At 55.4% G+C, this 230,686-nt stretch carries 195 protein-coding genes, 1 tRNA gene, 5 pseudogenes and 2 riboswitches (2 of these 203 only partly in view); of the genes and pseudogenes, 80 read left to right on the forward strand and 121 right to left on the reverse strand.

Annotation, left to right across the window (positions count from 1 at the left end; translation table 11 throughout):
• The 25 genes from ACMWL8_RS04085 to ACMWL8_RS04205 all read right to left on the reverse strand — a co-directional run.
• Positions 1-864 carry the beginning of a polysaccharide biosynthesis protein gene (locus ACMWL8_RS04085; protein WP_052682980.1) on the reverse strand. It extends 1,023 nt beyond the left edge of the window, so 864 of the gene's 1,887 nt are visible here — the first part of the coding sequence; its start codon is at positions 862-864; its stop codon lies off the left edge, out of view.
• Between the two features lie 38 nt (positions 865-902).
• The gene (locus ACMWL8_RS04090; RefSeq protein ID WP_045260407.1) at positions 903-1,463 is read right to left on the reverse strand and encodes a sugar O-acyltransferase; all 561 of its coding nucleotides are present in this window, start codon (positions 1,461-1,463) and stop codon (positions 903-905) included.
• Positions 1,456-2,499: an MraY family glycosyltransferase gene (locus tag ACMWL8_RS04095; protein WP_045260408.1), complete on the reverse strand. Its 1,044-nt coding sequence runs from the start codon at positions 2,497-2,499 to the stop codon at positions 1,456-1,458. The genes ACMWL8_RS04090 and ACMWL8_RS04095 overlap by 8 nt, the downstream gene beginning before the upstream one ends.
• Positions 2,499-3,443 (reverse strand): NAD-dependent epimerase/dehydratase family protein, encoded by a 945-nt coding sequence (locus ACMWL8_RS04100; protein WP_045260409.1) that lies wholly within the window; start codon positions 3,441-3,443, stop codon positions 2,499-2,501. Before ACMWL8_RS04100 ends, ACMWL8_RS04095 begins: the two co-directional genes overlap by 1 nt.
• Positions 3,444-3,824: 381 nt before the next feature.
• Positions 3,825-4,721 (reverse strand): GalU regulator GalF, encoded by an 897-nt coding sequence (gene galF, locus ACMWL8_RS04105; RefSeq protein WP_041909139.1) that lies wholly within the window; start codon positions 4,719-4,721, stop codon positions 3,825-3,827.
• A 176-nt stretch (positions 4,722-4,897) separates the two neighbouring features.
• Positions 4,898-6,289, reverse strand: coding sequence for a colanic acid biosynthesis protein WcaM (gene wcaM / locus ACMWL8_RS04110; protein WP_041909137.1), 1,392 nt, complete (start codon positions 6,287-6,289; stop codon positions 4,898-4,900).
• A gap of 12 nt (positions 6,290-6,301) precedes the next feature.
• On the reverse strand, positions 6,302-7,522 hold the full coding sequence (gene wcaL / locus ACMWL8_RS04115; protein ID WP_045260410.1) for a colanic acid biosynthesis glycosyltransferase WcaL: 1,221 nt from the start codon (positions 7,520-7,522) through the stop codon (positions 6,302-6,304).
• Positions 7,519-8,799 (reverse strand): colanic acid biosynthesis pyruvyl transferase WcaK, encoded by a 1,281-nt coding sequence (gene wcaK / locus ACMWL8_RS04120; protein WP_045260411.1) that lies wholly within the window; start codon positions 8,797-8,799, stop codon positions 7,519-7,521. Before wcaK ends, wcaL begins: the two co-directional genes overlap by 4 nt.
• Positions 8,800-8,816: 17 nt before the next feature.
• The gene (gene wzxC, locus ACMWL8_RS04125) at positions 8,817-10,295 is read right to left on the reverse strand and encodes a colanic acid undecaprenyl disphosphate flippase WzxC (protein WP_044596701.1); all 1,479 of its coding nucleotides are present in this window, start codon (positions 10,293-10,295) and stop codon (positions 8,817-8,819) included.
• Position 10,296: 1 nt separating this feature from the next.
• On the reverse strand, positions 10,297-11,691 hold the full coding sequence (wcaJ, locus tag ACMWL8_RS04130; RefSeq protein WP_028013790.1) for an undecaprenyl-phosphate glucose phosphotransferase: 1,395 nt from the start codon (positions 11,689-11,691) through the stop codon (positions 10,297-10,299).
• 46 nt (positions 11,692-11,737) lie between these two features.
• Positions 11,738-13,108, reverse strand: coding sequence for a colanic acid biosynthesis phosphomannomutase CpsG (gene cpsG / locus ACMWL8_RS04135; RefSeq protein WP_045260412.1), 1,371 nt, complete (start codon positions 13,106-13,108; stop codon positions 11,738-11,740).
• Positions 13,109-13,217: 109 nt separating this feature from the next.
• Entirely contained in the window at positions 13,218-14,654 is a 1,437-nt protein-coding gene (gene cpsB, locus ACMWL8_RS04140; protein ID WP_028013792.1) for a mannose-1-phosphate guanyltransferase, read from the reverse strand.
• 3 nt (positions 14,655-14,657) lie between these two features.
• Positions 14,658-15,881, reverse strand: coding sequence for a colanic acid biosynthesis fucosyltransferase WcaI (gene wcaI, locus ACMWL8_RS04145; RefSeq protein WP_045260413.1), 1,224 nt, complete (start codon positions 15,879-15,881; stop codon positions 14,658-14,660).
• Positions 15,878-16,357, reverse strand: coding sequence for a GDP-mannose mannosyl hydrolase (locus ACMWL8_RS04150; RefSeq protein WP_045260438.1), 480 nt, complete (start codon positions 16,355-16,357; stop codon positions 15,878-15,880). The genes wcaI and ACMWL8_RS04150 overlap by 4 nt, the downstream gene beginning before the upstream one ends.
• A 2-nt stretch (positions 16,358-16,359) precedes the next feature.
• Entirely contained in the window at positions 16,360-17,325 is a 966-nt protein-coding gene (gene fcl / locus ACMWL8_RS04155; RefSeq protein ID WP_024908102.1) for a GDP-L-fucose synthase, read from the reverse strand.
• A gap of 2 nt (positions 17,326-17,327) precedes the next feature.
• Entirely contained in the window at positions 17,328-18,449 is a 1,122-nt protein-coding gene (gene gmd, locus ACMWL8_RS04160) for a GDP-mannose 4,6-dehydratase (protein WP_003863514.1), read from the reverse strand.
• 24 nt (positions 18,450-18,473) lie between these two features.
• Positions 18,474-19,022 (reverse strand): colanic acid biosynthesis acetyltransferase WcaF, encoded by a 549-nt coding sequence (wcaF, locus tag ACMWL8_RS04165; RefSeq protein ID WP_045260414.1) that lies wholly within the window; start codon positions 19,020-19,022, stop codon positions 18,474-18,476.
• A 15-nt stretch (positions 19,023-19,037) separates the two neighbouring features.
• On the reverse strand, positions 19,038-19,784 hold the full coding sequence (gene wcaE, locus ACMWL8_RS04170; RefSeq protein WP_045260415.1) for a colanic acid biosynthesis glycosyltransferase WcaE: 747 nt from the start codon (positions 19,782-19,784) through the stop codon (positions 19,038-19,040).
• A 16-nt stretch (positions 19,785-19,800) separates the two neighbouring features.
• Positions 19,801-21,021 (reverse strand): colanic acid polymerase WcaD, encoded by a 1,221-nt coding sequence (gene wcaD, locus ACMWL8_RS04175; RefSeq protein ID WP_045260416.1) that lies wholly within the window; start codon positions 21,019-21,021, stop codon positions 19,801-19,803.
• Positions 20,996-22,213, reverse strand: a complete 1,218-nt coding sequence (gene wcaC, locus ACMWL8_RS04180; RefSeq protein ID WP_045260417.1) for a colanic acid biosynthesis glycosyltransferase WcaC — start codon at positions 22,211-22,213, stop codon at positions 20,996-20,998. The genes wcaD and wcaC overlap by 26 nt, the downstream gene beginning before the upstream one ends.
• Entirely contained in the window at positions 22,210-22,701 is a 492-nt protein-coding gene (wcaB, locus tag ACMWL8_RS04185; RefSeq protein WP_045260418.1) for a colanic acid biosynthesis acetyltransferase WcaB, read from the reverse strand. The genes wcaC and wcaB overlap by 4 nt, the downstream gene beginning before the upstream one ends.
• Positions 22,701-23,543 carry a colanic acid biosynthesis glycosyltransferase WcaA gene (gene wcaA, locus ACMWL8_RS04190; protein WP_028013800.1) on the reverse strand — a complete coding sequence of 281 codons (843 nt, stop codon included), beginning with the start codon at positions 23,541-23,543 and terminating at the stop codon, positions 22,701-22,703. The genes wcaB and wcaA overlap by 1 nt, the downstream gene beginning before the upstream one ends.
• Before the next feature lie 116 nt (positions 23,544-23,659).
• The gene (wzc, locus tag ACMWL8_RS04195) at positions 23,660-25,822 is read right to left on the reverse strand and encodes a tyrosine-protein kinase Wzc (RefSeq protein ID WP_045260419.1); all 2,163 of its coding nucleotides are present in this window, start codon (positions 25,820-25,822) and stop codon (positions 23,660-23,662) included.
• A gap of 2 nt (positions 25,823-25,824) precedes the next feature.
• The gene (gene wzb, locus ACMWL8_RS04200; RefSeq protein ID WP_041909108.1) at positions 25,825-26,268 is read right to left on the reverse strand and encodes a low molecular weight protein-tyrosine-phosphatase Wzb; all 444 of its coding nucleotides are present in this window, start codon (positions 26,266-26,268) and stop codon (positions 25,825-25,827) included.
• 6 nt (positions 26,269-26,274) lie between these two features.
• On the reverse strand, positions 26,275-27,414 hold the full coding sequence (locus tag ACMWL8_RS04205; protein WP_014170829.1) for a polysaccharide export protein: 1,140 nt from the start codon (positions 27,412-27,414) through the stop codon (positions 26,275-26,277).
• 692 nt (positions 27,415-28,106) lie between these two features.
• Between ACMWL8_RS04205 and ACMWL8_RS04210 the strand changes: the two genes are divergently transcribed.
• Complete coding sequence (locus tag ACMWL8_RS04210; protein ID WP_045260420.1) at positions 28,107-29,690, forward strand: TerC family protein; 1,584 nt, start codon at positions 28,107-28,109, stop codon at positions 29,688-29,690.
• 92 nt (positions 29,691-29,782) lie between these two features.
• On the opposite strand, the gene asmA is transcribed toward ACMWL8_RS04210, so the two are convergent.
• The 3 genes from asmA to udk form a co-directional block, all read right to left on the reverse strand.
• Positions 29,783-31,633: an outer membrane assembly protein AsmA gene (asmA, locus tag ACMWL8_RS04215; protein WP_045260421.1), complete on the reverse strand. Its 1,851-nt coding sequence runs from the start codon at positions 31,631-31,633 to the stop codon at positions 29,783-29,785.
• Between the two features lie 22 nt (positions 31,634-31,655).
• Positions 31,656-32,237, reverse strand: a complete 582-nt coding sequence (gene dcd, locus ACMWL8_RS04220) for a dCTP deaminase (protein ID WP_028013805.1) — start codon at positions 32,235-32,237, stop codon at positions 31,656-31,658.
• Positions 32,238-32,328: 91 nt separating this feature from the next.
• A complete protein-coding gene (gene udk / locus ACMWL8_RS04225) occupies positions 32,329-32,970 on the reverse strand; it encodes a uridine kinase (RefSeq protein WP_008500855.1) in 642 nt (213 codons plus the stop codon).
• Between the two features lie 343 nt (positions 32,971-33,313).
• On the opposite strand from udk, the gene ACMWL8_RS04230 reads away from it, so the two are divergent.
• Positions 33,314-36,643 (forward strand): diguanylate cyclase, encoded by a 3,330-nt coding sequence (locus ACMWL8_RS04230; protein WP_414751571.1) that lies wholly within the window; start codon positions 33,314-33,316, stop codon positions 36,641-36,643.
• On the opposite strand, the gene alkA is transcribed toward ACMWL8_RS04230, so the two are convergent.
• Positions 36,608-37,480, reverse strand: coding sequence for a DNA-3-methyladenine glycosylase 2 (gene alkA / locus ACMWL8_RS04235; protein WP_045260423.1), 873 nt, complete (start codon positions 37,478-37,480; stop codon positions 36,608-36,610). The genes ACMWL8_RS04230 and alkA overlap by 36 nt on opposite strands.
• A gap of 130 nt (positions 37,481-37,610) precedes the next feature.
• On the opposite strand from alkA, the gene yegD reads away from it, so the two are divergent.
• The 9 genes from yegD (at position 37,611) to ACMWL8_RS04280 (ending at position 52,148) form a co-directional block, all read left to right on the forward strand.
• Complete coding sequence (yegD, locus tag ACMWL8_RS04240) at positions 37,611-38,963, forward strand: molecular chaperone (protein WP_045260424.1); 1,353 nt, start codon at positions 37,611-37,613, stop codon at positions 38,961-38,963.
• A gap of 159 nt (positions 38,964-39,122) precedes the next feature.
• A complete protein-coding gene (locus ACMWL8_RS04245) occupies positions 39,123-40,325 on the forward strand; it encodes an MdtA/MuxA family multidrug efflux RND transporter periplasmic adaptor subunit (RefSeq protein ID WP_041909096.1) in 1,203 nt (400 codons plus the stop codon).
• On the forward strand, positions 40,325-43,447 hold the full coding sequence (locus tag ACMWL8_RS04250) for an MdtB/MuxB family multidrug efflux RND transporter permease subunit (protein ID WP_045260425.1): 3,123 nt from the start codon (positions 40,325-40,327) through the stop codon (positions 43,445-43,447). Before ACMWL8_RS04245 ends, ACMWL8_RS04250 begins: the two co-directional genes overlap by 1 nt.
• On the forward strand, positions 43,448-46,525 hold the full coding sequence (gene mdtC / locus ACMWL8_RS04255; protein ID WP_045260426.1) for a multidrug efflux RND transporter permease subunit MdtC: 3,078 nt from the start codon (positions 43,448-43,450) through the stop codon (positions 46,523-46,525).
• Positions 46,526-47,941 carry an MFS transporter gene (locus ACMWL8_RS04260; protein WP_045260427.1) on the forward strand — a complete coding sequence of 472 codons (1,416 nt, stop codon included), beginning with the start codon at positions 46,526-46,528 and terminating at the stop codon, positions 47,939-47,941.
• Positions 47,938-49,341: a two-component system sensor histidine kinase BaeS gene (gene baeS, locus ACMWL8_RS04265; RefSeq protein WP_045260428.1), complete on the forward strand. Its 1,404-nt coding sequence runs from the start codon at positions 47,938-47,940 to the stop codon at positions 49,339-49,341. The genes ACMWL8_RS04260 and baeS overlap by 4 nt, the downstream gene beginning before the upstream one ends.
• A complete protein-coding gene (baeR, locus tag ACMWL8_RS04270; RefSeq protein ID WP_045260429.1) occupies positions 49,338-50,060 on the forward strand; it encodes a two-component system response regulator BaeR in 723 nt (240 codons plus the stop codon). The genes baeS and baeR overlap by 4 nt, the downstream gene beginning before the upstream one ends.
• 168 nt (positions 50,061-50,228) lie before the next feature.
• Positions 50,229-51,590, forward strand: coding sequence for a tRNA 5-hydroxyuridine modification protein YegQ (gene yegQ / locus ACMWL8_RS04275; RefSeq protein ID WP_008500866.1), 1,362 nt, complete (start codon positions 50,229-50,231; stop codon positions 51,588-51,590).
• A gap of 309 nt (positions 51,591-51,899) precedes the next feature.
• Positions 51,900-52,148: a phage virion morphogenesis protein gene (locus ACMWL8_RS04280; protein ID WP_052682981.1), complete on the forward strand. Its 249-nt coding sequence runs from the start codon at positions 51,900-51,902 to the stop codon at positions 52,146-52,148.
• Positions 52,149-52,254: 106 nt separating this feature from the next.
• On the opposite strand, the gene ACMWL8_RS04285 is transcribed toward ACMWL8_RS04280, so the two are convergent.
• Together ACMWL8_RS04285 and ACMWL8_RS04290 are read right to left on the reverse strand one after the other, a co-directional pair.
• Positions 52,255-53,133, reverse strand: a complete 879-nt coding sequence (locus ACMWL8_RS04285; RefSeq protein WP_131678067.1) for a hypothetical protein — start codon at positions 53,131-53,133, stop codon at positions 52,255-52,257.
• Positions 53,134-53,189: 56 nt separating this feature from the next.
• Positions 53,190-54,671 (reverse strand): AAA family ATPase, encoded by a 1,482-nt coding sequence (locus tag ACMWL8_RS04290; RefSeq protein WP_045260431.1) that lies wholly within the window; start codon positions 54,669-54,671, stop codon positions 53,190-53,192.
• Between the two features lie 502 nt (positions 54,672-55,173).
• Between ACMWL8_RS04290 and ACMWL8_RS04295 the strand changes: the two are divergent.
• The 4 genes and pseudogenes from ACMWL8_RS04295 to yegS all read left to right on the forward strand — a co-directional run.
• Positions 55,174-55,383: pseudogene (locus ACMWL8_RS04295) on the forward strand (phage late control D family protein); the annotation flags it as partial.
• Positions 55,384-55,446: 63 nt separating this feature from the next.
• A pseudogene (locus ACMWL8_RS04300) lies at positions 55,447-56,594 on the forward strand (IS3 family transposase).
• The gene (locus ACMWL8_RS04305) at positions 56,557-57,171 is read left to right on the forward strand and encodes a hypothetical protein (protein WP_080461433.1); all 615 of its coding nucleotides are present in this window, start codon (positions 56,557-56,559) and stop codon (positions 57,169-57,171) included. Before ACMWL8_RS04300 ends, ACMWL8_RS04305 begins: the two are co-directional and overlap by 38 nt.
• A gap of 217 nt (positions 57,172-57,388) precedes the next feature.
• Entirely contained in the window at positions 57,389-58,288 is a 900-nt protein-coding gene (yegS, locus tag ACMWL8_RS04310) for a lipid kinase YegS (RefSeq protein WP_021241471.1), read from the forward strand.
• Positions 58,289-58,341: 53 nt separating this feature from the next.
• On the opposite strand, the gene fbaB is transcribed toward yegS, so the two are convergent.
• Entirely contained in the window at positions 58,342-59,394 is a 1,053-nt protein-coding gene (fbaB, locus tag ACMWL8_RS04315; protein WP_008500869.1) for a class I fructose-bisphosphate aldolase, read from the reverse strand.
• Positions 59,395-59,644: 250 nt separating this feature from the next.
• Between fbaB and ACMWL8_RS04320 the strand changes: the two genes are divergently transcribed.
• Genes ACMWL8_RS04320 through ACMWL8_RS04330 form a run of 3 tightly spaced genes read left to right on the forward strand, consistent with a single transcriptional unit; the run spans position 59,645 to position 62,873 of the window.
• On the forward strand, positions 59,645-60,922 hold the full coding sequence (locus ACMWL8_RS04320; RefSeq protein ID WP_044597925.1) for a nucleoside permease: 1,278 nt from the start codon (positions 59,645-59,647) through the stop codon (positions 60,920-60,922).
• The gene (locus tag ACMWL8_RS04325; protein WP_045259761.1) at positions 60,919-61,923 is read left to right on the forward strand and encodes an ADP-ribosylglycohydrolase family protein; all 1,005 of its coding nucleotides are present in this window, start codon (positions 60,919-60,921) and stop codon (positions 61,921-61,923) included. The genes ACMWL8_RS04320 and ACMWL8_RS04325 overlap by 4 nt, the downstream gene beginning before the upstream one ends.
• Complete coding sequence (locus ACMWL8_RS04330) at positions 61,920-62,873, forward strand: PfkB family carbohydrate kinase (protein WP_045259760.1); 954 nt, start codon at positions 61,920-61,922, stop codon at positions 62,871-62,873. Before ACMWL8_RS04325 ends, ACMWL8_RS04330 begins: the two co-directional genes overlap by 4 nt.
• Here ACMWL8_RS04330 and ACMWL8_RS04335 read toward each other — a convergent pair.
• From ACMWL8_RS04335 to thiM, 3 genes are read right to left on the reverse strand one after another with little or no spacing between them, the layout of a single operon-like run.
• The gene (locus ACMWL8_RS04335) at positions 62,847-63,593 is read right to left on the reverse strand and encodes a GntR family transcriptional regulator (protein ID WP_028013821.1); all 747 of its coding nucleotides are present in this window, start codon (positions 63,591-63,593) and stop codon (positions 62,847-62,849) included. The genes ACMWL8_RS04330 and ACMWL8_RS04335 overlap by 27 nt on opposite strands.
• A gap of 42 nt (positions 63,594-63,635) precedes the next feature.
• Positions 63,636-64,436 (reverse strand): bifunctional hydroxymethylpyrimidine kinase/phosphomethylpyrimidine kinase, encoded by an 801-nt coding sequence (thiD, locus tag ACMWL8_RS04340; RefSeq protein WP_045259759.1) that lies wholly within the window; start codon positions 64,434-64,436, stop codon positions 63,636-63,638.
• Positions 64,433-65,203 carry a hydroxyethylthiazole kinase gene (gene thiM / locus ACMWL8_RS04345; protein ID WP_045259758.1) on the reverse strand — a complete coding sequence of 257 codons (771 nt, stop codon included), beginning with the start codon at positions 65,201-65,203 and terminating at the stop codon, positions 64,433-64,435. The genes thiD and thiM overlap by 4 nt, the downstream gene beginning before the upstream one ends.
• 35 nt (positions 65,204-65,238) lie before the next feature.
• Positions 65,239-65,335: riboswitch (TPP riboswitch) on the reverse strand.
• 391 nt (positions 65,336-65,726) lie between these two features.
• Here thiM and ACMWL8_RS04350 point away from each other — a divergent pair.
• A complete protein-coding gene (locus ACMWL8_RS04350) occupies positions 65,727-66,398 on the forward strand; it encodes an EAL domain-containing protein (protein ID WP_047719259.1) in 672 nt (223 codons plus the stop codon).
• Positions 66,399-66,421: 23 nt separating this feature from the next.
• Here ACMWL8_RS04350 and ACMWL8_RS04355 read toward each other — a convergent pair whose 3' ends face one another.
• From ACMWL8_RS04355 to ACMWL8_RS04395, 9 genes are all read right to left on the reverse strand, one after another.
• Positions 66,422-66,628 (reverse strand): hypothetical protein, encoded by a 207-nt coding sequence (locus ACMWL8_RS04355; RefSeq protein WP_039263128.1) that lies wholly within the window; start codon positions 66,626-66,628, stop codon positions 66,422-66,424.
• Positions 66,629-66,693: 65 nt separating this feature from the next.
• Positions 66,694-67,734, reverse strand: coding sequence for a major capsid protein (locus ACMWL8_RS04360; protein WP_047719260.1), 1,041 nt, complete (start codon positions 67,732-67,734; stop codon positions 66,694-66,696).
• Between the two features lie 22 nt (positions 67,735-67,756).
• Positions 67,757-68,107: a hypothetical protein gene (locus ACMWL8_RS04365; protein ID WP_047719261.1), complete on the reverse strand. Its 351-nt coding sequence runs from the start codon at positions 68,105-68,107 to the stop codon at positions 67,757-67,759.
• 793 nt (positions 68,108-68,900) lie between these two features.
• A complete protein-coding gene (locus tag ACMWL8_RS04370; RefSeq protein WP_047719262.1) occupies positions 68,901-71,060 on the reverse strand; it encodes a hypothetical protein in 2,160 nt (719 codons plus the stop codon).
• Positions 71,060-71,443 carry a hypothetical protein gene (locus ACMWL8_RS04375; protein ID WP_049017685.1) on the reverse strand — a complete coding sequence of 128 codons (384 nt, stop codon included), beginning with the start codon at positions 71,441-71,443 and terminating at the stop codon, positions 71,060-71,062. Before ACMWL8_RS04375 ends, ACMWL8_RS04370 begins: the two co-directional genes overlap by 1 nt.
• 114 nt (positions 71,444-71,557) lie before the next feature.
• Positions 71,558-72,034 (reverse strand): hypothetical protein, encoded by a 477-nt coding sequence (locus ACMWL8_RS04380; RefSeq protein ID WP_047719263.1) that lies wholly within the window; start codon positions 72,032-72,034, stop codon positions 71,558-71,560.
• Positions 72,035-72,046: 12 nt separating this feature from the next.
• A complete protein-coding gene (locus ACMWL8_RS04385) occupies positions 72,047-72,847 on the reverse strand; it encodes a DUF6945 domain-containing protein (RefSeq protein ID WP_049017686.1) in 801 nt (266 codons plus the stop codon).
• Positions 72,822-73,013: a hypothetical protein gene (locus ACMWL8_RS04390; RefSeq protein ID WP_047719264.1), complete on the reverse strand. Its 192-nt coding sequence runs from the start codon at positions 73,011-73,013 to the stop codon at positions 72,822-72,824. Before ACMWL8_RS04390 ends, ACMWL8_RS04385 begins: the two co-directional genes overlap by 26 nt.
• Before the next feature lie 129 nt (positions 73,014-73,142).
• Positions 73,143-73,571: a hypothetical protein gene (locus ACMWL8_RS04395; RefSeq protein ID WP_023300778.1), complete on the reverse strand. Its 429-nt coding sequence runs from the start codon at positions 73,569-73,571 to the stop codon at positions 73,143-73,145.
• Positions 73,572-74,323: 752 nt separating this feature from the next.
• Between ACMWL8_RS04395 and ACMWL8_RS04400 the strand changes: the two genes are divergently transcribed.
• From ACMWL8_RS04400 to ACMWL8_RS04410, 3 genes are all read left to right on the forward strand, one after another.
• Complete coding sequence (locus ACMWL8_RS04400) at positions 74,324-74,695, forward strand: hypothetical protein (RefSeq protein ID WP_047719265.1); 372 nt, start codon at positions 74,324-74,326, stop codon at positions 74,693-74,695.
• A 1,423-nt stretch (positions 74,696-76,118) separates the two neighbouring features.
• The gene (locus tag ACMWL8_RS04405; protein ID WP_061354404.1) at positions 76,119-76,385 is read left to right on the forward strand and encodes a hypothetical protein; all 267 of its coding nucleotides are present in this window, start codon (positions 76,119-76,121) and stop codon (positions 76,383-76,385) included.
• 46 nt (positions 76,386-76,431) lie between these two features.
• The gene (locus tag ACMWL8_RS04410) at positions 76,432-77,454 is read left to right on the forward strand and encodes a DUF4062 domain-containing protein (protein WP_047719266.1); all 1,023 of its coding nucleotides are present in this window, start codon (positions 76,432-76,434) and stop codon (positions 77,452-77,454) included.
• A 91-nt stretch (positions 77,455-77,545) separates the two neighbouring features.
• On the opposite strand, the gene ACMWL8_RS04415 is transcribed toward ACMWL8_RS04410, so the two are convergent.
• A complete protein-coding gene (locus ACMWL8_RS04415) occupies positions 77,546-78,901 on the reverse strand; it encodes a tyrosine-type recombinase/integrase (RefSeq protein WP_063132318.1) in 1,356 nt (451 codons plus the stop codon).
• Between the two features lie 67 nt (positions 78,902-78,968).
• Positions 78,969-79,065: riboswitch (TPP riboswitch) on the reverse strand.
• Positions 79,066-79,452: 387 nt separating this feature from the next.
• Here ACMWL8_RS04415 and ACMWL8_RS04420 point away from each other — a divergent pair.
• The 4 genes from ACMWL8_RS04420 to ACMWL8_RS04435 all read left to right on the forward strand — a co-directional run bounded on the left by ACMWL8_RS04420 (position 79,453) and on the right by ACMWL8_RS04435 (position 83,398).
• The gene (locus ACMWL8_RS04420) at positions 79,453-80,598 is read left to right on the forward strand and encodes a hypothetical protein (RefSeq protein ID WP_072049667.1); all 1,146 of its coding nucleotides are present in this window, start codon (positions 79,453-79,455) and stop codon (positions 80,596-80,598) included.
• A 15-nt stretch (positions 80,599-80,613) separates the two neighbouring features.
• Positions 80,614-81,114, forward strand: coding sequence for a YrhA family protein (locus tag ACMWL8_RS04425; protein WP_045259756.1), 501 nt, complete (start codon positions 80,614-80,616; stop codon positions 81,112-81,114).
• Positions 81,115-81,697: 583 nt separating this feature from the next.
• Positions 81,698-82,768: a YadA C-terminal domain-containing protein gene (locus ACMWL8_RS04430; protein WP_235428240.1), complete on the forward strand. Its 1,071-nt coding sequence runs from the start codon at positions 81,698-81,700 to the stop codon at positions 82,766-82,768.
• Positions 82,769-82,927: 159 nt separating this feature from the next.
• Positions 82,928-83,398, forward strand: coding sequence for a hypothetical protein (locus ACMWL8_RS04435; RefSeq protein ID WP_045259755.1), 471 nt, complete (start codon positions 82,928-82,930; stop codon positions 83,396-83,398).
• A 48-nt stretch (positions 83,399-83,446) separates the two neighbouring features.
• Here the strand turns inward: ACMWL8_RS04435 and ACMWL8_RS04440 are convergent, their stop codons facing one another.
• On the reverse strand, positions 83,447-84,880 hold the full coding sequence (locus tag ACMWL8_RS04440) for a glycoside hydrolase family 32 protein (RefSeq protein WP_241277001.1): 1,434 nt from the start codon (positions 84,878-84,880) through the stop codon (positions 83,447-83,449).
• A gap of 17 nt (positions 84,881-84,897) precedes the next feature.
• Positions 84,898-86,139, reverse strand: coding sequence for an MFS transporter (locus tag ACMWL8_RS04445; protein WP_045259753.1), 1,242 nt, complete (start codon positions 86,137-86,139; stop codon positions 84,898-84,900).
• A 237-nt stretch (positions 86,140-86,376) separates the two neighbouring features.
• Here ACMWL8_RS04445 and ACMWL8_RS04450 point away from each other — a divergent pair, with 237 nt between their 5' ends.
• The 3 genes from ACMWL8_RS04450 to ACMWL8_RS04460 all read left to right on the forward strand — a co-directional run bounded on the left by ACMWL8_RS04450 (position 86,377) and on the right by ACMWL8_RS04460 (position 90,589).
• A complete protein-coding gene (locus ACMWL8_RS04450; protein WP_045259752.1) occupies positions 86,377-87,384 on the forward strand; it encodes a LacI family DNA-binding transcriptional regulator in 1,008 nt (335 codons plus the stop codon).
• A 343-nt stretch (positions 87,385-87,727) separates the two neighbouring features.
• Positions 87,728-89,104, forward strand: a complete 1,377-nt coding sequence (locus tag ACMWL8_RS04455) for a diaminobutyrate--2-oxoglutarate transaminase (RefSeq protein ID WP_014884533.1) — start codon at positions 87,728-87,730, stop codon at positions 89,102-89,104.
• Between the two features lie 18 nt (positions 89,105-89,122).
• A complete protein-coding gene (locus ACMWL8_RS04460; protein WP_045259751.1) occupies positions 89,123-90,589 on the forward strand; it encodes a pyridoxal phosphate-dependent decarboxylase family protein in 1,467 nt (488 codons plus the stop codon).
• A gap of 36 nt (positions 90,590-90,625) precedes the next feature.
• On the opposite strand, the gene ACMWL8_RS04465 is transcribed toward ACMWL8_RS04460, so the two are convergent.
• From ACMWL8_RS04465 to ACMWL8_RS04480, 4 genes are all read right to left on the reverse strand, one after another.
• Positions 90,626-91,141 carry a protein disulfide oxidoreductase gene (locus tag ACMWL8_RS04465; RefSeq protein ID WP_045259750.1) on the reverse strand — a complete coding sequence of 172 codons (516 nt, stop codon included), beginning with the start codon at positions 91,139-91,141 and terminating at the stop codon, positions 90,626-90,628.
• Between the two features lie 75 nt (positions 91,142-91,216).
• Positions 91,217-93,391 (reverse strand): polysaccharide biosynthesis tyrosine autokinase, encoded by a 2,175-nt coding sequence (locus ACMWL8_RS04470; RefSeq protein WP_045259749.1) that lies wholly within the window; start codon positions 93,389-93,391, stop codon positions 91,217-91,219.
• The gene (locus ACMWL8_RS04475; RefSeq protein WP_045259748.1) at positions 93,391-93,840 is read right to left on the reverse strand and encodes a protein-tyrosine-phosphatase; all 450 of its coding nucleotides are present in this window, start codon (positions 93,838-93,840) and stop codon (positions 93,391-93,393) included. Before ACMWL8_RS04475 ends, ACMWL8_RS04470 begins: the two co-directional genes overlap by 1 nt.
• Positions 93,840-94,979 carry a polysaccharide export protein gene (locus ACMWL8_RS04480; RefSeq protein WP_045259747.1) on the reverse strand — a complete coding sequence of 380 codons (1,140 nt, stop codon included), beginning with the start codon at positions 94,977-94,979 and terminating at the stop codon, positions 93,840-93,842. The genes ACMWL8_RS04475 and ACMWL8_RS04480 overlap by 1 nt, the downstream gene beginning before the upstream one ends.
• 474 nt (positions 94,980-95,453) lie before the next feature.
• On the opposite strand from ACMWL8_RS04480, the gene ACMWL8_RS04485 reads away from it, so the two are divergent.
• On the forward strand, positions 95,454-95,786 hold the full coding sequence (locus ACMWL8_RS04485) for an RcnB family protein (protein ID WP_008500887.1): 333 nt from the start codon (positions 95,454-95,456) through the stop codon (positions 95,784-95,786).
• Complete coding sequence (locus ACMWL8_RS04490; protein WP_045259769.1) at positions 95,737-96,216, forward strand: GNAT family N-acetyltransferase; 480 nt, start codon at positions 95,737-95,739, stop codon at positions 96,214-96,216. The genes ACMWL8_RS04485 and ACMWL8_RS04490 overlap by 50 nt, the downstream gene beginning before the upstream one ends.
• Before the next feature lie 93 nt (positions 96,217-96,309).
• Here ACMWL8_RS04490 and apbC read toward each other — a convergent pair whose 3' ends face one another.
• Positions 96,310-97,419, reverse strand: coding sequence for an iron-sulfur cluster carrier protein ApbC (gene apbC / locus ACMWL8_RS04495; RefSeq protein WP_028013834.1), 1,110 nt, complete (start codon positions 97,417-97,419; stop codon positions 96,310-96,312).
• Positions 97,420-97,556: 137 nt separating this feature from the next.
• Between apbC and metG the strand changes: the two genes are divergently transcribed.
• Entirely contained in the window at positions 97,557-99,590 is a 2,034-nt protein-coding gene (metG, locus tag ACMWL8_RS04500) for a methionine--tRNA ligase (RefSeq protein WP_045259746.1), read from the forward strand.
• A gap of 31 nt (positions 99,591-99,621) precedes the next feature.
• Here the strand turns inward: metG and ACMWL8_RS04505 are convergent, their stop codons facing one another.
• Genes ACMWL8_RS04505 through ACMWL8_RS04515 form a run of 3 tightly spaced genes read right to left on the reverse strand, consistent with a single transcriptional unit; the run spans position 99,622 to position 102,537 of the window.
• Positions 99,622-100,092, reverse strand: coding sequence for a DUF1456 family protein (locus tag ACMWL8_RS04505; RefSeq protein ID WP_045259745.1), 471 nt, complete (start codon positions 100,090-100,092; stop codon positions 99,622-99,624).
• A gap of 46 nt (positions 100,093-100,138) precedes the next feature.
• Positions 100,139-100,858, reverse strand: a complete 720-nt coding sequence (gene btsR / locus ACMWL8_RS04510) for a two-component system response regulator BtsR (RefSeq protein ID WP_023312443.1) — start codon at positions 100,856-100,858, stop codon at positions 100,139-100,141.
• Positions 100,852-102,537 (reverse strand): sensor histidine kinase, encoded by a 1,686-nt coding sequence (locus ACMWL8_RS04515; protein ID WP_045259744.1) that lies wholly within the window; start codon positions 102,535-102,537, stop codon positions 100,852-100,854. The genes btsR and ACMWL8_RS04515 overlap by 7 nt, the downstream gene beginning before the upstream one ends.
• Positions 102,538-102,755: 218 nt before the next feature.
• Between ACMWL8_RS04515 and mlrA the strand changes: the two genes are divergently transcribed.
• Both mlrA and ACMWL8_RS04525 read left to right on the forward strand, forming a co-directional pair.
• A complete protein-coding gene (gene mlrA, locus ACMWL8_RS04520; RefSeq protein ID WP_028013838.1) occupies positions 102,756-103,496 on the forward strand; it encodes an HTH-type transcriptional regulator MlrA in 741 nt (246 codons plus the stop codon).
• A gap of 69 nt (positions 103,497-103,565) precedes the next feature.
• Positions 103,566-103,679, forward strand: a complete 114-nt coding sequence (locus tag ACMWL8_RS04525; RefSeq protein ID WP_008500895.1) for a protein YohO — start codon at positions 103,566-103,568, stop codon at positions 103,677-103,679.
• Here the strand turns inward: ACMWL8_RS04525 and ACMWL8_RS04530 are convergent.
• The 5 genes from ACMWL8_RS04530 to bglX all read right to left on the reverse strand — a co-directional run bounded on the left by ACMWL8_RS04530 (position 103,654) and on the right by bglX (position 109,849).
• Positions 103,654-104,391, reverse strand: coding sequence for an ABC transporter permease (locus tag ACMWL8_RS04530; protein ID WP_045259743.1), 738 nt, complete (start codon positions 104,389-104,391; stop codon positions 103,654-103,656). The two genes, ACMWL8_RS04525 and ACMWL8_RS04530, sit on opposite strands and share 26 nt — an antisense overlap.
• Entirely contained in the window at positions 104,375-105,325 is a 951-nt protein-coding gene (locus ACMWL8_RS04535) for an ABC transporter ATP-binding protein (RefSeq protein ID WP_045259742.1), read from the reverse strand. The genes ACMWL8_RS04530 and ACMWL8_RS04535 overlap by 17 nt, the downstream gene beginning before the upstream one ends.
• Positions 105,318-106,475 carry an ABC transporter permease gene (locus tag ACMWL8_RS04540; protein WP_045259741.1) on the reverse strand — a complete coding sequence of 386 codons (1,158 nt, stop codon included), beginning with the start codon at positions 106,473-106,475 and terminating at the stop codon, positions 105,318-105,320. Before ACMWL8_RS04540 ends, ACMWL8_RS04535 begins: the two co-directional genes overlap by 8 nt.
• 12 nt (positions 106,476-106,487) lie before the next feature.
• Positions 106,488-107,405 (reverse strand): ABC transporter substrate-binding protein, encoded by a 918-nt coding sequence (locus ACMWL8_RS04545; RefSeq protein WP_041909045.1) that lies wholly within the window; start codon positions 107,403-107,405, stop codon positions 106,488-106,490.
• Positions 107,406-107,551: 146 nt separating this feature from the next.
• A complete protein-coding gene (gene bglX, locus ACMWL8_RS04550; RefSeq protein ID WP_041909044.1) occupies positions 107,552-109,849 on the reverse strand; it encodes a beta-glucosidase BglX in 2,298 nt (765 codons plus the stop codon).
• A gap of 189 nt (positions 109,850-110,038) precedes the next feature.
• On the opposite strand from bglX, the gene dld reads away from it, so the two are divergent.
• Positions 110,039-111,787, forward strand: coding sequence for a D-lactate dehydrogenase (gene dld, locus ACMWL8_RS04555; protein ID WP_241277002.1), 1,749 nt, complete (start codon positions 110,039-110,041; stop codon positions 111,785-111,787).
• Between the two features lie 112 nt (positions 111,788-111,899).
• Positions 111,900-112,454: a GNAT family N-acetyltransferase gene (locus ACMWL8_RS04560; protein ID WP_028013845.1), complete on the forward strand. Its 555-nt coding sequence runs from the start codon at positions 111,900-111,902 to the stop codon at positions 112,452-112,454.
• A gap of 85 nt (positions 112,455-112,539) precedes the next feature.
• Here the strand turns inward: ACMWL8_RS04560 and pbpG are convergent, their stop codons facing one another.
• Both pbpG and ACMWL8_RS04570 read right to left on the reverse strand, forming a co-directional pair.
• Positions 112,540-113,463, reverse strand: a complete 924-nt coding sequence (gene pbpG, locus ACMWL8_RS04565) for a D-alanyl-D-alanine endopeptidase (RefSeq protein ID WP_045259738.1) — start codon at positions 113,461-113,463, stop codon at positions 112,540-112,542.
• Positions 113,464-113,630: 167 nt separating this feature from the next.
• Positions 113,631-114,218, reverse strand: a complete 588-nt coding sequence (locus ACMWL8_RS04570; RefSeq protein WP_028013847.1) for a Yip1 family protein — start codon at positions 114,216-114,218, stop codon at positions 113,631-113,633.
• Between the two features lie 157 nt (positions 114,219-114,375).
• On the opposite strand from ACMWL8_RS04570, the gene ACMWL8_RS04575 reads away from it, so the two are divergent.
• Positions 114,376-114,948, forward strand: a complete 573-nt coding sequence (locus tag ACMWL8_RS04575; protein WP_028013848.1) for a DedA family protein — start codon at positions 114,376-114,378, stop codon at positions 114,946-114,948.
• Positions 114,949-115,003: 55 nt separating this feature from the next.
• On the opposite strand, the gene ACMWL8_RS04580 is transcribed toward ACMWL8_RS04575, so the two are convergent.
• From ACMWL8_RS04580 to ACMWL8_RS04595, 4 genes are all read right to left on the reverse strand, one after another.
• Positions 115,004-115,768: an SDR family oxidoreductase gene (locus tag ACMWL8_RS04580; RefSeq protein ID WP_052682933.1), complete on the reverse strand. Its 765-nt coding sequence runs from the start codon at positions 115,766-115,768 to the stop codon at positions 115,004-115,006.
• Between the two features lie 50 nt (positions 115,769-115,818).
• Positions 115,819-117,237 carry a multidrug resistance outer membrane protein MdtQ gene (gene mdtQ / locus ACMWL8_RS04585; RefSeq protein ID WP_045259736.1) on the reverse strand — a complete coding sequence of 473 codons (1,419 nt, stop codon included), beginning with the start codon at positions 117,235-117,237 and terminating at the stop codon, positions 115,819-115,821.
• A 152-nt stretch (positions 117,238-117,389) separates the two neighbouring features.
• Complete coding sequence (gene dusC / locus ACMWL8_RS04590) at positions 117,390-118,322, reverse strand: tRNA dihydrouridine(16) synthase DusC (RefSeq protein WP_028013851.1); 933 nt, start codon at positions 118,320-118,322, stop codon at positions 117,390-117,392.
• A 41-nt stretch (positions 118,323-118,363) separates the two neighbouring features.
• Entirely contained in the window at positions 118,364-119,161 is a 798-nt protein-coding gene (locus ACMWL8_RS04595) for an AraC family transcriptional regulator (RefSeq protein WP_045259735.1), read from the reverse strand.
• Positions 119,162-119,220: 59 nt separating this feature from the next.
• Between ACMWL8_RS04595 and ACMWL8_RS04600 the strand changes: the two genes are divergently transcribed.
• The 6 genes from ACMWL8_RS04600 (at position 119,221) to ACMWL8_RS04625 (ending at position 124,573) form a co-directional block, all read left to right on the forward strand.
• The gene (locus ACMWL8_RS04600; RefSeq protein ID WP_028013853.1) at positions 119,221-119,925 is read left to right on the forward strand and encodes a type 1 glutamine amidotransferase; all 705 of its coding nucleotides are present in this window, start codon (positions 119,221-119,223) and stop codon (positions 119,923-119,925) included.
• Between the two features lie 190 nt (positions 119,926-120,115).
• Positions 120,116-120,511, forward strand: coding sequence for a CidA/LrgA family protein (locus tag ACMWL8_RS04605; protein ID WP_045259734.1), 396 nt, complete (start codon positions 120,116-120,118; stop codon positions 120,509-120,511).
• The gene (locus ACMWL8_RS04610) at positions 120,508-121,203 is read left to right on the forward strand and encodes a CidB/LrgB family autolysis modulator (protein WP_041909023.1); all 696 of its coding nucleotides are present in this window, start codon (positions 120,508-120,510) and stop codon (positions 121,201-121,203) included. The genes ACMWL8_RS04605 and ACMWL8_RS04610 overlap by 4 nt, the downstream gene beginning before the upstream one ends.
• 129 nt (positions 121,204-121,332) lie before the next feature.
• Complete coding sequence (cdd, locus tag ACMWL8_RS04615; RefSeq protein ID WP_028013856.1) at positions 121,333-122,217, forward strand: cytidine deaminase; 885 nt, start codon at positions 121,333-121,335, stop codon at positions 122,215-122,217.
• A 126-nt stretch (positions 122,218-122,343) separates the two neighbouring features.
• Positions 122,344-123,063, forward strand: coding sequence for an outer membrane permeability protein SanA (gene sanA, locus ACMWL8_RS04620; RefSeq protein ID WP_028013857.1), 720 nt, complete (start codon positions 122,344-122,346; stop codon positions 123,061-123,063).
• Positions 123,064-123,184: 121 nt separating this feature from the next.
• Positions 123,185-124,573, forward strand: coding sequence for a glutamine synthetase family protein (locus tag ACMWL8_RS04625; RefSeq protein WP_045259733.1), 1,389 nt, complete (start codon positions 123,185-123,187; stop codon positions 124,571-124,573).
• 49 nt (positions 124,574-124,622) lie between these two features.
• Here the strand turns inward: ACMWL8_RS04625 and mglC are convergent, their stop codons facing one another.
• The 7 genes from mglC to ACMWL8_RS04660 all read right to left on the reverse strand — a co-directional run bounded on the left by mglC (position 124,623) and on the right by ACMWL8_RS04660 (position 132,815).
• Positions 124,623-125,633, reverse strand: coding sequence for a galactose/methyl galactoside ABC transporter permease MglC (gene mglC / locus ACMWL8_RS04630; RefSeq protein WP_013097952.1), 1,011 nt, complete (start codon positions 125,631-125,633; stop codon positions 124,623-124,625).
• Between the two features lie 15 nt (positions 125,634-125,648).
• Positions 125,649-127,169, reverse strand: coding sequence for a galactose/methyl galactoside ABC transporter ATP-binding protein MglA (gene mglA, locus ACMWL8_RS04635; RefSeq protein ID WP_028013859.1), 1,521 nt, complete (start codon positions 127,167-127,169; stop codon positions 125,649-125,651).
• Between the two features lie 79 nt (positions 127,170-127,248).
• Positions 127,249-128,247, reverse strand: coding sequence for a galactose/glucose ABC transporter substrate-binding protein MglB (gene mglB, locus ACMWL8_RS04640; protein ID WP_008500923.1), 999 nt, complete (start codon positions 128,245-128,247; stop codon positions 127,249-127,251).
• Positions 128,248-128,541: 294 nt separating this feature from the next.
• Complete coding sequence (galS, locus tag ACMWL8_RS04645) at positions 128,542-129,564, reverse strand: HTH-type transcriptional regulator GalS (RefSeq protein WP_045259732.1); 1,023 nt, start codon at positions 129,562-129,564, stop codon at positions 128,542-128,544.
• 155 nt (positions 129,565-129,719) lie between these two features.
• A complete protein-coding gene (yeiB, locus tag ACMWL8_RS04650; protein WP_045259731.1) occupies positions 129,720-130,877 on the reverse strand; it encodes a DUF418 domain-containing protein YeiB in 1,158 nt (385 codons plus the stop codon).
• An 18-nt stretch (positions 130,878-130,895) separates the two neighbouring features.
• Positions 130,896-131,564: a GTP cyclohydrolase I FolE gene (folE, locus tag ACMWL8_RS04655; RefSeq protein ID WP_023330924.1), complete on the reverse strand. Its 669-nt coding sequence runs from the start codon at positions 131,562-131,564 to the stop codon at positions 130,896-130,898.
• Positions 131,565-131,666: 102 nt separating this feature from the next.
• The gene (locus ACMWL8_RS04660) at positions 131,667-132,815 is read right to left on the reverse strand and encodes a YbfB/YjiJ family MFS transporter (protein ID WP_045259730.1); all 1,149 of its coding nucleotides are present in this window, start codon (positions 132,813-132,815) and stop codon (positions 131,667-131,669) included.
• 138 nt (positions 132,816-132,953) lie between these two features.
• Here ACMWL8_RS04660 and fghA point away from each other — a divergent pair, with 138 nt between their 5' ends.
• Complete coding sequence (gene fghA, locus ACMWL8_RS04665) at positions 132,954-133,781, forward strand: S-formylglutathione hydrolase (protein ID WP_028013863.1); 828 nt, start codon at positions 132,954-132,956, stop codon at positions 133,779-133,781.
• Between the two features lie 268 nt (positions 133,782-134,049).
• Positions 134,050-136,035, forward strand: a complete 1,986-nt coding sequence (locus tag ACMWL8_RS04670; RefSeq protein ID WP_028013864.1) for a ligand-gated channel protein — start codon at positions 134,050-134,052, stop codon at positions 136,033-136,035.
• 54 nt (positions 136,036-136,089) lie between these two features.
• On the opposite strand, the gene ACMWL8_RS04675 is transcribed toward ACMWL8_RS04670, so the two are convergent.
• Positions 136,090-137,559, reverse strand: a complete 1,470-nt coding sequence (locus ACMWL8_RS04675; RefSeq protein ID WP_028013865.1) for an amino acid permease — start codon at positions 137,557-137,559, stop codon at positions 136,090-136,092.
• 158 nt (positions 137,560-137,717) lie between these two features.
• Positions 137,718-138,584 (reverse strand): DNA-binding transcriptional regulator YeiE, encoded by an 867-nt coding sequence (gene yieE, locus ACMWL8_RS04680; protein ID WP_028013866.1) that lies wholly within the window; start codon positions 138,582-138,584, stop codon positions 137,718-137,720.
• A 97-nt stretch (positions 138,585-138,681) separates the two neighbouring features.
• Between yieE and ACMWL8_RS04685 the strand changes: the two genes are divergently transcribed.
• Both ACMWL8_RS04685 and nfo read left to right on the forward strand, forming a co-directional pair.
• Positions 138,682-139,728, forward strand: a complete 1,047-nt coding sequence (locus ACMWL8_RS04685) for a YeiH family protein (protein WP_045259729.1) — start codon at positions 138,682-138,684, stop codon at positions 139,726-139,728.
• Between the two features lie 64 nt (positions 139,729-139,792).
• On the forward strand, positions 139,793-140,650 hold the full coding sequence (gene nfo, locus ACMWL8_RS04690; RefSeq protein WP_041909003.1) for a deoxyribonuclease IV: 858 nt from the start codon (positions 139,793-139,795) through the stop codon (positions 140,648-140,650).
• Positions 140,651-140,696: 46 nt separating this feature from the next.
• On the opposite strand, the gene fruA is transcribed toward nfo, so the two are convergent.
• The 3 genes from fruA to fruB are packed head-to-tail and all read right to left on the reverse strand — an operon-like array spanning position 140,697 to position 144,467.
• The gene (gene fruA, locus ACMWL8_RS04695; protein ID WP_028013869.1) at positions 140,697-142,382 is read right to left on the reverse strand and encodes a PTS fructose transporter subunit IIBC; all 1,686 of its coding nucleotides are present in this window, start codon (positions 142,380-142,382) and stop codon (positions 140,697-140,699) included.
• Between the two features lie 16 nt (positions 142,383-142,398).
• Complete coding sequence (gene fruK, locus ACMWL8_RS04700; protein ID WP_010433510.1) at positions 142,399-143,337, reverse strand: 1-phosphofructokinase; 939 nt, start codon at positions 143,335-143,337, stop codon at positions 142,399-142,401.
• A complete protein-coding gene (fruB, locus tag ACMWL8_RS04705; RefSeq protein ID WP_045259728.1) occupies positions 143,337-144,467 on the reverse strand; it encodes a fused PTS fructose transporter subunit IIA/HPr protein in 1,131 nt (376 codons plus the stop codon). Before fruB ends, fruK begins: the two co-directional genes overlap by 1 nt.
• A 361-nt stretch (positions 144,468-144,828) precedes the next feature.
• Between fruB and setB the strand changes: the two genes are divergently transcribed.
• The gene (gene setB / locus ACMWL8_RS04710) at positions 144,829-146,010 is read left to right on the forward strand and encodes a sugar efflux transporter SetB (RefSeq protein ID WP_045259727.1); all 1,182 of its coding nucleotides are present in this window, start codon (positions 144,829-144,831) and stop codon (positions 146,008-146,010) included.
• Here setB and ACMWL8_RS04715 read toward each other — a convergent pair.
• Positions 146,007-146,261 carry a YkgJ family cysteine cluster protein gene (locus ACMWL8_RS04715; protein ID WP_028013872.1) on the reverse strand — a complete coding sequence of 85 codons (255 nt, stop codon included), beginning with the start codon at positions 146,259-146,261 and terminating at the stop codon, positions 146,007-146,009. The genes setB and ACMWL8_RS04715 overlap by 4 nt on opposite strands.
• A 162-nt stretch (positions 146,262-146,423) precedes the next feature.
• Here ACMWL8_RS04715 and yeiP point away from each other — a divergent pair, with 162 nt between their 5' ends.
• Complete coding sequence (gene yeiP / locus ACMWL8_RS04720) at positions 146,424-146,996, forward strand: elongation factor P-like protein YeiP (RefSeq protein WP_008500940.1); 573 nt, start codon at positions 146,424-146,426, stop codon at positions 146,994-146,996.
• A gap of 45 nt (positions 146,997-147,041) precedes the next feature.
• Here the strand turns inward: yeiP and uxuA are convergent, their stop codons facing one another.
• Positions 147,042-148,232: a mannonate dehydratase gene (gene uxuA, locus ACMWL8_RS04725; protein ID WP_045259726.1), complete on the reverse strand. Its 1,191-nt coding sequence runs from the start codon at positions 148,230-148,232 to the stop codon at positions 147,042-147,044.
• Positions 148,233-148,437: 205 nt separating this feature from the next.
• Here uxuA and ACMWL8_RS04730 point away from each other — a divergent pair, with 205 nt between their 5' ends.
• From ACMWL8_RS04730 to yejF, 9 genes are all read left to right on the forward strand, one after another.
• Entirely contained in the window at positions 148,438-149,904 is a 1,467-nt protein-coding gene (locus ACMWL8_RS04730) for a mannitol dehydrogenase family protein (protein WP_045259725.1), read from the forward strand.
• Between the two features lie 123 nt (positions 149,905-150,027).
• Positions 150,028-151,014 carry a CobW family GTP-binding protein gene (locus tag ACMWL8_RS04735; protein ID WP_045259724.1) on the forward strand — a complete coding sequence of 329 codons (987 nt, stop codon included), beginning with the start codon at positions 150,028-150,030 and terminating at the stop codon, positions 151,012-151,014.
• A gap of 33 nt (positions 151,015-151,047) precedes the next feature.
• Positions 151,048-151,761 carry a phosphatase PAP2 family protein gene (locus ACMWL8_RS04740; RefSeq protein WP_028013876.1) on the forward strand — a complete coding sequence of 238 codons (714 nt, stop codon included), beginning with the start codon at positions 151,048-151,050 and terminating at the stop codon, positions 151,759-151,761.
• A gap of 415 nt (positions 151,762-152,176) precedes the next feature.
• Positions 152,177-152,746 carry a bifunctional murein DD-endopeptidase/murein LD-carboxypeptidase gene (gene mepS / locus ACMWL8_RS04745; RefSeq protein WP_028013877.1) on the forward strand — a complete coding sequence of 190 codons (570 nt, stop codon included), beginning with the start codon at positions 152,177-152,179 and terminating at the stop codon, positions 152,744-152,746.
• 127 nt (positions 152,747-152,873) lie between these two features.
• Entirely contained in the window at positions 152,874-154,430 is a 1,557-nt protein-coding gene (locus tag ACMWL8_RS04750) for a cyclic di-GMP phosphodiesterase (RefSeq protein ID WP_028013878.1), read from the forward strand.
• A gap of 74 nt (positions 154,431-154,504) precedes the next feature.
• Entirely contained in the window at positions 154,505-156,310 is a 1,806-nt protein-coding gene (locus ACMWL8_RS04755) for an extracellular solute-binding protein (RefSeq protein ID WP_045259723.1), read from the forward strand.
• 9 nt (positions 156,311-156,319) lie between these two features.
• A complete protein-coding gene (locus ACMWL8_RS04760; protein ID WP_028013880.1) occupies positions 156,320-157,414 on the forward strand; it encodes a microcin C ABC transporter permease YejB in 1,095 nt (364 codons plus the stop codon).
• Positions 157,414-158,439 (forward strand): ABC transporter permease, encoded by a 1,026-nt coding sequence (locus tag ACMWL8_RS04765; protein ID WP_028013881.1) that lies wholly within the window; start codon positions 157,414-157,416, stop codon positions 158,437-158,439. The genes ACMWL8_RS04760 and ACMWL8_RS04765 overlap by 1 nt, the downstream gene beginning before the upstream one ends.
• 1 nt (position 158,440) lies before the next feature.
• Positions 158,441-160,030: a microcin C ABC transporter ATP-binding protein YejF gene (gene yejF / locus ACMWL8_RS04770; RefSeq protein WP_045259722.1), complete on the forward strand. Its 1,590-nt coding sequence runs from the start codon at positions 158,441-158,443 to the stop codon at positions 160,028-160,030.
• A gap of 3 nt (positions 160,031-160,033) precedes the next feature.
• Here the strand turns inward: yejF and ACMWL8_RS04775 are convergent, their stop codons facing one another.
• The 3 genes from ACMWL8_RS04775 to rsuA form a co-directional block, all read right to left on the reverse strand.
• Positions 160,034-160,378, reverse strand: coding sequence for a YejG family protein (locus tag ACMWL8_RS04775; RefSeq protein WP_028013883.1), 345 nt, complete (start codon positions 160,376-160,378; stop codon positions 160,034-160,036).
• A 279-nt stretch (positions 160,379-160,657) separates the two neighbouring features.
• On the reverse strand, positions 160,658-161,854 hold the full coding sequence (locus tag ACMWL8_RS04780) for a Bcr/CflA family multidrug efflux MFS transporter (RefSeq protein WP_045259721.1): 1,197 nt from the start codon (positions 161,852-161,854) through the stop codon (positions 160,658-160,660).
• A 15-nt stretch (positions 161,855-161,869) separates the two neighbouring features.
• Positions 161,870-162,577: a 16S rRNA pseudouridine(516) synthase RsuA gene (gene rsuA, locus ACMWL8_RS04785; RefSeq protein WP_045259720.1), complete on the reverse strand. Its 708-nt coding sequence runs from the start codon at positions 162,575-162,577 to the stop codon at positions 161,870-161,872.
• A gap of 152 nt (positions 162,578-162,729) precedes the next feature.
• Between rsuA and ACMWL8_RS04790 the strand changes: the two genes are divergently transcribed.
• The gene (locus ACMWL8_RS04790) at positions 162,730-164,490 is read left to right on the forward strand and encodes a DEAD/DEAH box helicase (RefSeq protein WP_045259719.1); all 1,761 of its coding nucleotides are present in this window, start codon (positions 162,730-162,732) and stop codon (positions 164,488-164,490) included.
• Between the two features lie 125 nt (positions 164,491-164,615).
• Positions 164,616-164,900 carry a 50S ribosomal protein L25 gene (gene rplY, locus ACMWL8_RS04795; protein ID WP_028013887.1) on the forward strand — a complete coding sequence of 95 codons (285 nt, stop codon included), beginning with the start codon at positions 164,616-164,618 and terminating at the stop codon, positions 164,898-164,900.
• 50 nt (positions 164,901-164,950) lie between these two features.
• On the opposite strand, the gene yejK is transcribed toward rplY, so the two are convergent.
• The gene (gene yejK / locus ACMWL8_RS04800; protein WP_008500957.1) at positions 164,951-165,958 is read right to left on the reverse strand and encodes a nucleoid-associated protein YejK; all 1,008 of its coding nucleotides are present in this window, start codon (positions 165,956-165,958) and stop codon (positions 164,951-164,953) included.
• Positions 165,959-166,092: 134 nt separating this feature from the next.
• Between yejK and ACMWL8_RS04805 the strand changes: the two genes are divergently transcribed.
• From ACMWL8_RS04805 to ACMWL8_RS04815, 3 genes are all read left to right on the forward strand, one after another.
• A complete protein-coding gene (locus ACMWL8_RS04805) occupies positions 166,093-166,320 on the forward strand; it encodes a YejL family protein (protein ID WP_014884596.1) in 228 nt (75 codons plus the stop codon).
• Positions 166,321-166,339: 19 nt separating this feature from the next.
• On the forward strand, positions 166,340-168,100 hold the full coding sequence (gene yejM / locus ACMWL8_RS04810; RefSeq protein ID WP_045259718.1) for an LPS biosynthesis-modulating metalloenzyme YejM: 1,761 nt from the start codon (positions 166,340-166,342) through the stop codon (positions 168,098-168,100).
• 72 nt (positions 168,101-168,172) lie between these two features.
• Positions 168,173-168,249: transfer RNA gene (locus ACMWL8_RS04815), tRNA-Pro, on the forward strand.
• 37 nt (positions 168,250-168,286) lie between these two features.
• Here ACMWL8_RS04815 and ACMWL8_RS04820 read toward each other — a convergent pair.
• Entirely contained in the window at positions 168,287-169,474 is a 1,188-nt protein-coding gene (locus tag ACMWL8_RS04820; protein WP_045259717.1) for an MFS transporter, read from the reverse strand.
• 123 nt (positions 169,475-169,597) lie between these two features.
• Positions 169,598-169,858, reverse strand: a complete 261-nt coding sequence (locus ACMWL8_RS04825; protein ID WP_008500962.1) for a DUF2534 family protein — start codon at positions 169,856-169,858, stop codon at positions 169,598-169,600.
• A 209-nt stretch (positions 169,859-170,067) separates the two neighbouring features.
• Between ACMWL8_RS04825 and eco the strand changes: the two genes are divergently transcribed.
• Positions 170,068-170,571, forward strand: coding sequence for a serine protease inhibitor ecotin (gene eco / locus ACMWL8_RS04830; protein WP_028013891.1), 504 nt, complete (start codon positions 170,068-170,070; stop codon positions 170,569-170,571).
• Positions 170,572-170,651: 80 nt separating this feature from the next.
• Here eco and mqo read toward each other — a convergent pair whose 3' ends face one another.
• Entirely contained in the window at positions 170,652-172,301 is a 1,650-nt protein-coding gene (gene mqo, locus ACMWL8_RS04835) for a malate dehydrogenase (quinone) (RefSeq protein WP_028013892.1), read from the reverse strand.
• Between the two features lie 188 nt (positions 172,302-172,489).
• Between mqo and ACMWL8_RS04840 the strand changes: the two genes are divergently transcribed.
• Positions 172,490-173,779, forward strand: coding sequence for a SulP family inorganic anion transporter (locus ACMWL8_RS04840; protein WP_045259768.1), 1,290 nt, complete (start codon positions 172,490-172,492; stop codon positions 173,777-173,779).
• Here ACMWL8_RS04840 and mgtE read toward each other — a convergent pair.
• From mgtE to ACMWL8_RS04870, 6 genes and pseudogenes are all read right to left on the reverse strand, one after another.
• A complete protein-coding gene (gene mgtE / locus ACMWL8_RS04845; protein ID WP_045259716.1) occupies positions 173,742-175,178 on the reverse strand; it encodes a magnesium transporter in 1,437 nt (478 codons plus the stop codon). The two genes, ACMWL8_RS04840 and mgtE, sit on opposite strands and share 38 nt — an antisense overlap.
• A 147-nt stretch (positions 175,179-175,325) precedes the next feature.
• Entirely contained in the window at positions 175,326-176,969 is a 1,644-nt protein-coding gene (locus tag ACMWL8_RS04850) for a multidrug ABC transporter permease/ATP-binding protein (RefSeq protein ID WP_041911987.1), read from the reverse strand.
• Between the two features lie 69 nt (positions 176,970-177,038).
• Positions 177,039-177,695 (reverse strand): DNA oxidative demethylase AlkB, encoded by a 657-nt coding sequence (gene alkB, locus ACMWL8_RS04855; protein WP_045259715.1) that lies wholly within the window; start codon positions 177,693-177,695, stop codon positions 177,039-177,041.
• The gene (gene ada / locus ACMWL8_RS04860; RefSeq protein ID WP_045259714.1) at positions 177,695-178,753 is read right to left on the reverse strand and encodes a bifunctional DNA-binding transcriptional regulator/O6-methylguanine-DNA methyltransferase Ada; all 1,059 of its coding nucleotides are present in this window, start codon (positions 178,751-178,753) and stop codon (positions 177,695-177,697) included. The genes alkB and ada overlap by 1 nt, the downstream gene beginning before the upstream one ends.
• A gap of 72 nt (positions 178,754-178,825) precedes the next feature.
• Positions 178,826-179,881, reverse strand: a complete 1,056-nt coding sequence (apbE, locus tag ACMWL8_RS04865) for an FAD:protein FMN transferase ApbE (RefSeq protein ID WP_414751572.1) — start codon at positions 179,879-179,881, stop codon at positions 178,826-178,828.
• Positions 179,882-179,995: 114 nt separating this feature from the next.
• Positions 179,996-181,104, reverse strand: a pseudogene (locus ACMWL8_RS04870) (porin OmpC).
• A 743-nt stretch (positions 181,105-181,847) separates the two neighbouring features.
• On the opposite strand from ACMWL8_RS04870, the gene rcsD reads away from it, so the two are divergent.
• Together rcsD and rcsB are read left to right on the forward strand one after the other, a co-directional pair.
• Positions 181,848-184,520: a phosphotransferase RcsD gene (gene rcsD, locus ACMWL8_RS04875; protein ID WP_045259712.1), complete on the forward strand. Its 2,673-nt coding sequence runs from the start codon at positions 181,848-181,850 to the stop codon at positions 184,518-184,520.
• 16 nt (positions 184,521-184,536) lie between these two features.
• Positions 184,537-185,187, forward strand: a complete 651-nt coding sequence (rcsB, locus tag ACMWL8_RS04880) for a response regulator transcription factor RcsB (protein WP_006176468.1) — start codon at positions 184,537-184,539, stop codon at positions 185,185-185,187.
• Between the two features lie 112 nt (positions 185,188-185,299).
• On the opposite strand, the gene rcsC is transcribed toward rcsB, so the two are convergent.
• A complete protein-coding gene (rcsC, locus tag ACMWL8_RS04885) occupies positions 185,300-188,146 on the reverse strand; it encodes a two-component system sensor histidine kinase RcsC (protein WP_045259711.1) in 2,847 nt (948 codons plus the stop codon).
• A gap of 134 nt (positions 188,147-188,280) precedes the next feature.
• On the reverse strand, positions 188,281-190,917 hold the full coding sequence (gyrA, locus tag ACMWL8_RS04890) for a DNA topoisomerase (ATP-hydrolyzing) subunit A (protein ID WP_028013903.1): 2,637 nt from the start codon (positions 190,915-190,917) through the stop codon (positions 188,281-188,283).
• Between the two features lie 146 nt (positions 190,918-191,063).
• Between gyrA and ubiG the strand changes: the two genes are divergently transcribed.
• The 4 genes from ubiG to yfaE all read left to right on the forward strand — a co-directional run bounded on the left by ubiG (position 191,064) and on the right by yfaE (position 195,859).
• Entirely contained in the window at positions 191,064-191,792 is a 729-nt protein-coding gene (ubiG, locus tag ACMWL8_RS04895) for a bifunctional 2-polyprenyl-6-hydroxyphenol methylase/3-demethylubiquinol 3-O-methyltransferase UbiG (protein WP_020690665.1), read from the forward strand.
• A gap of 347 nt (positions 191,793-192,139) precedes the next feature.
• The gene (nrdA, locus tag ACMWL8_RS04900; RefSeq protein ID WP_045259710.1) at positions 192,140-194,425 is read left to right on the forward strand and encodes a class 1a ribonucleoside-diphosphate reductase subunit alpha; all 2,286 of its coding nucleotides are present in this window, start codon (positions 192,140-192,142) and stop codon (positions 194,423-194,425) included.
• Positions 194,426-194,474: 49 nt separating this feature from the next.
• Positions 194,475-195,605 carry a class Ia ribonucleoside-diphosphate reductase subunit beta gene (nrdB, locus tag ACMWL8_RS04905; protein ID WP_041908962.1) on the forward strand — a complete coding sequence of 377 codons (1,131 nt, stop codon included), beginning with the start codon at positions 194,475-194,477 and terminating at the stop codon, positions 195,603-195,605.
• Positions 195,605-195,859 (forward strand): class I ribonucleotide reductase maintenance protein YfaE, encoded by a 255-nt coding sequence (gene yfaE, locus ACMWL8_RS04910; RefSeq protein ID WP_010433414.1) that lies wholly within the window; start codon positions 195,605-195,607, stop codon positions 195,857-195,859. The genes nrdB and yfaE overlap by 1 nt, the downstream gene beginning before the upstream one ends.
• Positions 195,860-195,883: 24 nt before the next feature.
• Here the strand turns inward: yfaE and glpQ are convergent, their stop codons facing one another.
• On the reverse strand, positions 195,884-196,936 hold the full coding sequence (gene glpQ / locus ACMWL8_RS04915; RefSeq protein ID WP_045259709.1) for a glycerophosphodiester phosphodiesterase: 1,053 nt from the start codon (positions 196,934-196,936) through the stop codon (positions 195,884-195,886).
• A gap of 11 nt (positions 196,937-196,947) precedes the next feature.
• On the reverse strand, positions 196,948-198,300 hold the full coding sequence (gene glpT / locus ACMWL8_RS04920) for a glycerol-3-phosphate transporter (protein WP_028013908.1): 1,353 nt from the start codon (positions 198,298-198,300) through the stop codon (positions 196,948-196,950).
• A gap of 250 nt (positions 198,301-198,550) precedes the next feature.
• Between glpT and glpA the strand changes: the two genes are divergently transcribed.
• Genes glpA through glpC form a run of 3 tightly spaced genes read left to right on the forward strand, consistent with a single transcriptional unit; the run spans position 198,551 to position 202,573 of the window.
• On the forward strand, positions 198,551-200,179 hold the full coding sequence (gene glpA / locus ACMWL8_RS04925) for an anaerobic glycerol-3-phosphate dehydrogenase subunit A (protein WP_028013909.1): 1,629 nt from the start codon (positions 198,551-198,553) through the stop codon (positions 200,177-200,179).
• Positions 200,169-201,386, forward strand: coding sequence for a glycerol-3-phosphate dehydrogenase subunit GlpB (glpB, locus tag ACMWL8_RS04930; protein WP_045259708.1), 1,218 nt, complete (start codon positions 200,169-200,171; stop codon positions 201,384-201,386). Before glpA ends, glpB begins: the two co-directional genes overlap by 11 nt.
• Positions 201,383-202,573, forward strand: coding sequence for an anaerobic glycerol-3-phosphate dehydrogenase subunit GlpC (gene glpC / locus ACMWL8_RS04935; protein ID WP_045259707.1), 1,191 nt, complete (start codon positions 201,383-201,385; stop codon positions 202,571-202,573). Before glpB ends, glpC begins: the two co-directional genes overlap by 4 nt.
• A gap of 33 nt (positions 202,574-202,606) precedes the next feature.
• Here glpC and ACMWL8_RS04940 read toward each other — a convergent pair whose 3' ends face one another.
• The 5 genes and pseudogenes from ACMWL8_RS04940 to ACMWL8_RS04960 all read right to left on the reverse strand — a co-directional run bounded on the left by ACMWL8_RS04940 (position 202,607) and on the right by ACMWL8_RS04960 (position 207,199).
• Positions 202,607-203,806: a nicotinamide mononucleotide deamidase-related protein YfaY gene (locus ACMWL8_RS04940; protein WP_045259706.1), complete on the reverse strand. Its 1,200-nt coding sequence runs from the start codon at positions 203,804-203,806 to the stop codon at positions 202,607-202,609.
• A 93-nt stretch (positions 203,807-203,899) separates the two neighbouring features.
• Positions 203,900-204,439 (reverse strand): YfaZ family outer membrane protein, encoded by a 540-nt coding sequence (locus tag ACMWL8_RS04945; RefSeq protein ID WP_028013913.1) that lies wholly within the window; start codon positions 204,437-204,439, stop codon positions 203,900-203,902.
• 128 nt (positions 204,440-204,567) lie between these two features.
• Positions 204,568-205,977: a sensor histidine kinase gene (locus ACMWL8_RS04950; RefSeq protein ID WP_045259705.1), complete on the reverse strand. Its 1,410-nt coding sequence runs from the start codon at positions 205,975-205,977 to the stop codon at positions 204,568-204,570.
• Positions 205,964-206,638, reverse strand: a complete 675-nt coding sequence (gene tctD / locus ACMWL8_RS04955) for a transcriptional regulator TctD (RefSeq protein WP_028013915.1) — start codon at positions 206,636-206,638, stop codon at positions 205,964-205,966. The genes ACMWL8_RS04950 and tctD overlap by 14 nt, the downstream gene beginning before the upstream one ends.
• Positions 206,639-206,812: 174 nt before the next feature.
• Positions 206,813-207,199 (reverse strand): annotated as a pseudogene (locus ACMWL8_RS04960) (S24 family peptidase).
• A 130-nt stretch (positions 207,200-207,329) separates the two neighbouring features.
• Between ACMWL8_RS04960 and ACMWL8_RS04965 the strand changes: the two are divergent.
• A complete protein-coding gene (locus tag ACMWL8_RS04965) occupies positions 207,330-208,478 on the forward strand; it encodes an acyltransferase family protein (RefSeq protein ID WP_072049665.1) in 1,149 nt (382 codons plus the stop codon).
• A 110-nt stretch (positions 208,479-208,588) separates the two neighbouring features.
• Here ACMWL8_RS04965 and ACMWL8_RS04970 read toward each other — a convergent pair whose 3' ends face one another.
• From ACMWL8_RS04970 to ACMWL8_RS04990, 5 genes and pseudogenes are all read right to left on the reverse strand, one after another.
• Positions 208,589-209,254: a right-handed parallel beta-helix repeat-containing protein gene (locus ACMWL8_RS04970; RefSeq protein WP_072049664.1), complete on the reverse strand. Its 666-nt coding sequence runs from the start codon at positions 209,252-209,254 to the stop codon at positions 208,589-208,591.
• Between the two features lie 251 nt (positions 209,255-209,505).
• Entirely contained in the window at positions 209,506-209,742 is a 237-nt protein-coding gene (locus ACMWL8_RS04975) for a hypothetical protein (protein WP_045259703.1), read from the reverse strand.
• An 8-nt stretch (positions 209,743-209,750) separates the two neighbouring features.
• Positions 209,751-210,506 (reverse strand): hypothetical protein, encoded by a 756-nt coding sequence (locus ACMWL8_RS04980; protein ID WP_235428239.1) that lies wholly within the window; start codon positions 210,504-210,506, stop codon positions 209,751-209,753.
• Complete coding sequence (locus tag ACMWL8_RS04985; protein ID WP_235428238.1) at positions 210,499-211,269, reverse strand: baseplate J/gp47 family protein; 771 nt, start codon at positions 211,267-211,269, stop codon at positions 210,499-210,501. The genes ACMWL8_RS04980 and ACMWL8_RS04985 overlap by 8 nt, the downstream gene beginning before the upstream one ends.
• Positions 211,244-211,576, reverse strand: a pseudogene (locus tag ACMWL8_RS04990) (Arm DNA-binding domain-containing protein). The gene ACMWL8_RS04985 and the pseudogene ACMWL8_RS04990 overlap by 26 nt, the downstream one beginning before the upstream one ends.
• 64 nt (positions 211,577-211,640) lie before the next feature.
• Here ACMWL8_RS04990 and ACMWL8_RS04995 point away from each other — a divergent pair.
• From ACMWL8_RS04995 to ACMWL8_RS05005, 3 genes are read left to right on the forward strand one after another with little or no spacing between them, the layout of a single operon-like run.
• Complete coding sequence (locus ACMWL8_RS04995) at positions 211,641-212,627, forward strand: Bug family tripartite tricarboxylate transporter substrate binding protein (protein ID WP_375151307.1); 987 nt, start codon at positions 211,641-211,643, stop codon at positions 212,625-212,627.
• Positions 212,628-212,638: 11 nt separating this feature from the next.
• Entirely contained in the window at positions 212,639-213,070 is a 432-nt protein-coding gene (locus tag ACMWL8_RS05000) for a tripartite tricarboxylate transporter TctB family protein (RefSeq protein WP_014884622.1), read from the forward strand.
• Positions 213,071-213,081: 11 nt separating this feature from the next.
• A complete protein-coding gene (locus ACMWL8_RS05005; protein WP_041908947.1) occupies positions 213,082-214,596 on the forward strand; it encodes a tripartite tricarboxylate transporter permease in 1,515 nt (504 codons plus the stop codon).
• Here the strand turns inward: ACMWL8_RS05005 and menE are convergent, their stop codons facing one another.
• The 8 genes from menE to ACMWL8_RS05045 form a co-directional block, all read right to left on the reverse strand.
• The gene (menE, locus tag ACMWL8_RS05010; protein ID WP_045259701.1) at positions 214,597-215,958 is read right to left on the reverse strand and encodes an o-succinylbenzoate--CoA ligase; all 1,362 of its coding nucleotides are present in this window, start codon (positions 215,956-215,958) and stop codon (positions 214,597-214,599) included.
• On the reverse strand, positions 215,955-216,920 hold the full coding sequence (gene menC, locus ACMWL8_RS05015; RefSeq protein ID WP_045259700.1) for an o-succinylbenzoate synthase: 966 nt from the start codon (positions 216,918-216,920) through the stop codon (positions 215,955-215,957). The genes menE and menC overlap by 4 nt, the downstream gene beginning before the upstream one ends.
• Complete coding sequence (gene menB, locus ACMWL8_RS05020) at positions 216,920-217,777, reverse strand: 1,4-dihydroxy-2-naphthoyl-CoA synthase (RefSeq protein WP_028013920.1); 858 nt, start codon at positions 217,775-217,777, stop codon at positions 216,920-216,922. Before menB ends, menC begins: the two co-directional genes overlap by 1 nt.
• Positions 217,774-218,550, reverse strand: coding sequence for a 2-succinyl-6-hydroxy-2,4-cyclohexadiene-1-carboxylate synthase (gene menH, locus ACMWL8_RS05025; protein WP_045259699.1), 777 nt, complete (start codon positions 218,548-218,550; stop codon positions 217,774-217,776). Before menH ends, menB begins: the two co-directional genes overlap by 4 nt.
• Positions 218,547-220,217, reverse strand: coding sequence for a 2-succinyl-5-enolpyruvyl-6-hydroxy-3-cyclohexene-1-carboxylic-acid synthase (menD, locus tag ACMWL8_RS05030; protein WP_045259698.1), 1,671 nt, complete (start codon positions 220,215-220,217; stop codon positions 218,547-218,549). Before menD ends, menH begins: the two co-directional genes overlap by 4 nt.
• Positions 220,218-220,305: 88 nt before the next feature.
• On the reverse strand, positions 220,306-221,601 hold the full coding sequence (gene menF, locus ACMWL8_RS05035) for an isochorismate synthase MenF (protein ID WP_045259697.1): 1,296 nt from the start codon (positions 221,599-221,601) through the stop codon (positions 220,306-220,308).
• Between the two features lie 85 nt (positions 221,602-221,686).
• Positions 221,687-221,992 (reverse strand): stress response protein ElaB, encoded by a 306-nt coding sequence (elaB, locus tag ACMWL8_RS05040; protein ID WP_028013924.1) that lies wholly within the window; start codon positions 221,990-221,992, stop codon positions 221,687-221,689.
• A 53-nt stretch (positions 221,993-222,045) separates the two neighbouring features.
• On the reverse strand, positions 222,046-222,507 hold the full coding sequence (locus ACMWL8_RS05045) for a GNAT family N-acetyltransferase (protein WP_045259696.1): 462 nt from the start codon (positions 222,505-222,507) through the stop codon (positions 222,046-222,048).
• A gap of 71 nt (positions 222,508-222,578) precedes the next feature.
• On the opposite strand from ACMWL8_RS05045, the gene rbn reads away from it, so the two are divergent.
• Positions 222,579-223,496 carry a ribonuclease BN gene (gene rbn / locus ACMWL8_RS05050; protein ID WP_045259695.1) on the forward strand — a complete coding sequence of 306 codons (918 nt, stop codon included), beginning with the start codon at positions 222,579-222,581 and terminating at the stop codon, positions 223,494-223,496.
• Positions 223,497-223,560: 64 nt separating this feature from the next.
• Positions 223,561-224,565, forward strand: coding sequence for a chemotaxis protein (locus tag ACMWL8_RS05055; RefSeq protein ID WP_028013927.1), 1,005 nt, complete (start codon positions 223,561-223,563; stop codon positions 224,563-224,565).
• A gap of 91 nt (positions 224,566-224,656) precedes the next feature.
• Here the strand turns inward: ACMWL8_RS05055 and nuoN are convergent, their stop codons facing one another.
• The 6 genes from nuoN to nuoI form a co-directional block, all read right to left on the reverse strand.
• Positions 224,657-226,114, reverse strand: coding sequence for an NADH-quinone oxidoreductase subunit NuoN (gene nuoN, locus ACMWL8_RS05060; RefSeq protein WP_045259694.1), 1,458 nt, complete (start codon positions 226,112-226,114; stop codon positions 224,657-224,659).
• A 6-nt stretch (positions 226,115-226,120) separates the two neighbouring features.
• Positions 226,121-227,650, reverse strand: coding sequence for an NADH-quinone oxidoreductase subunit M (nuoM, locus tag ACMWL8_RS05065; RefSeq protein WP_008500214.1), 1,530 nt, complete (start codon positions 227,648-227,650; stop codon positions 226,121-226,123).
• Positions 227,651-227,726: 76 nt separating this feature from the next.
• Positions 227,727-229,568, reverse strand: coding sequence for an NADH-quinone oxidoreductase subunit L (gene nuoL / locus ACMWL8_RS05070; RefSeq protein ID WP_008500213.1), 1,842 nt, complete (start codon positions 229,566-229,568; stop codon positions 227,727-227,729).
• Positions 229,565-229,867, reverse strand: a complete 303-nt coding sequence (gene nuoK / locus ACMWL8_RS05075) for an NADH-quinone oxidoreductase subunit NuoK (protein ID WP_003861496.1) — start codon at positions 229,865-229,867, stop codon at positions 229,565-229,567. The genes nuoL and nuoK overlap by 4 nt, the downstream gene beginning before the upstream one ends.
• Positions 229,864-230,418 carry an NADH-quinone oxidoreductase subunit J gene (nuoJ, locus tag ACMWL8_RS05080; protein ID WP_008500212.1) on the reverse strand — a complete coding sequence of 185 codons (555 nt, stop codon included), beginning with the start codon at positions 230,416-230,418 and terminating at the stop codon, positions 229,864-229,866. Before nuoJ ends, nuoK begins: the two co-directional genes overlap by 4 nt.
• 10 nt (positions 230,419-230,428) lie before the next feature.
• On the reverse strand, positions 230,429-230,686 hold the end of the coding sequence (gene nuoI, locus ACMWL8_RS05085; RefSeq protein WP_003861491.1) for an NADH-quinone oxidoreductase subunit NuoI. The gene runs 285 nt beyond the window's last position; only the last 258 of its 543 coding nucleotides appear in the window; its start codon lies off the right edge, out of view; its stop codon occupies positions 230,429-230,431.

Raw genomic sequence — 230,686 nt, forward strand, 5'->3', positions numbered from 1 at the left:
AGACCCCCCTGCCCCGGTAACCATCACTGTTTTCCCGTTGATATTACGCGATATCAGTTCCGGAATGGGTGAGACAGGATCGCGGCCCAGCAGGTCTGTAATAACGACTTTCCGCAAGGAATCAATACTTGCCTTCCCCTCCACCAGATCGACCATTCCCGGTATGGAGAGCACTTCGCACGGCAGACCTTCCAGGGTTTTAATGACTTCGTTCTTTCTTGCCCGGCTTGCGCTTGGCATGGCCAACAGAATTTTCTTCGCTTCGTATTTCTCAACCAGCCAGGGCAGTTTTTCTGGTGCGAAGACGCTTACTCCGTGAATCACCTGACCTTGCAGGGCGCGATTATCGTCGACAAAAGCAACGGGGTAATATTCGTCCATCTGGCTCAGCGCAGGCAGTAATTGACGACCCGATGCACCTGCACCATAAATAACTACCCGAGTACCCAGATTCAACCCACGATTCACCAACATCCTCATTCCAAGCCGTGATCCGGCAATAAGCAGTAGACCGAATGAGAAATAGATAAAAGGAATCGTTCTCGGCAAATAGAGGTTGGTATAGAACGCTGCGATAATAAGTAAAATGGACGATATGACCATCCCCATCGTTACGACCAATAATATCTTGGCAGTAATATAACGGATTACTGCCCGATACAGTCCTAATTTAACAAATATTGCCAGAGTAACTAAAATAATTGAGAAAATAAAAAGCCAATGCTCCGTACTATATAATGGAGTCATTGAATCAATACGCACCCAAAATGCAAACCAAAAAGCGCACAACAGAAGCACAACATCTATAGAGAGTGTGATAATACGTTTTATTGGTCGTGGTAAAGATATTAAATAATTTAGCATACTAAAAACTGGTCGCCTCACTAAAGCTTGCATTCAGTTTATAAAATAGTACCAGCAGGACACACTGAGTAATCGTCTACTTTAGTATTATAACCGCCCACTGTCCCCGCCTGGAGAAACGCTGCTTTCCCAATCACAGCGCTGCCCGCAAGATGGACACCAACACCTAAATGAGCGAAATCACCAAGAATGGCATCGTGATCTATTGTCGAGTGGCTATTCACAATCGTCGCCAAACCTAATTTTGCATTGGCACCCACTACAGCTCCCGCTAACACAACAGTTCCCTCAGCAAGGGTCGCCGATGGACTGACAAATGCAAAGGGATGTATAAGCGTTACAGGATGAATACCTAAGCCGAGCAGTTGCTGATAGAGCTGCTCTCTGACTTTATTGTTTCCGATGCCAATAGCGACATGACTAACCTTACCAATATGTAACTGTAGTTCGGAAATTTTTCCAATAATCAGCTGATTAATTTCCTGGCTGGCAGAGGTATTATCATCGAGGAAAACGATATCCTTATATCCCAGCAGTCTCGCTGTCTCGTACAGCGTACGGCCATGACCACCCGCGCCCAAAATCAATAAGTCATGCATTGACGTTGCTCTCTTTGTCTTTAACTCCTGCACCACATTTCAGTGCAACAACGAGAAGCGGGAACCAGGCGATAAGCAGCCCCACAACACCATCAATTTTGCCTGAGGCAATAAAAAAGGCGAAGGGGAAAAGCCACAGCAGATTGACGGCAATTGCCAATGATGTCACCGGAACGTGGCTGCCATATTTTCTTGCGAAGATTTGGTAGCCATGGCTGGCATGTGCTTCATAGACCTTTTTACCTGCTACGAGCCTCCTCAATAGCGTTGTCGTGGCATCGACGATAAATATGCCCAGCAAGCATAATTCTGCAATAAAGAAGTGCGAGTCAACTTTCGCAATATGCAGGATCATCAGTCCGATTGTTATCCCAAGAAAACCACTTCCGGCATCGCCCATGAAGATTTTCGCGACCGGGAAGTTCCAGACAAGAAAGCCGGCTCCGGCACCAATAAGGGCAAGCGTGAGAGGATAAAGAGTGCCTGGCGCGTCTGTATACGGGTTGATAGCCATCAATACCGCACTACATGCAGCAAAGGTGATGGCCTCCGAGCTAGCTAAGCCATTAATCCCATCCATAAAATTATATAAGTTAAGCATCCAGACCAGATAAACGCAGCCCAGAATCATACCAACCCAGGATAAGGAAACGTCATAACCAAACAGCGTAATGACAGGGAAAGAACCTAAGAAATAGATGCCGATTGCTGCCGCAAGGAAATGCATCAGCAGACGCCAGCGTGCCGCGATATGGCCGTGATCGTCAAGGAAACCGATGATGGCAACAATCAATCCTGGAATAAATAAACCCAGGAAGCTATCCAGCGTCAGCGCGCGGCTGAAATAAAACCAGACTAACGCCGCCAGGAGCGTCAGAACGATAGCCACTCCGCCCCCTCGTGGGGTTGGTACCGAATGCGAACTTCGCTGGTTTGGACGGTCAATAACGTTATGCTTAATGGCATAACCACGTAGCCCCCAGGTCAGCGCGCATGATACTAAAAAAGCGAATATCACAATCCCAAAACTCATCATTATTTATTACCTTCGATATAATATTTCGCCGTTTTTTTCATCGTTTCAAAAAGGGTTATCGGGGGCGTCCAGTTTAAATGTTTCCGGGATTTAGAGGCATCGACTTCCAGATCGCCAAACAGCTGATCGTAAATACCTCGTTTACCAACTGAAGAAAGCAATAACCTGAAGATACCCGTTGGAAATGAGACCAGTTTCGCTTTAATGCCCATTCCTGAGGCAAAGGCATTAATCATATCTTCGGTTGAAGGACGTTCTGCATCGGCGAGTAAATAGAGTTGATTTTTGGATTTCTCATTTACCACGCATTCGCTGATGAAACTGACGACATTATCCAGAGACACCAGCGCTCGCTTGTTCCTGACATTTTTAAATGGCAACGGTAGGTTTTTAGAAACCAGTTTTAAAAGGCGCTGTATATTACCCGGTGCATTTTCACCACAAATCAATGCCGGGCGAACAATGGTGATCGCCATATCGCTTTCTGCAAATTGATTAAGCAGACTCTGCTCGGCTTCTCGCTTGGAAATGGCGTAATCAGAGGTGGGTTGTGGCTCCGAGGCCTCAGTAAATGGGATCCCTGAGGTGGCATTACCGTTAACGCCGATTGAGCTTACAAAGATAAAATGTTTAACTCCGCTGGTCGCAGCATCGCTCGCTAATTTCATCGTTGCGTCGTGATTGACACGGCGAAATTCCGCTAAAGCGTCCTGAGCATCATCATTAAGGATATGCGCCCTTCCTGCGGTATGAATGACAGTGTCGCATCCTTGCAGGAGATTTAACCAGTTGGTATTGGCTGAGATATCACCCAGGTTGTAAATGCCCTGTTCAGGATTCTCCTGCTTGCGCGTTGTTAATATCACCTCGTGTCCTGATGACTTCAACGCCTGGACTAAAGCAGTTCCAAGAAACCCGGTCCCGCCCGTCACCATTACTTTCATTGACATCCCCTATCGGCTCAATCTGATATTTACGCCCGCACGTAGTGCAGATTTGCGTGAAACTGTCTCGTTCACAACTGTTCGTTTAAAATTCAATTGTAAATGCCAGGCACGCTACCGCCCCTGGCTTAACAGCTACCAGTGCACTGAGCGATGTTTGATTAATGATTTTGCTTGTCTGGTTACAGACAAAAACTGGCGTTAATTGTCGTCCTAAACGACCTCAGAAACAAGCACAAATCGCTACAAAGCTGCTGAGATTTGAATCAGATAACCCTATGTAATCATTAAAATTAATAACAAAAAACGGCAGTTATCATTTTGGTTATGTCTCAACACCAAAAATGATAACTGCCGTTTGTTCTGGATGCGGAAGGAATATCAGTCGTTAGCCAACAGCTTCTCAATCCGGCTTCTGAACTTCGCCCCTTCCTTCAGGTTGCGCAGCCCATAGTTCACAAACGCCTGCATGTATCCCAGCTTCTTACCACAGTCGTAGCTGTCACCTGTCATCAGCATTGCGTCAACGGACTGTTTTTTCGCCAGTGCTGCAATTGCATCGGTCAACTGGATACGATCCCAGGCGCCTGGCTCAGTTTTTTCCAGCTCCGCCCAGATATCGGCATTCAGGACATAACGGCCAACCGCCATCAGATCCGAATCCAGCGTCTGCGGCTGATCGGGTTTTTCGATGAATTCAACGATGCGGCTCACCTGCCCTTCCGTCTCCAGCGCTTCTTTTGTCTGGATAACGGAGTACTCGGAGAGATCGCCCTTCATGCGTTTCGCCAGTACCTGACTACGGCCCGTTTCATTGAAACGAGCCACCATTGCCGCCAGGTTGTAACGCAGCGGATCGGCTGAAGCGGTATCGATGATGATGTCAGGAAGAACAACGATGAACGGGTTATCACCCACTACCGGACGGGCACACAAAATCGAGTGACCCAGACCCAGCGGCTGTGCCTGACGCACGTTCATAATGGTTACGCCTGGCGGACAGATAGACTGCACTTCTGCCAGCAGCTGGCGTTTGACGCGCTGCTCAAGCAGCGCTTCGAGTTCGTAAGAGGTGTCGAAGTGGTTCTCAACCGCATTCTTGGACGAATGGGTAACCAGGACGATTTCTTTGATCCCTGCAGCAACAATCTCGTCGACGATGTATTGAATCATCGGTTTGTCGACGATCGGCAGCATCTCTTTAGGAATGGCTTTAGTGGCGGGCAGCATATGCATGCCCAGGCCTGCTACCGGAATGACTGCTTTCAAATTAATCATTATTTCTTCCACCTTAAAATGGTTGACGAATTATAGCTCTTAAACCTGTTTTCGCCAGCATGATTTGCCGTAATCCTCTGGCAATGTTACGCCTTAGCCCCACAAATTTCTGTAGTTGCAATCTGAATAGATCACACTTCTGTGCCAGGAATAGTCTCAAAAAAGAAAGTTGTCGATTATCTGTGCGGAAGCGCAAAATTCAGCCTTTCCACATTCACTACCTGCTGATCCACCCGGTCAATATCCACCGAACTCTGCCCTTTCTCATTCACCGCTTTGATGTTCGCCAGCGACAGCAAGGTTTCGTCTTTGGCCATAAATTTACCCCGCACATCTTTACGCAGGTCGAAGTTGATCTTCAGCGCGGGGCCAATAGCTGCCTCCTGCATCACATTGATATTACGTAAGAAAAGATGCTGCGGCTTATTGTGCAGCTCAAGCGTCGCCCGCTTCATCTCCACGTTGGTGATCGCGACAAAGGAGGTCGCATTACCGGATGAAATTTGAATTCCGCGCAGCTTATACGCTAGCTGGCGATTATCCAGATGGATATTGTTAAGCTTGAAGTTCTGCGGGATGGACAAATAATCGCCTTTAATAACGCCATAGCCGATTAACATTCCGGCACTATTGACCATGTCGACATTATCAATAATGAAATTATCACAGCCATAAATGGCGACCGTTGCGTTGTCTATACCCGCCTTTTTACTAAAATCGGGGGTAATATTTTTGGCCTTTATATTGCGGATAACAAAGTGTTTCCCGTTCTCAACGTGCACCAGCTGGCGACAGTTGCTGCCGGTGATATTTGCCACCACGAAGTTCTTCACGGTTTGCTTTTCCGGGTAGTCGTTATCGTAGGTGCTGCCGGCGAGGCCGATGCCGATGCCCCAGTTGATCTTGCCGTTGGTGCAGTTGATGTTATCGATCACATGATCGGAGATGAGAATATTGCGGTCATTGATGGCAACGTTCCACTCGATCGCATCGCCCTGCAGATGGCTGAATTTGCTGTTGGTGATCCGGGCGCCATCAACCTGATTGTGAAAGCCCTGGCGCAGGATGGCGTAGTTAGCCTGGCTCACGCTGATGTTATCAATCACCAGATTGCGCATCACGCGAGGTTTCTTGCCACCAATGTAAATCTGCGTCACCGGCCCAAATCCGCTCATTGCCAGCCCTTTGATCGCGCAGTCCGAGCCGCGAACGTCGAGCGTGATGTTCTCCGTGCGCCCACTGCCTTCACCGATCACTTTGCAGCCTTCCTGCAGCACAAAACGCCCACGTCCGTTGCCGGTCAACGCTCCGCGGATCAGCAGCGTTTTACCGTCGGGAATGAAAATGCCCGTATTGATGTTTTCGCAGGTAAGTCCGGCCGGGACAACGACGGTGTCACCGTCCTTAAACGCCTGCTTAAAAGCGGCGATCCAGTCATTGTTATTGTACTGATTAATGGAGACCGTCTTTCCGCTTGCCGCCCGCGCCATGCGGGACGACAGCAGCGGCGAGGCCGCCAGAACGGACAGAGAAGAGACAAAGGTGCGTCGGGTAATCTTTTTCAGCATACAACCTCGGCGTTACAGCGTTTGCAGCAGGCTCGCTAACTGGCGATTGATTACCTGCTGGTTAAAATCGGTTTCAACTTTTTGTCGGGCATTCTGGAGCACGGGCTCCAGCGCCTGCTGGTCGATGTCGCTAAAGGCAGCCAATCGATCTGCAAGAGCCATCGCGTTATTCTCCGGCACCAGCCAGCCGGAATGATCAGATTTGATCAGCTCCGGGATCCCGCTGTGCAGCGTCGATACCACCGGGATCCCAACGGCCATCGCCTCCATCAGCGCCACCGGAATGCCTTCCATATCGCCATCGGCGCCCGTTACAGAAGGCAGCAGGAACACGTCCGCCTCATCGAGCATGGCTTTAACCTCATGGCTCGGCTTGAAGCCCGGCATCTCGACGACATCGTCCAGCTGATACTGTTCGATAAGCGTGCGCAGACGACGTTCCCACGGGCCAATGCCGAGAATGCGATAGTGGAACGCTACCCCGCGCGCCTTCAGCTGTCGGCAGGCTTCGATGGCCACGTGCAGACCTTTCTTCTCGGTCAGACGGGCTACGGAGATGATCTGCAGCGGTTTTCCCGGCACCTTAACCGGGCGGCGAGTGAAGCGCGTTAAATCCACGCCCATACGCGACACGGCAATTTTCTCCCCCGGACAGCCCATGCTTTTTAGGCGACCGGCCCACAGGTCGCTGATGGGCAGCATCATGTCACCGCGGCGGAAAAGCTGCTGATACTCCGGCGTGTAGTGGTTGAGCACCTCGCGGCTGGAAATGTCGATACCGTGGAAGATGGTCGCAATTTTGCCGTCAATTACGCCAAGCTCACGCAGTTTCGCGGCGGTGACCCCCGCCGGTCCAAAGTGGGCGATAAACACGTCGGCACGATACGGCTGCGCCGTTTGCCCGCAGATGGCCGACAGAATTAAATTGCGAGATTCCGATCCATAGCGGGAAACGTTCAGTGCGCGCCACGTCGACGCGCGGTGGATCCCGCGTAACGTCTGGCTGGCCCGGTAGCGCAGCTTGCTCAGCTTCCCGGCCGGTTCGTCCTGCAGCCAGCGGGTCTTCGCCTCCAGCCCATACTGGGTATACGCCGCATGGGTATTTTTGGTGTCGCCCTTTTGCAGGGCGACGATCTCCACGTCATATCCCATATCGATAAACGCGGTGATTTGGTTCAGTACAAAGGTCTCAGACGACAGCGGAAATTTCAGCAAGAAGAAACCAACCTTCATTTCCCCTCCCGCACGCGGTCAAGTACCGACTTCACCATGTCAATGCCCTTCTCGCGCTCGGCTTTCACCGCCACCGCCAGGCGTTCATTGATCGCGGGCAGTTGACCCAGCGTGTCCCCCACCATTGCACCGAGCGATCCGTCCAGCAGATGACGAATATCCACGGCCATCTCCGGCATGCCAAGCTGCTGCATAATCCCGGCGGACTTGTGCTCATAGTTAATGGCGATGGCCGGCGTGCCAAAGTTCATGGAGATAATCGCCGAGTGCAGTCGGGTACCCACCGTCAGGTCGCAGGCTGCGAGCAGTTTGCCCATCTCCAGGTCGTTCAGCTCGTCCATCACCACGTGATAGCGGGACGGGTCGTTCACCAGGTTGCGCAGGTTCAGCGCCACCATGCGGTCATCTTTGTTGTAGCTGTCGATACCGGTACAGGTTGAGAGCGCCAGCACCTGATAACCGCTGTCCAGTACGCGGTTCACTACGTCGGCGAACGCTTTCTCATAGGCTGCCTGGGTGGTGCCAAGACGCTTATCGAACGGGGCGAGTTCACGCAGGGTAATCGCAACGGTTTTTTGTTTCGCCGTCACGTCGAGCCAGTGCTGCACCGCGTAGCTCGGCTGGAAGTTATCGTCCTGGTGATCCACCAGCCAGGCGGTATCCACGCCGTGTTCTACTTTAGAGGTGTCAATTTCGCTACGCTTCATCATGTCGAGGCTGACCGATTCGCGCAGGATCAGCGCGTCGCAGTGGCCAAACACATAATTTGCGAGCTGGTTAAACTGCGGATCCTGGAACGGCCCGACGCTGTGGCCGATCATAAACAGCGGCTTTTTCGCCATGAACGCGCACAGCGCATGCTCAAACTGCGGCACGCCGTAGAGATCGACGAAGAACGAGCCGCCGACCTGAATAATGGCGTCATAGCCGGAAAGCAGACGTACGAAGTCCGTAAAGCCCTGCGCGATAGCAATGTTGCGCAGTTTACCGGTATCGGTCACCCGGGAAAGCAGCACCTGATGCTGGTAGCGACGGCGCAGCACTTTCTTCACGCGCCCCATCACGCCCGCGGCGTTGTTGTGCTGTTTCATCTGGCTGTAGAGCGGGTCGCCCATCACCGGGCGGTTCAGTAACCAGGATGAGCTGACCGGATAACGGCTCATCACGTCCACTTCGGTCTCAGGCTTAAGGGTGTTAATTGCATCCAGTAAACCGCGCAGGATGGCGCTGTCGCCACGGTTGCCGCAGGTATGGTTGCCAAGAATTAATAATTTCATAATGGCCTCTTAAAGAACTAGCCTGCGCGAAGCAGCGTTTTCATTTTTTCGTTACGGCAAAACTGGCGCTTCATCTCTACCACCAGCGCGTTGCGCGACAGCACAATCATCACGCCAAAGGCCAGCGCGCCCGCGGCAACCTGCACCGCCAGCAGCGCGGCGAGCGGCAGATGCCCGCTGAGGATAATGCCCAGACCGTAGCTCACCGCCAGGGTCGGCAATGAGAGATAGAACGGCAGCCACAGGCTCAGGATGTACTGACGGTAGCTGGAGCCCAGCACCGGTTTGATCATGATGAAGTAGCTCAGAACGGTATTGACGATCTGCACCAGCAGGAAGCCCAGCGTGACGCCGATGGCGCCCGCCATATGCCCGCCGACGATAATCGCCGGAATAAACAGGAAAGTTTTGAACACGTTGAACTTAAAGCTGATATCCACGCGCGCCTTCGCCATCAGCAGAGAACCAATCGGATTGCCCACGGAGCGCAGCAGCCCCACCACGCAAAGCAGCTGCAGGATCGGGATAATGCCGTTCCACTTCTCGCCAAACACCAGCGGCACGAAGTTACTGGAAACCACCATCAGCCCCAGCAGCACCGGGAAGTTGATAATCCCCACCACGGAAAGCAGCTTGTAGAAGTTGACGCGCAGCTTCTCGGTGTCGTCCTGAATCTTGGCGAACGCCGGGAACAGCACGCGAGTGATAATGGGGTTCAGCTTCATAGGAGGAACAACCGCAACGTTATAGGCCAGGTTGTAGCCCCCCGCCACGCTCGCGCCCAGGATGCGCGCCAGCACCAGCGTCGAGAGGTTGGTATTCACATAGTTAATAATGCTGTCCGCCGTCAGCCACGCGCCAAAGCGCAGGTTGGACGAGACGGACGCGAGAGAGAAGTGCAGCCCCGGACGATAAATCTTGCGGCCAAAGTAGCCGAACAGCAGCGTACGCACGGCAGAGTTAACCAGGTAACCGAGGATGGCGGTCATCGCCAGCGGCCAGAAATGGGCACTCACCACGGTAAAGGTAAAGCCCGCCAGTACGGCACTGGTTTCAATCATGCCGATCTTGTTGAACTCCAGCTCTTTCTGCATCAGCGCGCGGAACTGCTGCCCGTGCGGGATAACCACGAATGCAAAGGACAACGTACGCATCAGCGGAGCGAGGTCCGGGTTGTGCAGCACGCTGGCGATGGTGTCGCTCAGGAGGAACACCAGCACGAACACGAAAATCCCCAGCCCCACGTTCAGCCAGTAGAGCGTGGTCAGCTCAAGATGGCTAATTTCTTTACGCTGGATAATGGAGTTGGCGATACCGAAGTCAGACAGCGTGTCGGCCAGCGCGATAATCACCAGCGAGACGGTCAGCAGGCCGAACTGGTGGTTATCGATAATGCGCGCCAGCACCGTCATCTGCACCAGGCCGAGGCCAATGATGACGATGGTCGCCATCGCTGACCACTTGGCGCCGCTGATGGTTTTTTCACGTAAGCTCATCTTAGTACGCCGCTTTGTTCACGAAGCCTTTGAAGATGGTCAGAAAAACAATCTTGATATCGAACCAGAGGCTCCACTCGCGGATGTACTCCAGATCGAACTCGATGCGTTTTTCCATTTTTTCCAGCGTGTCGGTCTCGCCGCGCCAGCCGTTGATCTGCGCCCAGCCGGTGATGCCCGGCTTCACCTTATGGCGCAGCATGTAGCCCTCAATCAGCGAACGGTACTGCTCGTTATGCGCCACCGCGTGCGGACGCGGACCAACAATCGACATGCCGCCGGTAAAGACGTTGATGAACTGCGGCAGCTCGTCAAGCGAAGTGCGGCGCAGGAAGTTACCCACGCGGGTGACGCGCGGATCGTTCTGCGTCGCCTGGGTCACCACCTTGTCGTTCTCCATCACCTTCATGGAGCGGAATTTCCACACCATGATTGGTTTACCGTCCATGCCGTAGCGGGTCTGACGGAAGATAACCGGGCCGGGAGAGCTCAGCTTCACCGCCAGGGCGATGCAGCACAGCACCGGGGAAATGAGCAGTAAAATCAGGGAAGAGAGTACGATATCTTCCACGCGCTTGAGCACGCGGTTGATACCCGACAGCGGCGTGTCGTACAGCGGTACCACCGGCACGCCGTTCACCTCTTCAATGCGGGAATGCAGAATGTTGAAGGTAAACACGTCCGGGATCAGGATCACCGAGCAGGTCGTGTCCGCCAGCTCGCGCATCAGCTGCTTGATGCGGGTTTCGTCTTTCATCTGCATGGCAATATAAACGTTGTGAATTTTGCCCGCTTTCGCGTCTTCAATCAGCTGGTCGTAATTGCCCGCCCAGTCAGACGGCACGCCACCCGGCTTCGCGTCGTGATAAATCCCCACCACTTCAAAGCCTAACCACGGCTCTTTGCGGAAGCTGTCGAGCAACACCCTCCCCACCGGCAGATCGCCTGCCACCGCCACGAAGCGACGGTTATAGCCGCGGTTACGCAGCCAGCCCGCGCCAAAGCGGATCAGGGAACGGCACACCACCATGCCGACGCTGGTTAACAGGTACCAGCAGAGATAGGTCACGAAGCGGTTGTCAAAATCATGGCTGAACGCCACCAGACCGGCGCTGAAAATCAGGCTCAGGGTCCAGTTCTGCAGCAGCAGCATCAGTTCGGTGGTCATTTTCACGCCGCGCCACGAGCGGTAGAAATCGGTCATTCCGCCGATCATCTGAAACACAACCAGCGCAATCAGGGCCATCAGAAGATGCATATATAAGAACGGCAGCCCGCTGATCCGACACACCGCCCACAATCCACCGACCATGATGGTGATATCAGAAAAACGCTGCACCATAGAGATTAACGATGCATTCGTTCTCGCTCGTTCGCGTTTTTTTAGATTCGTCATCGTTGTTCCTGTATTCGGTTCCCCCTCCCGCCGGGAGGGGCAATTGTTACTGATTCAACAGCGCCAGAATGTCCTTCGTTCGGGCTTCCATCAGCGCCGTATCAGCGCGGGATTCCACGTTCAGGCGAACCACCGGCTCGGTGTTGGACGAACGCAGGTTAAAGCGCCACTGCGGGAACGCCATGCTGATGCCGTCCGTACGGTCAATCTCCAGCGCGTGAATGGCAAAGTGCTGTTCAACGCGGGCAATCGCCTCGGCCGGCTGCGCCAGCTTGCTGTTGATCTCCCCGCTCGCCGGGAAGGCAACCATGCGGTCGCGCACCAGCTCGCCCAGGCTCTGCCCCTTCAGGCACAGGAGTTCGGTCACCAGCAGCCACGGGATCATCCCGCTGTCGCAGTAGGCAAAATCACGGAAATAGTGGTGCGCGCTCATCTCGCCGCCGTAGATGGCGTCTTCTTCGCGCATGCGCTCTTTGATGAAGGCATGGCCGGTTTTAGACATCACCGGCTCGCCGCCCGCGGCCTTCACCACGTCGACGGTGTTCCAGGAAAGACGCGGATCGTGAATGATCTTCGCGCCCGGGTTTTTCTCCAGGAACGCTTCCGCCAGCAGGCCAACGATGTAGTAGCCTTCGATAAACTGCCCTTTCTCGTCGAACAGGAAGCAGCGGTCGAAGTCGCCGTCGAAGGCGATGCCCATATCGGCACCGTGCTCAATCACCGCGTTGCGGGTGTCGTCGCGGCACTCCGGCAGCAGCGGGTTAGGAATACCGTTCGGGAAGTTACCGTCCGGCGTGTTGTGTACCTTGACGAAGGTCACCGGCACGTTCAGCGCCTTAAAGCGGGCTTCCAGCGCATCGACAACCGGGCCGGCCGCGCCGTTGCCGGAGTTGATGACCAGCTTCAGCGGCTTGAGGTTCGCCACGTTGATGTAGCCCAGCAGGTGGTCGATGTACTTTTTCTGCAGGTTAATCTGCTTGTAGCTGCCGCGCTTCGCGTCGTTCACCGGCGGGAAGTCGTTGGCTTCCGCGAGGCGCTGCACGTCGCGCAGGCCGGTGTCGCCGCTAATCGGGCGCGCGCCCTTGCGCACCAGCTTCATGCCGTTGTAGTCCATCGGGTTGTGGCTGGCCGTCACTTCGATACCGCCGTCCACGCCGAGGTGGAAGGTGGCAAAATAGATCTCTTCGGTACCGGACAGGCCGATGTCCAGCACGTCCACGCCCGCGTCCTGCAGCCCTTTTGCCAGCGCCAGCTTCAGGGATTCACTGGTCAGACGCACGTCGCCGCCCAGCACGATGGTCTTAGGTTTTAAATATTCGCCGTACGCGCGGCCGATGCGCCACGCGATGTCTTCGTTCAGCTCTTCGCCCAGCTTGCCGCGAATATCGTAGGCTTTAAAACAGGTTAATTTTTCCATGATGACCCCTTTTTCAGGCAACAGTTGGCCCTGACCACTTAATGGCCAAATTTATTTTTTTCATTCGTAGGCCCGGCAGGCGCAGCGCCGCCGGGCATGATGCCGCGTGCTACACGCGCCCGTAGCGATCCTGGAAGCGCACAATATCGTCCTCTTCCAGATACGAGCCGGAGCGCACCTCAATTAAGTCGAGAGGAATTTTTCCCGGGTTTTCCAGACAGTGCGTTGCGCCCAGCGGAATATAAATGGACTCGTTTTCACCCAGCAGCTTCACTTCGCCGTCGATGGTCACTTTGGCCGTACCCGCCACCACCACCCAGTGTTCAGCGCGGTGATGGTGCATCTGCACCGACAGCCCCTCGCCCGGCTTCACGGTGATGCGCTTCACCTGATAGCGGTCGCCCGCGTCGATGGAGTCATATTTGCCCCACGGACGGTACACTTCACGGTGAATGTGGTGTTCGTGACGGCCATCGGCCTTGATCTTCTCAACCACTTTTTTAACGTCCTGCACGGCGTTGCGGTCGGCAATCAGCACCGCGTCTTTGGTCTGGACAACCACCAGATCCTTCACCCCGACGGTGGTGACGAGGCCAGACTCGGCGTAAACGTAGCTGTTTTCGGTTTTGTGGCTAATCACATCGCCGTGATGGACGTTACCCTCCGGGGTATGGGCGCTGATCTCCCACAGGGAGGACCAGGAGCCAACGTCGCTCCAGCCTGCATCCATCGGTACCACCACCGCGTCAGCCGTGCGTTCCATAACGGCGTAGTCGATAGACTCTTCCGGGCAGGCGAGGAACGCCTCTTCATCCACGCGGATAAAGTCGAGATCCGGGTCTACCACCGCCATCGCTTTTTCGCAGGCGTTCAGAATATCCGGGCGATATTTGCGCAGTTCTTCGAGATAGCGTCCGGCGCGGAACAGGAACATCCCGCTGTTCCAGTAATATTCACCGCTGGCGACATAGGCCTGCGCGGTTTCGAGATTCGGTTTTTCGACAAACTGCGCCACGTCAAACGCCACGCTGTCGCCTTCGCCCGGCGTTACGCTGCCGCGACGGATGTAACCGTAGCCGGTTTCCGGCAGATCCGGCACGATGCCGAAGGTCACCAGCTTGCCGCTCTCGGCGTAAGGGATCGCGGCACGCACCGCGTCGCGGAATGCGTCTTCCTGCTGGATAACGTGATCTGCCGCCAGGACCAGCATCAGCGGGTCACAGTCAGGGCTGCTGCGTTTTGCCGCCAGCGCCGCCAGGGCGATCGCGGGCGCGGTATTACGTCCGGCAGGCTCCAGGATGATGTTTTCCGTGAGCTTGTTCAGCTGGCGCAGCTGCTCGGCAACGATAAAGCGGTGCTGTTCGTTACAAATCACCACCGGGCTTTCACACTCCACGCCGTGCAGACGGTTTACCGTCGTCTGCAGCATGGTGAGATCCCCTTTCAGGCAGAGGAACTGTTTTGGATAGAGCACGCGGGACAGCGGCCACAACCGGCTACCAGAGCCACCAGCCATCACAACCGGATACAAAGTGGTTTGACTCATGATTTATCCCCGTATATCTGCAATAAATTGGCTCAGCACGTTCTCTTTCTCGAGCGTGCGTTCGGCATATTCACGTGCCACCGTGTTCACTTTTGGCATGGCGAGTGCCTGTTCAATGCCGGTGACCAGCGCGGGAACGGATTCCGGCTCCACGCACACGGCAATCCCCGGATAGCTGCCACACAGCTGGCCTAATTCAGTTTCGGCTTCGGCCGTAATCACCGCGTTACCGCCCACTGCCAGAATGTTGGTCAGCTTGGACGGCAGCACCGCATCCGCCGCGCCGCGTTTTTGCACGACCAGATGGCAATCCGCCATTTTCAGCAGCGCGGGCAGCGCATCGTACGATTGCAGCGGGAAAAACTTCACGTTGGTCAGGCCGCGTTCACTGGCCATCTTCTCCAGCCGCGCTTTTCCCCCGCCCTGTCCGACAATCACAAACGTCCACGGCTGTTCGATCAGCAGCTGGGCCGCTTCAATCACGCTCTCCAGCCCCTGCTTTTCGCCGATGTTGCCTGAGTAAAGAATGATTTTTTGGTCTTCAGGCAAACCGAGCCGGGCGCGCAGCGCCTGAGCCTCTTGCTCCGTCACGTCGCGAAAACGCGCCACTTCGGACCAGTTCGGGAAGAAGATAACCTTCTCCGCCGGGACGCCCTTCTCCTGCGCTTTGTTCATCATCGAGCGCGAGATCGTTGAGACGTAATCCACGTTATGCAGGCCACTGCGCTCAAAGGCGCTGGCGAGCTTCGCCACCTTGCCGCCCTTGCCTTTCCCGGCCATCCCCAGACCGAGCATGGCGTCCACTTCATAATCCTGAATGTGCAGCAGGGTGCGCGCGCCGGAGAGTTTTCCCAGCAGGCGCATGCCCGGCGTGCAGAACAGCGTCGGCACCACGCCGATAATGCGATCCGGCTTCCAGCGACGCTGCGCCATCAGCGGGAAGAAACTGCTGAGGGCAAAGCTGCCCAGATGAATTAAACGTTTCAGCGTCGAGGGCTGTTTCGGCACGTAGAGCGGGCAGCGCCAGACGGTCGCGGCCCCCTCTTCACGGCGATAGCGCCAGCTGGAATAGCGTTCGCCTACCTTCCACTCCGGGTAATACGGCGGGGCAGTAATCACCCGCACGTCATGTCCCTGGCTCGCCATCCACTCCACCATCTCGCCCGTGTATTTCCCGATACCGGTTAATTCCGGCGAGTAGTTAATTCCGTAGACGAGGATTTTCATAGTCCTGGCACCTCGGCCTGACGTTCCGCGAGGAAGTACGCCCGACTGTTGTCATGGACGTTGTCGCTTGCCAGCAGCGCCTCTGACGTTAGCCAGCGGTAATCGTCATGCTGAGAATCAGGCAGACGCAGGTCTGCCTCACTCACCTTCAGGCGGAACCCCAGCACGATGTAGTGCGTGGAGAACCCGGTGCCCGAAAAGTTATCGTCATAGAAGTGCTGCCAGACCCCGTAAAACTGGCCCGCTGCCATCGGCAGCTGCAGGCCCAGCTCCGCCAGAGTGAGACGCTCAAACGCATCAACCAGCGTCTCATCCTTCTGCACGCGCCCGCCGGGCACGAACCAGAAGCCCTGTGCAGGACGATTGGTTCGTTTCCCCAGCAAGAACTCGCCGCGTTCGTTCTCCACGATCAAATCAATCGAGATGAGCGGAGTGGAACGCACTACCGTGGCAAAATCTTCCTGACTTAAAAACATCATTACCCCCGGAAGCGGTGCTGGTTTTCCAGGAACCACTGGTAGGTGCTGGCCAGCCCCTGCTCCAGTGAGACCTCGTGATACCAGCCCAGCTGATGCAGACGGGTCACGTCCAGCAGCTTGCGCGGCGTGCCGTCCGGTTTGGTCGCGTCAAACACCACGCGGCCCTTGTAGCCCACCACCTGCGCGATGGTCTGCGCCAGCTCGCGAATGGTGCAGTCCACGCCGGTACCCACGTTAATGTGCGACAGCATCGGCTCGGTGTTTTCCTGCCACACCTCGCGATCCAGCTCCATCACGTGAATGCTGGCAGCCGCCATGTCGTCCACGTGCAGGAACTCGCGCATTGGCGTTCCGCTGCCCCACACCACCACGTCCGGGGCGTTTTCGGCAGTCGCCTCGTGGAAGCGACGCAGCAGCGCCGGGATCACGTGCGAGTTGCTCGGGTGGAAGTTGTCGTGCGGTCCGTACAGGTTAGTCGGCATCACCGAGCGATAGTCGCGGTTATACTGACGGTTGTAGGATTCACACAGCTTGATCCCGGCAATTTTGGCAATCGCATACGGCTCGTTAGTCGCTTCCAGCGTGCCCTGCAGCAGCTCGCTTTCGGCGATCGGCTGCTTCGCCATCTTCGGGTAGATACAGGATGAACCGAGGAACAGCAGCTTGTTCACGTTGTGCAGATGCGCCGCGTGAATGATGTTGCTCTCAATCATCATGTTCTCGTAGATGAAATCCGCCGGATAGGTGTTGTTAGCGACAATGCCGCCCACCTTCGCCGCCGCCAGATACACCTGGTCAATGCGTTCGTTGGCAAAGAAGTCCTGTACCGCACGGCTGTCGAGCAGGTTCAGCTCGTCACGGGTGCGGACAATTACCTCTACGTCACCGCGCTGTTCCAGCTGGCGGACAATCGCGGAACCCACCATTCCGCGATGACCGGCGACAAAAATACGTTGTTTTGTCATTCTCAGGACTCCAGCGCGATGGCAACCTCGTAGCCATGAGACTTGAGCAGGGAGTGTTTTTTCGCTGCTTCAAGATCTTTGGCCACCATCTCGGAAACCATCTCCTGCAGAGTGGTTTCTGGTTTCCAGCCCAGCTTCTCGTGCGCTTTGGTTGGGTCGCCCAGCAGGGTTTCTACTTCAGCAGGACGGAAGTAGCGCGGGTCAACCTGCACAATTACGTCGCCTGGCTTCACGCCCGGCGCGTCGTGGCCGGTCACGGACACAACGATACCCTTCTCTTCCACGCCGGTGCCTTCGAAGCGCAGCTTGATGCCCAGCTGCGCCGCAGCCATCTCAACGAACTGACGCACGGAGTACTGCACGCCGGTCGCGATAACGAAGTCTTCTGGCTGTTCCTGCTGCAGCATCATCCACTGCATTTTCACGTAGTCTTTGGCATGGCCCCAGTCACGCAGGGAGTCCATGTTGCCGAGGTGCAGGCAAGATTCCAGACCCTGAGCAATGTTGGCGATCGCGCGGGTGATTTTACGGGTCACGAAGGTTTCGCCGCGGCGCGGGGATTCGTGGTTGAACAGAATGCCGTTACAGGCGTACATACCGTAGGATTCACGGTAGTTCACGGTGATCCAGTAGGCGTACAGTTTTGCTACCGCATACGGAGAGCGCGGGTAGAACGGCGTGGTCTCTTTCTGTGGAATTTCCTGCACCAGGCCGTACAGCTCGGAGGTAGATGCCTGGTAGAAGCGAGTTTTCTTCTCAAGACCGAGGAAGCGAATCGCCTCCAGCAGACGCAGGGTACCCATGGCGTCAACGTCAGCGGTGTATTCCGGGGACTCGAAGGAGACCGCAACGTGGCTCATCGCCCCCAGGTTGTACACTTCATCCGGCTGTACTTCCTGCAAGATACGGGTCAGGTTGGAGGTATCGGTCAGGTCGCCGTAGTGCAGGTGGAATTTCGGGTTCGCCGCGTGAGGATCCTGATAGATGTGATCCACACGTTCGGTGTTGAAAGAAGACGCACGACGCTTAATACCGTGCACTTCATACCCTTTCTCCAGCAGCAGTTCTGCCAGGTAAGAACCATCCTGCCCGGTAACGCCGGTGATGAGAGCGACTTTAGACATGTTTATATTCCTCTACTTATGAATTTAATCAGTTTCAACGCGTTCGCGTATCACCACTGCGGGGTTGCCACGGCAAACTTTATTTGCCGGTAGCGATTTAAAAACGCTGCTGCGGGCACCGACTACCGTGCCATCGCCAACAGAAATACCTGGTGCAACAAAAACATCCGTTGCCAGCCAGCACTTTTCACCGATCACAATAGGCGAAGCGGTAATATCAAAATGCGGGCTCATAAAGTCGTGGCTGCCGGTGCACAAATAACACTTCTGTGAAACCACCGAATTTGCGCCAATCGTAATCTCGCCCAGGGTATATAACACCGCGTCATCCCCTACCCAGGCGTAATCCCCGAGGGTTAATTTCCAGGGGTAGGTAATCTTTACCGAAGGTCGAATAACTACGTTTTTTCCGATTTTTGCGCCAAACAGGCGCAATAAAAAGGCTCGCCAGCGGTACAGTATTTGCGGCGACCAGGCAAATAAGGTTGCCTGAACCGCCCACCACAGCTGTACCTTAATACCGTTCCCGCCCCGAAAACCTTTCGGTACGGAGAAACCTTTTAAATCCTGCATTGCGTTTCCTTATATTCAGGCTTTGTTATATAAGGTTTTCGTTTTACCTGTCGTACGCAGGCGTAATAAATAAGACAATTCCGCCCAGAATCCCGGCACGCGTAATATTTGACGCTGCACCTTTTTTGCATCCTGGCATAATTCAAGATTATTAGACGTTGACACGCCGCCCATCGAAAATTCAGACACCAGCCCTTTAATTCGACGGAACGGGTAACCTGATTTATACAGGCTGGCGGCCAGCGCATAATCGGATGACACCTTGTACTGCAAATCGTAAGGCTGTTTTTTCAGACCGTTTACCGGGAAGAAAATGGCCTGATGGCTGGCCGGCAGGCTATGGTAGATATACCAGCCTGGCTTGGCGCTGCGGCAGACTTTATGCCCGTCGCCAAAATCGAGCAGCGCATCGCCAATATACATGGCATCCTCTTTCTGGCGCGCCAGCTGACGGGCAAACAGCGCCACATCGTCGTGGAAAATATCGCCGGAGTTGAGGAAGATGGCATAACGGCCCTGGGCCATATCAATGCCCTTGTTCATCGCATCGTAGATGCCTTTATCTTTCTCGCTGATGTAGCGTAAGTTGAACTCACCGTTGAGTTTTTCCAGAAACTCCGCCGTGCCATCGTTCGAGCCGCCGTCGACCACGATCCACTCAAAGGTGAGGCTTGGATCGCGCGCCAGGTTGCGCAGCGAGCGCCAGGTTTTTACCACCCCTTCGTAATTACGAAAAGCGACAGTAATGACGCTAAGAAACATAAATCACCTCATTTCGTCATACGTTCGTAATATTAAGCGCCTTACGCAAAATAAACGGACAGACAATCAAGAAAGCATATTCCGGGCTAAATATTGACCCGGTAAAAAACAGCGACACCGGCGTAAAAAGATAAAGCTGCACGCGAAAGTTCTGGTTATCACCAAACGCGTTGATCATCATTTTGAAAACTTTAAACAGATACCACAGCGTCAACAGTACGGCGAACCACGAAAAATAAATAATTAACAGATACAGACCATTGTCTATGGTTTTACCGACATCCGCACCGTTAAAGATTCCGAATGATGCAACATATTCGTAAAGTGAGCCGAATCTTACTACACCATCGATATGGGTTAAGGAATAACCCACCATCACCAGCGGACCAATGATGCGATAATAGGACGATGACCCTTCCGTTCCCAAATCACCCAGACGTTCTGAAATGTACGGAAACGCGAATATGACGCCCACTAAAAATACCGTCAGAGAGATTATCGCCAGCGGCAGTTTTTTCTTAATCGCATCTTTGTTCAGGTACTGGAACGCCCACTCCAGCAGGTAAAACAGGATAAATGTCATTACCCCTGAGAACGATCCAGACAGAACGATTCCTGCAAGAATCATAGCATCGGTCTTAGGCGTTTTGATACCAAACTGTTTGATGCTGAGCCAAATTGAGATTAACGCCAGAGCGAAAAACGCCGGTTCAAAATAGAGCGCCGTTGTACGCTTCCCTCCAAACTTAATGAAGTTCAGTACATAGCTGTTACTGTAAATGAGATATTTCGAAATTATCTCCATCAGGCTGCTGCCGCCCGTGAGAATAATTTGCGCCATCTCCATTGCCGCAAGCACAACAATTAACGCAACGGCAATATAAAAGAACCTGAGGATTTTCCGATAATTGTGCGGTGAAATAGTTTTGAAGCGAATACTCCAGACCATGCCAATAATAATAACGATATAAACAAACAGCATGGTTGAAGTGACGTATTTACTGGCATCCAGCGACTGGCCAAAGATGTAGTTAAACAGCGTCAGGCCCGTGCCCAGCCCCAGGGCAATCATCAGCTTCTTCAGGTTGATTTTATCGACATACAGCAGAAGCAGAACGGGCAAAAAAGTTACGATGGTTATCGGGAAGCTTTCGCCGAGCTGGGCAATTTTAACGTTAACCAGCAGGTAGATCAGCGGCAGCAGCAGATAACTACAGATTCTGATAGAACGAGACATACTCCTCCAGCATCTGTTGTCCACTGTAGGCCTTGCGGCTGCGGTTGCGGAACGATTCCAGGTCAGTGCCAAAAACGGCCTCGGCGATCTGCGCCTTCGGCAGCTGCACCAGAGGCAGGACCTCGTGCCCGGCGAAGGTTTTTCCGCCGGATTTTTCCAGCACTTCGCGCGCTGCATCGCTGTGGGTGGCAATCACCGGCACGCCGATGGAGAGCGCCTCGCAGAGGATCAGCGGGTAGTTATCCACGCGGGAGCTGAACACCAGCGCGTCCATACCATTCAGGGCGCTCATCAGCTTGCGCTTGTCGGTTTCAAACCCGTGATTCACCACGTTAGCGCCTTCGAACGGCGAGAATTTGCCAAAGGTATGCAGTTCAATTTTGTCGCCGAGCGCCATCATGTCGCGCACCAGCTGCTGGTTGGTTTTGCCGTCGTAGCGCAGATCGTGCGCAACGATGGCAATTTTCGGTTTGCCCGCGGTTTCCGCCACCGGCGTCAGCTCGGCCAGGATGGCTTCCGTCGCCACGTCGATACCGTTGTTGATAATCTGACAGCGCCCTGCCCCATACAGGCTGTTGAAGGCGTCGGCCACGTGCTGGCTCGGGGAGATAAACGTGCAGCCGAGCGAAAGCATGTCGCGGAACAACTGACGCTTTCCGTCTACCAGCTGATGCGCGCGATCCACCTTCACCGGCGGATAGTTGCTCAACGTCGGGCATTTCTGGCAGCTATCTTTCCAGCCTTCGCAGCCGTCGGTAAACGCGCAGCGTCCGGTTACGCTCCAGTGATCGTGCAGTGTCCAGACGAAGCGGGTGTCGAGCTTGTGGGCCTGCACCTTCTGACAAAACGCCACCACCTCTTCCAGATTCAGCCAGTAGCTGTGCAGCACGTGAAAATGCAGCACAACCGGGCCGGTAGTGCGGGTCACGGTGCGATAAAGACTGTTCAGGTTGCCAAACAGATCGCGGTTAAACAGGCGGAACAGCGCAATGTTGGCAACAGAGGTCAGACGCGGCGTGTGCTTGTGCACCTGCGGGAAGTTATCATGGCTGACGCTTTTCTTGCCGCCTTTGCCGTAGCCGTAAATAAACCGGGACTGAAGTCCTTTTTGCAGGGCACGCTGGTGCAGATCCAGCGCCACGCCTGCCGCTCCGCCTTCTGCGAGGCGTACGTTAAATTGCAGAATGTTCATTTAATCACCTTCACGCGGGCTTTCTCTCCCACCACCAGCGCGTTATCCGGAATGCTGTCCAGCACCACGCTGCCCGCCCCGATCGTCACGTTGTTACCAATCGTAATGTCGCCAATCATCACCACGTTCGCCCCCAGCTCGACGTTATTGCCGATCACCGGGCAGGCCAGGCTGTCCGGCCCGCGGTTGCCGATCGTCACCCCGTGGCGAATGGTGAAATCATCGCCCGCAACCACGAACTTGTTGATCACCACCGCATAGCCGTGGTGGATGGTAAAGCGGCGGCCAATGGTGGCAGCGGCCTGGATTTCATAGCCAAAAAAGCATTCGGTGATGATGCGGTACAGCACCAGAATCGGTGCCGCCCAGATATTGTTCAGAACGTTTTTCTTGCGCCACACCGAGCAAAAGTGCGCGATGCGGTACGCCAGAACCATGCAGCACGGGCGCAGGCTCCAGCTGTTTGCGCGGCAATCTTCCAGAAACATTATTTCCCCCGAAGCCCGTCAGCCAGGCGCTTGCCGTTACGCACCGACAGCAGCGTCAGCAGCGTGCGCCAGTTCATGCGCTTATTGCGGATCTGATACAGGGTAAAGAGCTGATACTTGCGGCTGGCACGGTCAAACTTGTCCTTGTGCTTGCGGTAAAAATGGAAATAGCCTGAAAACTTCTTCGGTGAGGAGGTGATCTGCATCTCCCCGTGGTTGATGTGCAGGATCTGCGTGGCCTCTTCCACTTTCCACGGCTCGCCGTACTCCACCACCATCCGCAAGAAGATGTCGTAATCCTGCGCGGCCTTCAGTTCGGTATCGAACAGGCACTCCTTAAAGCGCCAGGCCCAGGTAAAGACCTGATTACCGATAATGTTGCGCTTGTAGAACAGGCGACGAGAGTACGGTGATTTCGGGTACAGCGGCAGGCTCGCGGGCTGCGAGTAAACCTCGCCCTGGCAGACATAGTCGTTGGCATACAGAAAAGCGTGCGTGACCAGCTGCTCTTTATGCGAAAGGAAGACGGACAGGCGGTTCGGCGTCCATTCGTCGTCATCGTCGATGCCGGTCAGATACTGCCCTTTGGCCTGCATAATCGCCTGATTACGCACCGCGCACGCCCCGGAGTTAATCGGGTTATGGGTATACATCACGCGCGGATCGTTGAGTTCGGTGACAAATTTTTGCAGCTGTTCATACGAGGAAGAACAGTCATCCACGATGATCAGTTCCCAGTTATCGTAATCCTGACGTAAGACCGACTTAATAGCGCGGATCGCCAGCTGCTGACGGTTCCATGTCGGCATATAGATAGAAACTAAAGGGCGTTGTGTGGTCATCTTTTCCTCCTACCCCTCACCCCGGCCCTCTCCCCTGTGGGGAGAGGGTGAAAGGCGGCACCGGACATTTCCCTCTCCCCTGTGGGGAGAGGGTTAGGGTGAGGGGGGGTGTTTTGTTATTTGCTGTCAGACTTGTATTCGTACTCGTAATAACCGTAATCCTGGTACCCGGTCGCACGACGGAAGATGGAGTTCAGGATGACCCCTTTCACCTCAATGCCGTTCTGCTCGAAGCGGCTCAGGCTGGTTTCCACTTCCTTCAGGGTATTCACCGCATAGCGCGCCACCATCAGCGTGGTACCCGCATGACGGCCAACCACGGCGGCATCGGTCACGGCCAGAATTGGCGGCGTATCGATCAGCACCAGGTCATAGTTTTTGCTCGCCCACTCAATCAGCTGGGTGAAGCGTTCGCTCATCAGCAGTTCAGACGGGTTCGGCGGCACCTGACCACGCGGGATCAGGTCGAATCTCGGAATCGAGGTCGGCTTGGCGCTCTGGCTAATCTCTCCCTGACCCAGCAGGATTTCCGACAGACCGTTCACGTTGTTGGTGCCCAGCAGTTCGTGGGTATAACCCTTACGCATATCGCAGTCGATCAGCAGCACGCGCTTGTTGGTCTGGCTCACCACGGCCGCCAGGTTGGCACAGACAAAGGTCTTACCGATTGACGGGCTGACGCCGGTTAACATCAGGACGTTGTTTTTAGCCTGCATCATGGCGAAGTGCAGACTGGTACGCAGGCTGCGGATCGCTTCAATCGCCAGGTCGGTTGGGTTACCCACGGCCAGCAGCTGGCTCTGTTTGTAACGCTTAACGCCCTTGATGGTCTTGACGCTGTCACGGGATTTTTGCCACTCAGACAGCGGAATGCTGGCATAGACGTTGATACCACTCTCTTCCAGCGCCTGCGGGCTTTCGATACCGCGGTTGAACAACGAGCGCAGCAGGACGCCAACGATAGAGAGCATCAGGCCAAGAATGATGCTGCCGAGAATAATCAGCGCTTTCTTCGGCTTCAGCACGCCAGGCTGGGTAATGGCCGGGTCGACGATGCGCACGTCGCCCACTGTGCTGGCCTCGGTGATTTTCAGCTCCTGCTGTTTGTTCAGCAGCTGCATGTAAACCTGCTGTCCGGACTCCACGTCGCGGGTCAGGCGCACAATCTCCTGCTGCGTTTTCGGCATCGCGGTCACGCGGTCGTTCAGCTTCGCCTTCTCTTCTTCGAGAGTGCGGCGCTTCTCCAGCAGCGTGCGGTAGGCCGGGTGGCGTTTGGTGTATAGCTTGGAAATCTCTGCCTCTTTGAAGGTCAGCTCGTTGAGTTGCGCATCAATATTTACCATCGAGTCGAGAACCGATTTCGCCTCCAGCGGCAGGTCGACGGAGTCTTTATCCTGACGGTAGGCATTCAGCTTGTTCTCGGCATCATCCAGACGGGCACGCACTTCCGGGAGCTGTTTAGCGAGGAACGCCAGGCTTTTCGCCGCTTCCGCCGACTTGCGCTCGACGTTCTGCTCAAGGTAGTTGCGGGTAATGCTGTTCAGGATGTCGCGAATTTGATCCTTATCTTCACCGGTAAAGGTCATGCTCAGCACGCCGGTGTCCTTACCGTTTTCGGTGACGGTCAGGTTGTTCTGCAGATTGTTGATCATCCCCAGCGTGGAGAATTTGGTGACGGTGAATTCACCGCCCTCCTGGGCGTGGATCGCGCTAACCATCATGCTAACGCCGTCTTTGTTCAGCATCTGCCCCACTTCGCCGCGTGCGCTAAAGCCCGCATCGCTGGTCAGCTGATACTGTTTCGGGCCCAGCACCGTCAGGGTAAAGGTTTGATCCCCCGCCCCTTTCGGCAGCACAAAGTCAGTGACCTTTACGGTGTCATTGCTGCGCCCCATCAGACGGTCCCAGCCGGCACCGAAGATCGGGAACGTATTTTTGGTGACGGAGATGTCGAGTCCGAGGTCGTGAACCGTTTTACCCAGCACCAGACGCGACTGGATCAGCTGAATTTCAGCGTCGGATGCTGGCGGTTTGTTCGCCAGCGCGGAGCCGATATCCTGCACCAGCGAGTTGCCGGTATTCTGCTCGATCTGCACCAGCGCGTCGGCGCTGTAGATAGGTGTGGCGAACAGCGTATACACGACGGCCGCTGCGGCAAACACGGCAGTAATGCCAAGCACCCACCACTTTGCCTCGATAACCGTGCCGACCAGGCGACCAATATCAATTTCATCACTGCCCGAAGTCGGGGCGGCAGAAGGTCTTGTTTTTTCTGTCATTGTTATCCCTGCTGAGCTTTCAGTGCCTGCGCCCACTGTTGGGCAGACTGGTCAAGTAAGGTGTAAACCGCCTCGAAGGCTTCATGGCTCTTGCGATACGGATCGGGGATTTCGCGTTCGTTGTCCCAGTGACCAAACAGCATCACCTTGCCGCGCATCTCCGGAGCGATATCGCACAGCGCATGAATATGGCGTTTTTCCATTGCCAGAATCAGGTCATACTCCCGGCACATGCGGCCGGTGACCTGGCGGGCGATATGCCCGTCAAGAGAGAGGTTGTGATCGCGGGCCACGCTCGCGGCGCGCTCGTCGGCACCTTTGCCCACCAGCGCGCCCAGCCCTGCGGACTCGACCGTTAACTCGGGCTGGTACTGTTTCAACAGCCGTTCAGCCGTGGGGGAACGGCAAATGTTCCCCACGCATACCACCAGAATTTTGTTAAACATCGCGGATTACCAGGTATGAATGTCGCGCGCCGTATCCGTCATGTAGCGAACGCCACTGATGGTTGGCAGCAACTGGTTGATCAGACGGTTCCAGCGGGCAACCGGCGCGGTGGTGACGTAAACCACATCGTATGGCTGGAGACGGAACTCCGTCGCCATCACCAGAGACGTCGCATCGGACATATCCAGCTGGTAGATGTTGGCAATCTTGCCCTTCGCGCTGCCTTCACCCTTCAGCGGACGGATGACGAAGATACCGGTCGCGTTAGAGGTGGTCAGATCGATACCTTCAGCATTGCCCAGCGCTTCGGTCAGGGTCATGCCGCTGAAGTCCATTTTGAGGGTGCTCTGTTTCTTCACTTCACCCATCACGAAGACTTTCAGATCGTCGTTGCGCGGTACGTAGAGAATATCGCCCGGATAGAGCAGGCGGTTCTGGGTCAGGTCGCCGTTTTGCATCAGCGCCTGCAGCGAAATGCGCTGCTCTTTGCCGTTGTGGGTCAGCACCACGTTGCGCCAGTCGGCGCCGTCGGTTAAGCCGCCTGCGGCGTTAATGGCGTCCAGAACGGTGAGCGGAACGTTGGTGATGGCCTGCTGGCCGGATTTGTTCACCTGACCGGAGATATAGGCTTTTTGCGAGCGGAATGCGGCGATATTAACGTCCACCTGCGGGTCGGCGATGTACTGCGCTAAGCGGCCGGTAATATCACTACGGATCTCGGCAAGCGTTTTCCCGGCGACATGTACTTTACCAATGTACGGATAGAACATGGTGCCATCTGACTGTACCCAGTTCCCGGTGTCGCTTGAGCTACGGTACTGGCCCGCTGGCGTGGTCAGTTCAGGGTGGTCCCAGACGGTCACGTTGATCACGTCGCCCGGCCCCACGCGATACTGATAGGAGGCAATTTCCTGGTCCAGAGACATATTCGGCTGGGCAACATTCGGACGTGGACGTAATTGTTCGACCAGACGTGGCGTAAGTGGATAAACATTCACCATTTTGTCGAGATCAAAATCGGCATCCTGTTGCTTGATCACATCCTTACCCATTGTTGACATATTGCTGCCGGGAAAGACCGTGCAACCACTCATCAAGGTCACAGACACCAATAATGGCATCAATTTCATTTTGGATTTCATCATTGATTATTTATCACTTTGGCAGAGTAATTATCCTGTGCAATTTAAATAAGCCTGAGACGTATTGGGTTTCAGCATGCAGTTAATCAAATAGAAATATAACTGGCATCAGTCCTAAAAAAAGCTTATTCATCCATTGGCTATTGACAGAATAATCGAGGCTGATTTACACGCTTTCAGGCACGCTACCGCCCTTGGCTTTCAGTTACCAATCCACTGACTAAACAATGTGTTATGGATAGACACCCTCTTGAGTAAGGTCTTCTGGAAATATATCAGCCGCTTGAAATACACAACGGATAATGAATGACCATTCCGAAGACCAAAACAATAATAGCAACAACAAGATTTAACATTTGATGCTGGGAGAATTGTTGCAGCTAACCTAATAGCAGGCAAGGAGACAACTGTCCTAATATCTGTTTTTAAGATTAATATTAAGAGCAAAGTTTTGACCTTTTAGGATTTTCTTTATATTGACAAAAAGAGAGTAAAAACCATTATCTGCGATATATCCTAAAAAGCACTCAGAATAATAAAATATACGTATTTTGCTTATTTACACTCACCTGAGACTGCTCTCTTTTTTACGCATCGTATTAAGAGAAATCTCAGCCCGACATTGCATTTTCCCCCAGCTTTATCCATGATCGAAGTGTGACATTCGTCATATAACAGAAGGTATTGCTATTACTATGGAATGGATTGCCGATCCATCAATCTGGGCCGGGCTGGTGACGTTGGTCGTCATCGAATTAGTGCTCGGTATTGATAATCTGGTGTTTATCGCCATCCTCGCTGAAAAACTGCCCCCTTCCCAGCGCGACCGCGCGCGCGTGACGGGTCTGCTGCTGGCGATGGTGATGCGTTTACTGCTGCTGGCCTCTATCTCCTGGATGGTCACGCTCACTCAGCCTCTGTTCTCCGTTCGCGGCCTGAGCTTTAGCGCGCGCGACCTGATCATGCTCTTCGGCGGGCTGTTCCTGCTGTTCAAAGCCACGGTGGAGCTTAACGAACGGCTCGAAGGCAAGGACAGCGAGAACCCGACCCAGCGACGCGGGGCGAGATTCTGGCCGGTGGTGGCGCAAATTGTGGTGCTTGATGCGGTCTTCTCCCTGGATTCGGTGATTACCGCCGTCGGGATGGTGGACCATCTCGCCGTCATGATGGCCGCGGTAATTATCGCCATCACGCTGATGGTGATGGCAAGCAAAGCACTGACCCGCTTTGTGAACAGCCACCCGACAATCGTGATCCTCTGTCTCAGCTTCTTGCTGATGATTGGCTTCAGCCTGGTCGCCGACGGTTTCGGCTTCCACATTCCGAAAGGCTACCTGTACGCCGCCATTGGCTTCTCCGTCATGATTGAAGCGCTCAACCAGCTGGCGATATTTAACCGCCGCCGGTTTCTCTCCGCGAATCAGACCCTGCGCCAGCGCACGGCCGACACCGTGATGCGCCTGTTGAGCGGCAGGAAAGAGGATGCCGAGCTGGACGCCGAATCCTCTGCCCTGCTGGCCGATCACAGCGACGGGCAAATCTTTAACCCGCAGGAGCGGCTGATGATCGAGCGGGTGCTTAACCTGAATCAGCGCACGGTCAGCAGCATCATGACCTCCCGGCATGACATTGAGCATATTGACCTCACGGCACCGGAAGAGCAGATCCGCGCCCTGCTGGATAAAAACCAGCACACCCGCGTGGTGGTCACCGGCGGTGAAGAGGAAGAGGAGCTGCTGGGGGTGGTACACGTGATTGACCTGCTCCAGCAGCAGCTGCACGGCGAGCCGCTCAACCTGCGCGCGCTGGTACGCCAGCCGCTGGTCTTCCCGGAAGCGCTTCCGCTGCTCTCCGCGCTGGAGCAGTTCCGCAACGCGCGCACCCACTTCGCGTTTGTGGTGGATGAATTTGGTTCGGTGGAAGGGCTGGTCACGCTCAGCGACGTAATGGAAACCATCGCCGGTAATCTGCCAAACGAGGTGGATGAGATTGATGCCCGCCACGACATTCAGAAAAACGCTGACGGCTCGTGGACGGCCAACGGCCACATGCCGCTGGAAGACCTTGTGCAGTTCGTGCCGCTACCGCTGGATGAAAAACGGGAATACCACACCATTGCCGGTCTGCTGATGGAGTATTTGCAGCGCATCCCGCAGCCGGGAGAAGAGGTTCAGGTGGGCGACTATCTGCTTAAAACCCTGCAGATTGAAAACCATCGCGTGCAGAAAGTGCAGCTAATTCCACTGCGGGATGAGGAAGAGCTGGATTTTGAGGTTTAGGTAAACCAAAACGGCAACCCCGTTGCCGTTTTAGTGTTTGCTCCCTCTCCCGTGGGAGAGGGTCCGGGTGAGGGCATCAGGCCGCACCGCCGTCAAAGCTTATCCAGCAGCTTCTTCACATCCTTGCCGTTCTGGGAATCTTTATTACGATCCGCCCAGCTGTTGAGCCGACGCTTCGCTTCATCCTGCAGATGCTTACGCAGGATCTGATCTACCTGAAGGCTGTAGTTCAGCGCCTGCCATTTGCCGTATACGCTAAGCGGAACCGGCGTCTCTTTGAGGAAGTCAATCAGCTTGCTTTCGCCCTGCCAGCCGGAAAGCACCCGGACGTTAAAGCGCGTGTCCGCCGTCTCTTTGACGAGATCCAGCGAGCCTTCTCCGGTTAACGACAGCATAGATGAAGTTCCCTGCATCCCGGCCAGCGTCAGCACCCCGTTATCCAGCGTCAGGTCAGTGGTGAAGCTGTCGAGGCGAGTTGCGCTGTCGTAGTTTTCCTGGGCTTTAACATCGCTGCTGCGCTCCACCGCCTGCTGAACCAGCTGCTGGAAGTTGAGCCCTTCCATTCGCGAATCTTTCAGGTCAACATGCGCCTCGCCCTGCCACTCACGGCGGAAGGCGTTGGCATCAATTTTGGTGCCTGAGAAATCGCCCGCCAGCGTCAGCTGACCCGTCAGGGATATCGGATAGTTAAAGGCTTTGAGGATGCTGCCAATCTCAACGTTGTCGAGACGCGGCTGGAATTCAGCGCTGGCAACGTCCTTACGCACGTCCAGCGTACCCGGAAGTGACAGGTGACCCACCCCCATTTTGCCGCTCAGTTCTGAAATTACCAGCAACCCGTTGTGGTTGAACATCTGGCCGCTCACGTCGGTAAAATCAATACCGCGCCAGCGCACGCTGTTGGCTTTCAGCAGAATATCCGCCGTGAAGCCGCGCAGCACGTTATAGTCAGGCTGTTCAAGGTTGGATGAGATAACCGGACGCGACACCGGTGACTGGCTTTGCCCCGTCTGCACGGCATCGCTGTCCGTTGCGCTTGCTGGCACCGGTGGCAGGATGTTCTCCAGGTTGAGCTTGTCAAACTGCAGGTTCAGCACCCACTTCGGCTTATCGTCGAGCGTGACGCTCGCCTGCCCTTTCAGGCTGCTGTCGTTGGCCTGCAGGTTAAGGTTATCCAGCGCCAGCTGTTTTTGCTCTTCGCGCCATACGGCCTGCAGCGTCCCCTGCCCGGCGATCCCCTGGGTCGGGAGATCCGCTCCCGTCAGCTGCCAGCTAAGCTGCTGGATGTCGGCCGTCAGCTGATGCGGATAGTCCGACGCATTCACGTTTGCATTCAACGAGAGGGACAGATCGCGCTGGTCGCGGTTTACCCGTCCGCTAAATTCCAGCGACGCAAGATGGTGTTCATCCTGTTCCATCTGCAGGTTGATGTTGCGAACGGTGACCTGCTCCTGATCCTCATGCTGGAACACCAGCACGCTATCGGCCACTTTCAGTTTGCCTATATCAAAGGACCAGCCCGTATCGGACGGTTCATCCGGTAAGGTATTCTCGCGCGGCGCAACCGGCGCATTCGCGTCGCGCACGGCTTCGGTCTGCGGGGTAAGCTGAATGACCGCGCCCTTCAGCATCACCTGATTAACCTGCAGCTGATGGGAGATGAGCGGGATCAGCGCCACATCGAGACGCATGTTGTCCGCAGAGACCAGCGGCTGTGCCGCGCCCGGCGCGGTTAACGACATGCGGCCAGAGAGAATGCTGAGCTGCGGCCAGACATGCCAGCGCAGCGGCCCGTCAAGCTTCAGTTGGTAACCACTGCGTGCCTCGACCTGCCGCACCATGTAAGCGCGGAAATCATTCGGGTTAACCAGCAGAACCAACGCCGAAAGGCCAGCAACCAGCACTACCAGCAAAATCATCAGCGTTGTCAGAACTCTTCTCATGGCATCCTCAATGGACTAACGATCAGTCTTTATCAATACGGCTGGCAACCGCACCCTGCTGGTCGCGGTATTTTGCGTCCTGGCGGCGGTTATAAGGCCTGTCTGCCGGGCCTGTGAGAGGTTCAAAGCTTAACGCACCGATCATCATTCCGGGGCGCAGCGCCAGCGGCAGTTTACCGGCGTTGAAGAACTCCAGCACGATACGGCCGGACCAGCCTGGGTCGATACGGTGCGCGGTCACGTGAACCATCAACCCCAGGCGGGCCAGAGAAGAACGGCCATCAAGCCAGCCGACGAGATCCGCAGGCAGGGTCACGGATTCATACGTCACCGCCAGCGCCAGTTCACCCGGGTGCAGATAAAAAGCTTCACCTTCGTCAATGATGATTTCATCACTCATGACGCGATCGAGCGCGGCGCTCACTTCATCCTTCGGCCCGCTGAGGTCGATGAACGGCGCAGTATGGCCGCTAAAGGTGCGGAATTTATTCCCCAACCGTACATCAACGGTCACCCCATTGATGCGCTCCACGGGGGGACGTGGGGTAATAGACAAGCGGCCTTCATCCAGCCAGGCTTCAATATCACGATCGCAAAGACGCATGGTTCTTTCTCCTTTCATGCATCGTACCCTGAGCCGTTGAACGCTCAGGGTAAAACCAGGTTATCTCTGAACGGTACACAATTCGCGCGGCTTATTCAAAAAACTGGCTGATTTTCGCTTTTAAGATATCAATAGCAATGCGGTTTTTGCCCCCGCGAGGCACGATGATATCGGCGTATTGTTTGGATGGTTCAATAAACTGCAGGAACATCGGACGGACCGTTTTCTGGTATTGCGCCATGACGGAGTCCATCGAACGGCCGCGCTCGTTAACGTCACGCTTGATGCGGCGCATCAGGCAGATATCCAGCGGGGTATCGACAAAGATGGAGAAGTTCATGGATTCACGCAGGCGGGCATCGGTCAGGAGCAGGATGCCTTCAAGGATAATGACCTTCTTCGGCTCGATGCGGATCGTTTCCTGGGTACGGGTGTGTTCTACGTAACTGTAAACGGGCAGTTCGATCGCCTGGCCGCTCTTAAGCGCTTCTAAATGCTGGAACAGTAAACTGTGATCCATCGCATTCGGGTGGTCGTAGTTGGTTTTTACACGTTCTTCCATCGACAGATGGGATTGATCTTTGTAGTAGCTGTCTTCGGGAATGACGCCGATATGCTCATCACCTACCTGTTCACGCAGTTCGCGATAAAGCGTACTGGCAATTAGACTTTTACCTGAAGCCGATGCGCCGGCGATGCCTATAATGACGCACTGATGAGACTTATCAGTCATAAATTTAGCGACCTGAATAACCTGGATGTTAAGGAAGGACGACGCCGGAGCGTCAAACGCGGCAATTATAGGGATTTCGCGGGCGTGATACCAGTCGAATGCGCAGGTTCTGCGAGACAGGCTGAAAAGTGGCGCATTGATCCCTGAGAGAAATTTTAATGACCGTTTTTTCAGCGTTTAACAGGAATTTTTTAGCGAGTAACTATTTAATAAGTCTATGATGTCAAATTATGAGCAGTCGCCATATGAATTGTAAATTGTTTGTACTAGCATAAACCAAATTATCAAATTCACTCGTGCGCACTTCTCTCCTGACGGCATGGCGTCTCTGGATAAAGCGGTAATGAATAAACAATACCAGCGGGTTTTGGTTACCACCCCACATCCTTTATTACGACTTGTCTGTCTGGGCCTGGTCACCTTTATCTTTACCTTATTTTCGCTGGAGCTTACCCGCTTCGGTACCCTGCTGGCGCCACTCTGGTTTCCTACCGCCATTATGATGGTGGCGTTTTACCGCCATGCAGGAAAAATGTGGCCCGGGATAGCCCTGGCCTGTTCATTTGGCAATATTCTGGCCTCGTGGATGCTGTTCTCCTGGGCGTCGATAAACCCCACCTACACCGCAATAAACGTTATTGAGGCCATCATCGGTGCCGTGTTACTGCGCAAGCTGCTTCCGTGGTACAACCCGCTGCAAAATTTAAACAACTGGATCCGCCTGGCAATAGGCAGCGCGCTGGTGCCGCCGCTGGTGGGCGGTATTCTGATGACGCTTCTGATCCCCGGCCCTGAGCCGCTGCGTAATTTCATCGTCTGGGTGCTATCTGAATCCATTGGCGCGCTGGCGCTGGTGCCGCTGGGGCTGCTGTTTAAATCCCATTACCTGCTCCGCCACCGTGACCCGAGATTGCTGCTGGAAACCCTGGTTACCATGGCCGTAACGCTGGCCCTCAGCTGGGCATCCATCACCTGGCTGCCGTGGCCCTTTACCTGCGTGATTGTCCTGCTGATGTGGAGCGCCGTGCGCTTGCCGCGGCTGGAAGCGTTCATGGTGTTTCTGGTTACCGTGATGGTCGTTTCACTGATGATTGCCCATAACCCTTCGGCGCTGACCACCCAACATGCCGGGCCGATGATGAACGCGCCGTGGCTGCCGTTCCTGATGCTCCTCCTCCCCGCTAACGTGATGACCATGGTGATGTATGCCTTCCGTGCCGAACGCAAACACATCACCGAGAGCGAAGAGCGCTTTCGTAATGCAATGGAGTATTCCGCCATCGGTATGGCGTTAGTCAGCATGGAGGGCCAGTGGCTTCAGGCCAACAAGGCGCTGTGCAATTTCCTCGGTTACAGCCAGACCGAGCTACAGTCGCTCACCTTCCAGCAGCTCACCTGGCCGGAAGATTTGCATACCGACCTGGAACAGCTGGAGCAGCTGGTCAACGGCGAGATCAACACCTACACCCTTGAAAAGCGCTATTACACGCGCAACGGAGAGGTCGTCTGGGCACTTTTGGCCGTCTCCGTCGTGCGCCATGCCGATGGCTCGCCGCTCTATTTTATCGCCCAGATTGAAGACATTAACGACCTGAAGCAGACCGAGTGGGTCAATAAACGGCTGATGGAGCGCATTACGCTGGCCAACGAAGCGGGCGGCATCGGCATCTGGGAGTGGGATCTGGAGCCAGACATCATCAGTTGGGATAAGCGGATGTTTGAGCTGTATGAAATTCCGCCGCACATCAAGCCCACCTGGCAGCTCTGGCACGAAAGAATATTGCCGGAGGATCGCGCCCATGCGGAGCAGGTGCTGCGGGATTCACTGGTTTCTCGTCTGCCGTTTAAGCTTGAATTCCGTATCCGCGTGAAGGAAGGCGTGCGCCATATACGCTCCCTGGCCAACCGGGTGCTGAATAAAGAGGGTGAAGTCGAACGTTTGCTCGGCATCAATATGGACATGACCGAGGTGAAGGAGCTTAACGAAGCGCTGTTTCAGGAAAAAGAGCGTCTGCACATCACGCTCGACTCCATCGGCGAAGCGGTGCTCTGTACCGATATCGACATGAACGTCACCTTTATGAACCCGGTCGCCGAGAAGATGAGCGGCTGGCTGCAGACCGAGGCCATCGGCCAGCCTATCCTGAAGGTGTTACACATCACCTTTGGGGAACGGGGCCCGCTGATGGAGAATATCCACAGCGGCGATATGTCACGCTCCGATATCGACCAGGATGTAGTGCTGAACTGCCGCACCGGCGGATCGTTTGATATTCACTACAGCATTACGCCACTCAGTACCCTTGATGGGCACAGTATTGGCTCGGTGATCGTTATTCAGGACGTCACCGAGTCGCGCAAAATGCTGCGTCAGCTAAGCTACAGCGCGTCGCACGATGCCCTCACCCACCTGGCAAATCGGGTCAGCTTCGAAAACCATCTTAAACGGCTTCTGCAAACCGTTCGCGAGACGCGTCAGCGTCATGCGCTGGTCTTTATCGATCTGGACCGCTTCAAAGCCGTCAATGATAGCGCAGGCCATGCGGCGGGAGATGCCCTGCTGCGGGAACTCTCTTCCATGATGTTAACCATGCTTCGCTCCAGCGACGTACTGGCGCGCCTGGGCGGCGACGAGTTTGGGCTGCTGCTGCCGGACTGCAATATTGAGAGCGCGCGCTATATCACCGGGCGTTTGATCCATACCATCAATGACTATCACTTTATGTGGGAAGGTCGCCTGCACCGGATTGGCGCCAGCGCAGGGATCACGCTGATTGATGAGCATAATAACCAGGCGTCAGAAGTGATGTCGCAGGCGGATATTGCCTGTTATGCCTCGAAAAACAGCGGCCGCGGCATCGTGACGGTGTACGAACCGCAGCAGGAGCGGGATCGGAGCGCGCGCAGCATGATGTCGCTGGACGAACAGTGGCATATGATCAAAGACAATCATCTGATGATGATAGCCCGCAGCGTCGCCTCTCCGCGCATACCGGAAAGCTGTAACTTCTGGCTGATTTCGCTACGCCTGTGGACCAGCCAGGGTGAAGTCCAGGAGGAGCACGCCTTCCGTTCTGGTCTGGCGGAGCCCGAACTGCTGCACGCCCTCGACAGACGTATCTTTAGTGAGTTTTTCCGCACCTCTGCCGCACAGGTCGCCCGTAAAGGGATGGGGGTAGCACTGCCGCTTTCTGCCGCCGGTTTAGCCAGCGTAACGCTGGTCGATGAACTCCTCGACCTGCTCGATAACAGCCCCATGCCGGGCCGTCTGCTGCATCTGGTTATCGCGAGCGACGTGGTGTGTAATCCGGATGAGAATCTGCAGCGAGGGCTGCAAAAGCTTCGCCAGGCGGGCTGCCGGGTGATCTTCAGCCAGATAGGGCGCGACATGAACGTCTTCAGCCACCTGAGCCCGAACATGGCCGATTATCTGATGCTCGACGCCGAGGTGGTGAGCAACGTGTATGGTAATCTGATGGATGAGATGATGGTGACCATCGTTCAGGGCCACGCCCAGCGTCTGGGGATGAAAACCATCGCGGGCCCCTGCAACCAGCCCATCATGATGGATACGCTTTCCGGCATCGGCATTGATTTTATCTATGGCGACACCATCGCCGAGCCGCAGCCGCTGGATCTACTGCTCAACACCAGTTATTTCGCCATCAACTGACGGCGTCCAGCCGTCGGTATACCAGATGTGCAGCAGCGCGTAGGAGCGCCACGGCTGCCAGCGCTCGGCGTAACGACGGATCTGCGCGGGAGTCATCCCGGCGAAGCGTTGCTTTATCAGATAATCATCCGGCAGGAACACATCTTTCGCCTGCCAGCCTCTCAGGGCCAGGTAATTTGCCGTCCAGCGCCCGATGCCCGGCCGCTGCTGTAGCGCCTTCATGCCCGCCTCAACGTCCTCAGGCGGCGTCAGCGGAAACGTCCCGTCAACAACCGACTGCGCCAGATGAATCAGCGCCTCCGCGCGTTTTACCGGCATTCCGAGCGCCTTGAGCGCCAGCGGATCGGCAGCGGCCAGCGCTTGCGGGGAGGGAAAGCAGACATAACCCGGAGCATCCTTCACCGGCTCACCGCACAGGGCGACAACGCGGGAAGCCAGTTTCGCCGCCATCGCCACGCTGACCAACTGCCCGAGAATGGCCCGGACGCCCTGCTCGTACGCATCCATCGCCCCCGGCAGACGCAAGCCGGGGCGGGCAGCGCCGAGATCCCCCAGCGTATTCGCGATGTGCTGCGGGTTACAGGCGAGATCGAACAGGCGCGCGATGCGTTCAAGACACGTCTGCGCAACCGGAACCAACCCCGGGCTGAGCGTCACAATCAGCGTATGGGTAGCGATATCTGGCGTCACGCGAAATATCCCCTGATGGCCGTCGCAGGCAAAGCTGCGCTCGTAGTAGTCGCTCGTGACGATTTCAATGCCCGTCACCGCACGCGCGCCAAGAAAGCCAAACATCCACTGCCAGTCGTAAGGGGGTTGCCACGTCAGGGTATACATCGCTGCTCCTTTTTTATTTTTATCAGCATAAACGGAAAGACCTTGTTTTGCCTTGCTTTCATATTCCTGTTGTCGCGATGCAGACATTTCGTTAAAGTCTCGCCCCTTCTCACCGGCATGGGGATTAATCGTGTTTATTGGATTTGACTACGGTACGGCAAACTGCTCGGTTGCGATCATGCAAAACGGCCAACCGCAGCTTCTGAAAATGGAAAAAGAGAGCACGCTGCTGCCGTCAATGCTCTGCGCGCCGACGCGCGAAGCGGTGAGCGAGTGGCTGTTCCGCCACCATCAGGTTCCGGCTACCGCGGCGGAGACCCAGGCGCTGCTGCGTCGGGCGGTCAGCTTTAACCGCGAGGAAGACATCGACGTTACCCCTTCCAGCGTGCAGTTTGGCCTCTCCTCGCTCGGGCACTACATTGAAGACCCGGAAGAGGTCTACTTCGTTAAATCGCCAAAATCCTTCCTCGGCGCGAGCGGCCTGAAGCCGCAGCAGGTGGCGATGTTTGAAGATCTGGTCTGCGCCATGATGCTGCATATCCGCAATCAGGCGCAGTCGCAGGTGCCGGATACTATCACCCAGGCGGTGATTGGCCGCCCGATCAACTTCCAGGGGCTGGGCGGTGACGAAGCCAACCAGCAGGCCCAGGGGATCCTTGAACGAGCGGCGCACCGGGCGGGATTCCGCGACGTGGTGTTTCAGTACGAGCCGGTTGCGGCGGGGCTGGATTTTGAAGCCACGCTGACGGAAGAGAAGCGCGTGCTGGTCGTCGACATCGGGGGCGGTACAACGGACTGCTCGCTGCTGCTGATGGGGCCGCAGTGGCATCAACGTCGTGACCGCGAAAACAGCCTGCTCGGGCACAGCGGCTGCCGCGTAGGCGGCAACGATCTGGATATCGCCCTGGCCTTCAAGAGCCTGATGCCGCTGCTGGGCATGGGCGGGCAAACGGAAAAAGGCATTGCCCTGCCGATCCTGCCGTGGTGGAACGCGATTGCCATCAACGACGTTCCGGCGCAGAGTGATTTTTACAGCACCGCGAACGGGCGCTTCCTCAACGACCTGGTGCGCGACGCGCAGGATGCCGAGAAGGTCGCCCTGCTGTATAAAGTGTGGCGTCAGCGCCTGAGCTACCGCGTGGTGCGAACTGCGGAGGAGTGCAAAATCGCCCTTTCCGACCGTCCTGAACATGCGGTCTCCTTGCCGTTTATCAGCGAGGATCTGGCCACGGCGATTTCACAGGAGGGGCTGGAGACGGCGCTTGCTCAGCCGCTGCAGCGCATCCTGGAGCAGGTCCAGCTGGCGCTGGAGAACGGCAAAGAGAAGCCGGATGTGATCTACCTGACCGGCGGTAGCGCCCGTTCACCGCTGATCAAGAAAGCGCTGGCGGAACAGCTGCCGGGCATTCCGATTGCCGGTGGGGATGACTTTGGCTCCGTTACCGCAGGGCTGGCGCGCTGGGCGCAGGTGATGTTTAGCTAATGCGGTTGTGCCGGGTGGCGGCTTCGCCTTACCCGGCTAAAACGATCGCCACACTCAGACCATTCCTGACAGTCTTCCATATTTCCTCCATTTTTCCGCTGTGTTAGCTGACTAAACTAGTATCATTCCCCGAAGTATTCAGGATGAGAACGTATAACGATGAAAGGCAGTAACAAATCCCGCTGGGCAATCGCCGCTGGCATCATTGTGGTGGTCCTTGCCGCCGCCTGGTACTGGCACAGTCAATCTGCGAACTCCGCCGCTCCCGCCGGCGCCAGCAGCCAGGCCCAGCGCCCGGCTGGCGGCGGCCGTCACGGCATGCGCGGCGGCGCGCTGGCACCGGTTCAGGCGGCAACGGCGGTGAGCAAAGCCGTTCCGCGTTATCTGACGGGGCTCGGAACCATCACCGCCGCCAACACCGCCACGGTGCGCAGCCGCGTTGACGGTCAGCTCATCGCGATCCACTTCCAGGAAGGTCAGCAGGTCAAAGCGGGCGATCTGCTGGCGGAAATCGACCCGAGCCAGTTTAAAGTCGCCCTCGCTCAGGCGCAGGGGCAGCTCGCGAAAGACAAAGCCACCCTCGCCAACGCCCGTCGCGATCTGGCGCGCTACCAGCAGCTGGTGAAAACCAACCTCGTTTCTCGTCAGGAGCTGGACACCCAGCAGTCGCTGGTCAGCGAAACGCAGGGCACCATCAAAGCCGACGAGGCCGCCGTCGCCAGCGCGCAGCTGCAGCTGGACTGGAGCCGCATCACCGCGCCGATTGACGGACGCGTGGGCCTGAAGCAGGTCGATATCGGTAACCAGATCTCCAGCGGCGACACCACGGGCATCGTGGTGATCACCCAGACCCACCCGATTGATTTAGTCTTTACCCTGCCGGAAAGCGATATCGCAACCGTCATGCAGGCGCAAAAAGCCGGTAAAGGCCTGGTGGTGGAAGCCTGGGACCGCACCAACAAGCAGAAGCTGAGCGAGGGTTCCCTGCTTAGTCTGGACAACCAGATCGATACCACCACCGGCACCATCAAGCTGAAGGCGCGCTTTAACAACCAGGACGATGCCCTCTTCCCGAACCAGTTCGTCAACGCGCGAATGCTGGTCGCTACCGAAGAGAACGCGGTGGTGATCCCCACCGCAGCGCTGCAGATGGGTAACGAAGGAAGCTTTGTCTGGGTGCTGAACAGCGACAATAAAGTGAGCAAGCATCTGGTGAAAACCGGGATTCAGGACAGCCAGACGGTGGTCATCAGCGCCGGGCTCTCCGCCGGCGACCGCGTGGTCACCGACGGCATCGACCGTCTCACCGAAGGCGCGAAAGTTGAGGTGGTTGAACCTGCAAAACAGGGAGCGACCTCCTGATGCAGGTTATGCCCCCGAGCTCTACAGGTGGGCCGTCACGCCTGTTTATCCTCCGCCCTGTCGCCACCACGCTGTTGATGGTGGCGATCCTGCTGGCCGGGATCATTGGCTACCGCTTCCTGCCCGTGTCGGCGCTGCCGGAAGTGGATTATCCAACGATTCAGGTTGTCACTCTCTATCCTGGCGCCAGCCCGGACGTGGTGACGTCCGCCATTACCGCCCCGCTGGAGCGCCAGTTTGGCCAGATGTCCGGGTTAAAACAGATGTCCTCCCAGAGTTCCGGCGGGGCATCCGTCGTGACGCTGCAGTTCCAGCTAACGCTGTCGCTGGACGTCGCCGAGCAGGAAGTGCAGGCCGCCATCAACGCCGCCACCAACCTGCTGCCGTCGGACCTGCCTAACCCGCCGGTCTACAGCAAGGTGAACCCGGCGGATCCGCCGATCATGACGCTTGCCGTCACCTCCTCCGCCATGCCGATGACCCAGGTCGAAGACATGGTCGAAACCCGCGTGGCGCAGAAGATTTCTCAGGTCTCCGGCGTCGGCCTCGTCACGCTGGCGGGCGGCCAGCGCCCGGCCGTGCGCGTGAAGCTTAACGCACAGGCGATTGCCGCGCTGGGGCTGACCAGCGAAACCATCCGCACCGCCATCAGCAGTGCCAACGTCAACTCGGCGAAAGGCTCGCTGGACGGCCCGACCCGTGCGGTCACCCTCTCGGCAAACGACCAGATGCAGTCCGCCGACGAATACCGCCAGCTGATTGTGGCCTACCAGAACGGCGCGCCGATCCGCCTGGGCGATGTCGCCACCGTGGAACAAGGCGCGGAAAACAGCTGGCTCGGCGCGTGGGCGAACAAGCAGCAGGCGATCGTGATGAACGTGCAGCGCCAGCCGGGCGCTAACATCATCGAAACCGCCGACAGCATCCGCACCATGCTGCCGCAGCTGATTGAAAGCCTGCCGAAATCGGTCAGCGTAAAAGTCCTTTCCGACCGCACCACCAACATTCGTGCGTCGGTCACCGACACCCAGTTCGAGCTGATGCTGGCGATTGCGCTGGTGGTGATGATCATTTACCTGTTCCTGCGCAACGTTCCGGCAACCATTATCCCCGCCGTCGCCGTGCCGCTCTCGCTGGTCGGGACCTTTGCGGTGATGGTGTTCCTCGACTTTTCGATTAACAACCTGACGCTGATGGCGCTCACCATCGCCACCGGGTTCGTGGTGGATGACGCCATCGTCGTTATCGAGAACATCTCGCGCTATATCGAGAAAGGTGAAAAGCCGCTGGCCGCCGCGCTGAAGGGCGCGGGTGAAATCGGCTTTACCATTATCTCGCTCACCTTCTCGCTGATTGCGGTGCTGATCCCGCTACTGTTTATGGGCGACATCGTCGGGCGGCTGTTCCGCGAGTTTGCCGTGACGCTGGCGGTCGCCATTCTGATCTCTGCTGTGGTGTCGCTGACCCTGACGCCGATGATGTGCGCCCGCATGCTGAGCCACGAGTCCCTGCGCAAGCAAAACCGCTTCTCCCGCGCCTCCGAGCGGATGTTCGAGCGAATTATTGCCGCCTACGGTCGCGTGCTGGCGAAAGTGCTGAACCATCCGTGGGCAACGCTTGGCGTGGCGCTGGGCACGCTGGCGCTCAGCGTAATGCTGTGGATTTTTATTCCGAAAGGTTTCTTCCCCATCCAGGATAACGGCATTATTCAGGGCACGCTGCAGGCTCCGCAGTCGGTCTCCTTCGCGAACATGGCGCAGCGCCAGCAGCAGGTGTCTGAAATCATCATGAAAGACCCGGCGGTGGAGAGCCTGACGTCCTACGTGGGGGTGGATGGCACCAATCCGTCGCTCAACAGCGCGCGTCTGCAGATCAACCTTAAGCCGCTCGATGAGCGCGACGATCGCGTCAACGCCGTCATTGAGCGGCTGCAAAGCGCCGTGGCCCGCGTGCCGGGCGTTGAGCTGTACCTGCAGCCGATTCAGGATTTGACCATTGATACCCAGGTCAGCCGCACGCAGTATCAGTTCACGCTCCAGGCTACGTCGCTTGATGCCCTCAGCACCTGGGTGCCGCAGCTGGTTGAAAAACTTAACACCCTGCCGCAGCTCGCCGACGTCAGCAGCGACTGGCAGGACAAGGGGCTGGCGGCCTACGTCAACGTTAACCGCGATACCGCCAGCCGTCTGGGCATCACCATGTCTGATGTGGACAACGCCCTGTACAACGCCTTCGGACAGCGCCTGATCTCCACCATCTACACCCAGGCGAACCAGTACCGCGTGGTGCTGGAACACAACACCGAGAACACCCCCGGCCTGGCCGCGCTGGACTCGGTGCGCCTGACCAGCAAAGACGGCGGCATTGTGCAGCTGAGCGCCATCGCCACGGTGGAGGAGCGCTATACCCCGCTGTCGATTAACCACCTGGATCAGTTCCCGTCCACCACCATTTCCTTCAACGTGCCGGACGGTTACTCGCTGGGCGAGGCGGTGGAAGCCATCCAGGCTGCTGAAAAAGCGCTCAGCTTCCCGTCCGACATTCAGACCCAGTTCCAGGGCAGCACGCTGGCGTTCCAGGCCGCGCTGGGCAACACCGTCTGGCTGATCGTCGCGGCGGTCGTGGCGATGTACATCGTGCTTGGCGTGCTGTACGAAAGCTTTATCCACCCAATCACCATCCTCTCTACCCTGCCAACGGCGGGCGTGGGGGCGTTGCTGGCATTGATGCTGGCGGGCAGCGAGCTGGACGTTATTGCCATCATCGGCATCATCCTGCTTATCGGGATCGTGAAGAAAAACGCCATCATGATGATCGACTTTGCGCTGGCCGCCGAGCGCGAGCAGGGCATGTCGCCGCGCGATGCCATCTTCCAGGCCTGCCTGCTGCGTTTCCGCCCGATCCTGATGACCACGCTGGCCGCCCTGTTGGGCGCGCTGCCGCTGATGCTCAGCACCGGCGTCGGTGCGGAGCTGCGCCGCCCGCTGGGTATCGGTATGGTCGGGGGCCTGCTGGTGAGTCAGGTGCTGACGCTCTTCACCACGCCGGTGATCTATCTGCTGTTTGACCGCCTGGCGCTGTGGACCAAAAGCCGTTTCCCGAAACGTGAAGAGGAGGCGTAAGTGAAGTTTTTCGCCCTCTTCATTTACCGTCCAGTTGCGACGATTTTACTCTCCGTCGCCATTACCCTGTGCGGCGTGCTGGGCTTCCGGCTGCTGCCAGTTGCCCCCCTGCCGCAGGTGGATTTCCCGGTGATCATGGTCAGCGCCTCGCTGCCGGGTGCGTCACCGGAGACCATGGCCTCGTCCGTTGCCACGCCGCTGGAGCGTTCTCTTGGGCGGATTGCGGGAGTCAACGAGATGACCTCCAGCAGCTCGCTGGGCAGCACGCGCATCATTCTGGAATTCAGCTTCGACCGGGATATTAACGGTGCCGCCCGTGACGTGCAGGCGGCCATCAACGCCGCGCAAAGCCTTCTGCCGAGCGGGATGCCGAGCCGTCCTACCTACCGCAAGGCCAATCCGTCCGACGCGCCAATCATGATCCTGACGCTGACCTCGGACACCTATTCTCAGGGGCAACTCTACGACTTTGCGTCGACCCAGCTGGCGCAGACGATCTCACAAATCAACGGCGTGGGTGACGTGAGCGTTGGCGGAAGCTCCCTGCCCGCCGTGCGCGTGGGCCTGAACCCGCAGGCGCTGTTCAACCAGGGCGTGTCGCTGGACGACGTGCGCTCCGCCATCAGCAGCGCCAACGTGCGTAAACCGCAGGGGGCGATTGAGGACGGCAGCCACCGCTGGCAGATCCAGACCAACGACGAGCTGAAAACCGCCGCCGAGTATCAACCGCTGATTATTCACTACAACAACGGCGCGGCGGTACGCCTGAGCGACGTAGCCAGCGTCACTGACTCGGTGCAGGACGTGCGCAACGCCGGGATGACCAACGCTAAACCGGCCATCCTGCTGATGATTCGCAAGCTGCCGGAGGCGAACATTATTGAGACGGTGAACAGCATTCGCGCCCGCCTCCCGGAGCTAAAGGAGACCATCCCGGCAGCAATCGATCTGCAGATTGCCCAGGATCGCTCCCCGACCATCCGCGCCTCGCTTGAAGAGGTGGAGCAAACGCTGATTATCTCCGTCGCGCTGGTGATCCTGGTGGTGTTCCTGTTCCTGCGCTCCGGCCGCGCGACGCTGATCCCGGCGGTGGCCGTGCCGGTGTCGCTGATTGGGACCTTTGCCGCCATGTACCTGTGCGGCTTTAGCCTTAACAACCTGTCGCTGATGGCCCTGACGATTGCGACGGGCTTCGTGGTGGATGACGCCATCGTGGTGCTGGAGAACATTTCCCGCCACCTTGAAGCGGGCGTGAAACCGCTTCAGGCCGCGCTGCAGGGCACGCGCGAGGTGGGCTTTACGGTACTTTCCATGAGCCTGTCGCTGGTGGCGGTATTCCTGCCACTGCTGCTGATGGGCGGCCTGCCGGGCCGCTTACTGCGCGAGTTTGCCGTCACCCTCTCGGTCGCCATCGGGATTTCGCTGGTGATTTCCCTGACGCTGACGCCGATGATGTGCGGCTGGATGCTCAAGCGCAGCAAGCCTCACTCGCAGCCGCGCCGCAAAGGCTTTGGTCGTTTTCTGATGGCGATGCAGGAAGGCTACGGCAAATCGCTGAAGTGGGTGCTGAACCACACGCGGCTGGTCGGCCTGGTGCTGATCGCCACAATTGGGCTCAACGTCTGGATGTACATCACCATCCCGAAAACCTTCTTCCCGGAGCAGGACACCGGCGTGCTGATGGGCGGCATTCAGGCGGACCAGAGCATTTCATTCCAGGCGATGCGCGGCAAGCTGCAGGACTTTATGAAGATCATTCGTGAGGATCCGGCTGTAGACAACGTCACTGGCTTTACCGGCGGCTCGCGCGTTAACAGCGGGATGATGTTCATTACCCTTAAGCCGCGCGGCGAGCGCAACGAAACGGCGCAGCAGGTGATTGACCGCCTGCGGGTGAAGCTTGCCAAAGAGCCGGGCGCAAACCTGTTTTTGATGGCCGTTCAGGATATCCGCGTCGGCGGGCGGCAGGCGAACGCCAGCTACCAGTACACGTTGCTCTCGGATGATTTAGCCGCCCTGCGCGAGTGGGAGCCGAAGATCCGTAAGGCGCTGGCCGCCCTGCCGGAGCTGGCGGACGTGAACTCCGATCAGCAGGACAACGGCGCGGAGATGGCGCTCACCTACGACCGCGAAACCATGTCGCGGCTGGGCATCAACGTTGAAGCCGCCAACAGCCTGCTAAATAACGCCTTCGGCCAGCGGGAGATCTCCACCATCTACCAGCCGATGAACCAGTATAAGGTGGTGATGGAGGTCGATCCGCGCTACACCCAGGACATCAGCGCGCTGGACAAAATGTTTGTGATTAACAGCGACGGCAAGGCGATTCCGCTCTCGTACTTTGCCAGCTGGCGGCCAGCCAACGCGCCGCTGTCGGTGAACCATCAGGGGCTGTCGGCGGCGTCGACCATCTCCTTTAACCTGCCCGCCGGTTCGTCGCTTTCCGAGGCCAGCGACGCGATCAACCGCGCGATGACGCAGCTTGGCGTGCCGTCCACCGTGCGCGGCAGCTTTGCCGGGACCGCGCAGGTGTTCCAGGAGACGATGAATTCGCAGGTGATTTTGATTCTGGCCGCCATCGCCACGGTCTATATTGTGCTGGGCGTGCTGTATGAAAGCTACGTGCACCCGCTGACCATTCTCTCAACGCTGCCGTCGGCGGGCGTGGGGGCGCTGCTGGCGCTGGAGCTGTTTGGCGCGCCGTTCAGCCTGATCGCGCTTATCGGGATTATGCTTTTAATCGGCATTGTTAAGAAAAACGCCATCATGATGGTGGACTTCGCGCTGGACGCCCAGCGCAACGGCAACCTCTCGCCGGAGGAGGCGATCTTCCAGGCCTGCCTGCTGCGCTTCCGTCCGATCATGATGACCACCCTGGCGGCGCTGTTTGGCGCGCTGCCGCTGGTTATCTCGGGCGGCGACGGCTCAGAGCTGCGCCAGCCGCTGGGGATCACCATTGTCGGCGGCCTGGTGATGAGCCAGCTGCTGACGCTGTACACCACGCCGGTGGTCTATCTGTTCTTCGACCGCCTGCGGCTGCGCTTTTCGCGTAAAAACAGAGAAACGGTAAACGGGTAAATGACTGAGCTTCCCAGCAACGTTCGCTGGCAATTGTGGATAGTCGCCTTCGGCTTCTTTATGCAGTCGCTGGATACGACCATCGTCAACACCGCCCTCCCCTCCATGGCGAAAAGCCTGGGGGAGAGCCCGCTGCATATGCACATGGTGATTGTCTCCTACGTGCTGACGGTGGCCGTGATGCTGCCTGCCAGCGGCTGGCTGGCGGACAAAGTGGGCGTGCGAAATATCTTTTTTACCGCCATCGTGCTGTTTACCGCTGGCTCGCTGTTTTGCGCCCAGGCCAGCACACTAGACCAACTGGTGGCGGCGCGCGTGCTGCAGGGCGTCGGTGGCGCGATGATGGTGCCCGTCGGGCGGTTAAAGGTGATGAAGATTGTGCCACGCGAGCAGTACATGGCGGCGATGACCTTCGTCACCCTGCCCGGTCAGGTGGGGCCGCTGCTGGGCCCGGCGCTGGGCGGGATGCTGGTGGAGTACGCCTCCTGGCACTGGATTTTCTTAATCAATCTTCCTGTTGGCATCATTGGCGCTATCGCCACCCTGACGCTGATGCCGAACTACAAAATGCAGACCCGACGCTTTGATGTCTTCGGCTTTATTCTGCTGGCGGCGGGCATGGCTACGCTCACCCTGGCGCTCGACGGGCAAAAGGGGCTGGGCATTTCGTCCCTGACGCTCGGGGTGCTGGTGGTTATCGGCATCACCGCCATTCTGTGGTATCTGTGGCACGCTCGCGGGAATGACCAGGCGCTGTTCAGCCTGAACTTATTTAAAAATCCCACCTACCGTCTTGGCCTGTTCGGCAGCTTCGCCGGACGTATCGGCAGCGGCATGCTGCCGTTTATGACGCCCGTGTTTCTGCAAATTGGCATGGGGTTTTCGCCGTTTCACGCGGGCCTGATGATGATCCCGATGGTGCTCGGCAGCATGGGGATGAAGCGCATCGTGGTGCAGGTGGTGAACCGCTTTGGCTACCGTCACGTGCTGGTGGCCGCCACGCTGGGGCTGTCGCTGGTCAGCCTGCTGTTTATGACCGTGGCGCTGATGGGCTGGTACTACGTCCTGCCGCTGGTGCTGTTCTGCCAGGGGATGGTCAACTCCATGCGCTTCTCGTCGATGAATACCCTGACGCTGAAAGACCTGCCGGACGATCTGGCGAGCAGCGGCAACAGCCTGCTGTCGATGGTGATGCAGCTCTCCATGAGCGTGGGCGTGACCATCGCGGGTTTACTGCTCGGCATGTACGGCCAGCACCACCTCAGCGTCGACACGCCGGTGGCGCATCAGGTCTTTTTATATACCTATCTCAGCATGGCGGTCATTATCGCCCTGCCCGCTTTCATCTTCGTCAGAGTGCCGGATGATACCAGCAAGAACGTCGTGATTAGGCGCGGCAAAAGGAGTGGCTCATGAAATTCTGGCGTCCGGGTATTACCGGCAAGCTCTTCGTGGCGATTTTTGCCACCTGTATTGTCCTGCTGATCACCATGCACTGGGCGGTGCGGATCAGCTTTGAGCGCGGTTTTATTGATTACATCAAGCATGGCAACGAGCAGCGCCTGCAGGGCTTAAGCGATGCGCTGAGTGAACAGTACGCCCAGCACGGCAACTGGCGTTTTCTGCGCAATAACGACCGCTTTATTTTCCAGATCCTGCGCTCGCTGGAGCACGACACCGGTGACGATCGCCCGGGGCCGGGCATGCCGCCGCACGGCTGGCGCACCCAGTTCTGGGTAATCGATCAGGATATGCGCACGCTGGTTGGGCCGCGCGCGCCGATACCGCCGGACGGCACCCGCCGGGCGATTAAGGTGAATAACGCGACCGTCGGCTGGGTTATCGCCTCACCGGTGGAGCGCCTGACGCGCAACACCGATATCAATTTTGACCGCCAGCAGCGCCGGACCAGCTGGCTGATCGTCGCTCTCTCCACCCTGCTCGCCGCGCTCGCCACCTTCCCGCTGGCGCGCGGTCTGCTCGCGCCGGTGAAACGGCTGGTGGAAGGCACGCACAAGCTGGCCGCCGGGGATTTCACCACCCGCGTCGACACCCGCAGCCAGGACGAACTGGGCAAGCTGGCGCAGGACTTTAACCAGCTCGCCAGCACGCTGGAGAAAAACCAGCAGATGCGCCGCGACTTTATGGCCGATATTTCCCACGAGCTGCGCACCCCGCTGGCAGTGCTGCGCGGCGAGCTGGAGGCGATTCAGGACGGCGTACGCCAGTTTACGCCCGAATCGGTGGCCTCTCTGCAGGCGGAGGTGGGCACGCTCACCAAGCTGGTGGATGACCTCCACCAACTCTCCATGTCCGACGAAGGCGCACTGGCCTACCAGAAGGCGCCCGTTGATGTCATTAACGTACTGGAGGTGGCGAGCGGCGCCTTCCGCGAACGCTTTGCCAGCCGCAACCTGAAAATCGACCTCTCCCTGCCGGACAGCGCGGTGGTGTTTGGCGACAAAGACCGGCTAATGCAGCTGTTCAACAACCTGCTGGAGAACAGCCTGCGCTACACCGACAGCGGCGGCGGGCTGCATATCTCCGGCAAACAGGAAAACGGACGCTTCGCCCTCACCTTCGCGGATTCCGCCCCCGGCGTGCAGGACGCGCAGCTGGAAAAATTGTTCGAGCGCTTTTACCGCACCGAAGGCTCCCGCAACCGCGCCAGCGGCGGTTCCGGCCTGGGGCTGGCGATTTGCGTTAACATCGTCGAGGCGCATAATGGCACCATTCGCGCCGCCCATTCGCCTTTTGGCGGGGTTAGCATTACAGTAGAGTTACCTCTGGAACGGGATTTATCGAGAGAAGTATGACCGAGTTACCGATTGACGAAAACACGCCGCGCATTTTGATCGTCGAAGACGAACCCAAGCTGGGACAGCTGCTGATCGACTATTTACGCGCGGCCAGCTATGCCCCGTCACTGATCAGCCACGGCGACCAGGTGCTGCCGTACGTACGCCAGACTCCGCCTGATCTTATCCTGCTGGATTTAATGCTGCCTGGCGTTGATGGCCTGACCCTGTGCCGGGAAATTCGTCGCTTCTCCGACGTGCCTATTGTCATGGTCACCGCCAAAATTGAAGAGATTGACCGCCTGCTGGGGCTCGAAATCGGCGCGGACGACTACATCTGCAAGCCCTACAGCCCGCGTGAGGTGGTGGCCCGCGTGAAAACCATTCTGCGCCGCTGCAGGCCGAAGCGCGAGCTTCAGATGCTGGACGCCGAAAGCCCGCTGATTGTGGATGAGAGCCGCTTCCAGGCGAGCTGGCGCAGCAAGCTGCTGGACCTCACCCCTGCGGAGTTCCGCCTGCTGAAAACCCTCTCCCAAGAGCCGGGAAAAGTCTTCTCACGCGAACAGCTGCTGAACCACCTGTACGACGATTACCGCGTGGTGACCGACCGCACAATTGACAGCCACATCAAAAACCTGCGCCGCAAGCTGGAGGCGCTGGACGCCGAGCAGTCGTTTATTCGCGCGGTGTACGGCGTGGGGTATCGCTGGGAAGCGGATGCGTGCAGGATTGCCTAGCTAGCCGCTGGTTAATCCAGGCCGGGTAAGGCGAAGCCGTCACCCGGCACAATAACTTTACCTCCCTGCCCGGCAGCGCTACAATGCCCGCCCTTAAAGTGGGGGATCTCCCCTTACCGCTGCACCTGGTGCATGCGGATCTGACCTGTCATCAGAACGAGAACAAACATGTTTAAACCGGAACTCCTTTCCCCGGCGGGAACGCTGCAAAATATGCGTTACGCTTTCGCCTATGGCGCTGACGCCGTGTATGCGGGCCAGCCGCGCTACTCGCTGCGCGTGCGTAACAACGAATTCAACCACGAGAACCTGCAGCTCGGCATCAACGAGGCGCATGCTCTGGGTAAAAAATTCTACGTGGTGGTCAACATCGCGCCGCACAACGCCAAGCTGAAAACGTTCATCCGTGACCTGAAGCCGGTGGTGGATATGGGGCCGGACGCGCTGATCATGTCAGACCCGGGTTTAATCATGCTGGTTCGGGAGAACTTCCCGGAAATGGATATTCACCTCTCCGTACAGGCTAACGCCGTCAACTGGGCGACGGTAAAATTCTGGAAGCAGATGGGGCTGACCCGCGTCATTCTGTCCCGCGAGCTTTCGCTGGAAGAGATTGAAGAAATCCGCACTCAGGTGCCGGACATGGAAATTGAAATCTTCGTTCACGGCGCGCTGTGCATGGCCTACTCCGGCCGCTGCCTGCTCTCTGGCTATATCAACAAGCGCGACCCGAACCAGGGCACCTGCACCAACGCCTGCCGCTGGGAATATAACGTCCAGGAAGGCAAAGAGGACGATATCGGCAACATCGTCCACAAGCATGAGCCGATCCCGGTGACGAACGTTGAGCCAACGCTGGGCATCGGCGCGCCAACCGACAGCGTGTTTATGATTGAAGAAGCCAAACGTCCGGGCGAGTACATGACCGCCTTTGAAGACGAGCACGGCACCTACATCATGAACTCGAAAGATCTGCGCGCCATCGCCCACGTTGAGCGCCTGACGCAGATGGGCGTGCACTCCCTGAAGATCGAAGGCCGCACCAAATCCTATTACTATTGCGCGCGTACCGCACAGGTGTACCGCAAAGCCATCGACGATGCGGCGGCCGGTAAACCGTTCGATACCAGCCTGCTGGAAACGCTGGAAGGCCTGGCGCACCGCGGCTATACCGAAGGCTTCCTGCGCCGCCATACCCACGACGACTACCAGAACTACGAGCACGGCTACTCCGTTTCCGAGCGCCAGCAGTTTGTCGGCGACTTCACCGGCGAGCGCAAAGGCGCGCTGGCGGCCGTGGCGGTGAAAAACAAGTTCACCAAAGGCGACAGCCTGGAGCTGATGACCCCGCAGGGCAACATGAACTTCACGCTGGAGCATCTGGAAAACGGCAAAGGCGAAGCGATTGAGGTTGCGCCGGGCGACGGGCATACCGTCTGGCTGCCGGTTCCGGAAGAAGTGGAGCTGAAGTTCGCGCTGCTGATGCGTAACTTCAACGGTGAAAGCACACGTAATCCACACGGCAAATAGTCAATCAGGGAAATTTTTTCGCGCTGGGATAATTCTTAGAATCGGATCACATACCGCTTCGTTCAATACGGGTATTATCCCCCCGCTGAAAAACATAACCCATAAATGCTAGCTGTACCAGGAACCACCTCCTTAGCCTGCGTAATCTCCCTTACGCGGGCTTATTTTTTCCTGTAAAGAACTGAAATAAAAGGATTTGTTTCAGGTCGCGTCCACACATTGACCACATCGATACGAGAAGCCCCGCACATGCGGGGCTTTTAGTTTTGGTTATGTTACGGACGATTAGTCTTGCTTCTCACATTGGTCATGCTTAGAGCGTCTGCTCAGAGCGAGGAACGGAAGCTCGCAATTGTTATTACCGCGCATGAAGCGTTACTAACGTTGCTATGTGTTAACGCACGGGGAGCAGGTCAGGTGCATCAGATTGGGCTTAAGGACAGGCCAAATCCGCATAGTGAGGATATTCAATATCCTAAACGTCAGTTACTTGGCATTAATAGAAAGAATGAGCTGCTAATTGAAGGATTAATTGCTGAGTATCTAGTGCAGGTGTAAATATTATTTTAATAGTTGCACAAGATGTTTGTGGTCGTGGCATGAAATTGATGGCTGAATGTGAAAGTCAGCCTCCATGTTATTTTGGAGGCTGATTTTAATGGTTTTAAGCTCTGGAGGCAATTGACGAAGGTTGCTGTGAATATTGTTTGTAAATACCTTGAAGTAGCTTGCCAAGAAGTTGGTTTTGATAGGCGTGATGATTAAACATCAATGCCGAACTTTCATCAATATCATTAACTATGTCTATTTGGTTATTACCTTTCAGTTCATCATAGTAAATTTTGCATCGTGCAAAGTTTACTGCTTCGAAAATAAAGCTTTCATAACGCCTTGCTATTATGAAGGTATTTACGGAATTAATTGATTTGGCATCGTTGTTGTGTGCAATTTTAATTTTGAAGTCCTTGGTGTTGATGTCCACCAATCCAACAATTTCTTTTCGGGATTTTGTTGTTTCAAGTGAGAACTCAATGCTTTCGTTGTCAAACAATGGATGTAGGTGAGGTGTTTTTGAGAAATTAATTCGACCTTTTAAGCTAGAGTTGCAAATAGAACAAGATGGTACGAGATTATATAAACTTAATGCCAGATGGGGATAACTTTCTTTCGGGAAGAAATGGTCTAATGTTGGCCTAAATTCTTTTTTTTGTGCCCTGATTGTGAATGCGTATGATTGATTGCAATAAGGGCAGCTTCTGGTTTTAGATGCACTACATAAATCATAGGCATCGTAGCCGACGGTTTTGGTAATGAAATTATGATAATCGAATATATCTGCTAAATTTTTTTTGAATACTTTAATAAGAGCTTTGTTGTTTCGGTTTCGGCTTATGATGAAATCGTAGTATCTTGCAGCTAAAGCTAAGTCCTTGAGGTTATTTGAGGTAATGAGATCTTTGGTTTTATCAACGAAATATGTTGCTAAGGATTTTGGTCCGTGATATTTTTTAGCATTATCTAAATGCTTTTGTATTTTTTTCATGATGAACGCATTGTGCTTTGACTCAATCGACGCCCAATTTTTTTTAATTGAAATTATCATTTCACATCACCGTGTAAAGGAATTAGTTTCATGATTTCTCTCCCAAGGATTTCGTTGTCTATCGATTTTATAACGAAGTGATCCTTTTTTGTAATTTTGTTTTTCTTGATATTTTTCACGGTTATATTTATTTTTTTGGAAGCGAATTCACCAATGGTCTTAGTTCCAAAAGATTCGTTAAGTAATAAATGAATTGGTGAGGCAAATCCTGAAGTGGCTTCTGGTTTATCCATTGGACATATGAATTTTCTTGGTATGTCTGTCGCCAACAAAGGAGAGTGAGTGGCCAGAATGACTTGTAGAATTGAAATGTTATTTATTGATTTGACTTCACTTAAAAAATCGTTGAGTTTAAATATGTAATTTCTTTGCCACTCCAAATGTAAATAAGCATCGCCTTCATCAATCATTAATAATATCTTGCCGATCCCTTTTTCTCTGAGTTGTTTAATTGCTTTGGAAATCATTCCCATTTGATGTATTATAGCTAGCTGACCGGAGCTCATTTCAACTAGTTTGAAGTCAAAGTAATCCTCAACGTCAAAATCACTTAGCAATTTTTCTCCTTCATAAGCATCTACAGGAAATGCCATATATTCAACGAAGGAGAAGCCTGGGCTAATATATTTTAGAAATGATTCAACTTTCACGCGTTCTTTATTGAAACCCGTAAGTGACTTTTCTTCATGCCGCTTAAGGGTATCATGTCCATTAATTAGGTAGTTGAGAATGTTTACAGCTGTTGAGTTGCTGATTCTATTTTTCTTCTTAAGGCCATTAATTGTAATAAGTGCAGATATTATTTCAATGCTATCTCTATTTGACGTTAAGTATGAATTCAGTTCGTCAACTAACATGTCGAAAATATGCTTTCTTTCATTTGTGATTTGGGTAATTTCGCCGGAATCATCATTCTCGCCAATTTGTTCGCGAATGCTTTTATCTAATTTAATGATTTCATTAACAAATGAAAGGTTCTGCATTATGTGCTTGATGCGACGCTCGCTAAGTTTAAACACCTCATCAAGGATTGATTTTATGAGTGTTCTTGCGTTAATCCTGTATTGTATTTGAGACGTGGGATTGATTTTGAAGTACTCAATTACTTCTCGGGATTCATTTATGTTGCTAAGTTTTATGCCTCGTCCAAATACAGGTGATGCATCGATAAAGTTTTTTGAGGATGCATGTCTTTCTCTGAAAGGAATTGGAGAGAAATATACAACACCCCAGTATCTGGTTTCATTTTTGACATCGGAGCTTGGTGTATTAAAGAGGTCTATTTCACACCCCCCAGTAAATGCACCTATATGGGATGACTTAAATTCATTTATGACTTGATTAAGGAAGTATGTTTTCCCTGTACCATTCTCCCCTATTAATAAAGAAATTGAGTCAACATCAAAAATATTTGAGCTGTCATCCAATTCATCTCTTAGCTCTAATTTTTTATTATCAACAGAAAGGCTGCGTATCAATTTAGACTCCTTGTTTTTTATTTGTTGAGGTTGTGAAGGTTAACTCTAATAACTAATATTCTATATTAAGCGTGCTGATAAGTTTAGGCTGGGTCTATACTCGCATATTTACAGAACATTTGTCATCAATGTGGGTGGAGTTTTGTGACGCGTTTTCTGGATCGAACAAAACCACTGCCATTGTGTAGGTGACATCAAGAACTATAGCCATTGTTGAGCGTAGACTTGATTGTGGATGAATGATTTTTCTGAGATACGATTCGCCGAGTCAATTTAAGGCGTAAGCACCTGATCCATTAAAGGTGAAATTTTCAGAAAATATTAGTGGTATTGATAGTTGACCTATCAACTCCAGAACGCAGTGAAGTTGCCACCTCATTTGCCTAGCGGCATCCTTTCCCGCATGAAAACTCAATCCACCCTCTAGGACATTCTGCGCTTGCTGCGCAATCTGATCCGCACTGGCGTCATCATCGAGACCGACCTCGATGCGGGGCGCTGTAAGGCGATCCCGCAACTCAGTATTCAGCGCAGTGATGGTGACCGGCACCAGTTCGCGATTGCTGACCGGGGAGCCTATACCGGCGTCACCGCAAAATGGTTGCATACCAAAGACCCTAAGCCTCAAAAACAGACGCAAAAGGTGAAGCTGAAACGTAAGCCCAAAGAGCAGCACCTTCGGGCGCTTCAGCATCCAAAAGCAAAACCAGTCTGAATCGCCACGGGTTTAACAGACACCTTGGAGTCATTTAAGATGACTTAAAGAGAGGTGCCCATGAGCGGTAAGCGTTATCCGGAAGAGTTTAAAATCGAAGCAGTCAAACAGGTTGTTGATCGTGGCCATTCTATTTCCAGCGTTGCAACACGTCTGGATATCACCACCCACAGCCTTTATGCATGGATAAAAAAGTACGGTCCGGATTCTTCCACTAATAAAGAACAGTCAGATGCTCAGGCCGAGATCCGCCGGCTCCAGAAAGAGCTGAAGCGGGTTACTGACGAACGGGACATATTAAAAAAAGCCGCGGCGTAGTTCGCAAAACAGTCCGACTGAGGTACGCCTTTATCCGTGACAACGCCCGTTGCTGGCCTGTTCGCCTGCTCTGTCGGGTGCTGGATGCTCATCCCAGTGGCTTTTACGCCTGGCTTCAGCAGCAGCATTCACAACGCCATCAGGCAGACCTGAGACTGACAGGACAGATTAAACAGTTCTGGCTGGAATCGGGATGCGTCTATGGTTATCGCAAGATCCATCTGGATCTGCGGGACAGCGGGCAACAGTGCGGAGTCAACAGAGTCTGGCGACTGATGAAACGTGTCGGGATAAAGGCTCAGGTCGGATACCGGAGCCCGCGGGCACGTAAAGGCGAGGCCAGTATCGTGTCGCCCAACAGGCTCCAGCGGCAGTTCAATCCGGATGCTCCGAATGAGCGTTGGGTAACCGACATAACCTATATCAGGACCCACGAAGGCTGGCTGTATCTTGCTGTGGTTGTTGATCTGTTCTCACGCAAAATTATCGGCTGGTCAATGCAATCCCGGATGACAAAGGACATTGTCCTGAATGCACTGCTGATGGCTGTATGACGGCGTAATCTCCAAAAACAGGTGCTGGTTCACTCGGACCAGGGCAGTCAGTACACAAGCCATGAGTGGCAGTCGTTCCTGAAATCACACGGCCTGGAGGGCAGCATGAGCCGTCGCGGTAACTGCCACGATAATGCGGTTGCAGAAAGCTTTTTCCAGTTGCTGAAACGCGAACGGATAAAGAAAAAGATCTACGGAACGCGGGAAGAAGCCCGCAGCGATATTTTTGATTACATCGAAATGTTTTATAACAGTAAGCATCGGCATGGTTCGAGCAATCAGATGTCACCGACAGAATATGAAAACCAGTATTATCAACGGCTCGGAAGTGTCTAGATTATCCGTGGCGATTCAAAATTACATCAAAAAGAGCCTTGCATTAAGTGCTGTGATAACAGGTGAAATGGCGACTGACGATTGCCAACGGCTTGAATCATTGAAAGATCGCTTAAAAGGTCAGTTCGGTGTTCCTGTGGGTGTACATATGACAGGTATTCCCTTAGCAATAAGTACCTTACTCACTATTTTTTGCTACGCTATGCTACAAGTTTCTGTCTGGATGTTGCTATTTCGCCTGCTCGGCTTACCTGAGTTTAAGGTAATGATGGGAGTATTCCTTGCAGCAGTGGTGTATTGCATGGTTGTGATGAGCACAATGTTTTTAACTGCCCGAGGGTCCTTTACGGGATATAAACTGCATATTTCCGTTATTACACTGACTGGCTTGATGAGCATCGTTTACTTTATCTGGACGTGGATTTCGCTTTTATTCGGCTCTGTTGAAAATTACACACCACAAATAACCTCATTATTAGGGTTGGGATTTTTCTGCCTGAATATCGTGTGGATGAATACATCGGTCTTTTACCGTTCAATTGCGCTAACACTACATAATCGGGTGTGGCGTAAATAGTTGAAAATAGAGGCAAAGCAAACGGCAGGACTCAAACGCTGACGGTAAGAATCCTTTGAGCGAAAGCCGTTTAAAGAGTCAACAACACGGGGCACATCTTTCGTTGTAAAGGAGCCCCTTTTTACGCGGGATTATTTTTCCCTTTCATCCTGTTCTTACCCGCTTTTTTCCTCTCTGCTATACACTCTTACTAACGCTAAAAAAGGGAGCAGCGCGGATGGCAACCTATCCAGACAGTTTATTGATTCTCAACGGCAAAAGTGCAGGCAACGATCTGCTGCGTCAGGCCATTCAGGGTTTGCGTGACGACGGCGCGCGCATCCACGTAAGAGTAACATGGGAAAAAGGCGACGCGGCACGCTATATCAATGAAGCCCTCGGGCTTGGCGTTGAGACCATCATTTCCGGCGGCGGCGATGGCACCATCAATGAGATCGCGTCAGCGCTGATCGACCTGCCCCCGGCAGACCGCCCGGTGATGGGCATTTTACCGCTCGGCACCGCCAATGATTTTGCCACCAGCGCCGGGATCCCCGAGGCGTTAGAGAAAGCGCTTCAGCTGGCGATCCTCGGTAAAGCGACCGCGGTAGATATTGCGCAGGTGAATGACAAAACCTGCTTTATCAATATGGCCACCGGCGGGTTCGGCACGCGCATCACCAGCGAAACGCCGGAAAAACTCAAGGCGGCGCTGGGCGGCGTGTCGTATCTGATCCACGGTCTGATGCGCATGGATACCCTCAAGCCTGACCGCTGCGAAATTCGCGGCGAAGATTTCCAGTGGCAGGGCGACGCGCTGGTGATTGGCATCGGTAATGGTCGTCAGGCCGGCGGCGGGCAGCAGCTGTGCCCGGAGGCGCTGATTAATGACGGTCAGCTACAGCTGCGGATTTTCACGGGCGACGGCCTGCTGCCCGCGCTGTTTACCACGCTGACGCAGCCGGAAGAGAGTCCGAATATCATTGACGGGAAATCCGCATGGTTTGAGGTAAATGCCCCGCACGGGATGACCTTTAACCTCGACGGGGAACCGCTCAGCGGGACGCAGTTCCGCATTGAGGTGTTGCCCGGCGCGCTGCAGTGTCGGTTGCCGCCAGACTGTGTGCTTTTGCGCTGATGGTATTGCCGGGTGGCGGCTACGCCTTACCCGGCCTACGCTTCGCCCTCAGGTCAGGCAATCGTGACTTTGCTGTCCAGATAAACGTCCTGTACTGCATTGATCAGCTTCACGCCGTCAGCCATCGATTTCTTAAACGCCTTACGGCCAAGGATCAGCCCCATGCCGCCCGCGCGTTTGTTGATAACCGCCGTACGTACCGCGTCTGACAGGTCAGTATCGCCGCCCGCCGCGCCACCGGAGTTAATCAGCCCTGCGCGGCCCATGTAGCAGTTCGCCAGCTGGTAGCGCACCAGGTCGATCGGGTTATCGCTGGTCAGTTTGCTGTAGACACGGTCATCGGTATAACCGAAGTTCACCGCCTTATAGCCGCCGTTATTCTCGGCCATTTTCTGCTTCACGATATCCGCGCCGATGGTCGCCGCCAGGTGGTTCGCCTGCCCGGTCAGATCGGCCGACACGTGATAATCCACGCCGTCTTTTTTGAACGCCGAGTTGCGCAGGTACGCCCACAGCACGGTCACCATACCCAGCTCGTGCGCGCGCTCAAACGCCGCAGAGATCTCTTCAATCTGACGACGAGACTGTTCTGAGCCGAAATAGATGGTCGCCCCAACGGCAACCGCCCCCATATTGAACGCCTGCTCGACGCTGGCATAGAGCGTCTGGTCATATTCGGTGGGGTAGCTCAGGGTTTCATTGTGGTTCAGCTTCACGAGGAACGGAATGCGGTGGGCATAGCGACGCGAGACGGAGGCCAGCACGCCGTAGGTGGACGCCACGCAGTTACAGCCCGCTTCAATCGCCAGCTCAACAATGTTCTTGGGATCGAAATAGAGCGGATTCGCCGCGAAGGAGGCGCCCGCCGAGTGCTCAACGCCCTGGTCTACCGGCAGAATAGAGAGATATCCGGTGCCGCCGAGCCGCCCGGTGTTATAGAGCGTCTGCATATTTCTTAGCACGGCAGGCGGACGGTTGTTATCGACCATCACGCGGTCAACGTAGTCATGACCAGGCAGGTAAAGCTGGTCGGCTGGAATGGTCATACAACGATGCTGTAAAAGGCTGTCGGCGTCTTTGCCAAGCAACTGCGCAATATCAGTCATGTGATACTCCCGTAAATTCGACGTCATGTCGGTGTGCGTTTATCCAGTCCCATCTTTTATGGGCAGACTAAGCCTGGTACCGACTTAACAGATTTTCCACCCTTTGCAATTTTTTTCAGCACAATCTGCTGGCTCGATTCGTGTACAACAAAACTGTTACATTGATCAAACAATCGCCACAAAGGTATTTAAAAGGTATTATTAATTGGTATGTTAAAGGCGTACCCTCTCTGACATGCAGGATTAAAAAATGAAAACGAAAGTCCAACTGTCATTCATGATGTTTGTTGAATGGTTTATCTGGGGCGCGTGGTTTGTGCCGCTGTGGCTGTGGCTGAGCAAAAGCGGTTTTACCGCCGGGGAAATTGGCTGGTCTTATGCCTGTACCGCCATTGCCGCTATCCTCTCCCCAATTCTGGTCGGATCGCTGACGGACCGCTTCTTCGCCGCACAGAAAGTGCTGGCGGTGCTGATGTTTGCCGGCGCGATTCTGATGTACTTCGCGGCACAGCAAACCCAGTTCAGCACCTTCTTCCCGCTGCTGCTGGTTTACTCCCTGACCTACATGCCCACCATCGCGCTGACCAACAGCATTGCCTTCGCGAACGTGGACGACGTCGAGGCCGACTTCCCACGTATCCGCGTGATGGGCACCCTCGGCTGGATCGCCTCCGGGCTGGCGTGCGGCTTCCTGCCGCAGATGCTGGGCTATAGCGATATCTCCGATACCAATATTCCCCTGCTGATGACCGCCGCCAGCTCCGCCCTGCTCGGCGTGTTTGCCCTCTTCCTGCCGAACACACCGCCAAAAAGTACCGGCAAGCTGGACTTCAAAGTGATGCTGGGGCTGGACGCGCTGATCCTGCTGCGCGACAGAAACTTCCTCGTGTTCTTCTTCTGCTCGTTCCTGTTCGCCATGCCGCTGGCCTTCTACTACATTTTCGCCAACGGCTATCTCACTGAAGTGGGGATGAAAAACGCCACCGGCTGGATGACGCTCGGCCAGTTCTCTGAAATCTTCTTTATGCTGGCGCTGCCGTTCTTTACCAAACGCTTTGGTATTAAGAAGGTCTTGCTGCTGGGTCTGATTACCGCCGCCATCCGCTACGGGTTCTTCGTTTACGGCGGTGCGGAACAGTACTTCACCTACGCCCTGCTGTTCCTCGGCATTCTGCTGCACGGCGTGAGCTACGACTTCTACTACGTCACCGCGTATATCTACGTGGATAAAAAAGCGCCGGTGCATATGCGCACCGCCGCGCAGGGCCTGATTACGCTCTGCTGTCAGGGCTTTGGTAGCCTGCTGGGTTACCGCCTGGGCGGCGTGATGATGGAAAAAATGTTCGCCTACAAAGAGCCGGTGAATGGGCTGACCTTCAACTGGGCCGGAATGTGGACATTTGGCGCAATCATGATTGCCGTGATTGCCGTGCTGTTTATGCTGTTTTTCCGCGAATCGGACAAAGAGATCGCTGCAATTGCGGTGGTTGATGGCGATGCCGCGCTGACACAAGGGGAAGTTAAATGAAACAAGAACGTATTCTCGGTGCCCTTTACGGGCAGGCGTTAGGGGATGCGATGGGCATGCCGTCGGAACTGTGGCCGAGAAAGCGCGTCAAGGCGCACTTTGGCTGGATCGACCGCTTTTTACCCGGCCCGGCAGAAAATAATGCGGCCTGCTATTTCGGGCAGGCAGAGTTCACCGACGATACCTCAATGGCGCTGTGCCTGGCCGATGCGATCATCGAGTGCGACGGGGAGATTAACGCGGACGTTATCGGCAAGCACATCCTGAACTGGGCGCTCGACTTCGACGCGTTTAACAAGAACGTGCTCGGCCCGACCTCGAAAATCGCGCTTAACGCGATTCGTGACGGGAAGCCGGTCAGCGAGCTGGACAACAACGGCGTGACTAACGGGGCGGCGATGCGCGCCTCCCCGCTGGGCTGCCTGCTCCCGGCGACGCGGCTGGAGCACTTTGTGGACCAGGTTGCGCAGGCCTCCAGCCCGACGCATAAATCGGATCTCGCCATTGCCGGCGCGGTGGTGATTGCCTGGGCGGTTTCCCGCGCCATCGACGGGGAACGCTGGCAGAACATCGTCGATGCCCTGCCGGGGATCGCCCGCTATGCGCAGGAGGCGAAAACCACCACCTTCAGCGCGTCGCTCGCGGCGCGCATTGAGTTGGCGCTTAAGACCGTGCGGGACGCCAACGGCGTCGACTCCGCCAGCGAGCAGATTTATCAGCTCACTGGCGCAGGTACCAGCACCATTGAGTCCGTTCCGGCAGCCATCGCGATGGTGGAGCTGGCGAGAACCGACCCGAACCGCTGCGCCATTTTATGCGCCAATCTGGGTGGCGATACCGACACCATTGGCGCGATGGCGACGGCCATCTGCGGCGCGCTCCACGGCGTGCAGGCCATTGACCCGGCGCTCAAAGCCGAACTCGACGCCGTTAATCAGCTCGATTTCGGGCACTACTGTGAAAAACTGCTGCACTTCAGGGAGCAAAGGGAGGGCGTATGAATTCTTTTGCCCAACGTCTCAACACCCTGCACGCCACGCGCCCGGTGACGGTGCTGGGCGCGGCGGTGATTGACGTCATCGCCGACGCCTACGCCCTGCCCTGGCGCGGGTGTGATATCGAGCTTAAACAGCAGGGGGTGAATATCGGCGGCTGCGCGCTGAATATCGCCATCGCCCTGAAACGGCTCGGCATTGCGGCGCAAAACGCCCTTCCCGTCGGCCACGGCGTGTGGGCGGATATTATCCGTAACGCAATGGCGAAGCAGGATCTGCACAGCGCCGTGGAGGCTGAAACCGGCGACAACGGCTGGTGTCTGGCGCTGGTGGAGCCTGACGGCGAGCGCACCTTTATGTCCTTTAGCGGCGTCGAGAACCAGTGGCAGCAGCGCTGGCTTGACGAGCTAAACGTCCCGCAAAATAGCCTGGTTTATCTCTCCGGCTACCAGTTGGCCTCGCCGTGCGGCGAGCTGCTGACGGGCTGGCTTGAAGGGCTGGAGGATGTGACGGCGCTTATCGATTTCGGCCCACGCATCGCGGATATCCCCGACGCGCTGATGGCGCGGATTATGGCCTGCAGGCCGATCGTGTCGCTTAATCGTCAGGAAGCGGAGCTCGCTGCTGAAAGGCTGGGCGTTGAGGCTGAAAACCTGGGCGAGGAGTGGCAGCTGCGCTTCGGCGCCGCGCTGATTGTGCGGCATGATAAAGACGGGGCTGCCTGGTATGATGGCGACGCATCGGGCGTTGTTCCGGCGTTTCCCGCCACGGTAGTGGACACCATTGGCGCTGGCGACAGCCACGCGGGCGGCACGCTTGCCGGGCTGGCGGCGGGATGGTCGCTGGCAGACGCCGTTCTGCTGGGGAATGCCGTGGCGTCCTGGGTGGTGAGCCATCGCGGCGGCGACTGCGCGCCCACTCGTGAGGAATTACTCCTCGCACACAAAGACGTATAGGTCGCTGCGACAGTAGCTGATGCTGTACTCAATCGGCCGGTGCTGCTGGTCAAGCGCAACCTGCTTGATCACCAGCACCGGTATTTTTTCGTCCATCTTAATGTGCGCCTGAAACTCGCTGTCCGGCATGCGGGCGCTGACCCGTGAACGGGTGCGCTGCGGGAAGATATTCTGACTGCGGAAGTAGTCGTACAGCGAAATCCCTATCGCATCCGGTTCGGGAATGAGCCCAACCGGCACCCAGGACTCTTCAATCGACACCGCATCGTCATCCACATAGCGAATACGCTTCAGCAAAAAGACGTCGCTGTTCGGCTCCAGCGACAGGTGGCCCGCCACCTCTTCCGGGCATTTCACCACGCGTTTATTGACCCACAGCGTATTTGGCGTTTTACCGCGTAGCACCACCTGCTGAGAGAACCCGCGCGCTTCCTTGAGCGAGTATTCAAAGATGTTGTTAATTTGCGTGCCGTAACCCCGGGCACGCGTGACAACGCCCTCGGCTTCCAGCGCCTGCATCGCTTTGCGCACGGTGATCCGCGACACGCCGGTTAACTGGCTCAGATCGCGCTCGCCGGGCAAAATGTTCCCGTGCTCCAGCACGCCGCTGCGCACCGCGTTTTTTACCGTTTCGGCAAATTTCAGGTACAGCGGCGTGTTGTCAGGCGCGGCGATCCGTTCAGTCAGTTGAGCGATTAACCGGGTATGCGCTTGTTCCATCTCTGTTTTCTCAGGCGTGGTGTTTCCTGCCAGTATACTGGGTTACCACCACGCATGAAAATGATGAACCGGCCCAATACCGTGACCGACTTCCAGAGTATCGGCTTTTGCCAGCGCCGCCGAGAGCCAGATTTTCGCTTCTCGCACCGTATCAGCCCAGCCGTCATGCCGCGGGCGCAGCGCCGCCAGCGCGGCGGAGAGAGTGCACCCCGTGCCGTGGGTGTTTTTGGTCTGTACGCGCGGAGCCGTAAAACGTTGCTCGCCGTCGCGGGTAAAGAGCCAGTCCGGGCTTTCAGCGTCATCCAGATGACCGCCTTTCATCAGCACCGCCCCGCAGCCCATCGCCAGCAGCGCATACCCCTGCTCTTTCATTTCGCGTTCAGTTTGCGCGTGCGACGTGCCTAACAGCGCGGCGGCTTCCGGCAGATTGGGCGTGATGAGCGCCACCTGCGGCAGCAGCTTTTTGCGCAGCGTCTCAACGGCGGAGGCGGAGAGCAGCGGATCGCCGCTTTTTGCCAGCATGACGGTATCCAGCACCACGTTTTGCACCTGATAGCGTTTAAGCCGCTCGGCCACCGCCTCCACAATGTCCGTTTCGGCCAGCATGCCGATCTTGGTGGTATCAATCCGCACGTCGCTGAACAACGAATCCAGCTGCGCGGCAACAAAATCCGGCTCGATACGGTAGACCGACTGCACGCCGCGCGTGTTTTGCGCCACCAGCGCGGTAATCACCGAGCAGCCATACGCGCCAAGGGCCGAGAAAGTTTTCAGATCGGCCTGGATGCCCGCGCCGCCGCTGGGGTCGGTACCGGCAATGGTCAGGGCGTTAATCCGCTTCATGCCTGTTCCTCCAGCGTATAGAGCGCATCCAGGAAGGCGCTGGCAAAACTGCCCGGGCCACGCGACTGCGCAGCGGCGACCGTTCCGGCCCGCTTCATCCATCCGCAGGCGGCAGCAATGTTATCCAGCCGGTCCCCCGGCAGCGAGCTGCTCGCCGCCACAACGGCAGAAAGCGCGCACCCGGTGCCCACTACGCGCGTCATTAACGGGTCTCCGCCCGTTACCGTTCGGGTCCGCTCTCCGTCAGTGATGTAGTCCACCTCGCCGGTGACCACCACAATGGCATGGGTCTGGCGAGCCAACGCCTGAGCGGCAGGCAACGCGCTGGCGGCGGTGTCGGTGGTATCAACGCCGCGCCCGCCCGCGCTCATTCCGGCCAGAGCCAGGATTTCGGAGGCGTTGCCGCGAATGGTGGTCGGGTTCAGGGCCAAAATTTGATGGCAAAAACGGGTGCGGAACGTCAGGGCACCCACCGCAACCGGGTCCAGCGTCCAGGGTTTGTCTGCCGCCACCGCGCTTTCAATCGCCCGACGCATCGACTGGGCGCGCGGTGCGGTCAGCGTGCCGACGTTGATTAACAGCGCATCGGCTATCGCGGCAAACTGTTCGGCCTCTTCGGCCTCAATCACCATCGCCGGGGATGCGCCAAGGGCCAGCAAAACGTTGGCAGTAAAGGTCTGTACGACGTCATTGGTCATGCAGTGGGTCAGCGGAGAACGGGTGCGGAAGTGGTGTAAAACGTGTAAATCGAGCAGGTCAGGCTGCATGGGTTCGCTCCTGCCTTGCGTGAAGAAGCGATGACCGGGAAGGCATCTGACTTCCCTACGCTGGCATTATCCAGATCAGGTAATACGGGTATTTCTCAGCCTTCACAAAGAAGGGCACCCCGAGTCAAATAAATCAAAATCAAAAGCTTGCGATTAACGTCCCGTTAATCCCTGTTCTGGATCATGCCAGCGGAAAGCCAAAGACTCAACCATAAAAAATGCTCTGTGTCCCAGTTTGTGTCCCACGTTGTGTCCCACATTCAAACGACAAAAAGGCCGGGTTTCCCCAGCCTCGTTTAGTTGTGATCTTTCGTCGTTTTCGAACCCGTAGATATGAATGTGATGAAAAAGACCTGCTCTTGTTTCTCAACACAAGATTAATCTTAAAAATAAATTATCATTACATTTCAAAAAGATATACTTATCGTTTTTATCGATCATTATTTGATTATTGATCGTTATTATTGATCAATAATTTTTAAAGGTGCATTATCAGGTAGTTATCACTCACCTGGAACGTAACATGCACTCTGAATTCATTGCTGAACCCATCATGAACCTTGAAGGTAAGCTGTTAGGAGTCGAACTTCTTACGCGGTTTGTCTCAGAGTCCAAACGCCCCCTTCACCCAGCGTTTGTCATTTCAGGATGGGATTTCGATCAGAAACGCCTTTTTCTCTACAAACAGTTTGGGGTCATAGCCAGTAAGCAGGACTGGTTCGAGCATCACGGGTTGTTCTGCTCGCTCAATGTTGACTACGATATGGCGACACTCTTAAGGCATGACGGTTTGTTACAGCTAACAGTCAGTTCCATGCCATTTATCAAACTTGAAGTTTCAGAAGAGTTTCCTGGTATTGAACAAGGGCTTAAAAGTCCGATTCTGAAATCATTATGTCAGGGTGTTAACTCACTGTGGCTGGATGATCTGGGAGCCGGAAATGCAAATGTTGCCAGCCTGCTTGAGGGTTACTTCGAAGTGGCGAAGATTGACCGTCATTTCTTTAATGAACAAATTGATAAACCCACATTTCCTCTATTGATAAAAAATATAAAGCGGTACTGCGATAAGATAGTGGTGGAAGGCGTAGAAAGCAGACAGTATCTCGACCTTCTACAGGAGGTTGGTATTTGGGGAGTTCAAGGATACCTTTTCAAATCGGTCCCGTTTCACAAAGTTGAAAAATTGTTATAAAAAAGCCGGGATTAACCCGGCTCTTATGCTTTCAGTTTTTTCTTTCGCTGCTGCTCAAAGTGAGCTAATGCTGACTCCCAGCCGTAATCGTTCACGCGCTGTAGAAATGTGCTACGGGGAACATTGAAGTATCTAGCAATGGCTGACAGGTTCAGCCATTTATCGGATTGGTTATCCAGACTCATTGCCAGAAGTGGCAGGCCTTTCGAATTGAACAGTTTCATGTGCATATGTAAATCTCCTTTCCTTTGCCTCGCCTGGCAGCGGGAGCAATGCGCTCCCACAAACCGCTTTTTTATGCCGTTGGTAGCAGTGTCAGCTTACAAACCAGATCCGGCCTGAAGTTGTATGCCAGAAGGCTACTTTCTGAGTACAGGTTGCGGTTTCGAAGTTCATCAAACGCACGGTAGGCATACCAATCTTCAATATCACCAGAAGCGGAGATCTCCAGATGGCGGGCGCACGGACCAACGAAACGTCCCATTGGCAGACTTTGGTCAACCGGAGCGTTGCCAAAGACCGGAACAAGGAAAGCCTCGTTTGACTTGATACCGCTGAATACTGAATCGCTGACTTCAATCAGACGTACAGAACCCAACATAAAGGAACTGAAGCCCGGCAGAACGTCAGACGGGAACAGCACATCAGAACCAACCAGACCATTTCCGTAAACTAATAGCTCCCGGATTTGTGGGTGATAGCGCACAGCACGGTAGGCATCAGAGCCACACAGCAGAACCCAGCCACGAAGGTATTGAGTCAGACCACCCATCAGTGCTTTTGTGGCACTGACCTGATCGTCAATATCGCGCATCGGATCATCACCAACATCCTGATGAAGGTCAGCGGTTCGCTGGTTCAGTCCAAACTCTACAGCCCAGTCGATCTCACTCTGCTGTGTACCAAATGCATCAACCTTGTTGAAGATCAGCGTCTGCCAATAGGCGTATTCGCGGGAGCGTTCAAACTTGGCACGCATCTGAATAAACTTATTGGCCTCAATCTCATCAAGAGACTGCTCAATAGTGCTGCCCGGCTTACGGTAACCTTTCAGATCGGCTGAAGTTACGCGATCCGTCACACCGCGCCATACAAGCTCGTATAAATACGATCCAGCGGTCGGCTTCTCGATAGTCCCCCACTCCGAACTGAAACGCATCAACGGCGCATCCACACCAATAGATGCCTCTTGGATACGATCCACACTAACTTTGTGGGAATCCGTGATCTGACGGTCTGCAAATACATTGAGGTGGGTCAGTAGTAAATTACTCTGCGGAACCTGAGTGCGAAACACCTTGCTGTAGTCAACATAATCAAATGATTTAATAGCCATTTTGAAGTCCTTTTCTTGTTAGTTATTCTGCGATGACAACATCGTCAGAGGTCAGGCGAATGTTTCCGTTAGCGGTCAATGCTGCTAGTGCTGCATTTGTTGCTGAACCCATTACGGCGCGGATTGCTTCTGGGTACACATAAATCAGGCGGTCAGCCACGATGACAGGAACATCAGAACCTGCCTCAGCGTAGGAGAGGCACAGAAGCGCATCAGTCCCAGAGGTGTAAAGCGTTCCGGTAGAGGTCACCACGGAACCGGGTTCCACAGCCTGTGCGAGTGTCGCGAATACAATCGCTCTGCGGTCAAAATTGGCCGTTGCAGAATTCTTCACCACGTTGTTATACGTTTTTGGATAATCTTCCAGTTTCACAGTCTTGAATCTCCATTCAGGTCATCGCCAATGATGGCGTTATTATTTCTCTGGCAAATTTGCCATTGAGGGGCGAAAAGAAAGCCGCTATCAGCGACTTTCTTCACTTCATGTTCCATGCAGAAAAAGAGCCGGAGGCAGGAAAACGCCTGCCCCGGTTGGTAGATCATCGGAGATGATGAAATTCACCCGTTTACGGGTTAGCAACATGCGTTGCTAATCGCTTCACGATGGTGTTTTCTGATGGAGAGATTAGGCCCGTTCACGGGTGAACCTTTGGTTCATTGCCACGCAACCGGAGAGATTTGGAAAGCATGATCGGTGGGCCACGCTTCAGGAATGAGGGAGCACAGCAGCGGGAGACCTCATATCTTCGCTGCCGCACTCAATGCCAGTTTTCGTCTGGCAAGACGGCCTTCCGAGGATGAAAGGCTTTGGCAAATCCCCGATCCAAGGTCGGAGAAAATTCTTCTACACCCGAAAACGGGTTAGCCTGCTGGCTAATCGCTCTGCGATGCTTTTCTGATACAGCCAGCGGCAATGGCCTAACCTTACCGTGAGAGGGTGCGGATATTGGCTGTATGAGAAAAGGCGCTCTGGGAAAAGCGCACTTTGATTCCTAAGGAGAAGGGAATAACATTTGGCTGTTGTAATTCACCTTGTGTATTATTTTAACACGAATGATTATCATTTGCAACAAATTACACGAGAGGTCTTTGATTTGTCGCTAAATTTGATACATGCGCATTGCGGTATTGAGATAGGGGTGACGAATTCGCCGCCCTCTGTTTCATCATTGAGCAACACCAAGGATCATGTTGTTCTGTGCCTGCTCATAGCTCCTCAGCTTTGTATCAATCAGACCATTAATCGCACCATCATTAACGTTAACATCAAGCGGTGAGAGTTTAATCTCAGCCTGTCCGGTCACACTGACAGGGATCGGCTGTCGCTGCGTCATACTATCAATTGTCGGAACCGTGAACGTTGGTTGCTGGGGTTGTATTGAGTTAAAACCAGGAACATTCAACGCTAGCGCTGGATCGTTATACGCCGTGCCTGAGCCAATATTGCTCGGTGCTGAACTATCCAGCCACGGGTAAACCTGCTTAAGCGTCTGACCGATGCTACGTGGATCAAAGCCGGTCTTTTCCTTAATCCAATCGGCAGCACCGTTTGCGGAATCATCCACAACGGTGTTGTAGACTGCATCCGGCAGTGTCGCGCCTTTCTTGAGTTCTTCACCAACTCGACCAGCGAAGGAGAGAATGTTGGTGGTTAGCTCACCAAGGGCAACGCCGAGGGCATCGGAAATTGGGATCAGTCCAGTCATCTTCTGACGTAGAGTGTCAGTATTGACAGCGTACTGCCCTAGGCCTTCAACAAACGAGGCTGAGAAGTGATCCGCAAGGCTGGTTTGTACTCGGTTGTACTCAGCACCCAAAGCTGCCAGCTTATCAAGGTTGGCCTGCTGTGCATCAGATAGCGTCCACCCTTCAGAAGCGAGTTGATGCATACGCTGGATAAGTCCCTGCCCCTCATCATTGAACACTTCGAGGAAGACCGAACCATCATTCACAGCCTCAGCCAGGTGCCGGGTCTGGTTGTCCGTCCATTTGAAAGTTTTCTGCAACTGTTTCAGGTAAGTGATGAAGGTCGGAAAATCCAGCTTTTGCAGTTCTCCGATCACCTTCTGTGCTACCTTCTGGTTGCCGTTGGTGGAGGTCAGCACATTGTTGATGATATCTGCGAACTCGCCACCGCCGCTGAAATTCACCTGTCCAGTTTTCTTGTTACGTTTGAAAGAGCCGGTGTTCAACAATTCCCCGGCCTTTTCGGTTGTGTCCTTGTTGAGGTCAGCCAGCTTGTCAGCACTCAGTGAGTAACCAACACGGCTCATCGAGAGATCCTGAAGTGCAGCGAACTCAAGGTTGCTGATCCCGTACTGCTGGAGTTTTTTCACATCGCGAGAACGCTCAAGGCTTCCCTGGAGGGTCTGACCGACACGAGAAACGCCCATACTACCCACTAACGACGCACCACCGATAACACCAGCGGCTGCAAGGCCACCATAACCACGTTCGCTACGTTCACGGGTCAGACGTTGAGCATTGATGCGCCCTGCTCGCTCGGCTTTCGCTTTATCTTTAACAATCTGGCGGTTAATACGCGCCTGGCGTCTGGTTTCCAGAGTCGCTTTAGCAAGTTCATGGCGCATTTCTGCGATGGTATAACGCTGCTCGGCGTACCCCTTAGTGGCCTCTTTAATGGCCTGCACCGCTTTCATTTTGTCAGCCAGGGATGCAGCTTCGATATGGCTGATCGTCAAGCTTGCCCTGCGGAGTGTATCGTGAGCGGTGATTTGTCGTTTAAAAGCCGCCTCTTTCTCACGCTGGCTCTTCTCTTCCAGGGCCATCGCCTTTTTGGTGGCTGCGATGTCAGCAGCAACAGCGCCGTGACCACGGTTCATTGCTTCAGTCTGACGTGCCACCAGAGATGGATCGGAGTGAACTCCAGGCATGTTGGGATTGTAGGTCATCACTCGTGATCTGGCTGCGGCCTGCACTTTTGCAGAAATGGCCGCTAGTCTGGCAGATTGACGAGTTGCCTGCTCCTGCTGAGATAACTGGCGAGCCTGTAATGAGGTCATTTTATTGGCGTGGGCGACTGCATCCCGCTCCATTTTGGCCTGAATCTGAGCTTGTTTCTGCTGCTGTTTTGACAATTGTTCAGCCTGGCGTAGCTTCGCTGTCTGGGCTTTCGCTGCGGCTAGTGCTGCTTTGCCTTCGCTCTGGACGGTCCGCTTCTGGGCCTTCTCAAGCGCTTTAGCTGGTTTCTCATGAGCAGCCTTAAGCGAAATAATCTTCTTTTTGGCTTTTTGATATGAGGCATCGTCTGTGATCCACGAGATTTCATTAACGGTGCTGGTAACAATCTTATTTGTGCCAGACATCACACCCCCTGATTGATATCGTAACCCAGACGCTCAAGCGCGGCGCGTTGTTCAGGTGTTAGCTCATCAAGACTTGCCTTCATCATGAGACTTACCGGACGCAGATTAGCGCTATAACCTTGGGCCTGGTGGCACAGAGCGATCCCTTTTTCCTTTATGGTCTTTGCTTTCGGGGCTGATTTGCTGGCTGTTGCAGTCGAAGCGGTCAGATATCCCTCGATGGCATCAGCCAACACCTGCTCGGCGCTTTTATTCAGATCTCCGCTCTCCGGTTCGGCAGCGGCCTGCATTGCGGCGAGAATATCGGCGCGGATGTCGTTTACGTTTTTCATTTTTATGTTGTCTCCAAAGTAGGATTTTTGTCGCAAGGCGATGACGGGCAACGTCACTGCTTCGCAGCAAGAGGATCAGCCCATCACGAGCGCAGCTATACGCCAGCCAGACAATAGGCAGGTAAGAAAGGATTGCTTCAAAGTTCATTGGCTCCCGATGTGGGATTATTTGGATTTACGCTTAGTGCGCTTCTTCTTCACTGTCGGCAACTTGCAGATATTCGCGAACACGTCTGGGTAGTAACCCAACATTTCAGCGTCAGTGATCCCGGCGTTATGCAGGTAATATCGAAGGCTTACGTATGACAGACCATCGCAACGCTTGCGGATCTGTTCCGGGTGCATCCGATGTGACCACATTTCACGGACAAATTCTGTCCGGGCTGTCGGTGTCATCATCGCCCAGGTCACCGCTTGTTTTTGACGTGCGAGCCGCCAGACTTCAGCAAACGGAAGATCTAGTGTATTTGCGACAATTTGCAGTGAAAACCCACGATTCAATAGCAAACGGGCTTTACGTTGTGTTTCCAAGTCGGATGGTTTGGACCGGGATTTGTATGTCGGATTCTCCAAGACAGAGAAAAGGCGAGATAGCTTTTGTTCTTCATCTGCGGTCAGTACACCGCTTACGTGTTCACACAATTCATTCCTCCATCACATAAGAGCTACCGCAGCGTCAATTTCTTCCGGCGTTGGTTCGTGGCAAACATCTGGCTCAATAAAGGTTTCCTGCTCCTGATGGATTTCCTCGTGGTCGTCATCATCTGGGGCTACAAATTTAAAACTGGGTTTGGGTCTACAATTTCGCGGGAACTCAACGACATTTCTCCCATTTGAATCACTCAGTGATGGATCATCACTACCGGATAAATCAACATCGACAGGAATATCCACAGCAGGTATGCCGTCTGGTTTTCCAGCAGCAGGCGCGGCAGATCCCACCACGAAAGATTCCACATCACGTTTCTGCTCACTCTTACCGCTCTCTTCGTTTTTTGGCTGATGATTTTTTACGTTCCTACGTCCCTGAGATGCATAAAGGCGTTTAAGCGCCTCTTCATGGTCGTATGACGGCTTGCCGTTCAACAATTTTGGATAGCTGAAAATCAAGTTGTGTTCCTGGCTAACTACTGACCGCACCGTGTAAGAGTGGCTCTTCTGGCTCTCATCAATGATAAGTAGACCAAGTGCTTGAAGAACTTTCAGCCACTTGCCAAGAGTTTTTGGTGTGCATTTACATTTAGTCGCGATATCTCGCTGATCTTCGTAGAAACTCTTACCATCAGCCTGGTAGCTGTTGTATTGATCCACCATATAGGTATGGATCTTTGCAAGTTTGTCCTCGACTTTGAAACATTCACCAGTGGACTTAATTGTGATTGCATCTGCATAGAAAAGGCGGCGATCTTCTTCAATCCATAGTTCTGGTTTATTTTGCGACGCTCTTTTGTTCATTATTATCTCCATTAATATTCCCCAAGGCGGGTAAAGGTTCACCGTTATCAAAAAGATGGGCGGCGATTTCTAGCACTTCGCGTGCAAGGTTTGGAACAGTTGTTCCCCGGCGCTTCGCTTCTTCTAAAAGTCCGGCGTATACGTGCTGTTGAATCTTCAAATTCATATCAAGTTCCCCCCGAATGCATAATAGTTATCGCTCCTGCTATCGCGGATGGCGATCAGGAGTAAGAAGCCGTGTTTGCGGCGATTTCGTTTGGTGGCGTTGCTGCCAACGGTGTAAAGCAGAGAATGGTTATTCGGTTGTGGTCAGTTCTGGAATGGGTTTTCCGGTAATGCCTTCGAGTTCACCGCCAGACTCAATCATCTTAAGCAGAAGGATCTGTTCATTCATCAAGCCGATGCCATGAGAAGCGTAATAGACACGCCAGGCAGAGAGTACTGGTTCAATGATTTCCATAACATCACGGCCTTTTGCCAACTCTGCTGAGTATGGTTTAAGAATATCCCGGATGATTTTTGCGTCTTTCGCTTGCTGACGCAGGCGTTTAATGATGTTCAGTGCTTCGCGAGTAGCTGGATAGAGCTTATCGGCTTTCTTGGCACCGCCCATACGAGTGCGAAAGGCGTGCAGATTTTGAGCTGTGGTAATTTTTGCATCGATTGCAGCGACAATCTCTGAGGCAGTGGCGTTCGAGAAATCGAACAGAACAGGTTTCCCCATGCATCTCTCCTATTTAAATTATTGTTTATTCATAAAATCATCTCAGTTGATAATATATAGTTTATTATAAATTAGTTTCTTTGTCAACCGATTTCTCACTTAAATAATAAAGAAATGGATGTGTTTTATGTCAATACCCCGCAACTTTATACATATACCTTTTCTTTGTCAATCCCTTTATCACAAAACGCTCTCAGACGCTTAAGATTCAACGCCCTAAGCGAAGCGGTACAAATTCACCAGCAACAGGAGAAAGACGCTCTGAACGCGACAGGGAGCGTTACAGGACCGCTGTGCATCATGGCATCGCCACAGAATCAGAGGGCCGTTATCGCCTTGCGAGATTGAGGGGGGACCGCCGCCCCTCCAAGGGGGGAGTTACGTCGCGTTTAAAGCTCCTCTGCGCCGTGCTTGATCCACATTTGACTGACGCGCCTCGCGGCTTGTCTTCCACACATATCTGAAGTGGCAGAGCCATTCAGAGCAGAGCGATACAGAAGCATCACTCCTTAACACCAACTAGTGAACACCAGTTCACCCTGCCTTTGACCTTAAGGTTTTAAAGATCTTAATGGTTTTTATTTGATCTTAATATGTTGATCTTATTGGTGCGTAACCGTTACCGATGACCCATCTGTAACCATTACCGATGAAAACTTCTTTTCATATGTATTCGTTACCGATGACTTCTGACTGGTACTTCCTGCCGTAACTGAGTAACCTCGTTCAATCAGTGAACAAAAGGAAACATTATGGAATTCGTCCAAGGCAAAGACAGCTTTAACGAGATGGCAACTGGAATCCTGGTGAAACTGTTTGCGGACTATCCGGCTTACTCTTCTTTCGAATTTTCAGACTTCGGCTGGAAGCCCAGAGGAGACAGAACTCAGATTGACCTGCTTTGCAACACACTCCAGGCTCTCAGAGATATGGGTTACACGGAGATAATCTCTTCAACCGACATGGATACCGCCGCCAAGTTAACACCTCGTGGTTTGAATTTACTTCAACAGCAGGCACCTGGTGCAGGCGATGCAGTTATTAACGTTCTCAAAGGAGCAGCAGGTGAGACCCGCTCTGCGGTAATCGGTGCCATTATCGGTTGGATTTTCGGCGGGAAATAATTGAGTTTAAATACCTGTTAATTGCGGTTAATTGCTAGAAAATCCTGTCTGTTGTCACTGGCTCGCCTGTGGGATGTAGTGATTGTTATGCCGTGATCTACACAACGAAGCCGCGCCAGTGCTGGGTGCGTTAAATATGTTGGTGGGTATGAGGCTAAACACAACCACCTATCTGAACCATTTTTCCATAAAAAATAAAACATCATACAAAAAACCAAAACCGCCCCCCTCTGGAGGCTCCTCTATCGCGCTGTGGGAAGTCGTGAATCATGGCGTTGTCAGTTCACGATTGTGTGGAGATAACGCCGCTACGGGCTTCTAGTTGAGCGTAGGAGGGATTGGTGGGTTGGCTGTTTACAATAGTGTGGAAAAGGTACGCTTCTGTGCCCCATGGGACGGGAGAGTTTCGCCAGGTGATGATAGTCCTTCACCCCGTTGTGGTAACGTCGCTGTAGTGGCTTTGTGTCTGCTGGTAAACAGAAAAATGTGCTTTTATGGCGTTTGACACACTGTCAGCCTCAAAGGCCTGAAACCTGAAATTGTGTGGTGACCAGACAATCTCATCCAAAATCCTTGAACAAGAGAACTCACCTCAAATCTTCCCGAATGCTTTCCTTCTGTTTGTGAAATCGCTGTTGTGTACCCCACTTCACATCAACGCTCCGAAAAGCAATACCTGACCATTCCAGTCAAGTACACTTTATGGATCATATGTTAAATGGAGCAAAAATTAAGCAGAAAAAAACCTTGTAACAGCAAGTTTTCTCTTGCTGGTGAAGCTAAGCACGGAAAGGTTAAGCACATGGCTGGATGAGACATCCTTAAGATATTTGGTGAAGATCAGCGTCTTTTGGGGAGGGCCTAGGCTGGCGGTCTAGCAGATCACCAACTCTTATGAGTACATTCTTAGTTCCATCCTTACGCACATATATATGTTATCTATATGTTGCACACAATTATCAAAACCACCGGCAACATTCATTATTCTTATCAAGATTGCGCGATATCATGTTGCGCAATTCTGCCCTCCCGTCGAAGAAATCAGCACTCGATCAAATTTTGATTTTTTTTTCTTAATCATTGACATGTCTTCCAGGCCTTATGCTGTGTAGGGTTTTGCATTTTTACCCTTTCACAACCTCAATTTAACGTCAAAATCAACCCTTGTGCAGAAAAGAATCATCACTAGAATATCGACTATGTGGGGCCGCTATTGATTGACCACCCCCACATGTAGTGCCGCGCCTGAATTTTAGGCGTAAAAAAACCGGATTCATTTGCATGAACCCGGCTTACAAAGCATGACCAATACGAGTCGCCAAACTCGTATGAATCTTAGCCTTGCCTTCATTTTTCACGGCTTGATTGTGCCAGGCAAAGAGGATCATGTAAACCTTAAAATGACGCTCATAAGGAGCAATGCATGACTATTTGTAAACAATCACACCGTTACAACACTCTTTTCATTAGCTTACCTCACGATCAAGGTGGTGAAGGTCGCCATAAATGTTGTGGCTGCGCTTACGATCAGGGTTACCGCGCTGGCTTGGCTCGCACAGGTCAGGTTTGGGTAGACTTAGCCGCCTTACCTGATAGCCAGGCGGGTACCGTTCGCCACAAAAGTCCTCAAGCAGCGTTTGCTGATGGTTATCGTGATGGTGTGCGTGAATCCTACCGTCACGCTGGTTAATGTTGAATGAAGGGGCTTATGCCCCTTCCTCTTTTAAGGGATAAAAATGGATAAACGTTACCAGGTTTTCGTAAGTTCAACTTTTACGGATTTAGAAGAAGAACGAAAACACGTCATACAAACTCTGATGGAAATGGATTGCATTCCAGCAGGCATGGAGTTGTTCCCAGCAATCGATGAAGGCCAATGGGAGTTCATAAAAAAAGTAATCGATGACTGTGATTATTATCTGCTGATCATTGGTGGTCGTTATGGCTCTGTCGCGGAAGATGGTTTAAGTTACACCGAAAAGGAATTTGATTACGCAGTTTCAAAAGGTTTACGCGTCGTTGTTTTGGTACATGAGAATCCGGAAAATCTACCTTTAGCCAAATCTGAAAAAGATTCTGAACTCAGAGAGAAGCTAGCTGCATTCATAGAGAAGGCCTCAACCAATCGTCTCAGGAAAACATGGGCAACAGCCAAAGATTTACCCGGGTTGGTTGCTTTAAGTATGAGTAAAACGATGAAAACTTATCCTGCAATCGGATGGGTAAGAGCCAACCTAACGTCTTCTGAAACTGATTTACGTGCTATGGTTGATTTACAAAAAGAGAATGAATGGTTAAAAAGTGAACTAGCCAAGGCCACAAGTAATCTTAGTCAAACACTTGATCTGGATCTGGCTGACTTTGATGATGATTTTGAATTTAGATGTGAGTCCACCTTTCCTCGAATCGGGTATGATCCCGGTGGAACAAAACACTGGTCCGTGAAAATGAAATGGAAGGATATTTTTCACTCAATATCCCCCTATCTCACTCAATACTATACTGAATCAAGCGTATCATACACAATTGCCAAAAGCGCTCAAAAGGTCGCAGACAAGGGAGGCACATCAGCAAAAGTGTCTTCTCAAGACCTTAAAACGATAGGAGTGCAGTTTAGGGCATATGGTTTGATAAAAATTGAATATTTAAAAACCACCAATGGCAGCATGAATACTTTCTGGTCATTAACCGAAGCTGGCCAGATTGAAATGTTGAAAACCAGAACGATAAAAAAGCAAAGCCAAGTCACTTCCGAATAGCTAGTTTTGATTTCGCCCCATTACGGGGCGAATGATACCCAAAACTTACTAAAGGAAATATTTCTAGTGCTTTTCTTTTATTAATAAACAGCTATTCCCAACCCAACCCATCAATCACATAACAGATCGTTGATAAAGGGAACGTGTGTAGGTAGCGTCTAGTGATCCCTGAGCCGCTTTTCTCATGGCCTACCACCTGTTGCAGGTGTGCCAGATTACCAACCCAGCCAGCTAAACAGGTTGAAATCATGGTATGCCGGAAACTGTGAACTAGCCGCCGCTGCCCATAATCATCAAGGTACGGAATACCAAGTTGATCGCGGACATCGGCTAAAACTTTGCCGATCTTCGGCATGTTCTTACCCGACACAGGCGAGAAGATTTTCTCTTTCCATTGGCGATTTACAAAATCGAGGAACCCCCACTCGATCAGTTTGGGATGGATCGCCACCTGCCTTGTAGCGTTCTCGGTTTTACCCTGCCCTCCTTCCGCGATCAGGAGATAGTGCCGCTGGCTATCTTCATCAAATTTGATCTGTGACTTCTCTAATTTTGCGATCTCCCCTCTTCTGGCTCCCGTATACGCCAACAAAAGAGTGATCCATTTCTGCCAGCCATCAGGCTGCTTGAGCGCCCACCCTACAAACTTTCTCATTTCTGCTGCACTGTAAGCTCCAAACCTCGCTTTCGACGGTGCGGCGACTACACCATCAGTCGGTGATTTCTCCAGAATATCTTTATTGTCAGTCAGGAAGGTTTTAAACAGCGATTTGTAAATCTTCAAATGCTTGTGGATAGACTCAGCGCCAACCAAATCTTCTGGAGGAACATCATCACACTCGATCAGTTGCTGAACCGTCATTGACCGATAAGGCTGCACAACACGCTTTGGCAAGTTTTCAACAACTTCCATCGCCTGCTTGATGTCCTGCTTGGTGATCGTCATTACATCTGTTGATGCACCAAGAACAATGAACATGACTTCCATAAAGCGCTCATTGGCTTGTGAAATTGCCTTCGTCCAGTTTTGGGCTTTCTCCTTTTTGTACATATTCCAAGCGCCAGCAAGTGTTAACACATCCTTTGACTGTGCTTCTGTTTGTTCTTCCTCATCTTCTGAAGGCGCAACAAGCTCGCGGTATTCCTGAACAACTATCGGCTGAAGATTGCGCCGTTCTTCACTGAGAAATTGTTGTGCCAGCCATTGTTCATTCTGCTGCTTCAGGCTATTGCCATACTCAGAAAGACGCTTACCGAAGTGATCCGGTTGGATGGTGCCACGTTGAACCAGAGGAATTACAGGAGAAGCAAAAGACATGAGCAACTGCGCCTGGGTGTGGCTGTCAGTCTCCAGCGACTTGCGAAAATATTTATTACCAGGCAAGCGGAAACGAACGTAATAAATCCCGTTGCGTGTGATGGTATGACGTATGGTTCTGTGGCCCATTCTGAAAGCCTCATTGAGTAATGAACTATCAAAACAGGACGTTAAAGCTAGAAATTTCTTTTTATTTTCAATGAATAATCGCCAGACTACGCTGGCATTATCCAGATCAGGTAATACGGGTATTTCTCAGCCTTCAACAAAGAAGGGCACCCCGAGTCAAATAAATATAAAACAATCAGTTACACAGAAACAAATTGTAGATGCTTAGTGTAACCGGGGGTAGGGATCAGGCGCAAGGATTTTCGATTTACAATTAAATTCAACTCTGCCGCCAGAAGATAAATAGAGATTTTTATTGAGCTTATATTACATAAATACTACTTTTGGCACCATCGAAATAGAATCCAAGCCAAAGATAAGCCAATAGACAAAATAACTAACCACACTTCAAAAGATGTTTAAAAGTAGATAATAGATTCCCTTATTGTTACTCATAGCTTGCAATTTATATCAATACTATGAATACATCCAAGGTATTTATCTATCATGGGAATAATTGATAATATAATTTCTTCTGATAATATAAACCTTTTGCATTGTGAGGGATCTACATGCACGATTTCAGATTGTTCATGATATGGGATGCAGCAAGGGAACTTAAACCCGAAGATTTTCAATACATACTGAGACCGAAAGTCACTTTTGAAAGAGCAAGAATCTACTACGATCTTGATTCTGACAACTATTCTTATTTTAGCCTCCATCAAATGCCAAACAGAAAGAGTGGGTTTGTAAATCCTCATTCAGCCAAATATGACCGTAAACGTAATGGTCTGTACGATGGTGCATATGATCATACACAGCATAATATAGATACTGGCTGGCTTATCGGAATAGACACCACTGAAAAATGGGATTACTTCAAACATCCCTTTTATTTTGATGAAAAGGGTGATCTTGTTTATGATTGCTTTATGGAACATTGGCATTCATGGTTTGAAATGGAAGTAAAAGAAGCATATGAAAAGTGTTTAAATGATCATCAGGGAAGGAAACCAGCGCCTACACAAAAAATTCATTATTCAGATGCCCCTATACAACATGCGCAATCAGCTAAAACCATCAATAGCAAAGCAGCAGGACGTTTATTGGCCGCTGGCGGGGTTTATAATGGAAACATTGAAGGGTTCAGAAAAACTGCAGAACAATTAGGCGGTGAAGCTATACAGGGTTATGACCAGGTATTAAATGAACAAACAGCAGGTACATTAATAGCAGCAGCCTCTATTTTAATGGCTAAAAGACCTAATTCTCAATTGTATGAAGAAATGAATAGTTACTTAGGAAAGTTGAGAGGAGAAACTAAGTTGCTTGATGGATTAGAAATTAAGCAAATTAACTATGTCAGACGTGATCCAGCCGAAACAGCAGTATTAAGAAGAGAGTTTAATAGTTCTATCAGAAAAAATTTCCTTAAAGACATTGCTGGTACACCGGAAGCTGCAAACAAATTTAATCCATCAGATTTATTGCGTATGTCAGAAGGTGGTGTCCCTGGTGGTTGGAGCGTTCACCACAAATTACCATTAGATGATGGCGGTACTAACGCTTTTGAAAACCTGTCATTGATTGAAAATGAACCATTCCATAAAGTGTTTACCAATATGCAATCATCCGTAACAAGAGATATGATAGCAGGTGAAAGTAAGATAACTCCGTGGGCTATGCCTACTGGTTCAATTTATCCGATAAATTAATTGTCAGGAATTAAAATGAGTACAAATATTAGTGAAATCCTGAATGATTTAAAAATCAAAATGACCGATTGGAAATATCCAATAGAAAATCCTATTACAGAACAATACATTGAGAGCATAACTAAGAGGAAATCAATTTCTAGTTTAAACCCAATGCTTGAAAAATTGGGTGATGAAGTTTGTCTATTATTTGTAAATCAGCCTGATTATGTTACATTCTTAGAAACAATGGATGGATTTGAATATAACGGATTAATCCTATTCAGTCTTTCCATACCTGAACCATTAGTTAGAAATTTATTTGTTATTAATGATTTCTACAGAGATAATGATGATTATATTAACCCTGATCTTGCTCAAAGATTAGTGATCGGGGAAGATAGTATTTCTTTATTCACTTATGATACTAAATCTAATCTCTTTGAAATTAGAGATAAAGTTGGTACAGAAAATGTTTTTGGTTCATTTGACAGTTTCACTGATTTTTTAAGAGAGATCCTTGATACTGTAGCATAGCCTGTAAATGGGGGTGATCATGCCCCCTCTCTAAACACTCCCTTTTGTATAACAATCCTCTTACTAAGTTATAGCAATCAACGTTAGATACATACTTGAATAAATTTTCAACACAAATATTTTTCGCCTGCATCTAAAGCACTCATGACAGTTTCAACATAACTTTCATTCAAAAGACAAGAAGGATTCGATAATAAAGAATGTAGAAAAATCTATAAATTTGAATTAACTATTTTACACATTCTGCATCATTTTCGGCCATAACACTTAAGTGCTTCTTATTGATTCGTGTTTAATACTTTTTTCACTTCAAATCTCTACTGATCTATATCTATCTGTATTTATTGGGATAATGCCATTTCTATCACAGCAGACCTGATTAGCTATAGATGCTATTTATGATTTAGATCAATATCCAAAAGCTCGCATTAACTGATAGTTACTGCACGTTACGAATTAAGTGATTTATTCAAAATTTAACGTAACTCCGTTATTTTAATCAGGCGTAACCAGACGTTACATCAACAAGCCAGGATAGCCTGCCTTGCCCATTTTTACTTTTTAAATGATGAGTGTTTTACAAATGAAAGTTGTTAAAAATGCCGTTACTGCTTTTGTATTTGGTGTTATTTTCACTGGCTCTATGAACGTAACTCAAGCAGCTGATGTAAACGTAAACCTTAACGATAACGTATTCAATTCAGGTTCTTTTATTCAGGTTCAGGGGACTGACAATACCGCTTACAATCTGGATAATATGAAAGCTGAAAATGTAAAACAAGACGTGCAGATCTATAACTTACAAGGCGATCGTGAGCGGATGCAAAACGAGATTGACGCAAGTAATGGTAATATCAGCACTAACGCCAATAATATTTCCTCTCTTCAGGCTTCTGTCTCTGATGTCGATCATGAAGCTAAATTAGCAGGCGCTCTTGCTGAGACCGCTAATAAAAAAGGTGATGCGGCATTACAGGGCGTGCTGACTAACGGAACTGCAATTACTAATATTGAAACTGTTAACGCTGTCCAGGATAGCCGCCTTGCAACTGTTGAAGCTACTAACGGTATACAAGATGGCCGCCTGTTAACTCTTGAGAATGCACCAAAACCAACTAACGGCGTTGATGGAAAAGACGGCGCTAAGGGTGAGAAAGGCGATACCGGCGCACAGGGCGTTGCCGGAACTAACGGACGTGACGGAGCGAATGGTAAAGACGGCAAAGATGGAAAAAATGGCGTGATGACCACTGTGACACGCACGCAGGTAGACACTACAACACAGGCTAAAGTCGCTACTAATAGTCAGGCGGTTACGGCCGAGGCTAAGGAGCTGCAGGCGACCAAACAGACATTACAGGCTCTGAATAACAACACTAACCAGCAATTTAAATCGCTGCGTGAGGAAGTCGATAATAACAAGAAAGAAGCAAACGCAGGTATCAGCGGCGCGATGGCGATGGCCGGTTTACCTCAGGTGCAAACAAATCAGCACGTGATGTTCTCGGCTGGCGGTGCGACTTACAACGGTGAAAGCGCGTTAGCGGTTGGGGCGTCGGTTAACTTTAACGAACATATGGTTGGTAAAGTGAGCTTCTCTGATGACACAGCAAATAATATGGGGGCTTCAGTCGGCGTAGGGATTGGCTTTTAATAAATAACCAGTATGACAAAATACATTGTTATCTCTGTAATAGTGTACCTGATGCTTATTATCGTTGGCGCATGGTTAGGTATTATGTATCAGGCTTATTATATTTGCGGCTATTAAACCTTCTTCTATAGAATATTTTTCATCAAAGGTATTATCGTAATGATAAAGTCACTCTTAGCGGTATTAATAGCTGGCGCTGCCATCCTGCTTTCTGCGTGTACTTCAACTGCTCAGCGCATGGCCGAATGTGAGCGCCAGGGCATTAGCAAAGATACCTGCTACCTGGCTGAGCAAAATCGCCAGAATGCTTATAATGAAGCCGCACAAAATGCAGCATGGGCGAACGCGCGTGATGCCGCAGCGGGTACGGGTATCTGGGCTAAAAAAGACGTGAAACAACATGCTCAGGCGGCCAAAGCGGTACACGCCTTTAAATGGGAAGGAATGAAGATCACAATTAAAGGCGAGATCCTGGATGTCGATGGCGTATTGGGCGCGCTGGATGAAAATGAGCCTCAGGCAAAAGTTTATTCACAAGGGCTATACACCTTCATTTACTATCCTGCTAAAGGCAAATTAGCGGTGAGTAAAGAAGGAAAGTTTGAAGGCTACGCAACAAAGATTAAATAGAAACAGAGGCGACACCTGTCGCCTTTTTAATTTGCAGGCCTTAACGTATTACTCTAGCTGCCACGCCCCGGCATCAATAAGCGATGCGGTTCCCGTCCAGGCAAACATTACCAGTTCGCGCGCCCCTTCATCAGGATAAATGCGGCTGCTCAGGCACGCCTCCCCTTCATTGACAAACACTTCCACTGACGAGCTGTCAGCGAACAGGCGCAGGCTTAGCGTGTCGTTCAGGTTCAGCGCGACGCTTCGGGTACCGCACAGGCCATACTGCGGATAATAACGCTCCAGCACCAGGCGCTGCATCTGCGCATCAACGTAGAGACGGAATCCGTCGCCAAGACGAATGCCGTACTGCTCCGCGCTGCTGTTAGCACAGTCCCACTGCAGAATGACCTCCATCGCATCGCAGCTTTCCACCTGAACGATCTGCTGATTGTTGAGCGTGCTCACCGGCCAGGGAAACCATGCCCCGCGAAGACTTTCAACTTCTCTGGCCGGCCGCATCTGCAGGCGGTTATCCGCGCTTAGCGTCAGTTCGCGCGGTAAAGAGAGCATGCCAGCCCACCCGTCCTGCTGTTCCGGAAGGGGAGATTCCCACATGTCCAGCCAGCCGATAACGATGCGGCGGCCGTCAGGCGTCAGGAAGCTTTGCGGCGCATAGAAATCATGCCCGCTATCCATCTCCACAAACTCACCTTCACGCGCGAAAGGTTGGCCGGGCTGCCACTCCCCCAGCAGGTAACCGCTCTGGAAAAGATTGCGATTTTTGAATCCCTCCGCAGCCAGCCCCTGGGGTGAAAACATCAGCACGCGTTTGCCGTTGAGAGTGAAAAAGTCAGGGCATTCCCACATATAACCCATCTCTTTTTCAGCCACCGCAAGCACGCCCATATCCTGCCATTCGCGCAGGTCGTCAGAACGGTAAACGCGCACCTGGCCCGTCTCGCCATCCCGCGCGCCGACAACCATGTACCAGCGCTCCCCTTCCCGCCACACTTTTGGATCGCGAAAGTGATGCAGCCCAGGCGGCGTGTCAACGATCGTTCCTTGCCGCGTAAAATGGACGCCATCACGGCTGGTTGCCAGGCACTGCACCTGGTAAAGGTTAGCCTCGTCATCCGGATCGCCGTGGAATTTGTGACCGGTATAAATCAGCGCCAGCGTATCGCCATCCACCACCGCCGAGCCGGAAAAACAGCCGTCCTTATCCTCTGGCCCTTCCGGTGCCAGCGCCACCGGGAGGTGTTCCCAGCGAACTAAATCCTTGCTGCGCGCATGGCCCCAGTGCATCGGCCCCCACTGGGTCGAGTACGGATGATGCTGGTAAAACGCGTGATACCAGCCGTCAAACCACACCAGACCATTCGGGTCGTTCATCCAGCCGGCCCGCGCGGCGAGGTGGTAACGCGGATACCAGCGCAGGTTAAGATCGCCGCGTTTGGCCTGTAATGATTGTTCAGCTTTGGCAATGGAATACATCATTTGTTTACTCTTTTCAGTCAGATAGTGGAGGGTTGCGGCATGAGCGGGTCAGAAGAAGACTTACCCGAGCGCAACAGGAAGATGGAGATAAGCGTGGTGCTGAACACTAACAGCCCCATAATGAGATAGGATTGGGCAAAGCCGTATTTCTCATAGCTGTAACCCGCCAGCGGCGACAGCACAGACGCAATCACCGAGCTTGTACAGGCAAAGCCCACCAGATAGAGCGTGGAAGAGAGCCGCTTATCAAAATGTAAGCTGTTGTATTTAAATACCGAGACCAGCAATACGGGCAGTTCTACCGCGTGCAGCAGCTTGGTAATGGAGATGAGCACCGGCCCCTCAACCAGACCGGATGCCACCATACGCATTGCCATCACCATTCCCGCGAATATCAGGCCGTTTTTCGCGCCGAGGCGGTTCACCAGCCACGGGGCGCAAAACATGCCCGCCGCCTCAAGGAAAACCTGGAAGGAGTTGAGATAGCCGTACATGGCGTTCCCTTCCTGCAACGTCGGGAACTGTGATGAGAAATAGACCGGGAACTGCTGATCGTAAACGCCGTAAATGCAGGTGCCGATAACGAAAAACACCAGCGCCCAGAAACGCGGCAGCGTCAGCAGGCGCAATGCGTCTTCCAGCGTCACCTTGCCACCGGACACCGCTTCCTGCATGGCGTGCGGTGCGGAAGAGACCCGCAGGCGCGCGAGCAAAACAAAAAACACCAGCCCGGCGCAGCTCGCGACAGCGAAATTCAGCTTCGGATTGATGTTAAACAGGAGCCCCGCAAAAAAGGTTGCCGCCGCCCAGCCAAGCGATCCCCACATTCTCGCCTTGCCAAACTCAAACTGGCTCTGACGGGCCACGCGTTCGGTATAGGATTCCAGCACCCCAATCCCACCGTTAAACGTCAGGCCAATAAAAATCCCGCCGAAAATACTGCCCAGCAACACGTTAATTTGCAGTAGATAGCCAAACAGCAAAAAGGCCGGACCGGAAAGAATAAGCAGACTGGTCAGAAACCAGAGCAGGTTTTTGCGCAGGCCGAGTTTGTCCTGAATAAATCCATAGCAGATTTGAGCAAACAGCGCGGAGACGGAAAGCACGGCATAGATAACGCCCGTATCCCCCGCTTTTAACCCCACTTCCTGGTGGAGCCAGATAGAGAGCAACGAGCCAGAAGATGACCAGGTGACAAAAAAGAAAAACAGTAATGCGCTCAGTAAGGGATAGCTGTGAGAGTGATGCGTTTTCATCATGGCATTCTCGTGTTGGAGTAATGACCCCAATGGTAACGTTAACATCCATGCTTTCTCATGCTGCCTGATGAAGATTTAAGATGTTAATCACGAAAGTTAACGTTAACATTAAGGAAGTGAGATCGCGATCATAAATTCATAACTGAGGTAAGCATGACTTAACCTGGTCATCAGCCTTCCTTTTACATCAGCGACTTAGTTGTATACCCTCTCACAGAGCATTAACGGAGTAAGAAAATGGCTTCCCTAAAGGACGTCGCAAAGCTGGCTAACGTATCGCTGATGACGGTTTCCCGCGCGCTTAACAGCCCGGAGCGGCTTAAACCGGAAACGCTGGCGCGCGTACAGTGGGCTATCGAGCAAACCAGCTACGTTCCCGATCTGTCCGCCAAGAAAATACGCGGCGCGAATGCTTCGCCTAAAACCATAGGCGTGCTGGCGCTCGATACGGTCACGACACCTTTTTCGGTGGAGATTACGCTGTCCATTGAAGAGACGGCCAGGATGCACGGCTGGAATAGCTTCGTCATGAATATGTTTGCTGACGACAATCCGGATGCCATTGTCGATCTCCTGCTCTCCCACCGGCCAGACGGGATTATCTACACCACGATGGGGTTACGTCAGGTTCCTCTTCCTGCCAAGCTGCTCACCCTCCCCTGCGTGCTGGCCAACTGTGAGAGTGTCGGTGAAAAGGTCGCCAGCTATATCCCGGATGATGAACAGGGGCAGTACGCCGCCGTCAGGGCATTACTCGCAGAAGGCTATCGGCAGCCCCTGTGTCTGCATTTACCTGTGGGCCATCTGGCCACAACCCGACGCCGTCAGGGGCTTGAACGCGCCTGCCGTGAAGCCGGAATCGACCCGGACAGCCTGGAGCATGAGTATATGGCGCACGGGGATGAGCATTATCGTGATATTCCGACCGCATTGCTGGCGCGTATCCGGAACGGCATCCCGCGGTTTGATTCCGTTATCTGCGGTAACGATCGTATCGCGTTTATGGTGTACCAGACGCTGCTGGCGCAAGGGCTTCGCATCCCTGAAGATGTCGCGGTTATCGGCTATGACAATATGGTGGGCATTGGCGAGCTGTTTTTGCCGCCTCTTTCAACGGTTCAGTTGCCCCACTACGAAATTGGTCGCCTGAGCGCCCTGCACATTATTAACGGTGAACAACACCGGGAAACGACGCGCGTTGAAAGTCCATTTTTAATGCGTGATTCCATTGCGCGCGCCATGTGACTACCGCTTTTTGTCGTTGATGGAAAAATAAGGGGGTATGAAGGCAGCATACCCCCTTCTTTTGTCAGCCAATGGCACGATTTGTCACACTCTTTTCTGTCATTTAACAACCCAAACAAACGCCGAATAAGTAATTGTTTCTATTACCAATAAAGTGCAATTATCTTTTTGAAAATGGTGATATTGCCTCTCCTGTGCTCCATGTCACAAAACAGTAAACAAATTAACCATTGAGCCCCGTGACAAAAGGCTCTATATTGGCGGCGTTTTTTTCAGGCCCCATCTGTTTTTTAACTTTTTATTCAATCGTGGCTCATAGCGAAGCGGCGGTTGTAGGAGTGATATGATGACGGATAAAGTCCGTATTGACACCGTAGATGCCCACAAAAGCAACGAAACCTATCTGGCCCGTCAGGCCGAGTTTGAATCTAACGTCAGGAGTTATCCGCGCAAACTGCCTTTAGCGATTACTAAAGCAGAAGGCGTGTGGATCACCGATGCAGATAATAAAGAATACCTTGACTGTTTAGCAGGCGCAGGGACCCTTGCGCTTGGCCATAACCATCCTGATGTGCTGAAAAGCATCCAAAATGTCATTACCAGCGGCTTGCCGTTACACACTCTGGATCTGACTACGCCTCTGAAAGACGCGTTTTCTGAATATCTGCTCTCTCTGCTGCCTGGTCAGGGCAAAGAGTACTGCCTGCAGTTCACCGGTCCATCCGGTGCCGACGCCGTTGAAGCGGCGCTGAAGCTGGCGAAAAAAGTGACCGGCCGTAGCGGTATCATCAGCTTCTCTGGTGGTTACCACGGCATGACCCACGGCGCACTGTCCGTGACCGGCAACCTGTCTCCGAAAGAAGCGGTTGACGGTATGATGCCAGAAGTGCAGTTCATGCCTTACCCGCACGAGTACCGCTGCCCGCTGGGTATCGGTGGTGAAGCGGGCGTGAAAGCGCTGACTTACTACTTCGACAATCTGATCAACGACGTTGAAAGCGGCGTGCGTAAGCCTGCCGCGGTGATCCTGGAAGCCGTTCAGGGCGAAGGCGGCGTGAACCCGGCTCCGGCTGAGTGGTTGCAGCGCATTCGTAAAGTGACTCAGGAACACGGCATTCTGCTGATCCTCGACGAAGTTCAGGCTGGCTTTGCCCGTACCGGTAAATTCTTCGCCTTCGAACACGCGGGCATCGAGCCAGACATCATCGTGATGTCTAAAGCGGTTGGTGGCGGTCTGCCGCTGGCCGTGCTCGGTATCAAAAAGCAGTTCGACGCATGGGCGCCAGGCCACCACACCGGTACTTTCCGCGGCAACCAGCTGGCAATGGCAACCGGCCTGACGACGCTGAAGATCCTGAAAGACCAGAACATCGCGGGCAAAGTGGCTGCACAGGGCGAATGGCTGAAAGGCCAGCTGAAAGAGATGGCAAAACGTTATCCGGTCATCGGTCACGTGCGCGGTCTGGGCATGATGATCGGTATCGAGATCGTTAAGCCACACGAAGCTGCTGACCATATGGGCTGCTTCCCTGGCGACGGCGAGCTGTCTGCGCTGATTCAGAAGAAGTGCTTTGAAGCCGGTCTGATTCTGGAGCGTGGTGGTCGTAACGGTATCGTTCTGCGCCTGCTGCCTTCCCTGCTGATCAGCGACGAAGAGCTGAAAATCTTCCTGGATAAATTCGAGCAGGCACTGCTTGCTGCGGGCGTTCGCCCGGCGTAACCGGAGTAGTTGATTACGATGTCAGATTCAAACCCAATTTTGTTCTCCTCTGCGCAGAGCATTGAAGCTTACCAGCAGGCGATTGAACAAAGCACTCAGGCTGTGATGCAGTGGCTGAAGCAGCCTGAGATGTACCAGGGCAAAACGGTCGCGGAGCTGCGCGACCGTATTAAGCTGGATTTCACCCCGAAAGGGCTGGGCAACGAAGCGGCGATTGAACGCGCCGTGGAATTCTTCCTGAAAGACAGCTTGTCCGTTCATCACCCGCAGTGTGTGGCGCACCTGCACTGCCCAAGCCTGGTGGTAAGCCAGGCGGCGGAAGTGCTGATCAACGCCACTAACCAGAGTATGGACTCCTGGGATCAAAGCCCGTCCGCAACCATTATTGAGATCAAACTGATCGAGTGGCTGCGTACCCGCGTGGGTTATCAGGCTGGCGACGCGGGTGTCTTCACCAGCGGCGGTACCCAGAGCAACCTGATGGGTCTGATGCTGGCGCGTGACGCATTCTTCGCGCGTCAGGGCCACTCCGTTCAGCAGGACGGTCTGGTGGGCGATCTGCGCAAAATTCGCGTGCTGTGCTCCGAAAACGCGCACTTCTCCGTGCAGAAAAACATGGCGCTGATGGGCCTGGGCTATCAGTCCGTAGTGCAGGTGAAAACCGACGAGTTCTCCCGCATGGATCTGACCGATCTGGCGGCGAAAATCGAGCAGTGCAACGCGAACGGGGAGCAGATTCTGGCCATCGTCGCGACGGCAGGTACTACCGATGCCGGTGCTATCGATCCGCTGCGTGCCATTGCTGAACTGGCGGCGAAGCAGAACATCTGGGTACACGTTGACGCGGCCTGGGGCGGCGCGCTGCTGATGTCCGATCAGTATCGTCACTACCTGGACGGCATCAAGCTGGTGGATTCCGTCACCCTGGACTTCCACAAGCAGTTCTTCCAGACCATCAGCTGCGGCGCGTTCCTGCTGAAAGAAGCGCGTCACTATGAGCTTATGCGCTATCAGGCGGCCTACCTGAACTCTGAGTTCGACGAAGAAGCGGGCGTGCCTAACCTGGTGTCCAAATCTCTGCAGACCACCCGTCGTTTCGACGCGCTGAAGCTGTGGATGAGCCTGGAAGCGCTGGGTCAGGAGCAATACGCGGCGATCATCGATCACGGCGTAACGCTGGCGCAGCAGGTTGCAGCCTACGTGAAAGAGCAGCCTGCTCTGGAACTGGTTATGCAGCCACAGCTGGCAAGCGTGCTGTTCCGCTTCCGTGGCCAGGTGCAGATGGACGACGCGGGCATCGCCCTGCTGAACCAGAAAATTGGTGATGCGCTGCTGGAATCCGGCCGTGCAAACGTCGGTGTGACCGAGCATAACGGCATCACCTGCCTGAAGCTGACTCTGCTGAACCCAACCGTGACGCTGGAAGATATCAAAATCCTGCTGTCGCTGGTTGAGCGCACCGCGCAGGAAGTTCTCGCGAAGTAATACAAAACCCCTCTTCCGTCGGAAGAGGGGTTATCTTTATACGCCTGCCCACCACATTCTGATTTTCAATCCCCAGTAGCTCGTCCAGCCCGTTGTGGTACTGACTACTTTCCCCTTTGACACAATCACCAGCGTCGGCGTTACGCTCACCTGCCACTGTTGCGACACGGCGCCGTTTGCATCGTTAATCACCGGCATACTCAGGTTTTTCTTTTCAGCCCAGCGAGCGAGCTTTGCATCGTCACCGGAGCGCATGGCAATGCTCACGACGTTACCGCCCTCTTTTGCCAGCTTATCGACCGCAGGTGTCGTATAACGACAGATGCTACACCAGGTTGCCCAGACGTAAATCAGCAGGGGGCGCTCCTTGCTGAGCGCCGCGATATCGTGAATGTTACCGTCGATACTCTGCATAGGCGTTGCGCTAAAGCTGGCGGGTAATGACGGCTTTCGGTATTGATCCACGCCCCACATGACCGCCAGCGTAAGCAGAATGAGTATGATCCCTTCCCGCGCCCAGCGGCGCAGGCGACTCAATTTACGGTTATCCATTATGACCTCTCGATTTAACGGAGGTCATCTTAGCGGGCTATTCGGCGTCATGCTGTAAAGAAGTGTCGCGTCACTTTATTCCGGGGTATAGCCGTAGTTGTAATGGCTATAACCCGAGTGGTAATAGAACGCAGCGGATTTCACAATATCATTGAGAATCGCGCCTTCAACCTGGACGCCCATCTGCTGCAGACGCTTCCGGCAGTTTTCGATCTCTTTGACGCTGGTTTTACCGAAACGGGCAACCAGCAACGTGGTTGCCGCGGCTCTGGCGACGAGTAGCGCATCAGTCACGGCCAGCACCGGTGGCGTGTCGACAATCACGATGTCGTACTCTTTGTCTATTCGCGACATTACCGTCTGGAAGCGCTCATTCATAAGCAGCTCGACAGGATGTGAAGGCTGAGATCCACAGGTCAAGACATCAAAGCCACCTTTCTCGAAGCGTTGAATCGCATCCTGCCACTCTATGCTTCCCCCCAGCACGCTGGACAACCCATGCTGGTTGTTCAGTTTGAAAATATTGTGAACATATCCCTTGCGCATGTCCGCATCAATAAACAGTACCCGTTGACCTGCCTGAGCGGCAATCGACGCCAGCGAGGTGCTCACCAAAGTCTTTCCGCAGTCCTGCGAAGGACCAGAAATCACCACTATCCGATTAACGGCATTCATCATGGTAAAATGCAGACTGGTGCGTAACCCGCGCACCGCCTCGACAAATATATCCGCCGGTCGGTCAACGGGCAGGAAAGGTACGTTTGACGTCCTGTGCTTCCAGTGGGAAGCAAACAGCGTCCTCTTGCGCAAATGCGTTTTTTTCCATAGCCACACTGAACGCGGGAGCGTAGCCAGAAGAGGCATTCCCTGCGCTTCCAGCTGTTCAGACGAGGTGATGCCCCGTTTAAACGCAGAGCGCACCAACACCGTCCCTGCAGAGAGCATCAATCCCACCAGCATACCGAGCACAATGATAATCACTTTGTGCGGTTTGACGGGTCCAGGCTGCGTTACTGCAGGGTCAATGATCCGCACGTTTCCGATGGCGCTGGAGCGCGAGATATTCAGCTCCTGCTGACGCGTCAGCAGCTGCAGGTAGATGGTGCGCCCGGACTCAACGTCACGGCTTAAACGCAAAATTTCCTGCTGGGTAGAAGGCATGGATGAGACGCGGTTATTCAGGCGCGTACGTTCCTGCTTTAGGGTCTGTTTTTTATCACGTAAGGCGCGGTAGGTTGGGTGATCCTTTTTGAAAAGCTGAGAAACTTCTGCTTCGCGGAACGTCAGCTCGTTAAGCTGATTTTCCACATTAACAACCTGATCGAGAACCGTCTTCGCCTCAAGGGATAGATCGACAGAATCGCGCTGCTCTCTGTAGGCGTTCAGTCGTGCTTCGGCTTCATCCAGTTCGCGCCTGATTTTAGGTAATTGGTCCTGTAAAAACGTCAGGCTGCGGGTATCTTTAGCTTCCTGGCGCGCAATATTCTGGCTGAGATAATTTTCAGCAATGGTGTTGAGCACCACGGCGATCTTGTCAGGGTCCTCGCCCGTCAGCGTTAAGCTGATAATTCCGCTCTGCTTCGCCGACTCAGAAACAATGAGTCGGCGCTGAAGGGCGTTTATTGCTTCAAGCTTTGTGACGGTTTTGAGGGCAAACCGGGTGCCTGGTGCCGCACTGAGCGAGGTGACAAGCAGCGTTACTCCGCCTTTAACCAGCGTTTTCCCAACAACGCCATCAGCCTCAAGCGTTTTTCCTTCGAGGTGATACCGGCCCTGCTCCTGCACGGTCAGTAAAAGTTCCTGTGGCTTGTCTTCCAGAAGAGGAAGGGTAAGCGCACCAATTGTCAGTTCACCGGCTTTACGCCCTCGTTCCAGCAGCGGCCCAATGACGGGCAGCATGCGCCGTTTGACGCTGTACGTTAGCCCCAGCTTGTCAACGGTCTCTCCCAGAATCATCCGCGACTTGAGCAGCAAGAGTTCGGGCGCAACATCAGGTGAAAGATCGGTACCAAACTGGCTTAAGCTTTTGAGCAACGAGTTGTCCTGCTTCGCTTCTATCTGCACAAGGGCATCAGCCTGATAGATCGGTGTGACGCTATACGCATAGATCCCGGCGCATACGGTGAACAGGAGCGTGATGCACGCTATCATTACCCGATGATCAAACATCTCAGCCAACAGCTGAATGAGATCAATTTCATTATCATGCGGTGTCGCAGCACCAAATTTGTCTGATTTATGAGACGACATTACTGCTTCATTCCTTGTTGACGCAAACGACGAGCCCATTCCTGACTGGCTTTTCCTAACTGCTCGAAAACATATTCGAAGGCTTCCCGGCTTTTGCGATACGGGTCGGGAATGTCCTTTGTTTCCAGCCACTGACCAAACAACAGCGATTTCCCCCGATTCTCCGGCGCCACTGAGGCAATAAAACGGAGATGCTCTGGCTCCATCACCAGAATCAAATCGGATTTTTGTAACAGAAAACGTGTGACCTTACGCGCCACGTGACCTTCCAGCGAAACGCCATGACATAAGGCGACTGCCTTTGCAGTCGCATCCGCCGGGCGTCCTTCAAGCCCGAAAATGCCTGCCGAGGTCACCTGCGCGTCGGGTAGCTGCTGGCGCAACAGCCGCTCACCAATCGGTGAACGGCAAATATTGCCGGTGCAAACCACGAGAATTGAATTGAACATTATTGCGGCCACGACCTGATGTAACGGACGGTTTCGGTCAGGTCATGTACGCCACTGATGGTGGGTACCAGCTGGGCGATCACACGATTCCAGCGTGAAAGCGGTGCCGTCGTGACATAGACAATGTCGTACGGTTCCAGCTCGAATTCTGTGCTCAGCACCATGGCTGAGGCATCTTCCGCATTGAGTTGATAGATGTTGGCGATTTTGTCTTTCTCGCCTTTTCGTGAAACCGGGCGAATAACAAAAATCCCGGTTGCATCGGCCATATTCTGGTTAAGCCCGCCTGCATTCCCCAGGGCTTCGGCCAGCGTCATGCCGCTACGATCCATCTTAAGGGTGCTCTGTTTAACCACCTCGCCCATCACAAACACTTTCAGCGCGTCGTTCCGGGGAACAAACAAGATATCGCCCGGATAAAGCAGCTTATTTTGGGTTAAATCGCCATGTTGCATCAGAGCATAGAGGGAAAGGCGTGAGTCCTGGCCATCATGCGTGAGCACGACGTTACGCCAGTCGGCATCCCCAGAGAGACCGCCCGCGGCGTTCACCGCATCCATTACCGTCAATGGAATATTGGTTATTGGCTGCTGGCCCGATTTCTCAACCTCTCCGGTGATATAGGCTTTTTGAGAACGGAAGGAGGCAACGCTGACGTCCACCTGAGGGCTCTCAATGACCTCATCCAGCCGCGCGGTGATCTCCTCACGTACCTGCGAAACCGTTTTGCCCGCTACTTTCAGCTTGCCGACGTAGGGGTAGAAAAGCGTACCATCGGCGTTAACCCAGTTGCCCGCGTCGCTCGCGCTACGGTACTGCCCTGCGGGTGTCGTGAGTTCAGGGTGATCCCAGACGGTGACCGTCAAAATGTCCCCAGAGCCAATGCGGTATTCCCAGTTTTTGAGCTGCTCATCCAGATTAGGATTTGCCTGAGATTTAGAAACGGGTGGGCGCAGTTTTTCAATCAATCCTGGGGTTAAAGGAAAAACTTCCACGCGTTTGTCCAGCGGATCGTTAATTTCTTCACCGGTAGTGACTTTTTTCCCGGAAAGACTTAAGTTTTGGCCTGGTGAAAATACACATCCTGTTAGCTGGCTGAGCGTCAGAAAGGACAGTAAAAGAGCAGTTGTATTTTTCATTTATATAAAATGTTGATTTATCGTTGCGCTGGGTAGTTAACTCACAAAAAAGCAAGCAAGACCTTGAAATATAGTTATTTATTATTTCCCCGCGATACTGCAAAACACACGTTCGCTGTTGTTTAAAAAGTTAAAAAAACAGCGCACAATTGCGCAAGAAAACGGAGAGTAATAATACTTTATGCGCCGCGATATTAAATGTTATCCCTTGCAAAAGCATTCGCTTAACGGTGCAATTTTGACGTAGAAACTTATTTTCAGAATAGATTAATAAAATAATAAAAATAACAAATATCCCGCACAATCAACATTCACCGCAATGATGAGCATCACCGTTATCGACTACCCAAACCCCTCCACTTTTGTTACATTTTTTATCAAACGCATCATGCTTTGATACTTAAAATAGACCGTCTGTCTTGTGCTGTGTGCCCTGCAGACGAAAGTATCTGCAACAATATCACTGGAGAAAAAATGGCTAAGCGTAAATTGCTGCTTCTGGGTGTATTACTGTCTCTGGCGGGCTCCGCGTTCTCTGCCCCGCAAACCGCCGCTGCGCCATCGGGCATCAAGGCCTATGAAGAACAAGAGTTCATCGCCGATTTCACGAAGTTTAAAATCGGCGATACGGCACCGGCGCAGTATCAAACGCCGGAGTACACCATTAAACAGTACCAGCTGCGTAACCTTCCGGCACCGGATGCCGGTACCCACTGGACCTACATGGGCGAAAACTACGTCCTGATTGGCGATGCAGATGGCAAAATCTACAAAGCCTACAATGGAGATATTTTCTATCATCGCTGATACGATCGTAATCCGTCCGTGGCAGGAGAGCGACCGCCCTTTCCTGCGTACGCTCTACCTCCACGCCCGGCGTGAAGCCTGGCCGTGGCTGGACAGTTCTGCTTGGCAGCTTGAAGATTTTGACGCGGCAACCCTGGACGAAGAGATTTGGGTGGCGGAGCAGGATGGGCACCGACTTGGCTTCGCCTCAGTCTGGACGAACGATAATTTTCTGCACAACCTGTTTGTCGACCCGCAGTATCAGAGCCTGGGCGTCGGACATGTGTTGCTTGAGCACGTACAGAAGACGTTTACCAGCACGGGCTCACTCAAGTGTCTGGTGAAGAATGCGCGGGCTATTACGTTTTACCAGCGGCACGGCTGGCACATTGAGGCGACGGGGAATTCTCCTGAGGGAGAATACTATCTTATGCATTACCGGCTTGGGTAAAGTCAGGTGGCGCTTCGCTTACCTGACCTACAAAATCGTATTTCGTAGGCCGGGTAAGGCGAAGCCGCCACCCGGCAATCCAGCGCTGGGGGGTTACACCGCGCGGAAGGCGATTTCACCCGGGATCACTTCACCCTGCCAGTAGAGCTGCGCCGCAACGCGCCCCGCCAGCTGGCGATACATCTCAGCGAACTCGCTGTCCGGACGGCTGACGACCGTCGGCTTCCCGCTGTCCAGATCTTCACGCAAGGAAATATGCAGCGGCATCTGCCCCAGCAGCTGGGTGTGATACTGCGCTGCCAGTTTTTCCGCCCCACCCGTACCAAAGATAGGCTCATGGTGTCCGCAGTTGCTGCAGATGTGCATGCTCATGTTCTCGACGATGCCGAGCACCGGCACTTCCACTTTCTCGAACATCACGATGCCTTTTTTGGCGTCGATCAGCGCGATATCCTGCGGCGTGGTGACCACAACGGCCCCCGTTACCGGTATGTTCTGCGCCAGCGTCAGCTGAATGTCACCGGTGCCCGGCGGCATGTCCAGCACCAGATAATCCAGATCCGGCCACATCGTTTCCTGCAGCATCTGCAGCAGCGCTTTGCTGGCCATCGGGCCGCGCCAGACCATGGCGTTATCGTCGGTCACCAGGTAACCGATGGAGTTGGTCGCCAGACCGTGCGCCACGATCGGCGCCATATGCGTGCCGTCCGGCGAGGTTGGGCGCTGATTTTCCGCACCCAGCATGTTTGGAATAGACGGACCGTAGATATCGGCATCCAGAATACCGACCTTTGCCCCTTCCGCCGCCAACGCGAGCGCGAGGTTGACGGCGGTAGAGGATTTACCCACCCCACCCTTACCTGAACTCACGGCGATGATGTTTTTCACCCCATTGACGCCCGGCTGATTTTTCACACGTTTCAGCGTGGCGATACTGTGGCTCAGCTTCCAGTCAATCGCTTTCGCACCGGTAATGCGCAGCAGCTCGGCGCTGGTCTGCTCTTTCAGCGCGTCAAAGGCGCTGGTCCAGACGAACGGCATCTGCACTTCAACGTGCAGCGTATCGTCCAGCCACGCGACGTGGTGTAACGCTTTCAGCGTAGTGAGGTTATGTTTCAGGGTTGGATGCTGAAAGTTAGCCAGCGTCCCGGCGACCATTGCTCGTAAGGCTTCCGGTGATTTGGCCTGGGATTGAGAACTCATCCCGACTCCTTTGTTCTTGTGAATAAGACCTTATACAAACAAGTTTACCTGAAAGGCCGTGGTTTGTGCTTACTTAATAATGCCCCTTTTGGTAATATCGAAAACCCTTTTCACAGTTAAAAGAAGTAATGCCTACTATGACTCAAGTCGCGAAAAAAATTCTGGTAACGTGCGCCCTGCCGTACGCCAACGGCTCAATCCACCTCGGCCACATGCTGGAGCATATCCAGGCTGATGTCTGGGTCCGTTACCAGCGAATGCGCGGCCACGAGGTTAACTTCATCTGTGCGGACGATGCCCACGGCACGCCGATTATGCTGAAAGCGCAGCAGCTGGGGATTTCCCCGGAGCAGATGATTGCCGAAATGAGTCAGGAGCATCAGACCGATTTTGCTGGCTTTGACATCAGCTATGACAACTATCACTCCACGCACAGCGACGAAAACCGCGAGCTGTCGGAGCTGATCTACACCCGTCTGAAAGAGAACGGTTTCATCAAAAACCGTACTATCTCTCAGCTGTACGATCCGGAAAAAGGCATGTTCCTGCCGGACCGTTTCGTCAAAGGCACCTGTCCAAAATGTAAATCCCCGGATCAGTACGGCGATAACTGCGAAGTCTGCGGCGCGACCTACAGCCCGACCGAACTGATTGAGCCCAAATCCGTGGTATCCGGCGCCACACCTGTGATGCGTGATTCCGAGCACTTCTTCTTCGACCTGCCGTCCTTCAGCGAAATGCTGCAGGCGTGGACCCGCAGTGGCGCGCTGCAGGAGCAGGTGGCGAACAAGATGCAGGAGTGGTTCGAATCCGGCCTGCAGCAGTGGGATATCTCCCGCGATGCGCCGTACTTTGGCTTCGAAATCCCGAATGCGCCGGGCAAATATTTCTACGTCTGGCTGGATGCGCCAATCGGCTACATGGGCTCCTTCAAGAACCTGTGCGGCAAGCGGGGCGACACCGTCAGCTTCGACGAATACTGGAAGAAAGACTCTACCGCCGAGCTGTACCACTTCATCGGCAAAGACATCGTTTACTTCCACAGCCTGTTCTGGCCGGCCATGCTGGAAGGCAGCAACTTCCGCAAGCCAACCAACCTGTTCGTACACGGCTACGTCACGGTGAACGGCGCCAAGATGTCCAAGTCCCGCGGGACGTTCATCAAAGCCAGCACCTGGCTGAACCACTTCGACGCGGACAGCCTGCGCTACTACTACACCGCGAAGCTCTCTTCCCGCATCGACGATATCGACCTGAACCTGGAAGATTTCGTGCAGCGTGTGAACGCAGACATCGTCAACAAGGTGGTGAACCTGGCGTCCCGTAACGCGGGCTTTATCGCCAAGCGCTTTGACGGCGTAATGGCCGCTGAGCTGGCGGACCCAGCCCTGTACCAAACCTTCACCGACGCGGCAGCCACCATTGGCGAAGCCTGGGAAACGCGCGAGTTCGGTAAAGCAGTGCGTGAAATCATGGCGCTGGCTGACCTGGCTAACCGCTATGTGGACGAGCAGGCGCCGTGGGTTGTCGCTAAACAGGAAGGCCGCGATGCCGATCTGCAGGCCATCTGCTCCATGGGCATCAACCTGTTCCGCGTGCTGATGACGTACCTGAAGCCGGTTCTGCCGCAGCTGGCAGCCCGCGCTGAAGCGTTCCTGAACACCGAACTGACCTGGGATGCAATGGCGCAGCCGCTGCTCGGCCACAAGGTGAACACCTTTAAGGCGCTGTATAACCGCATCGAGATGAAGCAGGTTGAAGCGCTGGTCGAAGCCTCTAAAGAAGAGGTGAAAGCGGCTGCAGCACCGGTAACCGGCCCGCTGGCGGACGATCCGATTCAGGAAACCATCACCTTTGATGACTTCGCTAAGGTCGACCTGCGCGTGGCGCTGATTGAAAACGCAGAATTCGTGGAAGGCTCTGACAAGCTGCTGCGCCTGACGCTGGATCTCGGCGGCGAGAAGCGCAACGTCTTCTCCGGCATCCGTTCTGCCTACCCGGACCCGCAGGTGCTGATCGGCCGTCAAACCGTGATGGTCGCTAACCTGGCGCCGCGCAAAATGCGCTTCGGCATTTCCGAAGGGATGGTGATGGCAGCAGGCCCTGGCGGGAAGGATATCTTCCTGTTAAGCCCAGACGAAGGCGCGAAGCCGGGCCAGCAGGTGAAATAACAAAAAAGCCGGAGATAATCTCCGGCTTTTTTTATGGTTTCGGGTGATGCACCCGATGGGTCAGCCCGCGCAGGAAATTACGCAGAAACTGGTCGCCGCACTCGCGGTAATTTTTGTGGTCCGGCGCGCGCATCATGGCAGTGATTTCCGGCATCGACACGCGGTATTTCTGCTCGGTCATGATCGCCTGGATATCGTCCGTTTTCAGCGAGAAGGCGATACGCAGCTTTTTCAGCACCGTGTTGTTGTTCACGCGACGCTCCAGCGCCAGCTCGGGCGCGGAGTCATCTTTTCCACGTTTATCGTAAATCAGCCCGTTCAGAAAACCCGACAGAATGATGTCCGGGCAGCGGACGAAGCCCTCTTCGTCCTCTTTGGTCATCCAGGTATCAAAATTTGCAGACGTGGATTCCATGTCGGACAGCGCAAGAATGCGCACCATGTCGTTATTGTTTGCTTTCAGGGTGTAGCGCAGGCTACGAAGAATATCGTTACTTAGCATAGAGCCTTCGAATGTCGATGATGCAATGGCGCGCAGTGTACCAGTTTTACAGGCCAATCGCCTCTTTCAAACTTTTCAGATAGCGGCGGCTGACGGGGACGGTCTGCCCGGCGCGCAGCACCAGCTCGGCCTGACCGTTATCTTCCAGACGGATCTCCTTCAGGTGCGCCATGTTCACCAGATACTGACGGTGACAGCGAATCAGCGGCGTGCGGCTCTCCAGCGTGCGCAGGGTCAGCTCGGTAAACCCTTCGTTCCCTTCCGCGCTGGTGACAAACACCCCGCTCAGGCGGCTGCTGACAAACGCCACATCATCCATCTGCAGCAGATAAATCCGGCTGTGCCCGGTGCAGGGGATAAATTTCAGCGGCTGCTGGTTCTCCGGCAACAGCGTAACGTCCTGGACGGTTCGCTCCTGGCGTAAGCGGGTGAGCGTTTTTTCCAGCCGCTTCTCTTCAATCGGCTTGAGTAAATAATCGAACGCGTGCTCCTCAAAAGCCTTAACGGCATATTCGTCGAACGCCGTCAGAAACACGATGTAGGGACGATGCGCCGGGTCGAGCATGCCGACCATCTCCAGCCCGCTGATGCGCGGCATCTGAATGTCGAGGAACAGCACGTCCGGGCGCAGCTTGTGCACCGCACCGATGGCCTCAATGGCGTTGGCGCACTCCCCCACAATCTCAATGTCTGGCTGCTCCTGCAGCAGAACGCGCAGGTTTTCCCGTGCCAGCGGCTCGTCATCCACGATCAGCACTCTTAACATGCGTTTTCCTCCAGCGGCAGTCGAACGGTAATACGGGTAAAACGGTCAGGCTCGCAGGCGACGGTAATGCCACAGTCGTCGCCAAAATGGGCGCGCAGACGTTTATCAACCAGGCTCATCCCTAATCCACCCGAAGCGGAAGGCTGGTACAGCCCGGCGTTATCTTCAATATCCAGCACCAGATGGTGGTTAAAACGGCTGGCGGCAATGGTTATCTCCCCTATCCCCAGCAGCTGCGAGGTACCGTGCTTGATGGCGTTCTCCACAATAGGCTGCAGGGTAAAGGCCGGAAGATGCTGATACGCCAGCTCGTCCGGAACGCAGAGCGACACCTGCAGGCGGGACTGAAACCGCGCCTGTTCAATTTGCAGATAGGCATTCACGTGCTCAATTTCATCGGCGAGGGTCACGATCTCTGACGGGCGCTTCAGGTTTTTACGGAAAAAGGTCGACAAAAACTGCACCAGCTGCGCGGCCTGATCGCTGTCGCGGCGAATCACCGCTTTGAGCGTGTTGAGGGCATTAAACAGGAAATGCGGATTGACCTGGGCATGCAGCAGCTTAATTTCAGACTGCGTCAGCAGGGCTTTCTGCCGTTCATATTGCCCTGCAAGAATTTGCGCGGAAAGAAGCTGGGCGATCCCCTCCCCCAGCGTGCGGTTGATAGAGCTGAACAGACGGTTTTTCGCCTCATACAGCTTGATGGTGCCCATCACCCGCTGATTTTCCCCGCGCAGCGGAATGACGAGCGTGGAGCCCAGCTTGCACTGCGGATGCAGCGAGCAGCGGTAAGGCACTTCGTTACCGTCGGCATACACTACTTCGCCGGTTTCAATGGCGCGCAGCGTATAGGTCGACGAGATCGGTTTGCCCGGCAGGTGGTGATCGTCTCCGGTGCCGGTAAACGCCAGCAGCTTTTCGCGATCGGTAATGGCCACCGCGCCGATATCCAGCTCTTTATAGAGCACCTGCGCAACCTTCATGCTGTTCTCTTCGTTAAACCCCTGACGCAGGATCCCTTCGGTCGAGGCGGCAACCTTCAGCGCCGTGGCGGAAAAGGCCGAGGTGTACTTCTCAAACATGGCGCGCTTGTCGAGCAGAATACGCATAAACAGCGCCGCGCCGACCGTGTTGGTCACCATCATCGGGGCGGCAATACTGCTGACCAGGTGCAGCGCATCCTCGAACGGGCGGGCAATCAGCAGAATGATCGCCATCTGCGCCATTTCAGCCACAAAGGTAATGGCCCCGGCGGTAAGCGGGCTAAACACCTTGTCCGGGCGACCGCGCTTAATCATATAGCTGTGCACCAGGCCACCAAGCAGCCCTTCGACGATCGTCGAGATCATGCAGCTGAGCGCCGTCATCCCGCCCATGGAATAGCGATGCAGCCCACCGGTTAAACCGACAAGACCACCGACGACCGGGCCGCCCAGCAGCCCGCCCATCACCGCGCCGATGGCGCGCGTATTAGCAATAGAGTCTTCGATGTGGAGGCCGAAGTAGGTCCCCATGATGCAAAAAATAGAGAAGGTGACGTAGCAGAGCAGCTTGTGCGGCAGGCGTACGGTGACCTGCATCAGCGGAATGAAAAGACGCGTTTTGCTCATCAGCCAGGCAATGACCAGAAACACGCACATCTGCTGAAGCAACAGCAGCACCAGGTTAAACTCGTACATACTCAAAACCGCACACGCTAAAAAACGCGTAACATACACGGATGCGGCTGAACTTTCTTTGAAGCGCCCCAAAAAAGCGCAAAATCGTGTCCGTTATCACATCTTTTTCTGCACATCGTGCATGGTTCGCATTATTTGTTTAAAAATTAATCAATTCTTCCTGGTTCGGCAAAGTGGGTCTACAGTTAAGCTGGGAACGCGTAAGCCAGGGGGCAAATATGGCGCTTTACACAATCGGTGAAGTGGCACTCCTTTGTGATATCAATCCCGTTACCCTACGGGCGTGGCAGCGACGGTATGGATTGCTCAAACCGCAGAGGACGGACGGTGGTCATCGCCTTTTCAACGATGCCGATATCGACCGGATCCGCGAAATCAAAAGCTGGATCGACAACGGGGTGCAGGTCGGGAAAGTGAAGTCCCTGCTGAGCCACGACGACCCGGACACGCAACGCCTCTGGCGCGAGCAGCAGGAAACGCTGCTGCGGCTCCTGCAGGCGGGTAACCTGCAGCGACTGCGCGCCTGGATCAAAGAGCAGGGTCGCGATTATCCGGCGAAAACGCTTATCACCCATCTTTTCATTCCGCTCCGTCGGCGCCTGCAGTGCCAACAGTCTACCCTGCAGGCGCTGCTCAGCATGCTTGACGGGGTGCTGATCAACTATATTGCCGTCTGTCTTGCCTCGGCGAAGAACAAGGCAGGAAAAGATGCGCTGGTGGTCGGCTGGAACGTGCACGATACTACCCGTCTGTGGCTGGAAGCGTGGATCGCCACCCAAAAGGGCTGGCGCGTGGATGTCCTTGCGCACTCGCTGGGGCAGCTCAAACCCGAGTTTTTCGACGGCCAGACCCTGCTGGTCTGGTGTGGCGAAGTGCCGTCCGCCACGCAGCAACAGCTGCTGACGGAGTGGCGTGAGCATGGTTATCCGGTTTATTCCCTTGGCCCGGATGAGCCATAACGGCATTTAATGGTTCATTAACAGCTGCGCTTCACCGTATAATTGTTCCGTTAACAACAGGAGCACATGATGAAGGCAACTAAACTCGCCATTATTACCCTTTTTGTCCTGATGGCCGTAAGCGGTATCGGCGGCGTGATGCTTGCAGGATACTCGTTTATCGTTCGTGGCGGTGTCGGCTGAGGTACAGCGCCAGCCGCTCAAAAAGGCGATCGACAACGATGGCCGCCAGCGCGACCAGCACCGCCCCCTGCACAATATAAGCCGTATTAAACCCGCTTAAGCCGATGATGATCGGCGTTCCCAGCGTATTGGCACCGACCGTAGACGCAATGGTCGCCGTCCCGATGTTAATGATCACCGACGTGCGGATCCCGGCAATAATAACCGGTGCCGCAAGCGGCAGTTCTACCTTGCGCAGCCGCTGCCAGCGGCTCATCCCCATCCCTTCCGCCACGCTTAAAACAGACGCCGGGACCGCCGCAACGCCCGCCAGCGTGCCCTGCAGAACGGGCAACACGCCGTACAGAATCAGCGCAATAATCGCGGGCTGCTGACCAAAACCCATCACCGGCACCGCTATCGCCAGCACCGCCACCGGCGGAAACGTCTGTCCAATGGCCGCAACCGTCTCCACCAGCGGACGAAACTCCCGGCCCGCAGGTCGCGTGACCGCGATGCCCGCCCCTACTCCCAGCACCACCGCCATGACGCTTGAGAGCGCCACCAGCCAGAGATGCGCCAGGGCAAGGTTAATAAAGCTCTCCTGCTGATACACTGGCCGCGGTAGCCCCGGAAAAAGAGTGTTAAACAGCGCCGCGCTGTGAGGCATGAAAAACAGTAAGGCGACAAAGAGCGCTACCAGCCAGAGGAGCGGATCACGCAGTGCCTTCACGCGTCACCTCCCCGGCCAGCAGATCGCGAAAATGCAGGCTGCCGCACGGCGCACCCCGGACATCCGCCACGGGCAGGACTTCGCACCGGCGCGCGACAAACGCGGAGAGGGCATCCCGCAGGCTCATCTGCTCCTGTAACGGTTCCCCGCCGGGCGGTGCATTCTCCCGGCGCATATAGTCTCCGACCGTCCGCAGGGAGAGCAGCCTGACGCCCAGCTCGCTGCGGCCAAAAAACTCGCGTACAAAGTCATTCTTCGGGCTGGTCAGCAGCGCAAGCGGCGCGCCCTGCTGCACCACCTCGCCGTGGTCCATCAGCACCAGATGGTCGGCCAGGCGCAGGGCTTCATCTATATCGTGCGTCACGAGGACGATGGTTCGACCAAGAATGCGGTGAATGCGGGTCATCTCCGTTTGCAGCGCCCCGCGCGTAACGGGATCCAGCGCGCCAAAGGGTTCATCCATCAGCAGCACCTGCGGGTTAGCCGCCAGCGCGCGCGCCACGCCCACGCGCTGCTGTTGCCCACCGGAGAGCTGGTGAGGATAGCGCTCGCGCAACGCGGGCTCCAGCCCCAGCAGAGACATCAGTTCATCAACGCGGTCAGCGATTTTAGCCCGCGACCATTTCTCCAGCTGCAGCACGGTGGCGATGTTCTGTGCCACCGTCCAGTGCGGAAACAGGCCGATAGACTGAATGGCATAGCCCATTCGGCGGCGCAGCTCCAGCACCGGCAGGCTGCGGATCTCTTCCCCGGCAAAGCGAATTAACCCGCTGTCATGCTCCACCAGCCGGTTGATCATCTTCAGCGTGGTGGATTTTCCCGAGCCCGAAGTGCCAATCAGCACGGAAAATGCCCCCTCGGCAAAGTTCAGGTTCAGATGGCTTGCCGCCGGGCGGCCGGCAAAGGTTTTACTCACATCATGAAATTCAATCATTGGCTCTTCTCCTGAGCAGCGCGAGCCATAAGGCAAACAGCGCGTCGACGACAACCGCCAGCGCAATAGTAGGGACTACGCCTAACAACACCAGATCGAGGGCGCTGCTCAGCAGCCCCTGGAACACCAGCGCGCCAAAGCCGCCCGCTCCAATCAGCGCGGCAATCACCGCCATGCCAACGGTCTGAACCGCTACCACCCGCAGGCTGCGCAGCAGCAGGGGCAGCGCCAGCGGGAGCTGAATCTTCCAGAAACACTGTCGCGCGCTCATCCCCATCGCATGGGCGCTTTCCAGCAAATCCGGCGCAACCTGGCTTAAGCCCGCGACCACGCCGCGCACCAGCGGGAGCAGCGCGTACAGCACCAGCGCAATCAGCGCGGGCGTTAACCCCGTTCCGGCGATACCCACCGCGCCCAGCGCGGGAAACGACTTCACCAGCCCGGCCAGGGGGGCAATCAGCAGTCCAAACAGCGCAACGGAGGGAATGGTCTGGATGACGTTGAGCACGGCAAAAATGCTACCCTGACGTGAGGGATGACGATAACACCACATGCCGAGCGGTATCCCGATCAACAGCGCCGGGATCAGCGTGCCGAAAAGAATCGTCAAATGTTGCGCCAGGGCATCATCAAACACCTCCTGACGGTTGGCGTACTCTTTTAACAGCGAGAGGTTGTTCAGTTCACCGCTGAACAATAACAGCAGCGGAATAGACCATATCTGCGCATTAAGCACCCAGCGCCAGACAGAACTGGCGACGAGACGACGAATCGCATCGCTGCTGGCCAGTAAACACAAAGCCAGCCAGAGCCACAGGCCGCTGCCTGGCGTGGTTCTCGCCAGCGGACTTTCCGCCGAGGCCATATGCGTTGCCGCCAGCCCCGCGCTCCAGAACAGCGTGATAAAGAGACCTTCCGAGAGCAGCAGCGTCAGCCACTGCGCCGTTCGCCCTTGCCAGAGCGACAGTGCAACCCACGCGGCCAGCGCAGCCGCCAGCCACCACGGCGTGAACGACCATACGTCCCAGAGAGCACGCCCTTCCCCGGACATCAGGCGGTTAGGCGCGACGTTCACAAACGGTAACGCGACCGCCGCGATGGCCACGCAGGCCAACAGCAGCAGTACGCGGTTATGACATTTTATTGGCACAGCCCTTTCCCGTTACTTCACAAGCCCTTGTTGTTTCAGGAAGTCGGCGGCCACTTTTTTGGCATCCAGTCCCTCGACGGCAATGCTGGCATTCAGCTGTTGCAGCGTTTTTTCATCCAGCTTTTCGAAGACCGGTTTGAGCCATTCCGCAATATCCGGGTAGGCTTTCAGCACCGCCTCACGCACAACCGGGGTAGGAGCGTAAATCGGCTGAACGCCTTTTGGATCGGTCAGGGTTTGCAGGCCCAGTGCCGCGACCGGGCCGTCGGTGCCGTAGGCCATCGCCGCGTTAACGCCGGAGGTTTGCTGCGCCGCCGCCTTAATGGTTACCGCCGTATCTCCGCCCGCCAGCGAGAGCAGTTGCGCCTGGTCGAGCTTGAAGTCGTAGGCTTTTTCAAACGCCGGCAGCGCGTCAGGACGCTCGATAAACTCCGCGGACGCCGCAAGCTTAAAGTCGCCCTTCTCTTTCAGGTAGCGGCTGAGATCCGCAAGCGAGGTGAGCTTCCCTTTCTCCGCCACGTCCTTACGCACGGCGATAGTCCAGGTATTGTTGGCCGGGGCCGGGGTCAGCCAGACCAGCTTGTTCTGTTCCGCGTCGAGTTTTTTGACTTTTTCATAGCCAGCTTTGGCGTTTTTCCATGCTGGATCGTTCTCTTCTTTAAAGAAGAACGCGCCGTTGCCGGTATATTCAGGATAGATATCCAGCTCGCCGGAGGTAATCGCGCCGCGCACGACGGGCGTGGTGCCCAGCTGAACTTTATTGACGGTTTTCACGCCGTGGCTTTCCAGCACCTGGAGAATAATATTCCCGAGCAGCGCGCCCTCGGTATCGATCTTTGAGCCCACTTTTACCGGCTCCGCCGCCTGTAACGGCAGGCTTAGCGCCGCGAGTAGCGCCGCAGAAACTACCATCCCCGATTTAATCGTCATTCCGCTATCCTCATTTTTTTGCTGCCTTTTTCAGAGGCTTGAGAGAAAAGCGTAGCTTAAAACGGCGGATTTACCCGGCAAAATGCCTTTTTAGCATAAGGTAAGACGCATCCCCCGATGGACGGGGGATGCAAAGGAGGGAAAGGTTACAGCAGCTCGAACTCGCCTTTATTTACGCGGGCGGAATCCACCCCGATAAAGACGTTAAACTTGCCCGGTTCCGCATCATATTTCATCTGCTGGTTCCAGAACTTCAGCGCATCCACGTCAATCGGGAAGCTGATGGTTTTGGTTTCGCCAGGCTTGAGATTGACCTTCTCAAAACCGCGCAGCTGCTTCACAGGACGGCTCATCGAGGCGGTGACATCCTGCACGTACATCTGAATCACCGTTGCCCCTTCACGCTTGCCGGTGTTGGTCACCTCGACGCTGGCGGTGACCTTGCCGTCACGCTTCAGGCTCGGCGCCGACATTTTCACCTCAGAGACCTTGAAGGTGGTGTAGCTCAGGCCATAACCAAACGGGTAGAGCGGGCCGTTAGCTTCGTCAAAGTAACGAGACGTGTATTTGTTCGGCTTGTCGGCGTTGTACGGGCGACCGGTGTTCAGGTGGCTGTAGTAAACCGGGATCTGCCCGACGGAGCGCGGGAAGGACATCGGCAGCTTGCCCGACGGGTTGTAATCGCCAAACAATACGTCGGCGATGGCGTTACCGCCTTCGGTGCCGGCGAACCAGGTTTCCAGAATGGCGTCAGCCTGCTGGTCCTCTTTCACCAGCGCCAGCGGACGACCGTTCATCAGCACCAGCACCAGCGGCTTGCCGGTCGCTTTCAGGGCGGCGATCAAATCGCGCTGGCTCTGCGGGATGGTGATGTCGGTACGGCTGGAAGCTTCGTGCGCCATACCCTGCGCTTCCCCCACGACCGCGACAACGACGTCAGACTGCTTCGCCGCGTTGACCGCTTCGTCGATCATCTCCTTCGGCGTGCGCGGATCGACCTTCACCGCTTCCTCGTACTGGTTGAGGAAGGTGACGATGTCTTTATCGTCGGTGACGTTCGCCCCTTTGGCGTACACCACTTTGGCGTTTTCACCGACGGCGCTCTTGATGCCGGTCAGGACGGTAACGGACTGATCGGCCACGCCCGCGGCGGACCAGCTGCCCATCACGTCGCGCTTGCTGTCAGCCAGCGGGCCGACCACAGCAATAGTGCCGGATTTTTTCAGCGGCAGCGTGTCAAGGCGGTTCTTCAGCAGCACCAGACTTTCGCGCGCCACTTCACGCGCCTCTTTACGGTGCAGGCGACTTTCGGCGTTGGTATCCGCCGGGTCAGAATCTTTCGGCCCCAGGTGGCTGTACGGATCGTTAAACAGCCCCATGTCATATTTCACGTTCAGCACGTGGCGCGCGGCATCGTCCAGCTCCGCCATCGTTACCTTGCCGCTCTTCACCAGCCCCGGCAGGTATTTGCTGTAGTACTCGTCGCTCATGCTCATGTTGATGCCGGACTTAAGCGCCACGCGCACGGCGTCTTCCGGATCGGACGCCGTGCCGTGCTTGATCAGCTCTTTAATCGCGCCGTGGTCGGAAACGGTGATGCCCTTAAAGCCCCACTGGTCGCGCAGCACGTCTTTCAGCAGCCAGGAATCGGAGGTCGCAGGCGTGCCGTTCAGCGAGTTCAGCGCCACCATCACCGCGCCGCTGCCCGCATCCAGCCCCGCCTTGTACGGCGGCATGTAGTCGTTAAACAGGCGCTGTGGGCTCATGTCGACGGTGTTGTACTCTTTACCGCCTTCCACGGCGCCGTAGGCCGCGAAGTGTTTAACGCTGGTCATCACCGAGTAGCGGTCCGCCGGGCTCTTGCCCTGCATCGCTTCCACCATGGTTTTGCCCATCGTGGCCGTTAAATAGGTATCTTCACCGAAGCCTTCCGAGGCGCGGCCCCAGCGCGGATCGCGCGAGACGTCCACCATCGGTGCCCAGGTCATGTTCAGGCCGTCGTCCGCCGCTTCATAGGCCGACACGCGCCCGACGGTTTTCACCGCGTCTAGGTTAAACGAGGAGGCTAAGCCGAGGCTGATCGGGAAGACGGTGCGCTGGCCGTGCACCACGTCATAGGCGAAGAACAACGGGATTTTCAGGCGGCTGAGCTGCATCACCTGATCCTGCATGGCGCGGATATCCTGGCGGGTGACGGTGTTAAAAATCGCGCCCACCTGGTTCTCTTTGATCATCTCGCGGATGGCCTCTTTCGGGTTATCCGGGCCAACGCTGATCAGACGCAGCTGGCCGATTTTTTCATCGACCGTCATCTTCTTAAGCAACTCCGTGACAAACGCGTCGCGGGCTTCAGGCGTGAGCGGGTGATTACCAAACAAATCCTCTGCCAGCGCAGGTTGCAGCGCCAGGCTGACGGCGACACCTACAGAACATAGCCATTTCATGTTGTTATTCTCTCTCATCAATAACCGTGGGAAGCACCCGGCCAGACCGTGCGAAAAGCGCAGTGTGCCATAAACCCTCTGAACGTTGCAGGGTTATTCTCTGATTTTTCTCGTGAATACTCGACCGCTGAACAGTTAATCGCGCTATGCTTTACAGCGAGAAATTTGCCCCACCACAAGGAGTGGAAGATGACTTCTGTTCGAACTGACGATAACAAAACATTTATTAACGAACTGTCGCGCCTGGTTGGCTCCTCTCACCTGCTTACCGACCCGGCCAAAACCGCCCGCTACCGTAAGGGTTTCCGCTCCGGCCAGGGCGACGCGCTGGCGGTGGTTTTCCCCGGCACGCTGCTGGAGCTGTGGCGCGTACTGAGCGCCTGCGTTGCGGCGGACAAAATTATTTTAATGCAGGCGGCCAACACCGGCCTGACCGAAGGTTCCACGCCGAACGGCAACGATTACGATCGCGATATCGTGATTATCAGCACCCTGCGCCTCGACAAGCTGCACCTGCTGGACAAAGGCGAGCAGGTGCTCGCGTTCCCGGGCACCACGCTCTACTCGCTGGAAAAAGCACTTAAGCCGCTGGGCCGCGAGCCGCACTCGGTGATCGGCTCCTCCTGCATTGGCGCCTCGGTGGTCGGTGGGATCTGCAATAACTCCGGCGGTTCGCTGGTCCAGCGCGGTCCGGCCTACACCGAAATGTCACTTTTTGCCCGCATTGATGAAAACGGCAAGCTGACGCTGGTGAACCACCTGGGCATCGATCTGGGCGTAACGCCGGAACAGATCCTCAGCAAGCTCGACGACGACCGCGTGAGGGACGAAGACGTGCAGCACGATGGTCGCCACGCGCACGACCACGATTACATCACCCGCGTGCGCGATATCGAGGCCGATACCCCGGCGCGCTACAACGCCGATCCGGATCGCCTGTTTGAATCGTCCGGCTGCGCGGGCAAGCTGGCCGTTTTTGCGGTGCGTCTCGACACCTTCCCGGCAGAGAAAAAGCAGCAGGTATTTTACATCGGCACCAATCAGCCTGAGGTCCTGACTGAAATTCGTCGCCATATTCTGGGCGAATTCACCCACCTGCCGGTGGCGGGCGAGTACATGCATCGGGATATTTACGACATCGCGGAGCGCTACGGGAAAGACACTTTCCTGATGATCGATAAGCTTGGCACCGACAAAATGCCGTTCTTCTTCACCATGAAGGGCCGCACCGACGCGATGCTGGAGAAAGTGCCGCTGTTCAAGCCCCACTTTACCGACCGCTTTATGCAGAAGCTGGGCAACGTTTTCCCTGCGCATCTGCCAGAGCGAATGAAAACCTGGCGTGATAAGTACGAACATCACCTGCTGCTGAAAATGGCCGGGGACGGGATCGCCGAAGCGCAGAGCTGGCTGACCGAGTTCTTCAGGACGGCTGAGGGTGATTTCTTTGCCTGCACGCCGGAAGAAGGCAGCAAAGCCTTCCTGCATCGCTTCGCCGCGGCGGGTGCCGCTATCCGTTACCAGGCGGTGCATTCCGAAGAAGTGGAAGATATTCTGGCGCTGGATATCGCCCTGCGACGCAACGACACCGAATGGTTTGAGCATCTACCGCCGGAAATCGACAGCAAGCTGGTGCATAAGCTCTATTACGGCCACTTTATGTGCTACGTCTTCCATCAGGATTATATCGTCAAAAAAGGGGTAGATGCTCACGAACTGAAAGAGCAGATGCTCGCCCTGCTGCGCGAGCGTGGCGCACAATATCCTGCGGAACATAACGTCGGGCATCTTTATAAAGCCCCTGACGCCCTTAAGCAGTTTTATCGCGAGAATGACCCTACAAACAGCATGAACCCCGGAATCGGGAAAACAACGCGGAAGAAATACTGGAAAGAGAGTGCAGACACGGAGCAGCGCATAACGCAAGCGTCTGATTAAACCCTACAGCCAAATTTGAGAGATTGTTTAGCGCGCCTTAATCGTAATAGAGTAGCGGTCTGTCGCCGGAGAAATGTTTCTCCGGCATTCTATAACGAGGAGCAGGCGCATCATGTCGGCTGTTGATGTTTTATCCGAAACCGAACTGGAAGTGCGCGACGCCCTTCCCGATGATGTGCATGCCATCGCCGCCATCTATGCCTGGCATGTGCTTCACGGACGCGCGTCATTCGAAGAAGTCCCCCCCACCATCGACGAAATGCGTCAGCGCATGAAAAGCGTGGCCGAGAACGGTTTACCGTGGCTCATCGCGCTCTATCGCGGCATCGTGGTGGGCTATTGTTACGCCACCCCTTACCGACCGCGTCAGGCCTATCGCTATACTCTGGAAGAGTCGATTTACGTGGATGCCAGCATCACCGGACGCGGTTTTGGCACCGCATTAATGAACGCGCTGATCGCGCGCTGCGAGCAGGGCCCGTGGCGGCAGATGATTGCCGTTGTGGGCGATGGCAATAATAATTCCGGCTCGTTACGGCTGCATAAAAAACACGGCTTTGAGATTGTCGGTCAGCTTCGCAGCGTGGGGTATAAGAAAGGCGACTGGCGGGATACGGTGATAATGCAGCGCCCGCTCAATGACGGTGACTGGACGCTGCCGGAATAAACGCAAGTGCGGTCTGGTGCCCTCACCCACAGGGAGAGGGAGAAAACATAAAAAACGGTAACGCATGTTACCGTTTTGCTTTTACCTAATCGTTTTGCGCCGTCGCCATCTGCTCCGCTTTCTGCTTTTTATAGGTCAATGCCGCAGCCGGAACGGGCTGCACTTTCCCGGTCTCAATCCAGGTCCGCAGGCGGCTCGCATCCGCGAAGTGGGTATATTTCCCGAAGGCATCCATCACCACCAGCGCCACCGGCTTACCGTTAAACACGGTGCGCATCACCAGGCAGTGGCCTGCCGCATTGGTAAACCCGGTTTTGGTTAACTGAATATTCCAGTTCTCGCGGTACACCAGATGGTTCGTGTTGCGAAACGGCAGTGTGTAAGACGGATTCGAGAATGTCGCCATGTCCTCACGCGTGGTGCTGAGCTGGCCGAGCAGCGGGTACTGCTTGCTGGCAATCAGCAGTTTCGTCAGATCGCGGGCCGTGGAGACGTTGTTAATCGACAGACCCGTCGGTTCAACAAAATGAGTATTGCTCATCCCCAGCGCTTTGGCTTTGGCGTTCATCGCGTGGATAAAGGCATCGTAACCGCCAGGATAGTGGTGCGCCAGACTTGCCGCCGCACGGTTTTCGGACGACATCAGCGCCAGCAGCAGCATATTTTTACGGCTGATTTCACTGTTCAGGCGCACGCGAGAGTAGATCCCTTTCATCTCCGGCGTGTGGCTGATATCCACTTTCAGCTTTTCGTCCAGCGGCAGGCGAGCATCAAGCACCACCATCGCGGTCATTAATTTGGTTATTGAGGCGATTGGGCGCACCAGGTCCGGGTGGCTGGCGTAAATCACCTTATTGGTGTTGAGATCAACAATCATCGCGCTGCCGGACGCAATTTGCGGCTGGGCAGCAGCGGTGGTCACCGCGGGCGTTTTGGCGACGGCTGGCACGGCAGCGGACGCGCCCAGCAGCAGCGCCAGGCTAAGTAAGGAGACACGAAATTTCAGCATGGTGAGACTTCTGATAATTATTCACGCACGTAATGACGTACACCGCCTGCGTCGACTGATAAACACAGGCTGGCTTCGGCATCATAGCGGTCACCGTGCTTTGTCGCCAGCGGATAATCGTGAACAGATGCTGCATTGCTGGCATTTACGCCAGCAATGCAGTGAGCTTAGAAGAGACGGTATCCATAACCCCAGAGAATAACCGTCAGTGCCAGTAACACCTCCAGTACCAGCACCCCGATGGCAAGCGTGGAGCCGGAGAAGCTCAGGCCCTCTTCTTTATTGATATTCAGGAAGGTTGGAACGCCCAGATACAGCAGATAACCGGTGTAAAAGAGCGCAACAGTACCGATCAGCGCGCACAGCCAGACCAGTGGATAGAGCGCAACAATACCGCTTAAGAACAGCGGGGTCGCGACGTATCCGGCGAAGACCATACAGTGTGCCAACGATGGGCGCTGTGGGTAGTTACGCGCCATCCAGTGAATGACGCGCCCCATGACCGCCACCCCTGCCAGCATCAGGCCATAAAAGAGAATGGCCAGATAAAGCCCGGTAAACCAGGAGAGCTGAACCACGGTACCGTCACCGAAGTTCCAGCCGATTTGTGTTGTGCCAATAAACGCGCATATTACCGGCACCGCGGCCATCAGCAGCACATGGTGGGTGTAATGATGCGAGACCGTTTCGTTCTCACTTTTGATGACATGCATTTCACGATCGGGATGGGAGAAAAGTCCCCAGACATGGTTCATAGCGCCCCCTTGTTGTCGGCCCGTCAGCGATACCTTAAGTATAATGCAGGCTTTAGATTATTTTATGTACAGTGGGAAATTTCCGTTGATTGCCGCGCGGTTGATTCATGAGGTATATGATTAAACGAGGTACGCAGAGGGAGATAACCGTTACGTAATGGATATTAACGCACTCATTGAACAATATGGATATGCCGCGCTGGTCATCGGCAGCGTGGCGGAAGGTGAAACCATCACGCTGCTGGGCGGCGTCGCCGCGCATCAGGGCTTACTGAAGTTTCCGCTGGTCGTCGCTGCGGTCGCGCTGGGCGGCATGATTGGCGATCAGCTGCTCTACTTCCTGGGGCTACGCTTTGGCCCGACGCTGCTCAAGCGTTTCGTTAAACACAAAAAGAAAATCAACCGCGCGCAGCGCCTGATCCAGCGTCACCCTTATCTGTTCGTCATAGGCACCCGCTTTATGTACGGCTTCAGGATTATCGGGCCGATACTGATTGGTGCCAGCCGCCTGCCGCCAAAAATTTTCCTGCCGCTGAATATTGTTGGCGCGATAGCCTGGGCGCTGATCTTCACGACGCTTGGTTACGTGGGTGGTGAGGTGATTGGCCCGTGGCTGCATAACCTTGACCAACACCTGAAGCACTGGGCGTGGTTGATTCTGGTGGTTGTGGCGGTGATTGGGGTCAGGCTGTGGATGCGGCACAGAGAGAAGAAGCGGGATGAGGAGTGAGTCAGCCTGGTGCCCCTCACCCCTTTGGGGAGAGGGGTACGTTGAGGGAAACCTGTTACCCTTCCGGCTTAAACTGCGGGTTCGCCAGCATAAAGCCCCCGTCGACGATAAACGATTGCCCTGTGGTATAGCTGGCGTCGCTGTCACACAGCCACGCCACCAGGCTGGCGATTTCTTTGGTGTGGCCCGGCCTTGCCAGCGGGATTTCCGGCATTGACCCTTCCTTCACTTCGCTGTCATCCATATCGTTCATCGGCGTGGCAATGGCCCCCGGCGCGACGGCGTTCACCAGAATCTTGTGCTTCACCAGCTCCATCGCCATAGATTTGGTTAAGCCGCCGAGCGCGTGTTTCGCAGCCGTGTAAGCGCTGGCATCAGGCAGCGGCGTGTGCTCATGCACCGAGGTGATGTTCACAATCCGCCCGCCTTCCCCCTGCTTCACCATCTGCCGTGCCGCAATCTGCGAGCAGAGAAACGCGCCGTCCACGTCGACGGTAAAAATGTTCCGCCAGTCGTCAAACGCCATCTCAAGAAATGGCGCTTTGGCCATCGCTCCGGCATTGTTAACCAGCACGTCCAGCCGGCCGAAACGTGCAATGAGCGTTTCAATGGCTTCAGCGCCGTCCGGGAGCGTGCTTAAATCAAGATGGATAGCCTCTGCACGCTGCCCACGCGCTTCAACTTCACGGCAGGTTTCCAGCGCCCCTTTTTCATCCGAATGCCAGGTGACGCCAATATCAAACCCGCGCTCTGCCAGCATCAGCGCCGTGGTTTTACCGATCCCTGAATCCGATGCGGTTACAATCGCTACTCTGTTCATACTCACCTCCTGAAAAACTGCAAAGAGGTAAGTATAGATAATGGCCCTGTTTAGCCATGATGATAGCCGCCGCCCAGCGCTGACGTCAGCTGCAGCGTGGCGTCGAGATACTGGCCTTTCAACATGACGCCTTCGAGATGCTCTTTCAGTGCCGGGATTCTGGCTTCGCTGACCCGCGAACCGGCAATAATACCTGCGCTAAAACGCGCCTGCGCCAGCGCCACCACGCGCGCCGCGTCTTTTTCGATCTGCTGCTGGTGACGATTTTTTGCCGTCAGGGTTTCAACTTCACTTGCCGTACGCGCCACCTGATTGACCGCCTCCACCACCGCTTTGTTGTAGTTCGCGACCGAGAGGTTATTCTGCGCCTGGGCGATATCCAGATTAGCGTTCAGCCTGCCGCTGTCGAAGATCGGCAGCGTCAGTCCGGCAGTCACGCCCATCTGCTGGGCTGAAGAGCGGAACAGATCGCTCAGGTGCAGGGCATCCTGCTGTAAGAACGCCATCAGGTTCACGTCAGGATAGAACGCCGCTCGGGCGGCTTCCACCTCGCTCATGGAGGCTTCGATATACCAATGCGCCTCCTGCAGATCCGGACGGCGTGCCAGCAGTTCATAGCCGAGCGTTGACGGTAGCGAGGCTTCTGCTGCAGGCAACGGGTGGCGCGTAAGGTGTGTCGCCGGGGTGCCGGTCAGCGCATCCAGACGCGCTTCAATGGCCTTCATTTTCCCCTTTACGTCGGCCAGCTGTTCATTAGTCTTACTGGCGTGTATATCGGTTTCGACGCCCTCCACCGAGGAGGTAATACCGTGCTGATACAGTTCGCGATCGGCGTCGATAATATTTTCCTGCTCCTGTTTAATCCGGGTAAGAACTTCTCCTGCTTCGGCCTGGGTCTGCCACGCCCAGTAAAGGCGCGCGACGCTGGTTGAAAGCAGCTGGCGGGTCTGCTCCAGCTCCGCTTTTTGCGCATTCACTTTACCGATACGCGCTGCAATCCGGGCGCGGTTTTTTCCCCATAGATCGAGATCCCAGCCCGCCGTCAGGCCAAAGGTGCCGTTGGTATACCATGGTCCGGTGGTGCCCGCCGCCGGGTCGGTAAGGGCAAACGGCCCCATCAGCCCCTCTGCCGACATTTTTTGCCGTTCAACATCCGCTGAAAAATCCATTTGTGGGCCATCGGCTGCGATAGCGGCTCTGGCCTGCGCTTCGGCAAGCGTAATGCGCTGCCGGGCAATTTGCATATCGGGCGCATCCGCTATGGCTTTGGCAATAAGCGAATTTAACTGCGGGTCGTTATATTCTTTCCACCATTCATTTTTCGGCCAGTCCGCATGACGAAGTTGGGTATTAACGGACGCGGCTGTCGTTTGCGTTTGAATTGGCGACACCGTGGAATGTTCCGGTGCGCAGGCAGCCAGCATAAAAACAAGGGGAACACTCAGAGATAAAATAAGAAAACGTTTCATTACGCCATGCACTCAAAAAAATAAAGGCGCAACTTACGCTTGATGACGCGCTATTTTTTAGTAACTCGTGGCAATCCGCAAATTGTCATACACTTACATACTCGGCAAAATATTCACCGAGTGAATTATTTATTTTTAAATATAACTGCCGCTTATTTTGACTGTATAACCCGCGCAATATCAGCCGACGTTTGTAGCGTGCGGATCTCCTGAAATAATCCCAGCGCTTCGCTGTACTCTTTACGTAAATAACTCAGCCACTGTTTAATTCGCGCGACGTGATACAAACCGGTGTCGCCCTGCTTCTCCAGACGGCTGTATTTTTGCAGCAACGTCACCACGTCTGCCCACGGCATCCGCGGCTCGTTATATTTCACCACCCGGCTGAGGTTCGGCACGTTCAGCGCGCCGCGGCCAATCATCACCGCATCGCAGCCGGTGGCTTTCAGGCACGCCTGCGCGCTCTCGTAATCCCAGATTTCGCCGTTGGCGATCACCGGAATAGTAAGTCGTTTGCGGATTTCACCAATCGCCTGCCAGTTAATGCGCTCGGCTTTGTAGCCGTCTTCTTTAGTGCGGCCATGCACCACCAGCTCGGTGGCCCCGGCCTGCTGCACCGCATCGGCAATTTCAAACTGTCGGGCGTCGCTGTCCCACCCCAGGCGCACCTTAACCGTCACCGGCAAATGCGAGGGCACGGCCTCACGCATGGCTTTCGCGCCGCGGTAAATCAGCTCAGGATCTTTCAGCAACGTCGCTCCACCGCCGCTGCCGTTTACCAGCTTCGACGGACAGCCGCAGTTAAGATCCACCCCGTAAGAGCCAAGCGCTACCGCGCGGGCGGCATTTTCCGCCAGCCATTCAGGATACTGGCCGAGCAGCTGAATACGCACCAGCGTACCGGAAGGGGTCCGACTCTGGCGATGCAGTTCAGGGCAGAGACGATAGAATGACTTTTCTGGCAGCAACATATCGACCACGCGCAGGAACTCCGTCACGCAGAGATCGTAATCGTTCACCTCGGTCAGAAGCTCGCGCACGAGGGAGTCGAGCACGCCTTCCATTGGGGCCAGTAAAACACGCATAGCAGTACCTGTGAAAAAAGACGCGCTATAGTAGCCGCTCTCTATATCGCTGGGAAGCGCTTCTGTTCAGGCAGAAAGTCACCCGGCGTTGCCCCAACAATAGCGCGAAACGCCGCCGCAAATGCCGCCGGGCCGGAAAACCCCAGCATCCAGGCCACCTGCTTAACCGGGTATCCGTTGGCGAGGAGATCCAGCGAGGCACAAATCCTTGCGCGCTGTCGCCAGGCCCGGAAGCTAAAGCCGGTATCGTTGATAAACGCACGTGAAAATGTGCGTTCAGACATCGCGGCCCGTTCCGCCAGCCTTTCCAGAGAGAGATCCCAGAGATTGTTGGCAATGATGTCACAGGCCACGCGATGTAAGCGCTCATCCACGGGCATCGGCAGTTCGGCAGAAATCTGCTGCGTCTCGCTGAGGATGTCAAGCAGCAAAACGGCCATGCTGCGCTGGCTTGCCGGCCGGTATTCCGCGCTGAACAGCCCGGCAATCAGCTCTTTGAACAACGCTGTGGCCATAATCACGTGAACCTCGTCTTTCCGCTTAAAAGGTTCGCATTGCGAAATCAGTGCCGGGCTAAACCAGACCGCGCGAAGCTCCGTTGCGGATAACACGCTGTAGGTATGCTCCTGAAAGGGAGGGATCCACAGCGCGCGCTGCGGCGGTATGACCCAGCGTTTGCTGCCGGTTTCAACCAGCATAACCCCCTTAATGGCAAACAAAAGTTGTCCCTGCGAATGCTGGTGAGGCGGATCGACTTCGCCGCGCGTATAGCGAATTGCCCCTCTTGACCATCCGATAGCATCGTCGTGAATTGGCGTTTTATCGATAACGGTTGGCATTTCACATTCCCCCCTTCCTCTTATGATGCTGCTTGTACACGTAACCAGAGAGAGACGCAATGCACATCCATTTTATTATTCATGAACATTTCGAGGCGCCAGGCGCCTATGAAATCTGGGGGAAAAGTCGCGGCTGCAGTCTGAGCTACACCAGAGTGTATCAGGGCGAACCTTTACCTGAGGAACTGGGGGGCACAGACCTGCTTATCATCATGGGAGGCCCGCAATCCCCCGCCACCACGCTTGAGGAATGCCCCTGGTTTGATGCGCAGGCGGAAAAGGCACTCATCAGCCGCGCGATAGAGGCAGGTAAAACGGTGATAGGCGTTTGTCTGGGCTCACAGCTTATCGGCGAAGCGCTGGGCGCAGCGTTTTGCCACAGCCCGGAAAAAGAGATCGGCAAATTTCCCGTCAGGCTCACAGATGCAGGCAAGGCGAACCCGCTGTTTGAGGACTTTGGCAGCGTGCTGAACGTCGGTCACTGGCATAACGATATGCCTGGGTTGACGCCGCAGGCTAAGGTTCTGGCTTACAGCGAGGGCTGTCCCCGCCAGATCGTGCAATACAGCGAACGGGTTTACGGTTTCCAGTGCCATATGGAGCTGACGCCGGAGGTGGTAGAGTTGCTGATTGAGCATTCGCAGAATGACCTCCGCCGTGCGGGTGAGTTCCGTTTTGTCGAAACGGCGGAAAAACTCCGCTCGCATGATTATCGCGAAATGAACCAGGTGCTGTTTTCTTTTCTCGATAAACTGACCGCCTGACGCTGATGCCTTCTCTGGCGCGTGACTTCGCCAGCGCAATCCCTTTCCTCTAAACTGTAGCCTGCATCAGTAAGGTGATACCGGACGTTCCATTCCGGAATGTCTGGTATGCTCAAAATTCATGATGTGATCCGTGGCACATTTTTAGGTTTAATTGTATGATGAATGCGTTTCAGCAAGGACTATCACCATGAGCAAATCATTGAACATTATCTGGCAATATCTGCGCGCATTCGTCCTGATTTACGCCTGCCTGTATGCCGGCATTTTCATCGCGTCGCTGCTGCCCATCACCATTCCCGGCAGCATTATCGGTATGCTGATCCTCTTCGTTTTACTGGCGCTGCAAATTCTGCCTGCAAAGTGGGTCAATCCAGGCTGCTTCGTCCTCATTCGCTATATGGCGCTGCTTTTCGTGCCTATCGGCGTGGGCGTCATGCAGTATTTTGATTTGCTCAAGGCGCAGTTCGGCCCGATTGTCGTTTCCTGCGCGATCAGTACGCTGGTGGTTTTCCTGGTGGTGAGCTGGAGTTCTCATCTGGTACATGGCGAACGCAACGTGGTCGGGGAGAAAACAAAAAAATGATGGCTAATATCTGGTGGTCACTGCCGTTAACCCTGCTGGTATTCTTCGCCGCGCGCAAGCTTGCCGCACGATTTAAAATGCCCTTGCTGAACCCCCTGCTGGTGGCGATGGTGGTGATTATTCCCTTCCTGCTGCTCACCGGCATTCCTTATGAGCGTTACTTTGCAGGCAGCAAAATTTTAAACGACCTCCTGCAGCCCGCCGTTGTCGCGCTTGCCTTTCCTTTATATGAGCAGCTGCACCAGATCCGCGCACGGTGGAAGTCCATCATTACCATCTGTTTTGTGGGAAGCCTGGTGGCGATGATCACCGGCACGTCGGTGGCGCTGTTGATGGGGGCCTCCCCGCAAATTGCCGCCTCTATCCTGCCTAAATCAGTGACCACGCCTATCGCGATGGCGGTAGGCGGCAGCCTCGGCGGTATTCCAGCCATCAGCGCGATGTGCGTGATTTTCGTCGGTATTCTCGGCGCGGTGTTTGGCCACACTCTGCTGAACGGGATGCGTATTCACACCAAAGCAGCGCGCGGGCTGTCGATGGGCACCGCCTCGCACGCGCTGGGTACCGCACGCTGCGCGGAGCTGGACTATCAGGAAGGGGCGTTTAGCTCGCTTGCGCTGGTGATCTGCGGGATTATCACCTCCCTGCTCGCCCCGTTCATTTTCCCGCTGATTCTGGCGGTGATGGGCTAAAATTTGCGATGCGTCGCGCAAATTTCATTTTGATTTCATAAGTTGCATACATAATGAGAAGTGGATCACATATAAAGGCCTTACGGCTCCGTAAACTACCGATCCATTAACCTTTATGAGGCAAACGCCATGCACCCACGTTTTCAAGCTGCCTTCGCTCAGCTTGCAGAGAATTTGCAGTCAGCCCTGGCTCCCGTTCTGGCAGATGCACATTTCCCCGCCCTGCTGACGGCGGAGCAGGTCACGGTGCTTAAACAGGCAACAGGGCTGGATGAAGACGCGCTGGCTTTCGCACTGCTGCCCCTGGCTGCCGCCTGCGCCCGGGCCGATCTTTCCCACTTCAACGTCGGCGCCATCGCGCGCGGCGTCAGCGGAACCTGGTACTTCGGCGGGAACATGGAGTTTCTCGGCGCAACCATGCAGCAGACCGTTCACGCCGAGCAGAGCGCCATCAGCCACGCCTGGCTGCGCGGTGAGAAAGCCCTGAGCGCCATCACCGTAAACTACACCCCATGCGGCCACTGCCGCCAGTTTATGAACGAGCTGAACAGCGGGCTGCAGCTGCGCATTAACCTGCCGGGCCGCGCGCCGCACACGCTGGGCGATTACCTGCCTGACGCCTTCGGCCCGAAAGATCTTGAGATTAAAACGCTGCTGATGGACGAGCAGGATCACGGTTTCGCCCTGTCCGGCGATGACCTGAACCAGGCGGCCATACGCGCGGCGAACAAGAGCCACACCCCGTACAGCAACTCCCCGAGCGGCGTGGCACTGCAGTGCCGCGATGGCCGTATCTTCACCGGCAGCTATGCGGAAAACGCCGCGTTTAACCCAACGCTGCCGCCGCTGCAGGGCGCACTCAACCTGCTGAGCCTGAACGGCTACGATTATCCGGACATTCAGCGTGCCGTTCTGGCCGAAAAGGCCGATGCGCCGCTGATTCAGTGGGATGCCACCGCCGCAACGCTCAAGGCGTTAGGCTGCACGACGATCGACCGCGTCCTGCTGGCGTAAACCTTCCGGCGGACAGAAATGTCCGCCACGTTGCTGAAAAACCCCTCAGTTGAGTCGCTGTTTCTTGCGCTAACCAGGCGGGTAAAGTAGCCTGAGTTAAATTTCATCCACGAACGAGCCATCTTCATGTTAAAGCGCGTTTTTTACAGCCTGTCTGTCCTGGTCGGCATACTGCTGTTTATCGTGCTGGGTCTCGACCGTTGGATGAGCTGGAAAACGGCCCCCTACATCTTTGATGACCTGCAGGATCTCCCCTACCGTCAGGTGGGCGTGGTGCTCGGCACCGCCAAGTATTACCGCACAGGGGTGATCAACCAGTATTATCGCTACCGCATTCAGGGCGCGCTGAACGCCTACAACAGCGGCAAGGTAAACTACCTGCTGCTGAGCGGCGATAACGCGCTGCAAAGCTATAACGAGCCGGTGACGATGCGGAAGGATTTGATTGCCGCGGGCGTGGACCCTGCCGATATCGTGCTCGATTACGCCGGGTTCCGCACCCTCGACTCCATCGTGCGCACGCGCAAAGTCTTTGATACCAACGACTTCATCATCATCACCCAGCGCTTCCACTGCGAGCGCGCGCTGTTTATCGCCCTGCACATGGGCATTCAGGCCCAGTGCTACGCGGTGCCGTCGCCAAAAGATATGCTGAGCGTGCGCGTCCGCGAGTTTGGTGCCCGCTTTGGTGCCCTGGCCGATCTCTATATCTTCAAACGCGAACCGCGCTTTTTAGGCCCGCTGGTGCCGATCCCGGCAATGCATGAAGTGCCGGAAGACGCGCAGGGTTACCCGGCGGTGACGCCAGAGCAGCTGCTGGATATGCAGAAAAAAGAGAAAAAATAGGCCTGCCTTTATACTTTCTTTACGCCGGTACTGACGCTTTTTATCCCCCCTTTACGCCAGCTCTTTTAACCTGAGTTCACTGCCGCTACGGCTTCATTGAAGAATGACTATGAACTCGATAATGAATGCGTTTTTCCTCAAAAGTCTTCGCCCGTATTTTAACTTCCCCGGTTTATCACTCCCCGGCGCACTTAATTCTGGTCTCTGGCTGGATGAAAAAATTGACGCCCTGCAGCACAATATTGCCGTGGAAGTGGCCGACTATCTGGAACGCTACCCGCAGACGAAACACGTTGACGTTTACCTGAACGATATCAACGGCACGATGCGCGGCAAGCGCCTCACGGTGGAGAGCATGCTGAGTCTGGAAAAAGGCTGTTATTTTCCGCTTTCCGTTTACTCCATGGATCAGAAGGGAAAAATCGCCGCCCCGCTTTATGATGAACCCGACCGGCTGTGCGTCCCGGTCGCCGGTTCTCTGCGTCCCTGTCCGCAGGATCCGGAGCATACCGCGCAGATCCTGCTGACGATGAAGGACAGCGACGGTAACCCCTGCCCGCTTGAGCCACGCGCGATACTGCAGAACGTCGTGGCCCGCTTCCACCAGCACGGCCTTTTCCCGGTCATTGCCCCGGAAATCGAGTTTTACCTGACGGGACAGGGCGAGCGCGATCCGCAAAATCAGGGCTGTTTTCACATGGACACCTCGTCGGCGCATGCGGCGCTTTTTGACGAACTGGAACAGCTGGCGCACCTTCAGCGCATCCCGCTGTCAGGGGTGGTAGCGGAAGCCGAGTCCGGACAGTACGAATTAAACCTGAAGCACAGCCAGCGCGTCGTAGAGGTCTGTGATAACGTGCTGGCCCTGCGCCGCCTGACCCGCTATGTCGCTGAAAAGCACGGTCTTCAGGCTAACTTTATGGCTAAGCCTTTCAGCCAGCTCTCCGGCAGCGGTTTGCACATCCATTTCAGCCTTAACAACAGCCGTGGCGAGAACGTTTTTGCCTCGCCGGTGAACGCGCTGAGCAGCATGATGCGCTTGTGTATCGCGGGCCAGCTGGCACTGATGCCCGCCTCCGTCGCCATTCTTGCGCCGGGGGTCAACGCGTTTCGTCGCCTGCGAAAAAACCTGACGGAACCCGTCTTTAACTCGTGGGGCTATAACACCCGCTCCACTGCCCTGCGCATTCCCTGCTCGGAAGAGAGCAACCGTCGTATCGAGTACCGACTGGCCGGAGCCGATGCGAATCCGTATCTGGTGGCGGCCACAATCCTGACCGGCATGCTGTTCGGGCTGGAACATATCGACGAGGGGGAACTCCCGGAACCGCAGCAGGACCAACCGGAACTCCCGCTGTTCCAGCAGGAGGCAATTGAGGCCTTCGCCCGCTGTCAGTATCTCACCGACAGCCTGGGCGACGCCTTTTCCGAACAGTGGGTCGCCTGCAAGCTTTCTGAACTCGAGTGGTTTGAGCGCATTGTGACGCAAGAAGAGTCCCATCTGGCATAGGCCATAAAAAAGCCCGCTCGGTGAGCGGGCCGGGTATGGCGAGTGACGATTACTTCTTACGGGCGTACTTCAGTGAATCCAGCGCCACCGCGAAGATAATGATGGCGCCCTTGATGATGTACTGCCAGTACGGGTTCACGCCAATGTAGGTCAACCCGTAGTTGATGACGGTAAAGATGATCACACCGGTGACCACGCCGAGCACGGTCCCCACCCCGCCGCTGAAGGAGACGCCGCCGACCACGCAGGCCGCAATCGCATCCAGCTCGTACATGAAGCCAAGGTTGTTCGTTGCGGAGCCGATACGGCCTGCTTCCAGCATCCCGCCGAAGGCGTAGAACACACCGGACAGCGCGTAAATCATCAGCAGGTTCAGGGCAACGTTTACCCCGGACACTTTCGCCGCTTCCGGGTTACCACCGATAGCGAAGATGTTTTTACCGAAGCGCGTTTTGTTCCACAGGATCCAGACGAACGCCACCGCAATCAGCGCATAGAAGGTAATGTACGACAGGCGGAAGCTGCCCAGCGCGATAAACCCCTGCGTGAAGGTGGAGAAGCCGCTGTCAAAGCCCGAAATCGGCGACGCGCCCACAAAGTCGTAGTACAGGGAGTTGATACCATAAACGATGATCATCGTACCCAGCGTAGTGATAAATGGCGTCACGTTCAGGTAAGCGATGATAATACCGTTGATCAGGCCAATCACCGCCCCGATGGCGCAGACAATCAGGATCACCACGAAAATCGGCATGGTCGCCATCTCCGGGAACACCTTGTTGGCGTTTTCCATCGACTGCAGCAGGGTTGCCGCAATAACCGCCGCCAGGCCGACCTGACGACCGGCAGAAAGATCCGTTCCCTGGGTGACGATAAGGCCCGCCACGCCCAGCGCAATGATGATACGCACGGAGGACTGGGTCAGAATATTACTCAGGTTCAGCAGGCTTAAGAACGTAGGGTCCTGGAAAATAATAATGGCCAGCAGGACTAAAAGAACAACGTAAATACCGCCTTCTTTCAGGTAAGTGAGAAAACTTTTTTTATTTAACGCACTCATGAGGAGCCCCTGATCTTAAAGGTGCAAAGACGCAAGACGCAAAATTTCGTTTTGCGTTGTCGTTTTGGTGTCAACAATACCGGCAACGAGACCATTGCTCATAACCAGAATACGGTCCGTGATCCCTAACAGTTCCGGCATTTCGGAAGAAATAATAATGATCCCTTTATTCTTTTTCGCCAGCTCGGCAATCAGCTGATAAATTTCAAACTTCGCGCCGACGTCAATACCGCGGGTCGGTTCATCCAGCATCAAAATTTCTGGCTGGGTTAATAACCAACGGCCAATAATAACTTTTTGCTGGTTACCACCGGAAAGCGAACCAATTTGGGTACGGTGGCCTGGCGTTTTCACGCGCATGGAGTCAATTACCCACTGGGTATCGCTCTTCATGCGGGAGTTATCCAGCAGCCCGACTTTGTTTTTGTAATTGCGAATATTAGAGATTAACGAGTTAAAGTTAATATCCAGATAAGCATAAATACCGGTCGAACGACGTTCTTCCGTCACCAGCGCAAAACCGTTATTAATGGCTTCGTTGGCATTATGGTTGTTAATTTTCTTCCCGTGCAGCGTGATGGTGCCGTCGGCCTTCTCGCGGATGCCAAACAGGGTTTCCACGATGTCGGTACGCTTTGCCCCTACCAGGCCAGCAATGCCAAGAATTTCGCCTTTGTGAAGGTCGAAAGAAACATCGCGGATGGACGGCTGGCGCAGCGAGGTCAGATTGCGCACTTCCAGGATTACTTCACCTGGCTTGTTCTCTTTGTCCGGGAAGCGCTGGTTCAGGGAACGGCCGACCATCATGGCGATGATCTTGTCCATGTCCAGCCCTTCAAGCGGCTGCGTGGCAATCCACTGGCCGTCGCGCAGGATGGTAATTTCATCGCACAGCTGGAAGATCTCTTCCATTTTGTGCGAGATGTACACAATGCCGCAGCCGCGTTCTTTCAGCTTACGAATAATGGTAAAAAGGTGATTAACCTCTTTTTCCGTTAATGACGAGGTAGGTTCATCCATGATGACGATTTTCGCATCATAGGAGAACGCTTTGGCAATTTCGATCATCTGCATCTGGGAAACGGATAATGTCCCCACGCGGGCGCGCGGATCGATATCAATATCCAGCTCATCGAAAATCGCTTTGGTGTCGCGATACATTTTATCCTGATCGACAAACACACCTTTGGTTGGGTAACGTCCCAACCACATGTTATCCATTACCGAGCGTTGCAGTACCAGGTTTAATTCCTGGTGAACCATCGAGATACCGTTTTCCAGCGCTTCTTTCGCTGAATGGAAATCGATCTCTTTCCCCTGAAAAAGAATGCTGCCAGAATCTTTTTGATAGATCCCAAAAAGACATTTTAATAACGTTGATTTACCCGCACCGTTCTCCCCCATTAATGCATGAATAGAGTGAGGACGGACTTTTAAATTAACATTATCGAGTGCCTTAACACCGGGGAAGGACTTGTTGACGCCTGTCATTTCCAACAAGTATTCACCGGACGACTGAGTAGTTGTGCTGACCATAATTATACCTTGTTGGCCTCGCATATCGCGTTATAAAAGGGCGCAACGAATTGCGCCCAGTGAAGACAAAACAAAGATCTTATTTACCGATAAACTCAGCCAGGTTGGACTGGTCTACGCCCACGTAAGGCACGCGAACGATTTTGTTGTCAATTTTCCAGTTGGTGCCATCCGCCGCGCCTTTACCGTCGGCGAGGTTTTTCGCCAGATCGAAGGTCGCTTTCGCCTGGTTGTTGGCATCGTTCAGAACGGTACCAGCCATTGCGCCAGATTTAACCAGCGCCAGCGCTTCCGGCAGGGCATCCACGCCAAATACCGGGATGGACGATTTGTTGTGAGCTTTCAGCGCTTCAACCGCACCCATTGCCATCGCATCGTTGTTGGCAATGACCACTTCGATTTTGTTCGCGTTCGGGCCAGACAGCCACGCGTCCATCTTATCTTTCGCCTGAGCGGTGTCCCACATCGCGGTATCTAACGCCAGCTGCTGGGTTTTCAGGCCCTTGTCGTTCAGCTCTTTGATAACATAGGTGGTACGCGCTTCAGCATCCGGGTGGCCGGGTTCGCCTTTCAGCAGCACGAACTGGATCTGACCGTCTTTGTTCAGGTCCCAGTTCGGGTTCGCCGCCCAGTGCTTCGCGATCAGATCGCCCTGAATAATGCCGGACTCTTTAGAGTCAGTACCGACGTAATACGCTTTGTCATAGCTGTCCAGCGCTTTACGGGAAGGTTCTTTGTTGAAGAAGACGATTGGCACGTTCTGGCCGCGCGCTTTCTCAATAACCGTGCCTGCTGCAGCCGGGTCAACCAGGTTGATCGCCAGGGCCTTAACGCCTTTAGCCAGCAGAACGTCGATCTGATCGTTCTGTTTGGACTGGTCGTTCTGGGAGTCATTCATCAGCAGCTGTACGTCTGGCGCTGCTTTCGCATCTTTCTCAATTGCTTTACGCACAACAGACATGAAGTTGTCGTCGTATTTATAGATGGTCACACCAATACGGGTATCCGCAGCGTGCGCTGCTGCACCAAAAAGCATGCTTGCCATTACAGCAGACAGGGTCAACACCTTCTTATTCATGGTATCTCCGGTTTTTTTATGCAGGGTAGTTCTTGTGAATAACGATCGGCAGGCAGGTGTTAATAAAACGTTACTGACAGCCGACGTTCACTTATAAAATTTCTATCTTCCGTGGTCGGTAACGCTCCAGAAATGCGTTTTATTCGTTGTTTGCGGCACATTGGCTATGGTGAAAGCGAATAATCACCGTTACATAGCGTTTCAGCCCCTAAAACGCTGACATCATAGTCAGCGCCTTGTTAAGATACTGTGAATTTACTCACAGATTGAAAACGGTTACATCACCCGGTGTAATCAGTTAGTGATCGGAACCACAATTTGCCGGGCGGCGACGGAATGACGACGCACCAGCGTCGGCATGAAGCAGTGAGTTGCCCCTGGATCCAGCACCCCAGCCGCTCCCTGTAGCGCCAGCTCGGTCGCCAGTTTTGCCATAGAAGCAATGGGATAGCGCACCGTAGTCAGCTGCGGGTCGGTGTAACGGGCAATCGGAATATCATCGAAACCAATCAATGACAAATGCTGTGGCACCGCAATGCCGTTATCCTTCAGCGCAGTCAGCGCGCCTGCCGCCATGCTGTCGTTATAGGCAAACACCGCAGAAAGCTGCAGATTACGGCCCAGCAGTTCCACCATTGCCGCCTCACCGCCCTGCATATCCGGCGTGCCGGTGCCAATCCAGCTTTCTGATGGCGTAATACCGTGCTCTTTCAGGGCGTTTTGCCACCCCTCACGCCGCAGCTCGTCATCTTCAATGTGATGGCTGGATGCCAGATAGCCGATCCGCTGATGGCCGTTATTGATGAGCATTTTGGTGGCCATCATGGCGCCGCTGACGTTATCCAGCCCGACACAGCGGTGGGCATAGCCCGGGACGATGCGGTTGATCAACACCATGCCCGGGATCTGCTCCATAAACCCGACCAGCTCTTCATCGCTTAAGGCTTTTGAGTGAACAATCAGGGCGTTGCAGCGCTGGCGGATCAGCACTTCAATGGCATAACGCTCCTTTTCCGCCTCGTGATAGCTGTTGCCAATCAGCACGTATTTCTGATGCTGCTGGGCGACCACATCGACCGCTTTGACCAGCGCACCGAAAAAGGCGTCCGAGACATCCATTACCACCACGCCGATGGTATCGCTGACCTGTGTTGCCAGCGCCTGGGCGTTGGCATTTGGCCGGTACCCGAGCTGGGTCACGGCTTTCATTACGGTTTCACGGGTTTCAGGGCTGACCAGCGCGCTGTTGTTCAGCACGCGGGAGACGGTAGCCACAGAAACGCCCGCCAGACGGGCGACGTCACGAATGGTGATCATATTCACCATCCTTCAAAGAATTGCAGCAACTCACAGACACCCCCTGTGTTTAGCAAGGTGGCTATTTTGGCAGCGAGAGAAAGGGGACTACGTGAAGAAGCTCACACTCATGAAAACGCTTACATCCGTTTTGTTAATGATTGTGATCCAGATCGTTATCTGGATGTATTACTCAATGATACCCCCGAAGCATGTGCGGTTAACTGACGCCACACCCACTCCAGCGGTCCCTGGCGGAAATAACGCAGCCAGATGACAGAAAACGCCAGGTTTACTATCCAGACCGGAATAACAAACGCCAGTAGTCCGAGGCGGTCGAATTTCATAAACAGGCCAAAGCGATAGAAAATCGTGGTGCAGATCAGCGTCTGCAGGAGGTAATTACTTAACGCCATCCGCCCAACGCAGGCTACGGCGCTGACGATCCACAGGCGAGAAAGCTGCGGCCAGAAACCATAGATCAGCGCCGCATAGCCGATGGTCTGGAACGGCGCGCTCAATTCACGCGGCGCCTGCAGCAGGAACGCGCACCAGCGGTAATCCCAGTGAAGGTGCCACTGCGCCATCACCGCCGGAAGGTTAATCAGCACGCCCAGCAGGACCAGCCCCGCGCCGGTGCGGCGGTAGTGCCGCAGGCTGAATTCCCCTTTCAGCCAGCCGGTGCGCATCAGTGACGCGCCCATCAGCATCATGCCCGCCAGCTGCCAGCCGTATTGCGCCCCCAGGGCAAGCAGATTGTCGCCCAGCATATCCGCACGGTTGCTTATCGCTTCCGTACCGCCCTTCAGCTTCCAGTACTGCTCGTACTGGAGGTTAGCGGCGTCCGGGATCCAGGAACGGTTTGTCGCGTCACCGGAGATCAGCCCCAGCAAAAGCAGTACGCCGAGTCCCATGAGATAGAGCATCACGCCGGTGTTAAACAGGCTTTTCACGCTGTGCGCGTCGCGAATCAGCCGCCAGCAGATCAGCCCGACTAACCCATAAGCGAGAAGAATATCACCGTCCCAGAAGAACAGGCCGTGGATAAAGCCGAGAATTGCCAGTAGCGTTAAGCGCGACTGGATCCAGCGCGTGCCGCGTTTGAGCAGAAGCTGCAGGCCCGCGCCAAACAGCAGCGCAAACAGCGTGAGGAATTTAACCTGGGCAAACAGGTCGAGGATCGCCCACGTCCAGGCATCGCTTCGGGTGATGTCGCCGTACCAGGCGGGATTGAGGTAAGCGGCCTTCGGCAGACCGAAGGCGCTGATATTCAGCAGCAGGATACCCAGAATGGCGACGCCGCGAACAAAATCGAGCGTGACGTTTCGCTCCATGGTCCCTGCCCTGTCTGATTAGTTGTGGTGACGCACGGCGCGCAGGAACTCCTGGCGGGTGTTCTGGCTCGATTTAAACAGGCCGCCCAGCGAGGTGGTGGTGGTCGCACTGGTCGCATCACGCACGCCGCGGGCTTTCACGCAGTAGTGCACCGCATCAATAGAGACCGCCACGTTATTAGTACCCAGCAGCGTTTGCAGCGCGATCAGGATCTGCTGCGTCAGACGCTCCTGCACCTGAGGGCGCTGTGCGAAGAACTGCACAATACGGTTGATCTTCGACAGGCCAATCACCGTGTCTTTCGGGATATACGCCACGGTCGCTTTACCGTCGATGGTCACGAAATGGTGCTCGCAGGTGCTGGTCAGGGTGATATCTCGTACCGTCACCATCTCATCCACCTTCATCTTGTTTTCGATGACGGTAATTTTCGGGAAGTTGGCGTAATCCAGTCCGGAGAAAATTTCGTCAACGTACATTTTCGCGATACGCTTGGGCGTCTCCATCAGGCTGTCATCGCTCAGATCGAGATTCAGCAGTTGCATGATCTCGGTCATATGCCCGGAAATCAGACTTTTACGGGTTTCATTGTCCATATCCTGAACGGGCGGACGCAGTGGCGTTTCAAGACCGCGCGCGAGCAGGGCTTCGTGGACCAGGGCAGCTTCTTTACTGAGTGATGACATTTTGTTCTCCTGCAGGTGTGGCGTCTTTCGCCCTCGTTGTGGCAAAAGTATGCGCTCATTGTGCGTGAGGCGACGCACATAATCCAGTATTCACGACGATAATTATTGCAATTGCTGTTGCCTTTCAGCGTGGCGATTCCAGACCAGGGCACCTGCGACAAACAGCGCAACGCCAGCCAGCCCCAGCGCAGGCTCCAGCCGGTGGGTTAGCCAGGTTGATAACGCCGAGGTCACCGGCCCCACCAATTGCCCGATGGCATACCCGGTGGTGAGCAGCCCCGCCATATAGCGCGTGTGGTTCGGTGCCAGTTCGCGGCCGTATAAAAGAGAGAGCTGCACCGCGCAGAGGAACCCGCCGCCGACCAGCAGCCCGCCCGTCAGCAAGCCGCCAATGCCCGGCAGCAGCCAGGCCGCCAGCACGCCCGCCCCCTGTAACCACAGCACTATCGCCAGCCTGCGGTTAGCCGTTGAGGTGTGGCGCAAAAGAATGCTGAGCGCAATCCCCACCACGGCCGCGGCACCAAAAATCGGCCAGACAAACTGGGCAAACAGGCTGCCGGGAAAACGCACCGCCGCCATTTGCGAAAGGAAGGTCGCCGGAAGGATATAGCCAAATCCCGCCAGGCTGTAGCTCCAGACCAGGCGCTTGAGATCCGTCGTCAGCAACAGCGGCTCTGGCGCGCTGCCGGGTCGATGAAGCTGTCCGGAACGCGGCAGATAGCGCGCCACCAGCGCGACCAATACCAGCGCCAGCACGCCGTAGATTTGCCACGCCGCACCGGCCGAAAGGGATTTAGCCTGAATATAGACCGCGAGCAGGCCGCTCAGGGCGATGCCCGCGCCAGGACCGGCAAACACGGCGGCACTGAGCCCCGGTTTACCCAACTGCCCCAGCCGCTCGTTGCTCCAGGCGGCAATCAGCACCATTGACCAGCCGCTCATGCAGCCAATCACAAAGCGCAGCAGGCCGTGCACAACGGCGTTATCCGCGGCGGCGGAGAGCAAGGTCAGCGCAACCGCACCGGTGATGCCAAGCCAGAGTCGCGTTTCAACAAAGCGGTGCGCCCGCATGGCATCCCATGCGCCCACCAGATAGCCCAGATAATTCATCGCCGCCACCAGACCTGCGCTGGTGAGCGTGAGTTGCCCGGCGGCAATCATCAGCGGCACCTGAGGCGTAAAGGCGAAGCGCCCTATCCCCATCGCCACCACCAGAACGACAAACCCACTAAGCGCAATACGCAGCGCCATGACAGCTCCAATTGTTAAAAAAAAGTAAATTTATGATGCAGCATCTCGCCGTTCCGCGAAAGTGAAAGTTGCTCACAGGTAAATGAAAACGCTGTATTATGGCTCTAATGAATAGCTATTCTCATTAAGGAGCCCTGCATGGAACTGCTCGAAGAGCACCGTTGTTTTGAAGGTCGACAGCAGCGCTGGCGGCACGACTCCACCACGCTGAACTGCGCCATGACGTTCAGCATTTTCCTGCCCCCGACGGAAAATCCGCCGGTTCTGTTCTGGCTTTCAGGCCTGACGTGTAATGACGAAAACTTCACCACCAAAGCGGGCGCGCAGCGTATTGCGGCCGAGCTGGGCATTGCGCTGGTGATGCCCGACACCAGCCCGCGCGGCGATGATGTGGCGGACGATGCCGGGTACGACCTGGGCAAAGGTGCCGGATTTTATCTCAACGCCACCGAGCAGCCGTGGGCGAGCCATTACCGCATGTATGACTACATTCGCGACGAGCTGCCAGCGCTGATTAAGGCCGAATTTACGGTGAGCGACCGCTGCGCCATCAGCGGCCACTCCATGGGCGGGCACGGGGCGTTAATCATGGCGCTGAAAAACCCGGGGAAATACACCAGCGTCTCTGCGTTCGCGCCGATTGTGAACCCAACGCAGGTGCCGTGGGGACAAAAAGCTTTCACAAACTATCTGGGTAAAGATGAAGAGAAATGGCAGGAATGGGATAGCTGCGCGCTGATGCTGGCAAGCCGGACGGAAGATGCGATTCCGATGCTTATCGACCAGGGTGATGCGGATCAGTTCCTCGCCGGACAGTTACAGCCTGCGGTTCTGGCTGAAGCGGCGCGCCAGAAGGACTGGCCGCTGACGCTGCGCATTCAGGCGGGATACGATCACAGCTATTACTTTATGGCGTCCTTTATTGAAGATCATCTCCGCTTCCATGCGGAACATCTGTTCAGGTAAGTTCAGCCTTTTTGCCCGGTAGCCTCCTGCATACCGGGCATTTCCCCTCCCCCTCATTTACATAGTTCTATCCGCTTGAATCCAGGCTGGTTTCCTTTCACCTCCTTCAAACACAAATGATTTCAATTATCATTTGTGTTTACAATTCTACATTCTTTTGTACAATTCCAGGCTCTTCTCCATCTTAAAGAGTTCTTAAAAGACAAAAACATACAGTTCTCAGGGTTATCCCGATGGAGTTTTATTCATTTTTATACGGAATGTACAAATGACAATACCCCGCATTAAGCTCCTGGCCGTCGCCGTTGGCGCTGCCACATTCACCCCTCTCGTTCACGCAGCCGATCAGGACACCGTTGTCGTCACCGCGACGGGTTTTGAACAAAAGATCCAGAATGCCCCCGCCTCCATCTCTGTTATTTCGAAACAGCAGATTGAAGATAAAGCCTACCGTGATGTTACCGATGCCCTGAGAGACGTCCCGGGCGTGGTCGTCACCGGCGGCGGGAGTAGCAGTGATATCAGCATTCGCGGCATGGCATCTCAGTACACCTTGTTCCTCGTGAACGGCAAACGCGTCAGTACGCGAAGCACCCGCCCAAACAGCGACAACTCGGGTATTGAACAAGGCTGGCTGCCGCCGCTGGAGTCCATTGAGCGCATTGAGGTTATCCGCGGCCCGATGTCCTCACTTTACGGCTCCGATGCGATGGGTGGCGTCATCAACGTCATTACCAAAAAAGTCTCAAACACTAAAGCCTGGACCGGTTCGTTGCACGGCGATGCAACCTTCCAGGAAAACCATGATTCCGGCGATATCTTCCAGACCAACGCCTACGCTTCTGGTCCCCTGATTGACGGTCTGCTTGGCGCAAAAGTGACGGGGCTGTTGTCACGCCGCGCCGAAGATAAAATCGTGAACGGGTATAACGAGCAGAAAATGCGTAACGGTGGCATTACCCTGAACTTCACCCCGGATGAGAAGAACGATTTCGATCTTGATTTTGCTCGCGAGCTTCAGGACAGAAACAGCACGCCAGGAATGTCGAAAGCGGCTGAAACCTGCCGGGGAACGACCTGTAAGCCAAATACTAAAAGCGACTCACGCTATGAGCACACAACTTACTCCTTAACCCACAGCGGGTATTACGACGACTTCAATACCACCAGCTATATCCAGCAGGAAGAGACCAATAATCCAGGTCGCAAAATGCGCTCGTATAACACCACCTTCAACAACCAGAACCAGATTTTCCTCGGCGATCATACGTTGACCCTCGGCGGGCAGTATCGGTATGAGAAACTGCGCGACGAGGGCAATCAGCTGGAAGCTGCGGACGGCCTGAACAAACTGACGCGCTGGAGCTGGGCCCTGTTTGCCGAAGATGAATGGTCAATGACGGAAAGCTTTACATTGACCGGCGGCCTGCGTATGGACAAAGACCAAAACTACGGGACGAACTGGACGCCGCGCGGTTACGGCGTATGGCACCTGGCCGATCACTGGACGTTGAAAGGCGGGGTTTCGGCTGGCTATCGTGCGCCTGATCTGCGGCAGTCGTCTGCCAGTTGGGGCCAGGTAACGGGTGGCGGCCGTCTTGACGGTATCATCGTTGGCAACCCGGATCTGAAACCAGAGAAGAGCCTGAGCGAAGAGCTCGCCCTGCTCTGGGATAACAACGATAACCTGAATGCCGGCGTGACGCTGTTTAATACCGACTTCAAGGACAAGATTACGGAAGTTCGCCGCTGTAACAGCAGCGCCGATCCCGCCTGTACGATTGGCGATCACAGCTATGATTTCGTGAGCGACCGCGTTAACGTGGACAAAGCCAACATGCGCGGCGTGGAGTCATCCTTCGGCTGGAAAATCTCGCGCGATGTAAACTGGACCGCAAACTATACCTATACCGAATCTGAGCAGAAGAGCGGTCAGTTCTCAGGCAAGCCGCTGAACAAGATGCCGAAGCACATGTTCAACACCACCCTGGACTGGCAGGCGACGCCCGACGTAGGTTTCTGGAGCCGTCTGAACCTTCGCGGTAAAACGTCTGAGTACCTGAGCCGCACGTCAATGTCCCAGGGCACACCGTCCTACACTCAGGTTGATGTCGGTCTGCGCTACAACGCGAACAAAAACCTGCTGGTTACCGCCGGTGTGTATAACGTGCTGGATAAGCAGATTGACTACGACACGTATGACACCGTGCTGGACGGGCGTCGCTATACGGTTGGCATGACCTACAGCTTCTGATCTGCCCATAAAAAAGCCCGCTCGGTTGAGCGGGCTGAAAGAGAGGAAGCGCGGTTATTGTTTAAATCGTTCCGGGAAATCCATTTCACTGTAGCGAACGAAGCGGGTTCCTTTCGTCAGTTTGTAGCCAAACCAGATGATCAGGAACAGCGGAATACCAATGTAGGTCGCCGTGACGGCACCCCAGTCAATGGTGTCCGCAAGGAAGGCCTCATAGTTCTGACCCAGAGTAATGATCAGGCACAGAACGAAGGCGAAAATCGGCCCCAGCGGGAAGAACCCTGAACGGTACGGCAGGTTATTCAGGTCATGACCCTGCATGACGTAGCCGCGACGGAAACGATAGTGGCTGATGGCAATGCCCAGCCAGGCGATAAAGCCCGTCATCCCGGAGGTGTTAAGCAGCCACAGGTACACCGTCTGGTTGCCGAACATGGAGGTCAGGAAGCACAGGCCGGCAATCACCGTGGTGGCATACAGCGCGTTGCGCGGTACGCCGCCGCGGGACAGTTTCGAGAAAATGCGCGGCGCTTTGCCGTCGCAGGCCAGGGTATAAAGCATACGGGTGGAGGCGTACATGCCGGAGTTACCCGCCGACAGCACCGCCGTCAGGATCACCGCATTCATTACCGCCGCCGCTGAGAGCAGGCCCGCGTGCTGGAAGACCAGGGTGAACGGGCTGACGCTGATGTCTTTCACGTCGTTACGCAGCAGGCTTGGATCGGTATACGGAATGATCAGGCTGATAATCAAAATAGCGAACACGTAGAACAGCAGGATACGCCAGAACACCTGACGCACCGCGCGCGGAATGTTCTTCTCCGGGTTTTCGGATTCACCGGCCGCGATACCAATCAGCTCCGTGCCCTGGAAGGAGAAGCCGACAATCATCGCCACACCAATCATCGCCGAGAAGCCCCCGGCAAACGGCGCGTCGCCGATGGTCCAGTTACTCCAGCCCGCAGGTTCAGCTCCTTTGAAAATACCCACGATCATCGCCACGCCGACGACGATAAAGATGATGACGGTTGCCACTTTGATCAAAGAGAACCAGTATTCCGCTTCGCCAAAGCCGCGCACGGAGATGTAGTTCAGCAGGAAGATGACGGCGAGGAACAGGGCGCTCCAGATCCAGCCCGGCGTGTCCGGGAACCACCAGGTCATCACCAGCTGCGCGGCGACGAGGTCCACGGCGATGGTGACGGCCCAGTTGTACCAGTAGTTCCAGCCCAGCGCGAAGCCGAAGCCTTCCTCAACGTATTTTTGTCCGTAGGTCGAAAACGAACCTGACACCGGCATGTATGCCGCCAGTTCGCCCAGGCTGGTCATCAGGAAATAAACCATCAGGCCAATCAGGATATAAGAGAATAATGCCCCACCCGGGCCGGCTGCCGAAATCGTTGCGCCAGAGGCAACGAAAAGACCTGTACCGATTGAGCCGCCAATGGCGATCATCGTCAGGTGACGCGCCTTGAGTTCACGACGTAGCGTGGGCGCTTCTGTGGTTTTAGTTTCTGAAACCATGTGAAAATGCTGTCCATTTAATAAATGAGGCGCGATTGTAGCAGACGATCTGCGTTCCTTCCGGCAGAAATACCCTGTTATAAGAGAGCTTCATGACGCGTCCAGGATTATAAGTAACGCATTATTTTTCCCTCTCCCCTTTGGGGTGAGGGGCGCTTTTACATCTCGCAGTAGCGCAGAAAACGCTGCAGCGAACTCGACAGGTGTTTCTGACGATGGTGGATGCACCACAGCGTGCGCACCAGTTTTGGCAGCGGAACGGGGATTTCCACCAGCGATCCGGTCTCCAGCTGTTCGGCAATCACCCGCCGGGAAAGACAGCTGATGCCCAGGCCATGACGCACCGCGTGCTTAATCGCCTCTGAGTTTCCCAGCTCCATTCCCAGCTGGAAATGCGGCAGATGCGACAGCAGCAGGTAGTCGACAATCTCGCGCGTGCCGGAACCCTGCTCGCGGAGGATCCACTGCGCCTGCGCCAGCCGCTCCAGCGTCACCTCGCCCTGCAATAACGACGAGGCCGGAGACGCAAACACCACCAGCTCATCCTCCAGCCAGGGCTCGGCAATGATATCGACGTTGTGGCAAGGACCTTCGATAAGTCCGATATCCACGCGGAAATCAATCACCGCGTTGATCACGTCCTGGCTGTTACCCACGCTCAACTCCAGCGGCAGGGTCGGAAAATCCCGGCGGTAGCGGGCAATCACTTCCGGCAGGATGTAGTTGCCGATGGTGCTGCTGGCAAATACGCGGATCGCGCCATTGTCCTCGCGGAACAGCTGCTCGATTTCAATAGCCTGCTCCAGCAGCGCCAGCGCGCGCGGGTAAAGCAGGCGGCCATGTTCGTTGACCACCAGTCGCTTCCCTACCCTATCAAACAGCTGGACGCCCAGCTGGCCTTCGAGATCGGTCAACGCCGCGCTGACGGCAGACTGCGAGAGCGCCAGCATTTGTGACGCCTGGGTCGTCGAGCCGCTTTTCAGCACCTCGGCAAACACTTCCAGCTGACGCAATGTAATGTGCATGGTTGCTTACCACTTATAAAGATTGATTATAAATATATAATCAATTTTATTTTTAAGCCAGCGCGCCGTAACCTTTAGCCAGACAAAGGAGAAGGTTATGTCAGAAATCACCTTACAACATCATCGTACAGTGTGGCACTTCGTGCCCGGCCTTGCGCTCAGCGCCGTCGTCACCAGCGTGGCCTTATGGGGCGGCAGTATTCCGGCAGTGGCCGGTGCAGGGTTCAGCGCGTTAACGCTGGCCATTTTGCTCGGCATGGTGGTCGGGAATACCGTTTACCCCCACATCTGGAAATCCTGCGACGGCGGCGTGATTTTCGCCAAGCAGCATTTATTACGTCTCGGGATTATCCTTTACGGCTTCCGTCTCACCTTTTCGCAGATTGCGGACGTGGGCGTCAGCGGGATTGCAATTGACGTCCTGACGCTGACCAGCACCTTTTTACTGGCGTGCTTTATCGGTCAGAAAGTGTTTGGCCTGGATAAGCAAACCAGCTGGTTAATCGGCGCAGGCAGCAGCATCTGCGGCGCGGCCGCGGTGCTGGCAACAGAACCCGTCGTTAAAGCCGAAGCCAGTAAAGTGACGGTGGCGGTCGCGACGGTGGTTATCTTCGGTACGCTGGCGATCTTCCTGTATCCGGCCATGTACCCGCTGGTGGCGCACTGGTTTAGCCCGGAAACCTACGGCATCTATATTGGCTCAACCATGCACGAAGTGGCGCAGGTGGTGGCGGCAGGTCACGCCATTAACCCGGAAGCGGAAAACGCGGCGGTCATTGCCAAAATGCTGCGCGTGATGATGCTGGCCCCGTTCCTGATTTTCCTCGCGGCCCGTGTTAAACAGCTGGCACCGGCTGGCGGCAGCGAGAAGAGCAAAATCACCATTCCGTGGTTTGCGATCCTGTTCATCGTGGTCGCTATCTTTAACTCCTTCCACCTGCTGCCAAAAGCGGTAGTGGAGATGCTGGTGACGCTGGATACGGTGCTGCTGGCGATGGCGATGGCGGCGCTGGGGGTGACCACGCACGTCAGCGCGCTGAAAAAAGCCGGTGCGAAGCCGCTGCTGATGGCGTTGGTGCTCTTCATCTGGCTGATTGTCGGCGGCGGTGCGATTAACCTCGCCGTGCACAGCCTGATGGCATAAACCATCTCGTCCTTCTCCTGTTAACCCGCTATCATAAGCGTTTCGGGTTAACAGGAGTTTTTTTATGAAATACGTTGGAGCGCACGTCAGCGCTGCAGGTGGCCTGGCGAATGCCGCCATTCGCGCCGCCGAAATCGAGGCGACCGCTTTCGCCCTGTTCACCAAAAACCAGCGCCAGTGGCGCGCCGCGCCGCTCACCGCTGAGGTCATTGACGATTTCAAAGCCGCCTGTGAAAAATACCATTACGGGCCGGGCCAGATCCTTCCCCACGACAGCTATCTGATTAACCTCGGGCATCCGGTGCAGGAAGCGCTGGATAAGTCCCGCGAGGCGTTCCTTGATGAAGTGCAGCGCTGCGAACAGCTCGGGCTGACGCTGCTGAACTTCCATCCGGGTAGTCATCTGATGCAGATTGATGAAGATGCCTGTCTGGCGCGCATTGCCGAATCCATCAACATGACGCTGGATAAGACCAAAGGCGTCACCGCAGTGATTGAAAACACGGCTGGTCAGGGCAGCAACCTCGGCTTTAGGTTTGAACATCTGGCGGCAATCATTGACGGCGTGGAAGATAAGTCTCGCGTGGGCGTGTGCATTGACACCTGCCATGCGTTTGCCGCCGGGTATGACCTGCGCACCACCGAGGCCACGAAAAATACTTTCGAGGAGTTCGAGCGCGTTGTTGGCTTTAAATATCTTCGCGGTATGCACCTGAACGATGCGAAAAGCGCGTTCGGCAGCCGCGTTGACCGTCACCACAGCCTGGGCGAAGGCAATATCGGTCACGATGCCTTCCGCTTTATTATGCAGGACGCCCGCTTCGACGGTATTCCGATGGTGCTGGAAACCATCAATCCGGATATCTGGGCGGAGGAGATTGCCTGGCTGAAGGCACAGCAAACCGCAGAACAGGCGGCATAAAAAAAGCCGGGTTGCATTAGCACCCGGCTTTTTTATTGCTTACTGCTTACGCTGCTTTTGCCACAACTTCCGCTTCCGGACGTTTCAGCACCGCGTAAGACAGGCCCGCCACCAGCGTACCGGCAACAATCGCCAGCAGATAACCCAGTACCGGGGTGATGGCGCCAGGGATCAGCAGGACGAACAGACCGCCGTGCGGTGCCATCAGCTTCGCGCCAATCGCCATGGAGATGGCCCCCGTTACCGCGCCGCCGACGATACAGCACGGCAGAACACGCATTGGGTCACGCGCCGCGAACGGAATCGCACCTTCGGTGATGAAGCACAGGCCCAGCACCAGCGCCGCTTTACCGCCTTCCTGCTGCGCTTTGTCGAACTTACGACGGGCAATAATCGTCGCCAGGCCAAGCGCCAGCGGTGGCACCATACCGGCCGCCATGATCGCCGCCATCGGCGCGTAAGTCTGGGTACTCAGCAGGCCAACGCCAAAGGCGTATGCCGCTTTGTTCACCGGGCCACCCATGTCGGTACACATCATGCCGCCGAGGATTGCGCCCAGCAGCACCGCGTTCGCCGTGCCCATGGTTTGCAGCCAGTGGGTCAGGCCCGCCAGGATACCCGCAACCGGCTTACCAATCAGGTAGATCATCGCCAGACCGACCACCAGGCTGGAGATGAGCGGAATGATCAGGATTGGCTTCAGCGCCTCCATACTCTGCGGCAGCTTCAGCTTCGAGCTAATTAGCTTCGCGACGTAACCCGCGAGGAAACCGGCGATGATACCGCCGATAAAGCCGGAGCCGGTGCTCACTGCCAGCATACCGCCGATAAGACCCGGGGTCAGACCCGGACGGTCAGCGATGGAGAAGGCGATAAAGCCCGCCAGCACCGGCACCATCAGCGCGAACGCTGAACCGCCGCCGATCTGCATCAGCGCAGCCGCAAGCGTCCCTTCTTCTTTAAATGCCGTAATACCAAACGCGAACGACAGTGCGATACACAGGCCGCCCGCAACCACCATCGGCAGCATGTAGGACACGCCGGTCAGCAGGTGACGGTATGCGCCCGCAGACTCTTTTTTACCTTCGGTCGGCGTTTTTGCTGCGCCGGTGGCCTGATACGGTTTGGCTTCTGCCAGGGCCTTATCAAACTCCTGCGCGGTCTTTTTCAGCGCCAGGCCGGTAGAAGTGCGGTACATCGGTTTGCCGGCAAATTTCGCCAGATCCACTTCGATATCTGCCGCCACAATCACCAGATCGGCCTCAGCGACCTCCTCCGGCGTAATGGCATTGCCCGCCCCTACGGAGCCACGGGTTTCAACCTTCACCCACCAGCCGCGTTTTTTCGCTTCGGTTTCAATGGCTTCAGCCGCCATAAAGGTGTGCGCCACGCCCGTCGGGCAGGCCGTGACCGCGACAACACGTTTCGGACCCGAGGCCGCAGCCGGAGCCGCTGCGACAGGCGCGCTGTAGACGGTCGCGTGACCTTTCGCTTCGCTCAGGAACAGTTCCGGGTGTGCCACCGCGCGATTAATATCGCCCAGCCACACTTTTTTGCCGTTCAGCGCGCTGTCAGCGGGAATTTTATCGCCCAGGACAATCGCCAGTTCGGCATCGCCTGGGTTATCAATGATGTCCAGGTGTGCTTTTTGTGCCGCCGCGCCCAGCAGGGTCTTCGCCATGTAGGCGCGAGCCTGTCCGAGACCGGAGTCAATGATCAGCAGCGTTTTCATTATTCCTCTCCTGCTGTTAGTTAAAAGGTTTTAAGTCAACGCGCGCCATCATCGCGGCTAACTGGGTACGATCGGTAATACCGACATTGCTCTGGCTCACGGCCAGGGCTGCAACGGCGGTGGCAAGACGTAACGTATGTTCACTGGATTCACGCATCAGCAGGCCGTAAATCAGGCCGCCAACCATAGAATCCCCTGCGCCAACGGTGCTCACTACCTCCATTGACGGCGGTTTGGCAATCCATTCACCTGAAGCGTTAACCCACAACGCCCCTTCTGCACCCAGCGAGATCACCACGTGAGCAATACCCTGCTCCCGCAGCGCATGGGCGGCCTCAATCACATCTTTTAATTCCGGCAGCTTGCGTCCTGCCCAGATCTCCAGCTCGCGGCGGTTTGGCTTCACCAGCCACGGAGAGGCTTTCAGACCCGCCACCAGCGCATCGCGGCTGCTGTCGAAGATAATGCACGGGCACTGGCTGCGCAGACGCGTCATCCAGTCGGTAAACGCTTCCGGGCTGACGCCGGACGGCAGGCTGCCGCTGACGCACACCATGTCGAACTGGCCCAGCCAGGTCAGGGAGTCGGTCACAAAGCGCTCCCAGTCAGCTGGCGTCACTTCGAAACCGGAGAAGTTAAGATCGGTCACTTCGCCGTCTTTTTCCGTCAGCTTAACGTTGATGCGGGTACGGCCCTGCACAACCTGGAAACGGTTGGCAATGCCCAGCTCGCTGAACAGCTGCTGGAAGCCATCCTGGTTATCTTTACCGAGGAATCCGCCTACGGTGACGTCGATACCGAGATCCTTGAGCACCTTCGCGACGTTAATCCCTTTGCCCGCAGCATGCAGGCCAGTGGTACGCACGAGATTAACTTCGCCGCGCTCAATTTCCGGGCAAAACCCCACCAGATCATAAGCCGGGTTCAGCGTAATAGTCGCAACACGTCTGCTCATTATGCGCCCTCCCCCAGACCTGCCGCGATGGCGTCGCCAATTGCTTTCAGCGCCTGTTCAGCATCTGCGCCCTGCGCGGTGAAGCGCAGGCGATGGCCTTTCTTCACGCCCAGCGCGACGACTTTCATCAGGCTGCGGCCGTTGGCCGGTTTGCCCGAACCATCCAGGTTGGTCACGGTAATCTCGCTTTCAAATTGTTTAATGGTGTTGACCAGCATGGTGCCCGGACGGGCATGCAGGCCGTGTTCGTTACGCACCACGAACTCGGCGTTCAGCACGTCGTCCGTTAGCGCGTCGTCGCTGGTCAGCAGCGCCAGCACGGTCGCCGCATCGGCGTTCAGCAGTTTTTCAGCTTTATTGTTCAGCAGCAGATCGCCCAGACGCTTCAGCACCGAAACCGGCTGCTCATCGTTCATCGCCACGGTCACCAGCATGGCTGCTGTCTCGCCCTCAACGTCGAACGCGGTGGCGGCGCGGCTCACTGCAATTGCGCTGCGCAGGTTGCCTTCAGCGCTGTCGTTCAGCCAGATACCCTGGCCGAGATTCAGCGGTTTACCGTTAATCACGCGCGTCACAAAGGTGGCATCAGCGGCACCCGCTTCTTTCAGGCGACCCGCGTTCAGCGCCTGCAGCGTGACCAGGTCGGAGGCCACAACATCCAGCGTCAGCGTGTCGTTATCCAGCTTCAGCGCTTCACTCTGTTTTTCGCCCATCAGCAACGCCCGCAGCTCTTCAGCGGTTGTTGCAGACTTCAGCTGTTCCGCCACGGAGTCATCGCTCAGGACATGCGTCAGCTGACGCAGCAGGCCTAAGTGTTCGTCGCTGCTCGCCGCGATACCGATAGCAACATAAGCCACCTGGCCGTCGCCCCAGAGCACGCCCTGCGGGAACTGATAAACCTTAACGCCGGTTTTCAGCACCTGGTCGCGGGTGTCGGTTGTGCCGTGCGGAATGGCAATGCCATTGCCGAGGAAGGTGGAGGTCTGCTGCTCGCGCGCCAGCATACCGTTTACGTAGCCGTCCGCGACGTTACCCGCCTGCACAAGGGCAGCGGCAACCTGACGAATAGCCTCTTCTTTATCCCCGGCCTGAGCGCCCGGGTGAATATCCTGAACAGATAACTGGAACATGGTTCTCCTCTCCTGCTGAAAGTGAATCGTTTCAGCTTACATGAGAAAAAATGCGCTAGCCTGCTCCGTTTGTTAAAACAAGATAGCGCTGAAACGTTTCAAAAAGTCTTGCGCTTTCTGCAATGGCTTGCAAGAAATGTCGTATTTCCGATATCAGAATTTAGAGATACTGCACATTTCTTCTGCGTTCAGCTAAATTTTGCTGAACTTCAGCAAACCAGTTTCAGCTAAGTTCAGCCAGGTGGGGAGTAAGTTGAAATGCCATTTTGATTTTTCGTGGGGTAATTGACTTCACCCACTGTTTATTTTTTAACTCACGGCGTAAACTCCGCCCCTCTCTGTTACTCGCTAATTATAAAACATGCATAACACCCCTGCGGCCACCGCGCCGAAGCCCTTTGATTTGACGTCAACGGCGTTCCTGATTGTTGCCTTCTTCACGGGCATCGCCGGTGCGTTGCAAACCCCGACGCTGAGCCTGTTCCTGACTAACGAAGTTCACGCTCGTCCGGCGATGGTTGGCTTCTTTTTTACCGGAAGCGCCATCATCGGCATTCTCGTCAGCCAGTTTCTCGCCGGTCGTTCCGACCGCAAAGGCGATCGTAAAAGCCTGATTGTTTTCTGCTGTCTGCTGGGGGTGCTGGCCTGCGTCCTGTTTGCCTGGAACCGTAACTATTTCATTCTGCTGTTCATCGGCGTATTTCTGAGCAGCTTTGGCTCAACCGCCAACCCGCAGCTGTTTGCCCTTGCCCGCGAACATGCCGACCATACCGGGCGGGAAGCGGTGATGTTCAGCTCGATATTGCGCGCTCAGGTGTCGCTGGCATGGGTAATTGGCCCGCCGCTGGCCTACGCGCTGGCGATGGGGTTTGGCTTTACGGTGATGTACCTGAGCGCGGCGGTCGCGTTTGTGGCGTGCGGGGCAATGGTATGGTTTTTTCTGCCGTCAATGCGCAAAGAGCCCAAAGTGGCAACGGGCGTGCTGGAAGCGCCGCGTCGTAACCGCCGCGATGCCCTGCTCCTGTTTGTTATCTGCACGCTGATGTGGGGCACCAACAGCCTGTATATCATTAACATGCCGCTGTTTATTATTGATGAGCTACACCTGCCGGAGAAGCTGGCCGGCATTATGATGGGCACCGCCGCGGGACTTGAGATCCCAACCATGCTGATTGCAGGCTATTATGCGAAGCGTTTTGGAAAACGTTTTTTAATGCGCATCGCGGCCGTCGCCGGGCTGCTATTCTACGTTGGCATGCTGACGGTCCATACGCCAGCCCTGCTTCTTGCTTTACAGCTGCTGAACGCCGTGTATATCGGCATCCTGGCGGGGATTGGCATGCTCTACTTCCAGGATCTGATGCCGGGGCAGGCAGGTGCCGCCACCACCCTTTATACTAATACCACCCGCGTGGGCTGGATTATCGCGGGCTCGATGGCCGGTATCGTTGCCGAGATCTGGAACTACCACACGGTGTTCTGGATTGCGCTGGTGATGTGTACGCTGACGATTGGCTGTCTGGCGAGGATCAAAGACGTTTAAGGCGCGGTGAGCGCTTCCAGCTCCAGCAGCCATGTCATTGCCTGCGCGCGCGTGCTGCCGCACATTTCAGCTGATGGCTGAAGCCCGGAACAGACCTTCGGGCGCAGGGGAGACTCAAAGATCATACACAGGTTGGATTCAGAGAGCTGAACGCAGCGGGTATTGGCGGGCTTGCCTTCAGGCATGCCTGGAATGGGGCTTGAAATGGACGGAGCGGTACAGCACGCGCCGCAATCTGGACGACAATCCATACATGCTCTCTCGGTGGCGAACACCCGTACAGTCGGGCATCGGGCGCACAGTAACACCTTTTGCGTATTGATAGCAAAAGCCACGAATTCCACTTGCCTGAAAGGCCGCGCGCGAGTAATTTGGCGCGATATTTTTTACCTCCCGTAGACAGGATTACTGCAATGCCAAGAGCGAACGAAATTAAGAAAGGTATGGTACTGAATTACAACGGCAAATTGCTGATTGTGAAAGACATCGACATTCAGGCACCAAGCGCCCGTGGTGCAGCGACGCTGTACAAAATGCGTTTCGCCGATGTGCGTACCGGCCTGAAGGTGGAAGAACGTTTTAAAGGTGACGATATCGTTGATACCGTGACCCTGACCCGCCGCTACGTTGATTTCTCCTACATCGACGGCAACGAATACGTGTTCATGGATAAAGAAGATTACACCCCGTACATCTTCACCAAAGATCAGATCGAAGAAGAGCTGCTGTTCATTCCTGAAGGCGGTATGCCAGACATGCAGGTACTGACCTGGGACGGCGTGCTGCTGGCGCTTGAACTGCCGCAGACCGTGGATCTGGAAATCGTTGAAACCGCGCCGGGCATTAAAGGCGCGTCAGCAAGTGCGCGCAACAAACCAGCAACCCTGACCACCGGGCTGGTTGTGCAGGTGCCGGAATATCTCTCCGCTGGCGAGAAGATCCGCATCCATATTGAAGAAAAACGCTATATGGGTCGTGCTGACTGATTATGGCATTTGTCGGGTGGCGGCTGCGCCACCCGACAATTACGGTTACAGAAGCTCCGGATATTTCGTCATCTTGAGCGCCAGCTCGACCCCTCGCACTTCCGCCATCCCCTTCAGGCGGCCAATCGCCGAATAGCCCGGGTTGGTTTTCTTACGCAGATCGTCCAGCATCTGGTGTCCGTGATCCGGACGGAACGGAATAGGACGCACATCGCCCGCCTGCTTGCGACGCGCCTCTTCAGCCAGAATAGCGTCCACCACCGCGACCATATTCACATCACCGCCAAGGTGCGCGGCCTCGTGGAAGGTCTTTGGATTCTTCTCCCGGCAGGTCGCACGCAGGTGCGTAAAGTGAATGCGATCGCCAAAGGTTTCTATCATCCGCACGAGGTCATTATCAGCGCGCACGCCGTAGGAGCCGGTACACATGGTAAAGCCGTTGTGGATGCTGTTTACCGTCTCTTTCAGCCATTGCATATCTTCAATCGTAGACACGATACGCGGCAGGCCGAGAATAGGACGCGGCGGATCGTCCGGGTGTACCGCCAGACGCACGCCGGCTTCTTCCGCAACCGGAACGATAGCGCGCAGGAAATACGCCATGTTTTCACGCAGCTGCTGCTTATCAATATTGCCGTATTCCGCCAGACGCGCGCGGAACTGGTCCAGCGTGTACCCCTCTTCCGCACCCGGCAGGCCAGCAATGATATTGCGGGTCAGCTTCTCAACGTCCGCTTCACTGGCGGCATTGAACCATTCAAGGGCCTGCTGCTGCTCTTCAGCGGTGTAATCCGCTTCGGCGCCCGGGCGTTTCAGAATGTGCAGCTCAAACGCCGCAAAGGCAATCTGGTCAAAACGCAGCGCTTTCGAGCCGTCCGGCATCTGATATTCCAGGTCGGTACGCGTCCAGTCCAGAATTGGCATGAAGTTATAGCAGACCGTATCAATGCCGCAGGCCGCCAGGTTGCGAATGCTCTGCTGATAGTTTGCTATCCAGGTCCGGTATTCCCCGGAATGGGTTTTGATATCTTCGTGAACCGGAATGCTTTCTACCACAGACCAGGTTAACCCCTTCTCCGCCAGCAGCGCCTGACGCTGTTGAATCTCCTCAACCGGCCATACCTGGCCGTTAGGAATGTGATGCAGCGCCGTGACGACACCCGTTGCGCCAGCCTGACGCACATCATCAAGAGAAACCGGATCGTTCGGCCCGTACCAACGCCAGGTTTGTTCCATTGCCTCATCCTCTCAAGTTGTTATACCAATATGGGTTACTGCAATGACGACTACCATACATGTTTGCCGTGAAGGGTCAACACGCCGCCACACATTGATTGATCAAACTCACAGAACGGGGATATTTACGGCTTACCAATTTTATTTGCTGTCATATAACTTTAGACTGGCATTGTTAATTAATGGTTAATCAGGTGTGTATTTCATGAAGACAATTGCCTCAACCGCCCTTCCAGCCCAGGTTCAACAACCGCGCTACGATCGTCATCAACTGCGCTCCCGCATCGTCCATTTCGGCTTCGGTGCGTTTCACCGCGCGCATCAGGCATTGTTAACAAACCGGGTGCTGAATGAAAAAGGCGGCGACTGGGGAATTTGTGAGATTAGCCTGTTCAGCGGCGACGTGCTGATGAGCCAGCTGCGCGCGCAGGATCACCTGTTTACCGTGCTGGAGAAAGGTGCTGAAGGAAATCAGCCGATTATTGTCGGGGCCGTGCATGAATGCCTGAATGCAAAGCTGGACTCTCTGCCCGCGATAATAGAGAAGTTTTGCGAGCCGCAGGTGGCGATTGTGTCGCTCACCATTACGGAGAAAGGCTACTGCATCGATCCCGCGACCGGTAAGCTGGATTTACAAAACGCCCGGATCGTCCACGATCTGGAAAATCCCGCTGAGCCGCATTCCGCGCCGGGGATCCTGGTCGAAGCCCTTAATCGCCGCCGTGAGCGCGGCTTGCCTGCGTTTACCGTGCTTTCCTGCGACAACATTCCGGACAACGGACACGTAGTGAAAAATGCGGTGCTTGGCATGGCGCAAAAGCGCTCCCCGGCATTGGCGGAGTGGATCGAGGGCCACGTAAGCTTTCCAGGAACGATGGTCGACAGAATTGTTCCCGCCGCGACGGAGGCCTCGCTTGCGGAGATCGCCGACGCGCTCGGCGTTGACGATCCGTGCGCCATAAGCTGCGAGCCGTTTATTCAGTGGGTAGTGGAAGATAATTTTGTCGCCGGGCGTCCGGAGTGGGAAGTGGCGGGCGTTCAGATGGTGCAGGACGTTCTGCCGTGGGAGCAGATGAAATTACGCATGCTTAACGGCAGCCACTCTTTCCTGGCGTATCTGGGGTATCTCGCCGGGTACGCGCATATTAATGAATGCATGGAGGACGCCACCTTCCGCGAAGCCGCCCGGCGGCTAATGCTGGATGAACAGGCGCCTACGCTGCGTATAAAGGATGTCGACCTGACTGCCTATGCCGACAGTCTGATTGATCGCTTTGCTAACCCGGCGCTGCAGCACCGTACCTGGCAAATCGCGATGGACGGTAGCCAGAAGCTGCCGCAGCGAATGCTGGATGGCATCCGCGTCCACCTTGAGCGTAAAACAGAATGGCCGCTGCTGGCGCTGGGCGTCGCTGGCTGGATACGCTACGTCAGCGGGTTCGACGAACGCGGCAACGCGATTGACGTTCGCGATCCCCTCAGTGATAAAATCCGCACGATTGTCGAGGCCAGCAGCGACGCCGACCGCGTAGATGCGCTGCTGGGGCTGAGCGAGGTCTTCGGTCACGATCTCGCGCAAAATAGCGTTTTCGCTGAGGCTGTCAGCCAGGCCTACCAGCGCATCATCCGCCGTGGCGCACGCCAGGCTGTTATTGAAACGTTAAATCTTTAGCGATTATTGCGCTTAATGCGAACGGACATTGCCTCCGTTCGCCCTCCCCCTTCTCATTGCGCCCGTTTTTCGCCAGGATAAGAGCATAGTGTTATAGCATCACAATTCTCTTGCGGAGCGCACGTGACCAAAACCAACCTCATCACCGGTTTTCTCGGCAGCGGTAAAACCACCTCTATTCTTCATCTGCTGGCGAATAAAGATCCCGCCGAGAAATGGGCCGTGCTGGTCAATGAATTCGGCGAAGTGGGCATTGATGGCGCGTTGCTGTCATCCAGCGGCGCAATGATTAAAGAGATCCCCGGCGGATGCATGTGCTGCGTAAACGGCTTACCGATGCAGGTAGGCCTCAATACGCTGCTGCGTCAGGGCAAACCGGACCGCCTGCTGATTGAACCTACCGGTCTGGGCCACCCGAAGCAGATCCTCGATTTACTGACCGCCCCGGTTTACGAGCCGTGGATCGATCTTCGCGCCACGCTGTGCCTGCTCGATCCGCGTCAGCTTCTGGATGAAAAAGCGGTGGCCAATGAGAACTTTCGCGATCAGCTCGCCGCAGCAGACGTTATTGTCGCCAATAAAGAAGATCGCGCCACGGCGGAAAGCCGGGCCGCGCTGGACGCGTGGTGGCAGCATTTCGGCGGCAATCGGACGCGGGTGCAGGCCACGCAGGGGAATATTGATAGCGCCCTGCTGGATCTTCCCCGCCAGAACCTGGCGCAACTCCCGGCCAGCGCAGAGCATGCGCATCACCATTCTGCAAAGCAGGGTCTGGCCGCGCTTAGCCTGCCGGAACACCAGCGCTGGCGTCGTAACCTTAACAGCGGTCAGGGGTATCAGGCCTGCGGATGGATTTTCGATGCCGACACCGTTTTCGACACCATCGGGATCCTGGAGTGGGCCAGACTTGCGCCGGTCGACCGCGTGAAAGGGATCATGCGCACGCCAGATGGGCTGGTGCGGATCAACCGCCAGGGCGACGATTTCTTTATCGAAACGCAAAACGTCGCGCCACCTGACAGCAGAATAGAGTTAATTAGTGCGGTTAACGCCGACTGGAATGCCCTGCAGTCCAGCCTGTTGAAGCTTCGTTTAAGTTCGGGCGGCTAACGTTGCCCCAGTTTTCACTCAATGCAGAACGTTATGACGACTCGAATTCCCCAGATACTACTGCTTAATGTCGCCGGTCTGGCGCTCTTTTTCTCCTGGTATATCCCGGTGAATCACGGTTTCTGGTTCCCGCTTGATTCATCCCTGTTTCATTTCTTCAACCAGGGGCTGGTGAAGAGTGACGCCTTTCTGTGGCTGGTGGCAATTACCAATAACCGCGCCTTTGACGGCTTTTCCCTGCTGGCCATGGGCTGCCTGATGCTCTCTTTCTGGCTCAAAGAGGATGACACGGGGCGTCGCCGCATCCTGATTATCGGACTGGTGATGCTTCTGGCTGCGGTGATCATTAATCAGCTGGCGCAACATCTGATGCCGGTAAAACGTGCAAGTCCTTCGCTCTCTTTCCCGAATATTTATCGCGTGAGTGAACTGCTGCATATTCCAACAAAAGATGCCTCGAAGGACAGTTTCCCGGGCGATCACGGCATGATGCTGCTTATTTTTTCTGGATTCATGCTGCGCTATTTCGGTAAGAAGGCGTTCGCAATCGCCCTGCTTATTGTGGTGATATTTGCCTTCCCACGCGTGATGATTGGCGCGCACTGGCTGACGGATATTGTCGTGGGTTCCCTTTCCGCGGTGCTGATTGGTCTGCCGTGGGTTCTGATGACGCCTTTGAGCGATCGCCTAATTACCCTTTTCGATCGCTATCTTCCGCGTAGAAAGCAACAAAAATTGAACAAATAATTACCGTTTTTTAACGCAAACTATCGGGGATCATCACGATCCCTGATAATGCCCTTCCCGCGATCTTTCTGCGCTGTCATATTCTTGTCATCGCATTCGTGATAAAAATGAAGCAATTGCACGATTACGCGGCGGATCTGCCGCTATTTTGTGCAATGACAAATTTTTACTTTCTGTATCACAATTTCTTATAAAAAAAAGGCTCTTTTTACTCGCAATAGCCCTGGCAATCGGTTAATCTCGAACTCGTTTTGCCCCATGGAGATAATTATTTCGATGGTGAATAATTTTGTGCGCTGCACCACAAATGTCACCAGAAACAATTGTCTCAATGTGAACAGATAATTAGTCTCGTCACGTTTGGCATTTTTATAACGATATTTGTCGTTAAGGACTTCAAGGGAAAATAAACAAAATGGTCAAATCTCAACCGTTTCTGAGATATATCTTACGGGGGATCCCGGCGATAGCAGTCGCGGTTCTGTTATCTGCATGTAGTACATCGAACACCGCAAAGAATATGCATCCTGAGACGCGTGTTGTGGGAATGGAAGATTCCTCTTCACTGCAAGCCTCTCAGGATGAATTTGAAAATATGGTACGTAATCTGGACGTGAAGTCCCGCATTATGGACCAGTATGCTGACTGGAAAGGCGTGCGTTACCGTCTTGGCGGCAGCACTAAAAAAGGCATTGATTGTTCCGGCTTTGTACAGCGTACCTTCCGCGAGCAATTTGGGTTAGATCTTCCGCGTTCGACCTACGAACAGCAGGAGATGGGCAAGTCGATTTCACGTACCAAACTGCGCACCGGCGATTTAGTGCTGTTCCGTGCAGGTTCTACCGGTCGACATGTGGGCATCTACATTGGTAATGATCAGTTTGTTCATGCCTCCACCAGCAGCGGTGTGACCATTTCCAGCATGAATGAACCGTACTGGAAGAAGCGCTACAACGAAGCGCGCCGCGTATTGACCCGCAGTTAATATGATAATTGTATCGTTGGTTATCCCTTGGCTGGCGATACAATAAAAAAAAGCACTGCTTCGGCGGTGTTTTTTTTTGCCCGTTACAATGAATACAATCAGCGGCAATTCAGGAACCACGACGTTTATGCTCACCCGCTACTTCTCCAGTCATCGAAAGATACTGTTCCTCAGTATCATTACCGGCCTGATCGCCGCCCTGCTCCTGGGTTCATTGCAATTTTTCTGGAGCTACCACAAGCGGGAAATCCGATTCGATACGTTGATTATGGATGTGCGCATCTACATGGAGAGCTATTTTGACGAGCTGAAAGCCTCCATCGACGTGCTCCAGCCGCTGACGCTCAATAATTGCCAGGACGTTAACGCGGAGCTGACCTCGCGCGCGGCCTTCAGCCTCAACGTACGCGCCTTCCTGCTGGTCAGAGACAAAATGGCGTTCTGCTCGTCAGCCACAGGGCCAATGAATGCCCCGATGGAGGAGCTGATACCCGAGCTGCACATCAACAAGCAGGTTGATATCGCACTGCTCCCCGGCACGCCCATGCTGCCCAATAAGCCCGCGATTGCCATCTGGTATCGTAATCCGCTTGTGAAGGACGGCGGCGTATTCACCTCGGTGAATCTCAACCTGACGCCGTACCTGCTTTACACCGCGCGCCAGGACGAGTTTGCGGGCATCGCGATCGTCATCGGCGACAATGCGTTATCTACTACCTCAAGCACCCTCGTCAAAGCAAAGGATTTACATGAAACGCCGGCGCGCACCGCGACGCTCAAAGACGTTCCTCTGACCATCAACCTGTACGCCGAGGAGTGGACGACCGATGAGATACTTTACGCCCTGTTCTTCGGGCTGGTGTGCGGGATTGCGGCAGGGTCGCTTAACTTCTACATCCTCACGACGCGTCTCAATCCGGGCAAAGAGATTCTGAGCGCCATCAAGCGCGGCCAGTTTTATGTCGTTTATCAGCCCGTTGTCGACGCCAAATCGCTCAGGATGACCGGGCTTGAAGTGCTGATGCGCTGGAAGCACCCGACCATGGGTGAGATCCCGCCGGACGCCTTTATCAATTTTGCCGAAGCGCAGAAGCTGATTGTTCCGCTCACGCTGCATCTTTTTGACCTGATTATTCACGATGCGCCAGTGCTACAGACCGTGCTGCCGCCGGGTGCCAAAGTGGGCATTAATATCGCGCCGGGGCATCTGCATGCGGAAAGCTTCAAAGACGATATGCGCACCTTCAAAGCCCTGCTGCCGCCTGATTACTTCCAGATCGTACTGGAAATTACCGAGCGCGACATGCTGAACCATCGGGAAGCTAACAGCCTCTTCGAATGGCTTCATAACGAAGGGTTTGAAATTGCCATCGACGATTTCGGCACCGGCCACAGCGCGCTGATTTATCTTGAACATTTCACCATGGACTATCTGAAAATCGACCGTGGTTTTGTCAACGCCATTGGCACAGAAACCGTGACCTCCCCGGTGCTGGATGCCGTACTGACGCTGGCAAGACGACTGAATATGTCGACCGTTGCGGAAGGGGTAGAAACACCGGAACAGGCGGCCTGGCTGCGCGAGCATGGGGTTAATTACCTGCAGGGTTACTGGATTAGCCGCCCGATGCCGCTGGAGCAGTTCCGCACGTGGCAAAATACGGTGTCGCCTGACGGGGAATAATTTCACATTGCCCGTGGCGTCACTTATTATTCAGCTTAACTGAGCCGGTCTGTAAAAGAGGGAGCCGCCGCGAGATGTTTATGCGCTTTATGTTGCTTTGGTTGGCAGTCGTGAGCCTGTCCAGCCAGGCGCAAACCATCAAAGAGAACATCGCGTTCGCCGTGATTGGCGAGCCAAAATACGCGGTCAATTTTACGCACTTCGATTACGTCAATCCTGCCGCCCCTAAGGGTGGAAAGGTCACGCTCTCGGCTACGGGAACGTTCGACAACTTTAACCGCTTCGCCCTGCGCGGCGTGGCCGCGGCGCGAACGGAATCGCTCTATGACACGCTTTTTGTCACGTCGGATGATGAACCCGGCAGCTATTACCCGCTGATTGCCGATAACGTGCGCTATGCCGATAACTTCGCCTGGGCCGAAATTACCCTAAACCCCCGGGCCCGCTTTCACGACGGCACGCCGGTCAAGGCCAGCGACGTCGCTTTTACGTTTCATAAATTTATGACCGAAGGCGTTCCTCAGTTCCGCATTGTGTATAAAGGCGCAACGGTGCGCGCCATTGCGCCCCTCACCGTACGCATTGAGCTGAGCGAACCGAACAAAGAGAATATGCTTAGCCTGTTCTCGCTGCCGGTTATGCCTGAATCGTTCTGGAAAAACCATAAGTTAAGCGACCCGCTCTCCACGCCGCCGCTGGCCGGTGGCCCTTACCGCATTACCGACTGGCGCATGGGGCAGTACGTGGTCTATTCCCGCGTGAAAGATTACTGGGCGGCCAACCTGCCGGTAAACCGCGGGCGCTGGAATTTCGACACCCTTCGCTATGACTACTACCTCGACGATAACGTGGCGTTTGAAGCGTTCAAGGCCGGTGCCTTCGATTTACGCGTGGAGAACAGCGCCAAAAACTGGGCGACCCGCTATATCGGCAAAAACTTCACGAAAGGCTACATCGTCAAAGACGAGCACAAAAACGAATCCGCCCAGGACACGCGCTGGCTGGCGTTTAATATTCAGCGCCCGGTATTTACCGACCGCCGCGTTCGGGAAGCCATTACCCTGGCCTTCGATTTTGAATGGATGAACAAAGCCCTGTTTTACGGGGCGTACAGCCGCGCGAACAGCTATTTCCAGAACACCGAATATGCCGCGCGCGACTACCCTAAAGCCGACGAACTGCTCCTGCTGGCGCCGCTGAAAGCGGAAGTGCCGCCGGAGGTGTTTACCACGGTGTTTCAGCCGCCCGCTTCAAAGGGTGACGGCTACGACCGCGACAACCTGCTGAAGGCCAGCAAGCTGCTGGATGAGGCAGGCTGGCAGCTGAAGAACCAGAAACGCGTCAATGCGAAAACCGGCAAGCCTTTAAGCTTTGAACTGCTGCTCTCCTCCGGCGGCAACGATCAGTGGGTGCTGCCGTTTAAGCACAACCTTGCGCGGCTGGGGATCACCATGAACATTCGCCAGGTCGATAACGCGCAGATCACCAACCGCATGCGCAGCCGCGATTACGACATGATGCAACGCCTGTGGCCCGCACAGCCGTGGCCCAGCTCGGATCTGCAAATCTCCTGGGCCTCCAGCTACATCGACTCCTCGTACAATGCGCCAGGCGTAAAAAGCCCGGCGATTGATGCCCTGATTGCGAAAATTGTGGCGGCGCAGGGCGATAAAGATAAGCTCTTGCCGCTTGGTCGCGCCCTCGACAGGGTGTTAACCTGGAACTACTACATGCTGCCCATGTGGTATATGGGCGAAGACCGCCTAGCGCGCTGGGACAAGTTCTCCGTGCCTGCCGTGCGCCCTGTCTATTCTCTGGGCTTTGACACCTGGTGGTATAACGTGAATAAAGCCGCCAGACTGCCCGCCGAGCGGCGATAAGGAATTATCATGGGTGCCTATTTAATACGCCGACTTCTGCTGGTCATTCCCACGCTGTGGGCCATTATCACCATTAACTTTTTTATCGTGCAAATTGCCCCGGGCGGGCCGGTCGACCAGGCCATTGCCGCCATTGAGTTTGGCAACAGCGGCGGCATGCCCGGCGGCGGTGGAGAAGGCATGGGCGCCAGCCATGCGCGAACCGGCGTGGGGAATATCAGTGAAAGCCACTACCGCGGCGGGCGCGGGCTGGATCCTGAAGTGATCGCCGAGATCACCCATCGCTACGGCTTTGATAAGCCGATACACGAGCGCTATTTCAAGATGCTCTGGGATTATATCCGCTTTGATTTTGGCGATAGCCTGTTCCGCAGTGCGTCCGTATTAACGTTGATCAAGCAAAGCCTGCCGGTTTCGGTCACGCTGGGGCTGTGGGGCACGCTGATTATCTATCTGGTCTCTATACCGCTCGGGATCCGAAAAGCGGTGCATAACGGCAGCCGCTTCGATATCTGGAGCAGCACCTTCATCATCATCGGCTATGCTATTCCGGCGTTTCTGTTTGCCGTTCTGCTGATCGTCTTCTTTGCCGGAGGCAGCTATTTCGACATCTTCCCGCTGCGGGGGCTGGTCTCCGCCGATTTCAGCACGCTGCCGTGGTACCAGAAAATCACCGACTATCTCTGGCATATCACGCTGCCGGTGCTGGCGACGGTGATCGGCGGGTTTGCCGCCCTGACCATGTTGACCAAAAACGCCTTTCTCGATGAAATCCGCAAGCAGTATGTCGTAACCGCCCGCGCCAAAGGGGTCAGCGAGAAGCAGATTATGTGGAAACACGTTTTCCGCAACGCCATGCTGCTGGTGATTGCCGGATTTCCAGCCACGTTCATCAGCATGTTTTTTACCGGCTCGCTGCTGATTGAGGTGATGTTCTCGCTCAACGGTCTCGGCCTGCTGGGCTACGAAGCCACCGTATCGCGCGATTATCCGGTAATGTTTGGCACGCTCTATATTTTCACCCTGATTGGCCTGCTGCTGAATATCATCAGCGATATCAGCTATACGCTGGTCGATCCCCGAATTGATTTTGAGGGCCGCTGATGCCGCGTTTAAGCCCCGTTAACCAGGCCCGCTGGGCCCGTTTTCGCCATAACCGTCGCGGCTACTGGTCGCTGTGGATTTTTGCTGTCCTGTTTGTCCTGAGCATGTGTTCGGAGCTGATCGCCAACGACAAACCGTTGCTGGTGCACTTTAACGACCGCTGGTACGTGCCGGTACTGGCTAACTACAGTGAAAGCGACTTCGGCGGCCCGTTTGCCACCCCGGCGGAGTACCAGGATCCGTGGCTGCGTCAGCAGATCGAACAGCACGGCTGGGCCCTCTGGGCTCCGGTGCGCTTTGGCGCCAACAGCATTAACTTCGCGACCACAACTCCCTTCCCTTCTCCGCCCTCTGCGCAAAACTGGCTGGGAACAGACGCCAACGGCGGCGACGTGCTGGCGCGCATCCTCTACGGTACGCGGATTTCTATTCTCTTTGGATTAATGCTGACCGTCTTCTCCAGCGTAATGGGCGTAGTGGCCGGCGCCGTTCAGGGCTACTACGGCGGAAAAATTGACCTGTGGGGGCAGCGTATCATCGAAGTCTGGTCCGGTATGCCAACGCTGTTTCTGATCATTCTGCTTTCCAGCGTGGTACAGCCGGGCTTCTGGTGGCTGCTGGGCATCACCGTTCTGTTTGGCTGGATGGCTCTGGTGGGCGTGGTACGGGCAGAGTTTCTGCGCACCCGTAATTTCGACTATATTCGCGCCGCGCAGGCGTTAGGCGTGAGCGATCGCGCAATCATCTTCCGCCATATGCTTCCCAATGCGGTGGTGGCGACCCTCACCTTCCTGCCCTTTATTCTGTGCAGCTCCATCACCACCCTCACCTCGCTGGACTTTCTGGGCTTCGGCCTGCCGCTGGGGTCGCCGTCGCTCGGCGAACTGCTGCTGCAGGGCAAGAACAACCTGCAGGCGCCGTGGCTGGGCATCACTGCCTTTCTTTCCGTGGCCGTGCTGCTTTCGCTGCTGATTTTTATTGGCGAAGCCGTGCGCGATGCCTTCGATCCCAACAAGGCGGTATAAGATGACGCAGCCTCTTCTCAGTATTGATTGCCTGTCGATTGCCTTCTCGAAGCAGGGCGAGACCCGTACCGTGGTCACCGACCTGTCGCTGCAGATCCAGCGCGGTGAAACGCTGGCGCTGGTGGGTGAATCCGGTTCGGGCAAGAGCGTCTCGGCGCTCTCCATCCTGCGTCTGCTGCCCTCCCCGCCCGTGAGCTATCCGCAAGGGGATATTCTGTTCCACGGCAGTTCGCTGCTGCACGCTGATGAACATACCCTGCGCGGTATTCGCGGCAATAAGATTGCCATGATCTTCCAGGAGCCGATGGTGTCGCTCAACCCACTGCATACGCTGGAAAAACAGCTCTATGAAGTGCTGTCACTTCATCGGGGGATGCGCAAAGAGGCCGCGCGGGGCGAAATTCTGGATTGTCTGGAACGTACAGGCATACGCAACGCGGCCAAACGGCTGAATGATTTTCCGCATCAGCTCTCCGGCGGCGAACGCCAGCGGGTAATGATTGCCATGGCCCTGCTCACGCGCCCCGAACTGTTGATTGCCGACGAGCCGACGACGGCGCTGGACGTCACGGTGCAGGCGCAAATTCTGACGCTCTTGAGGGAGCTACGTGACGAGCTGGACATGAGCCTGCTGTTTATCACGCACAACCTGAGCATCGTGAAAAAGCTGGCCGACAGCGTCGCGGTCATGCAAAACGGGCGCTGCGTTGAACAGAATACCGCGTCCACGCTGCTGAACGCGCCGCAGCATCCCTATACGCAGCGCCTGCTCGACAGCGAACCTTCCGGCGACCCGGTACCTCTCACGGCAGACAGCACACCGCTGCTGCGCGTCGATGATTTATCCGTCTCGTTCCCGATCCGCAAAGGCGTTCTGCGGCGCATCGTTGACCAGAACCCGGTGCTGAAAAATATCCGCTTCTCGCTGCGACCGGGTGAATCCCTGGGGCTGGTGGGCGAATCCGGTTCGGGGAAAAGCACTACCGGTCTGGCGCTGCTGCGCTTAATTGCCTCTCAGGGCGAGATCCTGTTTGACGATATGCCGCTGCACCGCTGGAATCGCCGCCAGATGCTGCCCGTGCGGCCCCGCATGCAGGTGGTATTTCAGGATCCCAACTCCTCGCTTAACCCGCGCCTTAGCGTGTTGCAGATTATCGAAGAGGGCCTGCGCGTTCACCAGCCTGGCCTGAGTGCGCAACAGCGGGAACAGGAGGTCATGCGGGTGATGGCGGAAGTGGGCTTAGATCCCGGCACTCGCCACCGCTACCCTGCGGAATTTTCCGGCGGACAGCGCCAGCGTATCGCCATCGCCCGCGCGCTGATCCTAAAACCGGAGCTGATTATTCTGGATGAACCGACCTCGTCTCTGGACAGAACCGTACAGGCGCAGATCCTGGCGCTGCTCAAAGGGCTACAGGAAAAGCACCGGCTGGCCTATATCTTCATCAGCCATGATCTACAGGTGGTGCGGGCGCTATGCCATCAGGTGATTGTGCTACGACAGGGTGAGGTGGTCGAACAGGGTGATTGCCAGCGCGTATTTACTGCGCCAACGCAGAGCTACACGCGCCAGCTGCTCGCGGCAGACTAGCGCTTAAAACGGATACTGGCCGGAGAAAGGTTCAGCAATCGCAACGCCAAAATTTTTCAGGCGGCAGGTCGCGGCGAATTCGTCCTGGCTTTTGACAAACAGGCACGGCTCCCCTTCGCACTCCAGTACGGAGCTGTCCACTTCGATATCCGTCAGGGCCTGGCTGAGACGCTCCATCACCCGCCACGCATTTTCGTCGCTCGGGCTCAGCAGCTTGAGCGCCACCAGGCAATTCTCACAGCCCGCGACGCTTTGCGGAATCGGTTCAACTTTCGAACCTGCAAAACCCGCCGACCAGCGATAGCTCTGGGGCAAGCGATGGACAATGGAGAGTTGTAATGTATTCACGTTCGTTCCCCGGAAGCAAAATTTACTTCACAATTTATTTACATTTATAGTAACACATCATCGCCAACCTGCACTATTCAGCGCTTTTTTATCGGTATTGAGGCTCGCGTCGGCGCTATATGTACCCGTTTCTGCGATCTAACTCAACCTTTTTGAATACAATGATGTGACTTTTTACATAAATAGATTTTACATAAAATAAACAAACACGGAATAAACGAACGCGAGTTTGGTTGATATGCGTCAACAAAAAAGGCCCTTTCGGGCCTTATCTGCGCGTTAGTGCGCCGCTTTTCGCGGCCGGCTGGCGTAAAGACAGAAAAGCACAGAGCTGGTTGCGCAAAAAGCCATCGCCCACAGCATAGGCCAGGCCGTAGTAAAGGTCGCCATAGAGAGTAACGCCCCGACGATGGCACCAATCCCGAAGCGGAAGGTTCCCGCCAGTGACGATGCGGTTCCCGCCATGTGCGGGAATTCGTCGAGGATCACCGCCATCGCATTGGATGAGATCATCGACACGCAGCCGACAAAGGCCGCCACGCCGATCACCAGCGCCCAGAAGCCCACGTCCAGAAACGCGCTCACCACCAGCCAGACCGCCATCACAAACTGGATCCACAGCCCGGCGCGGAACATGTTCAGCGCGCCCACCCGCCGGACAAAGCGGCTGTTAATGATGGTCAGGACAAACAGGAAGACGATATTGAGCGCAAAATAATAGCCAAAGTGCTGCGGCGAAACGTGGTTCAGTTCGATATAGACAAACGGCCCGGCGCTCAGGAAGGAGAACATTCCGGCGAAGCTGAACCCGCTCGCCAGCATGTAGCTCAGCACCCGCTTGTGGCGAAACAGCGAGGCAAAGTTGCCTATCGTGGTTCGAATATGAAATTTCTGTCGGCGATCGACGGGCAGCGTTTCATCAATAAAGAAGAAAATCATCGCCGAGGCCAGCAGCGCGGCCAGCGCCAGGATCCAGAAAATCGCGTGCCAGCTAAACCACACCAGCACCGCACCACCGGCCATCGGTGCCACCAGCGGCGCAATCGTCGTCACCAGCATGACGAACGACATCATGCGGGAGAACTCTTCTTTCGGGTAGATATCACGCATCAGGGCGTTGATCACCACGCTCGCGGCAGCGGCGGCCAGCCCGTGCAGGAAGCGCATGATAATCAGCTGATCGATACTCTGCGCCAGCGCACAGGCGACCGCTGCGGCCGCAAAGACCAGCGTCCCGCCAAGAATAACCGGCTTACGCCCCAGGCTGTCGGCCATTGGGCCATACAGCAGCTGTCCGAGCGCGAAACCGAGAATATAGGTGCTGAGCGTCATCTGCGCGCTGCCTGCCGGTACGCCAAACTGGGCGGAAATCACCGGCAGCGCAGGCAGATACATGTCGATAGACAGTGGCATCAGCATCGCCAGCAGGCCAAGAATGAAGACAATTTTGAACGACGAGTGTGGCCTGGTGGTCACAGGGTTCTCCTGAAATTAGTGCGAAGGCAGACCGACGCTGGCAATCTCTTCTTCCGTCAGCGGACGATATTCACCGGGCGCCAGGTCGGGATCGAGCACAATCGCACCGATGCGTTCACGATGCAGGCCCACAACGTGGTTACCCACGGCGGCAAACATGCGTTTCACCTGATGGTAGCGTCCTTCACTGATGGTCAAACGGACCTCCGTCGGGGTGATGGCCTCAAGCACGGCGGGTTTGGTCAGATCCTTTTCATTATGCAGCTGAACGCCTTTCGCGAATTGCTCTGCCGTGTCATCCGCAACCGGTGACTCCAGCGTGACCAGATAGGTTTTCTCACAGTGGTGGCGCGGGGAAGTGATGCGATGCGACCACTGTCCGTCGTCGGTCATCAGCACCAGACCGGTGGTGTCGATGTCGAGGCGGCCCGCGGCGTGCAGCTTGTGCGCCACCGGCTCGTCGAGGAAATAGAGGACCGTCGGGTGATCCGGATCGTCCGTTGAGCAGACATAGCCTTCCGGCTTATTGAGCATGAAATAGCGGGGACCGTGCTGCTGGGTCAGCGGATTGCCGTCGTACTCAACCTGATGGTCAGGCTGCAGTTTGAACGCGCTGTCTCGCACAATGTCGCCATCCACGGTAACGCGGTTGGCGCGAATTTCGCGCCCGGCAATAGCGCGGCTTACGCCGAGTTGCTGAGCGATAAACTTATCAAGTCGCATGAAATCTTTTTAGCCTTAATGGTGCTGGATGTCGGACCGTGCGTCCGAAAAAAGAAGCAGTCAGGAACGGTTCAGTATAATGGTCTGGTTGCGCCACTCAAGGGAAAAAGTTTCGTGGCATACTATATGCGGATTAACGAAACCGAGACCCCATGACTTTTACACTTCGTCCCTATCAGCAGGAAGCCGTTGACGCGACGCTCGCCTGGTTCCGTAAACACCGGGAACCGGCGGCCATTGTCCTCCCGACCGGTGCAGGCAAGAGCCTGGTCATTGCCGAACTGGCGCGCCTGGCGCGTGGTCGCGTGCTGGTATTGGCCCACGTCAAAGAGCTGGTGGCGCAAAACCATGCCAAATATTGTGCGCTGGGGCTGGAAGCCGACATTTTCGCCGCCGGGCTGAAGCGCAAAGAGAGCCACGGCAAAGTGGTTTTCGGCAGCGTACAGTCGGTGGCCCGTAACCTGGATCTGTTCCGCAGCGAGTTTTCGCTGCTGATTGTCGACGAATGTCACCGCATCAGCGATGACGACGACAGCCAATATCAGCAAATCCTCACTCACCTTAAAGAGGTGAACCCTCACTTACGCCTGCTCGGCCTGACGGCAACCCCGTTTCGTCTGGGCAAAGGCTGGATCTACCGCTTTCATTATCACGGCATGGTGCGCGGCGACGAGAAAGCGCTGTTCAGCGACTGTATCTATGAACTTCCGCTGCGCTACATGATTAAGCACGGCTACCTGACGCCGCCCGAGCGGCTGGATATGCCGGTCGTGCAGTACGATTTCAGCCGCTTACAGGCGCAGAGCAACGGGCTATTCAGCGAGGCGGATCTTAACCATGAGCTGAAAAAACAGAAGCGGATCACGCCGCATATCATCAGCCAGATTGAAGAGTTCGCGCAAACGCGTAAAGGGGTGATGATTTTTGCTGCCACCGTCGAACACGCGCGCGAAATCACGGGACTGCTACCCGCTGACGACGCAGCGCTGATCACAGGCGAAACGCCCGGCCCGGAGCGCGACAGGCTGATTGAGGCTTTCAAAGCCCAGCAGTTCCGCTACCTGGTGAATGTCTCCGTATTAACCACCGGGTTTGACGCCCCGCACGTCGACCTGATTGCGATTCTGCGCCCGACCGAATCCGTCAGCCTGTATCAGCAGATTGTCGGCCGTGGCCTGCGCCTGGCGCCGGGCAAAACCGACTGCCTGATACTGGATTACGCCGGCAACCCGCACGATCTGTACTCCCCGGAAGTGGGCGCGCCAAAAGGCAAAAGCGACAACGTGCCGGTACAGGTGTTTTGCCCGGCCTGCGGCTTTGCCAACACCTTCTGGGGAAAAACCACCGCCGACGGCACGCTGATTGAACACTTTGGCCGCCGCTGTCAGGGCTGGTTTGAGGATGATGAGGGGCATCGCGAGCAGTGCGATTTCCGCTTCCGCTTCAAAAACTGCCCGCAGTGCAACGCCGAAAATGACATCGCCGCCCGCCGTTGCCGCGAGTGCGACACGGTGCTGGTGGACCCGGACGACATGCTGAAAGCGGCGCTGAAGCTGAAAGATGCGCTGGTGCTGCGCTGCTCCGGCATGGCGCTGCAGCCCGGCGCGGATGAAAAAGGCGAGTGGCTGAAAATCACCTATTACGACGAGGATGGCGCTGACGTCAGCGAACGGTTCAGGGTTCAGACGCCTGCCCAGCGCACGGCATTTGAGCAGCTGTTTATCCGGCCACATACCCGCACGCCTGGCGTGCCGCTGCGCTGGATAACCGTGGCGGATATCGTGCATCAGCAGGCGGTGCTGCGCCACCCCGACTTCGTGGTCGCCCGTAAGAAAGGCCAGTTCTGGCAGGTTCGCGAGAAGGTCTTTGACTATGAAGGTCGCTTCCGTCGGGCAAATGAATTGCGCGGTTAACGGGACTTTTCATTGATGTGCAGGGCATTTGAGTATAAAATGCCGCCCGCTTCACATCCGTGGGGCAGAACACTCACCTGCTGCTGGGTCGCCTGTAGTAGGGTTTTAAATACAGAGAGAAATCAATGTTCACTATCGAAGCAGAAGTACGTAACGTGCAGGGTAAGGGTGCGAGCCGCCGCCTGCGTAACGCTAACAAGTTCCCGGCTATCGTTTACGGTGGCGAAGCTGCTCCAGTTGCTATCGAACTGGATCACGACAAAGTGTGGAACATGCAGACCAAAGCTGAGTTCTACAGCGAAGTTCTGACCATCGTTGTTGGCGGTAAAGAAGAAAAAGTGAAGGTTCAGGCTGTTCAGCGTCACGCGTTCAAGCCAAAACTGACTCACATCGACTTCGTTCGCGCGTAATCGCAAACCTGTCGAGAAAACCCCGCTTCGGCGGGGTTTTTTTATGGCTGCTATTTACCGCCAGAGGTGCGGCGCTGAAGCTGATCGCGCAGGTTCGGCGGCGTGCCTTTGATGGTCAGGGTATCGGTGGCTGGATCCCAGAAAATGCGTTCCCCCAACAGCATAGCGTCAAAGTTGATGGTTAACCCACCGCCGCTGCCGGCAAATTTGGTTAACTGACGCAGCGTGCTGCGATCCGCCGGGAAGCTCTCCTCAAGCTCATAGCCCTTCTCCGCGGTGAATTCCTGGAAGCTCACTTCGCTGACGCCCGCCAACTCTTTTGACAGGGACTCCAGTTCAATCTCTTCCCCCGCCTGCAGCTGCTCGTTGCAGTAGCTGTAAACCTGCTGACGCACGGTCTGGCGTTCAGATTTATCGAGTTGCGCTTCCGCCGTGAAGTCATCAACGGCCTGCAGCAGCCCTTTGTTCTGCGCTTTGGCGTTCAGGCCTTCGCTGGCACCGAGGAAGTCCATAAAGAAATCCGCCACTTTGCGGCCCACCCGCCCCTTCAGGAAGGTGAGGTAGCGGGTCGACTCCGGGTTAGTTTCCCACTCGGTCAAATCAATACGCGCCACAATATCCGCATGGTTGATATCCAGATAGTGCGTTGAGCTGATGTCCAGCTGCTCGTTCACGCGCATGCTGCTTAAGTTATTCAGCACGGTAACCAGCAGGTACTCGACCGCCAGGTAACGATAGTGGCAGAACAGGACAATACCGCCGTCGGCGAACGGATATTTCGCCAGCTCGTCGCGCAGACGCCCGGTTGCCGCGCGGCTAAACGCCAGGAAATCCTCTTCGCCCTGACGCTGCAGGCGCAGGCTATCGGCCAGCTCACTCTCTTCGCTGAACAGACCATAGGCTTTATTTTTAGCGCTGTAGACGCGATGCAGCTCTGCCATCATTTCCACAACGGTTGCCGTGGGTTCCAGTAACGAATCGCGTAGCACCACTTCAAGGGTTTGCTCATCACGCTTGATAAGCTGGTGCAAGGCAATCTGGTTGATTTCCAGACTCATGATAAACTCTCCTTTTAGACCGGGCGGTATTCAACCACCACCAGGACATGTGTGCAACAACAGATAAAAAAGGGGAAAAAAAGCTGTTGCTACGGTAATATGTTGCCCTTTCATCAACAAACTGATTTTGATTTATGCCACAACATTCCCGCTACAGTGATGAACACGTTGAACAACTGCTCAGTGAGCTGGTCAACGTACTGGAAAAACATAAAACGCCGACCGATCTCTCCCTGATGGTTTTGGGAAATATGGTCACCAACCTTATCAACACCAGCGTTGCTCCGGCTCAGCGTCAGGCGATCGCCAAATCTTTCGCCCAGGCGTTACAGTCATCCGTCAGCAACGACCAGGCCCATTAAGGGAAACGAACAACAGTTTATGGTGACGAATCGTCAGCGCTACCGTGAAAAAGTCTCCCAGATGGTCAGCTGGGGACACTGGTTTGCCCTGTTCAACATTCTGCTAGCGACGGTAATTGGCTGTCGTTATCTGTTTGTCGCAGACTGGCCCACAACGCTAACCGGGCGTATCTACTCCTGGATAAGCGTTGTTGGTCACTTTAGCTTTTTGGTATTCGCCACCTATCTGCTGATCCTGTTTCCTCTGACGTTTATCGTCATGTCGCAGCGTTTGATGCGGTTCTTGTCCGCAATCCTTGCGACGGTGGGGATGACGCTGCTGCTTATCGACAGTGAAGTGTTCACCCGGTTCCACCTGCATCTCAACCCTATCGTCTGGGAACTGGTGATCAACCCCGACCAGAACGAAACGGCCCGCGACTGGCAGCTGATGTTCATCAGCGTTCCGGTGATCCTGTTGATCGAGATGCTGTTTGCCACCTGGAGCTGGCAAAAGCTCCGCAGCCTGACCCGACGCCGCCATTACGCGAAGCCCGTCGCCGCGCTCTTTTTCGTCTCATTTATCAGTTCGCATCTCATGTATATCTGGGCGGATGCGAACTTCTATCGCCCTATTACCATGCAGCGCGCTAACCTGCCGCTCTCTTATCCGATGACGGCCCGTCGTTTCCTTGAGAAACACGGCCTGCTTGATGCCCAGGAGTACCAGCGCCGTCTGGTCGAACAGGGTAATCCGGAAGCGGTTAGCGTGCAGTATCCACTGAGCGATCTGCGCTATCGCGATATGGGTCGCGGGCAAAACGTCCTGCTGATTACAGTCGATGGCATCAACTATTCTCGTTACGAGAAGCAGATGCCTGCGCTGGCCGATTTCGCGAGTCAGAACGTGTCGTTTACCCAGCATATGAGTTCAGGTAACTCAACCGATGCAGGTATCTTTGGCCTGTTCTATGGTATTTCTGCCGGATACATGGACGGCGTGCTGTCTGCGCGCATTCCTGCGGCGCTGATCACCGGGCTTAATCAGCAAGGCTATCAGTTAGGGCTGTTCTCATCGGACGGCTTCAACAGTTCACTGTACCGCCAGGCGCTGCTCTCTGATTTCTCACTGCCTGCCGCGCAGAGCCAGTCTGATGCCCAGACCGCAAACCAGTGGATAAACTGGCTGCAGCGCTACGCGCAGGAAGACAACCGCTGGTTCTCGTGGGTGGCCTTTAACGGCACAACGCTTAACGACAGCAACCAGGCAGGCTTTGCGCGCCGCTACGGCCGCGCGGCAAGCGATGTTGACGCACAGATTGGCCGCGTGCTTGACGCGCTACGTGAATCAGGCAAGCTTGATAATACCGTCGTGATCGTGACCGCGGGGCATGGCGTACCGTTAGGCGACGAGACGAAGAGCATGAGCTGGTCACGTCCAAACCTGCATGTTCCGCTGGTGATCCACTGGCCGGGAACGCCGGCGCAGCGCATCAATATGCTCACAGAACATAAAGACGTCATGACGACCCTGATGCAGCGCCTGCTGCACGTCAGTACGCCAGCAAACGAGTATTCGCAGGGTCAGGATCTCTTCAGCGCCACGCGCCGCCATAACTGGGTGACTGCAGCTGACGGCAACACGCTGGTGGTGACCACGCCGAAGCTGACGCTGTTGCTGAACAGCAACGGGAACTATCAGACCTATAATCTGCAGGGTGAACGGCTGAAGGACCAGAAACCACAGCTTAGCCTGCTGTTACAGGTTCTGACGGATGAGAAGCGCTTCATCGCTAACTGATTAATAATAAACCAGTTAGCGACGGATTCCCTTGCATTCGAAACGGAATCGAGTAGTATTCTTTCTATGCGTCGGCACGTAGCGCAGCCTGGTAGCGCACCGTCATGGGGTGTCGGGGGTCGGAGGTTCAAATCCTCTCGTGCCGACCAAAAACACATTGAAAACCAGCCTTTTACGGCTGGTTTTTTATTTTGCCTCGTCCGGTGTTTTGCGCAGGTACAACAGCGTAACCAGACAAATCACGGCTCCGGCATAAAACGTATATTCCGCGCCAAACGTTTCCCAGATGGCCCCGGCGCCCAGGCTGGCGACTAACAATCCCACGCCGCTGACCAGACTAAAAATGCCGTAGGCGGTACCGCGCAGATCCGCAGGTGCCGTTTTTGCGATCATTGCCGCCAGCAGCCCCTGCGTCATCCCCATATGCACTCCCCAAAGCGCAACGCCCAGAAGCATTCCAGCCCAGTGGGTGCTTAGCGCCAGCACAATATCTGCCCCAATCAGCATCACCAGGCCCCACTGCAGTAGTCGGGTGTGGCTCATCCCGTCCGATAACTTGCCAAACGGATAGGCTGACAGGAAATAGAGCAAATTCATGGCCACCATCACCAGCGGGATCAGCGCCAGCGGCACCCCCGACTGCTGTGCGCGCAGGACAAGAAAGGCTTCACTGAAACGTGCGAGCGTGAAGATGGCGCCCAGGCCAATAACCCACCAGCAGCCTTTCCCGAGGCGCCTGAGGTTCTCTTTTTTGATGGGGTTCGTGCGTTTATGTTCGACGGGCGTTTTCGGCTCATGCAGGCCGAAGAAAAGCAGCGCCACGGCGAGGACGCCGGGGATCACCGCAATCCAGAAAATCGTGCGGAAATCATCGTTCCACAGCAGCATCAAGCCTACGGCCAGCAGCGGCCCGAGAAATGCGCCGACGGTATCCATCGACTGACGCAGCCCAAAGGCCGCGCCGCGAAGTTCCGGCGGCGTAACGTCAGCGACCAGCGCATCGCGCGGCGCGCCCCGGATCCCCTTCCCTACCCGGTCGATTAAGCGTGCCCCCAGAATCATGCCCGACGAAGAGGCGATAGCGAACAGCGGCTTACTCAGCGCGCCAAGACCGTAGCCCAGCACCGCCAGTCCTTTACGTTTACCCAGGTAGTCACTGATGGCACCGGAAAAAACTTTGATAAACAGCGCGGTGGCTTCAGCCAGGCCTTCAATCAAGCCAATGAAAATCACGCTGGCTCCCAGCGTCGTGACCATAAACAGCGGCAGCAGGCTGTGAATGATCTCCGAGGAGATATCCATCAGCATACTGACCCCACCCACAACCCAGACGCCTTTCGGGATCCGGCTGAGCGTTGCAAACCGGGATAACATTGTACATCTCCTGATTTATGTCGAACAACCTTGTTCGACACAGAATACCCTGGAAATGCGAATAAATATCATCACATATAAAAAAGCCAGCCCGCAGGCTGGCTTCTTATAGCAGGTGAATGCTCAATGTTTTTCACGTCCGCCCAGGAAGAAAATGCCCAGCGGGATGGCAAGCAGAACGGTGAAGACAAGGCTGTAAACGAAGATCATCGCCGACTGCAGCACATACATGCTGGTAGTCCAGGCGGAGAGAGGAATGTTGTACTGTTCAATGACGCCAACAATGGTGGCCCGCCCGACGCACGCGGCAGCAATCATAAACACGACGAGTAGCGCCAGGAGGAACTTGCGGCCTTCAGGTGTTTTCAGTTTTGCACGAACCATCTCTCTTCCCTTTCACAGATGAATAACATTATCGATGGACTAAAATAACACGAACGCCCGCCACACTCCACACCAGTACAAACACCTGCCAAAACGGTTAATGTTAAGTTTATTACGCTGCATATAATGAAAATGTAAGTAAATCACACCAATCATTCACACTCGTTATGTTAGTCTGTTCAGGACCGTTTTGACATAAAGGAATGACAATGAAAAACGCACCTAAATTTGCCATCGCGCTTCTCGCCGCCGCGTGCGTCAGCACCAGCGCTTTCGCCAGCGACGCCCAAAAAGCGCAGCCGCTGGAAAAAGTGGCACCCTATCCGCAAGCGGAAAAAGGCATGAAGCGTCAGGTGATTCAACTGCCGGTTCAGCAGGACGAAGCGAATTACAAAGTCGAATTGTTAATTGGCAAGACGCTGGAAGTGGACTGCAATCAGCATCGTCTGGGCGGCCAGCTGGAAAGCAAAACCCTGGAAGGCTGGGGTTATGACTATTACGTCTTTGATAAAGTGACCTCTCCGGTCTCTACCATGATGGCCTGCCCGGACGGCAAAAAAGAGAAGAAATTTGTGACGGCCTATCTGGGCGACAACAGCCTGCTGCGTTACAACAGCAAGTTGCCGATCGTGGTATATACGCCTGAAAACGTGGAAGTAAAATATCGCGTGTGGAAGGCAGAAGAGACGGTCGGACAAGCGGTAGTACGTTAAAAACAAGTCGGGTAGCGGCTTCGCTTTACCCGACCTGCTAAACTAAAAACGGTAACAGATGTTACCGTTTTGCTTTTACCTTACAGCGCGATATCCGCAACCGGCTTGTTTTCCGGCTGAGGCTTCAGCTCCGCCTTCGGCGCAGCATCCGCAGCCTGCGGCTTCACGTACTGCAGCTGCAGCACGCGGCTGGTGTACTCCAGCTCTTGTTCCGTCGCATCCACGTTACCGTTCAGCTTCGTGCCGTAGGATGGAATAATGGTTTTCAGCTTCGCCTGCCATTCCGGGCTGGCAACTTTGTCTTTAAACACTTTTTCCATCAGGTGCAGCATGATTGGCGCAGCGGTAGATGCACCTGGTGACGCACCCAGCAGCGCGGCAATCGTGCCATCCTTATCGCTCACCACTTCGGTCCCCAGACGAAGTACGCCACCCTCTTTCGGATCGCGCTTGATGATCTGCACGCGCTGACCCGCCTGCCACAGACGCCAATCTTCTTTCTTCGCCTGCGGATAGTACTCTTTCAGCGCCTCGAAGCGTTCTTCATCAGAAAGCATCACCTGGCTAATCAGGTATTTCACCAGGTCGAAATTATCCAGGCCCACGTCCATCATCGGTTTGACGTTAGAGGTGGTGGTCGCGCTCAGCAGATCCCAGAGGGAGCCGTTTTTCAGGAACTTGGTTGAGAAGGTCGCGAACGGTCCGAACAGCACCACGCGTTTACCGTCAAGCATACGGGTATCGATATGCGGAACGGACATCGGTGGCGCACCGACGGAAGCCTGACCGTACACTTTTGCCAGGTGACGGTTCACCACTTCCGGGTTCTCGGACACCAGGAACTGGCCGCCGACCGGGAAGCCCGCGTAGTCGTCAGCTTCAGGAATACCGGACTCCTGCAGCAGCTTCAGCGCCGCGCCGCCCGCACCGATGAAGACAAATTTCGCCTTAATGACGTGCTCGGCTTCATTGTTTTTCAGATCGGCAACCGTCACGCTCCAGCTGTTGTCCGCATTGCGCTTAAAGCCGCGCACTTCGGTGCTGAGCTGCAAATTGAAGTTATCTTTCTTCTTCAGGGATGCCACCAGCTGACGGGTAATTTCGCCGTAGTTCACGTCGGTGCCAATTTCGGTACGGGTTGCCGCCACTTTCTGGTTCGGGTCACGGCCTTCCATGACCAGCGGCGCCCACTCTTTAATCTGCGCGTGGTCTTCGGAGTATTTCATCCCGCGGAACAGGGTGCTCTGCTGCAGCGCAGCGTAGCGCGCGCGCAGGAAATTCACGTTTTGCTCGCCCCACACAAAGCTCATGTGCGGCACGGTATTGATGAAGGAGTGCGGGTCGTGCATCACGCCGCTGTTGACCTGGTGGGACCAGAACTGACGCGAGATCTGGAACGCTTCGTTAATCTCTACCGCCTTCTCGATACTAATGGAACCGTCCTTTTTCTGCGGCGTATAGTTCAGTTCCATGAGTGCCGAATGGCCCGTACCAGCGTTATTCCAGCCGTTCGAACTCTCCTGCGCCACGCCATCGAGGCGCTCGACCATGGTCATGGACCAGTCCGGCTGCAGTTCTTGCAGATAGGTTCCCAGCGTGGCGCTCATGATGCCGCCACCAATTAAAAGGACGTCCGTTTCCTGCTCTTTTGGTGCGTCTGCTTTCGCTGCCATTGAGACGGCGTTGAGCCCGACGGCCAGAGAAAAGAGCATGGCAGTCATTTTTTTCATAATTTATGCCTTAGTGTAAAAGTGCTTGATGCGTGGAAATTGCAGGTGAAAAAAGCTGCGTGGGCACGGTAACAACTTTTAAATATTGTTTAAAGGTTACGAAATTATTGTAATTGTGAAATTTAATGATGGATTGTTTGTAGGGGATTGCGGCGCGCAACTGGTATAAGGAGGAATTTATGGCTACTATGCTGCACTTTGTGATCGCGCGCACGGAAGCCTGCCCTAACCAGCGAACTGTTATGTCCTTACCTCATTCTGCCGTATCCCCTGAAGACAGTGTAGCCAGCGTGCTGCACTCCCCTAAACAACTGGCGCGTGAAACGCTGGCGGGCGTGATTACCGCTCTGGCGCTGATCCCCGAAGTGATCTCATTTTCCGTGGTGGCGGGCGTTGACCCGAAGGTCAGCCTGATCGCCTCCGTGGTGCTGTGTCTTGCTCTCTCCGTGCTGGGCGGTCGTCCGGCGATGGTCACGGCTGCGGCCGGTTCCGTAGCGCTGGTGATTGGCCCGATGGTGCATCAGCACGGGGTACAGTACATTCTTCCCGCCGTGCTGATGGCTGGCGTGATCCAGATTCTGTTTGGCGTGCTGGGCATGGCAAGGCTGATGCGCTTTATTCCCCAGTCGGTGATGACCGGATTTGTTAACGCCCTTGGCATTTTGATTTTCTTCGCTCAGGTGCCGCATTTCTGGAGCCGAAGCCCGCTGATTGTGGGCCTGTTCGTGCTGACGCTGCTGATTGTGCTGTGGGTGCCGCGCTATATTAAAAGCGTCCCTTCCCCGCTGATTGCGATTGTGCTGTTAACCCTTTTCACCGTCACCACCGGTCAGATCCTGCCGACTGTCGGTGATGAAGGCTCAATGACTGGCGGTCTGCCTGGATTTACCGAGCTGCTGGTGCCGCTTAATTTACAGACGCTGAACATTATCTGGCCGTGCGCGTTGAGTATTGCCTTCGTCGGTCTGCTGGAGTCCCTGCTGACGGCAAAACTGGTGGACGAACTGACGGTTACTCCTTCCAGCAAGCGTCGCGAGAGCATCGGGCTGGGCGTGGGGAATATCATGGCCGGGCTCTACGGTGGCATTGCGGGCTGCGCGATGATCGGACAAACCATCGTTAACGTGGAGATGGGAAAAGGACGAAGCCGTATTTCAACCATTGCGGCGGGCATCGTGCTGCTGCTCCTGGTGACGGCGCTCAGCGAAGTGATGGCCAAAATCCCGATGGCGGTGCTGGCGGGGATTATGGCGATTGTTGCCGTCAAAACCTTCAGCTGGCACAGCCTTCAGCCCGCCACGATAAAAAATGCCCCGGTTGCCGAAACGGTGGTGATGCTGGTGACGGTCGCCGCCACGGTATCAACCGGCAATCTGGCGGTTGGCGTGCTGGGCGGGATTATCGTCATGGCACTGATCCCCGCCCGCATTAAGCGTCGGGTTAAAGCAGAAAAATCGTTGCCAGCCCAAGAAAAATAAAGAAACCGCCGGTATCGGTGATGGCGGTGATCATCACGCTCGACCCCACCGCGGGGTCGCGCCCCAGTTTGGTCATCGTCAGCGGGATAATGACGCCCATCATCGATGCCACCAGCAAATTCAGCACCATCGCCAGCATCATCACGCCGCCTAAGGCCATATCGTCATACAGCCACCACGTGATGCCGCCCATAATGCCGCCCCACACCAGGCCGTTAATCAACGCCACGCCCATTTCCCGGAAGATCAGAAAGGCGAAGTTACCGGGCTGAATATTTTCCAGCGCCAGCGCGCGGACGATCATGGTGATGGTCTGGTTTCCGGTGTTGCCGCCAATTCCGGCCACAATCGGCATCAGCGAGGCCAGCGCCACCAGCTGCGAAATGGTGTGTTCAAAGCCGTCAATCACGCGGGAAGCGATGAAGGCGGTACACAGGTTAATAGCCAGCCAGGCCCAGCGGGTTTTCACCGCCTTACCGACGGAGGCGTGGACGTCATCTTCGGCGCTGATCCCGCCTAGCGCGCGCAGGTCGTTATCGGTCTCTTCATAAACCACGTCAACGATTTCATCGATAGTCAGACGGCCCATCAGCTTGCCAACGGAGTCTACGACCGCCGCACTCACAAGGTCATCACGTTCAAAGGTACGCGCCGCTTTTTCCGCATCGTCTTCCGGGGAGAAGACCATCGGCTCGTTTTCCATCACCTCGCTCACCCGCTGCTGGGCGCTGTTGAGCAGGATGGTTTTCAGTTCCAGCTCGCCGAGCAGGGTTTTATCCCGCGAGGTGACAAACAGCTTATCGGTGTTGTCCGGCATTTTGCCCAGGCGGCGCAGGTAGCGCTGCACGGCACCGAGCGTGACGTCCGGACGTACCGTGATAACGCCGAACTCCATGATCGCGCCAACGCTGTTTTTCTCGTAGTGCATCACCTGGCGCACGCGCGCGCGTTCATCGGCAGGCAGAGAGGCCAGCAGGCGGCCGGTCAGGTTACGCGGCAGGTGCTGTACAAGGTAAATCTGCTCGTCGATATCCAGGGTTTGCAGGGCGTCGAGGATATCCCGATCGCTCATCTCGTCGATCAGGTCATCCCAGACGTTTTCCGAGGCTTCAAGCAGAACCTGGCCGCGCTCGTGATCCTGTACCAAGCGCCAGAGGGCGTGACGTTCTTCCGAAGGAAGCGCTTCCAGGGTATCCGCCAGATCCGGCGGCGGTAAATGAGCAACCAGCGCACCTACCTCAGCAATATCGTCGGCTAAGGTGCCGACATCATATTGCTCAGCCAGGGTCAGTTTGCCTAATAGCGTAGACGTGACCGCTTTATCGGTCGTGAGAAGCCAGATGAGTCGCGCACGTTCCTGGTCACGCTGCCTGGCGCTGTTTTTCTTTAATACCGACATCAATCATAAATCCATTAAATGAGTTGAGACTAAGCATAGCGCGAGGATATGTAAATAAGAATAAACAGCGAGGCGGGATGGAGAAAAAAGCGGCATTACGGCCACGATTATCCCCTCTCCCCGTGGGAGAGGGTTAGGGTGAGGGCATCAGGCCGTGCGCGCCACCGCGTCACGCGACGCCGCATCGCGCTCGTCGCCGGTCAGCTCGCTCAGCCTGCCGTCGCGCATCTCCAGCAGACGGTCGGCGTGAATGAAGTAATGATCGTCGTGGCTGATGGCGAAAATGGTCTTGCCCATCTCCTGCATCAGCGGCAGCAGCACCTGATAAAACTCGCGACGGAAGTGCGGGTCCTGATCCGCCGCCCATTCATCCAGCAGGATGATGTCACGCTCTTCCGCCAGCGCCAGCAGCAGCGCCACGCGCTTCTTCTGCCCCTTAGAGAGCTTGAGGTTCAGGATTTTGCCGTCCTGGAGCTCCAGCTTGTGCGACATCTGCAGCTGCGCAAGCCATTTCTCAACCAGCGCCGGATTGGCCTGCTGCCCTTCCGGACCCAGCAGCTGGTCAAACAGCCAGACATCGGTGAATACCGCTGAGAAAAGCTTGCGGTAATCCTCGGGTTTCTCCGCGCTCAGCGCCTTACCGTCCAGCAGGATCTCGCCCGACTGCGGCTGGTAAAGTCCGGTGAGCAACATCGCCAGCGTGGATTTTCCGCTACCGTTGCCGCCGATGAGGAACAGCAATTCGCCGCGGTGAATCGTCAGGTTGACCGGTCCCACGGAGAAGGCGTTGTCCTGATAGCGGAACGTCACGTCGCGCAGCTCCAGGGTCTGCCAGTTCGGGAAGGCCTGCGGGCGCGGGAATTCAGCCTTAAATGGCGCCAGATCGAACTTCTTAAGCTTGTTAAACGCCACCTGCGCGCTCAGCAAGGTGGGCAATGCGCCGACGGCCGAGAGCAGAGGCGTACGCAGGAACAGCAGGGTCAGCGAGTAGGTCGCCGCCACGTTGGTGTCCGCCCAGCCCAGGCTGTTCGCCATCCAGAATACCAGGCCAATGGCGCCCAGCATCATAATGTTGGACCAGTTCACCGCGCTCAGGTGGAAGGTATCGGCGCGAATAATGTGGTGCCGGTATTCGCGCGCGTCCGGGATATAGAGGTTATTGAAGATATGCTCGGCACGCTCGCGGTTGAGGGTCAGCTCTTTGCGCCCTTCCAGTACCGTCTGGTAATCGTTATAGAGCTTATCTTCCGTTTCGCGCAGAACCGCCATGTGTTTATAGACGCGCGACACCAGCACGAAACCGCCCCAGATGGTGATGGCAATCCACACCGCGGTCACCGCCAGCATTTTGGTCGAAAGCCAGGCGAGATAGGCCGCCGAGCCAAAGGTCAGGATGATCCCCTGCACCAGCTCCGGCAGGCGGACAAACGCGATGGTAATCGCACGCACGTCGCTGGTCAGCCCCGCCAGCAGGGAGGCGCTGCCGAGCTGCTCCACGCGCTCAACCTGCGTGTCGAGGATCCGCTTGATGAACTCGCTGCGCAGGCGGAAAACGAAATGGTGACCAAGCGCGGTCAGCGCCAGCTGAGAGCCGAGCGTAACCGCCATCAACAGCAGCAGCAGGCCGAGAAACTCCGGCAGAACCGAGAGTGAGGTATCGACCATTTCGATCAGCCGCACGTTTATAAACGCGATCAGGCCAATACCCAGCGCCGCGCTGGCAAGGCTTAAGGCCATTACGGCAATGAAGGGCCAGCGGTACTGACGCCAGACAAGAAGAAGTAGTTGCATGCAGGCAATCCGGACAATAAAAATCAGCCAGCAGTGTAAACTGCCCGGCGCGGACATCAAGAATAATTCTTATTTTTGTTTGCTCAAACCCGCCTGACGGAATGTAAGGTTAAATCGGTATTCGCCAGTAAGGGGATGAACCCCGGGCTTCAGGGGCTGAATGCCGTGATAGTACAGCCGTGACTCCCTGCCCCACACCACCACGTCGCCGTGCTCCAGCATAATGCGCCTGAGCGGATCGTTGCGGCGCAATCCGCCAAACTGGAAGACGGCGGGCAGACCCAACGATACCGAGACGATGGGCGCGCGCAGATCGGGTTCATCCTTGTCCTGATGCAGGGAGAGCTTCGCGCCGATGGCGTAGCGGTTAATCAGGCAGGCATCCGGCCGGAAGTCAGGGTAATCTGCTGCAACGGCAGCCTCGTGACAAAGCGCCTGAAACACCGCAGGCATGGGAGGCCACGGCCGGCCGGTCGTGGGATCGTTCGGGGCATACACATACCCACGTTCGTTCGTCGCCCACCCCAGTTCGCCGCAGTTGGCCATGGCCACCGACATGGTGTAGCCGCCCGGCGTCACCATATGGCGAAACGGTGAAACCGCCGTGACCTCTTCAATACCGGCAAGCAATGCCGCCGCACGGGAGAGTGCAAAGCGGCGCAGGATCACTGCCCCGGGCGCAAGCGGCTCCTGCCACGGTTCAGCATCCGCAAAAAGATCGAGCATTATCCCTCCCGGCGTTTCGCCTCACGTTTCAGTAATAGCGCTTTTCGCACCGCCCCCCAGCGATAGCCCGACAGCGCGCCGTCGGTGCGGACCACGCGGTGACAAGGGATCACAATCGCCAGCCTGTTTGCCGCACAGGCACCCGCGACGGCACGCACCGCGTTGGGCTGGCCAATCGCCTTCGCCACCTGCTGATAGCTGGCCGTTTCCCCGCAGGGGATGTCACGAAGGGCCTGCCAGACCCGCTGCTGGAACGCGGTGCCGCGTATATCCAGCGGCAGCGCCAGCGGCACCGCGTGGTTATCAATACTGGCAATGACCTGTCTGATACGCTGGGCAAAGGCATCTTCCTGCGGGGCATGCTCCGCGTTTGGAAACAGCGTCGCAAATTCTTCTGCCAGTTTGGTATCGTTGTCGCCCAGCAGTATCGCGCAAATCCCCCGCTCGCTTTCCGCAACCAGGCAGCGTCCCAGCGAACAGTCGCCGATGGCGTAACGCACCGCCACCTCGCCTTTGCGGTACTGCTTCGCCGTCATGCCCAGCGCATCGTTGGCTTTACGGTAATAGCTGCTGCTGTCGGGAAACCCTGCCGCCAGCACGGCATCGGTAATTTTGTTTCCCTGCGCAAGTGCCGCGCGCAGACGCTGCCCCCGCGCCGCCTGCTGCCAGGCTTTTGGCGTCATCCCGGTGACGGACTTAAACAGCCGGTGGAAATGGAAAGGACTCATGGCGACCTGCTGCGCCAGGCCTTCAAGCGTCAGCGCGGGATCCTGCTCCAGAAGGCGACAGGCGTGCTCCACTTTCACCAGCTTTTGCTGATTCGGATCGCGTTTGTCCGGCATGCAGCGCTTGCACGGGCGAAACCCTGCCTGAACGGCATGCTGGACATCGGGATAAAAGCAGACGTTTTTACGCAGCGCGTGACGGGCGCGGCATGACGGGCGGCAAAAAATCCCCGTCGTCTGCACGGCAAAGACAAACCGATCGTCAGCGCGCGGATCGCGAGCCAGAACGGCCTGCCAGCGATCCTCATCATTCATATAGGTTGGATTTTTCATCATCAGCTCCTCTTACAAGCATACCTTTAGCGTGCCCGAGTGCCAGTGATAAAAAACCCGCAACCTTGCTTTTTAATTTTTGTCGCTCACCAGGAAGCTGTTGAACTGCGGCGAGCTCCAGGTTTTGAACCCGTCGCCCTCTTTAGTGATCATATAAACCGCCAGTCCTTCCTGACGAACCACCTCTTTGGCTTTTTCCGGGCCGAGAACCATTAATCCGGTATCCCAGGCGTCGGCTTCCAGCGCAGTGGGGGCAATCACGGTCACCGAGACCAGGTTATGCGTGATGGGACGTCCGGTCAGCGGATCGATCACGTGCGAAATACGCTTCCCGTCGAGCTCGTAATAGTTACGGTAGCTCCCGGAAGTGCTGATGCCGTGCCCGTTAATATCCACAATGGCCTGTACGGCGTTTTGCCGATCGGTCGGTTTTTGAATCGCCAGGCGCCACGGTTTACCGCTGGCGTTCATGCCCCGGCTGACTAACGCGCCCCCCACGGAGACCAGGTAGCGCGATATCCCTTCCTGCGTCATCAGCTCGGCAAGGTGATCCGCCGCGTAACCTTCACCTACCGTCGACAGATCGACAAACAGATCGGGGATGTCTTTCTGCAGATACTGCTGGCCGTACTGGTTGATCACCGTCAGATGCTTTAGCCCTGTCCGGGCGCGGGCATCATCAATGGCCGCCTGCTCGGGTGTGGTATCCGGCTGTTTGTTCGGGCCAAATCCCCAGAGATTGACCAGAGGCCCGACGGTGACATCCATCGCGCCGTTAGTTTTATATCCCACGCGCATTGATTCGGTGACGATATCGGCCATCGCTTCGCTCACCGGCCACAGGGAGGTACTGGTGGAAAGATTGAAGCGCATCAGCGCCGAGTCATTTTTATAGGTTGAGAGCAGCTGGTCGTCGGCGTCCAGCTGAGACTGGATTTTACCGCGAAGTTCATCAGCGCGCGTTTTATCCAGGCCCATCACGCTGACGCGCCAGAAGGTGCCCATCGTTTTGCCTTCGAGCACCGTCGCGGCGGGTGCATCGGTTTTCGCCACGGGCACGGAATCGTCACACGCGGTCAGGAAAAAAAGCATAGCCAGAAAGCTGGCGCGTAAAAAAGTCATGTCCATTCATTATTATCCTCATGCCAGGGCGGCAAGAGTACACCAAAACGATTGCATTGTGAGGCCAAAAAAAAGCACAAAAAAGGGGCCTTCAGGCCCCTTAGTCACACGATGACGCGATTAGAACTGGTAAACCAGACCCAGCGCGACGATATCATCAGTGCCGATACCGGCCTGACGGGTGAACTCATTTTCATCAACCAGGTTGATTTTGTAATCCACGTAGGTGGACATGTTTTTGTTGAAGTAGTAAGTCGCACCCACATCAACATATTTCAGCAGATCCTGATCGCCGTAACCTTCGATGTCTTTACCTTTGGACTGCAGGTAAGCCACGGATGGACGCAGGCCGAAATCGAACTGGTACTGAGCAACCACTTCGAAGTTCTGCGCTTTGTTAGCAAAACCGTAAGTGGTAGTCGGGCTGCTGCCGTTAGAGGTACCGAAGCGGGTTGCGTTGTAGGTCTGAGAGTACTGCGCAGCCAGGTAGATGTTGTTGGCATCGTATTTCAGGCCGCCAGAATAGACTTCTGCGTGATCGCCGTTACCGTAAACGCCCGGTGCGTTCTGGTCAGCGGTACGTTTGGAGGAGGACATCGCACCACCCACGCTGAAGCCTTCGCCCAGGTTATAGGTTACGGATGCACCGTAGCCGTCGCCGTTCTGTTTCAGCAGGCTGCGTCCACCGACGTTTTCGCCGCTTACGCTACCGTTTTTACCCTGATACTGCAGCGCAAAGTTCAGGCCATCCACCAGACCAAAGAAGTCCTGGTTACGATAGGTCGCCACGCCGTTAGCACGAGACTGCAGGAAGTTGTCTGAGCCGTAGGTATCGCCGCCAAATTCTGGCAGAACGTCAGTCCAGGAAGTTACGTCGTAGATCACGCCGTAGTTACGACCATAATCGAAAGAGCCCGCTTCAGCGAATTTCAGACCGGCAAACGCCACACGCGTCCAGGACTGGTTGTCGCTTTCAGTCGTGTTGCCCTGGATCTGGTATTCCCACTGGCCGTAACCGGTCAGCTGTTAACTTGAGTTTCGCCTTTGAAGCCAAGACGCATGTAGGTCTGGTCGCCGTCAGCACTCTTGTCGTCAGAGAAATAGTGCAGACCATCAACTTTGCCGTACAGATCTAATTTGTTGCCATCTTTGTTATAAATTTCGGCCGCATTTGCTGCGCCTGCTACCAGCAGTGCTGGTACCAGGAGGGACAGTACTTTAACTTTCATTTTATTAACCCTCTGTTATATGCCTTATAATTGCCACTGCTTACTGGTTAACCCTCATTAACCAGTCGGCAAATTCATTCTCCGCAAAATTACAGAATAATCCAATGCGAATATGATACGAAAACTTTGAAGATGTTTCATTTATCCATCAACATGCTTCAGGATGTAAATGAAAAGGAACTTTTACAAAGCACAAAAAGCTTAGAAATTTAGCACTTATAATCAAAACGAAAAATGACCAAATACATATCAAAGAGTTAAAATAAAAAACGTTACCGCACTGAATGACAAAACAAGATCGACTCCAGTCTCTAAAATAACTCTCGCTATCATCATTAACTTTATTTATTACCGTCATTCAGCTTTGAATGTCTGTTTATCCCTAATTCAACCGGATGCGTCGCATTCGGTTTTTTTTTACTCTTCTTTACGTAACTTTTCCTTTTTTGTGCTACCACCGCGTAATTGTAACGACTATTAACTAAATTCACGCTCGCCCCTGTACATAACGGAAAAATTCGCTCAAAACTTAATTTCTTGTTAATTCGTGCTATTTTCTGACTAAATTCATTTTTTATTTGTACATGCACTATGTGCTTGTACACATTTAAGGCGTACTTCCTCTCTCGCACGGGTCATCGAAAAAGTCGCTTGTTGAAGGACAGTGGCGCTGGAAATTCAGTTATTACCCTTTATACTGCCCTATCGCCACAGAGCACGACCATCACGGGTTAAAGATATCAATGAGTCAGACTGAAACTACCGCCCAAAGCAAATTCTCCCTTCTGCCCGGGAGCATCACCCGTTTCTTTCTTCTTTTGATCGTGGTGCTGTTAGTCACAATGGGCGTGATGGTGCAGAGCGCGGTTAACGCCTGGCTGAAGGATAAGAGCTATCAGGTGGTGGATATTACCCACGCCGTACACAAGCGCATTGATACCTGGCGCTACGCCACCTGGCAGATTTACGACAACATTGCGGCAGCGCCTGCCAGCTCATCCGGAGATGGACTTCAGGAGACGCGGCTGAAGCAGGATGTCTACTATCTCGAAAAACCGCAGCGTAAGACTGAAGCACTTATCTTTGGCTCTCACGACAGCGCGACCCTTGAGATGACGCAGCGTATTTCGACCTACCTGGATACCCTCTGGGGCGCCGAAACGGTGCCGTGGTCGATGTACTATCTGAACGGTCAGGACAACAGCATGATCCTGATCTCGACGCTGCCGTTGAAAGATCTCTCTTCCGGATTTAAAGAGACGACGGTCGGCAGCATTGTCGACTCCCGCCGGGCAGAAATGCTGCAGCAGGCCAACGCCCTTGATGAACGTGAGAGCTTCTCATCGCTGCGCCGATTGGCCTGGCAGAATGGTCACTATTTTACCCTGCGTACCACCTTTAACCAGCCGGGTCATCTGGCGACGGTCGTGGCCTTCGATTTACCCATTAATGATTTGATCCCGCCGGATATGCCGCTCGACAGCTTCCGTCTGGAGCCGGACAGCAGCACCCAGAACATGCGTGCGGCGTCCGACAAAGAGGCCGCAGAGAGCGTCACCATCTCCTTTAACGGCTCGAAAATTGAAATTGCCTCGTCGCTGAACTCAACCGGCATGCGTCTGGTGTGGCAGGTACCGTTCGGCACGCTGCTGCTTGATACCCTGCAAAATATTCTGCTGCCGCTGCTGCTGAATATTGGTCTGCTGGCGCTGGCCCTGTTTGGCTACAGCACCTTCCGCTTCCAGCCGGGACGCCAGAGCGACGCGTCTGCGGTCTCCGCGGGCAATACCAACGAGCTGCGCGTATTGCGCGCGCTCAATGAAGAGATTGTCTCCGTGCTGCCGCTAGGGGTGTTAGTTCACGATCAGGAATCGAATCGCACGGTGATGAGCAATAAAATTGCTGACCATCTGCTGCCGCACCTTAATCTGCAGAACATCACCACTATGGCGGATCAGCACCAGGGGGTTATTCAGGCCACGATTAACAATGAACTGTACGAGATCCGTCAGTTCCGCAGCCAGGTGGCACCGCGTACGCAAATCTTCATCATTCGCGATCAGGATCGCGAAGTGCTGGTGAATAAAAAGCTCAAGCAGGCGCAAAGGCTGTATGAGAAGAACCAGCAGGGGCGCGCGGCATTCATGCAGAATATTGGCGATGCCTTCAAGCAGCCGTTAAAAACGCTGGCGACCCAGGCGGCGGCGTTAAACACGTCTGAAAGCCACCAGCTCGCCTGCCAGGCCGACTCGCTGGTCCGCATGGTGGATGAGATCCAGCTGGCAAACATGCTGGAGAATGATTTCTGGAAAGGCACCCCTTCTCTCTTCTCCATTCAGGATCTGATCGATGAAGTGGTTCCCGAAGTCCTGCCCGTAATTAAGCGCAAAGGGCTGCAGCTGCTAATCAACAACCATTTACCCGCCAATGACGAACGTCACGGCGACCGCGAGGCGCTGCGTCGTATTCTGCTGATGATTATTCAGTACGCCGTGACCACCACGCAGATCGGCAAGATCACCCTTGAAGTGAGCACCGACGAGTCGGCGGAAGATCGCCTGACGTTCCGCATTCTGGACACCGGGGAAGGCGTGACGGCGAGTGAAATTGATAATCTGCACTTCCCGTTCCTGAATGACACGCAAAGCGATCATTACGGCAAGGCTAACGCCCTGACCTTCTGGCTGTGCGATCAGCTGGCGCGTAAGCTCGGCGGCCATCTGAATATCAAGGCCCGTGAATCGCTCGGCACCCGTTACTCTCTGCACGTGAAAATGGCCGCCAATCCACAGGAAGAAGATGAAGAACGCCTGCTGGATGACGTCGTGGTGATGGTGGATGTAACCTCAAACGAGATCCGCAATATTGTGGTTCGTCAGCTCGAAAACTGGGGCGCGGCCTGCATCACGCCGGATGAAAGGCTGGCAAGTCAAGAATTTGATCTGTTTTTAACTGATAATCCGTCTAATCTTACTGCCTCGGGCTTGCTTTTAAGCGATGATGAGTCAGGCGTGCGGAAAATCGGCCCTGGCCAGCTGCGCGTCAACTTTAATATAAGCAATGCGATGCAGGAAGCTGTACTACAACTAATAGAAGAGCAGCTGGCGCAGGAAGAGAAAACGGAATCCCCGTTAGGCGGTAATGAAAATGCCGAGCTTCACGCCAGCGGATACTATTCCCTCTTTGTTGATACAGTACCAGATGATGTGAAGCGGTTGTATACTGAGTCCGCTGCGAATGATTTTGCAGCGCTGGCACAGACAGCACACCGGCTTAAAGGGGTGTTTGCCATGCTTAATCTGGTTCCCGGCAAGCAGTTATGTGAAACGCTGGAACATCTAATTCGTGAGAAAGATGCCTCTGGCATTGAAAAATACATCAGCGACATTGACGCCTACGTCAAAAGCTTGCTGTAGCAAGGTAGCCTTATACATGAACAATATGAACGTAATTATTGCCGATGACCATCCGATTGTACTGTTCGGTATTCGCAAATCACTTGAACAGATCGAGTGGGTGAATGTAGTCGGTGAATTTGAAGACTCTACAGCACTGATCAATAACCTCCCAAAGCTTGATGCGCACGTGCTCATTACCGATCTCTCTATGCCTGGAGACAAATACGGTGATGGGATCACGCTCATCAAATATATTAAACGTCACTTCCCGGACATCTCGATTATTGTTCTGACCATGAACAACAACCCGGCGATCCTGAGCGCCGTGCTGGATCTGGATATCGAAGGGATTGTGCTGAAGCAAGGCGCCCCGACCGATCTGCCAAAAGCGCTGGCTGCGCTGCAAAAAGGCAAGAAGTTCACGCCTGAGAGCGTCTCTCGTCTGCTGGAAAAAATCAGCGCGGGTGGCTACGGTGACAAACGCCTGTCGCCGAAAGAGAGCGAAGTTCTGCGCCTGTTCGCCGAAGGTTTCCTGGTGACCGAGATTGCCAAGAAGCTGAACCGCAGCATTAAAACCATCAGCAGCCAGAAAAAATCAGCAATGATGAAGCTGGGCGTGGACAACGATATTGCCCTGTTGAACTATCTCTCCTCCGTTACGCTGAGCGCATCGGATAAGGATTGATCCCCCACTGTAAATGCCGGATGGCGCTCACGCTTACCCGGCCTACAGAACCCGTAGGCACTCGCAAGCGCAGCGCCGCCGGGCAAATAAAAAAGGCCCTTACGGGCCTTTTTTATATTCTGGTTTTTCTCACGCGATCCGCATAAACAGACAGCGTTTGTTTGAGCACGTCCAGCGTCACCGGTTTCGACAGGCAGCTGTCCATGCCCGACTCCAGACAGCGCTGTTTCTCTTCCGCCAGCGCGTTCGCCGTTACGCCCACGACAGGCAGCGTCAGGCCAAGCTGTCGGATGCGCTGCGTCAGCCGGTAGCCGTCCATGTTAGGCATGTTGACGTCGCTCAGCACGATATCAATATGATTTTTACTCAGCACATTCAGCGCATCCACGCCGTCATTGGCGGTTTTGCACTGGTAGCCCAGCGATCCGAGCTGGTCAGCCAGCAGGCGGCGGTTAATCGGATGGTCATCCACCACCAGAATCATCATATCGTCATTCAATGACGCCAGACCTTCCGGTGACGGCAGCGCGACTGCACCGTCGTTCTCTTCCAGCTCGACTTTATAGATACGGGCCAGCAGGCTCAACAGCTCATGCGGCGTTGCGACGCTGTGCACCCATTCCCCCGGCGCACGTTCAACCGGTATGCCAATGTGGCGACGGCAGAAGAGCACCGTTCCTCTCCCCTGCCACGGCTGTTCCGGCATCTCGTCGGCGATGAGCACATCGTCCACGTCCGGCGTCTGGCCTTCATAGCGGCAGACCCTCACGCCGCTATGGGCGAGCAGCGCCGTCAGATAGTCATTCAGCGAGGCATTATTGACCGCCAGCCAGCAGCGCTTATCGTTCAGCCCGTCAACCGTGGCTTTTGCCGGATACTGCGCGGAATAGAGCGGAATGCGGATGGTGAACTGGCTGCCCATGCCGGGCTCGGTATCCACGGAAATGTCACCGTCCATCATGCTGACGAGCTTCTCGCAAATCGCCAGCCCCAGACCGGTGCCCTGGAAGTTACGCTGCACGCCGGTGCCGACCTGGAAGAACGGATCGAACAGACGTACCACCTCCTTGGCCGGTATGCCCACCCCCGTGTCGCGCACGCGGATGCTGAGGTAATCTCCCGCCCGGCAGACGTGTAGCACAATGCAGCCGATATCGGTGAATTTGATGGCATTGCTGAGCAGGTTAGAGATGACCTGCTGCAGGCGCATCGGGTCGCCGTGCAGCGTCAGCGGCACGTCCGGTTCAATGAAGCAGTAGAGCCCCAGCTGTTTACGCACCACCAGCGGCAGATAGTTGGCGCTGATGTGGTTCATGACCTCACGCGGCGAAAACTCGCGCGGCTCAATTTTCAGCTGCTCAGACTCAATTTTAGAGAAGTCGAGAATATCGCTGATGATCTTCAGCAGCAGGCTGGAGGAGTTGTTCATCGCCGTTACCAGCCGGTCGACGCCTTTCGGCAATTCCTTCGTCTGCAGCAGATCGAGGTTACCGATAATCCCGTACAGCGGCGTACGTAGCTCGTGACTGACGGTAGCCAGGAACATGGATTTCGACTGGCTGGCCTGCTCCGCGGCCTGCGCCATCTCCTGCAGCGACTCTTCCATCTTCACGCGCGCGGAGACATCCACCAGCACGCAAATCGCTACGTTTTCATTGCGATAGCGGGAATGAACAAAGCTGATCTGCAGGTTAGTGTGGGTGCTGGTGAGCACGTCGACAAAGTTCACCTGCTGGCCGCAGATGATTTGCGTCAGCCTTTGCCGGTCCTCGTGCGTCAGCATGTTCAGGTAGTTGTGCGCCAGCTCGTTACTCAGGATGTTGGTCCCGTCCTGGGTACGAAGAATGCAGATCCCCACCGGAGCCGAAGCGACAATCTTGCGGTTGAACTGCTCGTGCTCCTCCAGACGCTGGGCGTCACTTTCGGCGGGAATAAAGATTCTCCGCTCATACATACGCGCCAGCGTAAATAGCGCCCCGCCCACCAGCAGGTTCAGCAGGATCGCATTCATAATAAGAATGCGTATCCGCTCAAGGACCATATCCACCGGCAGCGAGTAAACAATGCTCAGCGACGATGGCGGCAGGCTTTTTTTCAGCACCAGCTCGCGGAAGCCGGAGGTGTAGCCAAACCATGAGCGTTCCTGCATCCAGTGCGGATCGACGTTCAAACTTTTATCCGGCCCGGCGAGTGAGATCAGCTGATGCCCGTTTTCATCCAGAATGGTCACGCCCATCGGCAGGCTGCCCGGCGTGAAGAAGTTTTCCATGCGGATGGTCTGTTCAATCCCCAGCAGCGCCTGCAGACGATTACCCAGGTAGACCGGCGTCAGCGCGTAGAAATAGCCCACGCCCATGCGCGGCCCCTGGCTAATCCAGAAAATGTTGTTCCCGCGCTCGTCCTGCGGCGCATTGCGATATTTCACAATACGCTCGTGCAGGCTTTTCAGCGCATCATCGCGCTCGACGGGCACATCGCGCAGGCCAAAGTCAGCCATGCAGAGGTTTTCACTGCCAATCAGGAATACGCGGTTAAGGTCGTAGGCGGCGGAGAAGTTGTCGCGCCAGTAGCGCATAAACCAGGCGAGAGATTCCAGCGACCCGCGCCAGGTGCTGCTCATGGTGGAGCAATCAGAGTCCGGGAACAGCGGCTGGAAGTCCGGCACTTCGGTTTTGTCATTGCGCCCGCGCAGGGCAAGAATACCGTTTTCTGCCGTCAGCCGATTTTCGGCAATATACTTCAGCTCCTTCATCACGTCAGACGTTCGCTGAATGTAGCGCTGGGCCTGATCGGAGCTTAAATTAAACTCTTGGCGGATCTCCGCTTCTTTCTGGTTCAGCGCATTGACGATGTAAAACACCGACAGCAAGGCCACCAGTAGCCAAAGCAGGAGCGCCAGCGCCCGGAACAGATAGCGAGAAACTTTCAGCGTGGTACGAAAGGAGACGAGGTATTTCAAAGGGGCGAGGCTCCGCCGTCGGGGTCAAAAGAATGTGGTTAAGGTAGCGGTAAACGCGGCTTGTCGCAACGTTCACGTATCTGCATCTGCAAAAGAAAAGGGCCGGAATCCGGCCCTTTATGCGTCAGAAGAGATTACTCGTCAGCGTCATCCGCTGCGTCGTCGTCGCTCTCTGCTTCCGGTGCGATTTCATCATCACCTTCCGCGACGCTGCCGTCGATGGAATCGAGCTCTTCGTCGTCCACCGGCTCAGCAACGCGCTGCAGACCGACCACGTTTTCATCTTCCGCCGTACGGATGAGGATAACGCCCTGGGTGTTACGGCCCACCACGCTGATCTCGGATACGCGCGTACGCACCAGCGTACCGGCATCGGTGATCATCATAATCTGGTCGGCATCGTCCACCTGCACCGCGCCCACAACGGACCCGTTGCGCTCGGTGACCTTAATGGAGATAACGCCCTGCGTGCCGCGTGACTTGGTCGGGTATTCGCTTTCCGCCGTACGTTTACCGTAGCCGTTCTGGGTGACGGTCAGGATTGCGCCTTCGCCACGTGGTACGATCAGGGAAACAACGGAGTCTTCACCCGCCAGCTTAATACCGCGCACGCCGGTCGCCGTACGACCCATTGCGCGCACGGCGTTCTCTTTGAAGCGCACCACTTTACCGGCCGCAGAGAACAGCATCACTTCATCAGAACCGGAGGTCAGATCCACACCGATCAGCTCGTCGCCTTCGTTCAGGTTTACCGCAATAATACCGGCAGAACGCGGACGGCTGAACTCGGTCAGCGCGGTTTTCTTCACGGTACCGCTGGCGGTCGCCATAAAGACGTTCACGCCCTCTTCGTACTCGCGTACCGGCAGGATGGCGGTGATACGTTCGTTCGCTTCCAGCGGCAGCAGGTTGACGATTGGACGACCGCGCGCACCGCGGCTCGCTTCCGGCAGCTGATAGACCTTCATCCAGTACAGACGGCCACGGCTGGAGAAGCAGAGGATCGTGTCGTGGGTGTTGGCCACCAGCAGACGGTCAATGAAGTCTTCTTCTTTAATACGTGCCGCAGATTTACCTTTGCCGCCACGACGCTGTGCTTCGTAGTCGGTCAGAGGCTGATACTTCACGTAACCCTGGTGAGACAGGGTCACTACCACGTCTTCGCGGTTGATCAGATCTTCAATGTTGATATCAGAGCTGTTCGCGGTGATTTCGGTGCGGCGCTCGTCGCCGAACTGATCGCGGACCAGTTCCAGCTCTTCGCGGATCACTTCCATCAGGCGCTCGGCGCTACCCAGGATGTGCAGCAGCTCGGCAATTTGCTCCAGCAGCTCTTTGTACTCGTCGAGCAGTTTTTCATGCTCAAGGCCGGTCAGCTTCTGCAGGCGCAGATCCAGAATCGCCTGGGCCTGCTGTTCAGTCAGGTAGTACTGACCGTCACGCACGCCGAATTCAGGCTCGAGCCACTCAGGACGCGCGGCGTCGTCGCCCGCACGTTCCAGCATCGCCGCCACGTTGCCCAGATCCCACGGACGCGCAACCAGCGACGCTTTCGCTTCTGCCGGCGTCGGCGCACGACGGATCAGCTCGATGATCGGATCGATGTTCGCCAGCGCAACGGCCAGTGCTTCAAGGATATGAGCGCGATCGCGCGCTTTGCGCAGTTCGAAGATGGTACGACGGGTCACCACTTCGCGGCGGTGACGCACAAACGCGCTCAGGATCTCTTTCAGGTTCATGATCTTCGGCTGACCATGGTGCAGCGCAACCATGTTGATACCGAAGGAGACCTGAAGCTGAGTCTGGGAGTACAGGTTGTTCAGCACAACCTCACCCACCGCGTCGCGCTTGATTTCAATCACGATGCGCATACCGTCTTTGTCAGACTCGTCACGCAGCGCGCTGATGCCTTCAACGCGTTTCTCTTTTACCAGCTCAGCGATTTTTTCAATCAGACGCGCTTTGTTCACCTGATACGGGATCTCGTGAACAATGATAGTTTCACGGCCGGTTTTGGCGTCCGCTTCCACTTCGGCGCGAGCACGGATGTAAATCTTGCCACGACCGGTGCGGTACGCTTCTTCAATGCCGCGACGACCGTTGATGATCGCCGCCGTCGGGAAGTCCGGGCCCGGGATGTGTTCCATCAGCCCTTCAATGCTGATGTCTTCATCGTCGATATAGGCCAGGCAGCCGTTGATCACTTCTGTGATGTTGTGCGGCGGAATGTTGGTCGCCATACCCACGGCGATACCGGACGAGCCGTTCACCAGCAGGTTAGGGATCTTCGTTGGCATAACGTCAGGAATTTTTTCCGTGCCGTCGTAGTTATCAACGAAATCAACCGTCTCTTTTTCCAGGTCGGCCATCAGCTCATGGGCAATCTTCGCCAGACGGATTTCCGTATAACGCATTGCCGCGGCGGAGTCGCCGTCGATAGAACCAAAGTTACCCTGACCATCTACCAGCATGTAACGCAGCGAGAACGGCTGCGCCATACGGACAATGGTGTCGTACACCGCGGAATCACCATGGGGATGGTATTTACCGATTACGTCACCAACGACACGGGCAGATTTTTTGTAGGCTTTATTCCAGTCATTGCCCAATACGTTCATGGCGTATAGTACGCGACGGTGTACCGGCTTCAGGCCATCGCGGACGTCCGGCAGCGCACGGCCAACAATGACCGACATCGCATAGTCCAGATAGGAGCTTTTCAGCTCTTCCTCGATGTTAACCGGTGTAATTTCTCTCGCAAGGTCGCTCATCTAACCGCTATCCCTCTACTGTATCCCGGATTCAAAGGTCGCAAATTATAACACAGCCGCGGTGATACAGGTAAACCTATACGCTTTATTCACAGGGATTGCCTGATATACTCATTTGTCTTGCTAAATAAGGAGTAAAAGCGCCCATGAATGCCGAAAAATCCCCGGTGGCACACAACGTTGACCACGAAGAGATTGCCAAATTTGAAGCGGTGGCGTCCCGCTGGTGGGATCTCGAAGGTGAGTTCAAACCGCTGCATCGCATTAACCCGCTGCGTCTGGGCTATATCGCGGAGCGTTCCGGCGGTCTGTTCGGTAAGAAAGTGCTCGACGTCGGCTGCGGCGGCGGCATCCTGGCGGAGAGCATGGCGCGCGAAGGGGCCACCGTCACCGGCCTGGACATGGGCTTCGAGCCTCTACAGGTTGCCCGTCTTCATGCGCTGGAGTCCGGTATACAGGTGGAATATGTGCAGGAAACCGTAGAAGAGCACGCGGCAAAACATGCCCACCAGTACGATGTGGTGACCTGCATGGAGATGCTGGAGCACGTTCCGGATCCGCAGTCCGTGGTAAACGCCTGTGCAAAACTGGTGAAGCCGGGCGGCCAGGTCTTCTTCTCGACAATTAACCGCAACGGTAAAGCCTGGCTGATGGCCGTGGTCGGCGCAGAATATGTGCTGCGCATGGTGCCGAAAGGGACGCACGACGTGAAGAAGTTTATCAAGCCTGCCGAATTGCTGGGCTGGGTTGACCAGACGTGGCTTAAGGAGCAGCACATCACGGGCCTGCACTACAACCCGCTAACGGATAAATTCAAACTTGCCCCGGGCGTGGATGTTAACTATATGTTGCATACAACCGCCAAAAACGACTAACGTCATCCGTTATTCTTATAATGATTGCGCGACATCATGTTGCGCAATTCTGACCTCCCGTTGAAGAAATCAGCACTCGATCAAATTTTGAATTTTTTTTCTAAATTATTGACATCTCTTCCAGGCCTTACGGTACGAGGACTTACGCTTTTTTACCCTTTCACAACCTCAATTTAACCTCAAAATCAACCCTTGTGCTGAAAAGATTCGATACTAGAATACTCACCATATAGCGTTTTTCTTATCGCAAACCCCCTATATGTAGTATTTATCCACAGAGTTAGTCACAAGACGGATCTGTGGATAAGCGGGGGATATTTTTTATTTCACGGACAGGTAAAACCCACATGAATCAGAGTCTGCTGGTGACAAAGCGCGACGGTACTACCGAGCGTATCAATCTGGACAAAATCCATCGAGTTCTCGACTGGGCAGCAGAAGGGCTGAACAACGTATCTATCTCCCAGGTTGAACTGCGTTCCCACATTCAGTTCTACGACGGCATCAAAACGTCTGATATCCACGAAACCATTATCAAAGCAGCGGCGGATCTGATCTCCCGCGACGCACCGGATTATCAGTACCTCGCTGCGCGTCTGGCGATTTTCCACCTGCGTAAGAAAGCCTACGGCCAGTTCGAGCCGCCAAAGCTTTACGATCACGTGGTGAAAATGGTTGAGCTGGGCAAATACGACACGCATCTGCTGGAAGACTATACGGAAGAAGAGTTCGAGCAGATGAACGGGTTTATCGATCACTGGCGCGACATGAACTTCTCCTACGCGGCGGTGAAGCAGCTCGAAGGCAAATACCTGGTTCAGAACCGTGTGACCGGTGAGATCTACGAAAGCGCCCAGTTCCTCTATATTCTGGTGGCTGCCTGCCTGTTCTCAAACTACCCGCGCGACACCCGTCTGGACTACGTGAAGCGTTTCTACGATGCGGTATCGACGTTCAAAATTTCTCTGCCAACGCCGATCATGTCTGGCGTGCGCACCCCTACCCGTCAGTTCAGCTCTTGCGTACTGATCGAGTGTGGTGACAGCCTGGATTCCATCAACGCCACCTCCAGCGCCATCGTGAAATACGTCTCCCAGCGTGCCGGTATCGGCATCAACGCCGGTCGCATCCGCGCGCTGGGCAGCCCGATTCGCGGCGGTGAAGCGTTCCACACCGGCTGTATCCCGTTCTACAAGCACTTCCAGACGGCGGTAAAATCCTGCTCTCAGGGCGGCGTGCGCGGCGGCGCAGCGACCCTGTTCTACCCAATGTGGCACCTGGAAGTGGAAAGCCTGCTGGTACTGAAAAACAACCGCGGCGTGGAAGGCAACCGCGTGCGTCACATGGACTACGGCGTGCAGATCAACAAGCTGATGTACACCCGTCTGCTGAAAGGGGAAGATATCACCCTGTTCAGCCCGTCCGACGTCCCGGGCCTGTACGACGCGTTCTTCGCCGATCAGGACGAGTTCGAGCGTCTGTACACCAAATATGAAAAAGACGACAGCATCCGTAAACAGCGCCTGAAGGCGGTAGACCTGTTCTCCCTGATGATGCAGGAGCGCGCCTCTACCGGCCGTATCTACATCCAGAACGTTGACCACTGCAACACCCACAGCCCGTTTGATCCGGCGGTTGCGCCAGTGCGCCAGTCTAACCTGTGCCTGGAGATCGCCCTGCCGACCAAACCGCTGGAAGACGTGAACGACGAAAACGGCGAAATCGCCCTGTGTACGCTCTCCGCATTCAACCTGGGTGCGATTAAGAGCCTGGACGAGCTGGAAGAGCTGGCCGTGCTGGCGGTACGTGCGCTGGATGCCCTGCTGGACTACCAGGATTACCCAATCCCGGCCGCTAAACGCGGCGCAATGGGCCGTCGTACCCTGGGTATCGGCGTGATCAACTTCGCCTACTGGCTGGCGAAAAACGGCAAGCGTTACTCCGACGGCAGCGCTAACAACCTGACGCACCAGACGTTCGAAGCGATTCAGTTCTACCTGATGAAAGCCTCTAACGAGCTGGCGAAAGAGCAAGGCGCGTGCCCGTGGTTCAACGAAACCACCTATGCAAAAGGCATTCTGCCGATCGACACCTATAAGAAAGACCTGGATGCGATCGTCAGCGAGCCGCTGCACCTGGACTGGGAAGGCCTGCGCGAGTCCATCAAAACGCACGGCCTGCGTAACTCCACGCTCTCTGCCCTGATGCCGTCCGAGACCTCTTCGCAGATCTCCAACGCCACCAACGGCATCGAGCCACCGCGCGGCCACGTCAGCATTAAAGCGTCGAAAGACGGCGTGCTGCGTCAGGTGGTGCCGGATTACGAAACGCTGGGCAACAACTACGAACTGCTGTGGGAGATGCCAAACAACGACGGCTACCTGCAGCTGGTGGGTATCATGCAGAAGTTTATCGACCAGTCGATCTCTGCCAATACTAACTACGACCCGACGCGCTTCCCGTCCGGCAAGGTACCAATGCAGCAGCTGTTGAAAGACCTGCTGACCGCCTACAAATTTGGCGTGAAAACGCTGTACTATCACAACACCCGTGACGGTGCAGAAGACGCGCAGGACGACCTGGTACCGTCAATTCAGGACGATGGCTGCGAAAGCGGCGCATGTAAGATCTAATGAAGGGCGGGGATATCCCCGCCTTTATTTCGTAAGACAGGACACACTCATGGCATATACCACCTTTTCACAGACGAAAAACGACCAGCTCAAAGAGCCAATGTTCTTCGGCCAGCCGGTCAACGTGGCACGCTACGATCAGCAAAAATATGACATCTTCGAAAAGCTGATTGAAAAGCAACTCTCCTTCTTCTGGCGTCCGGAAGAAGTTGACGTTTCCCGCGACCGTATTGATTACCAGTCGCTGCCGGATCACGAAAAGCATATTTTCATCAGCAATCTGAAGTACCAGACGCTGCTGGACTCCATTCAGGGCCGTAGCCCGAACGTGGCGCTGTTGCCGCTGATCTCGATTCCTGAGCTGGAAACCTGGGTGGAAACCTGGGCGTTCTCTGAGACGATCCACTCCCGCTCTTACACCCACATCATCCGCAACATCGTGAACGATCCGGCGGTGGTGTTTGACGATATCGTCACTAACGAGCAGATCCAGAAGCGCGCGGAAGGCATTGCGCACTACTACGACGAGCTGATCGAGATGACCAGCTACTGGCATCTGCTGGGCGAAGGCACCCACAGCGTGAACGGCAAAACCGTTACCGTGAACCTGCGCGCGCTGAAAAAGCAGCTGTACCTCTGCCTGATGAGCGTTAACGCCCTGGAAGCGATCCGCTTCTACGTGAGCTTCGCCTGCTCCTTCGCCTTTGCCGAGCGCAAGCTGATGGAAGGCAACGCCAAAATCATCCGTCTGATCGCTCGTGACGAAGCCCTGCACCTGACCGGCACCCAGCACATGCTGAACCTGCTGCGCAGCGGTACGGACGACCCGGAGATGGCGGAAATCGCTGAAGAGTGCAAGCAGGAGTGCTACGACCTGTTCGTGCTGGCGGCGCAGCAGGAGAAAGAGTGGGCAGACTACCTGTTCCGCGACGGCTCCATGATTGGCCTGAACAAAGATATTCTGTGCCAGTACGTGGAGTACATCACCAACATCCGCATGCAGGCGGTTGGTCTGGACCTGCCGTTCCAGACGCGCTCTAACCCGATTCCGTGGATCAACACCTGGCTGGTATCCGATAACGTGCAGGTTGCGCCGCAGGAAGTGGAAGTGAGCTCTTATCTGGTCGGTCAGATTGATTCTGAAGTCAACACCGACGACCTGAGCGACTTCCAGCTCTGATGACGCGCGTAACGCTGAGCCTTTCTGGCACCGAAGTGCTGTGCCAGGAAGAGCACCCTTCCCTGCTGGTGGCGCTTGAAGCGCATCAGGTGGAGGTAGAGTACCAGTGTCGTGAAGGCTATTGCGGCTCCTGCCGCTGCCGTCTGGTCGCAGGCCAGGTGGACTGGCTGACCGAACCGCTGGCCTTTATCAGTGAAGGGGAAATTTTGCCCTGCTGCTGTCGGGCAAAAGGCGATATTGAGATCGAGATGTAAAAAAGGGCCTTACGGCCCTTTTTTCTATTTTAAGAACGTCACCGCTTTATCCGGGAAATCCGTAAACAGCCCGTCCACGTCCGCCTGCTTATACAACACCTCGTAAAGCTGATTCACATCGGTGGCATATGGCGGCAGCTGGTCGGCACGCACCGTGTACGGATGCACCTGCATCTTGCTGGCGTGCGCCTCTTTCACCATCGCCGTCAGCTTCACGTGGCCAGGCGTTGAGCCTTCCGCCACCAGCATGTGATAATCCGGCCCGATGCCGTCAGCGTACTGCGCAATCTGCTTCATCGCGCCCGGCTTGAACATCCAGTCGTAGCTGTAGTTCACCCACTTCCCGTCCGGCTGTTTCTCCTGGGTTTCGTTCCAGTCGGTGTAGGCAATCAGCTGCACCAGATTGAGATCCATCCCCATCTTCGGCTCCAGCTCGGTTTTGATGCGCTTCAGCTCGGCGGCGTCAAAACACTGCAGGTAAACTTTGTCCTTCTTGCTGGTGTAGCCGTACAGTTTCAGCACCTCCAGCGTCTTCGCGGCAATGTCCTTCCCTTCCTGATGGTGGAACCACGGCGCTTTGATTTCCGGGTAGATACCGATATTTTTACCGGTCGAGTGGTTCAGCCCCTGAACAAACTCAATCTCTTCCTGGAAGGTATGGATCCGGAAGTCAGATTTGCCCATCGGGAAACGTCCCGGGTAGACCTGCACCTTCTTGCCGTTTTCAATCTCAAAGCCTTCGGTAAACTTCAGAGAGCGAATTTCATCCAGGGTAAAGTCGATGGCGTAGTAACGACCGTCTTTGCGCGCGCGGTCCGGGAAACGCTCCGCCACGTCCGTGACGCGGTCAAGATAGTGGTCATGCAGGACGACCAGCTGGTCGTCCTTCGTCATCACCAGATCCTGCTCCAGGTAATCCGCGCCCTGGGCATAGGCCATCGCTTTCGCCGGCAGCGTATGCTCCGGCAGATAGCCGCTGGCACCGCGGTGGGCGATAACGATTTTATCCGCCGCCAGGGCAGAGCCTGTCATCAGGCCTGCCAGCAGCAGGCCGGTGGTTAATGGAGTTAATTTCATCGCAATGCTCCTTATTGACGACGCGCCAGCACTTCCGCGTGGTGACGTTTCTCGCCGATCATCACAACAACCAGCAGCAGAACCGCCAGCACGCTGCCGCCGATCATCACCATAAAGCCGCCGTCCCAGCCGAAGAAGTCAACGGTGTAGCCCACGATAGCGCTCGCCGCGACGGAACCGCCGAGGTAGCCAAACAGACCGGTAAAGCCTGCCGCAGTGCCCGCCGCTTTTTTCGGCGCCAGCTCCAGCGCGTGCAGACCGATCAGCATCACCGGGCCGTAGATCAGGAAGCCGATAACGATCATACAGGCCATGTCTACTGATGGGTTACCCGGCGGGTTAAGCCAGTAAACGACAGTCGCGATGGTCACCAGGGTCATAAAGAACACGCCCGTTGCGCCGCGGTTGCCTTTAAACACTTTGTCCGACATCCAGCCGCAAATCAGCGTGCCCGGGATCCCGGCGTATTCATACAGGAAGTACGCCCAGGAGGATTTATCCAGCGCGAAATGCTTCACCTCTTTCAGGTAGGTCGGGGACCAGTCGAGGATGCCGTAGCGCAGCAGGTATACGAACACGTTCGCCACCGCGATGTACCACAGCAGCTTGTTCGGCAGTACGTACTTCATGAAGATCTGTTTCGCGGTCAGCTCTTCTTCGTGCTTCTCGCTGTAGTCATCCGGATAGTCGTTTTTGTACTCTTCGATTGGCGGCAGCCCGCAGGACTGCGGCGTGTCGCGCATCAGTGCGAAGGCAATAATCGCCACCAGAATAGCACCAAAGGCAGGCATGTAGAGCGCCGCGTGCCAGTCGTTGAACCAGGCCATCCCCAGCAGGAACAGCAGAGGTGGAAGCCCACCCCCGACGTTATGCGCGCAGTTCCACACCGACACAATGCCGCCACGCTCCTTCTGCGACCACCAGTGCACCATGGTACGTCCGCACGGCGGCCACCCCATCCCCTGGAACCAGCCGCAGAGGAACAGCAGCACGAACATGATGGCAATGCTGGACGTCGCCCACGGCACAAAGCCCATGAACAGCATGACCGCTGCCGCGAGGATCAGACCGGCGGGCAGGAACACGCGCGGATTCGAGCGGTCCGACACGGAACCCATGATGAATTTGGAAAAACCGTAGGCGATGGAGATCCCCGACAGCGCGAAGCCCAGGTCGCCGCGAGAGAAGCCCTGCTCCACCAGATACGGCATGGCGAGCGCAAAGTTTTTACGTACAAGATAGTACGCCGCATACCCGAAGAAGATCCCGAGGAAGATTTGCCAACGCAGACGGCGGTAGAGAGGATCGATCTCTGCCTCTGGCAGTCGCGCCCGATGCGGCGCAGGTTTGAAGATACTGAGCATAACAGCCTCCGTGGCCTTTCAAAAAATGACCAGGCATCTCGCGCCCGGTTACAGAGGCGGGGATGTTAAAAAAACATGCGGTTTGTTACTGTGAATCAACGCACAGATTGTTACAGAAATATGACAGAATGCGCAAAAAAGCGCATGAAATCACGTTTCAGTTTCGAATTTCGCGCGTTTATGTTCGAAATCAAACAAACCACACGTTTTATGTGGCTAAATGCTAAAAAACGAACATAGAGGAAAGGCAATGACAATTCACGATCCACGCTACAGCGATGTGATTATCATTGGCGGTGGCGCAACCGGCGCCGGCATCGCACGCGACTGCGCCCTTCGCGGCTTAAGCGTCACGCTTCTGGAGCGCCACGATATTGCCACCGGCGCGACGGGGCGTAACCACGGCCTGCTGCACAGCGGCGCGCGGTATGCGGTCACCGACGGTGAATCCGCGCGCGAATGTATCGCTGAAAACCAGATCCTCAAGCGTATCGCCCGACACTGCATAGAGCCGACCGACGGCCTCTTTATTACCCTTCCCGAAGATGACCTCGCCTTTCAGTCAACCTTTATAACCGCCTGTACTGCAGCGGGCATTCAGGCGGAGGCCATGGATCCGGCGCTGGCCCGGCGGCTGGAGCCGTCGGTGAACCCGACGCTGATCGGCGCGGTGAAGGTGCCTGACGGCACCGTCGATCCGTTCCGCCTGACCGCCGCCAACATGCTGGACGCACGCGAGCATGGCGCGCGCATTCTGACCGGACATGAAGTGACCGGGCTTATCCGCGAGGGTCATCGCATCTGCGGCGTGCGGGTGTTTGATACGCAGTATAACGAGCACAGCGAGCTGCACGCCGCCGTGGTGGTCAACGCGGCGGGGATCTGGGGCCAGCGCATCGCGGAATACGCCGACTTATCCATCCGCATGTTCCCGGCCAAAGGTTCGCTGCTGATCCTTGACCACCGCATCAATAACCACGTCATCAACCGCTGCCGCAAACCGTCTGACGCCGACATTCTGGTGCCGGGCGACACCATTTCGCTCATCGGTACGACGTCAACGCACGTTGACTACAGCGACATTGACGTCAACCGGGTCACCGCCGAAGAAGTGGATATTCTGCTGCGCGAAGGGGAAAAGCTGGCGCCGGTGATGGCGCAGACGCGTATCCTGCGCGCCTACGCGGGCGTGCGTCCCCTTGTCGCCAGCGATAACGATCCGAGCGGACGTAACGTCAGCCGGGGCATCGTGCTGCTCGATCACGCCGAGCGCGACGGCATGGACGGGTTTATCACCATTACCGGCGGCAAGCTGATGACCTACCGGCTGATGGCCGAGTGGGCGACCGATGCCGTCTGCCGCAAGCTCGGAAATACCGAACCGTGCGTTACCGCAGAACAGCCGTTGCCGGGATCGCGCCAGTCTACCGAAAAAACGCTGCAAAAAATCATCTCCCTGCCCGCGCCGCTGCGCGGTTCGGCCATCTACCGCCACGGCGACAGAACGCCGCAGTGGCTCGGTGAAGGACGACTGAGCCGCAGCCTGGTGTGCGAGTGCGAAGCCGTTACCGCAGGCGAAGTGCAGTACGCGGTAGAGAACCTGACGGTCAACAGCCTGTTGGATCTCCGCCGCCGCACCCGCGTCGGAATGGGGACCTGTCAGGGCGAGCTGTGCGCCTGCCGTGCCGCCGGGCTGCTGCAGCGTTTTCATACCACCACCGCCACCCAGTCGCTCGATCAGCTCAGCGCGTTTTTGAACGAGCGCTGGAAAGGTATTCAGCCTGTCGCCTGGGGCGATGCCCTGCGCGAAAGCGAATTTACCCGCTGGGTCTATCAGGGGCTTTGCGGCCTGGAGAAGGAGCAACACGATGAAATTTGATACCGTAATCGTCGGCGGCGGGCTGGCAGGCTTGCTCTGCGGCATCAAACTCACGAAGCAGGGGCTGCGCTGCGCCATTATCACCCGCGGCCAGAGCGCCCTGCACTTCTCGTCGGGATCGCTGGATCTGGTGGACGAAGCGTACCGCGACAGGCTGCCGCCGGAGCACCCCTATCACCTGGTTGGCGCGCAGCATATTGACCGCTTTGCGCTGGAAGCCGAAGCGCTGCTGGCGGGCTGCGGCGCGCGTCTGAAGGGAAGCGCCAGGCAAAATCACCAGCGCATCACACCGCTCGGCACCCTGCGCTCCGCGTGGCTCAGCCCGGAGGAAGTCCCCGTGGCCCCCGTCAGCGCGGGACGAATGCGGGTGGTGGGTATTAGCGGCTTTCTGGATTTTCAACCCCATCTCGCGGCGGCCTCGCTCTGTCGCCAGGGCATCAACGCCGACACGGCAGAAATAGAGCTGCCCGAGCTGGATATCCTGCGCGATAACCCGAGCGAGTTTCGCGCGGTGAATATCGCCCGTTTTCTGGATAACGAGGACAAATGGCCGCTGCTGTATGACGCGCTCAGGCCGCTCGGTGAAACCTGCGATGCTCTGTTAATGCCCGCCTGCTTTGGTTTAAACGACAACCGGCTCTGGCGCTGGCTCTCGGATCGTCTGCCCTGCACGCTCGGTTTACTGCCGACGCTTCCCCCTTCCGTACCCGGCATTCGTCTGCACACCCAGCTTCAGCGCCAGTTTGTTGCGCAGGGCGGCGTGTGGATGGCGGGTGACGAGGTGAAAAAAATCACCCTGACCGACGGCGCGGTGAGCGAAATCTGGACGCGCAACCACGAGGATATTCCGCTTCGCGCCCGCTATACGGTGCTGGCGAGCGGGAGCTTCTTCAGCAACGGGCTGCTGAGCAGCCGGGAGGGCATCCGGGAAGCGATTATGGGGCTGGATGTGCGGCAAACCGCTTCCCGCGCGGACTGGTATCAGTGTGATTTCTTCACGCCGCAGCCCTGGCAGCAGTTTGGCGTAATTGTCGATAACCGGCTACATCCGCAGCTTTCCGGTATACCCGTCGGTAATCTTTTTGCCATCGGCTCGCTGCTGGGCGGATACGATCCGATCCCCCAGGGATGCGGCGGCGGGGTTTGCGCCGTCACGGCGCTGTATGTAGCCGAGCAGATTATCCAGCGCGTGGAGGCTGAACAATGAACGATACCCGTTTCGAAAGCTGCATTAAATGCACGGTCTGTACCACCGTCTGCCCGGTCAGCGGCGTAAACCCGCGCTACCCTGGGCCAAAGCAGGCCGGGCCGGACGGCGAGCGCCTGCGCCTGAAGGACGGCAGGCTGTACGACGAGGCGCTGAAATACTGCATCAACTGCAAGCGCTGCGAGGTCGCCTGCCCGTCGGACGTGAAAATCGGCGACATCATCCAGCGCGCCCGGGCGCGCTACAGCACGCAAAAGCCGACACTGCGCGATGCGATCCTGAGCCATACCGATCTGATGGGCAGCGTCTCCACGCCGTTTGCCCCGCTGGTAAATGCCGCAACCTCACTCAAGCCGGTGCGTCAGCTGCTGGATGCCACGCTTAAAATAGACCATCACCGCAGCCTGCCAAAATATTCTCACGGCACCTTCCGTCGCTGGTATAAAACCGTCGCGGAGCAGCAGGCGCAGTACGACGATCGGGTAGCCTTTTTCCACGGCTGCTATGTGAACTACAACCACCCGCAGCTGGGAAAAGACCTGCTGAAGGTGCTGAACGCCATGGGAACCGGCGTACAGCTGCTTAGCAAAGAGAAGTGCTGCGGCGTGCCGCTGATTGCCAACGGGTTTACCGATAAAGCGCGCAGGCAGGCCAAAAGCAACGTCACCTCCCTGCGCGAAGCGATTGTCGATAAAGGCATGCCGGTGCTGGCGACGTCGTCCACCTGCACCTTCACCCTGCGCGATGAGTATCCGCACCTGCTGGACGTGGATAACGCCGGACTGCGCGAGCATATCGAGCTGGCGACGCGCTTCCTCTGGCGCAAGCTGGACAGCGGACAGACGTTGCCGCTGGGAACATTGCCGCTGAAGGTGGTCTATCACACCCCGTGTCATATGGAGAAAATGGGCTGGTCGCTTTATACGCTGGAGCTGCTGCGGTTAATTCCGGGGCTGGAGCTGACGGTGCTGGATTCGCGCTGCTGCGGCATCGCAGGCACCTACGGCTTTAAGCGTGAAAACTACGAAACCTCGCAGGCAATTGGTGCCACGCTGTTCCGCCAGATTGAAGAGAGCGGCGCGGATATCGTGGTGACGGACTGCGAAACCTGTAAATGGCAGATTGAGATGTCCACCAGCAAGCGCTGCGAACATCCGATTACCCTGCTGGCGAAAGCGCTGGGCTGAACGTTGCCGGGGCGAAAGGCCCCGGCACAGGCATTACTCAACGAACAGCGACTCGACAACGTTAATCCAGCCGTGCTCGCTGGCGACCTCTTTGCCGTTGAGCCAGCGGCGCAGCATATTCAGCGCCATCATGGCGCACACCTCCTGACGCACCGCCAGGCTGTGGCGGGTGATGCTCATTTTTACCCGCAGCGCCCAGGTGCCTTCCGGCGTCGCCAGCGCGAAGTTGAGGTAATCCTCATCCAGCCCGCCGACAAACAGCGCCAGACCGGCAAAATGCTTCACCCTTCTTTCGGAAGCCCAGCGGGCGGTTTGCGCCAGGGTCTCCTGCTGAAACGGCACCACTTCGCTGGCGAGCAGCGGCGCGTTGACGCGCGACAATTGCAGCGCCAGCAGGCCACCGGTGAACTGCTCGCTTAAGGTCACGCTGAGCTGGCGAGTCTGCAGATGTTTTGCAATCTGCTCAGGCAACCCTTCCGTCCCTTCAAAAATCAGGCTTTCGCCCGCCACGCGCTGCACCTCAGGCCACAGGGCCAGCATCGCCTCTTTCTGCGTGGCCGGTCCTGTTAATTTGAGTTCAATGATCGGCATAGAGGAGCGATAGCCCATGGAGACGCCCGGCGGCAGCGGAAGGTGGTCAAGGCTCTGGGCCAGATCGCTTTCCGAGCGGCCAAAGGTGGTCAGGCGCAGGCACAGCGGAGGTTCAGGCAGAGTAAAACGCTGGCGAAGGCGCGGCAGGATCTGCTGCTCGACCATTACCTTAAATTCGGAGGGCACGCCCGGCGTGAAGAACATCAGGCAGCGGTTCATCTGCATGGCAAACCCGCATGCGGTACCGACCGGGTTATCAACCAGCTCGGCGCTGGCGGGAATTTCAGCCTGCTTGCGGTTGCTGGGGGCCATGACGCGGCCACGTTCGGAGAAGAAGCGTTCCATCTGCGAAAGCCACGCCTCGTGCAGCACCAGCCCTTCGCCTTTTGCGGTCGCGGCGGCCAGCGCGCTGAGATCGTCACCGGTGGGGCCGAGCCCGCCATTCACGATCAGCACGTCGCACTGTTCGCTACGCTCGCGCAAAATGCTGACCAGGGACTCAAGGTTGTCTCCTACCGTATTGCGGCGCGTTAACGGTAATCCTTGCTCAAAGAAAAGATCGGCAAGCCAGGCAGCATTGGTATCAATAATCTGTCCGTGCAGCACTTCGTCGCCGGTGGATAACATCTCCACGTTAATCATTGTGTTCTCCCGCTTATTTGGTCAAAACACTATAGCGCAAACGCGGGGTGGAGATGAGAGAAACTGGCGCGACGGAACGCCGCGCCGGAACGATTAGAAGCCTGCGCTCACGCCCACGTACGGGCCGTCAGCCAGCGCGTTATCGCGGTTGCCGTCTTTACCGGCAAGGTTCAGATAACGGTAGCCCGCTTCGATGGTAATCGGACGCATGATGGTCCAGCGCGCGCCGGCGTTGGCTTCTTCATAGCTGTCGATGCCGCTGGAGAGGGAATCCGGAGAGTAGTAGTACTCACCAAACAGGCCGAAGCTGTCGCCAATTTTCCACTGCAGGCCGCCGCCCACTGCCGCTGCGTACCCTTCATCACCGTCGTTCGGGTTGGTGTAGATACCTTTACCGCCAACGGTGGCCAGGAATGGGCCAAGAGGAATATTCAGACCGAGGCCGAGGCTTGCCGCGTCGCCGTCGTCATCGTTGTGCGTCCAGCCGCCGGTCATTGCCAGACCGGAGGTGTCAGTACCCATGCCAAAACCGAGGTGGGTATAGTCCTGACCCGCCGAACCATTAATGCTAATGGCGTTAGCCGCCGCAGATACAACCATCAGGCCGAGGCCCAGTAATGCCACTTTTTTCATTATCGCGATCCTGCATAATTATAGAGAAGTCCCCAAAACCGCGAGATTTTAACCTGAGTCTGCGGGGGATCAAGCACTCTGCGTGCGGCGGACAGGAAGATTGTAACGATTTGAAACCCTCGGCTTTTTTACGTAAGCAGCAGAAAGCGCATTTTGACGCAAAGGCCACCCAGCGTTTCGCTGCGGGTCAGCTGCATATGGCTGCGATGCAGCCGGGCGATATCCGCCGCCAGCGCCAGCCCAATTCCGGAACCGGCGGCGTTCCCGACGTTGTCCAGACGGTGGAAAGGCTGCATCGCCTGGTAGATCTGATCCTCTTCAATGCCGGGGCCGCTGTCCTCAACGCTCAGCTCAACGACGCCGCCATCCACGCGCAGGAAAACGGTCACGGTCCCGCCTGCAGGCGTATATTTAATCGCGTTCTCCAGCAGGTTGGCGCACAGCTCGCCCAGCAGAACGTCATCGCCTTCGATCGTGACCGGCTGCTGTACACCGTCATATCCCAAATCGATCGCCTTGCTCCGCGCCTGCGCCAGCCGGGAAAAGCAGCAGTTCTGCACCACCTGAACCAGATCCACAGGCGTAAAATGACGATCCCCCTGCTCTTTTCCCTTCACCGCTGAAAGCTGCAGCAGCCGCTCGGTGAGCACGATAGTGTCGTCCAGCGTGACATTCATTGCCCGCAGGCTCTCCTGCCACAGGGCGGGATCCTGACGCGCGAGGGCGACGGAGGCCTGGGTTTTAAGCACCGCCAGCGGCGTTTTGAGCTGGTGCGACGCATCCGCGTTAAAGCGTTCCTGACGCGAAAGCACGCCGCGCAGCCGGTCGATATAGCGGTTAAAGGCGACTATCAGCAGCCGGGTCTCGGACCAGGGCAGCAGCTCCGGCAGCGGTGCGAGCAGGCCCGGCTCGCGCCGCACCATCAGTGACGAAAGCTGGCGCATTGGGCGCAGCACGCGGCGCAGCAGCCATGCGGTCAGCACCAGCGTCAGCAGCACCAGCAGCCCCTGTGAAACCCAGGATGAAAAGAGCAGCTGGCTGGCGAGATAGCGGCGGGACTGGAGCGTCTCGGCGACGTAAATCTCCGCCATGCCAAAAACATTATCTTCATTGACGGGCTGCAGCAGGCGCGCCACCCGAATCGCCTGGCCGCGATATTCGGTGTGGTAAAACCAGGCCAGCGCCGGATAGAGCGTGGTGCGCGACGTCGCAGGCGGCATCTTCGGCAGATCGTCATAGCCGGAGATCACCCGTCCGTCGGGGTCGACCACCTTATAGTAGAGCCGGTCGTTCATGTTGAGCTCAAAGCTGTCGAGCACCACCCAGGGCACGCCCACCGCCAGCCTGCCGTTGCGCACCTCCAGCCGCTCGGAGATGGTGCGGGCAGAGGATAACAGCGTGCGATCGTAGGCCTGCGTGGCCGCCTGCAGCGCGCTAACGTAGCTGTTAAAGGCCGACAATCCCCACAGCAGCAGCAGCGGCAGGCCCAGGAAAAGCAGCAGCTGCAGATAGAGCGACTGCGGCTTAACCCACCTCATCGCCGCACTCCAGCACGTACCCAAGCCCCCGAAGGGTGGTTATCCGCACGCCGCTGCCGGTCAGCTTCTTACGCAACCGGTGAATATAGAGATCGATGCTTTCAGGGCTGACGTCGTCGTTCAGGCTGAACACCTGGTCGAAAAGCTGCTGTCGTGAAACCGGACGGGTCCGGCGGTGCATCAGCACTTTCAGCAGGGAGAGCTCCCGCGGCGTCAGGGAAAGCGGTTCATCGCGCAGCAGGAAAAAGCCCTCGTCGTCATACTCCAGCTCCCCAAGGCGCTGACGCTCCTGCGTTCGACCCTCGCTTCGGCGCAACAGGGCGCGCAAACGCGCGTCAAGCTCCTCCAGCTCAAATGGTTTTGGCAGATAGTCATCTGCCCCGGCGTTCAGTCCCTTCACCCGATCCGCCACGTTGCTGCGGGCGGTAAGAAACAGCACCGGCAGCGTCTGCCCCCGTTTTCTGAGGCGGTGGACCACTTCCAGGCCGTCAAAACCGGGCATGCCGATGTCCAGAATAGCGACCGCGTAGTTTTCACCCTGCAGCAGATGGTCGGCGGCACGTCCGTCGGAGACGCAGTCCACGGCAAAGCCTTCCTGCACCAGCGCTTTCTCCAGCCAGTGAGCCAGCTCACGATTATCTTCTGCGAGTAAGAGACGCATTCTGTAGGTAACTCCATGTTTTAACTGATTACAATTTGAGAACACTTCGTTTTATGTCCGGTATGTTGTCCGGTTTAATAAAAGCAACTCAATTCATCACATGGAAAGAATGCCGACTTGTTACATGTTTGCAACATAACGCTACGGGATATGCGGTCAGCATAACACAAAACCTCACATCGCCGGGCAATCATCAAACTCACCTGCACGCGCATCATTGATGATGTATGTGATAACACCAAATATCGCATCGGGGCTCGTCCCGTCATCATGCGCAGGTATCTCTTACCGCCTTACCGTCTGCAAATCCTCAAGGTGCGCCTTTGGATGATTGCGATACCGCTTAATCTTCAGCTCACCTTCCAATCTGCAAACCAGCAATGAGCCGTCGCATGGCGTAAGTGACGCATCAACGACAAGAAGGGCGCCGCTAAGGATGCCTTCCCGGTAGTGTGTCGAACCTGCTCACATGAATTACGTAGCCGCTGGCCTGGTTATGATGCGCTGGTCTAGTGATATGCGTTGCTCAACATAGTCTTGCGCTGGACTCGGAAATCCCATGATGCACCTCCTGATTACTGTATATATACAGCATTTCAGCTTTTGAAAATGATCAAGTGCTGATCAGATTGATGTTAGGTGGTAAACTCCGATAAATTACGAGACATTAAATCATCAAAAGGATTTATTCGTGGAAAGGCTTCATTCAAAAACCAAATCCTTAGACGGGATTCAGACACTTCGTGGTTTTGCAGTATCCTTGGTTGTTTTATCGCACTTTGCGATAATTATTTCACCAATGGTTCCATCAACTCATTTTTTTAATATATTTATTTCTAACTCACCATTTGGTGTTGATCTTTTTTTCTTTATTAGTGGGTTTATTATTGTATATACTACACAAGGTAATATCTCATCAGGAAAGATAAGGGCAATAGATTTCTCTATAAAACGAGTATTAAGGATAATGCCTGTTTATTTACTTTGCCTTATTTTCTATATTCTTTTTGTATGTTATTACGACAATGTAATGGAAGGTAAAATCATTGATGGATGGCAAATAGTTAAAAGTATATTTTTAATACCACTAAATCCTTCCGAGTCTTCTCCGGCGTATGGTTTTAGCTTGTTAATTCCAGCATGGACTTTGACTTATGAAATGTACTTTTACACCGCATTTGCAATTTCTTTGTTTATCAGCTCACGTTACAGGACTTTGTTCTGTTCAATAATCATAATAGTAATATTAGTATCCCTGCAATTATCAAACTCTGGATCATTATCGTTCGATGCCCAAAATGTATATTTAAACGAAGACTCTTTATTTAGGAATGTTTCATTTTTAGCCAACCCGATAGTTTTTGATTTCATAATTGGAATGGTCGTAGCAGAGTTGTTTTTATCTAAGTTATACAATAAAATCACTCCAATTTTAAATATATTATCGCCGGTTATATTGTGTCTTGGTTTGGCAATGTTTGCCTCTATGTTTAGATATGGAAATGGTATTACAAACGGAGGATTGGGTGCACTATTGATATTCGTGTCTATTTTACACTATGATCTTAGCAGATCAATAAAATACCCTAAGCCATTAACTTATCTTGGTGATATATCATATTCATTTTATATATCACACGTTTTAACTATTAGTCTATGCGATAGATACTCAAGTTTATTTTATGTATACACTCAGGTTCAAGGCTGGAGAAGATATTGCGTAGTGATCTTAATCTCCTTGGCGGTTTCTATAGTGCTGAGGTTATTGATAGAAAAACCATCAGGGAAACTATCAAAGCATCTTGTTGGTAAATTAAAAAATAGAGCAATATCTGAATAAGATAATCAATCTGAAGGCCCCTAAGTAGGGGCCAATACAATAATTAATATGGCATTAACTATAAATGATTTTGTTGATTATGCATTTGTACCATCTGCCCGCTTCCATGTTCATGTGGTGGCGTTCCACCATATTGGCAGGCCTAAGTTAGTATCGTAATATTGCTGCCCAGTCTTAGGCGACGCTGGCCTTTGTGAGGTCCCCCCATGACTAACAATTACAGTATCAGGAACCCCTTGACATGCCAGCGCCCTATACTTACTTGGGTCTCCACCTATATTCACTTCGCTGTTGCCATCAAATACAGAAGACAATACTGTAACACCTCCGCTTGTGTCTTCAATATTTATGCCACGCTTTTGGGTTGGACCGTCATTTGGGATTCCTCCCTCACCAAAAGGACATCCAGCAAATGCAACGTATTGTGTATCACCACCAATCCTGATGCCACCTTCACCATTGTTTGTAAATCTGGTGTTAGTGAATGATGATTTTTTACACGCATCCATGTATACGCCGAAGTCTTTACTGTAATGGAATTCTGTATTTACACAGTTTACCGAGAAACAATCTTTAAGCGTTAGCCCATGCCCCTCAAAGGCATCCATATGGCAATTTGCAATAAAAACAAAAAGGTTGCAATTGTTGAGTCCTGTAACAACTTCAATTGTTACATCAGTCAGTTCGCACAATTCATGGCTTAGCTTTGCCCAATCGTCATATCCCAATAGCAGGCATGGAGTAGATGTCGGATTTGCGCAATAGGTATTTCGCATTTGAAATCCTACTGAGTTACGAACTTCAATACGGGAAGAGTAAGCAATAAAACTGTCTGAGATAACTAATGAATCTGCCCAGTCAACACCATTTGGTTGAGTCCTATTTGAAAAGAATTATGAACCTATTCCACGAATTTTCCTAAAGGTGACAAATCTGTAGTCTATAAACTCAAATGTTAATCTGTAGAATGTACATCCGAATACCTCCATTTGCTGCTCTGTTAAATATTTTAGAGTGATATCTGCCATTAAGCCCCCTCAAGCACTGTCACGCGTGCCTTCAGGTCAGCTATTTGCGCGTATAAGTCGTTAAGTAGTGTATTGAGGTGATTTGCTGCGAGCTTGCTACCTGCTGAGATTGATCCATCTGGCATACGAACGGGAGACACAAACCCGCTGGCAAGAATTTCATCTGGAATTGGTTCTTTGTTTTTCTGACCGTCCGCATAAGTGACGTCAGTATCTGCAAATGATGTTATAGCCATTTAATTTCTCACTTAGGCATAGCACCACAGAGCATCGTCCCGGTGACGCCATAGTCACGGGAGAAAATAAGTAGATAATCGTCGTCAGCGACGCCGAGATATGAAACGTTTACTTCTTGTACGCCAGACACTGACCCAGCCGCATCAAGGTATGAGCCTGAGATGAATACAGACCCACGGTTAAGTCCAAGCGCCGTGTCGGTGTCTACCTGCATTGCTGTGTTATCACCGACCTGTAAGACCTGCCCTGAATTGGTGTCTATTCCTGCCAGGGAGAAACCGTTTAGTCCATAATCGTGCGTTGAATAAGTTCGTACGCCAGCAACAGAAGCGCGGTCGACGATGGCATTGATGTTTGTCGGTACATAAGGTCCGGTTGCATGAACGCTGAATGCGGCAGGATATAGCTCTACCAGTTCGACATCAGCGCTTGATGTAGTTGTTGCCGTTACAACCATGACGTTATCTGGCGTTCCGCTAAAGGCAGTCGCCGGTTTCGCCTGCATGATTTCCCGGCGATAATCTTCATCTGACATCCCATCACGACCGACATCAACGTACTGACCGAACCTGTCCAGCTCTATGCCGTGGGCGTTGTATATGCTTTGCGTCAGGTAGATGTATTTGGCGCGCGCTTCAATTTCAGGATGTAGTACGCCAATAGCAGCAAAGAGGCTTGGGACCTGTCCGCCTTTTTTTAGCCAGTCAGTTGACCTCTGTCGTATCAGCGCAAGGAAATCGATATCAATCCATTCATCAGACACCTGAGACCTCCACATTGGCAGCGGAGAACGAAGCGAAGGAGTTTTCAGCAACGGAAATGTTACTTTCGGCAAACGTAGTTCCGTCAGTACTGACAGTGATGGTCATTTTCCCAATGCCGGTGGTATTGGCATAGATGTAGCCATAAATGCGCTGGGTAATGACGTCGTCACCAAGGCCAAGAGTCGCACCGTAAGCAACAACACCTTGCTTGATAGCGTCCACAACAGTCGCAGGCAATGGCTCCTCAGTATCCAAAAGAACAACGTCAACTTTGACGTAAATATCCACCTCTGTTGGGCGTGAGAAGTTAACCAGGTGTGGTCTTTCGTACCGGTCATATACAGTGATCGCAATTGAACCGTAAGTAGCTATACCTGCACCTTTGTATTTCCAGATAGCGTCAGCAATATCCTGCTCCAGTCCGCCAGAAACGATAGTGTGGATGGCTTTTGGAGGAATGCTGTTCACTGTCGCCATAGTGTCGTTTTCAATGACTTTTGCTAAGGTTACGCCGCTGACTTCCGTAATCAGGCGAGTCTCAATTGCTGGGATTGTGGCAGCACCGCCAGATGACGCTCTGCTCTGGTATAAACGCTGGCGATAATCCGTGTCTGATTCCCGGTCGGAGCCGGTAGCCCTCTGAACGAGGTTATTAACTCCGGTCCATCCGGTGATCGCACTTACAGGATTGTTTAATCCGCCAACAGGAACGACAATCGGACCGGCTTCAGTGGCCTCAAAGATTGCCGGTGATCCAATCAACTGCCAGGACAGGCCCGCGCAAAGAGAAACTGCTGGTCGGATTTTTTCCCTGCTTCACCTGCTCACGAGCCCACTCTCTTTCTCTTCTGGCATCAGCCAGAGAAACAGCCGGGTACTATCCGATCGTATAGCGGCCATCTTTTTTCGGTGTTAGCCAGAACCTGTAGCGCCATATCTTGGCACCGGTAGGTCTGATATCAAGATAGAGACCCTGCCCATCCTGAAGCGAGTAAGAGACGCATGTCACATCCTGTAAAGTTGGTGTCCCGTTGAAAGGGAAATGAAAGGTTATTGTTTTAACAATCACGCAACGGAACCGCTACAAGGTGGTTCACATAATCAGAAAAAAGACCCGTACCCCCGGCGTGAGGATAAACGATGAAAAACAATTACTTTCTACCCTTGCTGCAAGCGTGTTGCTGTTGAGTACCTCTGTCGTTCAGGCCCAGGACGCTCCGTCCCGTACCGAATGTATCGCCCCGGCCAAACCGGGCGGCGGTTTCGATCTCACCTGCAAGCTTATTCAGGTCAGCCTGCTGGAGACGAAGGCCATTGAGAAACCGATGCGCGTCACCTACATGCCAGGCGGCGTGGGCGCGGTGGCCTATAACGCGATTGTCGCGCAACGTCCGGCGGAAGCGGGAACGGTGGTGGCCTTCTCCGGCGGCTCGCTGCTGAACCTGTCGCAGGGCAAGTTTGGCCGCTACGGTGTGGACGACGTGCGCTGGCTGGCGACCGTCGGCACCGACTACGGAATGATTGCCGTGCGTGCCGATTCCCCGTGGAAATCCCTGAAAGATCTGCTGACCGCTATGGAAAAAGATCCGAACAGCGTGGTGATTGGCGCAGGGGCGTCTATCGGCAGCCAGGACTGGATGAAAGCGGCCCTTCTCGCCCAGCAGGCGAAGGTTGACCCGCATAAAATGCGCTACGTGGCCTTTGAGGGCGGCGGCGAACCGGTCACGGCGCTGATGGGCAACCACGTTCAGGCCGTTTCCGGCGATCTCAGCGAGATGGTGCCGTACCTGAGCGGGGATAAAATCCGCGTGCTGGCGGTCTTCTCGGAAAACCGTCTGCCGGGCCAGCTGGCGAACGTCCCGACCGCCAAAGAGCAGGGTTATAACCTGGTCTGGCCGATCATCCGCGGCTTCTTCGTCGGGCCAAAAGTGACCGACGCCGAGTACCAGTGGTGGGTCGACGCGTTCAACAAACTCCAGCAGACCGAAGAGTTTAAGAAACAGCGCGATCTGCGCGGACTGTTTGAGTTCAACCTGACCGGTAAGCCACTGGATGAGTACGTCAAAAAACAGGTGAATGACTACCGCGAACAGGCGAAAGCCTTTGGCCTGGCGAAATAACCGGAGGCGCTATGAGCGATCGTATTTTTGCCGGGATATGGCTGCTGCTCTGCGTTGGCGGGATGTTTGTCGCCTGGCAGATCCACAGCGAATACAGCTATGAACCCGTGGGACCCCGCCCCTTCCCGATGGGCATCGTCGGCCTGATGCTGCTCTGCTCGGTGGCGCTGCTGCTTCGCCACCCGGATACCGTCGAGTGGCCGCCGCGCCGCATTCTGCAGCGTCTGCTGGTGATGGTGATTGTCCTGCTGATGTATGCCTGGGGCTTTGAGTGGCTCGGCTTCCCGGTGGCGACCGCCATTCTGACGATGGTCATCGGCATGCTGTTTAACGCCACCCTCCCCGCGGCGGGGATCTCTGGCGTGGTGATGGGGATTTTACTGTGGTACGCCTTTGACCGCCTGCTGGACGTGACGTTACCGCTCGGCGCCTGGCTTAATTAACGGAGCACGCTATGGATACCTGGATTTACCTCTCGCAGGGGTTCGCCGTGGCGATGACCCCGGAAAACCTGGTGATCGCCCTGATCGGCTGTTTCGTGGGCACGATTGTCGGCCTGCTGCCGGGCCTTGGGCCGATCAACGGCGTGGCGATTTTACTCCCGCTGGCGTTTGCCCTGCATCTGCCTGCGGAATCGGCACTGATCCTGCTGGCAACGGTCTACATCGGCTGTGAATATGGCGGACGCATTTCGTCGATCCTGCTTAACGTGCCGGGGGATGCGGCGGCGATCATGACCGCGCTGGACGGCTACCCAATGGCGCGGCAGGGACGCGGCGGCGTGGCGCTCTCCATCTCTGCGGTCAGTTCATTCTTTGGCTCACTGATTGCCATTGGCGGCATCATTCTGTTCGCTCCTGCGCTGGCCCAGTGGTCGCTGGCGTTTGGTCCGGCAGAATATTTTGCCCTGATGGTGTTCGCCATTGCCTGCCTCGGCAGCATGATGGCGCAAAATCCGCTGAAGTCGTTTTTATCCGCGCTGATTGGCTTAGGGTTAGCCACCGTCGGCGTGGATGCCAACACCGGGGTCTATCGCTTTACCTTCGACAGCGTTCACCTGTCCGATGGCGTGCAGTTCATTGTCGTCGTGATCGGCCTGTTCTCTGTCTCTGAGATCTTACTGATGCTGGAGCATACTAGCAGCGGGCAGACGCTGGTGCGCAAAACCGGCCGGATGCTCTTTAGCGCTAAAGAGGGCGCGCAGTGCATCGGCGCCACGCTGCGCTCGTCGGTGATTGGCTTTTTCGTCGGCATCCTGCCGGGCGCCGGGGCCACTATCGCCAGCGCCATCACCTACATGACCGAGAAGAAGCTCAGCGGCAATAGCGACAGCTTTGGTAAAGGCGATATTCGCGGCGTCGCCGCGCCTGAGGCGGCCAATAACGCCTCGGCCTGCGGCTCGTTTATCCCGATGCTGACCCTGGGCGTGCCGGGATCCGGCACCACGGCGGTGATGATGGGCGCGCTGACGCTCTATAACATCACGCCCGGCCCGGCGATGTTTACCGAGCAGCCTGATATTGTCTGGGGGCTGATTGCCGCGCTGCTGATCGCCAACGTCATGCTGCTGGTGATGAATATCCCGCTGATTGGGCTGTTCACCCGCATGCTGACGATTCCGCTGTGGTTCCTGGTGCCCGCCATTGCCGCCGTCTCTGCGGTGGGGGTTTACGCGGTGCACAGCACCACGTTTGACCTGGTGCTCATGGTGGTCCTCGGCGTGTTCGGCTACATCTTGCGAAAAATGCACTTCCCAATGTCTCCGCTGATTTTGGGCTTTGTGCTGGGTGAGATGCTGGAGCAGAACCTGCGCCGCGCCCTGTCCATCAGCAACGGTAATGTGTCGATACTGTGGGACAGCAGCGTCGCGAAGGTTCTGTTAGCGCTCGCGGTCATGGTGATTGTGGTGCCGCCGGTGTTGCGCCTGCTGCGTCGTCGCCAGCGCAAACCGGAGCCGGATATCGGCTAACTATACGGACAGCTGGGCATTGACCCACTGCTTTAACGCCTGGCGGGAGATCTTAATCCCGCCATTTTTCAGCTCAGCCGGCAGCACCAGCCAGTGAACGGGCTGCTCAAAGCGCGCCAGCCTGCCCTGTACCCAGGTCGGGAAACGGGTGATATCCGTTCCCGGCTCGCACTCCACCACCGCCACCGGACGCTGTCCAAACTCGGCGTCATCCAGCGGGACGATAAACACCTGGTTAATCTGCGGATGCGCGGCGATAACGCGCTCCAGCGATTCCGGCTGGATCCCCTCTCCACCGCTGAAAAAGAGATTGTCCATGCGGCCTAAAATCGTCAGACGGTCGCCATGCCATTCCCCGCGATCGCGAGTGGCAAACCAGCCCTGCGCGTTGGTCAGCGGTATCAACGCGCCGTCCCGCCAGTAGCCGGAAGCCATGCTCTGCGCTTTGATCCAGACTTCACCGTTAACGACCTGCACCTCTCTGCCCGGCAGCGCACGGCCCACGTCCGGATCGCCGTCAGCCTCTTTTGCGCAGACGGTAGAGGCAAACTCGGTGAGGCCATAGCCGCAGTACGTCCGAACGCCCTGTTCCCGGGCCTTTTGCGTCAGCGTCACGGGAATGGCCGCCCCGCCGAGCAGCACCGCTTTCAGTGCGATGTGGCTTTCGCTATTGAGGAGACGCCAGAGCTGGGTCGGCACCAGCGAGGCGTGGGTGCAGCCGCGTAGCGCCTGCTCCAGCGGCTGCTTCTCGCGCACGGTTAAGCGCGCACCGGCATGCAGCCAGCGCCATAAAATCCCCTGGCCGGAAACGTGAAACAGCGGCAGCGAAAGCAGCCAGTCGTCGTTATCCCCGTAGGGCATCAGCGACAGCACGCCGCGGGCGCTGGCAAGATGGGCGGCGCAGGTATGCACCGCCGCCTTCGGCAGCCCGGTGGAGCCGGAGGTGAGCGTCATGGTGGCCAGCCGCGCCGGCTGCCACGCAGCGCAGTACGCATCCGCTGGCTCGCACATGCTCAGGCCATGAAGGCCGTCGTAGCTGCCGTCCAGCACCAGCGCAAAGCGCAGCGTCATCTGCGGGATCAGCACGTCGAGCAGCGGGCGCGGCAGCTGCGGATTTACGGGAAGAATACGTGCCCCGCACTGAAGCAGCGCCAGCCATGCCAGCAGCGTTTGCGGGTGGTTATAGGCCAGCAGCAGTACGCCGTCGCCCTCCGCCACGCCCTGCTGGTGAAATCCTGCCGCAAGGCGGTCGACACGCGCGCACAACTGCTGCCAGGTGAGCACGTCATCATTCAGCCTCAGGGCCTGTTTATCGGCAAAAAGCGCGCGCCAGTGACGCCAGGGCCAGTCGGTAAAACTCATAGCAACGGCTCCAGCGCCTCTGCGTCGAGGCACGGCAGCGTGCTGGCAGGCCACTCGCGGAGAAGCTGAGCCTGCATCAGGTTCAGCGTGTCGAGGCCGGGAACCGTGTCCGGCGTTAACCAGGCGGCAATGCGCGCCAGCTGGGTCAGCCCCAGGCTGGACTCTATCGACGAGCTGATCACCGCCGTCAGCCCCAGCGCGTGCGCCGCCGAGACCTGCTCGCGCACCTTCGCCAGGCTGCCGGTTAGCGTCGGCTTAATCACCACCGCGCTGACGCCGGGCTCGGCGACAAATTCAAAATCGTCCTCGCGCAGGCTTTCATCCCAGGCGATGGCGATCCCCGTTTCGCGGGCAAAGGCGCGCGAATCATCGCGGGTTTTGCACGGTTCTTCGAGGAAGGCAATGCGGCTGCGGTACGCCGGGTTAACGTACTTCGCGAACTGCAGCGCCTTAAGCGGCGTCCACGCGCGGTTAGCATCCAGACGCAGGTGCAGATCGGGGATTGCTTCCAGCAGCAGGTTGGCGACCATCCCGTCACGCACCGCTTCGTAGAGACCGACTTTGATTTTCGCCACTTTCTCGCCCGGCATGGCGGCGAGCAGCGCGAACAGCTCGTCCGGGTCGCCCGTGCAGAGCGGTGCCGCGCGATAGTTAGCCTCTTCCGGCAGTCTACCGTCCAGCTCCGCCAGCGCGCAGCTGATGCCAAAGGCGGCGGAAGGCGCGTCCGGTAATGCCGGGTTTGCGCCCTCACGCCACGCCTTTACCCACGTCAGCAATGCAGACTGCGCCTCATCCAGCGACTCCAGGCTAAAGCCCGGCAGAGGCGAAATCTCGCCCCAGCCTTCCCGCTCGCCCTGCTGCAAATGCACGAAGAAGCCGTCACGGGTTTTTAAACGCCGTTCACGCAGCACCACGCCCGCGTCCATCGGTATCTGCCAGCGGTAAACCTGCGCGCGACGCATTACGGGTTCCGTTTGTATTTGCTGAAGTCCGGCTGGCGTTTTTCGTTAAACGCGTTGCGTCCTTCCTGACCCTCTTCGGTCATGTAGAACAGCATGGTGGCGTTACCCGCCAACTCCTGCAGACCCGCCTGACCGTCACAGTCGGCATTAAGTGCCGCTTTCAGGCAACGCAGCGCCATCGGGCTGTTTTGCAGCATCTCGCGGCACCAGCGCACGGTCTCTTTTTCGAGATCGGCAAGGGGCACCACGGTATTCACAAGGCCCATATCCAACGCTTCCTGTGCGTTGTACTGGCGGCACAGGAACCAGATTTCGCGGGCTTTTTTCTGGCCGACGATGCGCGCCATGTAAGAGGCACCCCAGCCGCCGTCGAAGGAGCCCACTTTCGGGCCGGTCTGGCCGAAGATGGCGTTTTCAGCAGCGATGGTCAGGTCGCACATCATGTGTAGCACGTGGCCGCCGCCGATGGAGTAGCCCGCCACCATCGCGACAACCGGTTTCGGGCAGGTGCGGATCTGGCGCTGGAAATCGAGGACATTCAGGTGGTGCGTACCCGCATCGTCCTGGTATCCGCCGTAGTCGCCGCGCACCTTCTGATCGCCACCGGAGCAGAAGGCCTTCTCGCCTTCACCGGTCAGCACGATCACGCCGATACTGTCGTCGTAGCGCGCATCCGCCAGGGCCTGAATCATCTCTTTGACGGTCAGCGGACGGAAGGCGTTACGCACCTGCGGACGGTTGATGGTGATTTTGGCAATGCCGTCGGCGGATTTGTGGTAACGAATGTCGGTGTAGCCTTCGGAGCAGTCCTGCCATTCAACCGGCGCATAAAGCATGTGTTCATCAGGATAGATCATAGAGTGTCCTTTATTCGAAGACGCAGTATCTGAGCCAGACTCGCGGCAACCGCGTCGGGGTTTTCCCGGTGGGCGTTGTGTCCGGCGTTTGGAATCGCATGGCGAACGGCGTCCAGTTCAGCGGCCAGGGCCGCGAACTTCTGGTCACGTTCACCGTAGAGATAGTCAAAAGGGAAATTGCATACGCTAATCGCGGCACGCAAATCGGGCTGCACAGCCAGCGACGTTGCTTCGAGCATCTTCGCCAGCGTCGCGCCGTTGTTCTGGCTGCGCAGGGCGATAAGCGCCTTGCGCTGGTGGTCAGTGAGGGAAGCAAATACCGGCTGTTGATACCAGTCGGTAAAAACCTTTTCCAGCGGTTCGGTGCGAAAACGCGTCGCCCAGCGGCGGTCGGATGTCCACCGCGCGTGACGCTCATCCTCATCAAGCAGGCCCGGATGTCCACCTTCAACGATCACCCCCAGCAGCCCCTTTGGCTGCTGGCAGGCATGAAACATCGCAATGCGGCCGCCGAGGGAGTACCCCACCAGCCAGTAGTTCAGTATGTTGTAACTAAGTAGAGTTCGGGTAAGTAACGTGCTCATCTCGTCGAACCCCGTCACGGCAATATCCCCGGACGCACCGTGGCCCGGCAGGTCAAGACAGAGCCGGGAATACTCGCCGAGTTGCTTCCCGACAGCCTGCCACTCGCGGCAGTCGCCGGAAAAACCGTGCAAAAAGACCAGCCAGGGATAGCCCGGTTTTCCGGCCTGCTGCACGCCCGAGAGGATCACAGCTGGCTCACCTGCGCCAGCAGGCTTTGCAGGATCTGCGCGCCGTCGGCCTCGTTCACCACCAGCTCAATCAGCGTCGCGCCCGGCTGCTTCCAGGCGGTGCTTAACGCCGCTTCCAGCTGTTCCCAGCTTTCCGGGCGATGGTATTTCAGGCTGAACATCGCCGCGGCGTGTTCAAACTGCACGTTCTGCGGCATCAGGTAGAAGCGCTCGCGCTCGCTCTGGGGCGTTGGCAACAGGGAGAAAATCTGCCCGCCGTTGTTGTTGACCACAATCAGCACAAACGGCGCGGACGCCTGACGCAGTAGCGCCAGCGCGTTAAGATCGTAGAGCGCGGAGAGATCGCCCACGATCGCCAGCGTCGATTTCGCGCTGGCGCGCTGCACCCCCGCCGCCGTCGAGATCAGCCCGTCGATGCCGCTGGCACCGCGGTTGCTGTACACCGGGTAGCCCACCGGCAGCTGCGAAAAGGCATCGATCAGCCGCACGACCAGGCTGTTGCCGACAAACAGCTGCCCCTGTTCTGGCAGGTATTGGCGAATACGGTGCGCCAGCCCGGCCTCGCTGAATGTCTCACAGCGCGCTTTGGTGATTTCCCACGCCTGACGCGACAGCTCAGGGATCGCCACCGCCCAGGGCTGACGTTTTTCCGCCGGGTGCAGTTCCAGCCAGCTATCAATTTTGCTCACCAGACGACGGCCGCGATGGTGCGCCGGGTCGAGCCGCCCTTCCAGCGCGTCCACCACCCAGTATTCTTCCGGCGTGCAGGTCGCCTGCCACTGCAGCAGACGTTTTCCGGTCAGGCTTGCGCCGATCTGGACCACAATCTGCGCCTGCGAAAGCTCAGTAACCGCTTTCGCGTTACCCAGCCAGAGATCGGCGCACGGCAGCGGCTGGCCGGTCTGGGAAAGCACGTCGCCAATCAGCGGCCAGCCGAGTGTTTGCGCCCATTCGGCGACCAGCCTGCCTTCGGCGGCGCTCATGCGCCCGGCGATGACCACGCCTCGCTTCTGCCGCCAGAAGAACCAGTCGCGCTGTTTCGCGCTCTCAAGATGCGTCTGCTCGCGCAGCCACGGCTTTTCGCTCTGCCACCATTCGCCGAGCGACCGCTGCCATTCAAGGCCGGTATCGTCCAGCTCGCCGTACAGCGGCTCGGCAAACGGGCAGTTGATATGCAGCGCCCCGCTGCGCAATGTCGCCATGGCGTGATCGACGGTGGAGACCAGCCAGCTTGCAGGAATATCCTGGGTGGGACGCGGTAACGAAACCGTCTGCGAAGGGTGCGTAGAAAAAAGTCCGGGCTGGCGAATGGCCTGATTGGCGCCGCAGTCGATTAGCTCAGGCGGACGGTCGGCCGTCAGCAGGATCAGTTTTTCACCTGTTAACCCGGCTTCAATCAGGGCCGGATAGAGGTTCGCCACGGCGGTACCGGAAGTGACAATCACCGCCACGGGTTCTTTGCTGACCTTCGCCAGCCCGAGCGCGAGATGTCCCAGACCTCGCTCGTCAAAGTGGGTGTGGTGAACAAACGCCCGGTTTTCAGCCGCCGCCAGCGTCAGCGGCGTTGAGCGAGAACCCGGTGCAATACACACGTGCCTGACGCCATGGCGCGTCAGGGCTTCAAGGATCACCGCCGCCCAGCGTCGGTTAAAAGAACTTACTGACATGAGATTGTCCGGTATCAAGAATGCGACACAGTATAAATAATAGAAAAAATTGGAATTTTGATATGAATCGGGATTGCGCGAATCAGTATTAATCCCTTAGGAGCAGAGAGCGCAATCCGGCGGCTTTGTTTTCGATCTCCTGCCACTCCTGCTCCGGGTCAGAGCCGCTGACAATGCCCGCTCCGGCGTAAAGCCGCAGAGCGTCTTCCTGTACGCGCGCCGAGCGCAGCGCCACGCAGAATTCGCTTTGTTCGGGGGATAAATACCCGGCCGAACCGGCGTACCACTCGCGGTTAAAGGGTTCAACGTGCTGAATAAACTCGCGCGCTGGCTGTCGCGGAAGCCCGGCAACCGCCGCCGTCGGCTGTAGCACGTGCAGGCACAGCTCATCGTCGGCCTGCTTGAGCTCGGTCCAGATACAGCGGCGTAAGTGCTGCACTTTGCGCAGGCGGACGACCTGAGCCGGCAACACCTCCAGCGTCTGCGTATGGTGTTGAAGACGCTGGCAGATATCTTCCACCACCAGCATATTTTCGCGCTGGTTTTTATCGTCATTCAGCAGCCACTCGCCCAGACGCTGCGCCTGTTTATCGTCAGTATGGCTGGCGACGGTGCCCGCCAGCGCTTCGGTGCGCAGCAGCTTGCCGCGCCGCCGCCAGAGACGCTCGGGCGTGGAGCCGAGAAACGCGTTGCTGGCGTCGAATATCATGCAGAAATGATAGCAGTTTAAATTCAGGGCGCGGCTGGCGGCCATCAGCGCGACGGGGTTAACGCGCTGTTTACACTGCAGGTCGGTTGCTCGGGCGAGAACGACCTTTTCGAAATCACCGCGTGCAATCGTCTCTGTCGCTTTGCCGATAAGGCTAAGCCATTGCGGTTTTTCCGGGTGATGGGTTTCGCGCTCAACCTGCACGGAGAGCGGACGGATCGGTCTGGCGGGAAGCAGTTGCTGTAAGAACGCCCGCGCGGTGTCGGCATCGTCCTCAAGCGAGCTGTCGCTCCACAGCTGCAGACGCAACGTGGCGTTGCCAGCGGTACGTCGCCACAGCAGACGCGGTAAAAAGAGGCTGCCCTGCTCCGGGTTAAACGCGTTCAGGCCGCAGATTCGGGTATCTTCAGGGGCGTGTTGCGCACTTAAAAACTGCGAGGCTAACGCCAGAGAGGAGAATTGGACCACCGCTCCCAGCGCGGCCAGCTCTTCATCGCCGTTACGCTGTTGCCAGTAAAACTGGGGATAGCACTGCTGCTCGCCCAGCCAGGCGAGGGGATCGAAGGCATCGTTTAACGGGAAAGAGACGTCGAAATGACGCAGGCCGGATGTGGCAGGTAACGCTTGCGAAAGATGGCTACGCAATTGTTCCAGCGCGAGGAAAATCGAATTCACGCGAACCTCTCCCTGTTAAAACCTCATATTATACGGGGTACCATAAGAAATATCAGTACCCACGTATAGGGAGTGGTTAAACGGCTTAACGACGGGCCAGCAGCAGACCCAGCACCAGCCCTACGGCTGCGCCCACCCCAATGCCCTGCCACGGTTTTTCATGGACGTAATCATCGGCACGATAAACCGCTTTTTTGGCGCGGTAGTAGTAAGTATCAGACGCATGGCTGACGCGGTTTTTAACGTCGTGGAGCGCCTGCTCGGCACGGGCTTTCAGCTCGATATATTTCTGATCGGCAGGGTCGCCCGAGGAACGTAACACCTCTTCCAGCGTTTCGCTCAGTAAGGTCAGGTCGTCGTCGATACGGGTATCCCAGGATTGAAATGACATATTTTTCTCCATGTTAGTACACCAGTCCGCTAACTATAGACAACGACGCGCCATTACGCCTGTTTCGCTTCCCGCGCCATGCCGATGTGCGGAATACCGTCTTCGTCGTACACCTCGGTGACCGGCATAAAACCGAAATGACCGTAGAAGGATTGCAGGTGCGCCTGCGCGCCCAGGTATAACGCCTTGTCCGGCCACTGTTTCTGGCATGACTCCAGCGTTTTTTCCATCAGCTGATAGCCCAGTTTCTCACCCCGAGCGTTACCGCTGATAATGACCCGGCCTATCACCACGGGCTCGACATCGTCCTCGCTTTTCAGAATCCTCGCATACGCCACCAGCTCGTTATCCTTCCAGCCGAGGATATGGCGGTTTTCGCCAACGAGGTCATCGCCGTCGATGTCCTGATACGGGCACGTCTGTTCAACCACAAACACTTCGCAGCGCAGTTTAAGCAGCGCGTAGAGCGAATGAACGGTGAGCTCACTATGATGTAAATCTTGCCACTGGATCATCTCTTTCTCCTTCCTGGGGTTCATCACGTTATACTAAACCCCTCCCCGTTCGGCAAAGGGCTGATTGCGTTATGGAACTGATTTTTCTGGGTACGTCCGCTGGCGTGCCAACCCGCTCACGAAACGTGACGGCAATTCTGCTGGATCTTAAACACCCCACCCGCGGCGGGCTGTGGCTGTTTGACTGCGGTGAAGGGACGCAGCATCAGCTGCTGCACACCGCGTATCACCCCGGCAAGCTGGATAAAATTTTTATTACTCACCTGCACGGCGACCATCTGTTTGGCCTGCCGGGCCTGCTGTGCAGCCGCTCCATGGCCGGCAACGCCAATCCGCTGACGATTTACGGGCCTTCGGGTGTGCGTGAATTTGTTGAAACCGCGCTGCGCCTGAGCGGATCATGGACGGATTATCCGCTGGAGATCGTTGAGATTAGCGAAGGCCTGGTTTTCGATGACGGTGATTATAAGGTGAGCGCTCAGCCGCTGAATCATCCCGTTGAGTGCTATGGCTATCGCATTGAAGCGCATGACAAACCCGGCGCGCTGGACGCCGCCGCGCTGATGGCCGCGGGCGTAAAACCCGGACCGCTGTTCCAGCGCCTGAAGCACGGCGAGACCGTCACGCTGGAGGACGGTCGCGTCATCAACGGTCAGGATTATCTCGCCGCGCCCGAACCGGGCAAGAAGCTGGCTATCTTTGGCGACACGGCGCCGTGCCCTGCCGCCCTTCAGCTTGCCCAGGGCGTTGACGTGATGGTGCACGAAGCCACGCTGGAAACGGCGATGGAAGAGAAAGCCAACGGCCGCGGCCATAGCTCAACGCGTCAGGCGGCGCAGCTTGCCCGCGACGCAGGCGTCGGAAGGCTGATCGTCACTCACGTCAGTTCCCGCTACGACGCGCGGGGGTGTGCAAGCCTGCTGGCAGAGTGCCTGGCGGTGTTCCCGGCGTGCGAGCTGGCCGAAGATTTCGCTAAGGTCAGCGTTTAGCCCTTCATTTTTCTCTCAGAATGCCGATAACGATTAAAAGGTCAGCATTTCTCTCGAGGGTAGAATGGATAATTTCCAGAAAGATATTGATGACAGGGCGAATCTCACCCTGTCGAACCGTTTTGAACTGTTGCTGTTCCGTCTTGGCACCTCTCTGAACGAAAATAAATCCGAGCTGTTTGGCATTAACGTCTTTAAGCTGCGTGAAATTGTGCCGATGCCGGAATTCACAAAACCCGCCGGGATGAAATCACCGCTGATGGGGATGGTGAATATTCGCGATCAGGTGATCCCGGTGATCGATCTGGCCGCCGTGGCGGGCTGTAAGCCTACCACCGGGCTGAACATCCTGCTTATCACCGAATATGCCCGCAGCGTGCAGGCCTTTGCCGTGGAGTCGGTTGAAAACATCATGCGTCTGGACTGGAAGCAGGTGCACGCGGCGGAGACCGCCGTCAGCGGCCGCTATATCACCAGCATTGCCTGCCTGGATGAGAAAACGGATACCAACGATCTGGCGATGGTGCTGGACGTTGAGCAGATCCTCTATGACATCACCCCAGCCAACCACGATCTGCACGCCACCAATCTGAAAACCACCAAGTTCAACATCAAGCCGGGCGCAGTCGCGATTGTGGCGGAAGATTCCAAAGTGGCGCGTTCGATGCTGGAGAAAGGTCTGCAGGCGATGGAGATCCCAGCGCAGCTGCACATCACCGGCAAAGACGCGTGGGAAAAAATTGGCGTGCTGGCCGCACAGGCGCAGGCTGAGGGCGTGCCGATCACCGATAAGATCGCGCTGGTGCTGACCGACCTCGAAATGCCGGAGATGGACGGATTTACGCTGACGCGCAAAATCAAAACCGACCCGGTTCTGAAGGATATTCCGGTGGTGATCCATTCCTCCCTTTCCGGCAACGCCAACGAAGATCATATTCGCAAGGTGAAGGCTGACGGGTACGTGGCGAAATTTGAGCTGAACGAGCTGTCGTCGGTGATTGAGGAAGTGCTGGATCGTTCGATGAAGAAGATTGGCGGGCCGCTTATAAGCAGGAAGCAGCTGGCTTAGGTCCTGTGCGGGCTGGTGCCCTCACCCTATCCCTCTCCCTCAGGGAGAGGGCGCAAACCATAAAAAACCCGCCGAGGCGGGTTTTTTGTTTTTACATTAATGGCATCGCTCGCTGCACGATATCAATCAGCGGCTGCGGATAGATACCGAAGATCAGCACCAGCAGCGCGGAGATAAGCACCACGATACCACCGGCGCTGTACTGCCAGTTGCCTGGAGCATCACGGTTGAGCTGCTGAGGCGCGCTCAGGTACAGGCTCACGGCCACACGCAGGTAGTAGTAGAGGCCAATCGCGGAGCCGATAACGACACCGGCAGTCAGCCACCACAGGTTCGCCTGCACACCGACGGCCAGCACGTAGAACTTACCGATAAAGCCAAGCGTCATCGGGATACCCGCCAGAGAGAGCATCATCACGGTCATTACCGCGGACAGAATTGGACGGTGCCAGAACAGACCACGGTAGGAGAACAGTGAATCGGCATCCGGACCACGGTACGGGCTGGACATCAGGCTCACCACGCCGAAGGCGCCGAGGCTGCTGAACAGGTAACCGGCCAGATAGACACCTACGGCTTCCATCGACATCTCACCGCTCTGCAGCGCAATCAGCGCCACCAGCAGGTAGCCCAGATGAGATATGGACGAGTAGCCCAGCAGACGCTTGATGTTGGTCTGGCTCAGCGCCATCAGGTTACCGAAGATGATGGAGACGAACGCGATGATGCCAAGCACCACGCGAACGGCTTCACTATCACCCACCGGCGCGTACAGGAACAGACGCATGACCACACCGAAGATAGCGATCTTGCTCGCCGTCGCCAGGAAGGTCGACACCGGAGCAGGCGCCCCCTGGTATACGTCTGGCGTCCACAGGTGGAACGGAACCAGAGAGAGCTTGAAGCCGAGGCCAACGATCATCATGCCCAGACCCGCCAGCAGCAGCGGCTCATGGAGCATGCCGTCGCCGAGGCTCTTGCCGAGCGCCATGAAGGAGAGGTTACCGGACTGTGCGTACAGCAGCGCAATACCAAACAGCAGGAAGGACGATGCGGCAGCAGACAGAATGGTGTACTTGATGCTCGCTTCCAGAGAGCGCTTCTGACGGAAGGCGTAACCAATCAGGCCGAACAGCGGCAGAGAGATCAGCTCAATACCGAGGAACAGCGCGGCCAGATGGTTGGCATTCGCCAGCAGAATGCCGCCCAGCGCGGCAATCAGTACCAGCAGGTAAAACTCTTCTTTGTTGTCGTTGTAGCCTTCGAGCCACGGGTAAGCAAAGGTACAGGTTGCCAGGCTCGCCAGCAGCACCAGCCCGGTATACAGCATGGCGTAACCGTCAACGCGCATCAGCGGGGTGACGTCCATCGCCCCGCCCTGGCCAACAAACCAGAGTGAAACTAACGCGGCGTTCAGGCCGATGACCGACAGCGTGGCATTCAGGAAGTGATTGCGTCGCCACGCAATGGAGAGCATCACAACCACCACCGTCAATCCGACGATCAGCAGCGGTAGCAGCGCGATCAGTTGTTGTGGAGTTATTGTCATGGCGAATTACGGCCTTGTAGTAGAAACAGAATTAACAAACCACTGCTGGATATTGCCCATCGCGCTGTGCGAGGTATCCAGAATCGGCTGCGGGAAGAAGCCCAACAGCACCAGCAGTACGACCAGCAGCAGGATGATGAACAGCTCACGCAGCGACATCCCCGGCAGTTCTTGTGCAGCAATTTCGCTCTTCGCTTTACCGAAGTAAGCGCGGTGCAGCATCGCCAGCGAGTAAACGGAAGCGAACACCAGACCAAAGGTGGAGATCACGGTAATCACCGGTACCACTTTGAAGCTGCCGAACAGAATCATGAATTCGCCGACGAAGTTACCGGTGCCCGGCATCCCCAGGGTAGCCACCGCGAAGAACATGGAGAGCGCTGGCAGCCATTTAATTTTGCTCCACAGACCGCCCATCATACGCATGTCGCGGGTATGCAGACGTTCATACAGCTGGCCGCACAGGATGAAGAGACCGGCTGCGGACAGACCGTGCGCAATCATCTGGATCACCGCGCCCTGGTACGCCAGCTGGCTGCCGGTGTAGATAGCAATCAGCACGAAGCCCATGTGGGAAACGGAGGTATAAGCAATCAGACGCTTGATGTCGTATTGCGTGAAGGCCATCCAGGCACCGTAGAAGATACCGATCACACCCAGCCACATGGCAATCGGAGCGAACTCCGCGGAGGCATTCGGGAACAGCGGCAGTGCGAAACGCAGCAGACCGTAGGCCGCCGTTTTCAGCAGGATGCCCGCCAGGTCAACGGAACCCGCCGTTGGTGCCTGGGAGTGCGCGTCTGGCAGCCAGCCGTGCAGCGGAACCACCGGCATTTTCACCGCGAAGGCGATGAAGAAGCCCAGCATCAGCAGGTATTCAACGCCGTGTGACATAGGCGTCTTCAGCAGGTCTTCGTAGTTGAAGGTCCAGGTGCCGGTTGCGTTGTGATGAACGAACACCAGCGCCAGAATGGCAATCAGCATTACCAGACCGCTCGCCTGGGTATAGATGAAGAACTTGGTTGCCGCCGTGATACGCGTTTTACCGTCGGACGCCTTGTGGCCCCACAGCGCGATCAGGAAGTACATCGGCACCAGCATCATCTCCCAGAAGAAGAAGAACAGGAACATGTCGATGGCAAGGAACACGCCGATCACGCCGCCCAGGATCCACATCAGGTTCAGGTGGAAGAAGCCCTGGTATTTTTCGATTTCTCGCCAGGAGCAGAGTACCGCCAGAACGCCGAGCAGACCGGTCAGCACCACCATCAGCAGCGACAGACCGTCAATCGCCAGGTGGATCGTAATGCCGAAACGCGGGATCCACGGCAGGATGAACTCAGACTGCCACTGCGGAATGCCCGCAGACTGGGTCAGTGAGTAACCGCCCTGCAACCACAGTTGCAGGCCAAGCGCGAGCGTCAATCCCATGGTGATCAGCGCGATCCAGCGCGGCATCTTCACGCCAAAGCGTTCGGTCTGCCAGCACAGGAAGCCGCCGATGAAGGGAATTAATATTAGCCAGGGTAGTAACATGGCGATTTACATTCCTTTTTAAGGCCCCCAGCAGGGGCCTGATTTTCAACGAATTCGAATAAAATTCACTTAACGATCAACGCAATACCATCAGCAGCGCCAGCACCACAACCGCACCGATGCTCATGGACGCCACATACCAGCGCAGGTAACCGTTCTCGCTGTACAGCAGGCCTTTACCTGCAAAGCGGGAGAGGATCGCCGGGATGTTCATCAGGCTGTTCAGCGGGTCGCGCTTCAGCAGCCACGCGATGCCCAGGAACGGCTTAACGAAGATCATGTCGTACAGCCAGTCAAAGCCCCACGCGTTGTACCACCAGGTGCCCAGCAGGCGGCCCGGCGCACTGTTGGCCACGGCAGTGACCAGCGTACGTTTGCCCAGCCACAGCCATGCCGCAATCAGGATACCCGCGATAGCGACCACACCGGAGGTGATTTCAAGCGTCAGAACACGACCGTGCTCAAGCTCGGTTGTCGCCGGCAGTACGCCCTGCAGCGGAGGCACAATCATCGCGCCAACGAAGGTGGAGAGTACCAGCAGCACAATCAGCGGCAGGTGGTGGGTAATCCCCTTCCCTGCGTGAGCGTGAATTTGTTCTTTACCGTGGAATACGATGAAAATCATACGGAAGGTATACAGGGAGGTCATGAACGCACCGACCAGACCCGCAACCATCAGATTGATATGACCATTCGCCATGGCACCCGCAAGGATTTCGTCCTTACTGAAGAAGCCCGCGGTGATCAGCGGCAGTGCCGCCAGCGCCGCGCCGCCCACCAGGAAGCAGACGTAGACCAGCGGGATGGACTTACGCAGTCCGCCCATCTTGAAGATGTTCTGCTCGTGATGGCAGGCCAGAATCACCGAACCGGATGAGAGGAACAGCAGCGCTTTGAAGAACGCGTGCGTCATCAGGTGGAAAATGGCCGCGTCCCACGCCTGAACTCCCAGCGCCAGGAACATGTAGCCAATCTGGCTCATGGTGGAGTACGCGAGAACGCGCTTGATGTCGGTCTGAACCAGCGCGGCAAAGCCTGCCAGCACCAGCGTGACCGCACCGACGATACCCACCAGATGCAGAATTTCCGGAGTCATCAGGAACAGGCCATGGGTACGCGCAATCAGGTAAACACCGGCGGTGACCATGGTCGCGGCGTGGATCAGCGCGGAGACAGGGGTTGGACCCGCCATCGCGTCGGCCAGCCATGTCTGCAGCGGCAGCTGTGCGGATTTACCCACGGCACCACCCAGCAGCATCAGCGTTGCCCACCACAGCATGTTGTTGCCTGCGGCGAAGTGCGCTGGCGCCAGTTCCACCATTTCGCGGAAGTTCAGCGTGCCCAGTTCGTTGTAAAGAATGAACAACGCGAAAGCGAGGAAGACGTCACCCACGCGGGTCACGACGAACGCTTTCATGGCCGCTGCGCCATTCTTCGGATCGGTATAGTAGAAACCGATCAGCAGGTAAGAGCACAGGCCCACCCCTTCCCAGCCCAGATACATCAGCAGCAGGTTATCGGCCAGCACTAGAACCACCATGCTGGCGATAAACAGGTTGGTGTAGGCGAAGAAGCGGGAGTAACCCTCTTCACCGCGCATGTACCAGGAGGCGAACATGTGGATCAGGAAGCCGACGCCGGTGACCACGGAGAGCATGGTCAGGGAGAGACCGTCCAGCACCAGGTTGAAACCGATGTTGAAATCACCGACCGACATCCAGGTCCACAGCGGCACGCTGAAAGGCTGGCGTCCGTTGTTAAAGAAGTCGATACCCGCATACGCTGTGACCAGCGCAGCCAGGCCGACAGAGCCCATGCCAACGGTCGCGGACAGATTCTCAGACCAGCGGCCGCGAGAAAACGCCAGCAGCACGAAGCCAATCAGCGGAAAAATAATGGTTAAGGCAAGCATGTTCATCCACGCAACTCACTTACTGAATCGATGTTCAGATTCTGGCGGCGACGATGGAGCTGCAGCAACAGCGCCAGGCCAATACTCGCTTCAGCAGCCGCGAGGCTGATGGCGAGAATGTACATCACCTGACCATCGGTCTGGCCCCAGTAGCTTCCGGCGACCACGAAGGCCAGCGCGGAGGCGTTAATCATGATTTCTAGGCCGATCAGCATAAACAACAGATTGCGGCGGATAACCAGACCGGTCAGACCCAGAACGAATAAAATCGCAGCGAGGATCAGTCCATGTGTTAAGGGGATCATGCGCGCTCCTCCGTTTTTCTTTTCGCGCGGTCGTCAGTGCGGTTGCTCAGCACCTCGCCAGCACGCTCTTCGCGGCCAACGTGGAAAGCCACCACCAAGCCTGCCAGCAGCAGCATAGAGGCCAGTTCCACCGCCAGAACGTATGGGCCAAAGAGCGTGATACCCACCTCTTTCGCACCAATTGGCGTGCCGTCGATGCCCTGATCGTTGACGCCCAGAATGGCGTAAACGATCACCACCAGCATGATGGCCGACAAAATTGCCGGGCCAATCCACACCTGCGGTTTTAACCACTGACGTTCCTGCTCAATTTCAGAGCCGCCCAGGTTCAGCATCATCACTACGAACACGAACAGCACCATGATGGCCCCGGCGTAAACGATGATCTCCAGCGCACCGGCGAAGTGCGCGCCCAGTGCGAAGAACACCCCGGAAATGGCCAGCAGCGAAATGATTAAGTACAGCAGCGCATGCACCGGATTGGTGTGCGTGATCACTCGCAGCGTAGCCAGGATGGCGATAAGGCCACAGATATAAAAAGCGAATTCCATTGCCCTCTCCTTACGGTAACAGGCTCTTGACGTCGATAGGCTTAGCTTCGTTCTCTGCTTCACCCTTATCTTTGCCGTCGATTGCCATACCCGCCATCCGGTAGAAGTTATATTCCGGGTATTTGCCCGGACCGGAAATCAGCAGATCCTCTTTCTCGTACACCAGGTCCTGACGCTTGTACTCACCCAGCTCGAAGTCTGGAGTCAGCTGAATCGCCGTGGTTGGGCACGCTTCTTCACACAGACCGCAGAAAATGCAGCGTGAGAA

The organism is Enterobacter sp. 04-C-12-SI-ECC, from assembly GCF_047530715.1.
GTDB classification, from domain to species: Bacteria; Pseudomonadota; Gammaproteobacteria; order Enterobacterales; family Enterobacteriaceae; genus Enterobacter; species Enterobacter bugandensis.

Coding starts and splice junctions, on each gene's coding strand:
- mglC (WP_013097952.1), bottom strand. CDS start 125,633: ATGAGTGCGTTAAATAAAAAAAGTTTTCTCACTTACCTGAAAGAAGGC.
- wcaK (WP_045260411.1), bottom strand. CDS start 8,799: ATGAAATTATTAATTCTTGGCAACCATACCTGCGGCAACCGTGGCGAC.
- ACMWL8_RS04230 (WP_414751571.1), top strand. CDS start 33,314: ATGAATAAACAATACCAGCGGGTTTTGGTTACCACCCCACATCCTTTA.
- ACMWL8_RS04950 (WP_045259705.1), bottom strand. CDS start 205,977: ATGAGGTGGGTTAAGCCGCAGTCGCTCTATCTGCAGCTGCTGCTTTTC.
- glpC (WP_045259707.1), top strand. CDS start 201,383: ATGAACGATACCCGTTTCGAAAGCTGCATTAAATGCACGGTCTGTACC.
- ACMWL8_RS04100 (WP_045260409.1), bottom strand. CDS start 3,443: ATGAAAGTAATGGTGACGGGCGGGACCGGGTTTCTTGGAACTGCTTTA.
- ACMWL8_RS04330 (WP_045259760.1), top strand. CDS start 61,920: ATGAATTCTTTTGCCCAACGTCTCAACACCCTGCACGCCACGCGCCCG.
- thiD (WP_045259759.1), bottom strand. CDS start 64,436: ATGAAGCGGATTAACGCCCTGACCATTGCCGGTACCGACCCCAGCGGC.
- nuoJ (WP_008500212.1), bottom strand. CDS start 230,418: ATGGAATTCGCTTTTTATATCTGTGGCCTTATCGCCATCCTGGCTACG.
- galF (WP_041909139.1), bottom strand. CDS start 4,721: ATGATTAATTTGAAAGCAGTCATTCCGGTAGCAGGCCTGGGCATGCAT.
- ACMWL8_RS04430 (WP_235428240.1), top strand. CDS start 81,698: ATGAAAGTTGTTAAAAATGCCGTTACTGCTTTTGTATTTGGTGTTATT.
- pbpG (WP_045259738.1), bottom strand. CDS start 113,463: ATGCTGAAATTTCGTGTCTCCTTACTTAGCCTGGCGCTGCTGCTGGGC.
- wcaE (WP_045260415.1), bottom strand. CDS start 19,784: ATGTTTCTTAGCGTCATTACTGTCGCTTTTCGTAATTACGAAGGGGTG.
- ACMWL8_RS04820 (WP_045259717.1), bottom strand. CDS start 169,474: ATGTTATCCCGGTTTGCAACGCTCAGCCGGATCCCGAAAGGCGTCTGG.
- menD (WP_045259698.1), bottom strand. CDS start 220,217: ATGTCAGTAAGTTCTTTTAACCGACGCTGGGCGGCGGTGATCCTTGAA.
- yejK (WP_008500957.1), bottom strand. CDS start 165,958: ATGAGTCTGGAAATCAACCAGATTGCCTTGCACCAGCTTATCAAGCGT.
- ada (WP_045259714.1), bottom strand. CDS start 178,753: ATGAAAAATCCAACCTATATGAATGATGAGGATCGCTGGCAGGCCGTT.
- ACMWL8_RS04730 (WP_045259725.1), top strand. CDS start 148,438: ATGAAGACAATTGCCTCAACCGCCCTTCCAGCCCAGGTTCAACAACCG.
- fruB (WP_045259728.1), bottom strand. CDS start 144,467: ATGTTCCAGTTATCTGTTCAGGATATTCACCCGGGCGCTCAGGCCGGG.
- wzb (WP_041909108.1), bottom strand. CDS start 26,268: ATGTTTAACAAAATTCTGGTGGTATGCGTGGGGAACATTTGCCGTTCC.
- ACMWL8_RS04660 (WP_045259730.1), bottom strand. CDS start 132,815: ATGGCGCTGCGTATTGCGCTTAGTGGGTTTGTCGTTCTGGTGGTGGCG.
- ACMWL8_RS04450 (WP_045259752.1), top strand. CDS start 86,377: ATGGCTTCCCTAAAGGACGTCGCAAAGCTGGCTAACGTATCGCTGATG.
- rbn (WP_045259695.1), top strand. CDS start 222,579: ATGGAACTGATTTTTCTGGGTACGTCCGCTGGCGTGCCAACCCGCTCA.
- nrdB (WP_041908962.1), top strand. CDS start 194,475: ATGGCATATACCACCTTTTCACAGACGAAAAACGACCAGCTCAAAGAG.
- ACMWL8_RS04350 (WP_047719259.1), top strand. CDS start 65,727: ATGCACTCTGAATTCATTGCTGAACCCATCATGAACCTTGAAGGTAAG.
- mglA (WP_028013859.1), bottom strand. CDS start 127,169: ATGGTCAGCACAACTACTCAGTCGTCCGGTGAATACTTGTTGGAAATG.
- folE (WP_023330924.1), bottom strand. CDS start 131,564: ATGTCATCACTCAGTAAAGAAGCTGCCCTGGTCCACGAAGCCCTGCTC.
- btsR (WP_023312443.1), bottom strand. CDS start 100,858: ATGTTAAGAGTGCTGATCGTGGATGACGAGCCGCTGGCACGGGAAAAC.
- ACMWL8_RS04975 (WP_045259703.1), bottom strand. CDS start 209,742: ATGGCTATAACATCATTTGCAGATACTGACGTCACTTATGCGGACGGT.
- tctD (WP_028013915.1), bottom strand. CDS start 206,638: ATGCGTCTCTTACTCGCAGAAGATAATCGTGAGCTGGCTCACTGGCTG.
- wcaF (WP_045260414.1), bottom strand. CDS start 19,022: ATGCAGGATTTAAAAGGTTTCTCCGTACCGAAAGGTTTTCGGGGCGGG.
- ACMWL8_RS04260 (WP_045260427.1), top strand. CDS start 46,526: ATGACTGAGCTTCCCAGCAACGTTCGCTGGCAATTGTGGATAGTCGCC.
- ACMWL8_RS04440 (WP_241277001.1), bottom strand. CDS start 84,880: ATGATGTATTCCATTGCCAAAGCTGAACAATCATTACAGGCCAAACGC.
- ACMWL8_RS04675 (WP_028013865.1), bottom strand. CDS start 137,559: ATGGTTTCAGAAACTAAAACCACAGAAGCGCCCACGCTACGTCGTGAA.
- ACMWL8_RS04355 (WP_039263128.1), bottom strand. CDS start 66,628: ATGCACATGAAACTGTTCAATTCGAAAGGCCTGCCACTTCTGGCAATG.
- apbE (WP_414751572.1), bottom strand. CDS start 179,881: ATGGACATGACTTTTTTACGCGCCAGCTTTCTGGCTATGCTTTTTTTC.
- ACMWL8_RS04410 (WP_047719266.1), top strand. CDS start 76,432: ATGGATAAACGTTACCAGGTTTTCGTAAGTTCAACTTTTACGGATTTA.
- ubiG (WP_020690665.1), top strand. CDS start 191,064: ATGAATGCCGAAAAATCCCCGGTGGCACACAACGTTGACCACGAAGAG.
- ACMWL8_RS04395 (WP_023300778.1), bottom strand. CDS start 73,571: ATGGGGAAACCTGTTCTGTTCGATTTCTCGAACGCCACTGCCTCAGAG.
- wzc (WP_045260419.1), bottom strand. CDS start 25,822: ATGACAGAAAAAACAAGACCTTCTGCCGCCCCGACTTCGGGCAGTGAT.
- wzxC (WP_044596701.1), bottom strand. CDS start 10,295: ATGAGCTTACGTGAAAAAACCATCAGCGGCGCCAAGTGGTCAGCGATG.
- menE (WP_045259701.1), bottom strand. CDS start 215,958: ATGAGTTTTACCGACTGGCCCTGGCGTCACTGGCGCGCGCTTTTTGCC.
- menC (WP_045259700.1), bottom strand. CDS start 216,920: ATGCGTCGCGCGCAGGTTTACCGCTGGCAGATACCGATGGACGCGGGC.
- mqo (WP_028013892.1), bottom strand. CDS start 172,301: ATGAAAAAAATGACTGCCATGCTCTTTTCTCTGGCCGTCGGGCTCAAC.
- apbC (WP_028013834.1), bottom strand. CDS start 97,419: ATGAGTTCTCAATCCCAGGCCAAATCACCGGAAGCCTTACGAGCAATG.
- ACMWL8_RS04940 (WP_045259706.1), bottom strand. CDS start 203,806: ATGATTAACGTGGAGATGTTATCCACCGGCGACGAAGTGCTGCACGGA.
- yegS (WP_021241471.1), top strand. CDS start 57,389: ATGGCAACCTATCCAGACAGTTTATTGATTCTCAACGGCAAAAGTGCA.
- ACMWL8_RS04470 (WP_045259749.1), bottom strand. CDS start 93,391: ATGTCGTCTCATAAATCAGACAAATTTGGTGCTGCGACACCGCATGAT.
- rcsB (WP_006176468.1), top strand. CDS start 184,537: ATGAACAATATGAACGTAATTATTGCCGATGACCATCCGATTGTACTG.
- fruK (WP_010433510.1), bottom strand. CDS start 143,337: ATGAGCAGACGTGTTGCGACTATTACGCTGAACCCGGCTTATGATCTG.
- ACMWL8_RS04515 (WP_045259744.1), bottom strand. CDS start 102,537: ATGTACGAGTTTAACCTGGTGCTGCTGTTGCTTCAGCAGATGTGCGTG.
- ACMWL8_RS04490 (WP_045259769.1), top strand. CDS start 95,737: ATGGCAAAATCTACAAAGCCTACAATGGAGATATTTTCTATCATCGCT.
- ACMWL8_RS04840 (WP_045259768.1), top strand. CDS start 172,490: ATGCTGCACTTTGTGATCGCGCGCACGGAAGCCTGCCCTAACCAGCGA.
- gmd (WP_003863514.1), bottom strand. CDS start 18,449: ATGTCTAAAGTCGCTCTCATCACCGGCGTTACCGGGCAGGATGGTTCT.
- yegQ (WP_008500866.1), top strand. CDS start 50,229: ATGTTTAAACCGGAACTCCTTTCCCCGGCGGGAACGCTGCAAAATATG.
- ACMWL8_RS04765 (WP_028013881.1), top strand. CDS start 157,414: ATGCCGCGTTTAAGCCCCGTTAACCAGGCCCGCTGGGCCCGTTTTCGC.
- wcaJ (WP_028013790.1), bottom strand. CDS start 11,691: ATGACGAATCTAAAAAAACGCGAACGAGCGAGAACGAATGCATCGTTA.
- bglX (WP_041909044.1), bottom strand. CDS start 109,849: ATGAAATGGCTATGTTCTGTAGGTGTCGCCGTCAGCCTGGCGCTGCAA.
- ACMWL8_RS04480 (WP_045259747.1), bottom strand. CDS start 94,979: ATGAAAAATACAACTGCTCTTTTACTGTCCTTTCTGACGCTCAGCCAG.
- uxuA (WP_045259726.1), bottom strand. CDS start 148,232: ATGGAACAAACCTGGCGTTGGTACGGGCCGAACGATCCGGTTTCTCTT.
- ACMWL8_RS04970 (WP_072049664.1), bottom strand. CDS start 209,254: ATGCGAAATACCTATTGCGCAAATCCGACATCTACTCCATGCCTGCTA.
- rsuA (WP_045259720.1), bottom strand. CDS start 162,577: ATGCGACTTGATAAGTTTATCGCTCAGCAACTCGGCGTAAGCCGCGCT.
- eco (WP_028013891.1), top strand. CDS start 170,068: ATGAAAAACGCACCTAAATTTGCCATCGCGCTTCTCGCCGCCGCGTGC.
- baeR (WP_045260429.1), top strand. CDS start 49,338: ATGACCGAGTTACCGATTGACGAAAACACGCCGCGCATTTTGATCGTC.
- ACMWL8_RS04790 (WP_045259719.1), top strand. CDS start 162,730: ATGACTTTTACACTTCGTCCCTATCAGCAGGAAGCCGTTGACGCGACG.
- ACMWL8_RS04425 (WP_045259756.1), top strand. CDS start 80,614: ATGAGTACAAATATTAGTGAAATCCTGAATGATTTAAAAATCAAAATG.
- fruA (WP_028013869.1), bottom strand. CDS start 142,382: ATGAAAACGCTGCTGATCATTGACTCCGGTCTCGGACAGGCTCGCGCC.
- yfaE (WP_010433414.1), top strand. CDS start 195,605: ATGACGCGCGTAACGCTGAGCCTTTCTGGCACCGAAGTGCTGTGCCAG.
- ACMWL8_RS05055 (WP_028013927.1), top strand. CDS start 223,561: ATGGATAATTTCCAGAAAGATATTGATGACAGGGCGAATCTCACCCTG.
- rplY (WP_028013887.1), top strand. CDS start 164,616: ATGTTCACTATCGAAGCAGAAGTACGTAACGTGCAGGGTAAGGGTGCG.
- ACMWL8_RS04360 (WP_047719260.1), bottom strand. CDS start 67,734: ATGGCTATTAAATCATTTGATTATGTTGACTACAGCAAGGTGTTTCGC.
- ACMWL8_RS05045 (WP_045259696.1), bottom strand. CDS start 222,507: ATGATCCAGTGGCAAGATTTACATCATAGTGAGCTCACCGTTCATTCG.
- nrdA (WP_045259710.1), top strand. CDS start 192,140: ATGAATCAGAGTCTGCTGGTGACAAAGCGCGACGGTACTACCGAGCGT.
- dcd (WP_028013805.1), bottom strand. CDS start 32,237: ATGCGTCTTTGCGATCGTGATATTGAAGCCTGGCTGGATGAAGGCCGC.
- dusC (WP_028013851.1), bottom strand. CDS start 118,322: ATGCGTGTTTTACTGGCCCCAATGGAAGGCGTGCTCGACTCCCTCGTG.
- ACMWL8_RS04435 (WP_045259755.1), top strand. CDS start 82,928: ATGATAAAGTCACTCTTAGCGGTATTAATAGCTGGCGCTGCCATCCTG.
- ACMWL8_RS04525 (WP_008500895.1), top strand. CDS start 103,566: ATGAAGGCAACTAAACTCGCCATTATTACCCTTTTTGTCCTGATGGCC.
- glpT (WP_028013908.1), bottom strand. CDS start 198,300: ATGCTCAGTATCTTCAAACCTGCGCCGCATCGGGCGCGACTGCCAGAG.
- fcl (WP_024908102.1), bottom strand. CDS start 17,325: ATGACAAAACAACGTATTTTTGTCGCCGGTCATCGCGGAATGGTGGGT.
- mlrA (WP_028013838.1), top strand. CDS start 102,756: ATGGCGCTTTACACAATCGGTGAAGTGGCACTCCTTTGTGATATCAAT.
- ACMWL8_RS04475 (WP_045259748.1), bottom strand. CDS start 93,840: ATGTTCAATTCAATTCTCGTGGTTTGCACCGGCAATATTTGCCGTTCA.
- ACMWL8_RS04605 (WP_045259734.1), top strand. CDS start 120,116: ATGAGCAAATCATTGAACATTATCTGGCAATATCTGCGCGCATTCGTC.
- galS (WP_045259732.1), bottom strand. CDS start 129,564: ATGATCACCATTCGTGACGTCGCCCGTCTGGCGGGCGTTTCTGTGGCT.
- ACMWL8_RS04210 (WP_045260420.1), top strand. CDS start 28,107: ATGGAATGGATTGCCGATCCATCAATCTGGGCCGGGCTGGTGACGTTG.
- ACMWL8_RS04825 (WP_008500962.1), bottom strand. CDS start 169,858: ATGGTTCGTGCAAAACTGAAAACACCTGAAGGCCGCAAGTTCCTCCTG.
- wcaM (WP_041909137.1), bottom strand. CDS start 6,289: ATGCTGAAAAAGATTACCCGACGCACCTTTGTCTCTTCTCTGTCCGTT.
- baeS (WP_045260428.1), top strand. CDS start 47,938: ATGAAATTCTGGCGTCCGGGTATTACCGGCAAGCTCTTCGTGGCGATT.
- ACMWL8_RS04595 (WP_045259735.1), bottom strand. CDS start 119,161: ATGCCAACCGTTATCGATAAAACGCCAATTCACGACGATGCTATCGGA.
- ACMWL8_RS04415 (WP_063132318.1), bottom strand. CDS start 78,901: ATGGGCCACAGAACCATACGTCATACCATCACACGCAACGGGATTTAT.
- ACMWL8_RS04390 (WP_047719264.1), bottom strand. CDS start 73,013: ATGAATTTGAAGATTCAACAGCACGTATACGCCGGACTTTTAGAAGAA.
- wcaC (WP_045260417.1), bottom strand. CDS start 22,213: ATGAACATTCTGCAATTTAACGTACGCCTCGCAGAAGGCGGAGCGGCA.
- mglB (WP_008500923.1), bottom strand. CDS start 128,247: ATGAATAAGAAGGTGTTGACCCTGTCTGCTGTAATGGCAAGCATGCTT.
- metG (WP_045259746.1), top strand. CDS start 97,557: ATGACTCAAGTCGCGAAAAAAATTCTGGTAACGTGCGCCCTGCCGTAC.
- ACMWL8_RS04325 (WP_045259761.1), top strand. CDS start 60,919: ATGAAACAAGAACGTATTCTCGGTGCCCTTTACGGGCAGGCGTTAGGG.
- ACMWL8_RS04760 (WP_028013880.1), top strand. CDS start 156,320: ATGGGTGCCTATTTAATACGCCGACTTCTGCTGGTCATTCCCACGCTG.
- nfo (WP_041909003.1), top strand. CDS start 139,793: ATGAAATACGTTGGAGCGCACGTCAGCGCTGCAGGTGGCCTGGCGAAT.
- ACMWL8_RS04455 (WP_014884533.1), top strand. CDS start 87,728: ATGATGACGGATAAAGTCCGTATTGACACCGTAGATGCCCACAAAAGC.
- ACMWL8_RS04625 (WP_045259733.1), top strand. CDS start 123,185: ATGAATGCGTTTTTCCTCAAAAGTCTTCGCCCGTATTTTAACTTCCCC.
- mdtQ (WP_045259736.1), bottom strand. CDS start 117,237: ATGAAACGTTTTCTTATTTTATCTCTGAGTGTTCCCCTTGTTTTTATG.
- glpA (WP_028013909.1), top strand. CDS start 198,551: ATGACAATTCACGATCCACGCTACAGCGATGTGATTATCATTGGCGGT.
- ACMWL8_RS04385 (WP_049017686.1), bottom strand. CDS start 72,847: ATGAACAAAAGAGCGTCGCAAAATAAACCAGAACTATGGATTGAAGAA.
- ACMWL8_RS04715 (WP_028013872.1), bottom strand. CDS start 146,261: ATGGATTGTCGTCCAGATTGCGGCGCGTGCTGTACCGCTCCGTCCATT.
- ACMWL8_RS04600 (WP_028013853.1), top strand. CDS start 119,221: ATGCACATCCATTTTATTATTCATGAACATTTCGAGGCGCCAGGCGCC.
- yeiP (WP_008500940.1), top strand. CDS start 146,424: ATGCCAAGAGCGAACGAAATTAAGAAAGGTATGGTACTGAATTACAAC.
- ACMWL8_RS04205 (WP_014170829.1), bottom strand. CDS start 27,414: ATGATGAAATCCAAAATGAAATTGATGCCATTATTGGTGTCTGTGACC.
- ACMWL8_RS04320 (WP_044597925.1), top strand. CDS start 59,645: ATGAAAACGAAAGTCCAACTGTCATTCATGATGTTTGTTGAATGGTTT.
- ACMWL8_RS04485 (WP_008500887.1), top strand. CDS start 95,454: ATGGCTAAGCGTAAATTGCTGCTTCTGGGTGTATTACTGTCTCTGGCG.
- ACMWL8_RS04280 (WP_052682981.1), top strand. CDS start 51,900: ATGCTTAGAGCGTCTGCTCAGAGCGAGGAACGGAAGCTCGCAATTGTT.
- glpB (WP_045259708.1), top strand. CDS start 200,169: ATGAAATTTGATACCGTAATCGTCGGCGGCGGGCTGGCAGGCTTGCTC.
- nuoN (WP_045259694.1), bottom strand. CDS start 226,114: ATGACAATAACTCCACAACAACTGATCGCGCTGCTACCGCTGCTGATC.
- ACMWL8_RS04370 (WP_047719262.1), bottom strand. CDS start 71,060: ATGTCTGGCACAAATAAGATTGTTACCAGCACCGTTAATGAAATCTCG.
- wcaL (WP_045260410.1), bottom strand. CDS start 7,522: ATGAAGGTTGGTTTCTTCTTGCTGAAATTTCCGCTGTCGTCTGAGACC.
- ACMWL8_RS04150 (WP_045260438.1), bottom strand. CDS start 16,357: ATGTTTTTAAGTCAGGAAGATTTTGCCACGGTAGTGCGTTCCACTCCG.
- ACMWL8_RS05000 (WP_014884622.1), top strand. CDS start 212,639: ATGAGCGATCGTATTTTTGCCGGGATATGGCTGCTGCTCTGCGTTGGC.
- ACMWL8_RS04245 (WP_041909096.1), top strand. CDS start 39,123: ATGAAAGGCAGTAACAAATCCCGCTGGGCAATCGCCGCTGGCATCATT.
- ACMWL8_RS04095 (WP_045260408.1), bottom strand. CDS start 2,499: ATGATGAGTTTTGGGATTGTGATATTCGCTTTTTTAGTATCATGCGCG.
- ACMWL8_RS04335 (WP_028013821.1), bottom strand. CDS start 63,593: ATGGAACAAGCGCATACCCGGTTAATCGCTCAACTGACTGAACGGATC.
- wcaD (WP_045260416.1), bottom strand. CDS start 21,021: ATGTCTCGTTCTATCAGAATCTGTAGTTATCTGCTGCTGCCGCTGATC.
- cpsB (WP_028013792.1), bottom strand. CDS start 14,654: ATGAGTCAAACCACTTTGTATCCGGTTGTGATGGCTGGTGGCTCTGGT.
- menB (WP_028013920.1), bottom strand. CDS start 217,777: ATGATCTATCCTGATGAACACATGCTTTATGCGCCGGTTGAATGGCAG.
- wcaB (WP_045260418.1), bottom strand. CDS start 22,701: ATGTTTCTGGAAGATTGCCGCGCAAACAGCTGGAGCCTGCGCCCGTGC.
- ACMWL8_RS04405 (WP_061354404.1), top strand. CDS start 76,119: ATGACTATTTGTAAACAATCACACCGTTACAACACTCTTTTCATTAGC.
- ACMWL8_RS04545 (WP_041909045.1), bottom strand. CDS start 107,405: ATGACGATTAAATCGGGGATGGTAGTTTCTGCGGCGCTACTCGCGGCG.
- fghA (WP_028013863.1), top strand. CDS start 132,954: ATGGAACTGCTCGAAGAGCACCGTTGTTTTGAAGGTCGACAGCAGCGC.
- ACMWL8_RS04740 (WP_028013876.1), top strand. CDS start 151,048: ATGACGACTCGAATTCCCCAGATACTACTGCTTAATGTCGCCGGTCTG.
- ACMWL8_RS04465 (WP_045259750.1), bottom strand. CDS start 91,141: ATGGATAACCGTAAATTGAGTCGCCTGCGCCGCTGGGCGCGGGAAGGG.
- ACMWL8_RS04580 (WP_052682933.1), bottom strand. CDS start 115,768: ATGAACAGAGTAGCGATTGTAACCGCATCGGATTCAGGGATCGGTAAA.
- nuoK (WP_003861496.1), bottom strand. CDS start 229,867: ATGATCCCCTTAACACATGGACTGATCCTCGCTGCGATTTTATTCGTT.
- ACMWL8_RS04305 (WP_080461433.1), top strand. CDS start 56,557: ATGAAAACCAGTATTATCAACGGCTCGGAAGTGTCTAGATTATCCGTG.
- ACMWL8_RS04570 (WP_028013847.1), bottom strand. CDS start 114,218: ATGAACCATGTCTGGGGACTTTTCTCCCATCCCGATCGTGAAATGCAT.
- elaB (WP_028013924.1), bottom strand. CDS start 221,992: ATGTCATTTCAATCCTGGGATACCCGTATCGACGACGACCTGACCTTA.
- ACMWL8_RS04560 (WP_028013845.1), top strand. CDS start 111,900: ATGTCGGCTGTTGATGTTTTATCCGAAACCGAACTGGAAGTGCGCGAC.
- ACMWL8_RS04945 (WP_028013913.1), bottom strand. CDS start 204,439: ATGAAAAAAGTGGCATTACTGGGCCTCGGCCTGATGGTTGTATCTGCG.
- fbaB (WP_008500869.1), bottom strand. CDS start 59,394: ATGACTGATATTGCGCAGTTGCTTGGCAAAGACGCCGACAGCCTTTTA.
- gyrA (WP_028013903.1), bottom strand. CDS start 190,917: ATGAGCGACCTTGCGAGAGAAATTACACCGGTTAACATCGAGGAAGAG.
- cpsG (WP_045260412.1), bottom strand. CDS start 13,108: ATGGAAAAATTAACCTGTTTTAAAGCCTACGATATTCGCGGCAAGCTG.
- mepS (WP_028013877.1), top strand. CDS start 152,177: ATGGTCAAATCTCAACCGTTTCTGAGATATATCTTACGGGGGATCCCG.
- alkA (WP_045260423.1), bottom strand. CDS start 37,480: ATGTATACCCTGACGTGGCAACCCCCTTACGACTGGCAGTGGATGTTT.
- rcsD (WP_045259712.1), top strand. CDS start 181,848: ATGAGTCAGACTGAAACTACCGCCCAAAGCAAATTCTCCCTTCTGCCC.
- glpQ (WP_045259709.1), bottom strand. CDS start 196,936: ATGAAATTAACTCCATTAACCACCGGCCTGCTGCTGGCAGGCCTGATG.
- ACMWL8_RS05005 (WP_041908947.1), top strand. CDS start 213,082: ATGGATACCTGGATTTACCTCTCGCAGGGGTTCGCCGTGGCGATGACC.
- ACMWL8_RS04535 (WP_045259742.1), bottom strand. CDS start 105,325: ATGATTGAATTTCATGATGTGAGTAAAACCTTTGCCGGCCGCCCGGCG.
- yejF (WP_045259722.1), top strand. CDS start 158,441: ATGACGCAGCCTCTTCTCAGTATTGATTGCCTGTCGATTGCCTTCTCG.
- yieE (WP_028013866.1), bottom strand. CDS start 138,584: ATGCACATTACATTGCGTCAGCTGGAAGTGTTTGCCGAGGTGCTGAAA.
- ACMWL8_RS04445 (WP_045259753.1), bottom strand. CDS start 86,139: ATGATGAAAACGCATCACTCTCACAGCTATCCCTTACTGAGCGCATTA.
- wcaI (WP_045260413.1), bottom strand. CDS start 15,881: ATGAAAATCCTCGTCTACGGAATTAACTACTCGCCGGAATTAACCGGT.
- ACMWL8_RS04670 (WP_028013864.1), top strand. CDS start 134,050: ATGACAATACCCCGCATTAAGCTCCTGGCCGTCGCCGTTGGCGCTGCC.
- ACMWL8_RS04575 (WP_028013848.1), top strand. CDS start 114,376: ATGGATATTAACGCACTCATTGAACAATATGGATATGCCGCGCTGGTC.
- ACMWL8_RS04755 (WP_045259723.1), top strand. CDS start 154,505: ATGTTTATGCGCTTTATGTTGCTTTGGTTGGCAGTCGTGAGCCTGTCC.
- ACMWL8_RS04685 (WP_045259729.1), top strand. CDS start 138,682: ATGTCAGAAATCACCTTACAACATCATCGTACAGTGTGGCACTTCGTG.
- ACMWL8_RS04460 (WP_045259751.1), top strand. CDS start 89,123: ATGTCAGATTCAAACCCAATTTTGTTCTCCTCTGCGCAGAGCATTGAA.
- nuoM (WP_008500214.1), bottom strand. CDS start 227,650: ATGTTACTACCCTGGCTAATATTAATTCCCTTCATCGGCGGCTTCCTG.
- yeiB (WP_045259731.1), bottom strand. CDS start 130,877: ATGGAGCGAAACGTCACGCTCGATTTTGTTCGCGGCGTCGCCATTCTG.
- ACMWL8_RS04250 (WP_045260425.1), top strand. CDS start 40,325: ATGCAGGTTATGCCCCCGAGCTCTACAGGTGGGCCGTCACGCCTGTTT.
- nuoL (WP_008500213.1), bottom strand. CDS start 229,568: ATGAACATGCTTGCCTTAACCATTATTTTTCCGCTGATTGGCTTCGTG.
- asmA (WP_045260421.1), bottom strand. CDS start 31,633: ATGAGAAGAGTTCTGACAACGCTGATGATTTTGCTGGTAGTGCTGGTT.
- ACMWL8_RS04285 (WP_131678067.1), bottom strand. CDS start 53,133: ATGAAAAAAATACAAAAGCATTTAGATAATGCTAAAAAATATCACGGA.
- ACMWL8_RS04750 (WP_028013878.1), top strand. CDS start 152,874: ATGCTCACCCGCTACTTCTCCAGTCATCGAAAGATACTGTTCCTCAGT.
- mgtE (WP_045259716.1), bottom strand. CDS start 175,178: ATGTCGGTATTAAAGAAAAACAGCGCCAGGCAGCGTGACCAGGAACGT.
- ACMWL8_RS04420 (WP_072049667.1), top strand. CDS start 79,453: ATGCACGATTTCAGATTGTTCATGATATGGGATGCAGCAAGGGAACTT.
- setB (WP_045259727.1), top strand. CDS start 144,829: ATGCATAACACCCCTGCGGCCACCGCGCCGAAGCCCTTTGATTTGACG.
- ACMWL8_RS04805 (WP_014884596.1), top strand. CDS start 166,093: ATGCCACAACATTCCCGCTACAGTGATGAACACGTTGAACAACTGCTC.
- cdd (WP_028013856.1), top strand. CDS start 121,333: ATGCACCCACGTTTTCAAGCTGCCTTCGCTCAGCTTGCAGAGAATTTG.
- ACMWL8_RS04505 (WP_045259745.1), bottom strand. CDS start 100,092: ATGCTAAGTAACGATATTCTTCGTAGCCTGCGCTACACCCTGAAAGCA.
- thiM (WP_045259758.1), bottom strand. CDS start 65,203: ATGCAGCCTGACCTGCTCGATTTACACGTTTTACACCACTTCCGCACC.
- alkB (WP_045259715.1), bottom strand. CDS start 177,695: ATGCTCGATCTTTTTGCGGATGCTGAACCGTGGCAGGAGCCGCTTGCG.
- ACMWL8_RS04610 (WP_041909023.1), top strand. CDS start 120,508: ATGATGGCTAATATCTGGTGGTCACTGCCGTTAACCCTGCTGGTATTC.
- ACMWL8_RS04090 (WP_045260407.1), bottom strand. CDS start 1,463: ATGCATGACTTATTGATTTTGGGCGCGGGTGGTCATGGCCGTACGCTG.
- yejM (WP_045259718.1), top strand. CDS start 166,340: ATGGTGACGAATCGTCAGCGCTACCGTGAAAAAGTCTCCCAGATGGTC.
- sanA (WP_028013857.1), top strand. CDS start 122,344: ATGTTAAAGCGCGTTTTTTACAGCCTGTCTGTCCTGGTCGGCATACTG.
- dld (WP_241277002.1), top strand. CDS start 110,039: ATGACTTCTGTTCGAACTGACGATAACAAAACATTTATTAACGAACTG.
- ACMWL8_RS04400 (WP_047719265.1), top strand. CDS start 74,324: ATGGAATTCGTCCAAGGCAAAGACAGCTTTAACGAGATGGCAACTGGA.
- udk (WP_008500855.1), bottom strand. CDS start 32,970: ATGACTGATAAGTCTCATCAGTGCGTCATTATAGGCATCGCCGGCGCA.
- ACMWL8_RS04850 (WP_041911987.1), bottom strand. CDS start 176,969: ATGCAACTACTTCTTCTTGTCTGGCGTCAGTACCGCTGGCCCTTCATT.
- wcaA (WP_028013800.1), bottom strand. CDS start 23,543: ATGACCACACAACGCCCTTTAGTTTCTATCTATATGCCGACATGGAAC.